Raw genomic sequence first — 164,843 nt, forward strand, 5'->3', positions numbered from 1 at the left:
ATAAAAACTGCACCTCCAATAGTTAGATGGTGTCTAACTATTGGGGTGCAGTTCATGTGAACGGGTGGTTTGCTCTGCGGCTGAAAGCCTTTGTTACTGGCCAGCCCTAAAAGGGCACTGAATCGTTCGCCAACCGCACTACTTTTTCGGCTACCCCTTAAGGGGTCTTCTAGTTCTTCTTCTTTCGTTTGTTTCCTGTTTCTTCTCCTGTGAATGGATCTATATACTCTTCCATCGTCATTTGTTCTGCAACCACGTCTTCTTGTAACTGATTTCGTATATACTCTTCAATCACTTTCTTGTTTCTTCCTACCGTGTCCACATAAAACCCTTTACACCAGAATTTTCGATTCCCATATTTATATTTCAAATTTGCATGGCGATCAAATATCATTAAGCTGCTTTTCCCCTTTAAATACCCTATAAATGATGACACACTTATTTTCGGCGGTATACTTACCAGCAGGTGTATATGATCTTTACATGCCTCTGCTTCTATAATTTCTACACCTTTTCTTTCACATAATTGTCTTAGTATTTTTCCTATATCTCTTTTCAATTTCCCATAGATCACTTGTCTTCTGTACTTCGGCGCAAACACAATGTGATACTTACAATTCCATTTTGTATGTGCTAAACTGTTCACATCAGATGGCATCTGATCTCCTCCTCGTGTTTTAAATTTGGTTGGCGAACCGAATTTATCTTAACACTTCGGAGGATTTTTTTTATACAACGCTTAAGCTATCCTGAACCATACGCATAGCGTATGGTTTTCTTTTTACAAAAAAAGCGAAGCCCGGAAAAATCCGGCGCTTCGCCTCCTAAGCGTTTATGATTTTTTCCCCGACAAGCCCCAACGGTTCGACAGCTTGCCGCGAAACGGAATTTCACGGGTTTCCTTTCCCTTATCGCTTCGCAATTGCTTCATGCGGTCCGTCAATTCCTGAAACCACACTTCGTCCATCGTGGACAACGCAAGGTCAACCAGGCTTTCGAGATTATCCGGATCTTCCAGGGAATTCACCGGCAGCAGCTTCAGCCATGAACCGCGAACGGACACCGTTTTGCCGACCGCTTCTTCATGATCCGATTGAACGACGCGTACTCGAACGATTTCCCGCTGGGCGTCCGCCGTTTCAATGTATCCGTGAATAAACTCTCCGTCTACCGTCTTTCCTTGAACCCAATCGCCAATTTCGAATTTCATCATTCCACCGCCTCACTCTTAATCGTGTATACAAACTGTAATTGAATATATAACAAAATCGAAGATTACTGTAATAATACTAAACACAGTTAGGAATGTCAAATCTGCGGCTTGCGAAAAAAGATATCAAGCGCGATCGCTTCATGTCTTTATTATATTCATTTCAAGGTCTGTTGTTGTCGTTATTCATCTGCTTCAAAAAATAGAGGGCAGCGGCCTAAACCCAAGCTCCCGCAAGCCTTGAGCCGCCGGTCCTGCGATCCGCAAGGCGCATCCTATTATTGACAGCGTTTACATCCCGGTGACATAATGTGTACTAAATTCCACATCATAGGGAGAAGATCGCGTGCAGAAATGGCTTGTCTCATTCAAGCATATGAAGATCAAAAACAAACTTTCCCTGCTGATCGCCTTTATCGTGGCGATGACGTTCGCATTCGCGATCCTCGTCCAGCAATATGCCTTTTCGGTGTATGACGAGCAGTTATACCAAAAATCCTCGCAGGTGCTGCATTTGTCGTCTTCCGCAATCGAAAAAGAGCTGGAGCGGATCGAGCAGCTTTCCTTCAGCATCGTTACCGACACCCAAGTCCAGTCCCTGCTCCGTTCCATCGCAACCAGCGATTCCGACTACGACCGCCTCATCCTGCGCAAGCGGCTGGTCGACCGGCTGCTCAATTACGTCGGCTCCGAACCGTCCCTCTATTCCATCCATGTCGTGGACGCTTACGGAGTTCAGCAGGATCTCGGCAGCGTTATCCCGATCCCCCCGGACAAACGGGCCGCCATCTTGCGGATTGCCGCGGAAGCCAATGGCGAAGCCCGATGGACGTATCCGGACGCTTCCGATCCGGCCCTCATCCTGTCGCGGGACGTCCGTTCCTATTCCGGGACGTTGTTTGACCTGAAGGAAATCGGCACGGTTTTTCTGCGGATCAACATGGACCGGATCGTCCATGAGATGGCTGGCGAGGAAGGGGATCTTGTCATGACCGCGGGCACCGATCCGATTTATCCCTCCGAACCTCACTTCGATCCGGCCGCCGTTCAGGACTCCCTGTTATCCGGGAGCGGATACTTCACCCAAGAAATCGAAAACCAAACCTATTTCATCGCCTACAATCGCTCGGCGGAGACGGGCTGGACCTACTTGAACGTGACGCCGTTCAACCGGATTTTCAAGCAAATCGTTTTTATTAAAGAGCTTGCCGTCATCGTCTTTATTCTCATTTTTGCCGTGGCGATTTTGTGGGGAATCCGCTTCTCCCGCGGCTTGACCCGTCCGATCGAAAACCTGATCGCCCGCATGAAGCTGGCCGAAAAAGGCAATTTCGCCGAAGCGAACGTGCTTGCCACCGACCAGGAGCCGCCGGCCATGGATGAGCTCGGGCTGCTGCACCGGACCTTCCGCCTGATGGTCGAGCGGATCAACGCGCTGATCACGGAAAACTATGCCAGCCGGCTGCTGATCAAGGAGACCGAATTCAAGGCGCTGCAGGCCCAAATCAATCCGCATTTTTTGTATAACACGCTGGAATCCATCAACTGGATGGCGAAGATCAACAAACAAACCCGCATTTCGCAAATGGTTCAGGCGCTGGCCTTTTTGCTCCGCAATGCCGTCAGCTTAAAGGAACCGGTCCTGTCGCTTGCGGAGGAGCTGGAAATGGTCCGGAATTACGTGACGATCCAAAAATTCCGGTTCGAGGACAGGCTGTCTTTCCGGCTTGACGTCGAGGACAAGGAGCTTTCGCGCAAAATCCCTAAGCTGACGCTGCAGCCGCTGCTCGAAAACGCGGTCCACTATGCGCTGGAGCCTTCGGTCGATGCGTGCACGATCGCTATTTACAGCCGTTATGAAAAGGACGCCTTCTGCCTGGTCGTCGAGGACGACGGTCCGGGCATGGCTCCGGATACGCTGGAATTGCTGCAAAAAGGCGAGCTTGTGGCGGCAGGAAACGGAATCGGCCTGTTGAATATTGACGAGCGGATCCGGTTTGCCTTCGGAGAGCCTTACGGCGTGGAAATCGACAGCGCCCCCGGCCAAGGAACGCGCGTCATCATCAAGTTGCCAAAAGAATTGGAGGGCTAAGCGATGTATAAAGTGCTTCTGGTTGACGACGAAAGAATCATTTTGGACGGCATATCCCAAATGGTCGATTGGCCCGCATTCCGGACGAAGCTGATCGGAACCGCGCAGAACGGGATCCAGGCTTACGAAAAAATCGCCGAGGCCGCCCCGGATATCGTCGTCAGCGACATTCGGATGCCGGGCCTGGACGGGCTGGAGCTTGTCGCCAAAACCCATGCCTCCCACCCCGCCGTCAAATTCGTGCTGCTGTCCGGCTACGGGGAATTCGAATACGCGAACCGCGCCATGCAGTACGGCGTCAAACATTATTTGCTCAAACCGACCGACGAGGTCAAAATCGCCGAGGCGCTCAAGGAAGTGACCGAGGAGCTGGACCTGCAGCGCGGCAGGGAAACCTTCATCCGCGATATGAAGCACCGTTTCGAGAAATTCATCCCCCATGTCAAGGAACAGGTGCTGAAAGAATTCGTCACGAACAAAACCTACGGAACACGAGACCTGGAGGAATACCGCGGACTGTTTCCCTATCCTTTCGATCATCCGATCCGGCTTCTGCTTTTCCGGCTTGAGGGCGAAGCGGATTCCGAGCACCCATTTGCCGCCAAAAACATTGCCGAAGACTTGCTGCAGACGACGCTGCTGAGCACGACGATCGGCGACCATGTGCTGATCCTGATTGCCGACCCGAAGGACCAAGACCTTTTTCATCAGCGCCTTCAGGAGATCCGGCATACCTTCAGCCTTTACTATAAAATGGGCATGACCATTGCCGTCAGCGATTCCGGCCCCATGGCGCAAGCCCGGAAGCTGTACCGCGAAACGCTGAAGTGCCTGGATTACCGGTTCTATCTGGACGAAAGCGGCATCATTACGAAACAAGACGCCCCCCTTCCATGCGGAGAAACAGGCGAATTTTTCTTTGACGAAGAACGTCTCATCCTTCCGGCCCGTTCCGGCCGCATCGAGGAGGCGGCGCAGGCCTTGTCCGAGCTCATCGCCGAAATGAAACGCGCCCAGCTCGGCATCGACATGGCTAAGTCCTGCGCCATTCAGCAATATGCCTCGCTGATCCGGGTGGCTGATCCGGAACGGTTGAACGAAGCGTACAAACGCATTCCCGAAATCGCCGAGATGGAATCGCTGCAGGCGATCCATTCCTTTCTCGATGAATCCGTCAAAGAGGTCGCGCGCCGCAACGGCGAACGAAACGCAGGCAAATGCAACGCGATCGTCAGGAAGGTAATCGACATCGTGGAAGAGCAGCTTGGGAACTCCGACCTGTCCCTCAACATGGTCGCCCATGATATGCTGTACATGAACGCCGATTATCTCGGCAAGCTGTTCAAAAAAGAAACCGGGGAAAAGTTCTCCAATTACGTGATGCGCATCCGAATCCAGCGGGCAACGGAACTGATGGCCGCCGATCCGGACGTCAAAATATTCGAAATGGCCGAAAGGCTCGGCTTCGGCGACAATCCCCAATATTTCAGCCAAGTGTTTAAAAAACAGGTTGGCTGTACGCCGTCCGAGTATATCCGCAAAGCTTTTTCGCTTTAGGACATGCCAAACGGATGATCCAAGGAGCGACCGGTTGCGCCTGAGGTTGTACATACAACCCATCGGCTGCATTTCGATTTCTCAGTCTGTCGTTCCCGCCCAAAAAACCAGGAAATCCCCGGCGTGCCACAACTCTGCTTTTTAAACAAACAGGTCGGTTTTTTTCCTTACCCCGCCGACGGCAAATAACGATAATGAACTTGTAAGCACAATCAGTCCAAAGAAACGGTTCGACATAAGGGGAGGAAAAACGATGAGAAAAACGTTGACTGCCGTACTGCTGTTTTCCTTGATGGGCAGCCTCATCGGTTGTTCGGGAGGAACGGCGGATAAGCCGAGCGAAACGGCGGATAAGCCGAATTCGGGAACCCAAGCGGCCGCCGGGGAAAAAGCTGACGAGAAAAAAGATCCGGTCAAGCTCCGCATCGCCTGGTGGGGCGGCCAATCCAGACACGACTACACGCTAAAAGTCATCAAAATGTACGAAGAAAAAAATCCGAACGTCACGATCGAAGCGGAATACGCGCCTTTCGACGACTACTGGAAAAAGCTCGCCCCGCAAGCGGTGGCCGGAGGGCTTCCCGACATCATCCAGATGGACATTTCGTATTTGAGCCAGTATGCCGGTCGCAACCAATTGGCGGATTTGAAGCCTTTTACGGACAGCGGCGTGCTGGACGTCAAAGACGTGAGCGAAAACGCGCTGAAAGGCGGGGAAGTGGGCGGCAAGCTGGTGGCGATGAATCTCGGCGTCAATGCGCTGCAAACGACGTTCGACGTGGAGACGATGAAGAAAAACGGCATCGATATCCCTTCGAAAGACTGGACCTGGGACGACATGGACAAGTTGGGCGCCCAGGCCAAGGCCAAAGGACTCCAGATCGGCGGATTCGCATACCATCATGAGGTGTTCTTCCCTTATTACCTGAGAACCATCGGCCAAAAAATGTACAGCGAGGACGGCAAGACGCTTGGTTACGCCGACGACAAGCCGTTTATCGATTACTTCACCCGTTACCAAAAGTGGTACGACAACGGCTATATTTTGTCCCTGGATAAGGAAGCCCAGAAAAAAGGCGTCGCCGAAGAGGACGAAATTCTGCTCGGCCACTCCGTATCCGGCAACGGCTGGTCCAACCAGTTCCTGGCCGTCGCCAACCTGGTGAAGGACCGTCCGCTCGAGCTGAATCCGATGCCCGGTCCGGGAACGAAAGAAGGCCTGTTCCTGAAGCCTTCCATGTACTTCGCCGTTTCGGAATCGTCCAAGCAAAAAGAAGAGGCGGCGAAATTCATCAGCTTTTTCATCAACGATCTCGAGGCGAACCAGCTGATCAAAGGCGAACGCGGCGTTCCGGTCTCCTCCAAGGTCAAAGAGGCGCTGAAGCCGAATTTGACGGAAAACGAAGCGAAAATTTTTGATTACGTAACGTGGGCCGAATCGAACAGCAGCCCGATGGATCCGCCGAACCCGATCGGCTCGGTCGAAATCGAAAAGCTGCTGCGCGATTTGAGCGAAAAGATCCTGTTCAAAAAAATCGCCATCGATCAAGCGGCCGCCGAGTTCCGCAAAGAGGCGAACGCCATTTTGGCCCGAAGCCAGAAGTAACGCAGCGTCCAAAAAAAGAGTGCCGAAAACCGGCGGCGGTTTTTCGGCCTCTTTTATGTGCGGATATAGGTCGTTCCGGCTTTTCCATACCTCTGCTTTTTGAACAAACTGCCCGGTTTTATCCATTACCCCCGCCCGTCCCCGTTTCTATAATCGAAGTATACAAGGATTTTCGCATGCAAAGTCCTGAACTTGTGAGCCTAGGAGTTGACGTTATGAGAAAGCTGCGGGATAACGAGCACATTACCGGTTATGTTTTCACCGCCCCGTTCGTGCTTGGCTTTTTGATCTTTACGCTGTATCCGGTTTTGTCTTCGCTGTATTACTCCTTCACGGATTATAACCTGATGGAGGCGCCGAGATGGCTCGGCTTCGATAACTACAAACGGATGTTTATGGACGACGAAAAAGTCGCCAAATCGTTTCAAGTCACGTTTACGTACGTGCTCGGGAGCGTGCCGTTGCGCCTCATTTTCGCCTTGCTCGTCGCGATGGTGCTGAACACGGCAACCCGCGCCGTCGGATTATACCGTTCCGCTTTTTACCTGCCCTCCCTCATCGGCGGCAGCGTGGCGGTATCGATCATGTGGCAGCAAATTTTCGGGGACAAGGGTCTGATCAATTCCTTCCTGACGCTGATCGGCATCCCGTCCTCCACCTCGTGGATCGGCAATCCGAGCACCGCGTTGTGGACTTTGATCGCCTTATCCACCTGGCAGTTCGGCTCGTCGATGATCATCTTTTTGGCCGGGCTGAAAAACATCCCGAAAGACTATTACGAAGCGGCCAGCGTCGACGGGGCGAACGCGGGTCGCCGTTTTTTCAACATCACGCTGCCGATGCTGAGCCCGATCATCCTGTTCAACCTGACGCTGCAAACGATCTCCGCGTTCATGACGTTTACGCCGGCATACATCATTTCCCGCGGGGAAGGCGGTCCGCTCGATCAAACGCTGCTGTATTCGCTTTATTTGTACCGCAAGGCGTTTTCGCATTTCGAGATGGGTTACGCCTCGGCCTTGGCCTGGATCATGCTGATCATCGTCGGCGTGCTGACAATGCTGATCTTCAAATCTTCAACCCGCTGGGTTCACTACGAAACGAAGGGAGATTAGAGCCATGGCCATGTCGAAACCGAAACGCATCCTCTATCACGTGCTGGTCACGGTGTTCGCCCTGCTGATGATCTACCCGATCCTATGGCTGGTCGCCAGTTCCCTGAAGCCAAACGACGAAATTTTCACGACCTCCTACAGCCTGATCCCGAGCCGACTCGAGTTTTCCAACTATGCATCCGGCTTCAAAGGTTTCGGCGGCACGACGTTTGCGACCTTTTTCAAAAATTCCTTTATCATCGTCATCCTTTCCACCATCGGCGCAGTGGCTTCTTCGGCTCTCGTCGCCTTCGGGCTCGCCAGGACGAAGTTTTTCGGGCAAAAGTTCTGGTTCGCCTGCATGATGGCCACCATGATGCTGCCGCATGACGTTGTCATCGTGCCGCAATATGTCATGTTCGCCAAGTTCGGCTGGCTGTCTTCGTTCAAACCGCTGATCATCCCGCATTTTTTCGGGACGCCGTTTTTCATCTTCCTGATCATGCAGTTTATCCGGACGATTCCGAAGGAGCTCGACGAAGCCGCCAAAATCGACGGCTGCAGCAAATACGGCGTCTTCTACCGGGTGGTCCTGCCGCTGATCGGGCCGGCGCTTATTACGAGTTCGATCTTCTCCTTTTACTGGCGCTGGGACGATTTCATCAACCCGCTCATTTATTTGAACAGCCCGGAAAAATATCCGGTGTCCCTGGCGCTCAAGCTGTTCCTGGACGGCGAATCCCTGAACAACTGGGGCGGCATGTTCGCCATGGCGACGCTGTCGCTGCTGCCGGTCGTCATCGTCTTCTTTATTTTTCAAAAATATATCGTTGAGGGGATCAGCACTACCGGGCTGAAAGGCTGATCTGGCAGGGGGCTTCCGTATGGAAAAACGAATGTATTCCGCAAGCGACGAAACCAATCTTGAAAGGGGCACAAACGATATGCCGGCACTCGTATTTGACGAAAAACAAATTCTTGAAACGATCGACCGCGTGGTGGACCGCACGTTCCGGATGGATTTCAGCTGGGACTGGCCGGGGGGCGTCGCCTTTTACGGCGTCTGCGAGGCGTACAAAGCTACGGGAAAAATCGAATACCTGGAGCCGCTAAAGGCCTGGGTCGACGAAAACATGGAGGACGGCCTGCCCAAACTTTCGGTGAACGGCGTTTCCATCGGGCATTCGCTGCTTACGCTGTACGAGGCGTATAACGATGAAAGGTACATGAAGACGGCGCAGGAGATGGCCGAATATTTGACGCATGAAGCCGTCCGCTTCGGCGACGGGATTTTTCAGCACACCGTCAACTCGGAGACGTACAATTTCCCGGAACAGGCATGGGTCGATACGATGTTTATGGCCGGGTATTTCCTGCTCCGGATCGGGGCGGCGCTGCAGCGCGACGATTATTTCGAGGACGGCCTGAGGCAATATCACGGCCATGAAAACGTGCTGCAAGACCCGGCCACGAATCTGTACTACCACGGCTGGGACAACATCGCGGGCCATCACATGTCCGGCGTCTTCTGGGCGCGGGGCAACGCCTGGGCGGCCTTGACGATGGCCCGGGCGCTGGAGCTGGTGCCGGTCACGCACCCGTCCTTCATGATCATCGAAGGTTCGCTGCGCGACCAGCTCAGCAGCCTCGTCCGGCTGCAGGACGATTCCGGGCTGTGGCATACGATCGTGGGCGACCCGGATTCCCCGCTCGAAACGTCCGGCTCCGCCGGCATTGCGACCGCGATTTTGACCAAAGGCCGGATCTACAACAAATACACGCAAAAATCGATCGACGGCATCCTCCCCAAAATTACAGACGACGGCACCGTCACCGGCGTTTCCGCCGGCACGGCCGTCATGAAAGACGCCGCGGGCTACAAAGGCGTGCCCGACAAACGGATTCAAGGCTGGGGACAGGGGCTGGCGTTGGCGTTTTTGTCGGAGCTGTTGTTTCAATCCACACACCCGCGTTGGGGTTGACTCTAATTCTGATGGATGACTGACCCAGCCAGGATATTTTTTCGCGCACCCGCATAGGGTGCGCCGTCTTCGGCTTAATCGAGATGTAATGATTTCGATATTTCAATCCACGCACCCGCACAGGGTGCGACATCATTCATAATCGGTTAAACCACGGGTAGACATTTCAATCCACGCCCCCCACAGGGTGCGACTCCGATTTTTCAAGTAGAGAACCTGAAAAATAGTCGTTCATAACCACTCATGATCCAATTAAAATTGTATTTATTTACATAAATGTATAAATAACAAGATATTTTTTTCATCATTTCAACTTTAATATTCGACAAAAATCTCCCAAAACCTGCTATGGGCATATCACCCTTTTTAAAGCCCGGTTCTTTCCCTCTTCCAATCAAACCGAATTGCTCTGCCCCCACCACAGTCCTTTGGTAAAGGAAAAGAGATGCTTGCGCTTCTTTTGCGGCTTCTCGGAAAATATCCTTTCCTGCTCATTGGTTATGAGATTTTGTGCGATCTGGCGGAAACGGCGTCCGCTTTCCTGCTCGGGATCAAGGGCAATCGGAATTCCTCGGGCTACGGAACGTATGATATCCACGTCCATCCGTATAACTCCAATGAGACCGATATTGAGAATATTCACGATATCTTCAAGGTTTAAGTCCCGCTCGGCCGGATCATCCGACATATTAACGATAAGCTGCGGAGGGGAATCGATCAGGTCGCCCAGCAACCCGATGACGCGATCGGCGTCCTGAAGCGCCGTCCGGTTGGGCGTCGTGACGATGATCGCTTCGTCGGCGGCGTAAGAGGCGTTGCGGAATCCGCTTTCGATCCCTGCAGGAGAATCAATCAGTACATAATCATAGTTGTGGGCGATGTAATGGACCACATCCCGAAACAACCCCGGATCTTCGTGATGATCGGCGCTCGCGGTGCAGGAGACAAACGAGAGGTTCGATAGTCGTTTGTCCGGGATGATCACTTGATGCAAACCGCATCGTCCGGCCATAAAATCCGAAATATCATAGTTCAATCGGCTGCTTAACCCGAGCGGAATGTCCAAGTTGCGCAGGCCGTAATCCGCATCGATCACACAGACCTTTTGTCCCAAGCAAGCAAGCGCCGTCCCCAAGTTGGCCGTAATCGTCGTTTTACCTACCCCGCCCTTACCTGAAGTAACACAAATCACTCTTGCCATGAAGCAACACTTCCTTCTAGACCAAAATACGTGCTGTATCGTCTACAACCAACGTCCTAGGACGTATGGCTACAACCCATTCACTTTATCACAAGGAAATATACAAAAACTCTACAAAGAGATGCTGTTTTTTTACAGTTTTATTAGCTTTTATGGCATTACTACAAAGAAAAGGGAGAAATCGAAATAGCTGCGTTTGCGCGAATTGCTCAAGCAATGGCCCTGAGATACGCTGATGAAGCGATAGCGGAACCAGCTGTCCAGCATGTTGTCCCCGGGTTTGTGTCACGTTACGAGTGTGGCATAAAAATAGCTATCGAGAATTTTCTCGACAACCTTAATCATTCGTATAGCTGTTTTTCTTAATGATCCTGCGTTTTCGACAAAGATATATGAGCAAATAGAAAAAGCGTGTTTTGAAAAAAGGCTTGATCAAAACACGCACTTCGTATTTTCGATTGACTCATTCTTTTATAAAAAAATTCGATCATCTTTATAATATTACGCTCCACAATCGCCGGTTTAATCATTCGGGTTAATAATGGCTAAAACCTGATGATCTTCCCATTTCCCATTGATCTTTACGTTTTTTACCGCTAGGCCTTCTTTATGAAATCCCGCTTTTTCCAACACTCGAATCGAGCCGAGGTTATGGGGCATTACACCAGCTTCTATACGATGTAAATTTAAATTGGTGAATGCAAATTCGACGATCCATTTGACAGCCTCGGTCGCATACCCTTTTCCATTATTCTCCTTGTCTATAAAGTATCCAATGAACGCACTTTGAAGAGAGCCTCGTATAACCTGAAACAGACTAATTGTGCCTATCAATTTTTTCTCGGCCGTCGTAAAAATTCCAAAGTTATATTCTTGATCGTTTTTAAAATTGTTATCATACTCTTCAATCAACTCTCGTTGACCTTCGACCGTATAATAATTATCTTGTCGGGTCATCGAGTACATTTCAAAAAAATGACGGTTTTCCGTTTGCAACTTTAATCTTGCGTCTACATCCTCTTGAGTGAACGGTCTTATAGAAATCTTTTCGCCTGTGAACATAAAATCTTCCAAGTGCTATCACTCCCTGTTAGACCCTTTATATTGCCGTATAGATCTCATTCTACTACAAATGAATATCCTTTTTGAACATTCCGGTACGTATGTTATTCATTCCCATTCAAAGGATAAATGAACTGCATAAGCCAAACAGAGAGGGTGCCTCAACGATCTGCCCGTTGAATCCCCAAGCTAGTCTACAACTTTATGTCGATCCTGAAGCAACTTATTTATGCAGATGAAAAGTTGGTTGCGGTAAAGGCAAGTAGAGGCTCCGACAGATATACTCTCTTATACCATTAAAAAACGGCAGAACCCGAATCGGGTCCTGCCGCCTTTTTTATGGAGTGACTTGCGTCAGCTTGCCCAGCAAATTGTAGATGATTTGCGCGCTTTCCGCCCGGGTCGCCGCCCCTGTCGGATTAAAGCGCTGCGGCGATTGCCCTTGCATCAGTCCCGAAGCGTAAACCTCCTGCACCGCTTCCTGTACCCAAGCCGGCGAAGAGGCGACGTCGTTAAACGCGGCCTTGCCGGCGGAACCGCCGGATGCGGAAGCTCCACCTGCCAGCTTATACGCGCGGGCGATCATGGCCGCCGCTTCCTGGCGCTTGATCAAAGCGTTCGGCGCGAAGCTGTTCTCGCTTACGCCCTGCACGATCCCGGCTTGCACCGCCGCCGATACGGCCTCCGCGTACCACTGATCCGCGGCCACGTCGGAAAACGGCGTCGTGCCGCTGCCCTTCAGGTGCAGCAAGCGTACGAGCATGGCGGCCATTTCCGCGCGGGTCACCGGCTGGTTCGGCGCAAACCGGCCGGCGTCGATCCCTTCGATCAGATGTTTCGCCGCCAGCTCTTGAATGACCTCCGCCGCCCAATGATTTGCCGTATCCGCAAAGTTTTTGCGGTATTCCAACACGGCATAGGCAGGATCAAGACTGGATATTTCGGATGTCAGATGACCGCTTGCCAACGCCCCTCCGAAATAGCTCAGCTTGCCTGAGCCGGCCAGGCCATAGATGCCGGAAAGCTTCGGATTCACGCCCGATGAAACCGGCAGCGTCAACGTGATCGGCTGCTTCAAATCGGTCAGCGAATAGATTTTGCCGTCCTTCACGGTGATGCTCAGGCTAAATTTCAGCATATCGCTGCCGGCGCGGAGCGAAGCGCCCGATTCATGCTCGGCTGCCGCGATGTGCTTCGCTTGTTCGCCGCCGGACATCCGGTTCACGCTGAATTTGATTTGGCTTCCTTGCCGCTGTCCTTCGGGGATCAGCTCGCTTAAATCTTGAAGTACGGATGCCGGAAGCGTCAGCGAGACATTGCCCGCCTCAATACGTACAGGTTTATTTTGAAGCAGCGCACCCGCGCTGCCGGGGAGAATCAGCTCCTCGAAAGGCTGGTCCGTCGAGAAGGAAACGTCGCCTTTGGCGACAAGCGCGGACAGCTCGCTTTCCGATACGCTCCACTTTCCTGTATTTTTAGGAGGCGTTACCGGATCCGGCTTGCCGCCGCCTCCGTTAGGGCCGCTACCATCGTTGCCGTGATTGCCGCCGGCGTTTCCTCCCCCATTGCCGTCGCCTCCGCCAGGATTCCCTGGTGCCCGGACGTTCAAGACATATTCAGCATGGAATGCCTCATAAGTGGCCGAAATGACCGTCGTTCCTTCCGCCAATGCCGTCACCATGCCCCGTTCATTGACGGATGCGACATCCTTGCGGCTGCTGTCATAAGAGACGCCGTCCAGCAGTGGAATCCGTGTGCCATCCTGGTAGACCGCTTCCGTCACGGTCTGATCGGTCTCGCCGACTTTCAGGTTGTCTTTTCCTTGCAATAGGATGGATTCGATCATGCCTTCCGGCACCCGACCGACGGTAATCGTCGTATCTCCGTGTACGTTCCGATCGGCGGTGCTTGTCGCCCTGACGACCGCCGTTCCCAAAGCCTTGGCCGTAACGAGCCCCTCGGCGGAGACGCTCACCGCCTCTTGATCCGCAGGGTCGGCGCTGTACACGGACCAGGTGACGCTTTTATCCGTCGCCTGCTCCGGTTTCACCTGCGCGGTAAGCCGGCGGGTTTCGCCGACGGCGAGTTTCACGTCCTGCTCCTTGATTTCGACGCTTTCCGGAGCGATCGCCGTTTTGGACAGCTTGAATTGGTCGACGATCCGTCCGCCTACCGTTTTCGTCACGAACTTGAGCTGCTCCCCGTCGACTTCGACCGAGGCGTACATTTGCGTCGCTTCGTCGTCCGTGATCCGCTGCCAATCCCGCTTCGTCAGCGAATAAAACTTCGGCCCCGTCGAACCGGCAACGACGTACGTCGTGCCTTGGCCGTCTTCCACGATTGTATTGTCCATCATCGGGTAGGTCCGCAAATAAATATGATCATGGCCGTTCAGCACGAGATCGACCCCGTGTTTTTCAAGCACCGGCGCCCACAGCCGCCGGATTTCGGCCGTATCGTAGATGCTGCCGTACGGGCCGCGGTGGAAAATCGCGATTTTCCACGGCTTTGTCGTCGCCGCCAAATCCTTTTCCAGCCACTGCTGCTGCTCTTCGTATCGGTATTCGCTGTTCAGGACGATAAAATGAATGTTTTTGTAATCAAAAGAAAATTGGCTTCCCTTCAAGCTGTCCAGCCCGTTCCCCGGCTGATTGAAGTGGGCCAGGAAATCGTTGTTTTCCTTCGTGCCCATCACCTCATGGTTGCCGATCGCCCCGACGAGCGTCGTGTTCAGGAACGCTTCCTGCGCTTCGCCGAACCACCATTTCCATTCCTGCTCGTTAAAACCTTTGTCGACCATATCTCCGACATGCACCATAAATTCGGCGTCAGGCGTATTTTCGAGCGCTTTTTTCACCGTGTTGCCCCACAGCTGGAACCCCTTCTGGTCACCTGCCTGGGAATCGGCAAAATACAAAAAGCTCGTATGATCCCCGGAAGCTTCGGCGGTTTTGAAGGTCCCTTGCGGGCTGTAATGGCCTTGGCCGTCCCCTACGCGATAAACGTAAACGGCGCCCGGTTCCAGGCCGTCGACGGCCGCCTTGTGCACCCGCACGGTACCGAGATCCACCGTTTGGTACAAATAACTTGTGCCATCCGCCTTTTTCACGTTCGCTTGATCAAATCCGTTGAACTCCGACTGCTTTGCGAATTCGACGACGCTCGGCTCCGTTCCCGGATGGGTGTGCCAGGTGAATCCTCTCGAAGCGGTCGGGTCGGCGCCCATGCTGACGTTGATGTTGTACGGCGTCTCCGTGCCGGAAAGCGGGGAAACCTTAAATTCCGCCACCGGGCTGTACATGCCGCCTTTGGCCGCCTGCACCTTGTACGTCTTCACGGTGGACGTCAGCGCCTTCGTTTTCAGCTGCCCCTGCGCGTCCGTCGTTCCGACCGGATTGCCGTCGGCCGAAATTTGCGCTCCTTCTACGGGTGCGCCGGATTCCTCTTTGACCTGGAACACCGTCTCGTATCCTTGAATGTTTCCGTCCTCGTTCCAGGACAGGGACAGTCCGCTCTTGATAATCGAGGACAGCGGCAAACCAAAAAACGTATAGCTCACGCCTCCCGTGCTGACGAACGAAACGGTGCCGGACACGAACCGGATCGTATTTTCGCCCGTCGCATCCTTTTTCACGTCGTATTGGATTTGTCCAATGAGATCCTGATCGGTCAACGACGATTCGTTAAGCCTGTCCATCGTCACAACGACCGTTCCCGTGCTAGTGTCGATATCCGCCTGCACTTGGGAAGCATTCAGCTTTTTCCCCGGCGCGAACCTTAGGTTTTCCACTCTCGACGGATCAAACGCAAGCTTGATTTGCCCGCTTTTCAAGTCCGAAGCTTTAACGCCTTTGATATCGACCGAATACGAATTTCCGGCATAAACGACCTTGGGCGTATCATACGCAATTTTGGAAGAGCCGGTATCCACGTTGAACGTCCACGCCTCAGTCGTCCGGTTGCCGGACAAATCCTTGACCGACACCTGCGCCTGATGGACCCCGTCTGCAAGCGGCGTGGCCGGCGTATAATATATTCGTCCTTCCGGCGGATACAGCGTATGCCGCACCCGGACCCCGTCCACGTCAAAACGGATCGAATCGGGGTCGATCAAGGTCGTGCCCGGATGCTGCGCCGGGTCGTATCCGGCATCTTCGGCGTACACCTTCATGACCGGCTGGTTCGTATGAACCGTTTCTCCCTCGGCCGGCGAGAAGTTTTTGAGCACCGGTGGCTCCAGGTCGTCTTCGGCCGGGCCGTACAACGCCCGGATTTGATCCACGTAGATGGCGCCGGCGTCTTTTTTCGCCCCCGACGTTTCCATGTACCGCACAGGCATGTCCATCGTCAGCGGCAGTGTTCTGCCCTTAGGCACATCGGCTTCAACGTACTTCCAGCCAACCCAGTCGACGCCGATGCCTTCCTTCGTCAAATCCAGCGCAATCGTCCCTTTGCTGTCGCGCAGCTGCGCACGCAGCCAATGGCCCTTGCCGTCCCCGTATACCCACATGCTGATTTTCTCCGGATAACCCGGAATCGCAATCGGGGCGTTTTTGGTTTGCAAATACGCGCCCGACGTGCCCGGCATGCCGGTAAAATCATACTCCAGCTTCAGCGAGCCCTTGCCGAATCGCACCAGGTCCTCGTTCGTTTCGATGCTGACCTTGGACGTTTTGAACTGGGCTCCGGCCGATGGCTGGTAGGCGTCCAATCCGTTTTCAAAGTCTTCCAGGATGACCGGCGGCAATCCGATGTTCACGTCCACCGATGCCTCAACTCCTTTGTAGCCGACAAAAATTTTGCCGCTTTGCTCCGTTTGGTCGGTCGCCGTAAAAACGCCGTTTGCGTCGATCGATCCGATCGGCCCTTCCACGCGCCATTCGAGCTGGCCGTTATCCGCCTGAATGACCTGACCGTTCCGCAGCGCCGTCACGTTGAGCTTTTCCGACTTGCCCGGCGCGAAGCTTTTTACCGCATCCCCAAAAGAAAGCTCCGTCAGCGTATCCACCACCTCGACTTTCGCTTCTCCGCTAAGCGCGCCCGATGTCGCGGAAACGTCCGCCATGCCCGCTCCCGAACCGGCCGTAAATACGCCTTGATCGTCGATCGCGCCGATCTTCGGAGCCACGCTCCACTGCAGCGTCCCGCTGAAGGCTGCCGGATGGAGGTTCGCATCCACCGCCGCCGCTTTGAAGGAAACCGCCGAGCCGGCGAGCACGCGCTGCAGCTGCGGCTGAACGGACAGCTTGTCCGCCGCTCCCTCGGGAGCTTTGTTCACGAGCAAGATCCCGTTTGCGGTTTTGCGCTCCCCGCCGTCCGAAGGCGAATTAAGCAGTTTCCTCTGGGTATCTCCCGGCATCCTGGCAATAAAGGTAGACGATCCGCCGCCGTCCAGGTTCAGGGCGTTCACGACGCCCATGTCCTTCATAAGCTGCGCCAGCTCGGCCAGCGTGACGCCTTCGCTGAATCCCGGCTGACGGCCGTCGATTTCGAGCAGCACAACCGAGCCGTCCGCTTTCGTCCCGATCGCCGTACGGGGATGCGCCGCAGGATCGGTGTTCGGCTGAACCTGTCCATCTTTGACAAGCAGCGCCGACCCGCCGATCGCCATCGTAACGTCGCTCCACTCGCCGCCGAGCTGCAGGCTGACGTTTGCCTCATCTCCGACTTGAAGCCCCGAGAGCATGTCGCGCTTCGCGCCCGAAGCGGACAACACGACCTTGCCGTCCCCAATCGGCGTATTCCCTTTGTTCTTATGGATGCTCTCCACTTTCAGCTGCAGCGTCTGCCCGCTTTTCGCCTCGCCATTAACGACGTCCAAAACAACTTCGTCCCCCAAATCATTCGTCATCGTGGTGGCGGAAAAATCCGGCGTATACAGCACCAGGTCCTGGTTCCCGCGGGTTCGGTTTATCGAGCTGAGCTGGGCCGTCTTCCCGCCGATCGTGAGCGACTTGGTCAGGCTGGGACTCGGTCCGTACAGCGTCGTGCCATCCGTCTTCAAGCCGAATGCATACCAGTCGTCCGGTGGGCTGACGAGCATTTTGCCGCCGCCCATGAACATGCCGAGCGGAACCCCGTTCGACATATCGTAAAAATCGCCGTTGATCCCCGCGATCACCCGGTTCCCCGGTTGGTCCGCGTCGCTCGCCATTTTGCTGACGCCCTGCATGCCGTACACTTTGCCGTCCGTCAGGCCCGGCTCCAGCGTTAACGCCGCATTTTTCGGATCAAACTCGACCATATGGAGCTTTTCCAACCCCCTGTCCAGCTTCATGTCCCTCCACGTATACATCGCGCCCGGTCCGATCTCGGCCCGCCTCTCGTCAACGACCGTACCGAACGCCGCCGCGCCCGCGTTTCCCGCCAGCGCCTGCTGGGCCGGCATGAACACCGACATTAGCAGCGCGCCGCTCAGCAGCGAAGACCATATTTTTTGCGTCCTTTTCCTGACCATTCTATCATTCCTCCTATTCTTCCTCTTCCGCCAGAATTCGGGTGTTGCATAGAACCACATCAGAAAAAAAGTATACCGCCGGGATGTTAACCTTCCTCCCCTACCTTTGTTAAAATCTCGTAAAATTAAATTTTGAAATTTTTTTATATATGTTTGTTATCACTATAAAATTTAATTTCAGAGAATTTAAGGATCTTTTTTCCTAGGGAAAAGGGGCTATGGCAGGAACAGGAAACGCCGGATGGAGCCGGAATTCGACAAGGACGGTCGGCCGCTGCCGGAACCAATCCATCATTTGACAGACTTCTCCGAAAAGCTTCATACTGAATATGTCGAATATGTACAGAAGGACGGTATTCCAATGGCAGACAATCCGATTGAACAAATGCGAATGATCCAAAAAGAGCTTAAACGTTTTATGATGAAATATAAGTTCGCTTTGCAGGAAGTGGAGACGAAAATCAAAATTTTGCAGGAAGAATTCCAAATGCTGCATGATTACAATCCGATCGAGCATACCAAATCCCGTTTGAAATCGCCGGAGAGCATTTTGAAGAAGCTGATGCGCAAAGGCGGGGCAAGCTCCCTCGAAGAAATCAAGGAGACCATCCGCGACATCGCGGGCATACGGATTACCTGCTCTTTTATTTCCGACATTTACAGAATCAGCGCGATGCTGCAAAACCAAAACGATTTGAAGACCCTTTCCGTCAAGGACTACATTAAAAATCCGAAACCAAACGGCTACAAAAGCCTTCATATGATCGTCGAAGTCCCCGTGTTCATGTCGGATCACGAGGAATCCATTTGCGTTGAAATCCAGATCCGCACCATTGCCATGGACTTCTGGGCGAGCCTGGAACATAAAATCTTCTACAAATACTACGAAACCGTTCCGCAGCGTTTGATCGACGATCTGAAAAAAGCGGCGGACACCGCCTATGAGCTGGATACGACGATGGAGCAGCTTCATCACGAGATGGAGGACATCAAAAGGGCCAACCAATCCGACGGCAAAGAGGATTTTCAGCTGCTCATCGACAACCAGCCGTTTAGGATTCCGGAAAATCTGTTGAACATAATCTCGCCAAAATCCTAATACTCAATCGATCATACTCTCGTAAAATGCGAAAAACCGGACCCTCAAGGTACCGGTTTTTCCTTTTTCATAGATGTGCAGTTCTAGTTATCTCCGAGATACGACCAGTGAATGAATTCCTCGTCCGAGCGATCGATGCGAAATCCCAGCTTCTCAAGCACCTTCCGGGACGCGGTATTTCCCGGCTCGCATCTGGCGGTCACCTTTTTGACCTCGTCCTGGCTTGCCGCCCATGCCAATAACTCCGACGCGGCCTCGTGGCAGTAGCCTTTCCGCTGCTGGCTTTCGTTTGTCGCAAAACCGATCTCAATCATGCCGTCTTCGTCCGGTTCGCCCAAAAAGCCGATGCCCCCTACGATTTCCCGATCTTCCTTCGTCACGACGATCCAGGAATCGAATCCGCGGGTTCCGTTATGTTTGACAAGCAGCTCCCGAAAAAAAGGCAGCGCCTCGTAGAAGTCCTGTCCCGGCCATTCGCCGCTCGTTTTATATCCTAACGCCTCAATCGCCCGTACATCCCGTTTCGCTGCCGCATCGATCAGATCCAGATCGAGCGTTTGCAGGATCAAGCGGTCGGTTTCAAGTTTCATAAAGTTTTCCCTGCCTCCTACAAAAAGGTTCCTTCAGCATGAGCGCCCCATGCTTCGGCTCATCCTATTTCTCCTTCGGCAGGCCGTAATCCTGCCCGTGTAGTCCGGCTCAACCGCTTGTTTCTTTAAACCTACCCCTGTCCGGTCCCGAAAACATCCTGTAAACGAACCATTCGTACGGCATGCGTTTAAATCCCGAAAAAAAGACTGTTCGCAATCGAACAGCCTCTGGGATATCACGGGAGAATCCGGCCGATAACCGAGCCCCAGCAGCGCGTAGATCATAAAAAACGTGGCGCTTGCGTAGCTGTACAACGTTCCGTCGCCTTCGATCCGCTCCAGCATGTACCGTTCGGCCTTGCGGACCGCCCGGCTTGGCTTAAGCTTCGACGGTGGAGGACAAATGGCCGTCATCGTCGCCGTATTGCTTCCATTCGCCTCCCGGCGCCTGCGTCCGGGCAAGCCGCCCCGCCAGCCGCCGCATCAGCTTGGTTTCGTCCGGAAAAAGGGCGCTGAGCAGAAGGATCACCGCATCCGTCATCGGGCCGGTTTCGCAATCGTATGCCCATGCCCCGTCATGCCGCTGCCCGGACCGAATCCGGGATAGATAACGGCTGATTTCAGCTTCGACCTTCCGCATCATATTCATCACCGCTCCCTCATAACGGGTAAGAAATATCGCTCAAGCAGGTTAAACCGTTGTCCTTGATATTTCTTATCGTATGTGGGGAAAGCGGAATTGGTGGAGGTGTATACCCACCCGACGCGCGAATCCGGCGGGCTTTGACCCCGATGAAACCGGCTTGCGATAAAATTTCCCGGCATTCCCTTCCCTAGACAAGCATAGGATATTAGCGGTAGGCCTTGTCTGCTTTTATCATGTTCAGAAGGATGATAGCCCGTGAAAATGACGATGCTCTCCGGCCCCCATAAGGCTTTGTTTTACCGGAAGCTTCTCAAAAAATGGTTTCTGATCACCGCCGGTTCGATCGTGCAAGGTTTTGCCATGGCCGTGTTTTTGTTCCCCCACGACATTCCCTCCGGCGGCGGATCGGGGATTGCGGTTCTGTTGAATTACGCGTTCGGCATGCCGATGAGTCTCGGCTTCTGGTTCGCGAACTTTATCTTTTTGATTTGCACCGCCCCCTACCTCGGCAACACCAGCACCGTCGGGACGATTTATGTCATCACGGTCACGTCGGTTGCCGTCAATTTTTTCGAAGTGTACGTTAAACAGCCGTATCCCAACGTATGGATCGACCTGCTCATCGGTTCGGTTTTTCTTGGGACAGGCGTAGCCACGCTTATGAAGCAAAGGGTGTCCAACGGGGGGATCGGGTTCGCCGCCCTGGCGATTTACAAGTATAAAAAAATAAAACCCGGCACATCCCTGTTTTGGATGAACGGGTTTATATTCGGCCTGACGGCCTTGATCATCGACTGGAAAATCATCATTCTCGCCATCGCCTGCCAAATGGTGTCCACGCGGATCATCAACTGGATGCTGCGTTCCTCCCGGCCACGCATTAGACCGCGGTACGGATTCGCCTGGCGGAGCGGCAAAAAATAACCGCCTATCTTCCGCGAACCGGCTTCAGCAGGCCGACGGGCAATTTCCGCTTCGATTCAAAGCGTCCGCCGCCGGACGGCGTTCCTTCCTGATCGCCTTGATTCACCCGGATCATGAACAGCGCCAGCAGCCCGACCAAAAACGTCAGCCCGGCGATGGACAAAAACATGCCCAGACGCGACCAGCCCATCATCCACCCGAACAGCGGCGGGCCGGCCGCCACGCCGAAGAAACGGACCGAACCGTACAAAGAGGTGACAAAACCCCTTCTTTCTTTGCCGACGGCTTTCGTAATAAAGCTGTTGATGCATGGCAGTACGAGCCCCGTGCCCAAGCTGCTGACGGCGAGAATCGAGATGAACAGCGTCAAATGCCCGATAAATGACAAAAGCACGTACGACACGGTCATCAGGGCAAACCCGAGGACTATGAGCCTTTTCATCAGCCTCTTGTTTTCGCCGATTTTGCTGCCGGTAATGTAGGAGGTCGTGCACATCACGAGCAGCGGGATGGCGAGCACAAGCCCTTTTACGACACCCACGATGTTGTGGGGTTTCTCCAGTACGTCCGACAGGAAAAACAGGATGCCGAACAGCGCAAACAGGCACGTCGCGCCGGCCAGATAGGCCGTAAACAGCCAACGGCCCTCATGCTTGAACACGCTCGCCAATCCGTGAATGTACTTTTTAAAGGGCGGCGGCTCCTTTTCGGTTTTTTTCTCTTTGATGAATAACCAGGTTAAAATTAGAGACGCAAGCATAACGACCGGAAATGCAAAAAACACGCCGTACCAGACGACCAGAGCGATCAGCGAGCCGAGGATCGGGGATACGACCTTGCCCATGCCGTTGGACGCCTCCACCAGCCCCAAAACCCTGCTTCCCTCGGCCCCCCGGAACAAGTCGCCCGCCAGCGCCATGGCAATCGGAGTCGTCCCCGCCGCGCCGATGCCTTGAAGCGTTCGTCCGATCATAATCCACATGAAGGGATGCGAAAACATCGCTGCCCCAAGTCCGGCAAGGACGCCTCCGATGCCGTAAAGCAGCAGCGCCGGAAGGATGATCGCTTTTCGGGAAAGCCGGTCGGACAAATACCCCAGGATCGGGATGGCTAAAGCCGCCACAATCGAAAAAACGGTGATGGTCAAGCTGGCCTGGAAGGAAGAAATATGAAGCTCGGACCTCATTTTGGGCAGGATCGGAATAAGCATGGAGTTGCCCAGCGTCATAATGAGCGGAATCGAGCCGATCGCCACGATCGTCTTCGCCGATGAACGTTGTTCTGCCACGGTGAATTCTCCTTCGCAAGGAAATGCAAACCTTTCCCGTTTAGATTGTCCTTGCGCGGATGAGGTTATGCAGCCGTTTCCAAAGGCTTTAGGTTTTGATCAAGTCCGTCCGCAGCGGCGTGAAGCAATCGAGCAGCGCGCTTGGCTCCAGCGCCTTGGCGCCGTGCCTTGCTCCGCCGGGAATGACGATCGTTTCGCCGGCTGAAATGACCCGTTTGTCCCCGTCAATCGTAAATTCGACCCGCCCTTTCAGGCAGTAGGACAGCTGTTCATGCGGGTGGGCATGCTCGTAGCCTTCCGCCCCTTCCTCAAAATGAACCTCCATCATCATTAGCGAAGCCCCGGGCGGCATGATTTTGCGTCTAACGCCAGGCTCCGCGTCTTCCCATACGCCGATATTGCTCATAGGAATGCCTCCTCCTTCAGTTTGCTCGCGGCAAGTGGCCGCTTCGATCGCTTCGTAGCCGTTAAAACGCCTTCGGGATTTCGATCTTAAACGTTTTGCCGTTATCGGTAAGATACAAATTATAGCTGAACCCTTGGTCGTCCATAAAATAAGAAACGTACTTGCCGCGTTCATCGAGCCGTTTCGGCAGCAAAAGCGTGGCGATCCGGTGCGACGACGCTTCCTTCGTTTCGGCCGTCAGATGCCAATGCTTGTCGAGCCCTTCGATTTCCGCCGGATCGACGCCGGCAAATTCATTCGTTTGGCTGAGCGCCAGCTCGCCCGACGAGCTGAAGATGAACCGCCCCTCCATCAGCGCCCGTTTGCCGTTCACGTGAAAGGATTGCCCGCGCAAATCCATTTTGCGCAGCGTATGGAACAGCCATTGCACCCGGCCCGGCCGCTCCAGATCGACGGCGTCGACGACGACGAAATACGCGTTTTGCACAAAATAAATTTCCCGCCTGTACTGCTTCAAATAAGGAACATGTTCCTGATACGCCTGCGTCGGGTTCATGCGGACGTACGCGTAATCCTTGCCTTGGCGCGCGTCTTCAACCTCGCCTTTGGCCGCGATGTTCAGCGCCTTGTTCATGTCGGCGAACTGCCCTTGGCCGTCGATCAAAATGGCGTTTTTCGATCTCGTCTGCCTGCGCCAATGCAAATGCATGGAGCTGTTAAAGGCGACGTAATAGCCGCTTTCCACCGCCAGCGGTTCGCCGTATGCATGCAGCATAAACGCGCCCTGGTCCCCGTGGCTGTGGCTGACCGAGCCGTAACGGCTGCTTTTGGCGACCAAAGAAATCTGCTCCTGCGGATCGTGCATCCGGTGATGCATCGCTACCCAGCCGACGTCGCGAAACCATTTGACCGGCTCGATGTCGGACGGCTCCACGGCTTGAACCCGGGGATAATTGCGGTAATAAAGCAAATCGTCGTAATGAAAATCCCACCAGCCGTAATTGTAAAACATCCGGTCCGCTTCCGGATTCCGGTCCTTCAGCTGCTCGTAATACCACTGGTACCAGCCGTTCCCCGTGATCCCGGCGTACTGGCGCATATTGTAACCGACCTTTTTGATGATGTCGTCCCCCAGCGTCGAGTTGTCGCCGAACGACGTCCGGGTAGATGTCGTCGGGCTGTAGCAGTAGAGCGGAAAATCGCCGGTATGGCGGAAAAAAGGCCGCTCGAACACGTTTAATCCGGCAAAGTTCTTCAGCAGATCAAGCGCTTCGGTCAAATAAGCCATGCCCGTCGTCCAGTAATGCGGACCCTCGGCCCAGCCGCCGTCGGCGCCGCCCCATGGGGAAAACAGCGTGTAATAATATTCGACCGTATAATCCAGCCACGCCTTCGCCTGCGGCTCGTCGTCGAACAGCGCGATGCAGCAGGGGACAAGCACCGAAGACAAGGAACGGACCGCATGGCTGTCGTACGGGATGTGATGGATTTTCGAGCGTTTGATCACGTGGTCGGCCACCTGCTCCGTTCTGCGCAGCAGCCGCCCGCGCACCGTCTGCCGTTCGCTTTCGGTCAGCTGATCGTGCAGCCAGTCATATCCCCAGGCAAGCGCTCCCGCGATCCGAAAGGCGGCTTCATCGTTATAATCCCGGCTTGTCGGCCCTTCCGGGTCCCAGGAGGCGGCGTGCAGCAGCCACGCTTTCGCTTTGGCAAGCACATCGGCATCCTGCAGCACGACGCCCGCGATGCTCAGATGCCGGATGGCGTACAGCACCTCCTGGCAGGCCAGATAACTTTCCCGCCATAACGCGGCCGTCCGCCGATGGCCCGGATACGGCCCCGGTTCCGCGATCAGCTCGCGCGTCAGCCATGGCTTGACGGAATGCTCGTAAAACGCGCGCCACCCGGTGCCCTCCGCATCCTCCGCGATGCTGCCGCGGCACGCGTCGATTTCGCCCGGCTGCAGCCACAGCCTCGGGTGGCCGCTCTGCACCCGGCGGTAACGGTCCGCCGCCGAAGCCAGCGGCGTCTCGGGCAGTCCCGCCGGTACATGGAAGGCGCGCACGACGCTCCATTCGGACTGCCCTCCCGCCGCGACGCTCCATTCGGATTGCCCACCCGTGCCTCCTTCCGCTTCAAGCAGCGCGTACCGCCAGTAATAATCGCCCGGCTCCAAGGCCTCGTCCGGCGTGAAAAAGTTGTATCCTATAGGCTCGTATCTTTTCGTCGTTTCCTGCCGAAACTCCGGGGAAGATGAAATCTCCAAGACGTACCGGTCATCCTCCAGCTTGGCCGGAATCCACGTGAAGCGCGGCGGATTTTCGTACAGCACGGTGTCTTCCCGCGGCGCATACTGAACGGTCAGGTCCCCGCTTACGGGCTGAAACAACGCATTTACTGCATTCATGCTTTTCCCCTCCATGTGCCATGTCGTCGTTAACGCATAAACAATCCGCCGTTCACTTCGATCGTCTCCCCGGTCAAGTAATCCGACAACGGCGACGCCAGGTACAGCACCGCATTCGCCACGTCCTGCGGCGTGCCTTCCCGCCCAAGCGGGATTTTGGCGACGGTCGCCGCGCGGCCTTCGTCGGAGGTGAAGGTCGCATGGAAAGCCGTCTGCCCGATAAATCCCGGCGACACGCAGTTGACGTTGATGCGATGGCCGGCCAGTTCCTTGGCCAACCCTTTCGAATAGGAAATGACCGCCGCTTTGCTCGCCGCATAAACCGATGCGCCGGGACCGCCGCCGTCATGCGCCGCGATGGACGTCATGTTGACGATTTTTCCGCCTCCCCTGCGGATCATGCCGGGAATGACCAGCTTGCTTAAAAACACGTAGGACTTAAAGTTCACGTCCATGACCCGGTTGTAATGCTCCTCCGTCATGTCGACGTTCGGCACGCGTTTCACCAAGTGGCCCGCGTTGTTCACCAAAATATCGACCGGGCCGCCAAACTCCGCCTGAACGGCTTCAACCATGGCCTCCAGCTGTCTTGTATCGGTCACGTCCGCCCCAAACGCGGCCGCTTTGCCGCCGGCTTCCGCAATGTCTGCGACCAACGCTTCCGCCTGCTCCCGGCCGCTGCGGTAATGTACGGCTACCGCGGCGCCGGCAGCGGCCAGCGTCGTTGCGATCCCGCGGCCGATCCCTGAGCTTGCCCCTGTCACAAGCGCGATTTTGCCATGCAAATCCACTGTTATCCCACCCTCTCTTCGTATATGCATGCCATGCTGCCGTCCAGCGGCAGCGACATCGTAATGGCCGTCCCTTGTCCGGGGACGCTGTCGATCGTCAGCCCGTAAGCTTCGCCGTACACCATTTGAATCCGGCGGTGCACGTTCATCAGGCCGAGACCGCCTTTATGATAGATCGAACCCGTATCGGATTCGGCCAGCCGGTTCAGCCGCAGCTTTTCCCGCACGGAACGCAGCCGTTCCGCCGTCATGCCCGCCCCGTTGTCCTCCACGACGACGTGGAAACGCTCTTCCTCTATAAACGCGCCGATCCGGATGCGGTGGTGATCCTGCACGCCATCCGGAAACGCATGCTGGAACATGTTCTCGATGAGCGGCTGCAGCGTGAGGCGCACCGTTTTGTGCAGCAGCAGCTCCGGCGGAATCGCCACGTCCAGCTCGAATTCGCGCTGCGTCCGGTACTTTAGGATCGTCATGTAGCTGAGCACATGCTTCAATTCGTTGACGACCGTAATTTCCGCCAAATTCGTCTGAAGCGCATACCGCAGCATGTGGGCCATCGCTTCGACGATCTCCATGATTTCTTCCGAATCCTGAACGACGGCGTAACATTTGATCGTCTCCAGCGTGTTGTACAGGAAATGCGGATTCATCTGCAGCTGCAAAGCCTGGAACTCCGCTTTGTGCTGCTCCAGCGCGATCCGCTGCAAATTCAGCTCCGTTTTGTTGGACCGGATTTCGGCTTCGTACACCCGCTCGATCATCTCGGATAACCGCGTCAGCATCATGTTGTAGCTGCGGATCAAAAAGCCGAATTCGTCCTGGCGCCCGTCATCGTCGATCGTTTTCCATTCGCCTTTATCCATCATGCGCATGTTCCGCACCAGCTTCTTGAGCGGCTGCACGAGCGAATTGCCGAACCGGCCGGCGAACCACAACGCGATCATGAGCGTAAACGCGCCGGCGATCACCGTCGTGTACCGGATGCTCATGATCGGCTCGCGCAGCTCGGACACCGGCACGGAGATGACCATCCGCCAATCGGCCGCATGCAGCCGCTGCGACACGTACATTCGCCGCTCGCCGTTCGCCTTTGCCGTGAACGTGTCCCGGTCTCCCGCCAGCAGCTGACGTTTGATCTCCTCATTCATGTATTCATCCGCGGCAACCTGATCCGGTTGATCGACGAAATGGCCCTGTCCGTCCACGATGAAGGAATATCCCTTTTTCCCGAGATCCATCCGGCCCCACAGCTTCGATATTTCCTTCGTGTTCAGCTTCATCCCGAGAATGCCCCGGGGCTGGTGGGAGACGATCCCGCGCACGCGGCGGATGAACGTAATGTACTGGGCGTCCCCCGGGGCGACCGAAGCCGAATTGATCAGCGCCCCGAGCCCGTCCTTCGGGATTTGCCCTTCGATCAGCTCATAATACGCTTTATAATCCTTCACTTCGTCCTGAATGATGTCTTTCGTCGTAATCGCCTTGCCGTCCTGATTGATGACATAAATCAAGTCGATCTGCGGGTAGATGATAAACGCCTGATCGAACTTTTTTTGAATCCGCTCGGACAATTCGTAATACTGGAAGCTGTTGTCCGGGTCCATCTCCATGAACTGGAGCACGTCGCGATCGGACAAAATCGTTTTGCTCGCATTGTCAAAGGTCTGCAAATACAAATCCGTATGGTACGCCGCATGCGCGATCATTTGCGACAAATACCGCTCAAGCTGGCGATCCAGCAGCTTCGAGGATTGCACGTACGTAATGGCGCCGACCACCGACAACGAAATGACGATAAGCACCGTAAAATAAAAGAAGATGCGGTGCGATATGCTTTTGCCGAACATCAAGAAGAGATCCCCAGCTTCTGCCGGTATTCGGAGGGCGAGATGCCCTCGTATTTTTTGAAGGTTTTCGTGAAGTTGGAGTGGTCGGCGTATCCAACCGCGTAAGAAATGTCCGTGATCCGGTGCCGCTCCTCGCCGAGCATCCGCTTGGCGTATTCCATGCGCCGTTTCGTGCGGTATTGAACGAAGGTCTCGCCGGTCGTCTGCTTGAACATGACGCTGAAATAATTCGGATGCAGCCCGAGCAGGTCGGCCACCTCCTCCAGCGAAACCTCGCTGGCGAGGTTGCGTTCGATATACGCCTTGGCCTCTTCGATCGGGTCCTTCAGCTTGCCTTTCCTCCGCCGATGCAGGCTTTCCAGCGTCTGCCCGACGCTGTCCCCGAAGCGGCTCCAGGCATCCGCAAACGGCAGACCGCGCTCCAGATGCAGGCATTCGGCAAGCGGAATATGGACATCCCTTGCTTTCAGCTTTTTCATCAGCAGCGCATAAAACTCTTCGAGCATTTCGGTCTTCTCGGAATCATGCAGCCGATAGGCCGAAATCTCGTCCGCCCATGACTGCAGCAGCTCCTGCGCCTGCACGCGGTCCACGTAATAGATCGCCTGGTCGAAGCGTTCCAGCCATTCATCGATTTTGGCCACCGACAAATAGGCGGAGCGTCCGAGTTTGGACGCACGCTGCACGAGCCGCCCCAGCGTGTCATGCAGCTGCCTTTTGCCGATCGGTTTCAGCAGGTACTCCCTCACCCCGTAGCTCATGCAGGTCTGGGCATACGTAAAATCGTCGTACCCCGAAATGACGACCGTCTGCACGGGAACGTCCATTTCGGCGAGTTTTTCGCATAACGCCAGGCCGTCCATGACGGGCATGCGGATATCCGTGAATACGAAATCGGGGAGCTCTTCCCGGACCGCCTCCAGCGCTTCCGCTCCGTTGGCGGCCTCGCGAATGGACGAGACCGGAACCCCGGATTGCCGAATGAATACGGTCAGACCTTTCAATATCATGGGCTCGTCATCAACAATGAGAATGCGATACATTCGCTCGAACAGCTCCTTTCGATTTCGTTCATCCGGGATCCCGGAGTTTTGCTAAAATCCAGCGTCCGCAAGGCCGGCTCTCGCCGGTTTATTTTCGCGGCAGGAACACGCCTTCTTTTTTCTGGAACCGTTCGTTCGCTTCGGCCAGCACGTCCTTGCCGCCTTTCGATTTCCATTCCTCGATCACCTTCGACCAATTTTCGATCGGCTCCTGGCCGTACACCATTTTCACCATATGCGTGATGAGGACCGGCGGCGGCGTATCCGACAGCGGCGTAATGTCCGGGTTCTTTTTAAGCGCTTCCAATCTGGGCTCGAATTCCATGCCGTCGCGGCCTTCATTCGCGAGAATGTTATCGAACACGCTCATCAGGTTGCGCCCTTCTTCCGTCAGGCTGAGCGAACCTTTGTTATAAGTCGTATCCTGCACGAGCCACAAAAACGACTGGCGGTAACGTTCTTCGTCGACGGCCTGGGCATCGGTCGGCTGCTTGTAGTCGATTTTGTCGCCGTTCATCGTGTAGTTCTCGCCTTCGACCCCGAACGTGAAGAACTTCTCCGCTTCGTCGGACACCATCCAGTCGAGGAATTGAACGACCTTCTCCGGATGTTTGTATTTGGCGTTGATGAAATAGGAGCGGTTGACGTCCCCGTACAAATAATATCCGCCTTTGCCGTCGGGTCCGACCGGAGACGGAATGATTTCCAGCTTCGCGTTCGGCACCGACTCCTTCAGCTGGGTTTCCCACTGGATCAGCTCGTTGGCGTTCATCGACCAGATGCCGGCTTTGCCCGCCAGGATCGTGTTTTTGAACGTCGTCGGATTGATCGTCGCGAACTCTTTATTGATCAGCCCTTCATCGTACATCGTTTTATACGTGGAGAGCGCTTTCATCATGTTTTCCGAATCGAAAAACTTCGGCTGCACCTCGCCGTTCGCTTCTTCAAACTGGCTTAAATACGGGAATACGTCGTACGCACCAAAGAATGTATCCGCATATTTGAAATCCTGCCTTCCCATGTACGGGTTCTCCACGCCGAGTTTTTTGAAGGCGCGCAGCACGTTCAAATACTCGTCGACCGTCTTCGGCACGGGCAGTCCCGTCTGATCCAGCAAGTCTTTGCGAATCCACGTCGCCCGGCGGGAAGGGTTGGACAGCCATTCCGGGATACCATAAATTTTACCTTGATAGGTCATGCGATTCCAAGCTTCCTTCGGAATTTTCTTGAGCAGGTTCTGTCCATACTGCTGCAGCAAATCGTCGAGCGGCATGAATACGCCGGCTTCCACGGAACCCGCCATCTCTTTGCCCGTCACGCCGCCCTGGCCCTGCACCACGTCCGGAATGTCGTTCGTCGCGAACATTTGCGCCATTTTCTGCTCGTATTCCTTATGCGGCACGAGACGGATATCCAAATCCGTTTTCGTCAGCTCTTCGAGCCGTTTCACCCATTTGTCCTGGTTGATATCTGGCGATTTCTCGACATGTCCGAAATTGAGCGTCCGCAAGGAAATCGAAAACTTCGTGACCTCATCCGCTGCCGCCTGCTTCGTTTCTTCCTTGCTTTCCTCCTGCCCGCCGGACGCCTCCTGTTTTCCCGAGCATCCCGCCAGCAGCCCTGCAGCCATAACGCCCGCCAGCAACAAGCTTGCCCATTTTTTCATGTTATCCCCTCTTCTCAAAAAAATGATGTTTGCAGGTCATGGATGATTTTCGCTAGCCAGATTGTATCGTTAAAGCCCCAGCGACCGTGAGGGAGCAACTTCATGTGCGCTGGGCATTTTTTAAGATTTGACCGCTCCGAGCGTAAGCCCTTTCACGAAATGCCTTTGCAAAAACGGGTAAATTAAAATGATCGGCAGCGTCGCGATCATGATCGTCGCCATCTTGATGCCTTCCGGGGACGTAAACGCCAAATCGCTGAACTGCGAGGCGCCGGGGTCAATACTGATATCGTCCGTTTCGAACATTTTTTTCAGCTTGACCTGCAGCGGCCACCATTTCGGCTGATCGATGTAATACAGCGCGCTCATGTAGGCGTTCCAATGCCCTACCGCGTAAAAAATGCCGAGCGACGCCATCACCGGCTTGGACAACGGCACGACCATGCTCGTCATGATTCTCAGCTCGCCGCATCCGTCGATGCGCGCGGAATCGATCACCTCGACCGGAAGCTGCTTGAAAAACGAATGCATCACGAAAAAGTTGAACGCACTGATCGCTCCCGGCAGAATCAGCGCCCACGGCGTGTTCATCAGGTGCAGGTTTTTGATCAAAATGAAGTTCGGAATAAGCGGCGCGCTGAAAATCATCGTCACCAGCACCAGCAGCACGACGATCCGCCTGCCCACGTATTCCTGCCGCGATACCGGATAAGCCAGCGTCGCCGTGGCGACCAGATTGACCAGCGTGCCGGCCACCGTAATGAACGCCGAGACGGCAAAGGAGCGCCAAATGGACGCGTCGCTGAACACGTATTCGTAATTGATCAGCGTGAATTCGATCGGCCAAAAGGTGACCTTTCCCGACGTAATCGCCGCCGAGGAGCTGAAGGACTGCGCGATCACGTTCAGGAACGGCAGGAACATGACCAGCCCGAGAATCGTCAAAAACAAAATATTAAACGCGTTAAACGTTTTGTAGCCGCCGGACATTTTCCGGTTCATGGGTCCTCCTCCTCTTTATCGGGATGTTGCGTTAAATCCTCTAATACAGGCTTTCGCCCGTCGTCTTTTTGCTGAAGAAGTTCCCCGCCATCACGAGCACCAGGCCGACCACGGACTTGAACAGCCCGACCGCCGTCGTGTAGCTGTACTGCTGGGACAGCAGGCCCGCCCGGTAAATGTACGTGTCCAAAATTTCTCCGTTTTCCGTGTTCAGCGCGTTGAGGAACACCCATACCCGTTCAAACCCGAAATCCAGGAACTTGCCGATATGCAGCAGGAACAAAATCATGATGGTCGGGAGCAGCGCCGGGAGCGTGATTTTCAGCGTCTGCTTCCAGCGGTTCGCCCCGTCGATTTCCGCCGCCTCGTACAGCTCCGGGTTGATCCCCGCCAAAGCCGCCAGGTACAAAATCGTGCCGTACCCCGTATCGCGCCAAATGCCCGAGCCGACCAGCACGCTGCGGATGTAACGGTTATCGCCTAAAAAATAGAGCGGGTCGATGCCGAACAACCCGAGCAGCTGATTGAGAATGCCCGTGGCGGGCGACAAAATGGCGACGGACATGCCGGCGATGACGACCCAGGACAGGAAGTGGGGCATGTACACGACCGTTTGGACCACCCTTTTAAACATGACAAGCCGCAGTTCATTGAGCAAAATGGCCAAAATGATCGGCGCCGGAAACGCGATGACGAGGTCGTACAGCCCGATCAGCACCGTGTTTTTCAAAATCCGCAAAAAGTCGTAATGCTCGAACATCGTCTTGAAATGCGCAAAGCCTACCCACTCGCTGCCGGTAAACCCTTTAAAAATGTTGTAGTCCTGAAACGCGATGATCGAGCCGCCAAGCGGAATGTACTTGAAAATGAGAAAATACAAAATGCCGGGGAGCGAAATGATGTACAGCGCCTTATACTTCCACATCAGCCGGGCGATGCCGCCGCTCTTGACGCGTCTTCGCCCCATGCCCGGGGGCAGCGCTTCGGCCGCTTCGGGTTTCGTTGACATATCGATCCTCCTTCTGCCGTATGGGAATAGGTTAGAGACTCAAAAGTTTTCGGATTTTGCCAAATCCTCTACTTTCATACTAACGGCGGAAGGCGGGATGCTCCATGGCTGGATTCTTTGTGGGCTGGTGATTTTTTAAGGTGGAAAAAAGGGATGGATCGGAAGGAGGCATTGCTTGGAGAATGAAACGGCCGGGTGCCGCTCGCGGGCATAAAAAAGCCTCCTCTCCTGGGGTGGAGAAGAGGCGGTTGCATGTTCCTTATAGGGATTCGTTCAAAGCGCGAACTGCCTTGGAGAAAAATCTCAGGCTTGCTTGCGTTTGCGTCCAAACAGCTCCTGGCGAAGTTCGTCCAAATGCCCCAGCACCTCGCGCGATGCTTCTTCAATCGGCTTCAGCACGTTGCTGGATTGGGACGCCGCGGTTTTGCCGTCCATCATCCGGGAGGCTTCCTTCGCCAGCCGATGGATTCGCTCATGCGGTTCATCGAGCGCCTGAAAGGACGGCAGCTTGGCAAGGGTCTCATCGGTTCGGCGTTCATCGTACCACTTGCCCAAACGGCATGCATGATGGTCCCCCGCCGACTCGAGATCGAGCCGATGAAAACCGAGCAGGCTGTTGTATACCCACCAGCGCCACAGCAGATGGTCGGTTTTTACGGTGCGAAGCGTCTGCTCTTCGCTCAGGCGCGGAAACAAACCAAGGGTTTGCAGCCGCAGCCCGTTTACTTTTTTGCTCGCTTCGTAAATGTCTTTGCCTGTCGCCAGCGCATGCTCCTGAATCCGTTCCTGATGCTCCAGCATGACGGCCGTGCGGGCCGATATGTCTTTCGTTGCCACGGCTTGCTCCTGTACGACCGCCGCGATGCCGGACGTGGATTCGCCGATCCCTTTGATCAGCTGCATCATGTGGTCCAGACTGCCGATCGCTTCCTGCGCGCGGTTTACGTGCCCGAAGATGTCCTGCTCCATCTCTTCGGTTTGGCGCCGGACATCGAACGTCGTTTGATCCATCCGGGCGATGCTGCTTGTCACCTGCTCCACCGAGCCCTTCGTCTGTTCGGCCAGCTTCCGCACCTCGCTTGCGACGACGGCGAAACCTTTGCCGTCCTCCCCGGCTCTCGCCGCTTCAATGGATGCGTTTAAGGCCAGCAGATTCGTCTGCTCCGCCACCTCGCGGATGAGGCCGACAACCTGGGTCACGTTTTGCACCGTCTCATGCAGCTCTTCGAAACGGCTGCGGGTGTCCGCGAACCGTTCGATGATCGCCAAAAATCCGTTCAGCGCCGAAGCGATCACTTCCTGCCCCTGCCGCGCCTGTTCCTGCATCCCTTTGCTGCTCGCCGCCATGCGGGTGGCGTGTTCGGCCACCTCCTGAACGGATGCGGAAAGCTGCCGCGCGCCCGTACTGACATTGTTCGTCTCATCCAGCGATTGCGCGACCGAATCGAGGAGCGGTTTGATTTTGTCCATTTCGATCAACGTTTCGACGATTTGGCTGTTCGTTTCGATCACCTGGTAATGATGCGCTTCATCGTACGCTTCCAGCACCAGCTGCGTGTCCAGCGTGATGATCCGGTTCAGCGACGTGATGATCGCCGCGGCTTTGTGCCGATTCGGAAATTCCTCTAATATGAGCGGAACAAGCTCTTCATAAATCCGCGTGAACGCTCCGATAAACCATTCCGGCGCAAGCTTGATGCGGCTGTGGATATGACCGATCCGCATCCGAGATTCGAAATAGGACAAATCAAGCTCCACTCGCGGGATCGATTTCAAATAAGCGATAAACGTGCCGGTCAGGCGCTCCCTGTTGCTGTGCTGCCGGATGATCTCCCGCATCTCCGGAACCTGCGCCAAAATTTCGTAATGCCGATGGGTAATCCGCTCCGCGTGCGCATCCATCAGCGCGGTTAACCGGCGCACGTTCTCCAAATCGGTCTGATGAATTTGCAAAAACTCCAGCTTTTGCTTTAAATGCCCCTTCGCCTCAATGTCGGTCGAAGCCTGCAAAGATATGTCATCATCCCTCCGACTCTTCTTTTGAAAAAACATCTGATCCCCTCCTGTTGTGTTTGGCTCTCGTTGATCATGCCAGCGCTGCAGCCTATTAACCTCTCTCGATTTATCCCTGACGCCGCTTTCCGGCATTGTAGAAGGCTGCCGCCGGCTTGCGTAGGAACTGGTTGCCGAGACAATGCGCCCATCTCGAAACCGTTTACGATTCCTGCTTTCTTATTTATCGGCAAATCTGGTTAAGAACTGGATATGGACAGAAGCGTAAATTTCATGAACACAAAAAATGCACCCCTTAAGAGCGTGCCGGATGAACTGATGCTTGGGTTCCTGCTTCGCCTTTAAAAGGTGCTTTCGAAAAATATTAAAAAGCGGATGTGAACGCTTGACTTGCCGCCATATCCCCTTTGCGGATGATTGCAAGAAAAATGGGCTGTTCATGGGAAGAGTTACGGGCGTGCATCCATACACTCCCTGTTGGGACGAATAGGATAGGATCAAACGTCCATCTTCGCTCCTCGGGGCAGCATGGCCGTGATCGCTGAAGGGAGTGCTTTCCATGCCCGTTCCATATCCACGCTCGCAAATTCGCGGCATCGCCCGCCAATTCGGATTGAACATGATTTCCTCGGCGCCGATGCCGTCCCTTTACCGTAAACATGCCGTGATTCGCATGCAAACGGAAACGGGAACCTATGCGCTAAAACCCTTTATCAAAAGCGAGCTTCTTCGCACGAGCACCGTGAAACAAATGAATTCAGCCGCAGATGATGTCAGGCATTTGATGAACAGCGGGTACTTGCACATGCCGCCGTGGCTTCCGGCGAATTCAGGCAAGCTGTGGATTCTGGATCGGGGAAGGCCTTTCTACGTTACGGCATGGATCGAAGGGCGCCCCATGCAAACGGCGCAGGACTTTGAGCAGCTCGGGCAGGCTTTAGCCGCGCTTCATGCCATCCCCCCGGGAAAGGCCGGTCTCAAACGGGCTCCCGCCCTTGAACAAATTCGGTTATGGAAAACAAAGGATTCCTTCTTCCGCAAAACGACGGCGCGTTTGCATCAAAAAGGGAGATACCGAAGATGGATCGAAACGTACGGCAAAGCCTGCACATCGCTTTCGGAACGGGCATGGAGCGAGCTCGCCACCCCGGAGACGATCCGGCTCATCAAGGACGAAGCCGCTCGTCCCTCATTCGTTCACAACGACGTCACGATGCCGAATGTCATCCTTTCCGGCGACGGGCGTCTCTTTCTCATCGACTGGGACCGGATTCGGCTGGGCTCGGCCTTTATCGATACGGCTAAGGCGATCAAAAACACGACCCAGTTCAATCCCGAGTTCATCCAATCGTTTCTGACAGGGTACGAACAACACCGGCCATTAGGCAAGGCTGCACGAAAAACCATCGCCGCCCTTTATGCGCTCCCGCTCGAAGTTTGGTCCGCTTTCCGTTTCCCTTCCCGCGCCGGCAGCCGGCAAATGCTGCGTACGATAGACCGGACGTGGCAGCAGCGGGTAAAGGCGGTGGAGTTTATGGATGCGTGGGCGGGGTTAGCTTCCGGTATTCCTTGTCCGTCAAATATTCACAGAAAAATGGGGCGGCTTCCTCGGGGAGAATCGACTTGAACCACTCGTCCAGTCCCCGGTCCAGCATGACGAGCAGCATGATCATAAACAAGCTGACGCCGGTAGAATACCGAAGCCAGCTTGTATCCTGGAGTTTTTTTCGTTGTCCACTAAATGGGGTCTTGACCAAGGTCTCGGAAGCATTATTTTGTCAGAGGATTAGCAAGCTCAGTTTTGAAATAACTTCGGAGAGGGTTTTGGGCGGAACTTTGCAGATGAACATCGCTTGACGGGACTGCCAGTCAAGGCTCTTAACCTGATCGGCAAGGATTACTCCATCAATCGGCAAATCTTGCGGAATAATAACTTCAAAGGGGTAGCTTTTTCTCCTTGAGGTTATCGGGCATAACAAGGAAAGTCCAACCTTTCCATTATAAGCTGCAGGAGAAACCACTAGTGCCGGACGCCTGCCTGCCTGTTCATCCCCCGCCTGCGGGTTGAACTGCAACCAAACCAAGTCGCCGCGATCCGGTATATATTCGTTTTTTACCATGCTTCCCGACCTTCCGGCTCGCCTGTTGACACCTCTTCATGAAGGTTCTCAGGTGTAACTTGAGTAAGAAGCTCCCCCAGTGTAGTGGACTTCGGCTTGATAACCAAGTGGCCGTTTTCCACATCAAGATCGATCTCCGACCCTTCCTCCAGCCCAACCTTCAAAGCAAGGGATTTCGGGATGCGAATGCCTAGACTATTGCCCCACTTTTGCACATGAAACATGGAACCGCCCCCTGAAAATGTATATACAAAATACAAATGGAAGTGAGTTCTTCCCTGCTTGTCCTCATGAGAATCCCAGTCTACCTGGCCCTCAAATTGAAACAAAGACATATAGGACCTGAATTTTTGCTGAATTTCGCTTACGCGCATGCTAATCGTTGTTTCCAAAAGATCCTGCAATTCGACCGTCCGCTGCTCATCCGCCTCCAGCAGAATTTTGGTCCGCTTATATTCATCCTCCAGCTGCTCATAGTTTTCCTTGGCAATTCGGTAATTTTCAGGAGCCGCAGGATCTACTTCTTCCTTTCTTGCTTCTTCAAAGGTAACTTCCCCTTTTTCCGCATCTGTCCGAAGCGCCCTAATTGCCGGTTTCTCTTCCTTGGCATATTTCTCCGCATAAATTTGTTTAGCCTCGTTAAAGATCTCAGGCACTATTCCCTTCATGTCTTCAATCTTCCTAGCGAGTACCGTCATTTCTGATTCCGCATTCTGCTTTCCTTCTTCCGCTTTGTGGTGTTGATTGTGAAGTTGATTCACCAGCTGCTTCGTAAGCTGCAGTCGATGCCCTACATCGCCAATCTCCCGGTCCAGCTTTCTTCCTTTCTTCTCCAGTTGCTCCAAACGGTTGAGATGAAGCGCCGGCAAAACAGTAACCGACCGATCCGGAACAACCGAATGCAAAGAGACATGATCCAAGTCGTTCGGAGGTTTGATCCCGTCAACGCTTCCGCTGAAAAAAATCGTATATTTTAATGTCTTCCACTGACAGTGCATGTCCAATTGAGCATCCCGCTTCAGCTGCCAGTATTTCAACGAACTTAACATCTGCGGGAGCAAAGGTATACTCAACTAGTTCATGCCGCTTCACCCAACGAACCTCGTCGTGATCTACCAGTTGGATGGAGCCGTCAATGAACCGGGCCTTATATGCAATCAGTTGGATATGCTTTTCGCCATAATGATGATCGTTTGTTCCGAACCATGCGTAAGGCTCGATCGTGATTTGCATCTCCTCGCGAAGCTCGCGTTTCAGACAGTCGATTGGCGATTCTTCTGGCTCCAGCTTTCCTCCCGGGAATTCCCACAGGCCTGCCTGCGGTTTGCCGGGCTTTTTTCTGGCGATGAGGACTTGTCCTTGCTCGTTTTCGATGATGGCTGCGGCGACTTAGATCAAAGGGGGGAACCTCCTTATTAATAGCTCAATTAATCTTTTTCCTAACAACTATTATCTCATTATCCCATATTGTCCTGAGCTTGTTTTTGTTTTTTAGTTCGTTTTAAGACTAGTTTGTTTCACATATTCTACAATCTCTTCATCGAGAAGAGCTTTTTGTTCCATACCCCGATGATATATTTGAGAATACACTTGTTTTGTCAGCACATATTAGTTCTAAACAAAAAAACTCCACACCCTCATGATGTGAAGTCCATTTCAAACTACTCAAACCATCCCTTCCATAAACACCCCAGGGAACCGCACACCCCTAATCCCTAACATGAATCAAAATATACTTCGTCGTTTGGTCCCAGCCCAAATCGAAGGGGACGCGATACCGATCGGCGGTATGCGAGTTCACCAGGGGATAGCCGTTGGCGTCTTGCCCGACGACGATGGAAAAGTGGTCCGTGTCCCCTTTCAGCTCGTAACCGATAAGATCGCCCGGCTGCAGCTTGGCAATCGCGCCATGCGGGTGCTTGTCGCTGGAGCGCGTAATTTCTTCAAAGGTCCCTTTTGCAATGAGGCGGCCGTAACCGGAGTAAAACAGGAAGCGCTGAAAGGCATCCGTCTGCACCCATGCCTGGCTCCCGCCTCCCCGATATCCCCATATGCCGGACATCGGCAATCCGCCGCCTTCCTTTTTATCGCCAAGCACCTGGGATGCGAAATTCGTGCAGTCTCCCCCCAGCGACGTATAATCCCGATAATTCCGGTTGTACCGGTTGTTATTGCCGGCCCCCCAAGCCAATCCCGCATATTTGTTGGCGTAAGCGACGGCACGCTCCCGCTTGTATCTTCCTTCTTTTTTGGGAGCCTCGGGTTCGGGCGAAAGATGCGGAAAGCCGGAAGGGGAATCCGGGATTAAATCCGGGTTTTCTTCAAGCGGATCGAGATACCACTCCTTTTTTATGATCCATCCGTCGCTTGTCTTTTTTAATATGAGGGCATGCCGGGTGCCGAGCCCAAAGGATTGCGGGGGAACCGACAACGTCTTGTAGCTGTAAGAAATTTTGGCGGATTGGACCAAGGAAATAACGGCTTGATCTCCGCTTGCCTTAAAACGGGCGATTCGAATGCGCGGTTCAGCGGCGACAAGCCGAAGTCCGCGTTTTTCAATCCATGCATGGATGTACGCTGCGCGTTTTAATTCCATTTGATAAGCGTGGCGGCCCCCGGCCTCGGACAGAGCGTAATATTTCTCAATCGACTTCGGCTCCTGATGAATAAGCAGACTGTTGCGATCTTGATACAATTGCTTCAAAAACGGCATCATCTTTTCTTTATCATCGTCCTGCTCGGGGGAAAGCGCATAAGTATTCAATGGCGATAAGCAAAGGGTGAAAGACATGCCAATCAGCAAAAGCAATCGTAACACAGCAAAAATCTCCCTTATTGTTTTATCAATTCATCGAATTTTCCATGTTTCATTTGCCTTCCGGCAAATCGAGAAGTTCCGGGACGGTTACTAATTTCACTCCGTTATTTCGAAACGTTCGAATGATATCCGGCAATGCTTGGACCGTTCCGGATAAATCTTCCCCGTGCCTCCGGCCGCGTGCTGAAGGATAATGGAGCCCGGATGTTGACCAGCCAGCCATTGAATTTGTTTTTCACTGATATTTCCGTACGGAGGTCTTATAAACGTTGGTTTGAATCCCGAGATGGATTGAATTAAGCGATCCGTCGTTATAACCTGTTTTCGAAAATCGGGATCACTTAGTTTGGGCAAATTCGCGTGACTGTATGAATGATTTCCGAGGGCATGTCCTTCCTTTACGATTCGCCGGGCAATTTCGGGATGTGCTTCAACCCGGTTATTGAAATTCAACAATTATGCTTCCCACCATGAAAATGGAATATCCCTAAAAAAACGCTATCCATATCTTGGTCCTGGATAATTTTTCACCCCCTATCGGACTACCTCCATCACTTCGTTCATATAATTTTGGGACAACGTTTCTTTGGGGTGAGAACATGCCGCTTCCTTCCTTCCTAAAACAAACCGTATTGCGCACTGGCATCATTTTTCTGGTTAAAGCCATCGGGCTTACTGTCCGCATCCCATTGTTTCGTCTGCTCGGCTCGGAAGGAGCCGGCATCTACCAAATGGTATACTCGATCTTTGGATTCGCGCTTACGCTCATCGTAGGCGGCTTCCCGACATCGCTGGCACTCATGACGGCCAAAAACCCGGCGCGCGGACTGCAATTTTTTAACCGTTTGTTTGTCCCGTTTATCGTTTTGGGTGTTTGTTCCGGTTCCATCGGCTTCGCTGCAGCGCCGTATCTTGCGCATGTTCTCGGAGACAGCCGCCTGACGTTCCCCATCCGCTGCATAACACCTGCGCTTGCCATTATTCCCTTGTTGCAGCTATACCGCGGTTTTTTGCAAGGGATCGAGTCCTACATGCAAATATCCGCTTCCGAACTGATCGAACAAGCGGTACGCGCCGGCACGATGCTTTTACTGGCTGTCTTATGGATAAAATACGGCATGCATGCCGCCGTCGGCGGGGCCGTGTTCGGTGCATTTACAGGCGGCGTGATCGCCCTGTGTTTTTTATGGGGGTTGAGATACAGAAAAAAAACGACGTCCGCCCTAAACTTGGACGAAACGTCGACATTACGCCGGTCCATGTTGGGGCCGGAAGCATTTCTTTTTATGAAGTCGTCCCTTGCCATCATGCTGACCCGTTTAATTTCGCCCACCTCCGACCTGCTCGATGCGCTTATTATTCCACGCCGGCTGCAGATCGCAGGACTTAGCCACGCGGGTGCCGTCGCGGTTTTCGGAGAAATATTCGGCATGGCATCGATCATCGTTTACCTGCCAACCATTGTTACCGCGGCATTGTCGTATACGATGGCTTCTAAACTGTCGGCCAGTTGGCAAAACGACAAAAGGGATGATTTTAAAGAACGGTCGAATTTATGCTTGGAAATCGGATGGTTGTGGGGGATCAGCTCTGCCATGATCCTGCTCTTTCATGCGGACGAGCTCTCCAAGCTTGTCTTTGGAAACGAAGATGCGGCTGAGGCCATTCGCTGGATGTCTTTTGCCCCCATCGTGGCGGGCATGAGGGAACTTACGACAACGATGTTATGGACGATCGATCAAAAAAAGGCGCCTTTAACCGGTTCTCTCCTGGGTCTCGTCTGCTCAGCGGTTGCCGCTTATTGCTTAACGGCCATTCCCGGGTTCGGTTACGCCGGCGCGGCCATCGGCATTTTCTTGTTCGAGCTCGTTCCGTTGCTCTGGAATGCTCTTGTTTTGCGCAAACATTGCAAAGGTGTATTATCCATAGGCCGCTTATTAAGAGCCTCGCTATTTCTTGTGCTGATCCCCTTTCTCCATACTCCATTGGATGTCTTTCTGGTGCATATCGGCCTGGAATCTTCGGTTATCCGATCGATTGTAAGCTTATTGTTTTTTACCGTGAACATTGGGTTATACATCTTGTACCGATATCGGAAAAAATAAAGCCCTATCTATCATAACAAATAGATAAGGCTTTTCATGCGGCGGGAGCGGCCATCCAACTCATTCCCCTTTTAATGAATCCGTCTCACCCGACGGCGTCAACAAATGTTCACTTACCTTGGTAAGAAACGCCGACCATCTCGCTTGAAATTCGGGGTCGGTGGATTCGAAGCCGGTCATGATCTGAGTGATGCTGCTGAAGATAATCGGATACGTCGTTAATGCGGTCAGCGCCAACGCCACAAGTTCGGGGTCGAGATCCGGCGGCACCATTCCCTTTTCTTGTTGGGCCTTCCAGTACGACGCATAGGATTGCAGGGCGATTTCCCCGCCCTTATTCCATGAGGTCTGCTCGGCTCGCGCCTCAAGCGCTTCCCAAGCGCTGAACTTAATGAAGTCCGCCCTCGCCTGGCTGTTGACTCTAAAACGGTGCTCCGCAATATGGAGCGGATCGTCGGGAACCTGAGAGACCCACTCCGGTTCGCTGGTCGCCGAATACGCCAAAACGGCTTCAAGCAGTTCCGCTTTCCCTTTGAAGTAATGATAAATGAGCTGCTTCTTCACCCCGGCGTTTTCCGCGATCGCCTCGATTCGCGCCCCCTTGAAGCCCTTATCGAAAAACTCGCGTTTTGCGGCTTCAAGAATGTTCTTTTGCGTACGTTCCGCGTTGCGTATTTCTCCCACTCGGCTGTACCTCCATCCCAAGTCTGTTAATATCATCGTACCCCCTTACTGAACCGTTGTCAAATTTAACTTTATAATAATAAAATTATACTTGACATGTATAAAGTTATAACTTACCATGTAGTCAGTAACCAACATTTGCTACAAGGTGACGATGAAATCAAACGGCATAGCTTAGCTAAGGGGTAGGGTAAATTCCGGAATGATTACGAAAGGAGCTGTGATGCGTTGAACGTTCGCAACTACGGTGCCCCTCATGACGACCGTTGATGCGAACAACATGGCCCGACTGGTTCTTGCTGATACTGAGTTAAATGTCAATGACGGCAAAAATTCGGTTGGAGAAAATGATTGCCTGGATGGAATAGGTTTTGCATCGGTATGAAAAAAATCAAATCAATGGAGGAATCCCCCATGACCGTATTTTCGATTGTTCTTCAAAGCTTGCTGATCGCATATTATGTTTTTTCGGGTTTCGCGAAGATGATCGGGGCCAAATACTGGGTTGATGTGTTCAACAATCTGAAGCTGCCTCAATGGTTTCGTGTCATCACGGGCGTGGTCCAATTGGTCGGCGCCGCCGTGCTCATCATAGGCTTCTGGTATGCGGGGGCGATCGCATGGGGAGGCATTTGGCTTGGAGTGACGATGCTGGTCGCGTTTCTGGCTCATATCAGGGTTAAAGATTCGTTTGGAAAAACGGTGCAGCCTGTTGTCTTCCTTGCGCTCATCGTCATTGTAACCATGATAAATGCGGACGGTATGCTGAACCTTTTATGATCACGATCGATACGCCGGGATCTGCGGCTGCAGCTCCCGGTTATTCCACTCTCTTTTCCAGTCATTTCAAGCATTCCAAAATGGCGAGCATCCCGCACGCATGTATTTTCATCGCAGACCAACGGCTTCCGCCCCGCCTTTTGCCCGACAAAAAAAACACCCGGCAACCGCCGAGTGCTTTCCCTACTATATCTGCTATTCTAACCTTTTTTTATCGAACCTTGTTTGGATCTAATATAATCTTCATTCGCGTTACAACCCGATCCCCTTCGGCAAATCCTCCTTCTTCACCTGCTCCCATTCCTGCACGTACGCTCCCTGCGCCAGCACCTTCAAATAGACCCCTTGCTTCAAATCAACGCTGGACGTAAACGTCACGTCTTTCTTTTTGCCCTCGGTGTTGTACCCGGTCAAGCTGTACTTGAATCGGCCGTCGTCCGGTTCCGAAGCTTTATTGACCTGGACGTAGACGTATTCTTTGGTTATGAACGGGTTGAAGCGATCGACGACGTCCTTGTACGAAAAAACGAAAAACGCTGCAAAAATGACGATGATAAAAGCGGCGACTGCGCCGAATTTTTTCATGATGGTTCCTCCTCTTTATCCCACGGATTCGATACAAAAATGGTTTTCCTAACGTTGAGCCTGCTAAAACATCGCGTTTTTGACGATTTTCCGGTAATAGCCGATGGTCAAAACCGCAAACACAAAATAGATTAACGCATACAGCCCCATTGCAATGACTGAGGGTACGGTGATGTCGGACAGCACCAGGATCGAGGCCGCTTTGACGGCGAAGACGGAATGCAGGATGCCGATCAGAAGCGGGATGGCGAAAACAAACAGCTGCTTGCGCACGATGCCCTTCATGATGTCCTTCTCGTCAAAGCCGAGCTGCCGCAAGGTCTTGAAGCTTCTTTTTTCCTGCTCCGCTTCCGTCATTTGCTTGAAGTACAAAATGCTGCCCGTCGAAATGAGGAACACAAGCCCCAGAAATGCCGAGATAAACATCATGAGACCGAGCGAATGAAGCGCAGCTTCGTATTGCGAATGAAAATCGGGTTCGAAGTCGTCCTCCGACACGTATTTGGCGTAAAGGGCCGATGCCTTGGCACGCTCCGCTTTGCTCGGGACCTGGTACGTATCCAAGCGGACTTTTTCGTATCCGGGAGATCCCGGCATGCTCTTCTCAAGCTCCTGCACGGTCGCTTCCGAGGTCACCAGCTGAGCGCCGTAAACGCTGTAGTTCATGACGTATTGAATGACGAGGTCCGTCAGCCGGAGTTTTTCCGTTTCCCCATTTTTGCCTAGAACGATTTCTTTCGGAAACCCCATGCCTTCCTTGTCTTTTTTTCCTTCGAGATTCACCCGCGCATCGTACAGAACGGCCTCGCCTTTCGGCGGCACCTTCACCTTCATGCCTGCTTTCTGCAACTGCTCCGCCGGGAGAAAAAGCATCCCCTGAGCAGATTCTTCCGCTTTCCCTTTCGGATCGCTGATCCGCCCTTTTAGCCGGACCGCTTCGACCGGTTGATAATCGAACCGGATGCCTGCCTTCTCCAGCTCCGCGCCAAACGATTTGGCGTCCTTTTCTTTATTTTCGAACACAAAATCGTACGGCAGCGAGATACGGGTATCGCTTTCCGCCGAAAAATAAAGCGAGTAAGCCAGCGCCACCATCGTGAGCGTCATCGCCGACAGCACCGTGATCAAAGTCAGCGAGTTGGCGTTTGCCTTCATCCGGTGCATCAGCGGTGCGAGGGACAAGCTGTTCAGCAACCCGAGATGCCCGTCTTTTCTTTTCCGGAATTGGTAAAACAGCCAGCCGATCGTCACCCGGAACAGCAAGTACGTCCCCAGAATCGTCGAAAGCAGCACCAACAGCATGTTAAAAAACAGCATGTCGTTTACCATATGCCCCGACAGATCATAACCGTAAATGATCAGCGCAATGCCAAGCAGGGCAAGGAACGCGGCCGCGATCGTTTTCGGCTTTTTGGGATGGTCGCCTTGGCGTTCCGCGTTAAACAGCTCGAGCAGCGTGCTGCGGTATACCGTGAGCGTCATCTGGACCGACGTGAATATGATCAGCGCGGCAAAAACAATCACCGTCTGCAGCGCAGCAGTGGCCGAAAAAGCGATCCCGACGATGCCTTCGAAGCCCAGCAGCTTCATCAGAATGAGCAGGAACAGCCGCGATACGAGCGCGCCGCAGCCGATACCGAGCAGAAGGGCGCCCAAACCGAGCAGCATGTTTTCGATGATCAAAAACCGGGCCACGCCCATCTTCGACAGGCCGATCAGCTGGTACAGCCCGATTTCCTTGCTGCGCCGCTTCAGAAAGATGCTGTTGGCGTAGACGGTAAATACGGCGACGATGACGAGCAGCAAAATTCCCGCCACACGGAACGACGTCGCAAAATTCACGTCCGAGCCCATCCGCTCCACGACCGACGAATCATGCTGCAGCGTCGCAAAGACGAAGTACAAACTCATGCTGAAAATGAGCGCAAAAAAGTACAGGTAGTAATGTTTGATGTTTTTCCGAATGCTGCGGATGACCAGTTCAAATAACGTCAACGTTGTCCCCCCCAAGCACGGCCTGCACGTCCATGATTTCCTTGAAGAAGGACGGTCTCGTTTTGTCGCCGCGGTACAGCTCGGAATAGATTTGTCCGTCCTTCAGGAACACGACCCGGCTGCAGTAGCTGGACGCAACGGGATCATGCGTGACCATCACGATCGTTACGGCACGTTTTTTGTTGAGGTCTTCCATCGTTCCCAGCAAAGAGGAAGCCGATTTGGAATCCAAAGCGCCCGTCGGTTCATCCGCAAAAACCATCGATGGCCGGTGGATCAAAGCGCGGGCTGCGGACGTGCGCTGTTTTTGGCCGCCCGATATTTCATGGGGGTATTTGTTCGCCAGTTCCCGGATGCCGAGAATGTCGGCGATGATCTTGAATTCCTCTTCGGCCAGCCTTTTGTCCATTTTGCTCAGGGAAATCGGAAGCAGGATGTTTTCCTTCACGGTCAGCGTGTCAAGCAGGTTGTAATCCTGAAAAATGAACCCCAGCTTGTTCCGGCGAAACGCGGAAAGCTCCGAATCCTTCATTTTTGAAATGTCGGCGTCGTCGATCAGAATCGTTCCTTCCGTCGTGCGGTCGATCGTCGCGAGGACGTTCAGCAGGGTCGTTTTGCCGGAGCCGGAAGGCCCCATGATGCCCACGAATTCCCCTTCCATGACGCGAAGATCGATGCCTTTCAACACCTGCTGGGCGCTGCCTTTCGAGCCGTACGATTTGCGGACGTTCTGGGCGCGCAGCACCGTTTTCTGCGAATTTATATCATTCATAATGAACCTCCATGTTTTGCTGTATCCCCATTGTACTTTCGTTCACCGGGTGTTGTCGCACGTTTTGGATGACAAGCGGGCGGGGTTATGTGACAATGTCGTCACGTTGAGCGCGGCTGCTTTGGGCCGCCCTTTTTCCGCAACAATCGAACAGACCGGCCAATTCAAAAAAGCAGTCAGGAAAGCCCCGGCTGCTTGGTTGTTATCATTTATCATTATGAAAACAATCCGTCGTTCATATTCCGGCTCACGGAACGAATGCATTATGTCAGCATCCCTCTCCGAACCGACTCAAAATCGTTTTTAGCCGTAAAAATCATCCGCATCGCCGTTCCTTGGTTTTGTCCGGATGATGCTCCGAGCGTAATCCCGATTTTGGACGCGACGGTTTGCGCAAGATACAGCCCGATGCCCGTCGCCGCGTTTTGGATTCTGCCGTTCCCGCCGGTGAAGCCTTTATCGAAAATGCGCGGCAGGTCATGCGCCGGAATGCCCGGCCCCTCGTCTTTGATGACCAGCATCCCATTTCCGTTCTCCGTCACGCTTGTTGCGATCCGAATGATCCCGCCCTCCGGGCTGTATTTGACGGCGTTCGTCAACAATTGCCTGATGATAAACCGGCACCATTTCCGGTCGGTAACGACCTCCGCGTCTTCGCCTTCGAATTCGACCGCGATGTTTTTTTCCATGCACCAGGAAGCGAGGTCGCGCACCTCTTCCGCGGCAAGCCGCCGAACGGACGCCGGCTCCAGCACGTAATCCGACTCGAGGAAAGGAAGGCGCGCCATATGCAGCTGCCTGTCGATCAGCAAATGGATCCGCAGCCACTCGGCTTCGATCTTTTGCATTGCCGGATCGCTTCGATGAGCATCGATGGTGAGTTTCATCGCGGTCAGCGGCGCCTTCACTTCATGAATCCAGGACGCCGTAAAATCATTTTCGATCAGCTGCGCCTGCTTCACATCGGAAAGCTTTCGTCTGTAAAACAGATCGGCTGCACGCAGCGCCTCGCTTGTGGCTACATCCGGGAAAAAGACGGGCTCCGGCAAGGTTTCGATCCAGTCCTCAGTTATGTTTTCGCTTCGTGCCGCGAGCGCCGCCGCATATTTCGTTTCCGTTTTATAACGCCAAACCAAAAACACGGCAACGACGAACAGAAATAAGACGTTCAAATAGATCATGGAGCTTGCGTTAACCGCAATGCCGTGATCGAGCAGAATGAGTACGTCGGTCAAACCGAGCAGCGCCAGAAACAAAAAGATCCAGCTTTTTTTATAACCAACATAACGTAAAAACACGCCAACCATGCGCCCCCTTTACAACGTGACGGCCATGTAACCAAGCCCTTTTTTCGTAACGATCGCTTCTTCCAGCCCGAGCACCGCCAGCTTTTGGCGCAAGCGCGTCACATTGGCCGTGAGGGTATTGTCGTTGACGAAATGCTCGTCCTCCCACAGCTTCCGGATCAGGTCATGACGCGACACGATTTCATTGTTCGCCTGAACAAGGACGGCGAGTATGAAAAATTCGTTTTTCGTCAAATCGGCCTCCCGGCCGTCTCTGCGGATGGCGCCGCGCTTCATGTCGATCACCGCGCCGTTCCATTCGATCACGTCAGCCGCCTCTTCTCCGTAAGCGTACGTCCGGCGGAGAATCGCCTGGATTTTGGCCAGCAGCACGTCCATGTGAAAAGGCTTCTGGATGTAGTCGTCCGCGCCCATGTTCATCGCCATCACCATATCCATCGGATGATCCCGCGAAGACAGGAACAAGATCGGCACCTTCGATACGGCGCGAATTTCCCGGCACCAGTGAAAGCCGTCGTATTTCGGAAGCTGAATGTCCAAAATGACAAGATGAGGTTCAATCTGAATAAAGGAACGCATGACGTCATCAAACGAATCCGGTCCCGTGACGCGCAGAGACCATTTTTCCAACCGTTCCTTCAGAGCTTCAAAGATATGGGCATCGTCTTCGACGATAAAAATGTTCATATCCATCGGAATACCGTCCCCTTTCGTTACATGTATTGTAAATCATAGAGGGCGTGATTTGAAATACGAGGCAAGATAAAGGACCTTTCCTTAAATAGAAAAAGGCCCTCCAACGAGGACCCTATGGTACAATATGGATTGTACAACATTTCGGCTATAAGGGCGGTCGGCTAGTCTCCCATACGGGAGGTGATGCCTATGACAGCGTATGAAGCGATAAGCTTGATGCTTGCCTTCGGGACGTTAATCGTCGCGCTGCTTTCGTTTAATAAACGAAAATAGACCGCCCTAGGTAAGGATTCGGTCTATTTTCTGAATCAAGCTTACGGCCGACCGCTCTTTTAGCGGCTGTTGTGCTGAGGGATCGTGTTCCAGCACGGTCCCTTCTTTATTGTTATCTTAGCATATGGCGAAATATACCTCAAGGTACGCTTCGCCCCGCCAAACCATTCACCACGAACTTCACGCGGCTCCTTGCAATAACGTACTATTCCCTATCGGCTTCCGCGCTCTATAATGCAAGAAACCTACTCTTGAAGGAGCCTGAAAGCATGAACACCATGTCGTTTCTGTTATACTGTACCGTAGTCACCTTTACGCCCGGGCCTTCGAATATCGTCATTTTGGCTGCCGTGAATCAAGGCGGATTCAAGCCCACCTTAAAGTATATTGCCGGAGCCTCTCTGGCTTTTGTTCTGCTGATCGTCGCTTCGGTGACGGTAAACCGGGAATTGCTCGACGGCAATCCGGTATGGCTTGCAGGGCTCAGGCTTGCCGGAAGCATCTTCATCCTGTATCTGGCCTATAAGATCCTTCAAATGGATGTGTCCCAATCTGCAGCGAAGCAGGCCATATCGTTTATGTCCGGGTTTTGCACGCAGCCAAAGAAATGATGCGCAGCGACCTGCAGCACGTGCTTCGTCTGGATGAGATCAGCCTCTCCTTCGGGATGTCCAAATACCAATTCATCCGTGCTTTTAAAGCCAACACCGGCATCTCGCCCTACCAGTATTTCGTCAACTGCCGGTTAGAGCAGGCAAAGCAAATCATCGAACAGCAAAAGGACGTTTATCTGGCCGTAAGCAGCTGCGGTTTTGTGGACCTGGCCCATCTGAACCGGCATTTTAAACAGATGTACGGCACGACGGCTTTCGAATATTTGTCCTATGTCGAAGGTAAAATGTAACCGATCATTCCGCTTGGCTCTTCGACCTGTATCCGAAAAGGATGGCAGGCTGGAGAGCCTTTTCATTCATTCGGATATCAACTGCTTCTTGTCCAAATCCAGCCGGTATTGTATTTTCCCGATCGGGTCGCCGCCCGCTCCAGCAGGCGGATACACGACCAATTTGTCGTTTTCAACATGAGGAAACGGATTGATTTCGGAATAAACCAGCGTATGGAACACATGCCCATTGCTAACGATTTGCAGAGGAAAAGCCTTGCCGCTGCGTTGATCGACCGCAAACAAATATCCTTCCACCCCATGACCCGTTTTGTACTGCGGGGTAAGAACGTAAACATCCGCTTCTTTGAAACGAACCCTCTCGAAAGACAGCTTTTCGTCATCGGGCCGGGCAAACATCAATGCGGGCAGCTCCAGCAATACCCGGTTTTCTTTTCCCTGCCGATAAATAACGGAATAATCGCTTTGAAACGTTTTGTCGCCTTCCCGTCCGTAGTTGCTCGACACGACCAGATGCCCGAGCTCCTCCCACCCGTTCGAAATCATCACTAACGTTCCTTGCTCCGTGACCGTCTCGGCACGAACGGATGGAGTATCTTTCACCGAGTCGAGTTCGGTGGAAGCCGTAAGAATCGATTTCGGAAACTGGCTGGCGAGCTTGCTTGGGGTTTCCGCCCCGGATGAAACTTCGTCTTTTTCAATGGCTTGATCGGCGGGATTCGACGCGGAAAGACCCGTGGAGCGATTAAGCTCAACCGCCGCCTGAGGCGTGCAGCCTATTAACAGGCCAAACCATAAAAGAGATGCAGAAAATAAAACCTTCGTGTTCATATGAATTCTCCCGTTTTCGCTTACCATGCGTTTCCTTCATTGTACACGCCGATTCCATCCAAAAAGTTTATAAAATGTATTTCATTGTTTAAATTTCCGTCATCTAAGTTCTGAGCGCATACAACCCCGAAATAACCCGGTCGAGCCTCTCTTTAACCAGAATCGCCTCCGCATATCGGGCGGGAATGCCTTCATAACCGTAGTGGATACCGGCCAACCCGCCGGCGATGGCGCCGATCGTATCGGAATCGCCTCCCAAATTTGCCGCCTGCTGCACAACGCCCGCAAAATCCGGCGCATGGAGCAAAATATGCAGCACCCACCGGAAGGTATGGACCACGTAACCGCTCGGCGGGCAATCCGGCTGCGCTTCAATCACGCCTTCGTATTCGCTTCCCGCCGCCTCGGCCAATATCGCCGCTCTTAGGTTTTCGCCCTGCAAAAGACGCTCAGCGATTCGGTTGTACAGGATACAGGCTTCCGCGCACCTTGGATCGTAATGCGTCATCCGCGACTGCATGGTTGTCACTCGCTCCATGTCCGCCGGGTCGCTGTAGGCCAGCGCCGCCGGCAGGCATCGCATGAGGGATCCGTTTCCGCCGCTTTGCCCCATATCCATATGCGCAACAAAGGCCGCTTCGAACCAGTCCCCCTCGTATTTTTCAAACACGTGGCGGATAATGTTCCCGATGTCTTTGGGCCGAGCTTCATACCAGGCCATAAAACGGCGCCCGATGGCCTCCATCGGCTCCTTCGGATTTTCGAGAATCCCTTCCGCCACGCAAAGCGTCATCATCGTATCGTCGGTCACTTCCCCCGGTTCCAGGCTCCACACGCCCCCGCCGATGATCTCCGTCAAATAGCCGTGTTTCGCCTCGACCTCTTTTGCGCTCATAAATTCCGTCGTTCCACCTAGCGCGTCACCTACGGCCACGCCATACAGCCCGCCCTTAATGCGATCGAATAATTGATTTTCCATCCAGGCACCTCGTTTCCTGTTGACTTGAGAAAGAACTCCCAGCAAATGCTTATTTAGCTATGATTATACCAAAACAGGCCGCTTATGTCGGAGCATGCAGTTGGGAAGCCTAGTGCAAGCTCCGGTTAATGCACGGGGGCCATACTTTTCGGAAAATATTATAGATAAAGCAGCAACAGTTGGCATTTTTCCGACGTCTTTTAATATGGAGGTGTTTATCCATGAAGATTATGGTCGTTGTTGCCATTCTTTTGAATTTGTTCGTCTTTCAGTCCGTTAATCTGGGGCAACTTCCTTCAACAAACATAGGGATGGAATCCAAGAAAACGGATATGAAGGATTTTACGGCCCGCGTCACCGTTCCGAAGAAACTGAAAACGGGCAAGGCGTTTGCGGTAAAAGCCGATCTTCAAGTGAACACGGAACAAACGATGACGATGATGAGCAGGGAAAACATATTCGTATTTTTGATTAAAGATAGAAACGGAAAACAAATCAACTCTTTTGGGGTTCATGATGTAGGAAAGGTCCGGACGCTCTCCGGCAAGGAGACGATTTCAGAGGCATACCACTATAAAATAAAGGAACCGGGCGTCTATATGATTTCAGCAGTCGCGGAATTTAAAATAGATAAAGACGGAAGCATCAAGGGCTATAAAATAGAAGCCGATCCCCAAACGGTTGAGGTAACGGAATGACTTTAAAAAAAAATCTTAAACAAAACGGCAAAGGCAGCTCCAAAGTTTTCTTTGGAACTGCCTTATCATTTTCCGATGAACGGTATGGCGTAAAGGCTCCTGCCAGCATTGATTATTTCCGAGCCCGCGAGAGATGGGCCGCCAAGTAGGTTCCGGTGTGGGAACCTTTGGTGGCGGCGACTTCTTCCGGCGTGCCCTGAGCGATCAAGCGTCCTCCCTCTTCGCCGCCCTCCGGCCCGAAATCGGCCACCCAGTCCGATTCGGCAATAAGATCGAGATTGTGCTCGATCACGATCACCGTATTGCCGGCGTCTACCAATCGGTTCAGCAAGGAGCAAAGCTGGCGCACATCCCATGGATGGAGCCCCGTCGTCGGCTCATCCAACAAATAGAGGGTATGTCCCTGGTTTTTTTTGCCCAGTTCCTTCGCCAGTTTGATGCGCTGGGCTTCGCCGCCCGACAAGGTGGACGTCGGCTGTCCCAGCTGCAAATAGTCCAGCCCGACCTCGCACAGCAGCTTCAGCTTCCCGGCAATTTCCGGCTCCACGAAAACCGAAGCGTTCTCCCGGACCGTCCCGTCGAGAACGTCCGATATGCTGTAACCGTTGTACTTCACTTCGAGCACTTCATCCGTGAACCGTTTCCCCCGGCAGGCCGGGCATCGGACTTCCACGTCAGGCAAAAAATGCATTTCCAGCTGCAGCGTGCCCATGCCCTGGCATTTCTCGCATCTGCCGCCCGGGGTATTGAAGGAAAAATGCTTGGACGACAATTTTTTCTTCCTCGCTTCCGGAAGGCTGGCGAACAAGCTGCGGATCGGTGTAAATAGATCGGTGTATGTCGCGATGTTGGAACGCGATATTCGTCCGATGGGGGACTGGTCAACGGCTATGATTTTGTCGACATGCTCCAATCCGTCTATGCGCTCGTGTTTGCCTGGCATCACGTTCGTCCCGTGAAGACGCGCCCTGGCCGCAGGCTCCAATATATCGAAGAGGAGGGTGGATTTCCCGGATCCGGATACCCCCGTAACGGTGATCAGACAGCCCAGCGGAAATGCGACGGTCATATTTTTCAAATTATGGGCGGATGCGTTTCGTATCGTGATGCGTTCTTGATTTCCGGTGCGTCGTTGCCGTTCGGGGCGCCCCTGTTCCTCTTCGCGCAAAAATCGGCCGGTTACGGACTCGGGACTGGCTTTCAGCTGATCCAAGGTTCCGGAGCCGACAACCGTTCCTCCGTTTTTGCCGGAGCCCGGTCCGATGTCGATGATGTGGTCCGCCGCTCTCATCACCTCCGTATCATGCTCGATGACGAGCACGGTGTTCCCCAAATCGCGCAGCTGCTTCAATACGCTGACCAATTTGCCCGTATCCCGCGGGTGAAGCCCGGTGGTGGGTTCGTCGAGCACGTACAGGACACCGGTCAGGCCGGAACCGAGAAGCGAAGCAAGCCGGAGCCGCTGGGCTTCGCCGCCGGAAAGCGAGTTGGCCTGGCGGTCCAGCGTCAAATAATCCAGGCCGACATGGATCTGGCGGCGGATCCGTTCTGCCAGATCGTTCAAGATGGGCTCCAGGATCAGCCGGCCCGCCTCTGTAAGCTGCTCCTCCATCTTCTCAAGCCAGGCAAGAAGTTTGCGCAGAGAATAGGAGGCAACTTCGACGATGGACAAGCCACGGATGGTCACTTGCCGGCTTTCCTGCCGAAGCCGCGTTCCCTTGCAATGGGGGCAGGTTTGTTGAATGAAATAACGGTCCGTTTTGCCGGAAGATTGAAGTTCGCCGTCTTTCTCGCGATGTCTCCTTAACAGTTGGGTCACGATGCCTTCAAAATTGCCTTTTCCGACGGATTTTGGGGGCCGTATATCCGGAAAATGCGCCTTAAACTCCTCGCTGCCGGCTCCGTATAACAGAAAATCACGCGTGTTCGCGTCAAACCGCCGAATGGGCATGTTCGGCTCGAATGCAAAGCCGTAATGCTTGGCGGCGGCGGACAAAACATCCGAATAATAGTCGCGGACCCAATTTTCCCACATCAGGACGCCGCCTTCGGGAATGCTCTTGTCTTCGTTGAGCAGCTGCCTTATATCGACGGTGGTTATGATCCCAAGTCCGGTGCATGCCTCGCATGCTCCTTCGGGCTTGTTGAAGGAAAAATGGGCCATTTTCAATTTCGGCATTTGCGTTTTACAGTGGGGACATTTCACGCCGGGCGTTTTTGAATTCTGCTCTTCGAGCTCTTCCTGGTCCATATCCATGATGACCGGATCGCTTTCAAAATCGGGGGGAACCGTCTTGCCGCATGTCGGACAAACGCGAACGCCAAGCTTGGCATAGAGGACGCGCAAGTAGGTGTATACCTCGGTAACCGTGCCGACCGTCGACCGGGGATTCCGGTTTGAACGGTGCTGGCTGACGCTGATGGACGGGGACAGGCCGCGAATGGAATCCACCCGCGGTTTGCTGATGAAGTCCGTCACCATCCCCATGGACTCCATATATTGTCTTTGGCATTCCTTTTGCAGCGTATCCATCGCAAGGGATGACTTTCCCGAACCCGAAAGTCCGGTTAACACGATCAGCTTGCGTTTGGGAATCCGCAGGGAGATGTTTTTTAAATTATGCTCCCTCGCGCCTCGGATTTCGATATATTCGTTCATGGCTGTTTCCCTCATTTCACCTCAACTGACTTTACCATCAGTATAAACCTCAATTATGACATAAGTTGACGTAGTTGAGAGATGAGGGATACGTTAGTCCAAGCCGTCCTTCCTCTTTGATAGTCTAGAGTTAAGAAAGGGGCAGCGCTTCCTCCCATCCCTCCCCAAGCATCTCATTCGCTATGATGATAAAGTCCTCCTGACTGACCTCCAGTTGCCCGAACCTAAATGAATACCCCCAGCCAACTTGTCCTTTGGTGAAGCTCAGCTTGTCCAACAAACCGGCAATTTTCACGCTGCGGCAAGGGAAATAACGTATATTCCGGCGATATGGGACAAAATCCTCCCTCATTTTAAAGGGATAGACCTCATCGTCCACGACCTGACCGATCGCCGTAAAAGATTGCAGCGCTTGACCGCCTTTCATTTCCGTCCGCGGCGAATAGTAAATGAGCCAATCCCCTTGTCGCATTCTGCGGAGCGGAGCGGCTTTGCCGTGGCAAAGCTGCGCGAAACCGCCTTCCTCTCCATTTCTGACATGAGCTTCGGAAACGACGCCAATCCAATAACGCCGCTGTTTTTGGTTTTGACTCGGCATATTTGCAACGTTGGTTTCACGCATGAAATGCACCTCCAAATATTGAACGCGTGGCATCGCTGGATGCGGATCCGTTTACCATGACCACTTTTCGTTTGATGGTCTAATGATAAAAAAACGCTACTGACAGCAGTATGTCAGTAGCATTTTTTGACGATGCGCCACAATCCGATAGCGGCGATTTTGTCCGGCAAGCGCGCATATATGCTAAAAATTGCCTTTGCCGCAAACGGCGGAGGCTCTCAAGGCCGCAAGGCTCACTTTTGCAAAACATCAGCCGTGTTCACCGCAAAGTTTTTAATGCGCCGCTCCAAGCAATCGTTTGATCCAGCATCGCGTTCACATTTTGAAGATGCAATTCGGCCGGTTTGAATGTTCTGAAGTTTTCGAAATCCGCATACAGCGATAAGGTCGGATGCACGCGAACGTCCGCAACCAGCAATTCGCCCAGGATTCCCCGCAAATGCTCGGCCGCGCGGGCTCCGCCCGTCGAACCGTAGCTGACGATCCCCGCCGCCTTATTGTTCCATTCGTCACGTGCGGAATCCAGCGCATTTTTTAAGGCTCCCGTAATGCTGTGATTGTACTCTTGAACAATGAAAACAAAACCATCCAAGCGGGAAAGCTTCTCCGACCACGCCGCCAATCCGGGTTCGTTGCCGGTCCCCTCTCCATAAAACGGCAAGTTGTAGTCTGCGATGTCTACGATTTCATAATTCGCGTCTCCCCGTTGATCCCCGATTTCCTTCACCCAATTTCCGACTTGCGGACTTAAACGCCCTTGGCGCGTGCTTCCTAAAATGATGCCGATGTTTAACTTTTCCATGTTATATCCTCCTCTATTTTACGATCGCCAACTTTAATAGCTGGTCGTTTTTCAGGTTAATTCGCGGGGTTACTCCGCCATTCGGACGATGATCCGCCCTCTCCCGTGCCCGGTTTGGCAGAGCTCGTGGGCCTGCCGAAGGTCTTGAAGCGGAAATTCCTTCCCAATCGTCGCTTTCGCTTTTCCTTCCGCCATCAACCGGGCAATCTCTTGAAACACCTCATTGGGCGCAAGTTCATTGCTGAATCGCGCATGAATGCCCAGTTCCTCGGCTTTCTTTTCGGAAGGGACGTCGACAAGCGAGAGAAGCGTTCCTCCGCGTTTTAAAACCGACCATGAACGTTCGAGCGTTTCTCCCCCGACAGCGTCAAGCACCAAATCGATGTCTTGAACGACCTCTTCGAACGACGTCGTTTTGTAATCGATCACGGTATCCGCGCCAAGCGACTTCACATCGTCTACGTTGGCCGTCGAACACGTTCCGATCACCTCGGCGCCTTTCCATTTGGCAAATTGAACCGCAAACGAGCCGACGCCTCCTGTGGCGGCATGAACCAACACGCGTTGTCCCGGTTCCAGGCCGCCATGGGCAAAAAGCGCCATCCATGCCGTCGTGCCCCCGCCCGATATCGCAGCTGCTTCGGCAAAAGAAAGCTGCTCTGGTTTATGGGCGATCGTTTTCACGGTCGTTGTCACATACTCCGCGCATGCTCCATGACTGGCTCGGCCGAAAACGGCCTGCCCTTTCTCGAATCCTTTTACGTTCGATTCTTCGACGACTCCGGCCACAGCCGATCCCGGAATAAAGGGAATCTGCAGCGGAACGTGTTTTTGCATCAACCCTTGGCGGTAAGCCCAGTCGACGGGCAATACGCCCACGGCGTGCACGCGAATCAATATCTCGTCGGACGACGGCGTCGGAACCGGTATCCGTTCAAGCGTTAAAACCTCGGGCCCTCCATATCGATGAACACGGACGGCTTGCATCATGGGTCTGGTCATCTGAATCTCCTTTACATTCATCGTCATATTTCAACCTAGCTTGCCTTGGCGCGTTTTTTCGGGTCTGGACGGAAGGAAGCTTGGACGCTTTTGGCACCGAACAGAACGAAATATAACGCAAGCGCCAAAAGAGAAACGCAGGCAAGTATAAAAAAGGCATTGCTATACGCGGCAGCCTGCTCATAGATTTGCCAAGGATTCAACCGAACGGATGCCAAAGCATCGAGTACCTTGCCGATCAAAGCGGTGGAAGCCGCTCCCGCCATAAACGTCATCATCGTATAAAAACCCATCCCGATCCCTGCCTGTTCCTTCGACAAGGTGCGGGATACGTTATTGGACATCGCCACTTGAATGAAGGTCTGCCCTATGTTCGCCAAGGCCAAAACGATCCACAGCCACGACGGAGACATCCCCGACAACGTCGATAAAACGCAAAAGCTCATGAACAAAGGAATGGCCGCCGCATAAAAAAGAAAGGAATTCCCCTTCCGGTCGGCCAGTTTGCCGGCCGCCCTCCCTAACAGCGCGGCAGCAACCGCCCCCGGGAACAGAACAAAGCCAATATACGCGGAAGAGACATGGTTTACGTTGGAAAGCAGCTGCGGCGCGATAAACGGCACTCCCGCACCCAAACCGGCGGCCAGCAAGGCAACGAGAACGGCTAGCGAATAATTTTTACTTCGAAACAACGAGGGCTCGATAAAGGGTTCGGCAGCAAACCGGATGCGAAGGAGCAATAAAACGAATGAAAGCAGGCCGACCGGCAGGAAAATGAGCGAACGGGTAAGCGACAAAAGCACGCAAGCGACCGTACCCGCAAGAAGAACGCCGCCGATCACATCGAGCTTGCTTGCCGTTTTGATCGGTTGATCGTCCAAATGTTTTCGGAAAAAAGGCAGCGTCAGCCAGATCAGGAACGAAAAACAGAACAGCAAACGCCAATGCAGCATGCCTGCCACCAAACCGGCCGCAATGGGGCTCAACGCATTCCCGAGCGCTAACCCGCTGACCAACGTGCCTATTGCGCGGCCGCGCTTTTCGGAAGTAAAATACTTTACCGGGATCAGCATCGAGATGGAGGGAATCACGGCGGCTCCTGCCGCCTGCAGCATTCGCCCGGCAACCAGCATCCCATATTGCGTCGCTGCGAGCCCTGCAAGCGAACCTAGAGACATCAGAATCAATCCGAATGTCAGCACATTTTTCAATCGATATCGATCCGCCAATTTGCCATACGTGACCGTTCCGATCGCATACACGATGCCGTATCCGGTCGTCATCCAGCTGACGTTCGAGGCGGAGAGGGAAAATTCTTCGCTAATCGAAGGAAGGGCCACATTAAAGATCGTTGCATTCATCACGGATATGATCAGCGTAAAAAACATGATTCGAAGCAGTTTTTCCGCCGTTTTTTCCGTTTTCTTCAAAGAGGCATCCACTTGTACCACCCCCTCCCTCATGGACATGTCAAACATTTAAACCTGGATCGATCTATCAAATTTGACGCCGCGTCTGCCTTTGTTTCCCATTGTATGATTGCGATAAAATAAATGAAAATATATATTTATTTATGTAATGATATACTCGAGTATATGGATAGGAGGGATACACGTGGAATTGCTGCAGCTGAAATATTTTCAAACGGTCGCCCGGCTGCAACATATGACCAAAGCTGCCGAAGAGCTTCATATTGCTCAGCCGGCCCTCAGCAAAACGATCTCTCGTTTGGAACAGGACGTAGGCGTGCCTCTTTTTGATCGCCAGAACCGGCAAATTCGGCTGAACCAATTCGGCAAAATCTTTTTGGAGCATGTAGAGTCGGCCCTCTTATCGTTGGAAGAAGGGAAACGCCAAGTGTTGGAGCAAGCCGGGCTGGAACGCGGGCGCCTGTTTTTGGCGACAACCAATCACAAATGCGACGCCGAAGTGATCGGTTCGTTTTTATCGATGTACCCCAACATTAACCTTCGCCTGACGCAAATTCCGACGGAAGAAGAGAAATTGGATCTCCTTCTTAACGGGGAAGCGGATTTTTGCATTACCTCCCGTGGAACATGAGGAAGTCGACAGCATGCCGTTTCTGACGGAGGAAATCTTTTTGGCCGTACCTCCCGACCATCGCTTCGCCGATCGGCAAAGCATTGACTTGATCGAAGCGGCGGCGGAGCCTTTCATCAGTTTGAAGGAAGGAAACAGCTTCCGGGAATTAACGAACGGCTTTTGCAGGGAAGCGGGGTTTGAACCTGCGACGATATGCGCCGTGGACGAATTCGCGGTCATTAGCAACTTTGTGCAAAACGGAATGGGCGTTGGTTTTTTGACGGAAACAGCAAAAGAGAAAGACCCTTCCTTAACGTTAATTCCTATTCATCAACCCTATTGCCGGCGTTCTTTTCGGTTAATTTGGCTGAAAAAGCGCTATTTGTCGCAAGCGGCGCTGACTTTTCGCGATTTTCTTCTTCAGTATTACAGAGACTTAAACTAGCCTCAGTGACGGTATTGGCGAAATCTAATCGATTCCTTGCCGCCGTCAATCTTCCTCTACGCTAACCCGAGCAATGAGAAACGGCAGCCTGTGAGCCTTCTTCACCCCAACAGGCTTTTGTCGGCACTTTGAATGATAATTTGTTTTGCTTAGGAAACGCATATCCTTTATGTTTAACCTATAGGGAGTTTCAGAAAAACATGAGATGAGGTCGGGAACAAAAGATGGCGGGACAAACGGAAGCCAAATCACATGCCGAAACGCAAGCAAAAGGCAGGCGGAAAGGTACGATTCTCGAAATTCTCGGGGCGTCGACGAAACTCGGATTGACGTCGTTTGGCGGGCCGATCGCCCATTTGGGCTATTTTCGCGACGAATACGTCAACCGCCGAAAATGGCTGGACGAAAAAAGTTATGCCGACCTGGTCGCCTTGTGCCAGTTCCTTCCGGGACCGGCCAGCAGCCAGGTCGGGATCGCCATCGGCATGATGCGCGGCGGGTTGCTCGGCGGGATCGCGTCCTGGATCGGTTTTACGCTGCCCTCCGCCCTCGCTTTAATGCTCTTCGCTTACCTGCTTCACCATGTCGATGTCAGCAGCGCCGGGTGGCTGCACGGACTGATGATCGCTGCCGTGGCCGTCGTCGCGCAAGCGGTCTGGGGGATGGCCCGGAGCCTGGCACCCGACCGGACGCGGGGCACGATTGCCCTCTTAACCGCGATCATCACTTTATTATGGCCTTCCGCCTACGGCCAGCTGATACTCATTGCCGCCGCGGGGTTGTTCGGCCGATGGTTTTTGACCGCATCCGCCGTTCCGGAAACGCCTCGTCTGGGCATATCGATCCGCAGGCGTACGGCGGTTGCCGCCTGGGTCGTGTTTGTCGGCCTGCTGCTGGGATTGCCGCTGCTGCGGTCCGTCTCCCCTTCCCAAGGCTTGGCATTGTTCGATACCTTTTTCCGCGTCGGTTCGCTGGTTTTCGGCGGCGGCCATGTCGTGCTTCCGATGCTCCAAGCCGAGGTGGTTCCCGCTGGCTGGGTCACGGAAGCCCAGTTTCTTGCCGGATACGGGGCGGCTCAAGCGATCCCGGGTCCCTTGTTCACCTTCTCCGCTTATTTGGGAACCGTCATGAACGGCTGGGCCGGAGCGGGCATCGCCTTAATCGCGATGTTCCTTCCTTCTTTTCTGCTGGTTACGGGCGCGTTGCCGTTTTGGGATGCGATTCGCCGCCGCCCCGATTTTCAGTCGGTCTTCAAAGGGATCAACGCCGCCGTCGTCGGCATTTTGCTGGCCGCCCTCTATAATCCGGTGTGGACGAAAGCCGTTTATACGCCTTATGACTTTTGCCTTGCGATCGCCGCATTGGGTTTGCTGATGTTATGGAAGCTTCCCCCATGGGCCGTCGTGTTGTTTTGCGCAGCCGGAGGCTCCTTGCTTTCCGCGTTAACCTGAGACCTTTTTTACGCATATTCGCAACATCTTCCCCACTTTATTTCCACAAAAAAATGCCCCCTTGGAAGGCACGGATTCCTTAAAGGGCTCCGAAGCCAATTCCAAGAGGGCACTCATGATCACTGCACCCGGTTTTTCTAGATCAATTTCCGTCTGTACCACTTCTCGCCCCTGAAGCGCCACCAGAAAATCGCGCCGCGCACGCCCCATTCGGTGACCATCGCCACCCAGACGCCCATGATGCCGAATTTCAGCGGGATGGCAAGCACATAACCCAAAATGACGCGCAGCACCCACATCGACAGCAGCGACGTGATCGAGGTGAAGTTCGAATCCCCGGCCGCGCGCAGCGCCGACGGCATGATGAAGCTGGTCGACCAGAAAATCGGCTGCGTAATCGCGATGAGAAGCGTAAGTTTAAAGATGTCCGGAATAATCTCGGCCGGCGGCGAAAACAAATGCACGATAAACGGGAACAACGGCAAAATGACCGCCGCGATCACGACAAAAAATACCGTCGACAGCCCGATAAAGGACTTGATGAATTTCCGGGCGTCCGGAATGTTGCCGTTCCCGATGCACTGGCCGACCACCGTCACGACGGCGATGCTGAGCGCGCTGCCCCCGATCTGGAACAGGAGCGAGATCGAGCCGCCAATCGCGTTGACCGTAATCGCCAGCGTGCCGAGCTGCACGATAAACGTCTGCGTCAGCAGCTTGCCGCCGTTAAAAAACATCTGCTCCGCGGCAAACGGGATGCCGATGATCATGATCTTTTTCAGCAGCGAAAAATCGATCTTCAGCGCATCCTTGAGGCGATAGCGAAGCGTATGGTTCATTCGGATCAAATAAAACAGCGAAATGCCCATGCCGAGCACCCTCGCTATAATCAGCGAAATAATGAGTCCCATGATGCCCATATCGAGCACGGTAATAAACAAAATGTTCAGCAGCAGGTACGACAGATTCAAAATCAGGGACAACCCAAGGCAAGCTTTCGTCTCCGCCACGCCTCGGAGCGCTCCCGTCACGGCTTGGAACACCGCGATAAACGGGTACGAAAGGCAGCTTCCGATCAGATACAGCCTCGCATTTTGGAAGACGTCGGCTTCCGCCTGCCCGAACAGCAAATTCAGCAAAGGGGTGTGAAAAGCGATCACGAGCACGCACAGCAGGATCGATATGAACGCCACCGCCGAAATGGCCTGCGCGGCCGTTTTCGACACCATGCTGTCGTTCCCGCTGCCCTTGTACTGCGCCACGATGACGGTCCCGCCCGTCGCGACGGCAATAAAGACGTTCACGAGGAAAATGTTCAGCGAATCCACCATGCTGACCGCGCTTACGGCCGCAACCCCGGAGGAGGCGATCATCGCCGTGTTCAACAAACTCATTAAAATAATAAAAGCTTGATCCACAAATATCGGGATAATAATCGCGATAATTTGCCTGTAATCAAGCTTGCTTCCGGTAAAATACTTATTCAGGAACACATTCGTTTTTTGTTTGTAATATGGAGCCGGCGTACCCAAAATGTCATCTCTTCTTCCGTGTAGTTTAAAGCGTTCACCGTATTATAGCACGGTTTGGGCGGAATGGATGTGACGGATTCATTTTTTCCGAAAAAATGATCCCGGCGCATGCTCGCGGTTGTCTACAAACGCCCTTTTTTTAAACTGCGGCGAAGATGATGATACACCTCATGCGGATACAGCCGGAACGTTTCCTGCATGGCGACGCAGGCGGAAATGATGATGTCCGTGCCCTCCGAGTCGATTTCAAAACCGATGCCGCGGGAAGCCAAATAGCGGTAGATCTCTTCTTTTTTCCCCGCACACTCCGGATCGCCCTGCCTGCAGCGCTCAATCCGGTCAAAGACCGCCCGTTTGCAGCCGAGCTGTCCATTTTCCCCGAGTTCGTCTTCGATGTGGGCAACCCGCTCGGGAGCAGCGAATAAACATTCAAACATCGCATCGAAAAACTTGGGGTTTCTGCGGCAGCTTTTCTCCTCTGCGGAAAACTCCAGCCCCATGAAAAAGGACTCGACCTCGCTTTGGAACGTATCCAATAGCGGAAAACGCGAAGCGTACCCGAGGCTTTCCACCAAATTCACGTAATACCACTTCTGCTTGTCGTAGCCCCGTTTGAATTTATTCCATACCTCATCGCCAAGGACAGCAAAATCCCTGCGGACGGAGCGCAAATTATGCAGTTTGTCCGCGCAGGACAGCTGCCTGGTGGACAGGTCGGCGCTTTTCAAAAATTCAAGCGTATGTTCCTTGCGTTCTTCCCAAGACAAGCTTTTATCCGGTTCCGAAGCGCCTTGCACCAGCCGCAGCACCTCCTCGCCGAACCGGCTGCGGAGGTCTTCGTCCGTCGTATCGGTATCCTCGAGCGTATCGTGAAGCAGGCCGGCCATGACGACCTCCTCTTTGCATTTGGCCTCAAGCAGGATCATGGCGACGCCGAAAGGATGGCTGATATAAGGAATTTCGCTGCCTTTTCTGAACTGGTGCCGATGGGCGTATGCCGCAAATTCGATGGCGCAGTCGATTCGATTCATTCGTTTTCACATCCTTTGGGAGTATTTAAACACGGCCTAAAGGTAACGAATCATGCGTCGTTATCCGATCGATTACCGTTATTATGAACGAACCGGTTCAGGAAGTCGATCTCTATTTTGGACATCGCTTCGCTTATTGCCTTTTTGCCCTTTTTTCGGATGTTTTAATACTATATTTCGGATTTTGCTCCATGGTTCTTTCCAACGAAAAAAGCCGCCGAATAGGCGACTTGCTAAGGAGTATGCGCGTCAAATTCCGGGATTCAGCGTATCCAAATAATGCGGATTGTACATGATCCCCAGAACGTTGCCGAACGGATCCGTCACCGAAGCCGTAACAAACCCTTGCCCACTTTTCATTTTTCGTTCCTCCCAAAATTCATTTGATATCGTCCTCTAGGGATAGGATAACGAAACATGACTGACGCCTCTATGTCAGCGTTTATGTTTGCCCGCTCAAGAAACCGGCGTAATCGTCGGCGTCCTTGGTCCGCTCCGCAAAGCGCGGGTTAACTGCAAAGTCGCCAGATAGGCGATGAGCGAGATAAGCAGCGAGCCGAACAAGGCGGCGGTTTGCCCCCATTCCATGCGCTCCAAAAAACGGTGGGAGGCAAGGCCCGTAAACGTCAATACGATTCCGCCCGCTCCGGCCTTGAGCAAAACGCGAAAATCGAAATAAAAACCGATCGTTTGCGCCACGGCAAAAAAATTCAGCACCGTCTGCAGCAAAATGCCGAGCCCGAAGGCGATGGCCACCCCGTTGATCCCGACGTTGGAGCCAAGCACGAAAATGAGGCTGATCTCGAAAATGTTCGTCATGATATGGTTCCACATCACGGTCGACGCTTTGCCCAGACCAAGCAAAATGGCCTTCAGCGGCGCCTCGAAATAATGAAGGAAAAACAGCGGCGCCAACAGCTTGAGCAGCACGCCCGCTTCCGGCGAATGATAAACGATCGTCGTCAGCGGCACCGCCCACAAATACAAAATAACGGTGCAGGGCACCCCGACCAGAAGTCCGGTGCGCATGGCCATGTCCATGCGGCTGTGCACCAGCCGGCTGTTGTTGTCCACGCTCGCTTCGCTGATCGCCGGGATGAGCGCCGTCGACAGCGATTGGGTGAAAAAGCCGGGAAGGAACAGCAGCGGAATGGCGTAACCGGCCAGCATGCCGAATTGCTTCGTCGCCATCTCGACGCCGACGCCGAACAACACCAGGCTTTTTGTAATGACAAGCGGGAGAAACGCATGGTACAAGGAATGGATGAAGCCGCTGCCCGTCATCGGGAGGCCGATGCGCAGCAGGTCTCTGAGCGTGCGGTCCCCTTTGTGCGATGTTTTGGGGAGAAGCGCGTGCGTCTCTTTCGGTTTCCCCCGGTTGGCCCATTTGAACACCGAAAACAGATAAAGCAGTCCCGCGCCTTCCCCGATGACGGAAGCGGCCATCGCCCCTGCGGCGGCATACGCGATGCCGTAAGGAAGCAGCAGTTTGACGACGCCGATAATGACGATGATTTGCGCCAAATTTTCGATGATGTCGGATAAGGCGAGCGGGTTCATGTTTTGCCTGCCGCGAAAATAACCCTTCAGCACCGCGGACATGGCGATGATCGGAATGATCGGCGTGATGGCAACCATCGCATAATACGCCCGCTGATCGGCCAACACGATCGAAGCGATCCATTTCGAGCCGAATAGCGCAAACGCGGTCAATACGACGCTCAGGGTGCCCGTAATGGACAGGGATACGGCGAGAATCCGTTTGATCCGCGCTTCATCCCCTTTGGCCTCCGCCTCCGATACGAGCTTCGAAATCGCCACCGGAAGCCCAAGCTCCGTCATCGTAATAAACAGCGGAAGCAGCGGATGGGCGATCATCAGCAGCCCGACCCCTTCCGCCCCCAAAAAACGCGCAAGCAAAATGCCGTTCACGAAACCAAGCCCTTTGGTAAAAAACGACGATACGGTCAAAATAAACGTCCCGCGGATAAAGCTTTGCTTTTTTAGTCCCATTGGTCGCATCCCCACCTACTGTTTGTCCTGTTCTCTTTTTTAAATTTATTCGGACAGGGGGCAATACATGCGAGAAAAGTGCGGAGAAAAGAGCGATAGACCGAAACCCTTGCATTTGTGCGTTTTTCGCGTCCCTTTTACCCACCCCGTTTCATTCTTCCGGCATACGATAATCCATATAATAGATAGATGGAGATGAGCAAATGACAACCCCAATTGATGTGTTGATTCCAGCGATTGAGAAAGATCTGGCTACACTCCCCCATGTTATTGACGCAGTAAGAAAATATGTGAAGCACCCGATCCGGGAAATCATGATTGTAGCTCCGCGGAAGCAAAGAATTCTTGATCTTTGCGCGAAAAAAGGATGCAGATTCGTTCATGAGGATACCGTTCTGCCTATAACGAAGAAAAACATCCATTATCAATCCAAAACATGGGACCGGTCCGGATGGCTTTATCAGCAACTGCTTAAGCTGGGCGGCAATACTTTGGGCTCATCGGAGCACTATTTGGTCATCGATGCCGATACCGTGCTTATTCGTCCGCATGTTTTCAAGGTGGGCAACAAAACCGTATTTTATTGCAGAAACTGGAGCCAGGACGAATACTTCAAGACGTATAAAAAATTGATGGGAAAAAGCCGCTCCTCCCGCTCCTCCTTCGTGACCCATTACATGCTGTTCAACAAATCAAAAGTAAAGCAGCTGAAACGGGCGATTGAATCCAAACATCACAGCAGCTGGTATTCGGCGATCATGAAAAGCATGAATAAATCCAAGCAGTTCGCTTTTTCGGAATTTGAAACGTATGGGAACTTCCTGCACTCGTCTGAGCCTGAAAAGATGATCTTAAAGCCTGCCAATAATAAAAGCTTGCATTCGAGTTTTTCGCAATTATCGCCTTCCAAGCTGTCTTCCCTGGCCAAGTCATACCGCTCCATTTCTTTTCACCAACGCAAAGCGTATCGCAAATCTGCGAAGAAGGCAGCCAAATGACACCCTATCATGTCGTCTGGAAGGGCCCCGTACACAAAGTAAGCGGGCTTGGCCGTGCCAGCAAAGCGTATGCGCAAGCACTCAAGCGGCAGGGAGTGGCCGTTAGCATCGGAGCGTCAAACCACCGCAAAAACGGCGTCCAAGGCAAAAAAGTGCTGATTTATCACCGCATTCCCAGCAGCATTCATTGGGAAAAGGAGCGCAGGGAACATGATTTCATTATTTTGAATACCGTTTGGGAAACAAGCAGGACCCCCAAGGGCTGGCTTCCCCATATGAACAAATTTGACGCGGTTTTCGTACCCTCCCGGCACAATAAAAAGGCGCTTAGGAACAGCGGCGTGAAAGTCCCGATTTATGTCGTTCCCCATGGCGTAAACGTCAGGGAGTTTCATCCAAACAACAAGAAGATGTCTTTACCGGGTGCCGAAGGCAAGTTTACGTTCGTGTCCGTATTTGGCTTTCAGCATCGCAAAAATCCGGAAGGCCTCTTAAGGGCATACTGGGAAGAGTTTTCCTCTAAAGATAACGTCATGCTTGTGATCAAAACGAACGGATATGCGGCGCATGAGGACGAAAAATGGATTCAGCAAAAAATAGCGCAATACAAAAAAAGATTGGGTATTCGAAAAGATACCGCCCCCGTCGTTATTATCGGCCGCCAGCTCAGCGAAAACCGGCTGAAAGGGTTGTATACGCTCGGCGACGTTTTCGTCCTCCCCACCCGTGGCGAGGGGGTTGGACTGCCTTTTCTGGAAGCGCTGGCGAGCGGCGTACCGGTCATCACGACGAGTTGGGGCGGGCAAATGGATTTCCTTACACTCAGCAACTCATTTTTCGTTCCGTATCAGCTGCGGAGCCCGTCAAGCAGCATGAACAGAGCCATCTCGAAAAAATTCAGCAACCTGTTTGCGCAAAAGGGACAATTATGGGCGGAACCGGATCTAAGCAGCTTGAAAAAAATCATGAGGAAAGCGTACCAAAATCCCGGGCTTTGCAAACAAAAGGGAAGCCAGGGCAGAAAGGATATGCTTCAATTATCCTGGGATCGGGCCGGAGCGCTCATGAAGCATGCGATTGAAGAAGTCATTCGATCCAAGAAATAGAATGGAGGGTGATGTTCCCCAAGAAGGAGGAATCAGCTTGCGTATTGTACTATTATGCGGAGGATCCGGAAAAAGGTTATGGCCTTTATCCAACGAGATTCGCTCCAAGGTGTTTCTTAGGCTTTTGAAATCCGAAGCCGGGGTCAGAGAATCGATGATCGAACGGATATGCCGGCAATTGGATGAGGCGGGGTTGCTTGAATCCACGTGTATCGTCACCCACCACAGTCAAGTGGAAATTACGCGCAACTACGTTGGCGAGCATATTCCGATTCTGGCTGAACCTTATAAAAGAGGAACTTTCACTGCCATCGCTTATGCCGTAAGTTATCTTCGCGAGAAGCTGCAAGCAGATCCGAATGAGACGGTTTGTGTTCTTCCGGTAGACACTTTTGCAGATACCGCGTTTTTCCGGCTGCTTCTTCGCTTTCCCGATGTTCTTTTGCATTCTAAAGCAAATCTCGCTCTCCTCGGAACAACACCTACCCACCCTTCCGATCAGCTAGGTTATATCGTTCCGGTTCTGCCCAAGGGGAATGACGGATATTCTTTCATTCACCAATTCATAGAAAAACCAGATATGCAAACCGCCTCTCGCTTAATCGAGCATCACGCGATGTGGAACTGCGGCGTATTTGCATTCCCCTTGAAGTTCATGCTCGCATATTTAAAGGACAAGGGGCATCCGACCCAAGTTGAGCATTGGCTGGCTCATTACGAACATCTGGCAAATACCAGTTTCGACCGGGAAGTCGTGGAGCACACCCTGCCTGCCGTTGTCATGGGATATGACGGCTATTGGAATGATCTGGGGAGTTGGACGGCGCTAAGCAGTCATTTCGAAGATAAAGCGATCGGATCCGGGGGGATTTCGGACGACTCCTCGAATACCCATCTCATTAACGAACTTCCTTATCCCATCGAAATTATCGGCGTCTCTGATCTCATCGTTGCGGCAAGCTCTGACGGCATCCTGATCGCTAATAAGGATAAAGCCAATCAGATTAAGGAAAAGCTCGAGCACGTGCCGCAGGTTCCCATGTATGAAGAAAAAAGATGGGGCTCCTGTCGGGTTCTGAATCATGGGACAGATGAAACGGGAAATGAAGCCATGATCAAACAGGTAAAACTCATCCAAGGAAAATATACGAGCTATCATCGGCATCGCAAACGGCAAGAAATCGTGGTAATTGTAACGGGCAGCGCGGAGATTCTAATGGAAGGCAGAATTTATAAGGTGCAGGCGGGCGATGTTTTACAGATCCCGGCCGGCTTCAAGCATGGGATCAAGGCGGTGACAGATCTTGAGCTGATGGAGGTTCTGTTGGGCAAGAATCTCGCTCAGGAGGATGTTATTCGTGTTGCGATGGAGTGGTAGGAAGGAGTTGCGGCAATCCATGATGTTCTCTCGAACCGCCTTGGCGTGGCGAGAGGAGTACTTTTTGCGTTGAGAGACGCTACGGATACGAATCATTCCTCCCATCGCTCTTGCTCTCCAATTTCCTGAATGGTTTTCGTTAGTGGAAGAAATTGGATCACAAAGGCGAACGCTTCCGCTTGTTCGGAAACGCTTCGTCCCCTCCGCTGCTTCGTGCATATGCATCCAAAAAACAGAACAACAAGAAACCGCTCTTTGTTAGCCGCCCCTAAGATCTTTAGGGACGGCCTCTTTTTTTGATCACTATAGCAGACTCTTACTTTTTACTGGCCAGGTACTCGTCCAACTGACGCTGCACCTCGGCTACATATTCATCGATGCCTGCCTTCTTCAGCTTCTGAATGGCCTTAGGATACCCCGTTTCAAAGTCCACAAAACCGGAACGGATGGCAGCCAAGTCCTTGCCCGTAACCTCTTTCAGGGCCGTTTCGATCGATTTGACTTTCTCGTTATTGAATCGGAAGCCGAGTGAAGCGGATCGGATCGCCTGGTCGTCCCAGCTCTTATATTTATCGATGGACTCTTGCGATACATCCGGCCCGAACATTTGGTAATTTTGGTTTCTGAACATCCATTCATAGAAAAATTCGTTAGGAGTCAGTTTATTGATTCTTCCATCCACAATTTCGTAGTCTTTGCCTTCGACGCCGTAGAGAGCAAACAAATAATTTTCCTTGGATTTATAAATCCAGTTAATGAACTTCATAGCACCTTCAGGATTCGGAGCGTTTATTGGTATGCCCAGAACCTCTCCGCCCGTGGCCGTAATATAACGCGGTTTATCCTCCGCTAAGAGGTACGTTTTAACTTTGGCATTTGGTGCATTGGCTTTGATGGCATTAATGATTTCCATTTCCTTGCCCACGGAACCTTCAACCCATAAATACAAACCTGTTTGCATGCGGGAGTCTCTTTCATTGTATTTAATGGTCAGATCCTCCGTGTATAACCCTGCTTTATACATTTCACGGTTAAACTTCGCTACTTTCTGGAAAGCCTCCGATTCATAATAACTATACGCTTTTTTGGTGTCTTCCCCGAATACGACCAAATCCTCGGAGGCGATCCAGTTATATTGTTCGTCGCCAAAATACCTTGTTAGCGGTTTAAAAATAATGTCGGCAGGCCCTTTCATTTCAGGGAACTTGGCTTTCGCTTTTGTTGCAAATTCTTTCAGATCATCGGCGGTTTTGATGTCGGTCATCCCCACGGCTTCGAGGATGTCCTGACGAACGGCGACCAGCTGATACATGGCGGAGGAAGGCGCGTACGCCGATGGAATGCCATAAACCTTGCCGTCAATCGTTGCGCCTTGAAGCTGTTCCTTCGGCAACACTTTTAACATATCCTGGCCATATTTCGCGATTAAATCATCCAATGCCATCGCTTGCTTCTTGTTCACGATCGTCGAAAGATCCGGGAGACCGTCCCAATAAAGATCGATCGGTTCGTTGGCGGCCAGCATAATATCTTTTTGCTCCCAATATTGGGCCCACGGCACAAATACGACTTCTACCTTCAAATTCAGATCGGCAGCCATCTTTTCGGCAAATTCATTTTTCAGAAATTCGCTCATCCGATCCGTTTCCTCACCAGGGTACAAAATCCGGATGGTTTCGAGCGCGGCTTTCTCTGTTCCTTCTTTTTTGTCGCTGCCGCATCCTGCCATCACCGAAACGGACGCAATCAATAAAACCAAAAAGATAAGCATTTTCCTTGCTTTCATGAATGATGACCCTCCCTAATAAAATGGTTAATCTATGTTAAAAGCCTGGATCGGCCAGTAACCATACCCCGTTTATTCCTTGACCGCGCCGGTCATGATCCCGTGCACGAAGTATTTTTGAATGTAAGGGAAAAGGAAAATGATCGGTCCGATCGTAATGACCGTAATCGCCATCTTCACGGTTTCTGCAGGTAAGGTGATGTTGCCTGAAGCCCCTGATGGAATGCGTCCGGAGCTAATGGCATTGACGTTGGACAAAATGTTGTAGAGATAATATTGCAGCGGAAATAAATCACGATCATTAATAAAGATCAGAGCATTCCACCAATCATTCCAGTACTGCAGCGCATACATCAGACCAACCGTAAGCAGCGCGGTTTTGCTTAGTGGAAGCGCTACCCTTACATAAATCGTAAAATAATTGGCCCCATCGATTTCGGCGGCTTCGTATAAAGAGGGGGAAACGCTTGCAAAATACGTACGGAGCAGGAACATATTCCACACGCTAAATATGGAAGGAAGAATTAAGGCCAAAATACTGTTCTTCAGTCCGTAATAATTGACGCTCACGATGTACCACGGAATTAAGCCGGCGGAAAAGATGATCGTAAAATTGCAGATAAAGGCAAGTACGTTGCGGTATCGCAGCTTTTTGATGGATAGGGAAAATGCGATCATGCTTGTAATGAGCAACGCGCCTACCGTACCCACAACGGTTACGAAAATGGTCACCCCGTAGGATTTTAATATTTTCATGCCGCTGTTCACAAAGATGTATTTATAAGTATCCACGCTGGGACTCAGCGGAAAAATCGAATACCCGTTCCTCGCAATCGCCTGTTCCGAAGAAAAGGAGACGCTTAAGGTTAATAGAAGAGGATACAAGCAAACGAGCGCAAATAAGCCGATGAAAACATATGCCACGCCGATCACCAATCTATCGCCAAGCAATCTATTCTTTCCCATCATTAAAATAGACCCTCTCCGTCATTTATTTTCTTAGCAAATTGGTTTGCCCCCGTAATCAGGATCAATCCCATCACAGACTGAAGCAGCCCGATGGCCGTAGAGTAAGAGAATCCCAGCGTACGCATCGACTGATAAACATACGTATCGATGACCGTGACCTCATCCGCCAAAACCGGGTTGTTGCCGACGATGCCGTAAATCATCCCAAAGTCGCCATAGAAAATCCGTCCGACGCTCAGCAAGCTTAAGACAATCATCGTCGGTTTCAGCATGGGCACGGTCAAATGCAGAATTTGCTGGAATTTGTTGGCGCCGTCGACTTTGGCCGCTTCATATAAGCTCGCGTCAAAGTTCGCCATCGCCGCCATATAAATGATGGAACTATACCCGCTCCATTTCCACACGCTCGACAAGATAATGATCCATTTCCAATATTTCGGTTCCGAATACCAACTGATCGGATCCGCTCCAAAAAACTTCAGGATCTGATTGGCAACCCCCACGTCGGTGGAGAAAATGCCGTACAGGATCGCTCCCACGACAACCCACGAGATGAAATAGGGAAAAAACATCATGCTTTGAGCGATCTTTTTGTACGCTTTATGCCGGATCTCATTGATGAAAATCGCGATGCTGACCGGAATGACAATGCCTAAGATGAGGCTGAAAAAGTTAATATACAGCGTGTTGTAAGTAACCTTCCAGCCCATGCTGTTCGATGAAAAAAAGTACTTAAAATTGTCCAGACCGACAAATTTGCTGCCGAAGATGCCGTCAACGACGTTAAAATCGGTAAATGCCATCCATACGCCTGCAAAAGGAATATAGGAGAACATGATCAGAATAATAAGAGCAGGCACGCACATGAGATACAAGATTCTGTTCTTCTTTATTTCATATAGAAACCCCTTACCCGCTGAATTCATTCCATCACTACCTTTGCATTGTGAATTGAGGATTTTGCAAACATTTGCAAAATCCTGAATTAAAACAATCACGCTGTAACGCTGTGTTCAAGCTGCTCCTTGAGAAGATCAAGATCGATCACGGTACCGTTAACTCTTGCCTCTTCCGCCGCATAGGCCATCAGATGGCTTTCGACGGACATGTCGATCGAGGATCTGCTGTTGAAATCGGCTTTCTCCAAATTTTCCAAAAAGTCGTTCATCAGACCGGTATCGCCGCCGTTATGCCCACCGTTCAAGGCTGCCGGGTGGATAACCGTTTGCTGGCCGGCGTCGGCCATATTGGAGTTAAATCTTGTGACTTCAATGATATTCTTGTAATCATCCCCGCGAATTTCTCCATGCTCGCACATGATTTTGAGCGTGCGGTGCATTTTATTGGTAAACCCGCTTAAATTAAACGTTGCCGTGACCCCGTTTTTAAACTCGATGACGGTCACCTGATGATCGCACACATCGTTGTCCATCCGGTAAACGCAGCGCCCGTACGGACTCGTTTCCAGCGCCTGAAGCAATCCCTCTTCCGTCTGATCCGCCGAAACGACCGTAGCCGGCCATTGCCCCCGTACCGGCAAATAGGCTTTTCTTGCATCGAAACGGCAGTCCGCAGCGACCTTGCAGTCCAGGCATCGTTCGGCGCTGCCGGCCGGCGCGTTTTCCTCTTTAAAATAAGCGAGGCTGCCATAGGAAGAGATTCGTTTCGCCCCGCTGTCCACCAGCCAAGCTAAAATATCCATGTCATGGCAGGACTTCTGCATGATGATCGGACTCGCCAGATCGCTTCTTCTCCAGTTGCCCCTGACAAAGGAGTGGGCCATGTGGAAATTGCCGATGTTCTCGTTATGCTGAATGGTGATGATTTTGCCGAGTTCGCCGCTATCGATGATTTTTTTGATCTCCGCAAAAAAATTCGTGTATCTTAGCACATGGCATACAATCACTTTGCGGCCTTTTTCGTTGGCTTTCCGCTGGATTCTCAAACATTCTTCGGGACTTGGCGAAATGGGTTTTTCGAGCAAAATATCATACCCGATATTAAGCGCTTCCATCGTTTGCGCATAATGGTCTCGATCCATGGAAGAAATAATAACGGCATCGCAAATTTTCCCCAGCCGGTAAAATTCGTCCACGGATGCGAATTGTCTCTCCGGAGGAATCCGAAACTCGTCCGCCGCCGCCTTTCTTCTGCCTTCATCCGGTTCAACGACCGCGACGATCTCCTCGCTTTGGTAAGCATGTCTTGTGTAGATCATGCCTCTTTGTCCTGCGCCGATTAATGCTAGCTTCAAATCCATAACCTCCAGTAAACTTGTATTTGTAAGGAAACCCTCTTGCCTATTCCGCTTCCGGAAGCTTAGGATCTTCCAATGGATAATATCCTTCCGGATCGTACGAATCCCATATATTCATAAGCGGATCTTCATCGGTGATTTCGACTTGGATCGTGCCGGCTTCATAATATCCATCCTGATGCGGGTTTTGTATATTCAGGGGGATGTAAGAACGGTCCTCGAAAAAAAGTCCCAGACTGAGCGTATATTTTCCCGGCGGCATATCCTGCAAGGGGATGATTTCGTTATGCACAAGATCCCCGGTCAACCATGAATGCGTTGCCGCAAACAACGGAAGTTCATAGGAAATCTCCCCCCGCTTTAGCTGCACCCATAATTGAAATTTCCGATATATTCTCGAGATGCCCGTGTTTACGAACCAAAATCGCAGCGGCAAGCTTCCGCGGCTGGATACGGTTTCCGGATAAGTCAACCTTCGTAACGTCAGGTTATATCCGAGCCCCATATCCACGTTCGAGAGGGCCGCATGCCAGCGATACGCCTCGCGCCTGCAATGAGGACCGCAGACCGCATCGGTCACATGGAGGACAACGGGATCACTTTTCCATACCTTCTGCAGACGGTTTCTGGCAAAAGCCTCGCAGCATTCAATCCAATTCTCCTCGCTGCACTTCACCAGCAGGCCGAATCCACGGCTGCGTTCCCTTAAATGTTGAATGAGTCTATCATTCTGCACATCGGCAAGCAGCGTCTGCGTTTCGAACGAATCGACATAGGCGTTCCATTCTTCCTTGCTGCCGGCCAAGGTCGATATCGCAACGGCTGTAAGGCGTCTGTCCGAGTCGATATGACTCCCGACTTTTCGGACGAAAGCCGCAAAACAATCGCCGGCTTCATCCTTAACCCATAAAGGCAAGTCCGGCGTCAGGACAAGAATAGGGTTGTTTGCCGTGCCGAGTGCTTCTTGGATGGCTTCAAGCCTATATTCCCCCCGGGCCGGTTCAAGTTCTTTCCATGAAAAGGAAACATAATCGAACAAGCCGCGGTTTGAAACATCATCCTTTTGGGATAAGGGCTCCGGCCGGATTTTTACGGTTTTGTACCTCTCGTAGTTTTCAAGCGAATATCGGCTCATCCGGTTACCTCCCTTAGATGGCTGTCAACGGTCCTGCGAAATTGCTCCATATCCGCTTCCGTAATATAAGGCATGCTGCCGATCCGTCCGATGTCTTCTTTCAATACGATCATGCTTAACGTGTTAAAACGTGCTCCCGTCTGCATATAGGCTGCAGCCGCTTTTTGCAGCGAGGTTGTAAATCCGCCGGGGCTGCGGACCGGATCGATGTTTCGGTCTCCAAAAACTTCATATCGCAGCATCCCGTCCCCTTCCAAGGTCGGATAATTGTAGAACTGTCGTTGAACGCGCACGATATTGCTTTTTTCGTTGTCCAAAAGAAGCGATAACCGGGTATCATAAAGCCAGCTTGCGCTCCAGAAGCCTTTGATGGGCAGCTCCGGAAAATATTCGCCATAGAACTCCATGGCCATGGACATGGAATTTTTCAGCCGCTCCGGCGTATATCCGGGCCCGGATGGGATATGCAGCGCTAAAAGCATGTCCCCTTCCTGAAGTGCAGGCTCCCAATCCTTCTTCAGGATCGACGTCGTTTCTCTTTCAACGAACCCCATCGGATTGATCCGATGGGCTCTGATCGATTCACCGTTCTCCCGCCATTCCGAAATGAAACATCCATGCGGGTCATATACATCATTCACTCCGTTTCGTTGTCCATCGCTGCGAAATTCTTCACCCGCATGCCGAAGAGCTATCACTTCTTGCGTGTCCACATGGCGGAACATGGTAAAGGGGTCCCCGAACCGGTATGGAATAAAATAAAACCGATCCAACAAAAAGATGGAGCAGGTATAAAAATTCATCGCCCACGGGAAATCGTGAACCTTGGCATCGCCGTGCTGCACCAGTTTTTCCAATTGATGCTTCAAGGGCTGATGGGGAATCCGTTCATAATACGCTTTCGGTACGGAACGTTTCTGGAGCATTTCCATCGAAGGGACGACACAGGCCAACAGCAAAAGAAATGAATATAAATCTCCGTCTTGGTCCATGCATCCCGGAGTCATATTGGTATAGCGGGTCTCGTCGCAGCGATTGCGCGCAGAGCACATCTCTTCCACTAGAAATTTGGTGAAATGAAATAATACGGCATGGTGCTCAATCTCTTCGATTCCGCGAACGAGCCGCTGCCGGGTATGTTCAGGAATTTGATAATGCTCAAAAAGTTCGGACAGAAAATCGCGCGGAATGAGATAAGACTTGTGATCCGGATGATAGCGGTTATATTTGGCTTCCAATCCTTCAGGCAAATAATCAAAATTACAGATGGCTGTACACTCGTTAAAATCTAGCTGCCTCTCCATTCCCTTCTTCCCTCCGTTTAACGATGACCTTACCCATCGGGTAATACCCTTGCGTATATCCCTCGATCGCCAGCCGGACATTTCCGATTTCCTTCACGCCGGTTTCGATGCCGATGTCCAAACGATACTCTCCTTCGGACATTTCTTCCGGCAAAACGAAACATTCTTCCCAGGCGATGTCTTCGTCCGGCAGCCATTCCCTAATATCCTCTCTGCTATGGAGCGCATAGGTTTGATCATGGCCGGTGAGCCTCACCACGAGCGGATAACGATTATAAATCGGAGCCACTCCCACGTTGGCCCACAAAGCACGGATTTCCAGCTCTCCCCCCGCCTTCACGACGGAGTCGTATGTAAATTTCCTTAATTCAAAGCGGTATCCCATCTTATTCAGCCAGGCTTTGACCTTCTCTTTCCAAGGTTCCGGAACCACGGTTCCTTTGTTGTTAAAAGAAGTAATATGCCATTTCAGCGTTTCTTGAATGATATAATCGATATCCCAGCCCTGCAGATACCAGTCATTCATATGCCAGCATGCTTCAAACAAAACCGGAGCCTTCTCCCAAGCATCGCCCATGTTAAAATTCTGGATATTCTGGGGGTAGAAATCGGTCATATGCGACCACGCTTTGCCATGAAACCCTCCCATATCCCCCAAGCAATCGACGCGAAAGCCCACTTTGGCTTTACGGTCCTTGATGATCCGGATCGACATCGAGTCATGCAGCAGCGCCTGAAGTGGCGTGATTTTAAACCCGTCGAAGTAGGCGTCCGTAATTTGCTTAATCGCCTCCGGGTCCAAAAACTCGGTTCCCCCGCCCTCCCCCCAGGCCCCCACAATCGTCAAATCCACCGAACTGATGACCGGGTGCCCGTCAAACCGTGCGGCAAATGCCCTAATAAAATCAGACCAATACGCTGCATACGGCGTTTCTTTCGGGTCTACTCTCCAGAAGGGAAAATCAGGTTCCTCCGGATATTCCGCCCGAAACCATGCCGGTATATCATCCTCTTCGCTTAACGCGTAAGGCGAACAACGAACCACTGCCGTGCAGCCGATCGATTTGGCGTAGTCCAGCTTTTCCTCCAGCACTTCCCAGTCGTACACCCCTTGAGCCGTTTCCACGTCCCGCCAGCGCACGCTGCAGAAATACACTTTGCTGTCAGGATGGTTGCAGGTTTCGCTATCTTCCGTGAACTTATATTTTTCCTGCTCTTCCCCCCGATTGTCGTAAATACGCTCCGGGTCCCCCATTAACCCCGGTGCTGCCGTAAACCCAATGCCCGGGTTGCTTATGAGGTCATCTAAAACAATTGGGTAAACCGTTACGGCTTTGTTCACGTCTTATCAGCCCCCTGCCAAGTACGAATCAGAGATCATATTTTGTTACGTTGTTGTTACGTTATTTTATTGCGTTTACTTTTGTTCTGTTTAGTGATTACATGTTAACCCATCCGAACGTAATACTGCAATATCAATTTTTAAAATTTAATAAATTTTCTAGTGCTAAAGCACGCAATATACATGTTATCATTGATTTTATCCTCGAATAAATATAAACTGAAAGAACGTAACACCATAACGCAACAAACCCGCGCAACAAAAAGCCGACAAGCCCATCATTGTTTACCATGTAACATTTCGATAAACTCTAGATGGTGATCAATGAATCAATTTCATAATGCCATCGTTTGCTTTTTAACCTTATATCGCTTCATTTTTAAATCCATTATGAGATTGAGTAACTTAAAAGGAGATTGTGTATATAGATGAGTACGATTCGGGATGTTGCCAAATTAGCCAATGTATCCACCGCCACCGTATCCAGAGTTTTAAACAATGATACGAAATATAAAATCACGGACGAAACGCGGGAAAGAGTGTGGCAAGCCGTTACGCAGCTTAACTATAAAATCAGCTCAAATCCCAAGCGGAAGGTTTCGGCCAAAGATCATTCCGAACAGATGTCGCATGCCAAAATCGGATGCGTATTAAGCGTGACCAAAGACAAATACAACGATCCTTATTTCATGTCGATCTTATCCGGCGTGGAGGAGCGATTGCTCAGCGCAGGCTATAACCTTGCCTTTATTCGGACCGGCATTGAACTGAACGACAATAAGATTTTATTCAACACCTTCAATGAGCCGATTACCGGTCTGATCCTCATGGAATCCTTAAACAACGAAACCTACGAGTACATCCGCAAGCAGGTGCCGTTTATCGTAGGCATTGATACAGAACGCGAGGATATCGATAATGTGGGTTATGATCATTACCATGTTGCTACGATGGCCGTAAACCACCTTATTGAAAAGGGCCATACCCAAATCGGATATATCGGGGGAGGCGGATTTGGGGGCAATTTGAAAAACAGCCGCCGCTATCGGGGTTATTACGCCACCATGCATGCTGCCGGATTAACCGTAAATCCCGATTGGGTGATGGATTGCATGTGGGATGAAACGGTCTGCATCGAACTAATCAATCGGTTATGTCAAACCAAAAATTACCCGACCGCTTTTTTCGTCGGCAGCGATTTAATGGCCATGGCCGCCCTCAACGGCTTGTACAACAACGGCATCTCCGTTCCAAATGAAGTGGCTGTTATAGGGCTGTCCAACATTGAGGTATCCAAATATTCCAACCCTCCGCTATCTACGATCGATGTGCCAACCAAAGAAATCGGCATGGTCGCCGTCGATAACTTAATAGACAGAATCAACGGAAACCAGCTGCTGCCTAAGAAAGTGATTTTGCCTACCCGTTTGGTATTGCGCAGTTCAACGTAATGGCCGGGCGAACGCAAACCAGACGGCGAAGCGTCCGGCGCATAGTGCTCTTTTTCATGGTGAGCGTCGGACGATATGACTGGAAAGGAGGTGAAAACTTCGCATTCCGTATGTTCTAAGTTTGCAAAAAACTTTTGAACCCGCAGCTTTATGACACCAATCATTCTGTGAGGAGGTTTGTGATGAAAAGACGGGGTATTCGCATGAAATGGACATTCACTGTTTGTACTGTAGCGGCCATGCTCCTTACTCTGTTCCCTTTTCCCCACCTGATGTCGACTGCAAAAGCAGCCGCTTCGATCGTTGTCGATGGGAATCCAAGCGACTGGGAAGGAATACCGGCCATTTCCACCAATTCGGGAACCGCTAAAGTGTTAAAGGCTTCCCACGATGACAAAAATCTTTATTTGCTTGTGCAAGGCTCAGGGCTTAGCACCGCCATGGGGAGCTTCTGGCTGAACACGGACGGGAATGCTTCCACCGGATACCAAGCCTCCGGGTGGGGTGCGACGGGAGTCGAATGGCTCCTCGAAAATAATTCCCTGTACCGCTACTCGGGCACTGGAAGCACTTGGAGCTGGAATTGGTCTTCGTCTCTTCCTTCATCTCAATATGCACGCACCGCATCGGCTGTCGAAGTCGCCATACCTCTCGCTGCGCTTGGGCTTGCAAAAGGCAGCAGCGTGAATATCGGTTATCTGGACAACAATTCCGATGTCAACCGTCTGCCGGCACAGAACCAGTCTTTGCCTGCCTATACGCTTCATGACAAAACTCCCGGAGGCAATCCCATCGAATTCTACCCGACCGAGCTGAATGACCCGCTAAACAATCCGTTTAAGGGCTGGGCTCCTTCAGCAAAATCCACCGGCTACCCTCAGAACCATCGTCTCGTTTATGCCGGCATCACCTGGAAAGAATTTGAGCCAACGAAGGGCAATTACGATTTCAGCGCCATTGAAGCGTCCAATCATTTCAGCTATTGGCAAAGCCGCGGTGTCAAGGTCGTGCTGCGCTTTATTCTGGACAATCCTTCCGGGGCGGCGCACCGGGATATCCCTGACTGGCTCTATAACGACATGGTGAATTCGGGACAATCTCCAGGCACGGCCTACCAAGATAAAACCGGAGGCATGGGGGCCGGCAACAATACGGGCTTCTCCCCTAATTACAGTTCCGAATATTTGATCGCCAGACACAAACTTGCGATCGAGGCGATTGCCAAGCATTACAACTCCCCCGACAGCCCGATCGCTTTTGTACAAATCGGTTCGCTGGGCCATTGGGCCGAATTTCATACTTGGCCTTACGTTGGTCCGAATGGGGAAAGCAACTATACGGGCGCGTTCCCTAAAAACGAAATCTCCAACCAATACATCCAGCATTATATTGACGCATTCGCCGATCAGCAGGATCATACGCAGCTCTTGATCAGACGGAGCGTAGAATTGGCCAAGAACAATAACAAAGGTCTGATCATGGGAATGTACAATGACGTATTCGGCGATCAACCAAGCTTCGATTCCGAATGGGGATGGTATACGGGCACCCAAAACGGTTATTGGGATGATATCGGCCAGAAACAGCCAAACCATGCCTACTTTTGGGACATCCGCGTCTCCGGCGGTGAATTTTACGGTGGGGACTATGGTTTGAAGGCTGCGCTTACGACAGGCAGCGGCTTCAATGAAACGCTGCGGCAAACCGAACTCAGCAAGCCCAGCTGGCTTGGACCGAATTCTCCGGCATCCTTGGCGCTGGGCAATCCTTTGCAAGGCAACATGGACACGCTGAAGAAACGAATGGGCTACCACTTTGTCGTGAAGAAGGCGGCATATCCGCAAGAAAATGGCGGAAGCACGCTGGACGTATCCATCACGGTGGAAAATAAAGGCGTCCAACACTTCCCGTTCAACTGGCCGGTCGAAATTCAGCTGCGCAACAGCGGAGGCGCCGTCGTGGCACGTCAAACGACGTCGGCGGACTTAAGAACCTGGAGAACCGGTTTGCATACGGTCACAGGCTCGCTCCCTACAAAGACGCTGCCGAGCGGAACCTATCAGCTGACCGTAGCGATTCTGAATCCGTCCACGAAACAACCGGCGGTCGACTTTGCTAATACGGACCGGCTTTCGGATGGAGCTTACAAGATCGGCACATGGACCAAATAATTCAAAAGCAATAGACTGCCAAAAGCAAAAAAGCTGCCAAGCGGCTCTAAACCCGCTTCGGCAGCACCTTTTCATATTTTTTCCGCAGCTCATGCAGCTCCTCGCTTCCCGCGACCGCCTGCGCTCCCATCTGCTTGCCGACCGCCACGATCAGCGTCTCAAGCAGCGCCACCGGCGCCACCATGGAGTGGAACTCCCACAGCTGGCCGCGCGCGGTGTACAGGGTCACATCCGCCTTCTCCAGCATGGCGCTCACCGCAAGATCGGTGACGAGCAGCGTGCGGCAGCCCTTGTCCCGGGCATAATCGAAAAGCACCGACAGCTCCGGCGACTCGGACACGAAGCCGAAGATAAGAATGACGTCCTGCGGCTGCACATGCACCAGCAGGTTCAGCAGCTCATGCCCGCCCCGGTCGAGCCGTTTGACCCGCATGCCGAACCGCGTCAGCCGGAAATCGGTCAAAGCGGACAGGCTCTCCGCAGAGCCGGGCCCGTAGATATACACGGTCCCCGCTTCGCGCAGCAGCGACGCCGCCCGGTCAAACGCGTCCTGGCTCAGCCGGTCGGCCGTTTGCTGCAAATAATCCGCGCCGACCAGCAGGCTTGCGGCCGCGTCGTTTTCGTTCATTTTGGAAAACGCCGACTGCAGCTTCTGCGACGGGGACAGCAGCATCTCGTCCTTCACCTTCTGCTTGAATTCCTTCAGGTTTCTGCACCCGACCTCGGACCAGAACCGCGACACCGTCGACGTACTGACCCGACAGCAGGCGGCGATATCCTCCTCCACCATAAACGGAATGTCTTCCATGTGCTTGCTGATATAATCCGCGATCCGCTGGTGTCCGCGGGACAGCTTATGGCCTTCCAGCGCCAGATTCATGGGCTTGCCACCTCTCTAAAGCGAATGAACTGATTGACGGCTTTAACGAATGAAGAGAACGATCGTTAAACCGCATCCACCTCGACCTTTTTCTTCAGCAGCTTCTTCACCGCGCCTGCCGCGCGTACCTGCAAATGCAGGCTCGGGGAAATGACCCGCTTGCACGCCCCGGCCCGGATGGCGGACTTCAGCTCGGCGACGGTCTCGTAGTCGCCCGGCAGCTCGTTGTATACGCAGCCGACCTGAAACATCTGGTGGGCGTCGCTCCCCGCCACGACCGGCACGCCCAGCTCCGCGCCGAGCGGCAGCACGAGGGCGATATTTTCCTGAATGCCGATCTCGTGCAGGTCTTTGCCGTTCAGGTCGAAGGCGTCAAACCGGCGCAGCAGCTCGTGGTCCACATGATATAGATGATTGGACTTGCGGAACGGGTGGCCGCCGATCACCATCATGCCGCGCGGTTCGCATAGATCGAACAGCTCCGCCAGTCCGATGAACGAATCCGGCTTCGTATGCGGCTCAAGCAGCGCCCGAACCTCAAGCAGGGCGTCCTTCGGTCCGGAGACAAGGATATGCCCGCCTTCGGCCACGTCCACTTCCATGCCCGTAAAAATTTTAAAGCCGTCGCGATCGTAATAATGGTTGTTGCACGGCAGCGCCTGGTCGAGCGTCCCGTACACCTCGTCGAAGCGGCGCGTATTGAAATGTTCGGTCAGCGTGATCGCCTCCAGCCCCTGTTCGCGGGCTTCGTCCAGCATTTCGTTGAAATGCTTCATGGAGAAATCGGTTTTCTTGGACAGTTTAACATGAAAGTGAAAGTCAATTTTCATCGGTGCATTTCCTCCAATACGGGTGTAATCGTCGTCAGTTTCGTGTCCAGGCGGCTGCCTGTTTCACGGTCGTACAGGTTGATGCGGTCCTCGCGGAAGGTCGCGTACAACACGCGGCCGAGGACGTAATCCGGGTCTCCCATGACCCGGGCGCTCAGCTTCTCCTGGCCGAAGGAAGCTCTCACCAGCGTTTCGCCGCCGGCGGGCAGCACATCTTCCACCTTCACCGGGATCGAGCCGGGAACCCGCGTCTCGTGCAGCGCGATATCCTCCGGCCTTAGGGTCAGAACCACGGCGCGGTCCGCCCCGCCGTCCGGCCCCGCCAGCCGGAAGCTTCCCAGCGGCGTGCCGAGGATGCTTTCGTTTCCGTTCACGCGGCACATGCCCTCCACCCGGTTCAGCGGATGGTCCGAGCTGCCCATGAACTCCGCCACCTGCAGCGTCCGCGGATGGCGGTACAGCTCGCGCGGCGTATCCGCCTGCACCAGCTCGCCGCCAAAGAAGACGGCGACCTTCGTCGACAGCGTGATCGCCTCGTGCTGGTCATGCGTCACGTAGACGATGGTCGTGCCCAGCTCGCGGTGCAGCCGCTTCAATTCGGCGCGCATCTCGGTCCGCAGCTTGGCGTCCAGGTTCGAGAGCGGCTCGTCGAGCAGCAGGATCGACGGGTTCGTCACGATCGCCCGGGCGATCGCCACCCGCTGCTGCTGCCCGCCGGACAGCTCGCCGGGATAGCGGTCCGCCAGCTCGGGGATGCGCATTTTGTCCAAGGCGGCCCTAACGCTCTTCCGGATCTCGGCTTTCGGCTGTTTTCGGACCTGCAGGCCAAACGCGACGTTGTCAAAGACGGTCATATGCGGCCAAAGCGCATAACTCTGAAACACCAGGCTCACGCCCCGCTTCGCCGGATCCAGATGGAACGCCAAGCTCCCGTCGGCCACCTTGTTCCCGGAAATGACGACCGTCCCCCCGTTCAGCTTCTGCAGTCCCGCAATCGTGCGAAGCAGGGTCGTCTTGCCGCAGCCGGACGGGCCGAGCAGCGTCACGAAATCCCCTTCTTCGATGGTCAGGTCGATGCCTTTTAAAATATGCTTCTGCTGCACCTGCACATGAATCTGCCGCAGTTCAATCGCGTTCATTCATTGCCCTCCCAATCCTTTGGTTAAATCGGCCTTCCCGAACTTCACGGCAAGGGCGTAGACCGCCACGACGATCGCGATAATGATCATCAGCACGACGTTTGTCAGCTGGTCGTACCCTTTTTCCACATAATAAAAAGTCAACGTCGTCAGCGTCTCCGTCCGCGGCGTCACGAGCATGATGATCAGCTCCATCTCCTTCATCGCCCCGATGAACACGAGGATGAAGGCCGACAGCAGGCTCTTGCGGCTAAGCGGCAGCAACAGGCGCTTGAAGCGCGTAAACCAGGAGGCGCCGCCAAGCACCGCCGCTTCCTCCAGCTCCGGGCCGATCTGCATCATGGCGGCGCCGCCCGCCTTGACGGTAAAGGGCAGCTCTTTGACCACCGTAATCAAAATAATGATCGTAATGGTGCCGTACAGCGCCGGGATGAACAGGACCGGCTTCGCGAACATCGTAATATAAATCGCGGCAAGCGAAATGCCCGGAATGAAATACGGGAAAAAAGACAGCTGGTCCACCAGCTTGCCCATGGCCGTGTTTTTGCCGCGGGCGACGGCGTAGCCGAACAGCAGCCCGATCACCGCGGCCGCGACCGAGGCGATGCCGGCGATAACCAGTGAATTTTTCAGGGCGAGCAGGAAAATCGGGTTCTGCAGCACCCCCTTCTCCCCGGTGTTGATATCCGGATCCGAACCGCCCGCCCAGTAATGAAGCGTGAAGTTGTCCGGGCTGAGCGAGCCGTTCTTCAGCAGGAACGTCTGCAGCAGCAGCACCAAAAACGGGACGACCGCGATCGCTACCATCCCGGCTACCGTCGCCACCGCCGCCGGACGCCGCCATTTGCCGAGCGGCATATGCGTCACCGCACTGCCTTTGCCCGACACGGTCACATAGCTGCGCCGGCCGCCGATCAGGCGCTGGTTGAAATAAATCGCCAGCATGGTGATCAGCATCAGCGTTAACGACAGCACGTTCGCCTCCGTCGTGAGACGCGACCGCATGCTGGAGTACAACATCGTCGAGATCATGTAAAAATTGACCGGGGTGCCAAGCAGCGCAGGCACGCCGTAGGCGCTGACCGCCTTCGTAAATATTAGAATGAAGCCCGAAAGCACCGACGGCAGCATCAGCGGGAACACGACCCGCCGCAGCACCTGCAGCCGGCTCGCTCCCGCCATTTCGGCCGCTTCCTCCAGCTGGCTGTTCATCGAGCTGAGCGCCGCGCCGACAAGCAGAAAGAAATAGACGCTGTCGTGGATGGACAGGGTCAACACGATCGGCACGAAGCCGTACGACAGCCAGTCCGGCGGCGCCACATGCAGCAGCGACTGCAGAATGCCTGGCGTGCCGCCGATTTTGTCGTTTTTGAAAAAGGTCAGCCACGCTTGGGACAGCATCCACGAAGGCAGCAAATACGGAATGATCGCCAGAAACGTGATCGTCTTTTTCAGCGGAATATCCGTCCGCGTCACGAGCCAGGCAAGCCCGCAGCCGAAAACCATGGACAGCGCCGAAACCGTCACCCCCACCGATAGAGCGTTCAGCACCGGCTTGTAAAAAAGGGACCAGCTCATGTCGCTCGACAGCACGCGGCTCCAGTGGTACAGCGTCAGGTGCCCCGGATCCGCCGCGGGCGTGAGTCGGGCATCCTGGGTTTTCCAAATGAACGTCGAATAGATTAAGTTCAGGACCGGCCAAACGATGGTGTACGCCAGAAACAGAAGGGCCGCCGCCCCAATCAGGTGCAGCGGATTCCGCAGCGCATTGCGGCACCGGTTCAGCCATCTGGCCTGCCATGTATTCAGCACGGATTTATGCAGCATCCCGGTTTTCCTCCCGTCCGTGTCATTCACGTTCGTCATTTCTGCTTGATCCAGAAATCCCGGACCTTCGGCGCCTCGAAATACAGCTTCTCCCCGTCGTAAATCCACAGGTTCAGATCCTCGAAAGCCACGTCGTTTTTGGTCTTCACATCCGAGCGCGGCACCCAGGATCCGATCTCGTTAAACGGCGCCATGCCTTCGCCCTGGCCGTCCTTCTCGCCCATCATCCAGCGGATGAACAGCTTTGCTCCGGCCTGATGCGGCGCTTTGTTCGCGAGGAACAAATACCCGGAATCCGGCACCGACGTCTTCGGTTTCATATCGTAAATCGGAAGGACGTTCCAGCCCTTTTCCTCGACCTTCGACACGTCGCCGGACACCGCCAGCCCGACCGCGTCGCTGTTTGCTTTGCCGATCGCATCCAGCACGTCGTCGCTTCCTTTTAACACGACCAGCCCGTTATCGAACAGCTGCTTGATAAACTCGTAACCCGCGTTTTCCGTCCCGTGCAGCTCGATGTCCTTGCCGAATTTCTCCTTGTATGCCGCCGCCATATCGTCGCTGTGGAGGACCATCGTCGTAAACAAATCCATGAACGCCGGCGAACTGAGCGGATCGGCCGTGTACACCTTGCCCTTAAATTCCGGGGTCGTCAGGTCCCACCAGTTGGTGACCGGAGCCGACTTGTAATGATCGGTATTGTAAAAAAGCGTGCGGAACTCCAGATAATTGGCATACCCTTCAGACTGCGTGCGGTACGGCTCGTCGACCTTCTCCGCCAGATCTTCCGGCAAATACTTGACGTACCGTCCCGGCTTCACCATCTCTTCTTCGACGGCTCCGCTTACTTCCTTCGTGATGATCACGTCCGGGTTGAATTGTCCGGCGTCCTGCTCCTTCGTCACCTTGTCCATCATCTCGTCGGACTTGACCTTGCTCACCTCGACCTTGATGCCGGGATATTGTTTCATGAACGTCTCCGCAGCGTCGTTGGCGCGCCCCGATGTCGAGTAGACGATGACCTTGCCTTCCTTTTTGGCTTGCTCATACAGCGCCGCCGGCGTTTCGCTGCCGGAAGCGGCCGCCGAACCTTGCACCGTCTCGGCCGTCCCGGCCGGCTTGGTTGGCGCATCCGAGCGGCCCGCCGTTCCGCTTTCCCCCTGTCCGCACGCGGTCAGCAGCAGGGCCGTGCCCAAGACGAGCGCCGCCGCTTTGCCCGGCCAGGACCAGGCGATTCGTTTTCCCCTTGGCGCGTATGTATCCCGCTCAATCCCCGTTATTCCTTTGGCGTTCCCCTTCAAGACGGTCCTCTCGTTTACCTTCCCTTTTGTTCTCATGTTCCGTGGCCTCCCCCATCGTTAAACTTCAATTCGCGAAGCGTATGGTCATCCGGATCTTTCGCTTACCTCTTCACTATAGTGAGGGAGTGTCAACGGAATGTTAGGCGTACGTGCAATTTCGGTAAAAAATTATCATGCAATTGTTAAAAGATAAAAAAAATTCATTTTGCACATATTATGATTGCCTGTTTTGTCGGAAAATCCGGCACTGGAATATCGCGCAATGCCCCTGATTTGTTCATCATGTATCCTTCTGTCATAATGATAATCAAACTGTGAAGATTCTATTGCAGACAGATCGTTGCTTACGGAGGTGTATCCTATTGATCACGGGCGAAAAGGTCGAGCTGCGCCCCGTCTCTCTTGACGATTACAGACGGGCATATGCCTGGAGGAACGACGAGGAATCAGCCAAGCTGGAGGCGGGTACGGCCGCATTTATGTTCAGCCATGTCCCTGTAGAATATCTGGAGGATGCTTACAAACAGGAAATCATAGAGCTGGATAAGCGGGAAAAAGGACGATTCTCCATTTACACGCGCGGTGACCAACCTGAGCATATCGGTTTTATTGAGTACCGCGACGTGAACATCGTCTCCCGCAGGTGTACCGTGGGAATCGGCATTGGCAACAAAAATTACTGGGGACAAGGCTGGGGCTCGGACGCCCTGAAAGCACTGATCCGTTATGTGTTCCGGACGATGAACCTGAGACGCGTTCAGCTCGAAACATGGGGCGGCAATGCAAGGGCCATCCGCTCCTATGAAAAATGCGGCTTTGTCATTGAAGGAAGGCTGCGCGAGCATTCCTATATTGATGGACAGTACGTTGACACCATCGTGATGGGTCTGCTGAAGGAGGATTTTCTGAACTTGGATAGAGGATAAAATCATCCGTCCACCAAAAAAGCCGCCGTTCCCGATGGTTGGGATTGGCGGCTTCAAAGCCAATTTCACCTTTTCACCCGTGTAATCACCGGCCGATCGGAACCATCAACCGCTGGCGATTGCGGAATACGGCCCATTCCCGGTAACCGATTTCATACAAATGGCTGGCGACGGCTGCGAAATGCTCGCCTACCCGTTCGGGTTCATGCGCATCAGAGCCGAAAGTCACCTTCACCCCATAATGGAGCGCCCGTTCCAGCAAATCCCCATCCGGCACCCAAAGATCGTCGGACGAATTGATTTCGATCGCGACATCGCTTTCCGCAATCGCCTTGAGCATGACATCGGCGGCTTCCGTGCGAATCTCCGGGTAGCCTTTGAAGTAACGGTTCAAAGAATCCACATGCCCCAAAATGTCATACAAGCCGCATTTCGCCGACTGGGCGACATAAGCATAAAACAAATTTTTCACTTCCAATTTCCCTGCCGCGGTCAAACCTTCCCAATACGCCGAGTCATAAATGCCGATGCCGGCGAACTCATGCACGGAGCCGATAACATAATCAAAAGGATAAGATGTAATCACCGAGCGGTACAAGTCCAGATGCTCCGGCAAAAAATCGGCTTCGATGCCAAGCAGCACCTCAATTTTTCCTCGATATTCTTCCTTTAGCTTTAATACCTCCTCAATATAGACGGGAAACTCCGATTTCGCCATGCTCCCGTCCGGGGAAGAATGGTCTTCGTCAGATGCGAAAAACGGGGTATGGTCCGAGATGCCGATCATATCCAGCCCCTGGCCGATGGCCGCGTCAATGTAGTCTCTCACCGAACCGACCGCGTGTCCGCAGCGCTCATGATGGGTATGAAAATCAAATTTCATCGAATCCCTCCGGTAGTTGATTAATCACTACAAAATTAAAGTTAGCCTTGGCCATCCGTTACTTCCCTTGTTGCCGCAAAAAAACACCTCCAAGGTTGTCTCCATATCCTGCGACATGGTTGTATTTTCTTGAAGGTGTTTTCATTTGTCTCACTCTATGGGGTCAGTCCGTAATTCAAGGTGCTTTTTAATACCGGACGCCATTCGTCCGTAAGCTCATTATACATGAACGAAAGTCATAGGGAATCGTTTTTGTTTTTGTCAGTTCTCCAATGTCTGTTCTTCAAATGCGGACCGGCGGCGCATCGTCAAAGAAAACACGGCCGGTATAATCCCAAGGGCGACCCCTATTCCGCCCAGCCATCCTGCTGCTGTTAAAGAGATGCTGTCCACAATAATGCCCCCGATGACGGCCCCTGCGGCCATGCCCAACTGCACTATGGAGTTGTTCAAGCTTAAGATGATCCCCGAAGCCTGGGGAGCCATGCCGATCAAGTACACTTGTTGAACCGGACCCGTCGACCAGGCAAAGAAGGACCACAGCATCAGCAACGGAAGCACAAGCATGGAGGAATGGGAAAACGCCGTCAGCAAAAATAAGATGCCGGAGTGAAAGAGCAAACCTCCGATCATCGTGCGGGGGATCCCCCATTTGTCTGCGCCGTAGCCGCCAACCTGGGAGCCAAGGAGACTGGCCAGCCCAAATGCAAACAGCCCGATGCTTACCATCCGTTCGCTCATTCCCGTAATAGTCAGAAGAAACGGTGTGATATAGGTATACAGAATCGTATATCCGAAGATCCAGAAAAAGCTGATGGACAGCGCGACGGAGATCCGGGGTGATTTGAATAAGGCAAGCTGTTTCCGAATAGGAACGGGAGCCTCTCCCTCCGATTTGGGAATCGCCAGCAGAAGGACAATCATGGCAATCAAACTGAGCACGCCGACCCCCGTGAAAATGATTTTCCAGTCATACGAGCCCGCAATGAGCCTTCCGAGCGGAACCCCCAGAATGAGCGCGAGATTAAAACCTAAGAGAACGGTGGCGATCGAACCGCCCTGCTTGCCAGGATGCGCAATCTTGGCCGCAACGGTAAGGGCGACAACCATGAAGACCCCGGTGCTGATCGCCAAAATAATTCTTGCCCCCATCAGCATGCCGTAACCGCTCGATGTGATGGTGATCAGGTTCCCTATGAAAAACAAACCCAAAGCCGACAGCATCAGCTTCTTCCGATCCATTCTTGCCGTGAGTGCAATCAGAATCGGAGTGCCGATCGCATAGGCAAGCGAGTAGACCGTAATCAGTTGGCCGGCTGCCGCTACCGACACGCCAACGTCCTTTGCAAGCATATCCAATATGCCGGCAATCACGAATTCAGAGGTTCCGACTAAAAAGCTGGCAATGGCCAATATATAAATTTTCCATTTGTTACCCAAATTGTTTCTCTCCTCTTTTTCATTTTCACAGTTCTAAATCTGTGGAACTCCTAGTTAAAAAAAATGAAGCCCTACCCTCCGGCAACTTCCCACCCGATCAGGTCACTTCGCTCTATCCGTACGGCTTGATGCTTGACGGCCGAGCTCTTTACGGACGATCGGCGCTACCTTGGTGCCAAGCAGCTCGATTGTTCGCAGCAATTCGCGATGAGGCAGCGTGCTGAAATCCACGTACATAAGGAATCGGGTCAGGCCCAGGTTCTTGCGCAGCAGCAAGATTTTCTCCGCCACATATTCAGGGTCCCCGACATAAAGAGCGCCATGAAGGCTGCAGGATGCATCGTATGAGTCGCGTGTATAAGGGGACCAACCGCGTTCACGTCCAATCCGGTTCATTTGGGCGGCCATCACGGGGTAATACCGATCTGTCGCCTCTTGTGTCGTATCGGCTATAAAGCCATGCGAGTGCGTAGCAATCTGCAGCTGGTTTGGATCATGCCCGGCTTTCACGGCCGCTTCTTTATAAAGCTCCACCAAGGGGGCAAATCGCTGCGGCGGTCCGCCAAGGATGGAGAAGATAACCGGAAGTCCCAGCAAGCCTGCCCGAATGGCTGAGTCCGGACTGCCGCCCGTGCCGATCCAGACCGGTAAAGGCTGCTGCACGGCACGAGGATAGACGCCCATATTGTCAATCGCAGGACGATGTCCGCCGCGCCATGTCACCCGCTCCGAAGCGCGGATCTTGAGCAGCAGTTCCAGCTTCTCTTCGAACAATTCCTCGTAATTCTTCAAGTCATAGCCGAACAGCGGAAACGATTCGATGAACGAGCCTCGTCCGGCCATGATCTCAGCCCGCCCGTTCGACAGTCCGTCAAGCGTCGCAAAGTTCTGATATACCCGCACTGGGTCATCCGAAGACAACACCGTCACCGCGCTCGAGAATCGGATGTTCTTCGTTGTCGCCGCAGCGGCAGCCAATATGACGGCTGGCGACGAGCTTGTATAGTCGATACGGTGATGCTCGCCGATGGCAAAAACGTCAAGGCCGACTTGATCTGCCAATTGGATCTCTTCGATTGCTTGACGCAGCCGCTCGGCAGGTGAGACGCCCCCTTCGGGATCTGCATGAAGAAACGTACTGATGCCAATCTCCATCGTTTTTGCTTGGTTGCTCATAAGTATTCTCTCCTTTTTCATAGGGAATAGAGGATGACTCGTACACTCGCCAATTCCTCAGTTCTAGAACTATAGAAATGATATTCAAAAAAAATTACGCCAACAAATAAGGCGCAAATTTTTCCGCCACTTCCCGATTGACGTTATAGTGAATATACGATCCGCTTTTGCGGGAATCAATCAGGCCGGAATCCGTCAACTGCTTCAGATGATGCGACAGCGTTGAGCCTGCAACCGATTCAAGCTTCTCACCGATGGCCGTGAAGCATAAATTGCTTTCTTTCGAGAGCAGCAAAGCGATTTTGAGCCGGGTAGGTTCCCCCAAAGCTTTATATACCTTAACGGCTTGCATATCCACTTGATGATCTTCCATGATGATCACCTCCTCCTTCTATTCCGCAGTTCTATAACTATCGAAATCAAGTTTAACATCATGCCGTTCGAAAGTAAAGGGCGTCCAGCTTGTTGATCCAAAAATGCTTGCCATTTCATTGAAAAAGCAGCCGGCTATTGGCCGGCTGCGCATCTTATAAATCATTCAACACAGCCAGGTCGAGCCGGCGAAGGCGTGACCGATCAGCAATCATTTCGATTCCGGTGATCTTGCCTCCTGCAACGGTGAATTCGAGTACGAAGAGTATTTGACCGCGAGGAGCCACAACGGCGCCAACGGATCCGTTTACGAGCACCAGCCGCGCGCCCTGAGCCCGCCCTGCGAATTGATTGGCCACAGTTTGAGATCCGCGAACAACAGGCGTATTGGCGGCAGGCACAAATGCAGTGTCGTTCCGGAGTAAAACATTCGGGTCTAATACCGTGAGAAGTTTTTCAAAGTCTCCGTTACGTGACGCAACAAGAAACGCATCGACTAGCTCCCGTTTTTGCCTGTGCTCCGCTGTTTCCGATGATGAATCGGCCCCCTGAACCCGGCGGCGTGCGCGGCTTGCAAGCTGTCTTGCCGCGGCCTCGTTACGCCCAATAATCGGAGCGATCTCAGAGAAAGACAAGGCGAATACATCGTGCAGCACGAATGCAATGCGTTCGGCAGGATTTAATCTTTGGAGTACGACAAGCATCGCAAGGCCGACAGAATCGGCCATCAGCGCTTCGTGCTCGGGATCGCTACCGTCCCGGCGGCTAGTTACCGGTTCAGGAATATTAACCGTCGCAAGCTCCTCCCGCCGCGATTTGCGAGCCCGAAGCATATCAAAACAAACCCTCGAAACGATGGTGGTCAGCCATCCCCCCATATTCTCGATGCTGCTAGAGTCAGAGCGGCTAAGTCGTATCCATGACTCCTGCAAAGCATCCTCTGCTTCGCTTAGAGATCCGAGCATCCGGTATGCCACCGCCTGCAGGTGATTCCGATGCGCCTCGAATTGTTCCACCAGCCAATTGTGATCGTTCAAAGTCCACATTCCTTCCTTCGTTTCGTCTTTATTACTATGTCGAATCAAACCCAGCAGATGTGACGGAGTTGTAGGAAAACTGCAATTCCATGACTCATGTTTTTTCGGCTCTTCGGAAAATGTGGTTGAAAACTGTTTAATAACATGGTGTTGCATGATCGGATTATATGGTTGAAATGTCCTATATTATTGTTCAACTCATTCTAACTATGACGTTAGTTGTCGTAGTTTCGTCGTATGATGGAGTTGATGGAAATGAATAATACGCTTGAATGGAGTTTAACTGTTTCTACATCTGACATTAAGAAATTAACGATAATAGAAAGCGGGGAAATTGATGAAAAACGAAGTCATTCTTTATATTGCCGCAAGCCTTGATGGGTATATCGCAAGTGAAGATAACAAGCTTGATTTTCTTTATGAAACACCTGATCCACAGCCCGATTATGGCTTTGATCGGCTGTATTCGTCGATAAACACGATCATTATGGGGAGAGCAACCTACGAATATATCAAAAAGCATTCACAAGGCCAATGGAAGTATGCTGCGAAAAAGTGCTACGTATATACGCGCGACCCGAATCGTTTCTCCAATAATGAAGTGTCATTCGTCAATACCCCTGTTGATGAACTTGTAAAACAAATATGGGCAGATCGGCCAGGGAATATATGGCTGATGGGTGGCGGAGTGATCATTCGTGAGTTTCTAAATAAGAATCTGATTGACTTGTACGATATCTACTATTTGCCTACGCTATTAGGGAATGGGGTTCAGCTCTTTCCCCAAGGATTTTCTAAAGTAAATTTACTTTTAGAAAGTTGCAGCAAAGTCGGTGATAGTGATGTTCTAAGGGTAGTTTATCGCAAAAAAAATGATTGAAAGTTGTTCAATGGTGAGCGTAGTGACCTTTTCATAACGACATTTCCACCTTGAATCCCCGTTTTTTCTCATCAAAAAAATGTTCGCCATTTCCGTCACGTTTCCTTCGTGCCTTACGACATGGTTAGTGACAAGGAATACCGGTCCATGCGAAAGAAGATTCTCTGCCGGTTGTCCGTCGCAAACATGTATACCAAGGAGATGATTGTTGTGAGTACGAGTTTGATCCCTTTTCTTGAAATGAATGGAAATGCAAATGAGGCCATCGATTTATATGTGAAGGCGCTGGATGCCAAGGTCACCTATATGCTCCGGTACGGAGATTTGCCGGAAAATCCGGAGGCTCCTCTGCCGCCTGAAAAGAAGGATTGGGTGAATTACGCCGTCTTGAAAATCGGTGATTCCGAACTGCAGATTTCCGACCATGTTACCGGAAGCACCTACGAGAAAGGGACGCAAATCACCATCGTTGTTCAAACCAATGACAAAGAAAAAGCGACCCGATATTTCGAAGCATTAAAGCAAGGCGGTCAAGTGAACCAGCCGCTGCAAGCCAGTTTCTTCAGCCCCGCTTACGGCAACGTTACGGATAAATTCGGCATCACGTTCCGGATCCTTACTAAAGGACGTCAGTGACTGCTTCAATATGTCGGCATTCCGTTAGCGGAGGATGATAGTTGAAAATTTTAAGAAGGAGAACGCATATATTCTGTGGCTCTCCTTCTTAAATTGGTGACTCTATTATGTTAACGTAAAGGCGTCTCACCTCAACCGGGCCGGAATCGCCGCTCCTGACCCGCTTCGTTCACAGGGAGCATGAGTCGCTGAGGTATACCCTTTGGAACCGTTAATGAAATAGGGACGTGAATAATCGTAAAGGCAGTAAGGAACAACGCCGAGCTCGATAGACTGTATCCGAAGCTGTGAGCGATCGGTGGAATCCATGCGGTGACGGAATAGAATATTTATTGTCGTTTTCGCCGCGGTGGTGCGCCCATCGTCGGGTTCCTCATGCCAAGGCGCGATGTCCAATCGCTAAAACCGGTCAATCAACGAATCAGCTTCGGTCTGTTTCTTCAGACACGTCATAGTTATTCAAAAAAGGCAGTCGGTCATCCAAGACCGTCTGCCTTATATCTGTTCCATACCTGCCGGAATCGATTCGGCCGGCACCGACGTATTTTATCGCTCCCCGTTCAGTTGGGACCTGCACTAACGGAGATGCTGTCGATATCCGGTGCGTAGCCCGTCGGCTGGGAAACCAGCAACGTATTGGACCCGGCCTGCAGACGCACCGTCGTCTTCAGCGTGGCGACCGACGTCCAACCGCCGGAGCTCGGGAAGCTGAACGAAGCGCCCGCGCCGCCGTTCACGCTGAGCACAGCGGAGCGGCTTGCCTCGCCGTTCAAATAATGGATCGTCAGCGTATAGTCGCCTGCAGACGGTACCGTAATTCCGTTAAACCGCAGGGTGCCGCTGCCGTTGCCCAGGTAGCGTATACAAGACGGATGCCTTTACCGGCGCGCCGACCCCGACGATGGAAAAAATCGGCGACGCCCTCGATGAGCTGCTCCACGACGCGATGCTCAAGATCGTCTACGGCCAGGAGCCGCTGTCCTACTTCGATCGCGTTGTCGCCAGATGGCACGAGCTGGGCGGCGACGCGATGACCGACGAGGTGAACGCCTGGTATGCATCGCTGAGCAAGACGCGCTGAGCTCGAAGTTCTTCCCGGTGCGCCCGGATTCATACCGCGGTAACGCAGGCCAGGCATTCCCCGGTGCAGCCGTACTACGCCTCAACGGGATGGATGATGACCGTACGTTTTCCAGCGCCTTATCTGATGGATGATTCTAAGCAATGTCAAGTCCATCGCCGAGAACGGCGGCTCTCTCGATTTTGATTTTTGAGCACGCTTCAGCACCAAAAGACGATCACCTTTTTAAGCATGACCGTCGGTCGCTAGGGCAAATTAAGGCCCCGGATAGCTGGATGCAGCGGCAACGCTAGCTAACGGGTTAAACCAAACTCAACTCGTTTTTCAAACGATCCAGCTGCAAAAAATGATGCCGATAATGCATCTCGACCAGCAAAAACCATTCCTTGGCGTTTAACGGCCCAAAACGCGGATGGGGGAGCTTCATTTGTTCAGGCGCCTGGCTCACAGCGGGCTCCGTACGTTTCATCCGTTCCACTACACCGCGTAGCCCTTCGATAAGCTGCTCCTTGCTCTCCGGCTGCTGCGGGGTATATTGCGGCGAAGCCGGGACGCGGACGCGAACGGGCGGAAAACTTCCCGACTCGTATACCGTTCTGCCGATCTCGGTTTTGTCCTCCGTGGTGGTAACCGCCGCTCCGCTTCCGGCAAGGCAGTGGTCGGCATTCTGCAGCTGCATGAACTGCGCCGTTTGAATCAAATGCATAAACATTTGCCCGATGGACCATTCTTCCTCGTTCGTTTTGGCCAGCAACGACTCCATATCGATGCGCTCCAGTTCGATCAAATACCGGTCTACCGTCGCTTCAAAATCTTGCAGTGCTTCCGCTGTACTTTTCAACATGGGAACAACTCCCCTTCAGTGATGGATTTACTCCCACTATAAAAAAACGCTACTGACAACAGTGTGTCAGTAGCGTTTTAAGATGTTTTCAGCTTCTTCCAGTATTCGGCGTCGGAAGGACTCCGGCTCCAGCACCTCCACATCCCCGCCCCAACCGAGGACCACGGGCATCAGCTCCTCCGGCCGTCGCACGCGAAAGACGACCCGCAAACCGTCCTCCCGCTCTTCCGTTTCTTCCAAATAATAATGAGCGGTTTCGGCGATTCTGTCGGCCAGTTCCGGATTGGCCCGAACCACCACCCGAACGTTGCGGTCATCGGGCGGGCGGTAACGGTTCAAATCGAACCCGGGCGGCATGGAAAAGCGCTCCTCCAGCACGGCAAGCTCCGTCATCCGCGACAATCGGAAATGGCGGAGATCCTGCCGCAGGTCGCAGCGCGCGAGCAACATCCAATTGCCCTGAACGAGCGTTAGTCCATAGGGGGCCGCTTCCCTTATATTCTTCCGATTGCCGTCCGATTCCGGCATTTTTTTCAGATAAGTAAACCGAATTTTACGGCGCTCCAGAATCGCACGCCGGACTTGCCCAAGATACTCCTTTTCCTTCCGGCGGGTTTCCGATTCGCCTGCTTGGAGAAGCCGCATCGTTTCCCGTACGCGCGTCGACTCGCTGAGCACCGGTTCCGGCAAAATCGCTTCGATTTTTCGTTTCGCCGCCTTCGCTGCGGGACTGTATTCCTCATCCAGCCTTTGCTCGATAAAATCCGCCCCCATCAGCAGAGCCACGGCCTCTTCGGCCGTAAAGCTGACCGGCGGGAGAAAATACCCCTCCATCAGGGAATATCCCTGTCCGGGAGCTCCGACAATCGGAACTCCCGCTTCGCTCAAAGCTTGAATGTCACGGTAGATGGTCCGGACGCTTGTCTCGAATTGGGCCGCCAAATCTTCCGCCCGAACCAGCTTGCTCCGCTGCAGCTCAAGCGTAATGGCCAGCTGCCGTTCCGTTTTGTTCATATTTTCACCCCGCTGGACGGATCAACCGCAAGATATATGGATAAATGATTCATGGTAGGTAAATCTTTTGGCATCCATGTTCCTCTATAATCTTTACTTGCCATGAGATTTTAACATATTACATTTTGGGTTGAAAGCGGGGATCGGAAAGAGTGTTTATCGGCCAATTTCTCCAGGGCTTGGTCTCTTGCGGGAGCGGGCCAGCATCACGGTGCCCAAAAGGGCCGTCATAACGGCAATCATGACCATCGGACTGTATCGATTCATTTGATATAGAGTCGTGCTTAGAATAGGTGCGATGATGGCGGAAATCCCCTGCATGGCCGCAACCAAACCGGCAACGCCTCCTTGCTGCTCGTTACTCCCGGACAAAGAAGCGCCTGCCATAAACCCGGTCATCATCAATCCCGATCCGAGTCCGAAAACAAAAAACGCCAAATAGTAAAAGGGAAGGTAAGTCGTAAGCAGGAATATGAACATACTTGCTACAAGAATCAAGGAACCAAGCAGGATCATCGGCCGCGGCTCCCATTTCAGCCATTTGGATTGAACGACTTGGGAAATGAGCATAGCCACGCCGGTAAACATTAATCCGAAAGAAACCGTCCCCGCCAATTGATCGGAGGGCAAACCCAGTTGGTCCTGCAGGTAAAACCCGCCGACGACCTGAATCGTGACGAGCCCGATCATAGTCACTAACGCAGCAAATAGATAAAACCGCAAACCGGGTTGAAACAGACTGACTTTGGCGGCCTCCTTCTGTGACGCCGGTTTCGTTGCAGGCATCAGCAGCAGCGTGACGGCCAAGGCGATAACTGCCATCGCAATGCCAAAATATAAAGGCCACAGCAAACCGATGAATGTGAATACGCCGGCAACGGCCGGCCCCAAAACAAGTCCAAGCCCATTGGCGGCGCTAATGATGGCCATGCCGCGTCCTCTTTCTTTCCCTTCTGTCACATCCCCCATATAAGCCTGCGAGGAGGACAGGATGGCCGGAATGAACAGACTGACCAAGCTTCGCGCTGCAATCATCAGGAACAGCAGGAGTCCTCCGCTAAGCCAATGGTGAAGTCCGCCATAGAAGGTGATTGTCAACAACAACATGCTGATCGCCATGCCGATAAACCCGATTAGTATAACCGGTTTCCGCCCCTTTGCATCGCTGATATTTCCCCATACCGGAGCCATGATCGCCATCATAATCGATCCGGTTGAAATCAGGATGCCGGAGTGGATCTCCCGGAGCCCCAATTCCCGAATGAGCGACGGCGTAATCGGAGCCAGGAGCATAAGCCCCAGCATCGCTACGAAAACACTAAAAAAGACACTACCCCTAACTTTGTTCATGCGTTACACTCCTTTTTTAAAATCATCATTTGATGTGGAGTATAAGCGAATGGGGCGGTGTCTTCTCCCTCGATACGGATAACATTGCGGTCAAACGGATTAAAATCTTCTTTTCACCTCGGACGGCTTCATGCCGTATTTTCGAAAAAACTGCTCGGAAAACGCGCTAACATTGCTATACCCTACAGTCATCGCGGCTTGTGTCACATTAGCGGATTGGTTTTTCAGAAGGCTCATCGCATGGTCGAGGCGGATTTGTCTTACATATTCGAAAACGGTCAGGCCAAAACAAGCTTTGAATCCCATCTTCAGTTTAAAATCGTTCAACCCGGTCATTTTTGCCAATGCCAGCAGGGAAGGAGGGTCTGCCATATTGGATTCAAGCACTTGCTTCGCCTTATGCAATTTTTGGATATCCCCTTTAGACAAGCCTTGGGGTCTGGGCGTCAGAAAAAATAATTGATTCATATGCAGGTTTAAAAGCTCCAATGCGGACGCTTCCATCATTAACAGGGATCTGTCGGCATTGTTGAAATCCGCGATTAATTGCTTAATCAATACCATGCTTCTGGCGTCAGGTTCAAAATCATAGGAGCGGAAGGCCTGCCCTTTCAGGAGCCGGTTAAACTCGAAGTTCACATTCGGCGAAGCGGTCAATTGATTTGCCGCAAAATCGAATAATGGAACCGGAATAGCCAGTGAAAGCGAAACATACTGATCTTGCGCCGAAGGATAAAACTGAGCTTGGAAGTCCTGAATCAAAGCAAGCGCCCCCCGCCCAACCGGAGTTTCATGTTCCCGTCCCGACACAACCACCTGGCGTTGGCCGGAAAGCGTAAACTGAAGGTCAACCATACGTCCTCCGGAAGTAAAACAAAAAGGATACGGTTCATGATAACGAATATCGTGGTACACGATTTCGATCCCGCTGTAAGTCGTGACCTTATAAGCTTTCCCGGTACCGACTTCGGATCGAAGCATATAAGAAATGCCGTTCTTTTGGCTAAATAACGTTTCACCGAAATATCGCTGAGAAATGGAATTTAATGATTCCACAACAATCACCTCTATACGACGGTTTTACCGAACTTTCGAATGCGTATCGAGGACGGATCACTCGTACCACGCAATCATACGGGAATGAACCGGGAATCTCAATGATGAATGGGGCGGCTTCGCCGCACCGAAACATGCAGCCGAACCAACCGAATGATCAGTCCGAGCGACCGTATATATTGCCATACGATGAGTATGAATATGAATCCATTTATAAGCAAGTATTTTTGCAAAATGCTTAGAAAAGATCCCGCTATGTCAGTTGCCCATTCAGGATGTTGATTAATCCCGGAAGCAAATAACAAACATGTTTTTGTTATTATTTTATTAGTTTAATAAAATAACTTTATGTTGCCAATAATTCCCCCTCATGGTAGTATAATGTCTCGAAAAGGGATAAATAAAGCGGTTTCAAATGAAGTTTTCGACATTTTTGTTAGTTTATCAATTCGCTTTGTTAGCCCTTTATCTTTTCACGGCAAAGGGGAGTTTTCTATGAATGCATCAACAAAATGGTTGAGCACCGCCTTGTCGGCGGTATTGTTCGCTTCGCTGCTGTCTTCTCCCGTTAACGGAACCGCAGCCTCTCAAACGACCGGCGGCAGCAAAGCAGCCGACGACATTGCAGGACATTGGGCTCAGGCAAGCATTCAAAAATGGAAGGGCAACGCTTTAATACAGGGTTACCCGGACGGAACCTTTCATCCCAACGGGGAAATCACGCGGGCCGAATTCGTGTCGCTGCTGAACCAACTGTTCGGCTTTGCGGCGCAGTCGAAAGAAGCCTTTGCGGATGTGCCTGCCGACGCTTGGTTTGCAAACGCTTTCTCTTCCGCCAGAGAAGCCGGATACTATAAGGGATACCCGGGCAACGAGGCCAAACCAAACCGTCCGCTCACCCGCCAGGACGCAGCGGTGCTGCTGGCCCGGGCATTTGAATTGGGCGCAAGCGAAGCCGCCTCCCCCCTTCCCTATTCGGACCGGGAAAAGATCGGGGCGTATGCGCGCGAAGCGGTCCGGACGCTCTCCGGCATTTTCCAGGGCTATCCGAACGGAACCTTTCGCCCCGAGGGACATATCTCGCGCGCGGAGGTTTTCACCTTGATCGATAAACTGGTCAGCACCTATTACCCGGCCGCGGGTACTTTTAGCGCCGGGAAGATCTCCGGCAACGCCGTGGTGAACCACGGGGATGTCGTCCTGAAGGACGCCGTCATCCAAGGCAACCTCTATCTGGCGCCGGGGATCGGCGATGGCAGGATTACCCTCGACCATGTCACCGTGCAGGGAACCCTCTTTATCGAAGGCGGCGGGCAGATCGTCATTTTGAAGGACTCCGTGCTCCGGACCGTCCTCATCAACCGCCGCGACGGTCAGGTTCAAGTGCAGCTGTCCGGCACGACCCGTATCGGGCAGCTGACGGCAAACAGCGCGTCGCGGCTGGACGCAGGTGACGCCTCAACGATCGACAGCGCCGAATTCAACCGCGCCGTGCAGCTGAACCTCGGCGCGGGCGCCTCCGTCACCTCCCTGACCGTAACCCCGTCGGCCGCCGGCACCGCGATCACGGGTACGGGAAGCATCAAGCAGGCGGTGATCCAAGGCACCGGCGTAACATTAAACGGCACCGCCCTGCAGCCGGGAACCGTCACCATCTCCGCAGGAACGATCGGCACAGGTTCGGTGTCGTCCGGTACCTCGGGGGCAGGCGGCAGCTCTTCCGGCAGCCCAGGCGGTTCTTCTTCCGGCGGCAGCGGAAGCGGAAATGGCGGGGGCAATGAGGGCGGTCCGGTGGAGACTGTCCCGACCGTCAATCTGGTGGACGCGGCGGCAACCGACCGAACCAGGTCGCTGTTCGTCTATTTGAACCAGCTCCGCGGCAAAAACATCCTGTTCGGCCAGCAGCACGCCACGACCGAAGGCTTGTCCATCACGGCGAAGGACGGGACGCAGTCGGATACCTTCAACAGCGTAGGCGCCTACCCGGGGCTATTCGGCTGGGATACGCTGAGCCTGGAAGGCAAAGAAAAGCCGGGCGTCGCCGGCAACGCCGAGCAGAGCCGGGACAATCTTGTCGCCGTGATGAAAAAAGCCTACGCGGACGGCGGCGTGCTGACGCTCAGCTCGCATATGCCGAACTTCGTCACGGGCGGGGATTTTTACGACACCAAAGGCAACGTGGTTTCCCACATCCTGCCGGGCGGGGACAAAAACGCGGCGTATAACGCTTTTCTCGACCGAATCGCCGATTTCGCCCTACACCTCAAGACGGACGACGGCAAGCCGATTCCCGTCATCTTCCGGCCGTTCCATGAGCAGAGCGGCAGCTGGTTCTGGTGGGGAGCCGCTTTTACGACGGCCGACGAATACAAGGAGATTTACCGCTATACGGTCGAATATCTCCGCGACAAAAAAGGCGTTCACAACTTCCTTTACGCCTACTCGCCCGGCGGCGGTTTTGGCGACTCCGCCGACACCTATCTGAAAACCTATCCGGGCGACGACTACGTCGACGTTCTCGGTTTCGACAGCTATTACAACGGCGAAGGCGACTCCTGGTTCAACGGCGTGAAGACCGAAGCCAAAACCGTGTCCCAAATCGCCGACAGCCGCGGCAAGGTCGCTGCTTTCACCGAATTCGGCTATCAGAAAATGAAAATCAAGGGCAACACCACCCCCGACTTCTACACGAAGCTGGCGGGCACGCTCCAATCCGACCCGGTCGCGAAAAAGATGGCGTACATGCAAACCTGGGCCAATTTTGGACCGGATTCCGTTTACGTCCCTTATCCGACCGGCGATCCGAACCAGGAGCATGAAATGCTGCCGGACTTCAAGAAGTTCTATCAGGACGCGTACACGCTGTTCAGCGACGGCGTGACCGGTGCTTACGATAAAAAGGTCAACACGGCGTCCGGGCGGGGTTTCATGCATGTCGCCTCTCCGACCCACCAAAGCACGATCAAAGACGCCTCGACCGTGCTCCGCGCCCGCGTCCTGAATGAAACGCCGGACCGCGTCGTGTACAGCATCCAAGGCTCTGATGCCGAATACCCGATGGCGCTGAACCCGGACAGCGGCTACTACGAAGCGGAGTGGACGCCGGCGGCAAGCCTGAACGGCAAAACCGTGGACTTTACCGTCAAAATCTACGGCAAAAACGGCGCCGTCCTGCATCAGCAAACGAACACCGTGTTCGTGAAAATCAGCGAGGTGCTCGCCGGGGCCTACACCTTCGATGCTGCCGCGGACGTCGAAGGCATCCAATACAACGGCGAATATACCGATTCGCTGAAGGAAACGCATGACGGAAGCGTGGCGCACAGCGATTTTAACGGCGGATCCTTGAAGATCAGCGCGCCGCATCTGAACGGAACCGACTCATGGCAGGAGCTGAAGCTGGAGCTGAAAAATGCCAAAACCAAGGCCGGGGCCAGCTCGCTTGCGGATATCAAACGGGTCAAAATGGACGTGTGGGTGCCCGTATCCGCCGGGGAGACCAGCGCTAACGCCAGCCTGCGTGCCGTCGGCCAGCTCCCGCCGGATTGGAGCAATAAATACGGCATGGATACGACGTATGTCCCGCTCGCTTCCCTGCCGAAGGAGACGATCGACGGCGTGGAATACGTCAAATTCAGCCCGACGATCGATTTTACGAATACGGACGCCCTGGCGGCAGCCGACGACATCGCCTTGTCCATCGTGGGCAGCGGGCTGAATTCGGGCGGCGAAGCGCTTCCGGTCTATGTCGATAACATCCGCCTTTACAACGCTTATAACGAGACGTCGGGAGACCCCGCAATGGTCGACGACTTCGAGGGATATTTGGGCAGCAGCGACGCCCTTGCCGGCAAGTTCGTCCACGCCGGCGGCGACCCGGCGAGCGCTGCGCTGGACGGCGTGCATAAGCATGGCGGCAGCTACGGGCTGAAATACACGTACACGCTGGCGGGCAGCGGCTACGCCGGGATCACCAAGGCGATGAACGGCGCCGATTGGTCCGGCTACAACGCCTTGCAATTCTGGTACCAGCCGGACGGCCAGGGGCAGAAGCTGGTGATGCAAATCAACGTGGGCGGCAAAACGTACGAATATTACCCCGACACGAAAACAACCGAACCTGCCCTGATCACCGCGCCGTTCCATGAATTCAAGCCCGCCAACGGCGCAACCGGCACGCTAACGAAGACGAACCTGAAGAACGTCCAGGCCTTTTCGATCTACACCAACGCCGTGCCGGACGGCCATCGGCTGACGTCGTCCATGTATTTTGACGACATCCATGCGCTGCTTGATCCGAATGCCGGCACCGTGCCCAGCGGCAGCGAAAGCGGCGGCATCGCGCCCGGCGTGCTGTTCGATTTTAACGACAGCATTGCCGGCTGGACGCTAAACGACAATACGCTGGGCGCGGACAACCTCGCGAACCCCGAAGACGGCGGCAGCAAGGTTCTCAGCGCAGATTTCCCGGCCACGGCTGCCGGCGACCAGCATTTCGAGCTCGCCTACATGAGCGACCAGGACCTCAGCCAAGGCGGCACGTTAAAGGTTCGAGCCAGAGTCGCCGGCGGCGCCGCCAAAGCCAAGCTGTTCATCAAAACGGGCGCGAACTGGGCTTGGGCTTCAACCGATGAAGTGGAGCTGACCGGCGAATATCAGTGGATCACGCTCAGCCTGAACGGCAAGGACATCCAAGGCGAAGCCATCGACAAGACGCTGATCAAAGCGATCGGCCTGCAGATTTCCTCGCCGAACGGGCAAGGAAAAATGACGGTGTACGTGGATGACGTGACCCTGGACGAAAAAGAGCTGGATGCCGGGGCGAGTGACACCCTCCGTCTTGAAGAAAAAACAACCGGAGATAGGGCAACCGATGAACCGGATGATGCCGCTGATCAAGAAAAAACATTAGGCGAAGGAAGCGGCCAATAGAATATGCTTCTGGTATAGACGGGGAATTTGTTTTAAACTCATAATGACAAAAAAAAAGGATGCTTGCCGGAAGCAAGCATCCTCATGCTGTCGAAAGAGTTATGGCAGCCTCTTTAATATCATGTGATAGGAGATGGGATCTATTGAACCTTCGACGAAAGGAATTATTCAAAATGTACAAGGTTCGCAAAAGATATCTTTTGGATTTTGTCGCATTACCATTCATTATTGCTTTTGCAACGTTCACATCAAATCCTCAATCGCCTCTTACAAAGTATATACTCACCTATCTAACCCTACTCTTTTTATCCTTATTAATCTTTGCGTTAATTCATCGAAATACTAAAAAGTGACTATTACTCCATGCAACGATCCCTTCAATCCTCGATCGCCTGATACATCATCGTGCAAGACGGTAGAAGCAATGACCACCGATCATTTGTCGAGTTCTCCTTTATGCCTCATATTGTAATGGGCCGATGCGCAAATAGACACGCCTTCCCTACTGAAACTGCGGCTTCAGCATTTCATCAAAGTAGGTGCGGCGGGCTTCTTCGCTGTCAAACTGAAGCATCACTTCGGCCGCATCGCTATAAGCCCGGCAGCGTTTTGAACTCTGTCCGGCAAAATACAGCAGGCCAATATAAATGATCATTACATACAGGCTCCATGACGTAAAAGAAAGCTGGTGGACAAGCGCCAACCTTGATGTCCAAAAAACAGCCCCCAAAAAGACGACGAGCCCTATTTTGATGAGAGATTCATTAAAAAGCAGCCAATTTTCGCTTCGGAGCTGCCTGGTGATAATTTCGTTTTTGGTCATGTACAAGTAGCTTTCACATGCTTTGAGGTAATGCTTGTTATATACTTTCATCGTTCTCCCCCACCAATCCCCTTACTCGATCGATATGCCAAAAAACTTATAAGGGAATCAATTCTCTATTTTTAAATAAATTCCTTTTAACACCGAACCCTTTTCCGATAGAGAGGCAATATAGTGTGTAAGCAGCTTACAGGAGGGCCCTCTGATGCAAAACGAATATATGTACCAATTACTCGAAAAAATGAAGGACGGTGATCAACAGGCGTTTCATGCGGTGTATGATGCTACCTATCAGGATGTCTACCGTACAGTCTCCTTTCTGGTGGATCATCAGCAGGATCGGGAAGATGTCATGAATGAGATTTATATGCAAATGTGGCTCTCCCTTGCGAACTACGATACGAACCGTCCTTTCCACTTCTGGCTGCATGGCTTGGTCATCCGCCAAGTGCAAAGATTTCGGGTCAAGAGCTGGAGGAGATTCCGAATTTTTGAACGCATCCGCGCCTTCACCCGGGAAGAGTCTTATTGGGATCAACATCCTGCGCTGGATGGGACGGACCAAATGATATCGCAGTCCATACGAAAACTGACCGACAAACAGCGGGCAGTGATTATCTTCCGCTTTTTTCACGACTATACTCTTGAGGAAATTGCAACGCTGCTCGATATTCCGCTGGGTACAGTCAAATCCAGATATCATGCCGGCCTTCAGGCGCTTCGAAAATACTTATGGAATCTCCCCTCTGAAAGGATGGAAAAGATCAATGACTATTGAACGCGAAATCCGCGAACATCTGCACAAAGAGGCAGAAACGATCGAGTGCCCTCCGGCCATCTCCAAACGAATAGAACGATCCTATTCTCAATATTTGCAACGAAAAAGGAGCGAAAAACCTATGAAAAAACGATTGATTGGCGGTATTGTTGCCGTAGCGCTTTTGATTCCAACCGCAGCCTTTGCGGCCCCTACCCTGATAGACATGCTGACTAGAACACCAATGACTGCTGAACAAGTCAAAGTGGATGAGGTTGGCAAAACAGCGCTTGAGAAGCTGTACGGCGCTTTTCCCGAAACAAAATCGTTTGAGATTATCGATGCAAGCTACCTTGGGGGAGACGCCACGAATTCAACCCAAAAGCAAGCGATCCAAACAAGCATCGTACTGCAGGAAAAAGGAGGGACCGGCAAAAAAATTAGACTGGATATAAACGGTATTACGGGTGTGATTGAACACGTGAACCAGGAGAATTGGGAGCCTACAGAGAAGCCCGTCATTTCTTTAACCGGTCAGGAAATCAAGGCGAAGGTAGATAATCTCATTACTAAAATGTACGGCAGCATTGATAATTTCGAGTTTAATATGGAGCAAATGGAGAACCCGGATCAAAAAACGTTCATGTTGAATTACAGCAAAAAGGGAGCAGAAACACCATTCTACCAAGCCTTCGTTCAGGGCAATGCCATCCGTGTTTCTTTGATCGGCGGCGAACCTACACCTTCAAATCCTGTTAAAGTAGAAGGTTTCTTCTCGGCAAATGGTAAGCCGGATTATACTGCCGATTCCTTTTTAAACGATGAAAAACTATTTGCTTTACTAAAAATGAACCCGACAGAATTAAAACAAGAATTAGCAAAGGGCCAATCCGTTGCGGAGATTGCAGCATCCAAAAACATCTCTAAACAACAAGTCATTGATGTGATTGCAAAAACACAGGCTGAGAAAGAAGTTGAAGGTGCCGTAGTTTCAAAGAAACAAATGGAACAACTATCAAAAGCTCTTGAACCGAAAGTATTGCAAGTGATTGAGCACAAAACGAGGTAGAAATAACAAATCAAGTCGGATGAGTTCGGCAAAAATCCCTGAGAAGCTGTATGCTCATTTCACGTAACGAAATCGTATTATAATGCAGGCAATGCTCCAAGCGATGTATTCATTGAATGATCCGAACTAGCAGGATGTAAACGTCTATATCATGCTTGGTAAAAAATAATAAGTGGCCGGTATCCTTATTGTAGAGGAAACCGGCCATTTTTAGATCAAAGGAGGCTTAGTGTACAAATTACGCGGTATCTAAAGTGTGACAACCGGCTGCCCTTATCTCATGACGATCGTACCCTTTAGTTCAACTAAATGCGGTTCCCGGTAGTTCAACAGTATTTTACGCAACAGCTCTTATGATTTGAATTAACCTATTTTGTTTTGTTCTTACTTGCTTTATCTATATATGCTTTTATCAAATGATAGATATCCAACTTCCAGACTTGATCTTCTTTCTGTAGACCTAAAGCCATGGTATGAGTTGTTGTTTCTATACTAACCGAAATCAGTACAGTTACCTTATTCTCCTCTGCCGTACTCTCATCCACTTTTATAGAATCATAATATCTGTAATGTACTGCTGTTTCGGAATCATCATTCATTGCATACTCGAAATAATCTTTCCGAAATTGATCCAGATCAGGAAGTTGCCCCCCATTAAAAGTAATCGCATATATCAAGTCCGGGTCGCCTATTGATATACAGTAGAGATAGATCAGCACCATGTCCTCAGGGGTAAAATTGTGAAGGTTCTGCAAGTTCCTCTCAACTTTAAAACGAGTAAAAGCCTCCTGCTTCTCTAAAGGCAACTGTTTCAGATAAGAGAACTTTCCAATGTATTCCTCACCAGGATTCGTGTTTGTATCATTATTGAAAGACTTCTTTAAGTGGTCTTTTTCGAGGGCTTCCGCGGGAACTTCGGTCCTCAGGGCCTTATTCGTGCTGCTGCATGCTGAAACTAAGAACAACATGGCTAGCACTAATAAAACTAATCCTGATTGCCTCATTTTATCACTCCTCAATATAACGGATTCATCTCAGTCCCAAACTAGCGCCTCCCTATCATACCATATAATGGAATTCACCTGCAGGAGCCAACCTTACACGGTGGGTTTTTGCTTGTTCAGCTTCCGTTTGATCCAACGATAGAGCTCCGAATACTAAAACACTAGGCTTAGTACGGCAGCGATCCATTTGAGGATATTCAGTAGCGCCACAAGTACTACCCATGGCCAACACCTCCCTTCGGGAGTGTTACGCCATGGCCGCTCATCGCTTTGTCCCTTAATCTATTATATTATGGAATCCCTACCCAAAATAACACGAAGCAGCCACTCCCGGTCTTCCCGGAAACTGGCTGCTTCGCTATTTGTTCCGCACTTCGAATCACTTAAACCCCGTAAAAGCCGATCCGGACTGCATATAATACTTCTGCCCGAAAAAATAAAGCAAAATCATCGGAATCGCCATGATCGTCGACGCGGCCATCAGCTTTTCCCATTGCGCCCCGTGATCCTGCTGAAAACCTTGCAAACCGAGCGTCAGCGTCCATTTGGCGGCATCGTTCAAATAAATGAGCGGTCCCATAAAGTCCGTGTAGGCACCCACGAAGGTAAACAAAGCAACCGTCGCTAACGCGGGTTTCAACGTCGGCAAAATAATTTGCGCGTAAATCCGGAATTCCGACGCCCCGTCCATTTTTGCTGCCTCGGACAGCTCTTTGGGAACGCCTAAGAGAAACTGCCTCAACAAGAAAATGTAGAACGGCGCCCCGAAAAACGCCCCGATCGTCAGCGGCAGAATGGTGTTGATCCACCCCAGCTTCGCGAAAATAATGTACTGCGGAATCAGCTGCACCTGCGACGGCAAGATCATCGTGGCAAGAACGATCGCGAAAATGATTTTGCTCCCCACCCACGGAATCCGAGAGATCGAATAAGCGACAAGCGGAGAGGCAATCAATTGCCCGATGATACATACGACGCAGATCACCAGCGTGTTCAGCATATAGCGGCCAAACGGCACGGTTTCAAACGCGGCCTTGTAATTCGACCATTGAAAAGATGCCGGGATGATCCGCGGGGGCAGCTCGAATATTTCATTCGGCGATTTGAGCGAGGTGAACACAAGCCAAACGAAAGGGAACAGAAAAAACACCGAGAACAAGATCAGCATCGTATGCGGAAAAATCTTCGTTCGAACCAGCTTTGCAGCGCTCATCCGCTATTCACCTCCGTAATAGACCCAGCGTTTGGATGTTTTCAGCACGAGCAGCGTAATCAGCATGACGATCATGAACAGGATCCAGGCGAGCGCCGAAGCGTAGCCCATCTTCAGATTCATGAAAGCTTCCTGGTACAGATTAACGGCGTAAAATAACAACGACTGCCCGGGTCCGCCAAGGGAGTTGCCCGATTTCCCCCCCGCCAGAATGTAAGATTCCGTAAAAATCTGAAACGCGCCGATCAGCCCCATAATGAGTTGGAACAAAATAATCGGCGACAGCGCCGGAACCGTGATTTTCCAAAACCGATGCCACCAGTTGGCCCCATCGACCTGCGCCGCTTCATAATACGTTTGCGGAACGCCCTGCAGAGCCGCCAGAAAAATGAGCGCCCCCGCTCCCGAGCCCCACAGCCCCATCAGAATCAAAGAAGGTTTGGTAAACTGCGGGTCCAGCAGCCAAGCCGGATCGGGAAGACCCGCCCAGCGCAAAAAAATGTTGACGAGACCGAAATCCGGATTCAGCATCCAAGTCCAGAGCAGGGCGCTAGCCACGCCGGGAATAACCGCCGGAAGATAAAAGATCGTGCGATAATAATTGATGCCTTTGACTTTGAAGTTCAGCAGCATGGCGATGAGCAACGAACTGAACAACGTGACGGGAACGGATATAAACGCCATAAACAGCGTATTGCTGATGGATTTATAAAAGTTGTGATCTTTCATAATCGCCTTGTAATTGCCCATGCCTACCCATCTCGGGGGATTAAACAGATCGTATTCCGTCAAACTGAAGTATAGGGAACTAAAGAAAGGATACACGGTAAAGACCAGAAAACCGACGATCCATGGGGAAGCAAAGGCGAGCCCGATCCAGAAATAACGCCATTCCTTCCTTGTCCACCCCTTTCTCCTCAATATCATTTGGCCGGAGATGGAGTCTCTCATCTATCCGTCCTCCTCGCAGATAGTTTGGATCTAACCCGTCCCGTTGGAGGCCGGGCCAGATCCTTGGTCTGAATGCCGGATTATTTAACCAGAGGCTGAATCTTATCCTTCACCCTCTTCAAGCCTTCATCCACGCCGACTTCTCCGCGGAGAATCGCGTTGTATTGCGTGGAGAACTCCGTCATATATTCCGTCGAAAACGACGTTGCCGGGAAGGAGCGCAGGTTCGGGCTCGAAGAATATTGCAAAAATTCCTGGAAGCCGGGCACATCCTTGTAAATTCCGTTGGTTTGCAGCGAGGTTCGGGTCGGCAAATTGCCGATGGCCGCGGTAAACTCCGCCATTTGTTCCGGCTCGGTCATCCACTTCAGGAATTTCCACGATTCATCCGGATGTTTCACGCCTTTTGGTATATAAAATACGCTTGTCGTTACGTTGCCCGGATTTTTGAGACTGGGATTATTTTCATCGTAAGGGATCGGGGCAATGCCGTATTTTAAGTTCGGAGCGAACTGTTTGATGAAGGTCGGCAGCCATTCGCCGTCGATCGTCATCGCATATTTGCCTGTAAAAAAAGGATTCTGAGGCGACATGTATTGGCCCAGTCCGGATGCAAACCGGTCCAGCTCCTTGGATCCGAACTGATCCCAAATCCCTTTTCCGAACTCGACGGCGGCTTTAACGCCCGCATTGTCGGGAGTCACCTGCTTTTTGTCCGCATCATAATAGGAGCCGCCATAGGCGTAACTGAACGTAAAGGCATCCACCCCCGGCCATAGGCCTAGCTGCTGAAGTTTTCCTCCATTTTCTTTGACGCTCAGCTTTGTAATGTAATCTTTGAGCTGGCCCATCGTTTCCGGAGGACCGTTCAGGCCGGCTTTTTCCAGCACCTCTTTGTTATAAAACAGCATCGAGACGTGCATGGCGATCGGCAGGGCATACGTTTTTCCTTGGGACTGGGAAGAGCTGAGCGCAGCGGGCACGAAATCGCCCAAATCAACGTTGTCTTTCTTGATGTAATCGTCCAGCGGCATCATGGCGCCCCGTTCTCCCCACGGTACGACATCCTGACCGAAGTTGGACGCGATATCGGGGGGATTGCCTCCCGTAATGGCCGTCAGCTGCTTCTGGTAATCGCTTTGCGACAATCCCTTCACTTGAATATCAGGATTGGCCTCATTCCACTTCTTGATCAATTTTTCGAGCGCTTCGCCTTCCGGGCCGGTCCATCCGTACCAAAAGCTGAGCTCAACCGGCTCCTTTTTGGCGTCCCCGCCTTTCGTTCCGCCGTTTTCCTTCCCGGAGCTTGGAGTTTCTTTACCTTCGCAGCCGGATAAAACCGCAAGCAAAAATACGAAGACGAGACCTAATAAACTCCCTTTTCGCTTCATGTCTCTTCCCTCCTATTCTTTGGACAGCAACGCCAACGAAGCTCGTTTGCCGTCATCAACTATTCCATATGTTAGCATGTAAGCGCTTTAGTTAATTTCACTATTGTATCTTAAAGTTGGACTATCGTTAAAAGTTTGAACTACTTGTTCATGGCCTGTTTTCGGAACTGATTCGGAGAGATGCCGGTGTATTTTTTGAAAATTCTGCAGAAGTAAGCCAGCTCGTTAAACCCTGTGGCATAACATACCTCCGTGACGGTCATTGAAGGACGCTGCAGCAGCACAAGCGCGTTGGCGATCCGTAAATCAACAAGATAGCGGTTGAACGTTTTGCCTGTCCACTCTTTAAACAGCCTGCAAATCGTCGGCTTCGACATATTGGATATGGCGCAAATATGCTCGAGCTTAATGTCCTCGTGCGCGTTTTGGTCGATATATTCAACGACTTTGTTCATCGTGTCCCGATACCTTTCAATTTTTTGGAACCCCGCTTTGACCAGCTCCCCGTTCACCTGACGAATGATGAAAGATAACAGCTGCAGCAGATCCGCTTTCAGCACGATTTGAAAAAACGGGGCCCGTTCCTCGTATTCGCCCAGCATATCCTGAAGCAAATTTCGGATTTTCCCCTCCGTTACTCCATCGAACACAATCTGCGAATGGTGAGCGCAGTCCGAACGCATAAAATGCTTCAAATAATGGACGTCAAAAAACGCCTGATCCCGCGGATCGTCGAACCGCTCGTTGATAAAGGACGGCATAAATTCGCAGCCTAAAATTTCAACCTTCTCTTGTTCGAAAGCATGGATGCGATGCATCGTAAAGGGGGGCACCAGAAACAGATCCCCTTTTTTGATCCGGTACTGCCGCGAGCCGAGCGTATGCAGAAATTCCCCCTTGGATACGTACCATATTTGAAAATAGTCATGAAAATGGGTGGACAAGCTGACGAGGGAATCCATTCGATACATCTTGCAGTGCAAATCTTCCAGCATCTCCAGTTTGGAGTTAAAGTAGATCACTCCCGAGCGGGTCCATTGATCGATATCGAGCTTTTTCATCTCAATTCCTCCTCTATATATCCCCTTTTTCGTATATTATTTCCGTTGCCATTTGCCTCCAAATGAAATAGAATTGAACCTTGAAATTCACAAAAATACGGGGAGTTGAACCTGTATGGCATCAAAAATCACTTATTTGGATGGTTTAAGAGGTTTGGCCGCTTGCGTGGTCGTCGTTTCACACTTTTTTCAGGTATTTGCGCCGTCTGTTTTTGAAGGAAAACAGGAGATCGCCCACTTTGCCTTTGAAGGTTTTGCTGCACGGACACCGCTGAACTTATTGTTCAACGGCAATTTTTCCGTCTGCGTCTTTTTCGTATTGAGCGGTTTTGTGCTCAGCTGGCGATATTTTCACACGAAAGACAAGTTACATATTTACTCCTCTGCCCTGCGCCGATATTTTCGATTGGCTATTCCTGCCGTATTATCCGTCTTGTTAGCCTACTTGGTCATGGTGCTCGGTTTGGGTTATTTTGATAAAATCCGCCAAACAACGTTGTCCTCCATGCATGATCCGTATTTGGCCAGTTCTAATTTTCTCGTCATGCTGCAAGAGGCCTTATTCCACACGTTTTTTAACTATGGGTCCGCCTATAATCCCGTCTTATGGACCATGACCTATGAGCTGCTTGGTTCCTTCCTGATCTTCGGATTTCTTTTGACCGTCGGCAGGTTCAAGTTTCGGATTGCAGCCTATGCGATCCTCGTCGTGCTTCTTGCCGATTCGTATTATTTGGGCTTCGTGCTTGGCATGGCGCTTAGCGACCTGAAGTTCAGCGGCCGGGATCGGTTGGCCATTCTTCAACGGCCTTGGATCACCCCCCTTCTTCTTTGTGTAGGGCTGTATCTTGGCTCCTATCCTTATGTGGGCATCGAGAATACCATCTATTCCGTCCTCGTATGGAAAACCTCGTCGTTTTCGTTTTTTGTGTTCTACCATACGTTGGGGGCATTTTTCATATTGACAGCTCTCTTGAATTCTTCTCGCCTTCAATCGCTGTTCAGCCGGAAGCTGTTTTCCTATCTTGGCAAAGTATCGTTTTCCTTTTATCTGCTCCATTTCACGATCATTTGCTCACTCGGATCCTATATTTTCTATCGATTGCACCCCCATTTCTCGTACGGACTTAGCGTGACGTTCACCCTTATACTAACCACCCCTTTCATCTTTGTATTGGCCCATTTGTTCTATCGATTCGTCGATGCAAAAACCCTATCCGTATTGGGTCATTGGAGCAAGCGAATCTTCGATCCTCTTGTTCGACAAAGGGCAGGCGGCATGCAGGCTGAAAAAACAAAAAGCATGTAACGCCGACGACATCTCCGAAGGCTCGTTAAAATATATCAACTGTTAAAACGAGTCTTCAGAGAGATCGATTGTAGCGGTGCAGCAGCCTATATTCAAGGTGTAAACGCAGCACAAAACAGCCATTCCCGGATCTTGCCGGAAATGGCTGTTCGCAATTGTCCTTCTTATTCCTATTAAGGATAGACTTGTCATTGTTGGAGTTATACAATTTCAAATATATATTGATTGATGCGCCCGATTTAATGATCGGCGATATCCGCTGTTTCTTCCGCGGGTTCCATGGAAATCCTGCTTAATAACATGTTACGAAAGAATAGGAGACTGTAGCATGAACAAAAACAAGACGACACGAAAACCAGGTTCGGGGATGGAAAAGGAATCCGCCAAAGTGCTCGATTCCCGCGCCTTGAATCGTGCCACGCTCGCCAGGCAAATGCTGCTCAAGCGCGAAAAGCTTCCGGTTTTGGATGTTGTCGAAAAATTGATCGGTCTGCAAGCCCAATCCCAGAACGCGCCGTATTTCGCTTTATGGTCCCGAATGGAAGACTTCCAGCAGGATCAACTATCAGAGCTGATCCGGGATAGAAAGGTGGTACGCATGGCCTTGATGCGCGCCACCCTTCACTTGGTCTCTTCCCCCGACGCTTTTCAGCTTCGCCCATGGCTGCAGAGCGTCATGGAACGAAGCTTAAAGGGGGGTTACGGCCGACAGCTCAAGGATGTGGATCTCGGACAGCTCGCTGCGAATGGACGGAAACTGGTCGAAGACAAACCGATGACGTTCAGCGAATTGGGCGGGCATTTGCTGGAACATTGGCCAGATCTTCCGTCAAAGGCGGCTACAGCTGCCATTCGGAATTTGGTGCCGCTTGTGCAAATACCGCCGCGGGGGATTTGGGGGGAAGGAGGACAAGCCGCACATACTACGTTGGAAACATGGCTTCATCAATCCCTATGCCCAAAGCCCGATGCGGAAACTTTGATCCGGCGGTATTTGGCGGCATTTGGTCCGGCTACGGTTAAAGACATCCAGGTATGGTCAGGACTAACCGGTTTAAACCAAACGATGGAAAAGCTTCGTCCTGAGTTGATCACCTTCCGGGATGTGCATGGAGCTGAACTATTCGATCTGCCCGATGCTCCGCGGCCTGATGGAAGTACCCCCGCGGAACCGCGGTTTCTCGGTGAATTTGACAATATCCTGTTGTCCCATGCGGATCGCAGCAGAATACTGGACGACAGGTACCGTAGCAGCGTATTCACGATAAACGGAATTATCCGGTCAACGATCCTCATCGACGGATATGTTGCCGGAACGTGGAAGTTGATACAAGAACGAAAGAAAACGGTTTTGAGCATCGACCCTTTTATTACGCTTTCCCAAAAAGAGACCGACGCGCTAACGATGGAAGGAGCGCGACTGCTTCATTTCGCGGCGCCGGAGGATTCGCAAGAAGTGATTATTCAATCCGGCTAATATAGAAGTTGAACAGAACATTTCACCCGGCTGCCTTCATTCTTGCGAGTCACAGGTTCAACTTATATAGCGGCAGCGGAGATTGGCTTCAAGGGAAATCTTCAGACGCAAAAAGAAGCTGAGCGAATGTCGTCAGCTTCTTTTACCGTCCGGACATTTCCATAAAAAGGAAATCAAGCCGTGTAAAGCACTAAAAATATTTGGGCAGGCCGCTTATCCGCTCCCTGGCAGCTTAATCCACTGATAAGGCTGCTTGGCGGCAATAAGCGCATATTCAATAAGGGTGATAACGGCAATGGTCTCGGAGGAAGGCACGGTCGCCTCTCCGGTCTCAAAGAACCTCACCAAATCGCGGATAAAGCTTTGGAAGAAATCCGACGCCGGCTGCACGACGCGGCAGGCTCCCGAGTCGTAGTTGATGGACATCATAAACGGAGAGCCCTGGCCCGGCTGCTGGATCGTGGCCTGCCTGCCGCCGGAGAACTCGATCAGCAAGGCCGGCGCCGCTTCCGTCCCGATGAACATGACGCGCTGGGCATCCTCGCCCATCAGGGCAATGACCGGTTCGATCTGGTGGATCGAATAGTTTTCCATCGCACCCGGTCCCCAGCTGGAAATGACCTTGATTCCTGCGCGCTCGACTTCCGCATATTCCGCGGCATACCGGAGCGCCGACGAAGAATACAGCGGGGTCTGATACTTCGCGGCCCGCTCAAACAAACGCACCGCCGCCGCCCTGTCCGGAGCGAACGTCTTGTCTATGTAGGTCGGCTTTCCCGATGCCAGCGGCAGCTCGGAAAGCGCTTCATGCTGCTCCGGGTTGTCAGGCGACAACACGATCAAAAAATCGCTTTGGGCAACCACTTCTTCTATCGTGCCGCACCACGCCACGCCATGTTTCGCGCACCATTCCGTATTGCTGAGTCCCTGCTCGGCATCCTTCATGCCATAAGCAAAAGCGACCTCCATCGTGCCGCCCGAAGCCTTGCGAATCCATTCGGGGTAGTTGTTCGCGTGCCATTCGTCCAGATAGTAGTCGATAAAGCCTATTTTCTTCATGCCAACGCTCCCGCTTCCAGGAGGGAAATCTCGCGGCCTTCTTCCGAAGAGCGGTAAATGGCTTCGATCATTTGGGCCGTCACGATCACCGTGTCAATATGCGACGGCAGCTTTTCTCCGGAATGGATGCCGGCGATAAAACCGTCGATCTCCTCCTGGAAAGCGTTGTTCTGCGGATATTTCGCTGTGCTTTCCAACAAAGCGCCGTGCTGCGCAGAGTACAGTGTAAACTCCTTGCCGTACTGGAGACGAATGCCTGCTTTGTCCCCGAGAAAATCAATATACATTTCATCGACGCCGATATTTTGCGCCCACGCGCCGTTCACCGTGATGGACGGTCCTTCCGTCCGGATCATGGCCGTGACAAAATCATCCACATCATAGCTGCCCTCATAGTTCGGAGGACCCGCCCACATGTTCAGGTAAGCGTAATTCGGCATATCCTTGCCAAGCTTCGAATACGCCTGTCCGGACACCGTCTTCGGCTTCGGATCGCCCGCGCAGTACATGACGATATCCAGGAAGTGAACGCCCCAGTCAATGAGCGCCCCGCCGCCCGCGACCGCCTTGGTTGTAAAATCTCCGCCCAGCCCCGGAATCGAGCGATGGGCGCGGAAGCTGACGACGACATGGTACAATTCGCCAAGTTCCCCGCTTTCGATCATCTGCTTGATAATGTTGACGCCTTTATTGAAGCGGTTCACGACGCCGATATTCAGCGTTTTGCCGGTTTCATGCTGCACCTTCTGCATCTCCAGCGCTTCCTTGTACGTTCTGGCGGCCGGCTTCTCGCACAGCACGTGCTTGTCGGCACGCATGCAGTCGATCGCAATGGAGGCGTGAACGTTGTTGGGGGTACAAATCGACACCGCCATCACCTCAGGATCGTCCAAAATGACCCGGTAATCCTCCACCGCCGTGCCGCAGCCGTACTTCTCGACCGCTTGTTCAGCCCGCTCCTTGCGAATATCGCAAAAATACTTGATCTCCACGTCCTTATTGGCCACGTAAGCCGGGATGTGAGCACTGTTGGCAATGGTCCCGCAGCCGATCACCGCTACAATCGTTTTTGTCATAGCAAATTCCCTCCGGTTACTTGAACCCGGTAAAGACAGCCCCGGATTGCATAAAGTATTTTGACCGAGCAGCGTCATTCGAATAAAAAACATGCCTTTTCAAAGCCGGTTCCTTTCATTCGGGACTTATTCTCGGCCAACTACTGCCATGTTATCATGCAGGCAAAAGATATGATTTTAATATCGTATGGGAAAATAGGATTATCGTATTAATTTTGAAGCGGTTTCATTGCGGCTTGTTTGCGGAACTGATTGGGCGATATGCCGGTATAATTTTTAAAAATTCTGCAAAAATAGGACAACTCGTTAAATCCCGTCGCGAAGCATACCTCGGTGACCGTTAAGGACGGATGCTGCAGCAGCCTGAGCGCATTGTTGACGCGGAGGTCAACGAGATAGCGGTTGAAGGTCTTGCCCGTCCATTCTTTGAACAAGCTGCAAAACGTCGATTTCGACAAATTCGATACGGCGCACATATCTTCCAGCCTGATATCTTCATGTGCGTTTTTTTGAATAAATTCAACCACCTTCATCATCGTGTCGCGATATTTTTCCGACTTCTCAAAACCGGCCTGGACTAGCTCCCCGTTCACCTGGCGAATGATGATCGATAACAGCAGCAGCAGATTGGCCTTCAGGACGATTTGAAAAAACGGCGTACGCCGTTCATATTCTCCGAGCATCTCCTGCATCAAACCGCGAATCCGGCTATCCGTAACCCCGTCAAAAATCATTTGATGCGAATTTGCATTTTCAGCATGCGCAAAATAGGTTAAATAGCTGGCGTCAAAAAAGGGCTGTCCCCCCGGCGGCTCATTAAAACGCTCGTTAATGAATGCCGGCAGGAATTCGCATCCCCATATTTCAACCTCCTGCTCGGGCGGGGACTGAATGCGGTGCACCGTAAAAGGAGGAACGACAAACAGGTTTCCCTTGGTCATGCGGTACTCCCGATCGCCGATCGTGTGCAGAAATTCGCCTTTGGATACATACCAGATTTGAACATAATCGTGAAAATGAGCCCACAAGCTCGTCAGCTTGTCCATTCGATACATTTTGCACGACAGGTCTTCCAGCATCTCCAGCTTGGAGTTGAAATAAACGACCCCGGAACGGGTCAATGCATCGATCTCCGCCTTTTTCATCTTCATCGGCTGCCCCTTCCCCCCTGTCTCTTATATTTATTTCATGCTGCCGCCGTAAATTCCTGTCGTATGAACGCAAAAACCATTTCTATACCATATCAAAAATAGGGACATGCATCATGCAAGTCCCTTTCGTTACTCTACTATATAAGATGAACTAATGATTGAACGGAGGAAGGCAGCCGGGTGAAATGTTCTTTCTAGGCTCGGACCATCCATTAATATTCACGCCGCAAAAGCTGCACCCCCTGCGCGATGACGCCGTCAATCGGCTCCTTTTTCGCCTCGTCGATTTGCGCTTGCGGGGAGACGGACCGGAAGCCGTCCGCCAATCGGTTTCTTACAAGCGGGTTGTTTTGCAGCACGCCGCCCTGCAAAATCACCGTGAACGGCGCGGCAGCCATGCCGAGCTTATTCAGAACCGACCTTGCTCCCAGAAGCAGCTCGTCCGCCGCCGTCTCCAGAATCAAGCGCGCGGTCTCGTCCCCCTCCCGTTCCGCTTCGGTGACGAGCCTCGCGAGTTCGGCTGTTTTGTCCACGCTGTATTCGGCGGAATACACCCAGTTGAACAATTCCTCTTCGTTCCGCAGCCCCAAATGCAAGAGCAGCTTGCCGGTTAGGGCCGTATGGCCGCCCCGTCCGTCAAATCCGCGCAAGGCCGCACGGATGGCCTGTTTGCCGATCCAATAACCGCTGCCTTCGTCGCCGACACGGTGGCCCCAGCCGCCTGCCCGTGCGCTTTGGCCTTGGGCATTGATCCCGTACACGATCGAACCGGTGCCCGCAATAATGAGGATGCCGGGCGCGCCGCCCGTTGCTCCAAGCAAGGCGGCAATGCCGTCATTCTCGACAACGATGCGGTCCGCCGTCACTTGAGTGTGCGCGAGCGCTTCCCTTACCATCTCTTCGATCACTTGCCGATCATGCTCGGTATCAAGACCGGCTACGCCAAATACCGCGCAGGTCACGTGAAGCGGCCCGTCTTCCGCGATGTTGACCGTCTTCTTCTGTTCGAGGGACGCAGGTTCCGCTTCGGACGCAGGCGGTTTACATCCTGTGGCAGATGCAGCCAACCTCCGCTTGGCTTCCCGGATCGCCCGCGTCAACTCTAGCGCTGCCGCTTCCCGGCCCGTTCCCTGATAGTTGCATGAACCCGCTTTCCCGCTCGCCAGCATCCGGCCCTCGATATCCGCGAACACGGCCAGACATTTCGTCCCCCCGCCGTCTACGGCCAGCAGAGGGACCCTCGCCGTCATCATAAGCCGCCGCCCCAGCCGGCCAGCGTGCGGTCAAGCTCGGCAAGCGCTCCTTCCACCTGGGCACGGGCTGCATCCAGCCATTGTTCCTGGCTCTGCTGGCTTGTTTTCCGTTTGGCGATGGTGCTCAAAATTTCCGCCGGGGCAGGCCCGCCCGGCAGTGTCCGGATATCCACAAAGTGAACCGGATCCAGCGCCAACCGCAGCTCCTCGGCAGTCAGCGACAGCTTTCGGCCAATGACCTGAAGCGCGATCTCATTGACCAGATCGAGCGTAATTTCGTTTGCCGCCAATCCTTCGGCGGCGGAGCGCTTCACCACATTGCTCACGATATGGTGGGCGTTGCGGAACGACAGGCCGTCGGTGCGTACTAGCGTATCCGCCAGTTCGGTCACCGTGGCGAAGCTGCCTTCGGTCCGCTTCCGGAGAACTTCTTTGTTGACATCGATCGTCCCGATGACGCATGAGAGCAGGCGGTACATCCGGTCCAGCACCTTGAGCGCCTTCCAGGCATAAGGCTGCATATCGTCTTCGGTGTCGACGATGTCGCCGAACGGCGTATTGTGCATCATCGTCAGCACCGTTTGGGTGTTGCCGACGCAGCTGGACAGAAGCGCACGCATATGCTCGAACGAAACCGGGTTCCGTTTTTGCGGCATAATGGAGCTGATCTGCACATAAGGGTCTGCGACGCGCAGCATGCCGAACTCCTGGGTGCACCACAGCAGAAAATCCTGCGACGACCGGCCCAAATTAATGGCCGCCAATTGCACGGCTGCCATCATTTCGCCAATATAATCGGCACCGCCGATCGCATCGTATGAATTATATATAAGTTCGTCAAAACCAAGCAGCTCCTGCATCCGCTCCCGGCTGATGGCAAAACCGGAAGTGGTCAGCGCCGCCGCCCCCATGCTGCTCCGGTTGCAGTTGGCATAAGCCGCCTGCATCCGGCGGATATCGCGGTCGAGCGAATCCGCCATCGCCATGATGTAATGGGCGAGCGTCGTCGGCTGCGCCTGCTGCGTATGCGTATATCCGATCATGATCGTACCGGCATGCTCCTCGGCGAACGCAAGCAGCTGGCTCTTTAGCGCCAGCGCGCTGCGAAGCGTCACCAGCAGCTTTTCCCGCAGGACGATCCGGTAAATCGCGATGCCCATATCGTTGCGGCTGCGAGCCAGGTGCAGATTGTCCGCGATGTCTCCGGCCGCTGCATGCAGCTCATGCTCGACCTGGAAGAACAGGTCCTCGAATTGTCCGGTATATTCGGCCTGGCGAAGCTTCTCCAGATCGAGGCCGCGAATGGCCGCCGCGATTTGCCCCGCTTCTTCTTCGGTAACCAGTCCCTGCTCTTTCAGCATGATGAGATGCGCTTTGTTGATCGCCATCATCGGCGCAAGCAGGCTGGTTTTCGCTTCGTCAAAAGCAGGCGCGAGCACGACTTCCGTATAGGTGCAGCCCGGAAAAACCTTGCCTTCCTCCTCTAAAATTTGTTCCCGACTTCTCATGTTGTTCAGATCCTTTCCGTAATGATCTTGTGATTTTGAACTCGTTTCCTTATTTCGGGTTCAAAACTGAAGTTAATTTTTGTCATATTGCGGTTGACCGCTACGGTTCCGGATCGTTCTTCCGATCGCTGCCCGCCTCCAAATTTCTATGATTATATTTTCCATAACGGTAGAAATTCGGAGACAGCTTATGCTTCCGATGCTAGCTTTTCTTCGAAAAGCTTTTAGGCGAACGCAGCATATGCTTCCGAAGTAGCTTTTTTTCAAAAAGCTTTTAGCTTCGTAAGAATCGATTCCGGCCCCTCCGCTACCTCGCTTTTTGTCAAAGTACTGATTATGGTTGAACCTTATTGCAACTCATAGAAAACCCAATTCCATGTGCCTCATCTCCTATGTACCTTCGTCCACTTTTCCCCGAAACTGCGCTTGGTTTGACAGAAGGCAGGGGACACGACGCAAAGCGGTTTGGCTTTACGCCGTACCCGCCCCTACCTTTTAAACATCCTGCCGACTTCTTTACTTCCTTGCCACGCTCGGGATTACTGCTTAGGAGCAACAACCCCGGCTGACGCCGCCCCATCCTGCTTCAGGCTGATCATGTTAACGAACATCCGGATCGAACCGGGCACAAGGCTCGGCATTTCGCGGTACCAAACAAGCGAGCTGTACGTATAAGTACCTTTGCCGTAATTCGCCGTCAGGAACGTGCCGGTAAATTCCTTCTCCCCAGGGTCTCCGTTCGAGATCAGCTCCGTATACTCCTTGCCCCATTCGGACGGGTTGTACGCCGAGCGGTCCTGAATCCAATTCTGCCAGTCGGCGTCCGTAATCTTGTTCGGCGTGTTAAAGATCGGATGCTCCGGCGCCAGCATCGTAACCTTGGAATTTTCATCCGTCACGCGCCACTGGATGAGCGGCTCGCCGATCTTGATCGGATACGGTGCCAGATCCGGCGACCATTTGTCCTCCGGCTTGTGGTATTGAACAACCAGGTTGCCGCCGTTTTTCGCATAATCGAGCAGACGCTGATTGCTTGGAATCAGCTCCGGACGGAAGGCATAGGCCCGGATGCCAAGCACGATCGTGTCGTATTGCGACAGATCGCCGAACTGGATCGTTTTGGCGTCCAGATTCGTCACATTGACGCCCACTTGACGCAATACCTGATCGATATTGTCAAAACCGCTGGACACATATCCGACCTTCAGTCCTTGCGGCACCTTCAGATCAAACGCCTGGATGGCAAGGTTGGCCGGTTTGACGTAATAGGTTTTGCCGATATGCGGATACTGGATCACCTGCACCGTTCTGCTGCTGTCTGAAGTGCCGTCGTTGGCTATAGCCGCCAGGTTGTAACTCCCCGCTTTTACATTGGCCGGTGCCTTGACGGAAAACTCAGCCGTCTTGGTCTCGTATTTAGCAGCGAAGCTCAATTCCTGAACCGCAGGCTCCACGGTCCAGCCTTCCGGCATTTGCAGTGAAACCTTGGTTTTCTCCGTACCCGGCGCATAATTGGTCGCCGTAACCTTCACCGATACGGGATCCTCCGGCTTCAGCGTATTCAATACCGCCGCTTCCGGGCTGAGCGATAATGATACCGGAGGCAGCACCGCCACCGCATTGTCCGGAACCGCATGCAGCGACGCTTCCGTCCCGAACGCTTCATACCGGATATCCGCGGAAATCAGCGGAAGGGCATAAGGATTAAAGTCCTCCACCTGCTTGGGAACCGTGACGGTAAACTCCGTTTTGACCGTCTGATTTTTGGCAAGTTTATCGAAGCTGTCCGCCCCAGCTGCCTTCGCGGTCCAGCCTTCCGTCACATTCAGCTTCAGATGGACTTTGCTCATGTCCACCTCGCCGCCGTTAAAAGCGGTCACCGTCACTTTCGTGGTTTGCCCCGGAATCAGCTCGCCGGTCTCGGGTTTCACTTTAACCACGGTCGATGTCGCTTCCTGGCTTGCCTTATCGAGCTGCTTCTCCTTTACGGCCAGCCGGTGCAGCAGATCGGTTTTCGCCGTTTGCTCCAAGGACGACACCTTTACCAGCTCGACGGCTGTTTTTACGTCTGCTTTCATCTCATGGACCTCGCGGGCCACTTTCGCAAATGATGGATACGCGGCAATGACTTCGTTTGCGTCTTGCTGCAGTGTTTTCAGCTGCTTGACGACTTTGTTGTCCTTTCCTTTCACATCAAGCTCTTGCGCCAAATCCTCGAACGTAAAGGCAATTCCGCCAAAAAGCGACGTTTCCGGCTTACCGCCGGCTTTTTTGCCGTCCGCCGATTCTTGCAGCTTGTAATACGCCGTACCTTGACCTTCGTCGATTTGTCTTCCCATGCCCTGGCTCTTGTGCATATACCGGGATTCTTCGCCCAGCTGGGCATAGGAAGCGCCGTACAGTTCGCTATATTCGTTTACCGGCAAGGAAACGTCATAATCTTTATCCGAAGCCGGTACATACAGCTTCTTCGGCTGCCATGGCTGGAGACCTTCCTTGATCTGCTCAGGGAAAACTTGCGGATTTCCCGCATCCTTGAACGCCCGTACGGTCAGCACATTCACGGCGCGGTGATGTCCGTGCGTCGAAGGTTCGTTCAGGAAGGCCGGAATCAGCACATCCGGACGTTTTTCCCGGATTTGACGGATCAGCCGTTCATAGGCGACGTCTTCACCCCATTTGGCGAGCGTTTCTTCAGGGCTTTTGGAAAAGCCGAAATCATAAATCGGATCGTTCAACTTCTGGCTCAAGTTCGCCAAGGTCACGTTGGTGATTTTGGACGCTTCCTGCAGCTCCCTGGTGCGGATGATGCCGAGGGCGTTGCCCAGCTCGCTGCCGATTTCGTTTTGTCCGCCTTCTCCGCGGTTGGCTATGACACTGTATGTATCCACGCCGAGTCCCAAAGAAAGATACGCCAGTGTCGCGCTGTGCTCGTCATCCGGGTGAGCCCCCGTATTCATCGCGCTTGCAATGGTGGTCAGAGGCTTTATCGCTTTCCATAAATCGACCACCCCTCTGTCTGCAGCCGCTTTTTGGGGACCGGCTTGAAAAGCCATCGTTCCGGCCAGCACCAGACTGAGCGAAGCCGCCACCCACTTTTTCGTCCTGCGTTTTGTGCTCAATTGACTCAAATCGCATCTCTCCTTCAAGCGTAGTTGTGGCTGACACCGGTCAAAGCCGGCGCCGGCCTGTATCATTATCGCGGGACGCCCGAATGGATTGCAGGGCATCCGCGCGCAATGAAAGGATTCGTCTATCGTCGCTTTATTCCAGGAAAAATCTATCGTCAAATGGCAGACCCGGCATTGCCGCCGGTCAGCTTGCGGGAAACATAAAGAACGAAAATGATCATCACGATTTGCAGCACGCCGTAAGCGCAGGCGGTGCCGAATTCGAACGCGTACATCCGCTGAAAGATTTCGACGGAGATCGGTGTCGTCTTGTTCGTATACAGCAGAATCGAAGCGACAAACTCGCCGATGCCTTCCACCAGAGCCAGCAGCGTGCCGGCAAGGATGCCGCTCAGCGCCATCGGAAATACGACGCGGCGGAACGTATACCACCAGGATGCCCCCAGATTGCGGGCCGCCTCCTCCACGGAGCGGTCGGTTTGCATCAGCGTCGACGAAGTCGAGCGGAAGATCAGCGGCAGATGCCGTACAAAATAGGCGAGCGGCAAAATCCAGAAGCTGCCGACCAGCACCTGGCCGAAAGAGAACGCATTCGGCTCGCTGAACGCCGTAATCAGGTTGACGGCAACGACCGTGCCCGGAAGCGCCCAAGGCAGCATGATCAAAATGTCGAGCAGCGTCTTCCCTTTAAATTTCATGCGTACGACGGCATATGCCGCCGCAACCCCAAACAGCAGATTGCCGATCGTCGCCGCGATGCTGATCTTGAAGCTGTTGGCGATGGGACGCCATGTTTTGCTGTCGGTGAACAAATCTTTAAAATGATCCAGCGTATAAGACGGCGGCAGGACCTGGGTCGTCCACTTCCCATCTTCTGAAAAAGCCAGCAGCACGATGACGAGAATCGGCAGCATAAGCACCAGCACCCCAAGGAAGGACAACACCATCGCGGTGTTCCTGCCGGCTTTGCTTTTCACTTCGGTGCGATGAACGCTGACGCCCTTGCTCATGTTTTGGTAATTCCGGGCGCCCTGATACCATCTCATCAAAATGAGGAACAGGATGGACACGACCGACAGCAGCGTCGATTGCGTCGCAGCCATGTCCAGATCGCCGTTGGTGCGCGACAGGTAAATCTGCATCGTCATCGTCCGTTCGATCCCGAAAATGAGCGGCGCGGTATACGACGCCATCGAAATCATAAAAACGAGCAGCGATGCCGCAACGATGGCCGGCGTCAGCATCGGCAGAATCACCCGGCGCCAGACCGTGAACCGGTTCGCTCCCAGGTTGGCCGCGGCTTCCTCAAGCGACGGATCAAGTCCCCGGATCGCCGAGGATGCCGTCATATAAAAATAGGTGTACATCGTAAAAGTATGGACCACAAGCACGCCCCAGATGCCCTTCAAGGTAAAAGGCGGCTTTTCCAAATGAAGCAAATGCTGCAATCCGCGCGGAATGATGCCGCTCGAGCCGTACAAAAATTCAAAAGAAAGCACCCCGATCAGCGGCGGCAAAGCCATCGGCACAAGGACAAGCACCGACAGCAGCTTGCGCCCCGGGAACTCGTACCTTTCCAGCAGGAACGCCATCCCTACCCCCACGATGCCGCAGGTGACCACGCTTAGCACCGAGATATACACGCTCGTCCAAAGCGCCTCCAAATTGGCCGTATGTTCGAGGCTAAAAAAACGGGAGTAGTTTTGGATCGAAAAACTGCCGTCCGCCTTGATGCTTTGCAGGAATGTCTGGAAAAACGGATAGATGACATACCCCAAAAGAATGAGAAATAACGGCGCAATCAGCACATAAACAAAATGCGGCGATGCCGTCACCGAACTCCAGCGGCTGTTCGGACGAATAACCCGCGGTGTCAATTGAGGCTCTGGTTTGTTCATCGCTTCGGCTCACCCCCTTATTCCAAAAAATAAATGCTGTCCCGGGCGACGGTAAACCAAACGTCCTCATCCCGATTCCGCATCCGGTGCCCCTGCCCGACGAACATCGCCTTCACGGACAGCGGTCCGGCCTGCGCGATATAATTCACGCTGATGCCGGTGAACTCCGACAGCAGCACTTTGGCCGCCATGGTATTCGGCTCGCCGTATTCCGTCGGGCCGGCTTCCCGGATCGCTTCGGGCCGTACCGACAGCGTTACCTTTTGCCCGACCGCCAGCTTGCATTCCGGCGAAGCGTTTTCGGCCAGGCCGGTGAGCAACACGTCCGGCGTTAAACGAACGTCCACCATGCCGCCTTCCAGGCGTTCCACCGTTCCTTCCCACAGATTGGACTCGCCGATAAACGAGGCGACAAAACGGTTGACCGGCCGGTTGTAAATTTCATGCGGGGCACCGATCTGCTGCACGACGCCATCCTTCATGACCATAATGCGGTCCGACATCGACATCGCTTCCGATTGATCATGCGTAACGTAGATTGTCGTGATGCCGAGCTCAAGCTGGAGCCTTTTGATTTCCTGCCTTGTTTCTTCGCGCAGCTTGGCATCGAGATTGGACAAAGGTTCATCGAGCAGGAGAATATTCGGTTCGATCACCAAAGCTCGCGCCAGCGCTACCCGCTGCTGCTGGCCGCCCGACAATTGGTCGATGCGGCGCTGGCCGTAGCCATCCAGGTGCACAAGCTTTTGGGCGCGCGTCACTTTGTCATGAATTTCCGCCTTTCCCTGTTTACGGACTTGGAGACCGAAAGCAATATTCTCAAACACGGTCATGTGCGGGAACAAAGCATAGTTTTGGAACACCATCCCCGTATTGCGTTTGTTGGGCGGCATGTTGGTGACGTTTTGTTCGCCAAACAGGATCCGTCCATCGCTTGGGTAATAAAATCCGGCGATCATGCGCAAAGTTGTCGTTTTGCCGCAGCCGCTCGGACCAAGAAAAGTAAAAAACTCTCCAGGCTTGATATGTACGTCGACATTTTCCACACCTTTGGCGGCGCCAAATTTTTTGCTGACGCGATCCAGCGTGACTCCGATCATAATGAGTCCTCCTTCAAGTCATTCTCTGTAAGATGCAGGCATGATTGTTTATTCAAGCAAGCCGAAAGGCCGGGCGGGGTTGCCCCCGCCAGCTTTGCCATTTTTGCCGGTTTTTCGCTCGAGCTAGATCATTGAACCAATGATGGTACGGATTTTACTTTCCGCCTTTGCCTTTGATATTTTCATCCCAATATTGCATCCATTCCTTCTCTTTGTCCGCAAGAACCATCCAGTCCAGATCAAGCTGCTTGGTATCCAGATTTTTGTACCAGTCCGGGAACTCGTTTTTGTCGATATCGGTCCGGGTTGGAATCTGGAACAATTTATCCGCCTTCTCCTTCAGCTGATCTTTGTCAAAAATAAAATCAAAGAACTTCTTGGCGGCGTCCATGTTTTTGGCGCCTTTCACGATGCCGACCCCATCCACCAAAATCGGGGCTCCGCTTGCCGGGTAAATGTAGTCAAACGGCTGCTTCTGCAGCTCCTTCTGGAGCAGGATGTCCTGCAGGTTCCAAAGCGACAGCGTTCCTTCCTGCCGGGCGAGCTTCAAGTAAAGCTGGGTCGGATCCTGGGTGTATTCCTTGGTGTTCGCATCGAGTTTTTTGAGCCATTCATAACCTTTCTCCGGATTTGCAGGGTCTTGGCGGTAAATCATCGCATCATAGATCGTTCTCATTGTCCCGGAAGCCATGACGCCCCGGATCAAAATTTTATCCTTCCATTTCGGGTCGAGCAGATCGTCCCAATCCTTCGGCGCATCCTCTTTTTTCACCGCCTCGGAGTTGTACATGATCACCTCGGGCAGCAGCATCTCGCCGTACCAGCGATCCTGGGCGTCTTTGTATTCAGCCGGAATGCTGTCCGCATAGCTCGGTTTATACGATTCCAGCAATCCTTCATTCGCCGCCGTAATAAAAGAGGACTGCGTGCCGCCCCACCAGAAGTCGGCCTGCGGATTGGCTTTCTCGCCGCGCACCCGCTCCATGATCTGCTGCGCGCCCATCGTCATCACTTCGACATCGATGTCCGGGTTAAGCTCCTCGAACTTCGGCAAGATCTGCTCGACGACATTTTTGTCGCGGGCCGTGTAGATGACCAGTTTTTGCGATCCTTTTTTCCCGCTGTCTCCGCCGGAGGCTGCCGATTGTTCCTTTTCACCCCCGCCGCAAGCCGTCAGACCAACCGTCATCGCCAGCGCCATCGAAAACATGCCGAGCTTCAAAAGTTTCTTTTTCATGATTTTGATTCCCCCTAATTTTTAGGTTTCATACTGAAGTTGGTTCTTGATATGATGCGCGTTGACGCCACGGCTCCGGATCGTTCTTCCGATCGCTGTCGCTTCTCCGGATCGATTCCGTCCCCTCCGCTACTTCGCTTCTTGTTAAGTACTAATTATGCGCAGGGCCAAATTTTAAAACTGGGAATGTTAAATTCCAGCCCCCATCGCCGCTGAGGAATGCGCTTCCAAAACGCTGTGCACCGCACCCAGCAAACCCGCGCGTTCGCGCAGCTCGGCCAGACGGATTTCCGGCACCACAGGCACCCAATCGAATAACAGCTCGCGAATCCGATCCAGTCCCGCTTCGTTCAGATGCACCATTTCGCCGCTCAAGACAAGCATTTCGGGATCGAGTACGCTGACCGTATTGGCGATCCCCGATGCCCAGCCGTGATACACTTCATTGAGCAGCACATCCGCTTGCGGATGGCCTTCCTCGGCCAGCTTGATCAACTGCTTAAGAGTGCTTGCCTCCGGGTCCACGTGAAGACCAAGCGCTTTCGCTTTCCCGTGGATGCCGGCAACCGAGAAATTTTTCTCAAACACGCCGAATTCATCCTTCCGCCGACCCGGCGAATCTCCGATCCGCATATAACCGATTTCCCCGGAGGCTTCCCTGCTTCCCCGGTACAGCTGCTTGTCGATGATAATGCCGGCCCCGATCCCCGTTCCGACATACATGTACACCAGGCTGGATACGCCCGATCCGGCTCCGCCGAAAAATTCGCCTTGCGTCATCATATTCACGTCGTTATCCAGCACGACCGGCAAATGAAGGCGTTCTTCGATTTCCTTGCCTACGGGGAGATCCATCCAGCCCGTACTTGGGGCATAGCTCACGGTACCGCTCAGCCGCTGCGTAATGCCCGGCAGGCCGACGCCGATGCCGATCACCCGGTCGCGGGCAATGCCGCTAGTCTCGAGCAGACGCGCAAGAGTCGCTTCGAGCGCATGCAGCGCCGATTCCCCGTCCACCGGCCGGTTCAAGCGGGTATGTACTTGTGCGATCAGTTCGCCTTTCATATCGGCCACCGCCATTTCGAGCTCGCTTCCCTCAAAAACGGCGCCCACAACCGCGTAGGCCTGCACATTGTATTCAAGCAGGATGGGCTTGCGCCCCCCTTTGGATTCTCCTGTCCCAACCTCCCGAATCAGCCCTTCCCCAATCATCTCTTCGACCAGCGCCGAGACGCAGGGGCGGCTCAGTTTGGTTTTTGCTGCCAGTTCGGCCCGTGACAAGCGGGGCTCCTGCCGCAGCTGGTGCAATATGCCTTCCCGATTCATCTGCTTCATAAATTTCGTATTCCCGGTTTTCCCCCGACCGATCACGATTTGCTTCACCACCTTAATTAGTTAAAATAACTAACAAATTTAAGCCTCAGTATATGAATGCGCTTTCATAATGTCAATCTGGATATGGAAAAATGATCTCTTTTTCCTAAGGATCCATTTCCCTCAAGCTTTACCGATTTTCTGGCCCCTGCCCTGTCCGAGTTCCCGTACTCAAAAGGCCTGCGGTTTTTTTCTTTGGAAGTATTGCCGCTCTTTTTTGTCGATTTGGGGATAGGCCTTCCAGTCGGCCTTTTTACCTATAAGCTTTTTAGTCCTACTAATCGTCGTCAGAATACGCGTAAAACGCCATATTTCGCATCACCAGCCCCGGAGGCAATGGCGAGCATTTTCCAGGAGCGCATAAAAAAGGACTGTCTTTCGGATCTAAGATCCTATAGGACAGTCCTTTTTTTCGATTTAATGATTACAACTTCACGATTTTACCGCTGGCCTGGGATTCGAATGCGCCCAGAATTACCTTGAGCGAACGAAGGCCTTCTTCGCCGGAAATCCGCGGAGGCGTTTTGGTTATTATGCATTCTACGAACTCGTCGATCACGCCGCTCGGCACCTGCTTCTCGTTCGTTGCCATCGCGCCGACCTTATACGTCTCAACCGTGCCGTCCGTCAGTTCGACGATGACCTCGTCCCCGTCGACCGTGCCGATCTTCATCGCACCCTTCTCGCACCAGAGCACCGTACCATTGTCGCCGGACCGGTAATGCGTCCAGCTCGCCATCAACGTGCCTACCGCCCCGCTCTTCATGCGCACGATGCAAGTCGCGTTGTCATCCACGTCGGTGCCTTCTTTATGAACCGTACCGATGAAGCCGGCAACTTCCACGATTTCATCGTTCAGCAAATAACGGATGAAGTCGGATTTGTGCACGCCAAGGTCGCCCATCGCGCCCATCACTGCTTCTTCCTTGCGGAAGAACCAGCTGTCGCGTCCGTCCACGCTCCATCCCTCCGGTCCGCCGTGGCCGAAGGATGTACGGAAGGTCAGCACTTTGCCAAGCTTGCCGGAGTCCAGAATTTCCTTCGCCTTCACATGCGGTGGCATCAGGCGCTGGTTGTGTCCGACCATCAGATAAACACCGTTCTTGCGGGCAGCCTCAATCATCTGCTCCCCTTCTTCGGCATTGGAAGCCATCGGCTTCTCGACAAGTACATGCAGGCCGGCATTAGCTGCCGCAATCGTCATTGGGGCATGCAGATAGTTTGGTGTACATACGCTCACGGCATCCAGCTTCTCATTCTTCAGCAGCTCCTGGTAATCCGTGTACGCCGTACCGCCATACTGGGTTGCCATTGCTTCGGCACGCTCCTTAACCGGATCAGCGAAAGCTACCAGCTCCACGTTCTTATTGTTGGCATACTCAGGAATATGTCTGCGCTGGGCAATCGCGCCGCAGCCGAATACAGCGACTCTAATTTTGCTCATAAACAATTCTCCTTCTCGGGTACGAATTAAAATTGGTTCAAATAGTTCTGCTTCAGCCAGTTCATGCTGTTCTCCACGCTTTGGAGCGGCGGATTCTGGCATACGTCCTGCTCCACGATCAGCCATTCTGTGCCTGCGTTGGATGCAGCCTGAATGACCCCAGGCAAATTCACGCTGCCTTGGCTGAGCTCCAGCGTCTTCATGTTGCCCTCTTCATCCCGGCTGAAGTCCTTCAGATGGAGAAGCGGCAGACGGCCGGCGTATTTCGGAATATAGGCAAGCGGGTCCTGTCCGGCGAATTGCACCCAGCATACGTCCATTTCCACTTGTACGGCTTCAGGAGAAGTTGCCGCATACATCGCGTCGAATACGAACTCTCCGTCCACTTTATCTTCGAATTCAAATGCATGGTTATGGTAACCGAAGATGAGACCTTGCTTGTGCGCTTCCGCACCTGCCTCTTCCAGGAACGCGAACAGGTTCTTCCAATCCTCGGCATTCCCGCGGTCCTCCGGAGCGACGTATGGGCACATCATGTATTTCGCGCCGATCGTTTTCAGGTAATCGATCTCCTTCTGCAGATCCTCACGCAGCAGATGCAGGCCGACGTGACTGCCGATCGCTTTCAGTCCCAGCTCTTGAAGAAGCGTTTTCATTTCTTCGGCGGGAATGTCACCGTAGCCTGCAAATTCCACACCCTCATAACCCAATTCCGCTACTTTACGGAGCGTACCGCGGAAATCCTGTGCCGTCTCGTCGCGCAGCGTATACAACTGCAAACCGATATTCATTCTTCTCATGTTAGGCGCACCTCGATTCAAAATTAGAGTTACTGCTCAATCTGCTACTATCATACAAGGAAGTAGGCTAGAATGAACATAAACAATATGGCTGCAACATGAACTATCTGCTTATATTTTTCATTTGGAGGTTTTGGCCATTATGGATGCAAGACTGTTGATCTGCGATTATTCGTACCATTTCCAGCAATTCAGCAACAGCCATCGGGGCGGCCTGACGACCTACTTGTTCCGTCTGCAGACGGAAGGCTCTTGTGAGGTGTACTCCAACGGGACCGTGTACCATGTACAGGGCGGAGATCTGCTGCTGCTGAGACCCGGTGACAAATACGAGCTGCGTGTCAGGGATGGCGGCGGGGAAGGCCGCATATCCAGCGGAGATTATTTTGTATTTTGCGACGGGGCTTGGATCGACGAGTGGTGGGGCCGTATGCAGCGCCCGGTTGTCAGCCGGATCGGGCTGGACGACCATCTGCTTGGATTATGGAGGCATCTGCTCCTGGAGAAGCGGCGCGGAATGGACGGGGAAAACGATGAACTGACAAGCTGCCTGCTGCGCGGGCTCTGCCTCAGCCTGGACCGGGCCATAACCGAGACCAAGCCGGCCGACCGTCTTGCCTCTACGGCCCTCCGGCTGAAGCGGTTTGTAGAGGAGCATGCCACGGTTACCTTTAAACTGGAGGATGCGGCAAAGCACGTCGGTCTAAGCCTGTCGCGTGCAGTCAAGCTATTCAAGGAGTATTACGGCAAGACGATGATTCAATATGCTTTGGAAATCCGTCTCAACGCCGCCGTTGAGCGAATCAAATACAGCACGATGACGCTGGAGGAAATCGCTGAAACCTCCGGGTTCGCCAGCTATTCCTATTTCCACCGCGTCTTCCGCTCAAACTATGGCATGTCGCCGGTGAAATTCAGGGAATCCGCCTCCGTCCCGGGGAGTCACAAAAGATAGGTCTATAAATTACTTAACAGCGGATCGGATTGAGCGCGGGAGAATATTTCGGGACCTTGCCTGTCTCATAGTTCAATGCTTCGAAAGCCCCTGCCTCTTCCCTCCTTAATGACGTCTTTTAGCGCCTTTCTCCCCGCCTTCTTCCCCAGAAAAAAACTCAGTAAATCCACCAAAAATGGGTCATTCTGTAAACTAACTCTACCCTTCAACCGATAAATACATAAAATACAAAAGCTGGATTAGGATTTAAAAATTCCGCTTTTTCTATAACAACTACATAAGGAGGCACCCTATGGAAAGCTTCGCAACTTATGGTCATATCGAAATCATGCCTTATGAGTTCGTCCGTCTTCATGAATTTAAAATCTTAAAAACAGTCAATGATCATGCACGAATGATCTGTACAGGCATCATTTCGGATAAAAAGCGCGAGCTATATGTACGTGCTTCGGATGAAGAAACTCAGGTCAAAGCTTTTGTTACTGATCAAAACGGCAATCGACAGCCTCTTTTTCGAGGCATCGCCTTGGATGTCGAGGAAAAAGTTGTTCATGGCGTTCATTACTTGACCGTTGAAGCCATATCCCATACCTATGAGTTGGATATTAAGCGGCATCGGCGCTCTTTCCAGAACCCCAAGCTCACCTATACGGAGCTAATCGAAAAAATTGTATCAAGCTACTCCAAAGCTGAAGCCATGGATGTCGTATCCCACAAGAAGCCCCTCGGCACCTTTGTCATGCAATATGATGAAACCGACTGGCAATTTCTGAAACGTATGGCTTCCCATTTCTACTCTCCGCTTATTCCCGCTGTCGGTTATGGAGTACCGAAGTTTTATTTTGGCCTGCCCATGGGACTCAGTAAAGGGGAAATACAAACCCCCAATTATAAGGTCAAAAAACGAGTCGCGGATTTTCAAACCGCCTCAGAAAATCATATCCCCGGCGTGAGCGATGCTGATTTTATTCAATATGAGGTCGAGACGGAGAAAGTGCTTGAACCTGGCTATGAAGTGACTTTCCATGGTCATAAGCTGATCGTGGCTGAAGTGCTGACAGAAATGAAAGACGGGGTGTTAACCCATACTGCAAAGCTGTCACCACGAAGCGGGTTGCGTCCTATTAAAGATTACAATCGCTCCATTATCGGCGCTTCCATTCATGGCAAGGTACTGAGCGTGCATCGGGATAAAGTACGCGCTGTGCTCGATATGGACGAGCAGCAAGATCCGAATACGGATTATTGGTTTCCCTACTCTACCATTTATGCATCTGCGGATAACACGGGATGGTATTGTATGCCTGAGATTGGGGACAGCATTCGTATCTATTTCCCAAGCTATAAGGAAGAAGAAGGATATGCGATCAGTTCGGTTAAAAGAGAGCATCCGCATTCCGAAGGGAATTCTTCTTCCGCTTCCAGACATGCGGCTGCCTCTGCTCCTACCTCTGGACATGCGGCTGTTTCTGCTTCGTCTGCCGGATCAAAGTCTTCATCGGCATCGTCCGCAGCAACTCCTGCGCCAGATCGAATGGCTGACCCTGCCATTAAGACACTTCGAACCAAATACGGCAAAGAAATCATGCTTGCCCCGGATCAAATCGTCATCTCAGGCAACGGCATGTCCATTGTCATTCATGATAAAACCGGCATTGATATTGTAAGCGGAAAAGATGTGAGCATTAACGCGGCTTCAGATATCGTCATGAGTTCAGGCAACATCCAGCTTTCCGCCGGCAAAATTGAGCTATCCGGTAACGGAAACAGCATAACTTTGGATGACAAAACCACCTTCTCCGGCACGGAAATCAAGATGAACTAACGAAAGGCAGCCCGATCAGAATGGATAAAAAAACGGCATTACACCATTTTAAAGAGCATCATTTTAGACCTTTGTTGGAGACTGAATTGGACAGGCTGGAAGCCCAGTTCCATCACAACCAGGCTGGGCTGATCTCCGACTTCAAACAATCGTTTAAGGATTTATGCATACATATTCAAAGCATGCAGCAACAGGGCCTAAAAGAACCGATTGGATATATTCACTACTCTTTCCTGCGCACTCAGATCTTGGAGCAATCCTATCTATATATGGTCGAGGCTTATTCCGCTGACTGGTACGAAGATCATTCCGATTGCAAGTTAACCTATGACGCTTCATGGGCTTATGCGCGAATGAGTGTCATGTCGGAAACCTTGGAACAGCGGCGAAAAATATACATGGGGGCGATAAACTCTGCGGATGTTGAACGGTTGATATTAGAATCCGCACCCTTCTTCCACTCATTTGTAGATTCCCTTATACGTCTGGCCATAGCTGAATCCGTTCAAACGCCTGCATATCAGGCCATCCACAAAGCTAAACGGCTTCTTATTCGGACGGGCGAGTATAGAGATATAAGCGAAAATCTTTATGTCTGGGACCAGGAGCCGCTCCCCGCAGATGAAGTGATTGAAAAATTAATGCAATCCAACGAAGAAGAACCCTATGTTTACGAAAACTTGAAATTGCTCTCTCTCCCTCATCTTCAGCAGTTCCAACAGGATTTACGCTATAACGATTTCAGCTACAGTGACTTACGGGGAATCCAGTTTGATAGCTGTATATTGATGGGAACCCGCTGGCAGCAAGCCAACATAGAAGGAGGAAGCTTCAAAGGCTGCTTATTGGTCGACGCAGACTTTAGATACAGTCATCTGAAAGGCGTGAACTTCGGCGAGGCCAGCGGACGAGGGGATCGAAAAGACGGACGACGAACTCCCGGCCTTTGCGGGTTGCGTTTTGAACATGCCAATCTGGACGGGGCCGATTTTACGAATGTACATTCGTTTGAACATGCTTATTTTGAGGGAGCTTCCATGCATGGGACCAGGGTCCCGAGAATATACCAGCAGCACTGGAAACTTAGTGATGAACAGCAGCAATCCATTGCATGGACGGAGTAAGGAGAATCTATATGCGCCACTATTATATATTGCTCGATGACAAAAGGATTTCCCGCAATATCGAACCTGTAAATATGATATTTTTCAAAACGCCATTTGTTCGCATGCCCCCTGCTCAGGTGTTGGATGTTCACGCAAAGACAGATGCCGAGTTTACGGACTGGCTTCCTTTGTCCACATCACAACCGCTTCTTTCCGATTCTATGAAACGAATTTTAGAGCTATACAATACGGAGGCCCGTTTCAAACAGGTGTATCTTGTGAACCGGGACTCCAGCCGTCAGGAGCTATATTGGATTCCATCGATCCCCTTCGTGGATGGCATTTCAGAGGAAACCGAATTTTATGCGCATGACCAAACGCTAAAACATCTTGTGCTGGATCGCTCCAAAGTAAAAGAACACCATTTTTTTCGTTTGTCGGGCGTGAGAGAACCTTATTTCATCGTTAGCTTGGAGGCTGCTGAAAGCCTGCTGCGGCGAAGTTTGAGCGGTTTTCAATTACAAAAACTAGAAATCGTATAAGGAGGCCGGGCCTTGACGGAGTATTGGGATGAATTTTTTTTGAAGCTGCATCATCAACAAATATTGAAAGAACAACTAGACGTGGCAGAGAACGATGATGACTGGATGCTGGTATCCATTGAAGAAGCGATGAAGGGAATCACGGAAGGATCGTTAGTGCTGCCGGACAAACAGGAAATTCCGTTTCAGACCCATCACCTCTTCGATCATCAGCTCACGATGTTTCTGCCGGATTCTCTCATACCAGAACTACGTGCCGGACGATCTACGGATCCGTCGAAAAGCTTCGTTGTTCAAGACAAACGGGGCGGAATCCTGTTCGGGCTTCACCAGAGCGGGCAACAGCTGGCCCCCGAGCAGGTGGAACTCTATCAACAACAGATAATCGAGAAAACAAGTCGTGTACAACCTGCGATGAAGCTGGTGGATCAAAAAAAACTTCATGTTCAAGACGCTGACATCGGTTGCTATGAATCTCTTTATCTAGTTTCCCCCTCCCCTTATTATCAGATTGCCTTTGTGCGTTCCTGGCAAGGCAGAGCTTTGATCGGGAGTTGTCAATTTAAGCTGGAGGATGCTCCGTTGTGGGTGCCTTTAACCTATGCCATGCTGTGCAGTGCGACATGGTCGGAGCTTTCCTGATTAAATACCCATTATCCAAGGAGGTACTTTATGTTTTTACCTATGCTTTTGAAGGCTCTAGCCCAAGGAGTATTAAATGGGGAGCACACCTATGTGGTGAGAGGAGCCAAGCTAGAGTGCAGTCAAGGTACAAACCCGGGAGTTCTCAATGCAATGTACAGCCACGGCGTCTACATTAAAAATAAGCCCGTTTTGAACGTGGAGGATGCCGTTTGTGGTGCAAATATTAGCAAAATCTATGCATTTGGTCTGTGTAAATTAAAGATGGGTCTTCCCTGTGAACCGGAGATTGCGTTTGGGTCCAAGTGGACAGGCGGAAAAGAGGATGTGTTGATCGAGGGTGCCCCTGCCCTGCTCAGTAATTCAACCTTAATGTGTAGCTGCAAAAGTGTAGGAGAGTCGATATCCTCATTTTTTGGTGGAGACAGCGCAAGTGGGGGCATTATCTCCATTGTAAATGATGGACAGGGTGATTGATTCTATCAAGCAAGGAGAGTCAAGGATGAACATCGTAGCGAATGACCGCTTTACCTATCAACACTTACATATCGCATGGCCCTATGGCAAGCTGCGTCTTAGGCATGTACACATCCGTCATGAGATGGGGGAACACGCCAGACTGGTCGTTACGGGCGGCTTGGATGCCGATCAGGTAGACAGGATTATAACCAGAGCAAGCAGCGACGATAAGATCGAGCTTTGGTATACCGATGCCATGGATCGGAAACGCCCCTTATTTATGGGGCAGTTGTACTGCGTAGATGTACAGCACATGCATCAAGAAACGATAGCAACGCTCGACGTTATTTCTCATAGTTTTAAACTGGATACGCAGCTCAAAAACCGTTCCTTTCAGCACATCCATCAAAAATATGTGGAAATCGTGGATACGGTACTCGCAGAGTATAAAGGCTCGGACAAGATCGATGAAGCTTTTGAGAAAAAAGCGACAGGCCAATTCATCATGCAGTATCAAGAAACGGATTGGGATTTTTTAAAACGTTTAGCTTCTCATGTAGGCGCGCTGCTCGTTCCTAATATCCTGTCGCATCATATACAAATTTGGATTGGTATTCCGCAGGCACGGCAGCATATCCAATTGAAAGACGTTCCTTTTAAGCTACAACGTAAGATCGCCCCCTATCTGGACCAAGAGGCAAATGGCGGGAAATCGGTCACTGCTCAGGATTACACCCGATATGCCTTTGAGTGGGATCACCTGCTGCAGCTGGGAGATGAAGTCGAACGTAATCACGAAACTTATGTCATCACCAAACGTGAAGGAAAGTTGATACAGGGCGTGATGACCTGGTCGTATGAATGCGCGTTGCCGCCAGGATTGAAGGTTCCTAAGAGCTATAATCGAACCATCATCGGTGCCTCTATTGAAGGAAAAATATTGGAGGTCAGCCGGAATCAGGTCCGATTGCATTTGGATATGGACGATCAGCAGAATCCCAAGGATGCCCAGTGGTTTCCCTACTCTGCCGAAGGCAATCAAGTGTGGTATCTCATGCCGGAAAAAGGGGCCCAGGTAAAGCTGTATTTTCCAAGTTCAAACGAAGACGATGCGATGGTTATTCAATCGGTGCGGACCAAACCATCCGTTGTTGTTCCCCCTTCATCTCACGTCGCCCAGGGCGCGGCGGTCGAGTCACCTGCAGATCGTCACGAACGTAAAACGGCCGACCCTGGCGTGAAATCTTTTGCGAATCCGCAGGGAAAAGAAATATCCTTAGGCAACTCCGAACTGTCGATGAGCGCTCAGGAAGGATCGCTGTACATATCCATGAATGCCCATCATGGCGTGAGCTTGAACAGTACCCAACATATTCAGATTCAAGCTGCGGGCAACATTAGTCTTTCGGCAGGAAGCATCCTGCTGCGGGGAACCGACGGTCTACACCTGAATACAACCACCGATACGCTGGATTTGGAACAGGAAGTCAACAGCGCAAGCTCTGAGATCCAACTTAAAGCTTCCCTCCATCAATATTACCCCGAGCCGCTGTTGTCTGATTTTGAGAAGCAGGTGGCTGACGAGGGAATCTTCAACGTGGCGGGATCACGCGTGCTGGAGAATGTTGGCTCAACGTTAAAGGGAGAATGGGATGCCGGTGTAGAATTTGCAGCAGGGGTATGGGATATGGTTGTCGATACGGCGGACATTGGCGTCATGCTAGCGACTCCTTTCATCATGGCGGGTAACGTTACGGGGAAAGGTTTTTTGGAGCGGAATGAGACACTTGAAGGCATTAAGGATGGAGCGAAATGGGCTTTCAATTATGCCGCCGATTCATTTCAAGGGAAAAAGACCTGGTCGGATGTAGGAAACGACCTCGAAACCGCTTGGGACAGCCTGACAGAACCTTTTGTAAAAAAAATGAACAATTTCATCCCCAACCCGTTGACCGATACGAAACAAGAGAGCTACGATGCAGGATATGACAGCGTTAAAGCCGTCGAGCGTGGAGTAGACATTTATACGGTTGTTAAAGGCGGCGCAAAATTATTTAGAAACGTAGGAAAGATGGGCAAAACAGAAGCTTCTGTATCTAAAGGGCTCAATGAAGTTGAAGAAAGGAACACCGGAAAAAGTGGGACACCTGCACCCGGACTATTTGGGGATACAGCAAAAGCCGACTCCGCTCTAGCGAAAGCGGGAGATGGAAAATTCAAAACGAACGCCCTCCGTTTTCCGACCAATATCGAATCCTTAAGCAGCTACTTGCAAAGTATTGCGCGAAAGATGAATATTAGTATAACAAAACGTTCTCCCCTTCTCGGCACTGCCGAAGGAGGCTACTATCGCTTCCATGACCTTGGTCCTGATGCCCCACATTCCAAAGGCTCAGGCCCGCATATTTCGCCTGAGAGACAAAAACAGATCGATGCGTTAGAATCAGGGGAGTATACGGGTAGGGGTAGTAAGGGGACGGATGAAGGTCGTGATATACCAAAGGATGTTGAAACAGTAAGCTATGATAAAGTATATCTTACGAGACAGTTAGATGTAGATGGAGATCGCTATATTATTGACAAGGTAAAAGAATATAAAAGCAAACTATCAAAAACTCTTCTAAAAAAAGATGGGAATTTTGCATTTGCTGACGTTGACATACCTGGTATCGATAAAAAGGATTTTTATTCGTACAGTAGCTTACACAAAACTTCGGGGAATCCAAATTACGAAGGTTTTTCTGTAAAACCAGATAATCCTAAGTTTGAGGCCACTCATGCACCTGATGCGGCAGGTGTGATTTATAAAAGAGACGCAGATACTGAATACAAAATATTAAATGATATTGCTGAGAGAATTGAAAAATTAAAAAATGAAGGCATAAATATACCAGAAGGTAAAATAAGACTTTTCACAGAAAAAGATACCTGCGGTAGTTGTAGTAAAATAATAAAAGACTTTTCTGAAACATATAATATCGACATCGAAGTCATCCATAACGCTGGAAAACCTATTGATCTTAACAACTAGTGAAAAAGGAGAAATAAGTATGGATTGGGAGTATGAAGAGTTATTTGAGGCTTTTAACGAAGATTATGTTAATTACAGAAGTGAAAACTACAGTCCATGGGAATCTCTTGCTAGAACATGGGGAGAATATGAGAATGTAATAAACCGTGGAGAAATGGAGAAGGCAGTAATTTATGTTGCTTATGGTGAGAAGTTGTTGTTCCAAGAGAAAATTTTTATTAACGCAAAAAAAATAACCCTGGATGCATTGAATACCTTGGATTTGAGCAAACTTCAATCTGTGTTGGATACAGAGCAGCTGGAAGAATTGCTTGCTAGAAGAAGTAAGGTTCTCGAGCAATTAGATAGTAAACCGTTAGACCAATATCCCATTGCTAGATGGTATTATCGTGAAATAACAGAAGAGGTAGCTGACTTTATTGATAAGAAGCTTCAAGAAAATAATAGTAATGATCTTGTTTCAGTTGTATTAAAAAGATTTGAAAGGGACTGTAAGAATACAGTAGGTGAGAATATTATTATTAAAACAACTTTAGTTGAATCCTTAAAAGGAAAGGTGACAGAGAAAGCGAAGTTAGAGCCAATAGTAAAAGAACTTAAAGAATTTAAGGCTGATGATTTGGGGCAGCAATTATCTGAAGATGAAAAAAAAGATCTATCACTGCGTATTAAAGCATGCATTTAACCATATCACATATACTTGTAATAATCATATTTAGGTTTTACTAATTCGTGCGCCACATATTGATTTAGTTTTTATACCCCAAAAAGAGTATTACTATTAAACAGGTCAATTATGGTCAGATACTATCATGATTGACCTGTTTCTTTTCATTTTTCTTACACATAAATTGATTCAATAGTAAAAAGTTTCTACCCTTTCATTCCTAAGGGGAAGAGGAAATTTTACAGATACTATGAAAAGAGAATCAGTTGTCCGTCTTAAAACCCGCATCAAATAGTCCCGGTCCCCCCCTTTATTCCACCTTCAAATTCTACACCTCCTACCTACTGACCTTGTTGCCATTTATTACATACCGTATAATTTCAATGTGCGGCAATGTTGCACAGAAGAACAAATTCAAAAAGATAAGGAAATCACCCATGAAAAAATGGCTAGTATGCACCTTAGCGATCATGCTAAGTTTCGCTGCGTTCAACCCCGCTATTAACGCTGCTGAAGTTCGAGTATCCGTGGATGGGCGTGATGTACAGTTCCCGGATGAGCCCCCCTATGTCGATCAGCGATCCAATCTTACGATGGTTCCGCTTGCTTTTGTATCCGACAAGCTCGGAGCCGCTACGAAATGGGACGGAACATTAAAGCAAGTTACGATCACGCTTAACCGTGACACCGTTATGTTGGTGATTGGCGATCATCATGCACTGGTGAATGGAAAAAGAGTCGACTTTGAAGGGTCCGCGGTGCTCAAAAACGGCCGCACGATGGTTCCGCTGCGCTTTATTAGCGAAGCGCTGCACGCCAATGTGGATTGGCAGCCCGCGCGCCATCTGGTGAGCATTATGACCTCCGTGGCCCATGTTCCGAAAGGAACATGGATATGGGACAGTCGCATCATCAAACAGGATCAGGATAAAATCATAAACTTCGCAAAAACGAAGGGTGTAACATCGATTTACCTTCAGGTGGATCGAGATCTCGATCCAGCGATATACGAGGATTTTATTCGAAAAGCTACCAGCGAAGGAATTCAAGTGGAAGCCCTTGAGGGGCGCCCCGAATGGGCCTATAAGTCGAAGCAGGAGGATATTCAAAAATTCATCGCCTGGGTTAAAACCTATAATGCCTCTGCCCACCCGGAAGCCCGCTTTACGGGACTGCATTTCGATATTGAACCCCATTTGCTAAGTGATTGGACGAAGAACAATAAGACGATTCTTGAAAGCTGGATGGACAATTTGAGGCTGATCGAAAAAGAAACCAAAGGCAGCGGCTTGAAAATGACACTCGACGTTCCGTACTGGCTTAATACGATTAATGTACCAGGAACAAATTATAGCATGAGCGCATGGCTGCTGGAAAAATTCGACTGCCTCGTCATCATGAATTATCGGAATCATGCGTTAGGCAGCAACGGGATTGTGGACAATGCGCAGGCCATGCTGAGGGAAGCCTCCACGCTGAAGAAGAAAGTTGTGATTGCTGTAGAAACGGTCAAAAGCGCCGAGGGTCCGCGGGTCTCATTCTTTTCCATGAGCAGCCAAACGATGGAAAAAGAGCTCCAGTCCGCCCATAATCAGTTGGCGCATTACGCAAGTTATGGCGGCTTCGCCATTCACGATTTCAAAAGCTGGCTGGACATGAAATAAGAAGCTGCGGATATCCACCCATAAAATATATACCGTCTGCTGAATGAGAAAAACACCTCTTCATCGCCGGATCGTGGTTGGCAAGGAACCCGTCTGGGATGAGGAGGTGTTCATTTTTGTCCAGCTGATTGCCCGTTTACTGGAGAGATGATCCCGAAATCAACTTCATCAAATGTCTCCCGAATGATTCACTGTCGATATGCCGGTCACCATGGACTGCATTTTTGGGACTAACCGCTTCTATACGCGCCAAATCATCAGGTGTCAGTTCAATATGAAGGGAAGCTCCATTTTCCTCCAAATATTTGATCTTTTTGGTTCCCGGGATCGGCAAAGCGCCGTTGGCCACCGTCCATGCCAATGCCAACTGGGAAGGAGTGCAGTTCTTTTCCTCCGCGATTTCTTTGATTTTATCCACAAGGTCCACGTTTTTCTGGAAGTTCTCCCCTTGGAAACGCGGAATATGTCTGCGTACATCATGCTCTCCCAGATCTTCGAATTTGCGAAGCTCACCGGATATAAAGCCCCGGCTCAGCGGGCTGTAAGCAACATGGGTAATGCCCAATTCCCTTACGGCAGGCAGAATTTCATCCTCGATTTCCCGGCTCCAAAGGGAATATTCGGTTTGCAGCGCAGAGATCGGATGTACCGCGTGGGCGCGGCGAATGTCCGAGGCAGAGGCTTCCGAAAGGCCGAGATAACGGACTTTTCCAGCTTGAACGAGATCAGCCATGGCCCCTACCGTCTCTTCAATGGGAACATTGGGGTCCACCCGATGCTGGTAATACAGATCGATATATTCAACCCCCAATCGGCGAAGGCTTTCATCCACCGCTTTCTTTACATAATCCGGGTGGCCATTAATTCCTGCAAAATGAGGAAGGTAAGCAAATTTTGTAGCAATGATCGCTTGGCTTCTGCGGCCTTTGAGCGCTTTGCCCAGCAATTCCTCATTATGGCCGTTCCCATAAACATCCGCGGTATCGAGCAGCGTAACGCCTAATTCCAGCGCATGATGTATCGTTTTTACGGATTGTTCGTCATCCGTTTGACCATAGCCCCCCGACATTCCCATCAAACCCAAACCGATAGAAGAAACAACCAAGTCGCTATTTCCCAGTTTTCTCGTTTTCATGAAGCCAGCCTCCCTTGTTTTCCTTAAATTTGAATTCATGGTAACATGAAATCAATACGATGTAAACAAATTAATCACTTTTTGTCTATTTTATTTATTTTGTATACGGTGTTTATAATTTGAGTTGGATTAGGTAAAATAAAAAGATAAAGGGGGCTCATCAAATGGACGACGAAAACAAAGTCACGGACAAGCAAAACGGGACAAAAAGCAGGCTCATCCAAAAGCTATTGCATTATGTGAGAAAAAACGGTTTCCAATCCTTGCGCATGGAAGAGATTGCGAAAATGATGGATGTCAGCAGAGCCACTTTATATAAATATTTTTCATCCAAAGAAGAGGTCATTGCTCATCTCGTGAATTTTTATGTGGATTATATCAATGATCTGATGGCCGACTCATCTGACAATGATGATAAATTTGGTATTCGGTTCCAGAAATTGTTTGAACAATCCGTTTTGGTTGTAGAATACATTACAAATGTTTTTTTAACGGAACTCGAAAGCAATTACCCGGAGATGTATGACCGATTAAGGGAGACATTGGAACAACGGGAACAGCAATGGTTGGCTTTTATAAATGAAGGCATCCAGGAAGGCATTTTTAATGAGATCAATGGCAAGCTGTTCATCATGCAGGATGAAATATTGCGAAACCTATTTGACGTAAAATATTTAATGGTGAATAACTTAACCGTTCACCAGGTCCTCCATGATTTTTACAAATTGAAAAAAATTCAATTATTCAAACCCGAAAAACTTCAAGCCGTAGACGACACCAAGATGATGTCCAGAATGGAAGGCATGGCTCATAAAATTACCAAGAATCTGTACTTATAAGCAAAAAAGCCGCCGTCCCCGCTTTCGCAAAAGCGGCGACAGGCGGCTTGCCTGCGTTTTTTTATCTACGGAGCAATCCTGTTTCCTCTGCCCCCTAATCCTTCGCAATATACCAATAAGCGATGCCGACGAACAAAATGCCGCCAACCATGTTGCCGAGCGTCACCGGGATCAGATTCGCGGCCATTCCCGCCCACGAAACCGTCTCCGGATGCGGGATGAACAGCGATATCGACAGCAGCGTCATGTTCGCCACGCTGTGCTCGAACCCGGAAGTAATAAAGGCGAACAGGCACCAGAAAATCATGACCAGCTTCGCGATTTCTTCCTTCAGCTTCATGGAGCACCAAACCGCGAGACAAACGAGCGTATTACACAAAATGCCGCGCATGAACAGCTCCATAAACGGCGCATTCATCTTCGCGCTTGCCGCGCTGTTGATGAAATCGGCCGTGCCGCCCTTCGCAAGACCGGTAAAGACGAAAATCGCCGCTACCAGCATGGATCCGGCAAAATTGCCGACATAGCTGTAAAGCCATATTTTGACCGTATCCAGCCAGGTCGTCTTTTTGTTCAGCGTGCTGACCACCATGACGAAGTTGTTTCCGGTAAACAGATCCGATCCGGCCATCAAAACAAGGCTCAAGGCGATGCCGAAGCTGACTCCCATGACAATTTTGGTGGCGGGAGCATGGGCCGGGGACAATAATCCGCCGATCGTAAAGATCAGGATGATGCCAAATCCGACGAACAGGCCCGCCAGCATGGAGGAGACGAGATATTTCCCAAAACTCCGGTTCAATAAGTTAACCTTGCCGACGCCTGCGTTTTCAACGGTTAAGATCGTGTTTTTCATGGTGCTTCAGCCCCCCAACATAGACGTAACCGTCGATCACGGCGGTCTCGTAGGTCGCGATGCAGCCGTCGTCCGGCTTTTGCACTTCGCCCGTCGTCAACGAGATTTTCCAATCATGCAGCGGGCAAAATACGTATTCACCCGACACGATCCCTTCGGCAAGCGGCCCGTTTTTATGCGGGCACCGATTGCTTACGGCACGCACCTCGCCGTTTGACAGCCGGAATAATGCGATCGTTTCGTCCCGCACCTGGACCTCCTTGCCGATCAGCGGCTTCAGGTCCTCCAGCTTCATCACTTTCACCAGTTCCTTTGTAGCGCTCATGCGGTTCCCTCCCCGTTATGGTTTTTCCACCGTGTACATGCTGCGGCGTTCCTCGTTGTCGAGCGCGGCCTTCCAGGCTTCGCGGTAGGTTCTTTTCGCTGCCTCGAACCGGTCAACCAAGATCCCGATCTCCGCTTCATCCGCCAGCATGTGGCGCACCCAATCCGCGCCCATCCGGTTCACCCAAGGGGCCGTGCGTTCGCCGTAAATGCCCGTTTCCCGGTACAGCTGCACATAGGCTTTGGCCAGTCGAATCACTTCTTCCTCCGTCGTTACGGTCGTCAAGCTGTCGCATTCCCGGACCTCGGTGCCGCCGTTGCCGCCGAAATATAGCTGATACCCGTTCTCCACGCACACGACGCCAAAATCCTTCGTCAGCACCTCGGCGCAGTTTCGCGGACAGCCGGTGACGCCCATTTTCATTTTGTGCGGCGTGTCGACCATCTCGATTTCCTGCTCGAGCCGGATGCCAAGCCCTAACGAATCCTGCGTGCCGAAGCGGCAAAATCTCGAGCCGACGCACGACTTCACGTTGCGCAGCGATTTCGAGTAGGCATACCCCGAACGCATCTCCAGCTCTTCCCATACTTTAGGGACATCCTCTTTTTTCACGCCGTACAGGCCGATGCGGCTGGCGCCCGTGATTTTGACCAGCGGCACCTCGTATTTTTTCGCCACTTCGCCGATGCGGATCAGATCCTCCGGCGTCGTCGTTCCGCCATACATCCGCGGAATGACGGAGAAGGTGCCGTCCTTCTGAATGTTGCCTTCCATCCGTTCGTTGACGTACCGGGAAGCCTTGTCGTCGGCATACGTCTCGGGACGCAGCATCCGCAAGTAGTAGTTCAAGGCCGGACGGCATTTCGAGCAGCCTTCCTCATGCGCAAACCCAAGCACGATGCGCACTTCCCTTGGCGACTGCAGCCCTTTCTCCCGGATTGCGGCGACGACTTCGTCGCGGGAGAGCGTGGTGCAGCCGCACATGCCGGCCGCTTTTTGCGCCGATGCATCGAATTTATCGCCGAGCGTATGCGCGAGGATCGCTTCGACCATGCCGCGGCATTTGCCGCACGAGCCGCCGGCTTTCGTCAAGGATTTGACTTCATCGAAGGTCGTTAATCCATGCTCGAGGATCGCGCCGACGATTCTTCCTTTCGTCACGCCGTTGCACCCGCAGATCGTCTCGTCCGCGCTGATCGCCGCCACGTCCAGTCCGCCGTCATCCCCGGCTTTATGCAGCACGGATGCGCTCGTATATTCCTCGATGTCGCTTCCTTTTTTCAGCATGTTGAACAGCCGGTTGCCATCCGAAACATCCCCGTAGAGAACGACGCCAACGACCTTTCCGTCACGGACCAGCACCTTTTTATAGGCTCCGGCAAATTCGTCCTGAACAACGATCGCTTTCGTGTTCTCATCCGCATGAATTTCCCCGCCGCTGAACAGGTCGCAGCCCGCCACCTTCAACTGCGTCGACAACACGCTGCCATGGTACCCTTCCGTCGGCTGGCCTGTCAGATGGTCCGCAAGCACAACGCCCTGCTCATAAAGCGGCGCTACCAGTCCATAAGCGATGCCGCGGTGTTCGGCGCATTCGCCGACCGCATACACGTTCGGGTCCGTCGTCTGCATGACGTCATTGACCTGGATGCCCCGGCCCACCGCCAGCCCCGCTTCGCGCGCCAGCGCGACATTCGGCCGGATGCCGACGGCCATCACGACAAGATCGCATTCGACGCTGGTGCCGTCTTCGAATCGCAGCCCTTGCACCCGGCCGTCGCCGTAGATTTCCGTCGTTTTTTTCTCCATCAGGAACTTCATGCCTTGGGCTTCCAGATCCCGCTGCAGCAGCTTCGCGGCTGCCGGGTCGAGCTGCATTTCCATCAGGTAAGGGAGCAAATGAACGACATGCACTTCCATCCCTTGGTTCATGAGCCCGCGTGCCGCTTCCAGGCCCAAAAGTCCGCCTCCGATGACCACCGCCTTTTTGTACTGTTTGGCCGCTTCCAGCATCATTTTCGTATCGTCAATCGTCCGGAAGCCGATCACACCCTCGAGGGTATGCCCAGGTACCGGCAGGATAAACGCACTCGACCCCGTCGCGATAATCAGCTCGTCATAAGGCACCACGCTTCCCCGATCCGTTGTGACTTGCTTCGCTTCCCGGTCGATCGTTACCACGCGCTCATTCGACAGCAAATGTATGTCATTGGACTGATACCAATCCCAATCGTTGATCGTAATTTCCTCAAAGGTCGTTTTGCCCTGCAGCACAGGGGACAACATGATGCGGTTATAGTTCGGATAAGGTTCGTCTCCGATCATCGTCACATCAAAGCGTTCGCGGTCGCGGCGTAGAATCTCCTCGATGCACCGTGCTCCCGCCATCCCGTTGCCAATCATCACCAATCTTTTTTTCATTGCCACGCCTCCCGTGCAACATTGTGAAATCTATTACATAGCTAAGCGTAGCTGAATTTCAAGGATTTGGATGTAACAAAGATCACAGACATGGGGAAAAGATTCAAATTTGGGAAAGAAAAATTTTAAGGGATTCAGTATTTTTTAAACGATCTACTACCTACCCGCTAAAGAGCCAAATCGTTTATGATGGGATAAAGTCAAACTTGGAACGGAGTGAAAAACATGGATGCGCAAGCGATCATTTCAAACATCGTAGAAGTTCTAAAGCAAGTCGACGGCGTGCAAGCTCTGGTATTGGGCGGTTCAAGGGCGAAGGGAACGCATCATCCCGGCTCCGACATCGATATCGGCATTTATTACGATCCCGGCAAAGGGCTGGACCTTGCCCAACTGCGCCGCGCAGCCTCGGATTTGGACGACGATCATCGAGACAACGTCATGACGGACATCGGCGGTTGGGGATCCTGGATCAATGGCGGCGGCTGGCTGCAGGTGAGGCAAATGCCGGTTGATTTTTTATACCGCGACCTCGGCAAAGTGTCCCAAGTCATTGAGCAGTGCCACGCCGGACATCTCACGATCGACTATCAGCCGGGGCATCCCCATGGATTCCTGAATGCGATTTATGCAGCTGAAGCAGCGTTGTGCAAGGTGTTATGGGATCCATCGGGACATGTTGGTGAAATGAAGAGCAGAATGACCCCCTACCCGCATGCGCTTCAAAAAGCGATCATCGAAAAATTTCTGTGGGAAGCAAGTTTTTCGCTGGAGATCGGAAAAAAAGGCATCCCTAAAAAAGATTTATCTTATATCGCCGGATGCTGCTTCAGGGCCGTCTCCTGCTTGAATCAGGTTTTGTTTGCGCTGAACGAAACGTATTGGATGAACGAAAAAGGGGCTGCGGCCATCGCCGATTCTTTTTCCACGGTGCCAAGCCGGTACGCTCAAAGAGTCAATGACATCATCACCCTGATCGCGGAAGATCAAACCGGTTTAGAGAAAGCGCTGGAGATGCTGCACGATTTGATTCAGGAAACGGAGCATCTGGTGAAAATGAAAGGCGTTTTGAATTAACGGTGCAGTCAGCTGGACAAATGGAAAATGAAAGAATAAAAACCGCCTTCGATGAATTGCATCCCAATAGTTAGACTCCATCCGTCGTTGGGGTGCAGATCACGAAAAGGCGGTTTTCATAAGAGATTTCTTTCTCTTTGTTAATATTTAGCCGATTGGTTGCTGGACACCTTTGAGCCACACGGCTTTAATTGACAAGCTATCCGAAATCTTGGTTGTAGGGTCCCCATCGACCAGTACGAGGTCAGCACGTGTGCCTTCGGCAATACGGCCGCGGTCATGAAGTTCAAAGCGGCGGGCCGTTGTAGAGGTAGCCGACCGCAGTGCTTCCAGCGGAGTGAAACCTGCCTTAACCAGCAATTGCATTTCATGATGAACGCTGGCACCGTGGGCAAGACCGCCGAGCTGCGGTACGGGAACCGGTGAAACATCCGTGCCGACCAAAATATCGACTCCCGCCCGGTGCAGATCCATTAGGTTTTTAAAGCTGTTCTCCATGCTTCCTTGCGGAAAGGTGTTGAAGCTGGAGTTCAAGATATCGATCCATTCCGGGCTTAATTTGGAATGCACGCGAGGATCATCAGCCAACTCCGATGCCGAATTGCCAATGATGGATGCATTCAATACCAGGCATGGTATAACAAAAGCGCCGGCATCTGCGATGGATTGTACAAGCTCTGGCGTTGACCCGGACCGATCCATAAACAGGTGACCCAGTCCGTCCACCCCAAGATCGATAGCGGTTTGCGAGGACCGAGCGGTCAATACGTGCGCAATGACCTGTTTATTAAACTTGTGGGCTTCGTCCACGGCCGCTTTTAAAATGTCGTCGCTTAGTACAGGCAATCCAGGCGCACCCATGACCGTCCCTTCTTCAATCATGATTTTAATATAGTCAGCGCCATTCCCCACTTGGGTGCGCACATGTTTGATTGCTTCTTCAATCGTTGTAACCTGCGGCACTTCTTCGTGGTCATGGGCATAGGCCGCAAGCATCGCTTCCCGTTCTTCCTCTGACAGTTTCTGCAGTTCCTTCATTACAAACTCGGGGATTTCGCCGTCATCCGGCAGCAATTCATCAGGATGGCCCCCGGGAGCGGTAACCGCGTTGCCCGCGGAACGAACGTCCGCGATATCATGCAAATTTTTCAACTGTATCTCGCGGCCCCTTTTCGTGAAATCACCATTCAATTCGAGTTCCGTCGTGACACCGAATTTTAACGCATCCCGTAATCCGCCGATGGAGGTATGAACATGCGCATCAATCAACCCTGGCAGCAGTGTTGCATTTTCCGCATCGATCACTGTGGCGCCTGCCGGAATATCTCCTCCCACCGAAATAATTTGTTCCCCTTTGATGACAATCGTTCTTGCATCGATGACATTTTCCCCGTCAAAAATACAAGCATTAGTAATAGCCGTAATCTTTTCGGATGAAAGGATTTGTTTTTCATTTGTCATAAAATTTGTCCTCCTAATTTATATATGGAATGATTAAAGACTAACAGTTAGAAACCTAACTGTAAATAGTCTATCTTTTTATTTATTGCTATTCATGGCTTAACTTCATTCCCTCATCGGCCACGTACACGCGCATTGACAGGCAAGCGGGCGCTTTGTATAGTTATTTTATTAACAGTTAGAAGCCTAATCGTTGGATGTGAGAGGATCTAAAATGCCCCGTAAGGATACACCTTTTTTGGATATGTTTCAGGTTAAAATTCCGGCGAACAATGAACGGCAAAAAAATATTTACGTTCTGCCGAAAGGCATAGGAATAATTGAAGACTTTCGTGAATCCTTTCAAAAAGTGGAGGACGGTATTGTTCAACCTTTGACAGAAGCGGAGATGCAAACGCTCAAAGAATTGCTGATAAAAATCAACCAACACCTGTAATACATTCCGTACGGGGTTATGTCGGAGCGTGTTGAGTAGTTCCTTTATGCCGTGGACGAAACGTATGGAATGTAACGAAAAAGGAATTACGGCGTCTATAAGGAAAAGGAGGATGATTTTATGTACCGTGATAAAAAATATTGGATTCTTGTCCTTCCATTTTTGGTCATTGCAGTCATACTGGCTTTTACTTTACCCCAAACACTAAGACCGCTTGCAGTACTTGTCGCGTTAGTATTTTGGGTCGTGTATTATATTTGGGATTATTTCGAAAAAAAATCAAACAAAAAATCATAGAACTCTATTTTCTTTTCAAATCAGCCTTTCCGAATTCAAAGCTCCTTTCTTGTTACCTTTCAAAAACCCCCGCTGTTTACGGCCAAAAAGAACGACAACAATCGGGGGTATAATTCAATATATTGAAATATTTAGGGGGGATCGATTAATGAAGAAATTATATGTTGGTTTGACCCTTTTGTTGTTTAGTGCCATAATCTATGGTTCTGATTTAATTTCTGCGGCTATTTACTCCCAAGTTTTAGTAAAAGAAGGTATAGGGTGGAACTCAGACTACGGTATTTTCAAGACTGCTTTAATGGAAATAGGAACCATCCCTATTACAATAGCAGTGATCTCGGGAATAGTAGGAATCGTATTAACTTACATATCACTCAAAAGAAAACCAACTTAATTGCAGAATTAGGATGTCGTTTTCAGATACGCCATAGGCACTTCCAGGAGGGAGAGAACGGTAATAAAAACGAAAAAATATATGGCGGTTTTGTGTTTTATTCTGACATTCGTTACAGTGGGTTGTTCAAATAAAGAAGTCCATGAAACGGTTGAAGTTTTCTCCGTAGAGGTTTTTACTGATACTCCTAATCATGAGGGGCTATATGTGAAAACCGGGTATAAAAAGGTTAATTCTATAACTTATTTTGAAAAATCAAATAATCTAGAAAGAACTAGATTGTCTATATTAGAAGATTATTTCGATATGGATGGCAAATTTATAGAAAGTATAATCGCTTATTCAGAACTCGATAGGAATCTGCTTACCCCCGGACTTGAAAAACCAAAAGAAAACAAAAAGAAGATGAATGAGCCAATAACCATTCTTGCTCCTGCGATGAAAGAAGATCAACCGGGAGAACCGAAGAAACTAACAGAAGCCGAGTCGGAACAGGTAAGGAAACATATTTTGGAATTTACTCAAACGTTAAATGATTAGAGGGGTCCACTGTCTTTAATTCTCGTGGGCCCCATAATATGGGGGGACCAGCGTTGCTGACACCACCCGCGAATATATGCAAAAATATGTAATGGAAAAGATGATGTTATCGTCCAACATTAACGATCTTCCTGACCCAGGTTGGCTCGCTTGTCGCCGCCCGTACGAGGCTGTCGGCGCAGTCGGAGAAGGTAATCGGCAGGAATGGAGCGATGCGGGCCGATGGACCTGCAATATATTCCAAAGTGGCAGCCGCGTCACGAAGTCCGGCCGGTCGTACAATAACCCAATCCAGGCCGCTCCGTTGCACCGCACGCTCGGCAATGGCCTTGTCCTGGACCGCCTTCGAGAAAATGCGCTGGTGAATGCGCATTGCCCACCGATGGACTGCGGAGAGTTCTTTCCCGTCGCTCAAACCAATGCCGCTTTGCATGACTAGGCGCTTAACTCCTGCACGCTGACAGGCCGCAAGGATATTCGAAGTTCCCTCCGACACGACGGTACCCGGCGAGAAGTTTGCCGCAAGCATATTCGGGATTCCCTTCGACATGAAGGTACCCGGCGGGAAGTTTTTTGTTGGACCGATGCAACTAATGACCACATCCGTCCCGGCAATGGCTTTGACCATACTCGACGCGTCGAATACATCCCCCTGCCGGGTGCTGAGCCGCTCTGCGGGGGGAATGACTTCCGGCCGGCGAGCCACGGCTACGACCTCATGCCCCAATTCAAGTGCCCGCTCCATCACTTTCCTTCCCGTTCCCCCTGTTGCTCCGATAATCGCAATTTTCATTGGAATGCTTCCCTTCGATTGGTGACCATGATCAAACCATCCCCTTACACGCACATATAATGCGCATTAGTATATTAAGAAACAACTATGTATAATTGTAAACGGAAATAGAAAGTCCACAATTGTTAAAAAGGCAGGTTCCGTGCATTAGTTCACGAATCCTTTATCATTGTGTATTTATTTTCAGGAAAGCTGGTGTTTCCCAAGTGTCAAAGGTGGATCGAAGGATACGCAAATCCCAGGAAGCAATAAAAATGGCTGTGATTGAACTGATGATCGAAAAAAATTTTGACCAGATTACGATACAAGATATTTCCGACCGGGCAGATGTCAGCCGAAGAACCATCTATCTTCACTACATGGACAAATTTGATCTCCTGGATAAGCTCATCGAAGAACATATTGACGAGATGCGGGAACTCTGCGATTCAACAGACGATGACGCCGATTATACGGATATGGGGTTGTTATGGTTCGAGTATTTCGAGAGTCATTCTTTATTCTTCTCCGCATTGCTAGCGAGTAAAGGGAGTCCTTTTTTCCGCAATCGATTTCTTGAGTTTTTCCTCCAAGAGTTAAAGAAAAAAGAGAACGATCTGCCCGAAGGGAGCAACCAAGGATTAACCGACGGTGAGGATGTTGATTTTCAATTTTTAGGAGCGGCTATCGTAGGGGTGGTGGAATGGTGGTTCAAGAACGGAAAGCCTCATCCTCCTTCCTTCATGGCGGGGCGGTTGGGGTCATTACTTGAACGGAATCTTGAAGCTGTTTTCCCGCCTGCATGAAGGAAACTTCTATGCTGTATCATCCCTGGCTTGTTCGTCTGCAGCCGTTCCAGACGGCATCGATCGATCGCCGGGCAAAAAGAAGAGCAGCTGTGCTGCAGCCTCCAGGCCGCAGCACAGCTGCTCTTCTTTTCGGATCTCAAGCAACCTTAAGCGACGGTGCCAGTCACCTCGGCGTTACCGCTCCGGGTGTTTTCCGATGCAATCATATATTATTGCTGGCTGGCCAGGTAATTGTCGAGCTCATCGAATGTACCGACGAAGCCTTGCTGTACCATAGGTCTCATGCCTTCAAACGCCGCGCGCTCTTCTTCGGTTGCGTTTATCGGACCGCCGCTCAGCGTGAGGGTGGTTTTCCCGTTTTCCTCCGTAAGCGTCAGGATGTTGATGATTTCAAGCGGCCAATTCGGGTTAAAAGGCGCCCGAACCGTGTTGCCTTCTTCGTCCGAAAAAGATTGGACATATACCAGTTTTTCGGGTGCATTCACTTCTTGATACACGAATTTGCCCCACATGACATGCCCCTCGGGAGATGTCTGGCTGCCAAGAAATAATCCTCCCGGGCGTACGTCCATCTTGCTGACGTTAAGCGAAAAGCCTTTCGGTCCCCACCATTTGCAGAAGTGCTCCGGATCCGTCCATACCTTGAATACAAGTTCACGTGGAGCATTAAAAACTCGGGTCAGTAACAACTCGTTGTTTTCAACCTGATTTTCCGCCATGCTAACTCCTCCTTGATATTTTAATTAAGATGATCCTTCTGAAGTTCCTGCAAATATTCATCCAACCGATCCAAACGGTCTTCCCACAAGCTGTGGAACGTCTTCAACCAGCTCTCCATCTCCTGAAGAGGCTCGGGACGTAATTTATAGAAACGGCGATTGGCCTCTGGACGCACCTCGACGATATGAGATTCATTCAATACTTTTAAATGTTTCGACACTTGCGGCTGCCGAATATGAAGCCTGTCAGCGATTTCCCCTACTGTTAGCGAGCCTTCACGAAGCAATTCGACGATCTGCAATCGAGTGGGATCAGCTAGCGCGCTCAAAGTTGTAATGTCCATGTCATCCCCTCCGATCAGTCGCTAGAGCGAACTGGATGCCTTTTCAAGCAATTGACCCAAAAGAACGTAGTCCGGCGAATCGCCTTCACGGATCTTTAACCATTTCCGTTCAGGCGGTCCTTCAAAACCTTTCGGCACTTCCAAATCGGCCGCATTCATGATCATGAACGCAATGGCGTCTTTGGAAGGGGAAATCACTGCGGCGTAATGTCCGTTCTTCAGAAAATGCGGCTTTTTGTACTGGACTCGCTCTTCGACCTCGGAAATGGTTTCATGGACCAATTCACGAAGACGCTTGGAAACTTCAATTTGCCACGGTTGACCGAGGTTTTCGATAAAAGAGGTTACTTCTTGATTCATTGGGATTCTTCACCTCCTTTTAAGGAATTATTTTCTAATTGGAATATACCATATTCGGAATATACCTGTAAAGGGATATTATAAAAAAATCGCGTCATCCTTTAGAAAAAATTTCGATCGGCAAATCATGAGCCGCTTCGTACGGAACTGGACATTTCATCACTAAGCCGATTCCAGCAGATCACGGAGCCTAAAATAGGCTCCCGCCCCCCTTTCTCTTCGGTCACATCCGAATAAATTTTAGACGTGCCATTACCAATCTTGGTTACGTAAGCATGGCTGCCGCTCGTTGAGATTACCCCAGGAACCACCATTTTTTCATGCTGATATAAATAACAGGGCAATGCGCTATTTAACCTCACATTTATTTCCAAGCCATACAATTTAACATTCGTATTTTGATATGGACTTATCATTTTCCAACGCATATAATAACAATCATATCATCTAAATACGAACATTAAGGCGGTTAAAATGGATAAATATATGCAATTGTTTCGAGGGACGGCATTTTCTAGCAAATCCTCCAAAGAAATTGAAATTTTAAAAGAACATCTGTTCTGCGTCAATCCGGACGGCATGATCGAAAAGGTCGTAGCGCCGGCGGATGCGGATTATCAACTTTTGTTGGATGCATATGAAGGAAAAGACAACTTCCATCAGCTAGCCGAAGGCCAGTACATACTGCCCGGATTCGTCGATTTGCATGTTCACGCGCCGCAATGGGCCCAATCCGGAACGGCCTTGGACATTCCGCTCTACGATTGGCTCAACACCTATACCTTCCCGTTGGAATCCAAGTTTTCGGATCTCGATTTTGCGCAGGAGGTCTACGACGATTTGGTCGGCACCCTGCTCGCCAACGGCACGACGACCGCCCTTTATTTCGCCACCGTTCATAAAGAAGCCAGTTTATTGCTGGCCCAGATTTGCGCCGACAAAGGCCAACGCGGACTCGTCGGGAAAGTCGTCATGGACGATCCGGAGCAAAATCCGGAAACCTATCGCGACGCCGACACCCCAACGGCATTGGCCGACACGGAGGAATTTATTCTCGCCGTCAAAGAGTTGTCCAAAACGACCAAACAAGGCGTTTTCCCCGTCGTGACGCCAAGGTTTATTCCAAGCTGCACGGATGAGGCGTTACAAGGTTTGGGGGAACTGGCGAAAAAATACGACGCATACGTGCAATCCCACTGCAGCGAAAGCGACTGGGCGCATGGTTATGTGCGGAATCGGTTCCAGAAAAACGATGCGTTTGCCCTGCATCATTTTGGGCTGCTGCGCGACAAGTCCGTCATGGCCCACTGCAATTTCCTGAGCGACGATGACGCCGATTTGTTTGCCGAAACGGGAACGGCGATTGCCCATTGCCCGATATCCAACGCCTATTTTGCCAACAGCGTCATTCCCATCGCCCATTTCCACGCGAAAGGCGTGGAGATCGGCCTCGGGACCGACATTTCGGGAGGTTTTTCGCCGAGCCTGTTCGACAACGTCAGACAAGCCGTCATGTCTTCGAGAATGCTGGAAGATGGCGTGAACCCCGCCCTTCCTGCCAACAACCGCGGCGTGCCGGGATCGCGCATGACGGTCGACGAGGCGTTTTATCTGGCGACGGCCGGCGGCGGCGAAAGCTTGAGTTTGCCGATCGGCCGCATTCAGGAACGCTATGCCTGGGACGTGCAGATCATCGACACCAAGCTGCCATCCGCCAAACTGCCGATTTTTAACGAAGACGAAGATTTGCATGACATTTTTCAAAAAATCATGTACCTGACCCGGCCGGAAAACATCCGCGAGGTCTGGGTGCAAGGCGAAAAAGTTCATTCGCGGTAAACATAGAGCCCGTTTCTCTGATTGACGTTTTTTTCTGCTAAAGACAAGACCAACCGCGATGTGCGGGACCAATCCAAAAAATTCGAGGTGCACTCCTGAGTGAAAACACAAGCAGACACGCAACTTCACGCTCCACAGCTAACCGTTTCACCCGACGAAAAAATTTCGGTCGGCAAATCGATCATCCTCGGCTTGCAGCACGTCGTCGCCATGGACGTCTATGTCGTGCCTTTTCTTATCGCGATGTTGATCGGTTTGTCCTCCGGCCAATCCAGCGCTTTGATCCAAGCGACCTTTATTGCGGCCGGGCTGGCAACCATCGTACAAACGTATTTTTGCATGAAGCTCCCTGTCGCCCAAGGGCCTTCCTATGTTCCGCTTGGCGCGATCGTCAGCATTTATGCCGCCAGCGGCGGCGGGCAATTGGGCTGGAATTCCGTGTTAGGCGCCGGCTTGGTTGGCGCGGTTTTAGTGATCGTTTTGGGCTTTACCGGCATTTTCAACAAAATCGTCAAAACGTTCATTCCGCCGATCGTTGGCGGCACGATCATTTTTATTGTCGGCCTTTCTTTGTTGCCGGTGGCGATCCGGGATAATATCTACGGTGCCAAGGACGCGACGATCAACCAAAACGTGCTGCTTGCCCTCATTTCGGGCGCCGTGCTCATTCTTTTCGTCATCCTGGGTTCCTTGTTCCGCAACAAAGGCTCCATCTTCCGCATCATTTCGGTCATGGTCGCGTTAATCGTTGGATGTATATCGGCGAATGTGATGGGCGTGTTGGACTTTTCCGCGGTGAGCAACGCCAAATGGTTCAGCATGCCGCAGCTCCCTTTTGCCGACTTCGGCTTTTCCTTTAACTTCTCGGCGATCATCACCATGGTCATTATCTATTTCGTTTTGCTGGCCGAAACGACAGGCACATGGTTTGCCGTCAGCAACGTCATCGATCAACCGTTAACGGACAAAAACCTCAACCGGGGCGTGATCGGGGAAGGCATCAGCTGCCTGATCGCCTCTTTGCTCGGTTCGACGCCGGTGACGGGTTATTCCACCAATGCCGGCATCATTTCCATCACAGGCATTGCGAGCCGTCGCGTTTTTCTTGCGGTTGGCGTATGGTTTGTTATTTTCGGCTGCTCGGGCAAACTGGCCGCCTTGATCTCTTCGATCCCCACGGCCGTCATCGGCGGCGTTTTCACTATCGTGTGCGGCATCATTGCCATCAACGGCATTCAGGTCATGAAAAACGTCAAAATCGCCGAAAAGGAAATGTACATCATCGCCATCCCGATGATCCTCACCTTGGCTCTGGTGATGATTCCGCAAGACTTCCTGCATTCGCTGCCTACGTTCGTGCAATATCTGTTGGGCTCGCCGATTTTGGCCGCGTCGATTGCGGCGATCGTGTTGAATAAGGTGCTGCCTGGCGGGAAGTCATCTTAAAAAAAGAGGCTGTTTCATGTCGAGGGACGGTTCCAACCATCCCCTGTAAAAAACAAGAGCAATCAAAACAGGGCTGACTTGAAGGGGAATTTCTCCTTCCGGGTCGGCCTTGTTCTTTTTCGATAGTGGGTATCGGCAAAGCATCCATAGGAAAATGACGTGTTGCTCTAGAATACAACTGTGATGCGGTTTACTTTCCAGGAGAGGTGTAAAGCCATGAATAGCGAACAGACCAAAGCAATCATTGAAGCGTACTTGAATGCCTACAATTCATTTGACGTCGAGGGAATGCTCAACCTATTGCACGAAGACGTCGTCTTCAGAAATTTTGCCAATGGCGAGCTGAACACGGAGACGAAAGGAAAAGAAGAATTCAGGCAACTGGCCGAACAATCCACCAAGATTTTCTCTAGTCGGCGTCAGACGATTACGGATTATCAAACGAATGATGATAAAGTAAAAATCCAGATCGATTATGAAGGAACGCTGGCTGTCGATCTGCCTAACGGGTTAAAAAGCGGCGAAACGCTGCAGCTAAAAGGGAAATCGGTGTTTGAGTTTAAGGAAGGGAAAATCGCGGTGATTGAGGATTATAGCTAAGGCTTTTGGAAGAAGAATCTCTAAAAGCAGGAAAAGTTTAAATAATGAGAGTCCCTTCTTCGAACTGTGGAAGCCCTCTTGATATTTGAACAGCCATGGAAAGCACCTTCCATGGCTGTTTTTCTGCTCTCATTCACATGCCCGTCCCTAATGAAAATCCCTTTTAGAGATACGCCTTGCAATTCCCATAGGGTAAAAGAAAAGCTCCTCAAGTTGGCCGCGTCCATCAATTCATCAAAGTTCTATAGATTCGTTCGAAACGGGGGTAGGCTGGTGTCCTTCCCCATTTCGTTTAGCAGATTTTCGATGCTTGCCCGCTGAAATGACGCCAGAAATACGGCCAACGGTTCCTCCGTTCCCTCTTCGGATACGTCCAGTTCAAACACGATCAGCACATCGTCCTTCACATAGATTTTCCATGCGTTCAGTTCGGAACCCTCGTCGATCTCGCACTCCCGATCAAGACGCATGCATTTGCGATAGTCCGACATTCCCCACATGCTCTCATCGAAGTTGGCCCAATACGGAAGCCGATCCTCAACGCCCAACTGAATGAGTGCCTTCCCGGCGAGAAAACGTCGAAGCGATCGATTTTCCAGCTGCCAATCCGGCAAGCTCCACGCGCACAGGTAAACCGGCGGGTCTTCCATCTGCAAATCCTGCAATCGAATCCCGCAATAGATCACCGACTCCTCTACCTGATAGAAAACCAGGAAATCCTTATCCGTCGTAAAAAAATCGTTATCGGGAATAAATACCTCCTCCAGCGGAAGAGGTTCATATTGGTTATTGCACCCTTGGGTGATATACGGCGATCGCCCCAAAATCTTATAATACTCCCGTAGCGCAGCCGGCAGCGGAAAGCCCAAGCTTTGCTCCTTGGCCTGAATGTCTGCCTCCTGAATGCCGTGGGACTCCTCATGATGCTCTCCCAATATACGTAGAAGCGTTTCGATCGTTGCTTTCATCTTTTTGAGTTACCTCCCCCGTTTTCGTTCTTGAAGATTCATTTAAAACCATTTCTAAATACATTTCAAGGAGCTTGGCTCTCATCTCTTTAGGAATGTCGCGTTCATAATCATTTCCTATTCGCCCCCTGCACTTCCCGCCTTCTCCACACGCCACAAGATATTTCGATTGACAACGACATATTTCTCCAAGATAATACTCACTAGTAATATATATAATACTCTCGAGTAATATTATCGTTGGGTGTTATTGGACTATCAATAGCCTCACGAGGGGCTAGATATGTATCCGAAGGAGGACATTGAACTTATGAATAGGCGGGAAAGACGGAGACCGAAGGAAACCAAAATCATTTTTATCGCATTACTTTGCTTCCTATTACTCGGCGGGATCGTTACTAAACAACCTGTTGAAGCAAGCCAGAGGGGTACCATTTTTTCGGACATAGAGCCAGGCAGTGAATATGAAGAAGCTTTGACCAGCCTGGTTCAGCAAAAAGTGATTTCGGGCTATTCGGACGGGACCTTCCGTACATCCGAAAAATTGAATCGTGAACAAGCAGCGGTGATGCTCGCCAGAGCTCTGCAAATCAACCTGGAGACGGTGGATGATCCCGGTTTCCAAGATGTAAATGAAAGCTCCACATATTATAAATCGATTGCTGCCATGGTAAGCGCCGGGATATTCCAAGGATATTCGGATGGAACATTTAAGCCTGACCAATCGCTTACACGCGCGGAAATGGCGAAAATTCTCGTAACTGCCTACCAGTTACCGGAAGAAGAATTAGCGGCAAACCCTTTTAAAGATGTATCCTCGACGAGTTGGTACGCTCCTTATTTGACTTCATTGATACATAATAAGATTACATTAGGAACTTCACGGACGACGTACTCGCCGAATAATGCCGTAACTCGTGGCGAAATGGCGTCATTTATCTACCGTTGTCAACAATTAACGCAACAACCAACGGAGCGGGTCATCGAATCTGAGGTAACGGCCATCACTTCAAATTCAGTTCAACTGGGTAACGAAAGCTTTGCATTAACTGATGATCTCAAAACTTGGATCACGCCTGAGAATCTTCCTATATTAAAACATTCGCGAATCAAAGCTCAAATGATCGGAGGAAAAATAAGCCGCATTGAATCGGTTACTCTTTACGCAGACGGGCTATTAAATGATGGAAAGGTAAATCCAAATGTAGCGTTAACAGGTAATGGGGCTGCTATCGATGCCACGGTGATCATAAAAGGTGACCATTTGTCCATGAAAGACGCTACGATAACAAAGGATTTAATTATAGAAAGCGAGGTTCAAAACAGCTTTTATCTTGAAAATGTGCAGGTAAAAGGTTCGACGATATTGTCAAAGCCACGGGAAATCGTTACAGCGGGAACGAATAACGCATTGGTTTCATCCGATATCAAAAGTAGCCGCACCCCCAAATTGCATGTTCATCATTCAACCCTGCAATCTGTTCAAGTGGCGTCAGGGAATTTCACCATCAAATTAACAGGGGATACTAAAGCGAATGAAATAGACCTTTTAGCCGATGCGAGGATCGAGGCAGACGCAAGTATAACCATCCCCATCGTCAGGGTTGGAACCGGATCCTTCAATACCGTGTTAAATGCAAGGATAGATTCACTTTTCGCCGACAATATGAAGAGTAGAATTACCCTTGGAAACGCCGCTAAAATCGAAGATTTACGCATAGAACTGAAAAATAATGCGAGGTTCATCTTTCTAGACTATGAGTTAATAAAACACAAAATTATTAGAATTAATGGGGTTCTGAATACCGATTTGCAGCCTTCGGCTGGCGGGTCATCTGATGGCGGGTCACACGATGGCGGATCAGGCGGGTCACCTGGTGGCGGATCACCTGGCTCGGGGGAAAACCCCAATTTAATAGCAGCAAAAAATGCCGTGGCTTGGTTATTTTCGGACCATACAAAAACAGCACTGAAAGCGGGCGTAGACCAAGCCGCTATTGACAATGCGAAGGCTAAAGTGGATCTAGTCGCGGATGGGGCGGAAAAGTCGTCATTGATGGAGGATCTTCAATTAGCACAACAACTTTTAAACGCACAACTCGAAGCTATTGCTAATTTACAAGCAGCTTATGAAGCCGTGAATGGCTTATTTTCGGACCATACAAAAACAGCACTGAAAGCGGGCGTAGACCAAGCCGCTATTGACGACGCGAAGGCTAAAGTAGCCCTAGTCGCCGATGGGGCGGAAAAGTCATCATTGATGGAGGATCTTCAATTAGCACAACAACTCTTAAACGCACAACTCGAAGCTATTGCTAATTTACAAGCAGCTTATGAAGCCGTGAACGGCTTATTCTCGGACCATACAAAAACAGCACTGAAAGCGGGCGTAGACCAAGCCGCTATCGACGACGCGAAGGCTAAAGTGGATCTGGTTGCGGATGGGCCGGAAAAATCTGCTCTAAAAGATGCTATTAAAATAGCTCAAGATTTACTTACCCAAGTCCTAGCACCGCCGACTTTGACGGCGACCGCTCCGAATGCCGATACCGTGCGAATTACATTTACCGACGATGCTGCATGGA

The 164,843-nt window shown here is 51.7% G+C and carries 137 protein-coding genes and 4 pseudogenes; 52 read left to right on the plus strand and 89 right to left on the minus strand.

The window, feature by feature from the left end; genetic code table 11:
- Window positions 1-169: 169 nt before the first annotated feature.
- Window positions 170-658, minus strand: a complete 489-nt coding sequence (tnpA, locus tag GQY55_RS19315) for an IS200/IS605 family transposase (RefSeq protein ID WP_160043527.1) — start codon at window positions 656-658, stop codon at window positions 170-172.
- A 174-nt stretch (window positions 659-832) separates the two neighbouring features.
- On the minus strand, window positions 833-1,210 hold the full coding sequence (locus GQY55_RS19320; protein WP_212958499.1) for a hypothetical protein: 378 nt from the start codon (window positions 1,208-1,210) through the stop codon (window positions 833-835).
- A 346-nt stretch (window positions 1,211-1,556) separates the two neighbouring features.
- Between GQY55_RS19320 and GQY55_RS19325 the strand changes: the two genes are divergently transcribed.
- From GQY55_RS19325 to GQY55_RS19350, 6 genes are all read left to right on the plus strand, one after another.
- Complete coding sequence (locus GQY55_RS19325; protein ID WP_160043529.1) at window positions 1,557-3,302, plus strand: cache domain-containing sensor histidine kinase; 1,746 nt, start codon at window positions 1,557-1,559, stop codon at window positions 3,300-3,302.
- 3 nt (window positions 3,303-3,305) lie between these two features.
- Entirely contained in the window at window positions 3,306-4,859 is a 1,554-nt protein-coding gene (locus GQY55_RS19330) for a response regulator transcription factor (protein ID WP_160043530.1), read from the plus strand.
- A gap of 253 nt (window positions 4,860-5,112) precedes the next feature.
- On the plus strand, window positions 5,113-6,465 hold the full coding sequence (locus GQY55_RS19335; protein WP_160043531.1) for an ABC transporter substrate-binding protein: 1,353 nt from the start codon (window positions 5,113-5,115) through the stop codon (window positions 6,463-6,465).
- Window positions 6,466-6,680: 215 nt separating this feature from the next.
- Window positions 6,681-7,580: a carbohydrate ABC transporter permease gene (locus GQY55_RS19340; RefSeq protein WP_160043532.1), complete on the plus strand. Its 900-nt coding sequence runs from the start codon at window positions 6,681-6,683 to the stop codon at window positions 7,578-7,580.
- Window positions 7,581-7,590: 10 nt separating this feature from the next.
- Window positions 7,591-8,424 (plus strand): carbohydrate ABC transporter permease, encoded by an 834-nt coding sequence (locus tag GQY55_RS19345; RefSeq protein ID WP_160043677.1) that lies wholly within the window; start codon window positions 7,591-7,593, stop codon window positions 8,422-8,424.
- A gap of 79 nt (window positions 8,425-8,503) precedes the next feature.
- Complete coding sequence (locus GQY55_RS19350) at window positions 8,504-9,541, plus strand: glycoside hydrolase family 88/105 protein (RefSeq protein WP_160043678.1); 1,038 nt, start codon at window positions 8,504-8,506, stop codon at window positions 9,539-9,541.
- A 394-nt stretch (window positions 9,542-9,935) separates the two neighbouring features.
- Here the strand turns inward: GQY55_RS19350 and minD are convergent, their stop codons facing one another.
- The 3 genes from minD to GQY55_RS19365 form a co-directional block, all read right to left on the minus strand.
- Window positions 9,936-10,742 carry a septum site-determining protein MinD gene (gene minD, locus GQY55_RS19355; RefSeq protein WP_160043533.1) on the minus strand — a complete coding sequence of 269 codons (807 nt, stop codon included), beginning with the start codon at window positions 10,740-10,742 and terminating at the stop codon, window positions 9,936-9,938.
- A 522-nt stretch (window positions 10,743-11,264) separates the two neighbouring features.
- Window positions 11,265-11,804: a GNAT family N-acetyltransferase gene (locus GQY55_RS19360; protein ID WP_160043679.1), complete on the minus strand. Its 540-nt coding sequence runs from the start codon at window positions 11,802-11,804 to the stop codon at window positions 11,265-11,267.
- A gap of 337 nt (window positions 11,805-12,141) precedes the next feature.
- Window positions 12,142-18,261 (minus strand): phosphodiester glycosidase family protein, encoded by a 6,120-nt coding sequence (locus GQY55_RS19365; RefSeq protein ID WP_160043534.1) that lies wholly within the window; start codon window positions 18,259-18,261, stop codon window positions 12,142-12,144.
- A gap of 361 nt (window positions 18,262-18,622) precedes the next feature.
- On the opposite strand from GQY55_RS19365, the gene GQY55_RS19370 reads away from it, so the two are divergent.
- Window positions 18,623-19,360 (plus strand): GTP pyrophosphokinase, encoded by a 738-nt coding sequence (locus GQY55_RS19370; protein ID WP_160043680.1) that lies wholly within the window; start codon window positions 18,623-18,625, stop codon window positions 19,358-19,360.
- Between the two features lie 83 nt (window positions 19,361-19,443).
- Here the strand turns inward: GQY55_RS19370 and GQY55_RS19375 are convergent, their stop codons facing one another.
- Together GQY55_RS19375 and GQY55_RS32115 are read right to left on the minus strand one after the other, a co-directional pair.
- Window positions 19,444-19,950, minus strand: coding sequence for a GNAT family N-acetyltransferase (locus tag GQY55_RS19375; protein WP_160043535.1), 507 nt, complete (start codon window positions 19,948-19,950; stop codon window positions 19,444-19,446).
- Between the two features lie 222 nt (window positions 19,951-20,172).
- Window positions 20,173-20,599: pseudogene (locus GQY55_RS32115) on the minus strand (hypothetical protein); the annotation flags it as partial.
- A gap of 258 nt (window positions 20,600-20,857) precedes the next feature.
- On the opposite strand from GQY55_RS32115, the gene GQY55_RS19390 reads away from it, so the two are divergent.
- Window positions 20,858-21,520: a YitT family protein gene (locus GQY55_RS19390; RefSeq protein WP_160043681.1), complete on the plus strand. Its 663-nt coding sequence runs from the start codon at window positions 20,858-20,860 to the stop codon at window positions 21,518-21,520.
- 4 nt (window positions 21,521-21,524) lie between these two features.
- On the opposite strand, the gene GQY55_RS19395 is transcribed toward GQY55_RS19390, so the two are convergent.
- The 10 genes from GQY55_RS19395 to GQY55_RS19440 all read right to left on the minus strand — a co-directional run bounded on the left by GQY55_RS19395 (window position 21,525) and on the right by GQY55_RS19440 (window position 35,034).
- Window positions 21,525-22,748 carry an MFS transporter gene (locus tag GQY55_RS19395; RefSeq protein ID WP_160043682.1) on the minus strand — a complete coding sequence of 408 codons (1,224 nt, stop codon included), beginning with the start codon at window positions 22,746-22,748 and terminating at the stop codon, window positions 21,525-21,527.
- A gap of 148 nt (window positions 22,749-22,896) precedes the next feature.
- Window positions 22,897-23,214 carry a cupin domain-containing protein gene (locus tag GQY55_RS19400; protein WP_160043538.1) on the minus strand — a complete coding sequence of 106 codons (318 nt, stop codon included), beginning with the start codon at window positions 23,212-23,214 and terminating at the stop codon, window positions 22,897-22,899.
- Window positions 23,215-23,275: 61 nt separating this feature from the next.
- Window positions 23,276-25,621 carry a DUF4962 domain-containing protein gene (locus GQY55_RS19405; protein WP_160043539.1) on the minus strand — a complete coding sequence of 782 codons (2,346 nt, stop codon included), beginning with the start codon at window positions 25,619-25,621 and terminating at the stop codon, window positions 23,276-23,278.
- Between the two features lie 29 nt (window positions 25,622-25,650).
- Window positions 25,651-26,418, minus strand: coding sequence for an SDR family NAD(P)-dependent oxidoreductase (locus GQY55_RS19410; RefSeq protein WP_160043683.1), 768 nt, complete (start codon window positions 26,416-26,418; stop codon window positions 25,651-25,653).
- The gene (locus GQY55_RS19415; RefSeq protein ID WP_236575744.1) at window positions 26,415-28,262 is read right to left on the minus strand and encodes a cache domain-containing sensor histidine kinase; all 1,848 of its coding nucleotides are present in this window, start codon (window positions 28,260-28,262) and stop codon (window positions 26,415-26,417) included. Before GQY55_RS19415 ends, GQY55_RS19410 begins: the two co-directional genes overlap by 4 nt.
- Window positions 28,262-29,272: a helix-turn-helix domain-containing protein gene (locus GQY55_RS19420; RefSeq protein ID WP_236575721.1), complete on the minus strand. Its 1,011-nt coding sequence runs from the start codon at window positions 29,270-29,272 to the stop codon at window positions 28,262-28,264. The genes GQY55_RS19415 and GQY55_RS19420 overlap by 1 nt, the downstream gene beginning before the upstream one ends.
- Window positions 29,273-29,393: 121 nt before the next feature.
- The gene (locus GQY55_RS19425; RefSeq protein ID WP_160043542.1) at window positions 29,394-30,971 is read right to left on the minus strand and encodes an extracellular solute-binding protein; all 1,578 of its coding nucleotides are present in this window, start codon (window positions 30,969-30,971) and stop codon (window positions 29,394-29,396) included.
- 120 nt (window positions 30,972-31,091) lie between these two features.
- Window positions 31,092-31,973 (minus strand): carbohydrate ABC transporter permease, encoded by an 882-nt coding sequence (locus GQY55_RS19430; protein ID WP_160043543.1) that lies wholly within the window; start codon window positions 31,971-31,973, stop codon window positions 31,092-31,094.
- A gap of 40 nt (window positions 31,974-32,013) precedes the next feature.
- Window positions 32,014-32,940, minus strand: a complete 927-nt coding sequence (locus GQY55_RS19435; protein ID WP_160043684.1) for an ABC transporter permease — start codon at window positions 32,938-32,940, stop codon at window positions 32,014-32,016.
- Between the two features lie 345 nt (window positions 32,941-33,285).
- Entirely contained in the window at window positions 33,286-35,034 is a 1,749-nt protein-coding gene (locus GQY55_RS19440; protein ID WP_160043544.1) for a protoglobin domain-containing protein, read from the minus strand.
- A 520-nt stretch (window positions 35,035-35,554) separates the two neighbouring features.
- Between GQY55_RS19440 and GQY55_RS19445 the strand changes: the two genes are divergently transcribed.
- Window positions 35,555-36,622 (plus strand): aminoglycoside phosphotransferase family protein, encoded by a 1,068-nt coding sequence (locus tag GQY55_RS19445; RefSeq protein WP_160043545.1) that lies wholly within the window; start codon window positions 35,555-35,557, stop codon window positions 36,620-36,622.
- A 151-nt stretch (window positions 36,623-36,773) separates the two neighbouring features.
- On the opposite strand, the gene mazF is transcribed toward GQY55_RS19445, so the two are convergent.
- From mazF to GQY55_RS19470, 5 genes and pseudogenes are all read right to left on the minus strand, one after another.
- Complete coding sequence (gene mazF / locus GQY55_RS19450) at window positions 36,774-37,115, minus strand: endoribonuclease MazF (RefSeq protein ID WP_160043546.1); 342 nt, start codon at window positions 37,113-37,115, stop codon at window positions 36,774-36,776.
- Entirely contained in the window at window positions 37,109-38,164 is a 1,056-nt protein-coding gene (locus GQY55_RS32120; RefSeq protein ID WP_442953639.1) for an AbrB/MazE/SpoVT family DNA-binding domain-containing protein, read from the minus strand. Before GQY55_RS32120 ends, mazF begins: the two co-directional genes overlap by 7 nt.
- A complete protein-coding gene (locus GQY55_RS19460) occupies window positions 38,058-38,492 on the minus strand; it encodes a (deoxy)nucleoside triphosphate pyrophosphohydrolase (RefSeq protein ID WP_306434070.1) in 435 nt (144 codons plus the stop codon). Before GQY55_RS19460 ends, GQY55_RS32120 begins: the two co-directional genes overlap by 107 nt.
- Before the next feature lie 331 nt (window positions 38,493-38,823).
- Entirely contained in the window at window positions 38,824-39,879 is a 1,056-nt protein-coding gene (locus GQY55_RS19465) for an amidase domain-containing protein (RefSeq protein WP_236575722.1), read from the minus strand.
- Between the two features lie 103 nt (window positions 39,880-39,982).
- Window positions 39,983-40,374: pseudogene (locus GQY55_RS19470) on the minus strand (polysaccharide deacetylase family protein); the annotation flags it as partial.
- 191 nt (window positions 40,375-40,565) lie between these two features.
- Here GQY55_RS19470 and GQY55_RS19475 point away from each other — a divergent pair.
- Window positions 40,566-42,038: an oligosaccharide flippase family protein gene (locus GQY55_RS19475; RefSeq protein WP_236575723.1), complete on the plus strand. Its 1,473-nt coding sequence runs from the start codon at window positions 40,566-40,568 to the stop codon at window positions 42,036-42,038.
- Between the two features lie 60 nt (window positions 42,039-42,098).
- Here the strand turns inward: GQY55_RS19475 and GQY55_RS19480 are convergent, their stop codons facing one another.
- A complete protein-coding gene (locus GQY55_RS19480) occupies window positions 42,099-42,722 on the minus strand; it encodes a TetR/AcrR family transcriptional regulator (protein WP_160043548.1) in 624 nt (207 codons plus the stop codon).
- 381 nt (window positions 42,723-43,103) lie between these two features.
- On the opposite strand from GQY55_RS19480, the gene GQY55_RS19485 reads away from it, so the two are divergent.
- On the plus strand, window positions 43,104-43,502 hold the full coding sequence (locus tag GQY55_RS19485; protein WP_236575724.1) for a DoxX family protein: 399 nt from the start codon (window positions 43,104-43,106) through the stop codon (window positions 43,500-43,502).
- Between the two features lie 252 nt (window positions 43,503-43,754).
- Here GQY55_RS19485 and GQY55_RS19490 read toward each other — a convergent pair whose 3' ends face one another.
- From GQY55_RS19490 to GQY55_RS19510, 5 genes are all read right to left on the minus strand, one after another.
- The gene (locus tag GQY55_RS19490; RefSeq protein ID WP_160043550.1) at window positions 43,755-44,087 is read right to left on the minus strand and encodes a YxeA family protein; all 333 of its coding nucleotides are present in this window, start codon (window positions 44,085-44,087) and stop codon (window positions 43,755-43,757) included.
- A gap of 63 nt (window positions 44,088-44,150) precedes the next feature.
- Complete coding sequence (locus GQY55_RS19495) at window positions 44,151-46,082, minus strand: ABC transporter permease (RefSeq protein WP_160043551.1); 1,932 nt, start codon at window positions 46,080-46,082, stop codon at window positions 44,151-44,153.
- Complete coding sequence (locus tag GQY55_RS19500; RefSeq protein ID WP_160043552.1) at window positions 46,069-46,854, minus strand: ABC transporter ATP-binding protein; 786 nt, start codon at window positions 46,852-46,854, stop codon at window positions 46,069-46,071. The genes GQY55_RS19495 and GQY55_RS19500 overlap by 14 nt, the downstream gene beginning before the upstream one ends.
- Before the next feature lie 263 nt (window positions 46,855-47,117).
- The gene (locus GQY55_RS19505; protein ID WP_236575725.1) at window positions 47,118-48,152 is read right to left on the minus strand and encodes a sensor histidine kinase; all 1,035 of its coding nucleotides are present in this window, start codon (window positions 48,150-48,152) and stop codon (window positions 47,118-47,120) included.
- Between the two features lie 18 nt (window positions 48,153-48,170).
- Complete coding sequence (locus tag GQY55_RS19510) at window positions 48,171-48,854, minus strand: response regulator transcription factor (protein ID WP_160043554.1); 684 nt, start codon at window positions 48,852-48,854, stop codon at window positions 48,171-48,173.
- 192 nt (window positions 48,855-49,046) lie between these two features.
- Between GQY55_RS19510 and GQY55_RS32125 the strand changes: the two genes are divergently transcribed.
- The 3 genes and pseudogenes from GQY55_RS32125 to GQY55_RS19520 form a co-directional block, all read left to right on the plus strand.
- Window positions 49,047-49,130 (plus strand): putative holin-like toxin, encoded by an 84-nt coding sequence (locus GQY55_RS32125; protein ID WP_373309264.1) that lies wholly within the window; start codon window positions 49,047-49,049, stop codon window positions 49,128-49,130.
- Window positions 49,131-49,408: 278 nt separating this feature from the next.
- Window positions 49,409-49,741 (plus strand): LysE family translocator, encoded by a 333-nt coding sequence (locus tag GQY55_RS19515; protein ID WP_236575746.1) that lies wholly within the window; start codon window positions 49,409-49,411, stop codon window positions 49,739-49,741.
- Window positions 49,729-50,034: pseudogene (locus GQY55_RS19520) on the plus strand (helix-turn-helix domain-containing protein); the annotation flags it as partial. The gene GQY55_RS19515 and the pseudogene GQY55_RS19520, both read left to right, overlap by 13 nt.
- Window positions 50,035-50,100: 66 nt before the next feature.
- Here GQY55_RS19520 and GQY55_RS19525 read toward each other — a convergent pair.
- Window positions 50,101-50,865: a hypothetical protein gene (locus tag GQY55_RS19525; protein ID WP_160043557.1), complete on the minus strand. Its 765-nt coding sequence runs from the start codon at window positions 50,863-50,865 to the stop codon at window positions 50,101-50,103.
- Window positions 50,866-50,968: 103 nt separating this feature from the next.
- Window positions 50,969-51,844, minus strand: a complete 876-nt coding sequence (locus tag GQY55_RS19530) for an ADP-ribosylglycohydrolase family protein (RefSeq protein ID WP_160043558.1) — start codon at window positions 51,842-51,844, stop codon at window positions 50,969-50,971.
- Between the two features lie 221 nt (window positions 51,845-52,065).
- On the opposite strand from GQY55_RS19530, the gene GQY55_RS19535 reads away from it, so the two are divergent.
- Entirely contained in the window at window positions 52,066-52,542 is a 477-nt protein-coding gene (locus tag GQY55_RS19535; protein ID WP_160043559.1) for a hypothetical protein, read from the plus strand.
- 112 nt (window positions 52,543-52,654) lie between these two features.
- Here the strand turns inward: GQY55_RS19535 and uvrA are convergent, their stop codons facing one another.
- From uvrA to GQY55_RS19560, 5 genes are all read right to left on the minus strand, one after another.
- A complete protein-coding gene (gene uvrA, locus GQY55_RS19540) occupies window positions 52,655-55,201 on the minus strand; it encodes an excinuclease ABC subunit UvrA (RefSeq protein ID WP_160043560.1) in 2,547 nt (848 codons plus the stop codon).
- Window positions 55,202-55,331: 130 nt separating this feature from the next.
- On the minus strand, window positions 55,332-55,823 hold the full coding sequence (locus GQY55_RS19545; RefSeq protein ID WP_236575726.1) for an EVE domain-containing protein: 492 nt from the start codon (window positions 55,821-55,823) through the stop codon (window positions 55,332-55,334).
- 259 nt (window positions 55,824-56,082) lie between these two features.
- Window positions 56,083-56,625, minus strand: a complete 543-nt coding sequence (locus tag GQY55_RS19550; protein ID WP_160043561.1) for an NADPH-dependent FMN reductase — start codon at window positions 56,623-56,625, stop codon at window positions 56,083-56,085.
- A 69-nt stretch (window positions 56,626-56,694) separates the two neighbouring features.
- On the minus strand, window positions 56,695-57,627 hold the full coding sequence (locus GQY55_RS19555) for an NADP-dependent oxidoreductase (protein WP_160043562.1): 933 nt from the start codon (window positions 57,625-57,627) through the stop codon (window positions 56,695-56,697).
- A gap of 35 nt (window positions 57,628-57,662) precedes the next feature.
- Window positions 57,663-59,069, minus strand: coding sequence for an MFS transporter (locus tag GQY55_RS19560; protein ID WP_306434067.1), 1,407 nt, complete (start codon window positions 59,067-59,069; stop codon window positions 57,663-57,665).
- A 172-nt stretch (window positions 59,070-59,241) separates the two neighbouring features.
- On the opposite strand from GQY55_RS19560, the gene GQY55_RS31975 reads away from it, so the two are divergent.
- The 3 genes from GQY55_RS31975 to chrA all read left to right on the plus strand — a co-directional run bounded on the left by GQY55_RS31975 (window position 59,242) and on the right by chrA (window position 61,566).
- A complete protein-coding gene (locus tag GQY55_RS31975) occupies window positions 59,242-59,688 on the plus strand; it encodes a LysR family transcriptional regulator (RefSeq protein ID WP_306434068.1) in 447 nt (148 codons plus the stop codon).
- A complete protein-coding gene (locus GQY55_RS31980; protein WP_328803752.1) occupies window positions 59,678-60,115 on the plus strand; it encodes a LysR substrate-binding domain-containing protein in 438 nt (145 codons plus the stop codon). Before GQY55_RS31975 ends, GQY55_RS31980 begins: the two co-directional genes overlap by 11 nt.
- Before the next feature lie 224 nt (window positions 60,116-60,339).
- Window positions 60,340-61,566 carry a chromate efflux transporter gene (gene chrA / locus GQY55_RS19570; RefSeq protein ID WP_160043563.1) on the plus strand — a complete coding sequence of 409 codons (1,227 nt, stop codon included), beginning with the start codon at window positions 60,340-60,342 and terminating at the stop codon, window positions 61,564-61,566.
- Between the two features lie 137 nt (window positions 61,567-61,703).
- Here the strand turns inward: chrA and GQY55_RS19575 are convergent, their stop codons facing one another.
- From GQY55_RS19575 to spoVB, 4 genes and pseudogenes are all read right to left on the minus strand, one after another.
- Entirely contained in the window at window positions 61,704-63,098 is a 1,395-nt protein-coding gene (locus GQY55_RS19575) for an MATE family efflux transporter (RefSeq protein WP_160043564.1), read from the minus strand.
- A 122-nt stretch (window positions 63,099-63,220) separates the two neighbouring features.
- Window positions 63,221-64,129 carry an HD domain-containing protein gene (locus GQY55_RS19580; RefSeq protein WP_160043565.1) on the minus strand — a complete coding sequence of 303 codons (909 nt, stop codon included), beginning with the start codon at window positions 64,127-64,129 and terminating at the stop codon, window positions 63,221-63,223.
- A 249-nt stretch (window positions 64,130-64,378) separates the two neighbouring features.
- Window positions 64,379-64,480 (minus strand): annotated as a pseudogene (locus GQY55_RS19585) (VOC family protein); the annotation flags it as partial.
- 105 nt (window positions 64,481-64,585) lie between these two features.
- Window positions 64,586-66,142 (minus strand): stage V sporulation protein B, encoded by a 1,557-nt coding sequence (gene spoVB / locus GQY55_RS19590; protein WP_160043566.1) that lies wholly within the window; start codon window positions 66,140-66,142, stop codon window positions 64,586-64,588.
- Window positions 66,143-66,345: 203 nt separating this feature from the next.
- Between spoVB and GQY55_RS19595 the strand changes: the two genes are divergently transcribed.
- The 3 genes from GQY55_RS19595 to GQY55_RS19605 are packed head-to-tail and all read left to right on the plus strand — an operon-like array spanning window position 66,346 to window position 69,624.
- A complete protein-coding gene (locus GQY55_RS19595; protein ID WP_160043567.1) occupies window positions 66,346-67,140 on the plus strand; it encodes a DUF6492 family protein in 795 nt (264 codons plus the stop codon).
- Entirely contained in the window at window positions 67,137-68,246 is a 1,110-nt protein-coding gene (locus tag GQY55_RS19600; RefSeq protein WP_160043568.1) for a glycosyltransferase family 4 protein, read from the plus strand. Before GQY55_RS19595 ends, GQY55_RS19600 begins: the two co-directional genes overlap by 4 nt.
- Window positions 68,247-68,283: 37 nt before the next feature.
- Window positions 68,284-69,624, plus strand: coding sequence for a sugar phosphate nucleotidyltransferase (locus tag GQY55_RS19605; protein WP_160043569.1), 1,341 nt, complete (start codon window positions 68,284-68,286; stop codon window positions 69,622-69,624).
- Window positions 69,625-69,940: 316 nt separating this feature from the next.
- Here GQY55_RS19605 and GQY55_RS19610 read toward each other — a convergent pair whose 3' ends face one another.
- The 7 genes from GQY55_RS19610 to GQY55_RS19640 form a co-directional block, all read right to left on the minus strand.
- Entirely contained in the window at window positions 69,941-71,410 is a 1,470-nt protein-coding gene (locus tag GQY55_RS19610; protein WP_160043570.1) for an ABC transporter substrate-binding protein, read from the minus strand.
- 72 nt (window positions 71,411-71,482) lie between these two features.
- On the minus strand, window positions 71,483-72,379 hold the full coding sequence (locus tag GQY55_RS19615; protein ID WP_160043571.1) for a carbohydrate ABC transporter permease: 897 nt from the start codon (window positions 72,377-72,379) through the stop codon (window positions 71,483-71,485).
- Entirely contained in the window at window positions 72,379-73,182 is an 804-nt protein-coding gene (locus GQY55_RS19620) for an ABC transporter permease (protein ID WP_236575728.1), read from the minus strand. The genes GQY55_RS19615 and GQY55_RS19620 overlap by 1 nt, the downstream gene beginning before the upstream one ends.
- Window positions 73,183-73,373: 191 nt before the next feature.
- Entirely contained in the window at window positions 73,374-74,639 is a 1,266-nt protein-coding gene (locus GQY55_RS19625; protein WP_373309262.1) for a Gfo/Idh/MocA family protein, read from the minus strand.
- Window positions 74,640-74,679: 40 nt separating this feature from the next.
- The gene (locus GQY55_RS19630) at window positions 74,680-75,771 is read right to left on the minus strand and encodes a DUF4832 domain-containing protein (protein ID WP_160043574.1); all 1,092 of its coding nucleotides are present in this window, start codon (window positions 75,769-75,771) and stop codon (window positions 74,680-74,682) included.
- Window positions 75,768-77,075: an acyltransferase domain-containing protein gene (locus GQY55_RS19635; protein ID WP_160043575.1), complete on the minus strand. Its 1,308-nt coding sequence runs from the start codon at window positions 77,073-77,075 to the stop codon at window positions 75,768-75,770. Before GQY55_RS19635 ends, GQY55_RS19630 begins: the two co-directional genes overlap by 4 nt.
- The gene (locus GQY55_RS19640) at window positions 77,053-78,417 is read right to left on the minus strand and encodes a DUF4832 domain-containing protein (protein WP_160043576.1); all 1,365 of its coding nucleotides are present in this window, start codon (window positions 78,415-78,417) and stop codon (window positions 77,053-77,055) included. The genes GQY55_RS19635 and GQY55_RS19640 overlap by 23 nt, the downstream gene beginning before the upstream one ends.
- Window positions 78,418-78,845: 428 nt before the next feature.
- On the opposite strand from GQY55_RS19640, the gene GQY55_RS19645 reads away from it, so the two are divergent.
- Both GQY55_RS19645 and GQY55_RS19650 read left to right on the plus strand, forming a co-directional pair.
- Window positions 78,846-79,868 carry a LacI family DNA-binding transcriptional regulator gene (locus GQY55_RS19645; RefSeq protein ID WP_160043577.1) on the plus strand — a complete coding sequence of 341 codons (1,023 nt, stop codon included), beginning with the start codon at window positions 78,846-78,848 and terminating at the stop codon, window positions 79,866-79,868.
- A 272-nt stretch (window positions 79,869-80,140) separates the two neighbouring features.
- Entirely contained in the window at window positions 80,141-82,039 is a 1,899-nt protein-coding gene (locus GQY55_RS19650; RefSeq protein ID WP_236575729.1) for a DUF4832 domain-containing protein, read from the plus strand.
- Between the two features lie 46 nt (window positions 82,040-82,085).
- On the opposite strand, the gene GQY55_RS19655 is transcribed toward GQY55_RS19650, so the two are convergent.
- The 5 genes from GQY55_RS19655 to GQY55_RS19675 all read right to left on the minus strand — a co-directional run bounded on the left by GQY55_RS19655 (window position 82,086) and on the right by GQY55_RS19675 (window position 88,052).
- Complete coding sequence (locus GQY55_RS19655; RefSeq protein ID WP_160043579.1) at window positions 82,086-82,919, minus strand: MurR/RpiR family transcriptional regulator; 834 nt, start codon at window positions 82,917-82,919, stop codon at window positions 82,086-82,088.
- Between the two features lie 65 nt (window positions 82,920-82,984).
- Window positions 82,985-83,749: a PHP-associated domain-containing protein gene (locus tag GQY55_RS19660; protein ID WP_160043580.1), complete on the minus strand. Its 765-nt coding sequence runs from the start codon at window positions 83,747-83,749 to the stop codon at window positions 82,985-82,987.
- The gene (locus GQY55_RS19665; RefSeq protein WP_160043581.1) at window positions 83,746-84,888 is read right to left on the minus strand and encodes an ABC transporter ATP-binding protein; all 1,143 of its coding nucleotides are present in this window, start codon (window positions 84,886-84,888) and stop codon (window positions 83,746-83,748) included. Before GQY55_RS19665 ends, GQY55_RS19660 begins: the two co-directional genes overlap by 4 nt.
- A complete protein-coding gene (locus GQY55_RS19670; RefSeq protein ID WP_160043582.1) occupies window positions 84,889-86,715 on the minus strand; it encodes an ABC transporter permease in 1,827 nt (608 codons plus the stop codon).
- 35 nt (window positions 86,716-86,750) lie between these two features.
- Entirely contained in the window at window positions 86,751-88,052 is a 1,302-nt protein-coding gene (locus GQY55_RS19675; RefSeq protein ID WP_160043583.1) for an ABC transporter substrate-binding protein, read from the minus strand.
- A 326-nt stretch (window positions 88,053-88,378) separates the two neighbouring features.
- On the opposite strand from GQY55_RS19675, the gene GQY55_RS19680 reads away from it, so the two are divergent.
- Window positions 88,379-88,942 carry a GNAT family N-acetyltransferase gene (locus GQY55_RS19680; RefSeq protein ID WP_160043584.1) on the plus strand — a complete coding sequence of 188 codons (564 nt, stop codon included), beginning with the start codon at window positions 88,379-88,381 and terminating at the stop codon, window positions 88,940-88,942.
- An 85-nt stretch (window positions 88,943-89,027) separates the two neighbouring features.
- Here GQY55_RS19680 and GQY55_RS19685 read toward each other — a convergent pair whose 3' ends face one another.
- The 5 genes from GQY55_RS19685 to GQY55_RS19705 all read right to left on the minus strand — a co-directional run bounded on the left by GQY55_RS19685 (window position 89,028) and on the right by GQY55_RS19705 (window position 93,850).
- The gene (locus GQY55_RS19685; protein ID WP_160043585.1) at window positions 89,028-89,825 is read right to left on the minus strand and encodes a histidinol-phosphatase; all 798 of its coding nucleotides are present in this window, start codon (window positions 89,823-89,825) and stop codon (window positions 89,028-89,030) included.
- A 261-nt stretch (window positions 89,826-90,086) separates the two neighbouring features.
- Window positions 90,087-91,265 carry an MFS transporter gene (locus GQY55_RS19690; RefSeq protein WP_160043586.1) on the minus strand — a complete coding sequence of 393 codons (1,179 nt, stop codon included), beginning with the start codon at window positions 91,263-91,265 and terminating at the stop codon, window positions 90,087-90,089.
- Window positions 91,266-91,367: 102 nt separating this feature from the next.
- Window positions 91,368-92,441 carry an LLM class flavin-dependent oxidoreductase gene (locus GQY55_RS19695; RefSeq protein WP_160043587.1) on the minus strand — a complete coding sequence of 358 codons (1,074 nt, stop codon included), beginning with the start codon at window positions 92,439-92,441 and terminating at the stop codon, window positions 91,368-91,370.
- A gap of 94 nt (window positions 92,442-92,535) precedes the next feature.
- Window positions 92,536-92,814, minus strand: a complete 279-nt coding sequence (locus GQY55_RS19700) for an ArsR/SmtB family transcription factor (protein WP_160043588.1) — start codon at window positions 92,812-92,814, stop codon at window positions 92,536-92,538.
- Between the two features lie 154 nt (window positions 92,815-92,968).
- Complete coding sequence (locus GQY55_RS19705; RefSeq protein WP_160043589.1) at window positions 92,969-93,850, minus strand: sigma-70 family RNA polymerase sigma factor; 882 nt, start codon at window positions 93,848-93,850, stop codon at window positions 92,969-92,971.
- Window positions 93,851-94,187: 337 nt separating this feature from the next.
- Between GQY55_RS19705 and GQY55_RS19710 the strand changes: the two genes are divergently transcribed.
- Both GQY55_RS19710 and GQY55_RS19715 read left to right on the plus strand, forming a co-directional pair.
- Window positions 94,188-94,730, plus strand: coding sequence for a dihydrofolate reductase family protein (locus tag GQY55_RS19710; RefSeq protein ID WP_160043590.1), 543 nt, complete (start codon window positions 94,188-94,190; stop codon window positions 94,728-94,730).
- Between the two features lie 210 nt (window positions 94,731-94,940).
- Entirely contained in the window at window positions 94,941-95,366 is a 426-nt protein-coding gene (locus GQY55_RS19715) for a VOC family protein (protein WP_160043591.1), read from the plus strand.
- A gap of 560 nt (window positions 95,367-95,926) precedes the next feature.
- On the opposite strand, the gene GQY55_RS19720 is transcribed toward GQY55_RS19715, so the two are convergent.
- A complete protein-coding gene (locus GQY55_RS19720; RefSeq protein WP_160043689.1) occupies window positions 95,927-96,229 on the minus strand; it encodes a CBM35 domain-containing protein in 303 nt (100 codons plus the stop codon).
- 38 nt (window positions 96,230-96,267) lie between these two features.
- Between GQY55_RS19720 and GQY55_RS19725 the strand changes: the two genes are divergently transcribed.
- Window positions 96,268-96,447 (plus strand): hypothetical protein, encoded by a 180-nt coding sequence (locus GQY55_RS19725; protein WP_160043592.1) that lies wholly within the window; start codon window positions 96,268-96,270, stop codon window positions 96,445-96,447.
- 301 nt (window positions 96,448-96,748) lie between these two features.
- Here the strand turns inward: GQY55_RS19725 and GQY55_RS19730 are convergent, their stop codons facing one another.
- The 4 genes from GQY55_RS19730 to GQY55_RS19745 all read right to left on the minus strand — a co-directional run bounded on the left by GQY55_RS19730 (window position 96,749) and on the right by GQY55_RS19745 (window position 100,636).
- Window positions 96,749-97,291 (minus strand): DinB family protein, encoded by a 543-nt coding sequence (locus tag GQY55_RS19730; protein WP_160043593.1) that lies wholly within the window; start codon window positions 97,289-97,291, stop codon window positions 96,749-96,751.
- Between the two features lie 66 nt (window positions 97,292-97,357).
- Window positions 97,358-98,305, minus strand: a complete 948-nt coding sequence (locus GQY55_RS19735) for a helix-turn-helix transcriptional regulator (protein ID WP_160043594.1) — start codon at window positions 98,303-98,305, stop codon at window positions 97,358-97,360.
- A gap of 156 nt (window positions 98,306-98,461) precedes the next feature.
- The gene (locus tag GQY55_RS19740; RefSeq protein WP_160043595.1) at window positions 98,462-99,655 is read right to left on the minus strand and encodes an MFS transporter; all 1,194 of its coding nucleotides are present in this window, start codon (window positions 99,653-99,655) and stop codon (window positions 98,462-98,464) included.
- A gap of 99 nt (window positions 99,656-99,754) precedes the next feature.
- Window positions 99,755-100,636 (minus strand): AraC family transcriptional regulator, encoded by an 882-nt coding sequence (locus GQY55_RS19745; protein WP_236575732.1) that lies wholly within the window; start codon window positions 100,634-100,636, stop codon window positions 99,755-99,757.
- 570 nt (window positions 100,637-101,206) lie between these two features.
- Here GQY55_RS19745 and GQY55_RS19750 point away from each other — a divergent pair.
- Window positions 101,207-105,643: a glycosyl hydrolase gene (locus GQY55_RS19750; protein WP_160043596.1), complete on the plus strand. Its 4,437-nt coding sequence runs from the start codon at window positions 101,207-101,209 to the stop codon at window positions 105,641-105,643.
- Window positions 105,644-106,145: 502 nt separating this feature from the next.
- Here GQY55_RS19750 and GQY55_RS19755 read toward each other — a convergent pair.
- Window positions 106,146-106,517: a hypothetical protein gene (locus GQY55_RS19755; protein ID WP_160043597.1), complete on the minus strand. Its 372-nt coding sequence runs from the start codon at window positions 106,515-106,517 to the stop codon at window positions 106,146-106,148.
- A 154-nt stretch (window positions 106,518-106,671) separates the two neighbouring features.
- Here GQY55_RS19755 and GQY55_RS19760 point away from each other — a divergent pair, with 154 nt between their 5' ends.
- On the plus strand, window positions 106,672-107,244 hold the full coding sequence (locus tag GQY55_RS19760; protein WP_160043598.1) for a sigma-70 family RNA polymerase sigma factor: 573 nt from the start codon (window positions 106,672-106,674) through the stop codon (window positions 107,242-107,244).
- Window positions 107,234-108,292: a hypothetical protein gene (locus tag GQY55_RS19765; protein ID WP_201452189.1), complete on the plus strand. Its 1,059-nt coding sequence runs from the start codon at window positions 107,234-107,236 to the stop codon at window positions 108,290-108,292. The genes GQY55_RS19760 and GQY55_RS19765 overlap by 11 nt, the downstream gene beginning before the upstream one ends.
- 368 nt (window positions 108,293-108,660) lie before the next feature.
- Here GQY55_RS19765 and GQY55_RS19770 read toward each other — a convergent pair whose 3' ends face one another.
- From GQY55_RS19770 to GQY55_RS19790, 5 genes are all read right to left on the minus strand, one after another.
- Window positions 108,661-109,296, minus strand: coding sequence for a hypothetical protein (locus tag GQY55_RS19770; protein ID WP_160043599.1), 636 nt, complete (start codon window positions 109,294-109,296; stop codon window positions 108,661-108,663).
- Window positions 109,297-109,675: 379 nt separating this feature from the next.
- Window positions 109,676-110,509, minus strand: coding sequence for a carbohydrate ABC transporter permease (locus GQY55_RS19775; RefSeq protein WP_160043600.1), 834 nt, complete (start codon window positions 110,507-110,509; stop codon window positions 109,676-109,678).
- Between the two features lie 3 nt (window positions 110,510-110,512).
- A complete protein-coding gene (locus GQY55_RS19780; protein WP_160043601.1) occupies window positions 110,513-111,460 on the minus strand; it encodes a carbohydrate ABC transporter permease in 948 nt (315 codons plus the stop codon).
- 80 nt (window positions 111,461-111,540) lie between these two features.
- Window positions 111,541-112,851, minus strand: coding sequence for an ABC transporter substrate-binding protein (locus GQY55_RS19785; RefSeq protein WP_160043602.1), 1,311 nt, complete (start codon window positions 112,849-112,851; stop codon window positions 111,541-111,543).
- 140 nt (window positions 112,852-112,991) lie between these two features.
- Window positions 112,992-113,912 (minus strand): AraC family transcriptional regulator, encoded by a 921-nt coding sequence (locus GQY55_RS19790; protein ID WP_160043603.1) that lies wholly within the window; start codon window positions 113,910-113,912, stop codon window positions 112,992-112,994.
- Between the two features lie 115 nt (window positions 113,913-114,027).
- Between GQY55_RS19790 and GQY55_RS19795 the strand changes: the two genes are divergently transcribed.
- The gene (locus GQY55_RS19795; protein ID WP_160043604.1) at window positions 114,028-115,221 is read left to right on the plus strand and encodes an acyltransferase family protein; all 1,194 of its coding nucleotides are present in this window, start codon (window positions 114,028-114,030) and stop codon (window positions 115,219-115,221) included.
- Between the two features lie 328 nt (window positions 115,222-115,549).
- Window positions 115,550-116,698, plus strand: coding sequence for a winged helix DNA-binding domain-containing protein (locus GQY55_RS19800; protein ID WP_236575733.1), 1,149 nt, complete (start codon window positions 115,550-115,552; stop codon window positions 116,696-116,698).
- A gap of 213 nt (window positions 116,699-116,911) precedes the next feature.
- Here the strand turns inward: GQY55_RS19800 and GQY55_RS19805 are convergent, their stop codons facing one another.
- The 12 genes from GQY55_RS19805 to GQY55_RS19860 all read right to left on the minus strand — a co-directional run bounded on the left by GQY55_RS19805 (window position 116,912) and on the right by GQY55_RS19860 (window position 133,729).
- On the minus strand, window positions 116,912-117,757 hold the full coding sequence (locus tag GQY55_RS19805; protein ID WP_160043605.1) for a hypothetical protein: 846 nt from the start codon (window positions 117,755-117,757) through the stop codon (window positions 116,912-116,914).
- Window positions 117,754-118,833: a Gfo/Idh/MocA family protein gene (locus tag GQY55_RS19810; RefSeq protein WP_160043606.1), complete on the minus strand. Its 1,080-nt coding sequence runs from the start codon at window positions 118,831-118,833 to the stop codon at window positions 117,754-117,756. The genes GQY55_RS19805 and GQY55_RS19810 overlap by 4 nt, the downstream gene beginning before the upstream one ends.
- Before the next feature lie 209 nt (window positions 118,834-119,042).
- Window positions 119,043-119,984, minus strand: a complete 942-nt coding sequence (locus GQY55_RS19815) for an AraC family transcriptional regulator (protein ID WP_236575734.1) — start codon at window positions 119,982-119,984, stop codon at window positions 119,043-119,045.
- A 212-nt stretch (window positions 119,985-120,196) separates the two neighbouring features.
- The gene (locus GQY55_RS19820) at window positions 120,197-121,237 is read right to left on the minus strand and encodes an N-acetylglucosamine kinase (protein ID WP_160043607.1); all 1,041 of its coding nucleotides are present in this window, start codon (window positions 121,235-121,237) and stop codon (window positions 120,197-120,199) included.
- Entirely contained in the window at window positions 121,234-122,745 is a 1,512-nt protein-coding gene (gene argH, locus GQY55_RS19825; RefSeq protein ID WP_160043608.1) for an argininosuccinate lyase, read from the minus strand. The genes GQY55_RS19820 and argH overlap by 4 nt, the downstream gene beginning before the upstream one ends.
- Window positions 122,746-123,284: 539 nt before the next feature.
- Entirely contained in the window at window positions 123,285-125,801 is a 2,517-nt protein-coding gene (locus tag GQY55_RS19830; protein ID WP_201452197.1) for a PIG-L family deacetylase, read from the minus strand.
- 230 nt (window positions 125,802-126,031) lie between these two features.
- Window positions 126,032-127,774, minus strand: a complete 1,743-nt coding sequence (locus GQY55_RS19835; RefSeq protein ID WP_160043610.1) for an ABC transporter permease — start codon at window positions 127,772-127,774, stop codon at window positions 126,032-126,034.
- 17 nt (window positions 127,775-127,791) lie between these two features.
- On the minus strand, window positions 127,792-128,874 hold the full coding sequence (locus GQY55_RS19840; RefSeq protein WP_160043611.1) for an ABC transporter ATP-binding protein: 1,083 nt from the start codon (window positions 128,872-128,874) through the stop codon (window positions 127,792-127,794).
- Between the two features lie 154 nt (window positions 128,875-129,028).
- A complete protein-coding gene (locus GQY55_RS19845) occupies window positions 129,029-130,111 on the minus strand; it encodes an extracellular solute-binding protein (RefSeq protein WP_160043612.1) in 1,083 nt (360 codons plus the stop codon).
- Between the two features lie 189 nt (window positions 130,112-130,300).
- On the minus strand, window positions 130,301-131,482 hold the full coding sequence (locus tag GQY55_RS19850) for an ROK family transcriptional regulator (RefSeq protein WP_160043613.1): 1,182 nt from the start codon (window positions 131,480-131,482) through the stop codon (window positions 130,301-130,303).
- Between the two features lie 427 nt (window positions 131,483-131,909).
- Window positions 131,910-132,929 carry a Gfo/Idh/MocA family protein gene (locus tag GQY55_RS19855; RefSeq protein WP_160043614.1) on the minus strand — a complete coding sequence of 340 codons (1,020 nt, stop codon included), beginning with the start codon at window positions 132,927-132,929 and terminating at the stop codon, window positions 131,910-131,912.
- A 26-nt stretch (window positions 132,930-132,955) separates the two neighbouring features.
- Entirely contained in the window at window positions 132,956-133,729 is a 774-nt protein-coding gene (locus GQY55_RS19860; protein ID WP_160043615.1) for a sugar phosphate isomerase/epimerase family protein, read from the minus strand.
- Between the two features lie 142 nt (window positions 133,730-133,871).
- On the opposite strand from GQY55_RS19860, the gene GQY55_RS19865 reads away from it, so the two are divergent.
- The 9 genes from GQY55_RS19865 (at window position 133,872) to GQY55_RS19905 (ending at window position 144,620) form a co-directional block, all read left to right on the plus strand.
- Window positions 133,872-134,684, plus strand: coding sequence for a helix-turn-helix domain-containing protein (locus tag GQY55_RS19865; RefSeq protein WP_160043616.1), 813 nt, complete (start codon window positions 133,872-133,874; stop codon window positions 134,682-134,684).
- Window positions 134,685-134,976: 292 nt separating this feature from the next.
- The gene (locus GQY55_RS19870) at window positions 134,977-136,509 is read left to right on the plus strand and encodes a contractile injection system protein, VgrG/Pvc8 family (protein WP_160043617.1); all 1,533 of its coding nucleotides are present in this window, start codon (window positions 134,977-134,979) and stop codon (window positions 136,507-136,509) included.
- Between the two features lie 20 nt (window positions 136,510-136,529).
- Complete coding sequence (locus tag GQY55_RS19875; protein WP_160043618.1) at window positions 136,530-137,633, plus strand: pentapeptide repeat-containing protein; 1,104 nt, start codon at window positions 136,530-136,532, stop codon at window positions 137,631-137,633.
- 11 nt (window positions 137,634-137,644) lie between these two features.
- Window positions 137,645-138,157 (plus strand): imm11 family protein, encoded by a 513-nt coding sequence (locus GQY55_RS19880; protein WP_160043619.1) that lies wholly within the window; start codon window positions 137,645-137,647, stop codon window positions 138,155-138,157.
- A gap of 12 nt (window positions 138,158-138,169) precedes the next feature.
- Window positions 138,170-138,799: a hypothetical protein gene (locus GQY55_RS19885; RefSeq protein WP_160043620.1), complete on the plus strand. Its 630-nt coding sequence runs from the start codon at window positions 138,170-138,172 to the stop codon at window positions 138,797-138,799.
- A 30-nt stretch (window positions 138,800-138,829) separates the two neighbouring features.
- Window positions 138,830-139,276, plus strand: coding sequence for a DUF4280 domain-containing protein (locus tag GQY55_RS19890; protein ID WP_160043621.1), 447 nt, complete (start codon window positions 138,830-138,832; stop codon window positions 139,274-139,276).
- A gap of 25 nt (window positions 139,277-139,301) precedes the next feature.
- The gene (locus GQY55_RS19895; RefSeq protein ID WP_160043622.1) at window positions 139,302-142,289 is read left to right on the plus strand and encodes a deaminase domain-containing protein; all 2,988 of its coding nucleotides are present in this window, start codon (window positions 139,302-139,304) and stop codon (window positions 142,287-142,289) included.
- 19 nt (window positions 142,290-142,308) lie between these two features.
- Window positions 142,309-142,974 carry an Imm3 family immunity protein gene (locus GQY55_RS19900; protein ID WP_160043623.1) on the plus strand — a complete coding sequence of 222 codons (666 nt, stop codon included), beginning with the start codon at window positions 142,309-142,311 and terminating at the stop codon, window positions 142,972-142,974.
- Window positions 142,975-143,393: 419 nt separating this feature from the next.
- On the plus strand, window positions 143,394-144,620 hold the full coding sequence (locus GQY55_RS19905; RefSeq protein WP_160043624.1) for a copper amine oxidase N-terminal domain-containing protein: 1,227 nt from the start codon (window positions 143,394-143,396) through the stop codon (window positions 144,618-144,620).
- 136 nt (window positions 144,621-144,756) lie between these two features.
- Here GQY55_RS19905 and GQY55_RS19910 read toward each other — a convergent pair whose 3' ends face one another.
- Entirely contained in the window at window positions 144,757-145,755 is a 999-nt protein-coding gene (locus GQY55_RS19910) for an aldo/keto reductase (RefSeq protein ID WP_160043625.1), read from the minus strand.
- A gap of 164 nt (window positions 145,756-145,919) precedes the next feature.
- On the opposite strand from GQY55_RS19910, the gene GQY55_RS19915 reads away from it, so the two are divergent.
- Entirely contained in the window at window positions 145,920-146,594 is a 675-nt protein-coding gene (locus GQY55_RS19915) for a TetR/AcrR family transcriptional regulator (protein ID WP_160043626.1), read from the plus strand.
- A gap of 94 nt (window positions 146,595-146,688) precedes the next feature.
- On the opposite strand, the gene GQY55_RS19920 is transcribed toward GQY55_RS19915, so the two are convergent.
- From GQY55_RS19920 to nirB, 3 genes are read right to left on the minus strand one after another with little or no spacing between them, the layout of a single operon-like run.
- Window positions 146,689-147,450 (minus strand): formate/nitrite transporter family protein, encoded by a 762-nt coding sequence (locus GQY55_RS19920; RefSeq protein ID WP_160043627.1) that lies wholly within the window; start codon window positions 147,448-147,450, stop codon window positions 146,689-146,691.
- Window positions 147,425-147,775: a nitrite reductase small subunit NirD gene (gene nirD / locus GQY55_RS19925; RefSeq protein WP_160043628.1), complete on the minus strand. Its 351-nt coding sequence runs from the start codon at window positions 147,773-147,775 to the stop codon at window positions 147,425-147,427. The genes GQY55_RS19920 and nirD overlap by 26 nt, the downstream gene beginning before the upstream one ends.
- 15 nt (window positions 147,776-147,790) lie before the next feature.
- On the minus strand, window positions 147,791-150,196 hold the full coding sequence (gene nirB / locus GQY55_RS19930; protein WP_160043629.1) for a nitrite reductase large subunit NirB: 2,406 nt from the start codon (window positions 150,194-150,196) through the stop codon (window positions 147,791-147,793).
- Window positions 150,197-150,421: 225 nt separating this feature from the next.
- Between nirB and GQY55_RS19935 the strand changes: the two genes are divergently transcribed.
- The gene (locus GQY55_RS19935; protein ID WP_160043630.1) at window positions 150,422-151,273 is read left to right on the plus strand and encodes a nucleotidyltransferase domain-containing protein; all 852 of its coding nucleotides are present in this window, start codon (window positions 150,422-150,424) and stop codon (window positions 151,271-151,273) included.
- Window positions 151,274-151,420: 147 nt separating this feature from the next.
- On the opposite strand, the gene GQY55_RS19940 is transcribed toward GQY55_RS19935, so the two are convergent.
- The gene (locus GQY55_RS19940) at window positions 151,421-152,734 is read right to left on the minus strand and encodes an amidohydrolase family protein (RefSeq protein WP_160043631.1); all 1,314 of its coding nucleotides are present in this window, start codon (window positions 152,732-152,734) and stop codon (window positions 151,421-151,423) included.
- Window positions 152,735-152,978: 244 nt separating this feature from the next.
- Between GQY55_RS19940 and GQY55_RS19945 the strand changes: the two genes are divergently transcribed.
- From GQY55_RS19945 to GQY55_RS19955, 4 genes are all read left to right on the plus strand, one after another.
- A complete protein-coding gene (locus GQY55_RS19945) occupies window positions 152,979-153,170 on the plus strand; it encodes a hypothetical protein (RefSeq protein ID WP_236575735.1) in 192 nt (63 codons plus the stop codon).
- 120 nt (window positions 153,171-153,290) lie between these two features.
- Window positions 153,291-153,467: a hypothetical protein gene (locus tag GQY55_RS31045; protein WP_201452190.1), complete on the plus strand. Its 177-nt coding sequence runs from the start codon at window positions 153,291-153,293 to the stop codon at window positions 153,465-153,467.
- 148 nt (window positions 153,468-153,615) lie between these two features.
- Window positions 153,616-153,861, plus strand: coding sequence for a phosphatase (locus GQY55_RS19950; protein WP_160043632.1), 246 nt, complete (start codon window positions 153,616-153,618; stop codon window positions 153,859-153,861).
- Window positions 153,862-153,978: 117 nt separating this feature from the next.
- The gene (locus GQY55_RS19955) at window positions 153,979-154,401 is read left to right on the plus strand and encodes a hypothetical protein (RefSeq protein ID WP_236575736.1); all 423 of its coding nucleotides are present in this window, start codon (window positions 153,979-153,981) and stop codon (window positions 154,399-154,401) included.
- Between the two features lie 106 nt (window positions 154,402-154,507).
- Here the strand turns inward: GQY55_RS19955 and GQY55_RS19960 are convergent, their stop codons facing one another.
- A complete protein-coding gene (locus GQY55_RS19960; RefSeq protein ID WP_160043634.1) occupies window positions 154,508-155,194 on the minus strand; it encodes an NAD(P)-dependent oxidoreductase in 687 nt (228 codons plus the stop codon).
- A 206-nt stretch (window positions 155,195-155,400) separates the two neighbouring features.
- On the opposite strand from GQY55_RS19960, the gene GQY55_RS19965 reads away from it, so the two are divergent.
- Window positions 155,401-155,979, plus strand: a complete 579-nt coding sequence (locus GQY55_RS19965; RefSeq protein ID WP_160043635.1) for a TetR/AcrR family transcriptional regulator — start codon at window positions 155,401-155,403, stop codon at window positions 155,977-155,979.
- Between the two features lie 212 nt (window positions 155,980-156,191).
- Here GQY55_RS19965 and GQY55_RS19970 read toward each other — a convergent pair whose 3' ends face one another.
- Genes GQY55_RS19970 through GQY55_RS19980 form a run of 3 tightly spaced genes read right to left on the minus strand, consistent with a single transcriptional unit; the run spans window position 156,192 to window position 157,405 of the window.
- The gene (locus GQY55_RS19970) at window positions 156,192-156,701 is read right to left on the minus strand and encodes an SRPBCC family protein (RefSeq protein ID WP_160043636.1); all 510 of its coding nucleotides are present in this window, start codon (window positions 156,699-156,701) and stop codon (window positions 156,192-156,194) included.
- Window positions 156,702-156,721: 20 nt separating this feature from the next.
- Window positions 156,722-157,045, minus strand: a complete 324-nt coding sequence (locus GQY55_RS19975) for an ArsR/SmtB family transcription factor (RefSeq protein ID WP_160043637.1) — start codon at window positions 157,043-157,045, stop codon at window positions 156,722-156,724.
- A gap of 21 nt (window positions 157,046-157,066) precedes the next feature.
- Window positions 157,067-157,405 (minus strand): DUF1801 domain-containing protein, encoded by a 339-nt coding sequence (locus tag GQY55_RS19980; protein WP_160043638.1) that lies wholly within the window; start codon window positions 157,403-157,405, stop codon window positions 157,067-157,069.
- A 474-nt stretch (window positions 157,406-157,879) separates the two neighbouring features.
- Here GQY55_RS19980 and guaD point away from each other — a divergent pair, with 474 nt between their 5' ends.
- The 3 genes from guaD (at window position 157,880) to GQY55_RS19995 (ending at window position 161,290) form a co-directional block, all read left to right on the plus strand.
- On the plus strand, window positions 157,880-159,244 hold the full coding sequence (gene guaD, locus GQY55_RS19985) for a guanine deaminase (protein WP_160043639.1): 1,365 nt from the start codon (window positions 157,880-157,882) through the stop codon (window positions 159,242-159,244).
- 99 nt (window positions 159,245-159,343) lie between these two features.
- Window positions 159,344-160,690: a uracil-xanthine permease family protein gene (locus GQY55_RS19990; protein WP_160043640.1), complete on the plus strand. Its 1,347-nt coding sequence runs from the start codon at window positions 159,344-159,346 to the stop codon at window positions 160,688-160,690.
- A gap of 216 nt (window positions 160,691-160,906) precedes the next feature.
- Entirely contained in the window at window positions 160,907-161,290 is a 384-nt protein-coding gene (locus GQY55_RS19995) for a nuclear transport factor 2 family protein (protein WP_160043641.1), read from the plus strand.
- Between the two features lie 242 nt (window positions 161,291-161,532).
- Here the strand turns inward: GQY55_RS19995 and GQY55_RS20000 are convergent, their stop codons facing one another.
- The gene (locus GQY55_RS20000; protein WP_160043642.1) at window positions 161,533-162,258 is read right to left on the minus strand and encodes an SMI1/KNR4 family protein; all 726 of its coding nucleotides are present in this window, start codon (window positions 162,256-162,258) and stop codon (window positions 161,533-161,535) included.
- A gap of 310 nt (window positions 162,259-162,568) precedes the next feature.
- Between GQY55_RS20000 and GQY55_RS20005 the strand changes: the two genes are divergently transcribed.
- On the plus strand, window positions 162,569-164,843 hold a 2,275-nt coding region (locus GQY55_RS20005), incomplete at its 3' end, for a toxin Cry1Ac domain D-VI-related protein (protein ID WP_201452191.1).

The sequence above is a fragment of the Paenibacillus sp. USDA918EY genome, assembly GCF_009870825.1.
Classification (GTDB): Bacteria; Bacillota; Bacilli; order Paenibacillales; family Paenibacillaceae; genus Paenibacillus_AQ; species Paenibacillus_AQ albilobatus.

What these genes read in the sequence shown, in the direction of transcription:
- tnpA (WP_160043527.1), bottom strand. Translation starts at nt 658, where the DNA reads ATGCCATCTGATGTGAACAGTTTAGCACATACAAAATGGAATTGTAAG.
- GQY55_RS19320 (WP_212958499.1), bottom strand. Translation starts at nt 1,210, where the DNA reads ATGAAATTCGAAATTGGCGATTGGGTTCAAGGAAAGACGGTAGACGGA.
- GQY55_RS19330 (WP_160043530.1), top strand. Translation starts at nt 3,306, where the DNA reads ATGTATAAAGTGCTTCTGGTTGACGACGAAAGAATCATTTTGGACGGC.
- GQY55_RS19335 (WP_160043531.1), top strand. Translation starts at nt 5,113, where the DNA reads ATGAGAAAAACGTTGACTGCCGTACTGCTGTTTTCCTTGATGGGCAGC.
- GQY55_RS19340 (WP_160043532.1), top strand. Translation starts at nt 6,681, where the DNA reads ATGAGAAAGCTGCGGGATAACGAGCACATTACCGGTTATGTTTTCACC.
- GQY55_RS19345 (WP_160043677.1), top strand. Translation starts at nt 7,591, where the DNA reads ATGTCGAAACCGAAACGCATCCTCTATCACGTGCTGGTCACGGTGTTC.
- GQY55_RS19350 (WP_160043678.1), top strand. Translation starts at nt 8,504, where the DNA reads ATGCCGGCACTCGTATTTGACGAAAAACAAATTCTTGAAACGATCGAC.
- minD (WP_160043533.1), bottom strand. Translation starts at nt 10,742, where the DNA reads ATGGCAAGAGTGATTTGTGTTACTTCAGGTAAGGGCGGGGTAGGTAAA.
- GQY55_RS19360 (WP_160043679.1), bottom strand. Translation starts at nt 11,804, where the DNA reads ATGTTCACAGGCGAAAAGATTTCTATAAGACCGTTCACTCAAGAGGAT.
- GQY55_RS19365 (WP_160043534.1), bottom strand. Translation starts at nt 18,261, where the DNA reads ATGGTCAGGAAAAGGACGCAAAAAATATGGTCTTCGCTGCTGAGCGGC.
- GQY55_RS19370 (WP_160043680.1), top strand. Translation starts at nt 18,623, where the DNA reads ATGGCAGACAATCCGATTGAACAAATGCGAATGATCCAAAAAGAGCTT.
- GQY55_RS19375 (WP_160043535.1), bottom strand. Translation starts at nt 19,950, where the DNA reads ATGAAACTTGAAACCGACCGCTTGATCCTGCAAACGCTCGATCTGGAT.
- GQY55_RS19390 (WP_160043681.1), top strand. Translation starts at nt 20,858, where the DNA reads ATGACGATGCTCTCCGGCCCCCATAAGGCTTTGTTTTACCGGAAGCTT.
- GQY55_RS19395 (WP_160043682.1), bottom strand. Translation starts at nt 22,748, where the DNA reads ATGACGCTGGGCAACTCCATGCTTATTCCGATCCTGCCCAAAATGAGG.
- GQY55_RS19400 (WP_160043538.1), bottom strand. Translation starts at nt 23,214, where the DNA reads ATGAGCAATATCGGCGTATGGGAAGACGCGGAGCCTGGCGTTAGACGC.
- GQY55_RS19405 (WP_160043539.1), bottom strand. Translation starts at nt 25,621, where the DNA reads ATGAATGCAGTAAATGCGTTGTTTCAGCCCGTAAGCGGGGACCTGACC.
- GQY55_RS19415 (WP_236575744.1), bottom strand. Translation starts at nt 28,262, where the DNA reads ATGTTCGGCAAAAGCATATCGCACCGCATCTTCTTTTATTTTACGGTG.
- GQY55_RS19420 (WP_236575721.1), bottom strand. Translation starts at nt 29,272, where the DNA reads ATGATATTGAAAGGTCTGACCGTATTCATTCGGCAATCCGGGGTTCCG.
- GQY55_RS19425 (WP_160043542.1), bottom strand. Translation starts at nt 30,971, where the DNA reads ATGAAAAAATGGGCAAGCTTGTTGCTGGCGGGCGTTATGGCTGCAGGG.
- GQY55_RS19430 (WP_160043543.1), bottom strand. Translation starts at nt 31,973, where the DNA reads ATGAACCGGAAAATGTCCGGCGGCTACAAAACGTTTAACGCGTTTAAT.
- GQY55_RS19435 (WP_160043684.1), bottom strand. Translation starts at nt 32,940, where the DNA reads ATGGGGCGAAGACGCGTCAAGAGCGGCGGCATCGCCCGGCTGATGTGG.
- GQY55_RS19440 (WP_160043544.1), bottom strand. Translation starts at nt 35,034, where the DNA reads ATGTTTTTTCAAAAGAAGAGTCGGAGGGATGATGACATATCTTTGCAG.
- GQY55_RS19445 (WP_160043545.1), top strand. Translation starts at nt 35,555, where the DNA reads ATGCCCGTTCCATATCCACGCTCGCAAATTCGCGGCATCGCCCGCCAA.
- mazF (WP_160043546.1), bottom strand. Translation starts at nt 37,115, where the DNA reads ATGGTAAAAAACGAATATATACCGGATCGCGGCGACTTGGTTTGGTTG.
- GQY55_RS32120 (WP_442953639.1), bottom strand. Translation starts at nt 38,164, where the DNA reads ATGTTAAGTTCGTTGAAATACTGGCAGCTGAAGCGGGATGCTCAATTG.
- GQY55_RS19485 (WP_236575724.1), top strand. Translation starts at nt 43,104, where the DNA reads ATGAAAAAAATCAAATCAATGGAGGAATCCCCCATGACCGTATTTTCG.
- GQY55_RS19490 (WP_160043550.1), bottom strand. Translation starts at nt 44,087, where the DNA reads ATGAAAAAATTCGGCGCAGTCGCCGCTTTTATCATCGTCATTTTTGCA.
- GQY55_RS19500 (WP_160043552.1), bottom strand. Translation starts at nt 46,854, where the DNA reads ATGAATGATATAAATTCGCAGAAAACGGTGCTGCGCGCCCAGAACGTC.
- GQY55_RS19510 (WP_160043554.1), bottom strand. Translation starts at nt 48,854, where the DNA reads ATGGATATGAACATTTTTATCGTCGAAGACGATGCCCATATCTTTGAA.
- GQY55_RS32125 (WP_373309264.1), top strand. Translation starts at nt 49,047, where the DNA reads ATGACAGCGTATGAAGCGATAAGCTTGATGCTTGCCTTCGGGACGTTA.
- GQY55_RS19515 (WP_236575746.1), top strand. Translation starts at nt 49,409, where the DNA reads ATGTCGTTTCTGTTATACTGTACCGTAGTCACCTTTACGCCCGGGCCT.
- GQY55_RS19525 (WP_160043557.1), bottom strand. Translation starts at nt 50,865, where the DNA reads ATGAACACGAAGGTTTTATTTTCTGCATCTCTTTTATGGTTTGGCCTG.
- GQY55_RS19530 (WP_160043558.1), bottom strand. Translation starts at nt 51,844, where the DNA reads ATGGAAAATCAATTATTCGATCGCATTAAGGGCGGGCTGTATGGCGTG.
- GQY55_RS19535 (WP_160043559.1), top strand. Translation starts at nt 52,066, where the DNA reads ATGAAGATTATGGTCGTTGTTGCCATTCTTTTGAATTTGTTCGTCTTT.
- uvrA (WP_160043560.1), bottom strand. Translation starts at nt 55,201, where the DNA reads ATGAACGAATATATCGAAATCCGAGGCGCGAGGGAGCATAATTTAAAA.
- GQY55_RS19545 (WP_236575726.1), bottom strand. Translation starts at nt 55,823, where the DNA reads ATGCGTGAAACCAACGTTGCAAATATGCCGAGTCAAAACCAAAAACAG.
- GQY55_RS19550 (WP_160043561.1), bottom strand. Translation starts at nt 56,625, where the DNA reads ATGGAAAAGTTAAACATCGGCATCATTTTAGGAAGCACGCGCCAAGGG.
- GQY55_RS19555 (WP_160043562.1), bottom strand. Translation starts at nt 57,627, where the DNA reads ATGACCAGACCCATGATGCAAGCCGTCCGTGTTCATCGATATGGAGGG.
- chrA (WP_160043563.1), top strand. Translation starts at nt 60,340, where the DNA reads ATGGCGGGACAAACGGAAGCCAAATCACATGCCGAAACGCAAGCAAAA.
- GQY55_RS19580 (WP_160043565.1), bottom strand. Translation starts at nt 64,129, where the DNA reads ATGAATCGAATCGACTGCGCCATCGAATTTGCGGCATACGCCCATCGG.
- spoVB (WP_160043566.1), bottom strand. Translation starts at nt 66,142, where the DNA reads ATGGGACTAAAAAAGCAAAGCTTTATCCGCGGGACGTTTATTTTGACC.
- GQY55_RS19595 (WP_160043567.1), top strand. Translation starts at nt 66,346, where the DNA reads ATGACAACCCCAATTGATGTGTTGATTCCAGCGATTGAGAAAGATCTG.
- GQY55_RS19600 (WP_160043568.1), top strand. Translation starts at nt 67,137, where the DNA reads ATGACACCCTATCATGTCGTCTGGAAGGGCCCCGTACACAAAGTAAGC.
- GQY55_RS19610 (WP_160043570.1), bottom strand. Translation starts at nt 71,410, where the DNA reads ATGAAAGCAAGGAAAATGCTTATCTTTTTGGTTTTATTGATTGCGTCC.
- GQY55_RS19615 (WP_160043571.1), bottom strand. Translation starts at nt 72,379, where the DNA reads ATGATGGGAAAGAATAGATTGCTTGGCGATAGATTGGTGATCGGCGTG.
- GQY55_RS19620 (WP_236575728.1), bottom strand. Translation starts at nt 73,182, where the DNA reads ATGGCATTTACCGATTTTAACGTCGTTGACGGCATCTTCGGCAGCAAA.
- GQY55_RS19625 (WP_373309262.1), bottom strand. Translation starts at nt 74,639, where the DNA reads ATGGATTTGAAGCTAGCATTAATCGGCGCAGGACAAAGAGGCATGATC.
- GQY55_RS19630 (WP_160043574.1), bottom strand. Translation starts at nt 75,771, where the DNA reads ATGAGCCGATATTCGCTTGAAAACTACGAGAGGTACAAAACCGTAAAA.
- GQY55_RS19635 (WP_160043575.1), bottom strand. Translation starts at nt 77,075, where the DNA reads ATGGAGAGGCAGCTAGATTTTAACGAGTGTACAGCCATCTGTAATTTT.
- GQY55_RS19645 (WP_160043577.1), top strand. Translation starts at nt 78,846, where the DNA reads ATGAGTACGATTCGGGATGTTGCCAAATTAGCCAATGTATCCACCGCC.
- GQY55_RS19650 (WP_236575729.1), top strand. Translation starts at nt 80,141, where the DNA reads ATGTCGACTGCAAAAGCAGCCGCTTCGATCGTTGTCGATGGGAATCCA.
- GQY55_RS19655 (WP_160043579.1), bottom strand. Translation starts at nt 82,919, where the DNA reads ATGAATCTGGCGCTGGAAGGCCATAAGCTGTCCCGCGGACACCAGCGG.
- GQY55_RS19660 (WP_160043580.1), bottom strand. Translation starts at nt 83,749, where the DNA reads ATGAAAATTGACTTTCACTTTCATGTTAAACTGTCCAAGAAAACCGAT.
- GQY55_RS19665 (WP_160043581.1), bottom strand. Translation starts at nt 84,888, where the DNA reads ATGAACGCGATTGAACTGCGGCAGATTCATGTGCAGGTGCAGCAGAAG.
- GQY55_RS19670 (WP_160043582.1), bottom strand. Translation starts at nt 86,715, where the DNA reads ATGCTGCATAAATCCGTGCTGAATACATGGCAGGCCAGATGGCTGAAC.
- GQY55_RS19675 (WP_160043583.1), bottom strand. Translation starts at nt 88,052, where the DNA reads ATGAGAACAAAAGGGAAGGTAAACGAGAGGACCGTCTTGAAGGGGAAC.
- GQY55_RS19685 (WP_160043585.1), bottom strand. Translation starts at nt 89,825, where the DNA reads ATGAAATTTGATTTTCATACCCATCATGAGCGCTGCGGACACGCGGTC.
- GQY55_RS19695 (WP_160043587.1), bottom strand. Translation starts at nt 92,441, where the DNA reads ATGAGCAACCAAGCAAAAACGATGGAGATTGGCATCAGTACGTTTCTT.
- GQY55_RS19700 (WP_160043588.1), bottom strand. Translation starts at nt 92,814, where the DNA reads ATGGAAGATCATCAAGTGGATATGCAAGCCGTTAAGGTATATAAAGCT.
- GQY55_RS19710 (WP_160043590.1), top strand. Translation starts at nt 94,188, where the DNA reads ATGAAAAACGAAGTCATTCTTTATATTGCCGCAAGCCTTGATGGGTAT.
- GQY55_RS19725 (WP_160043592.1), top strand. Translation starts at nt 96,268, where the DNA reads ATGGAAAAAATCGGCGACGCCCTCGATGAGCTGCTCCACGACGCGATG.
- GQY55_RS19730 (WP_160043593.1), bottom strand. Translation starts at nt 97,291, where the DNA reads ATGTTGAAAAGTACAGCGGAAGCACTGCAAGATTTTGAAGCGACGGTA.
- GQY55_RS19735 (WP_160043594.1), bottom strand. Translation starts at nt 98,305, where the DNA reads ATGAACAAAACGGAACGGCAGCTGGCCATTACGCTTGAGCTGCAGCGG.
- GQY55_RS19740 (WP_160043595.1), bottom strand. Translation starts at nt 99,655, where the DNA reads ATGAACAAAGTTAGGGGTAGTGTCTTTTTTAGTGTTTTCGTAGCGATG.
- GQY55_RS19745 (WP_236575732.1), bottom strand. Translation starts at nt 100,636, where the DNA reads ATGCTTCGATCCGAAGTCGGTACCGGGAAAGCTTATAAGGTCACGACT.
- GQY55_RS19750 (WP_160043596.1), top strand. Translation starts at nt 101,207, where the DNA reads ATGAATGCATCAACAAAATGGTTGAGCACCGCCTTGTCGGCGGTATTG.
- GQY55_RS19755 (WP_160043597.1), bottom strand. Translation starts at nt 106,517, where the DNA reads ATGAAAGTATATAACAAGCATTACCTCAAAGCATGTGAAAGCTACTTG.
- GQY55_RS19760 (WP_160043598.1), top strand. Translation starts at nt 106,672, where the DNA reads ATGCAAAACGAATATATGTACCAATTACTCGAAAAAATGAAGGACGGT.
- GQY55_RS19765 (WP_201452189.1), top strand. Translation starts at nt 107,234, where the DNA reads ATGACTATTGAACGCGAAATCCGCGAACATCTGCACAAAGAGGCAGAA.
- GQY55_RS19770 (WP_160043599.1), bottom strand. Translation starts at nt 109,296, where the DNA reads ATGAGGCAATCAGGATTAGTTTTATTAGTGCTAGCCATGTTGTTCTTA.
- GQY55_RS19775 (WP_160043600.1), bottom strand. Translation starts at nt 110,509, where the DNA reads ATGAGCGCTGCAAAGCTGGTTCGAACGAAGATTTTTCCGCATACGATG.
- GQY55_RS19780 (WP_160043601.1), bottom strand. Translation starts at nt 111,460, where the DNA reads ATGAGAGACTCCATCTCCGGCCAAATGATATTGAGGAGAAAGGGGTGG.
- GQY55_RS19785 (WP_160043602.1), bottom strand. Translation starts at nt 112,851, where the DNA reads ATGAAGCGAAAAGGGAGTTTATTAGGTCTCGTCTTCGTATTTTTGCTT.
- GQY55_RS19790 (WP_160043603.1), bottom strand. Translation starts at nt 113,912, where the DNA reads ATGAAAAAGCTCGATATCGATCAATGGACCCGCTCGGGAGTGATCTAC.
- GQY55_RS19795 (WP_160043604.1), top strand. Translation starts at nt 114,028, where the DNA reads ATGGCATCAAAAATCACTTATTTGGATGGTTTAAGAGGTTTGGCCGCT.
- GQY55_RS19800 (WP_236575733.1), top strand. Translation starts at nt 115,550, where the DNA reads ATGAACAAAAACAAGACGACACGAAAACCAGGTTCGGGGATGGAAAAG.
- GQY55_RS19805 (WP_160043605.1), bottom strand. Translation starts at nt 117,757, where the DNA reads ATGAAGAAAATAGGCTTTATCGACTACTATCTGGACGAATGGCACGCG.
- GQY55_RS19810 (WP_160043606.1), bottom strand. Translation starts at nt 118,833, where the DNA reads ATGACAAAAACGATTGTAGCGGTGATCGGCTGCGGGACCATTGCCAAC.
- GQY55_RS19815 (WP_236575734.1), bottom strand. Translation starts at nt 119,984, where the DNA reads ATGAAGATGAAAAAGGCGGAGATCGATGCATTGACCCGTTCCGGGGTC.
- GQY55_RS19820 (WP_160043607.1), bottom strand. Translation starts at nt 121,237, where the DNA reads ATGATGACGGCGAGGGTCCCTCTGCTGGCCGTAGACGGCGGGGGGACG.
- argH (WP_160043608.1), bottom strand. Translation starts at nt 122,745, where the DNA reads ATGAGAAGTCGGGAACAAATTTTAGAGGAGGAAGGCAAGGTTTTTCCG.
- GQY55_RS19830 (WP_201452197.1), bottom strand. Translation starts at nt 125,801, where the DNA reads ATGGCTTTTCAAGCCGGTCCCCAAAAAGCGGCTGCAGACAGAGGGGTG.
- GQY55_RS19835 (WP_160043610.1), bottom strand. Translation starts at nt 127,774, where the DNA reads ATGAACAAACCAGAGCCTCAATTGACACCGCGGGTTATTCGTCCGAAC.
- GQY55_RS19840 (WP_160043611.1), bottom strand. Translation starts at nt 128,874, where the DNA reads ATGATCGGAGTCACGCTGGATCGCGTCAGCAAAAAATTTGGCGCCGCC.
- GQY55_RS19845 (WP_160043612.1), bottom strand. Translation starts at nt 130,111, where the DNA reads ATGAAAAAGAAACTTTTGAAGCTCGGCATGTTTTCGATGGCGCTGGCG.
- GQY55_RS19855 (WP_160043614.1), bottom strand. Translation starts at nt 132,929, where the DNA reads ATGAGCAAAATTAGAGTCGCTGTATTCGGCTGCGGCGCGATTGCCCAG.
- GQY55_RS19860 (WP_160043615.1), bottom strand. Translation starts at nt 133,729, where the DNA reads ATGAGAAGAATGAATATCGGTTTGCAGTTGTATACGCTGCGCGACGAG.
- GQY55_RS19865 (WP_160043616.1), top strand. Translation starts at nt 133,872, where the DNA reads ATGGATGCAAGACTGTTGATCTGCGATTATTCGTACCATTTCCAGCAA.
- GQY55_RS19870 (WP_160043617.1), top strand. Translation starts at nt 134,977, where the DNA reads ATGGAAAGCTTCGCAACTTATGGTCATATCGAAATCATGCCTTATGAG.
- GQY55_RS19875 (WP_160043618.1), top strand. Translation starts at nt 136,530, where the DNA reads ATGGATAAAAAAACGGCATTACACCATTTTAAAGAGCATCATTTTAGA.
- GQY55_RS19880 (WP_160043619.1), top strand. Translation starts at nt 137,645, where the DNA reads ATGCGCCACTATTATATATTGCTCGATGACAAAAGGATTTCCCGCAAT.
- GQY55_RS19890 (WP_160043621.1), top strand. Translation starts at nt 138,830, where the DNA reads ATGTTTTTACCTATGCTTTTGAAGGCTCTAGCCCAAGGAGTATTAAAT.
- GQY55_RS19895 (WP_160043622.1), top strand. Translation starts at nt 139,302, where the DNA reads ATGAACATCGTAGCGAATGACCGCTTTACCTATCAACACTTACATATC.
- GQY55_RS19900 (WP_160043623.1), top strand. Translation starts at nt 142,309, where the DNA reads ATGGATTGGGAGTATGAAGAGTTATTTGAGGCTTTTAACGAAGATTAT.
- GQY55_RS19905 (WP_160043624.1), top strand. Translation starts at nt 143,394, where the DNA reads ATGAAAAAATGGCTAGTATGCACCTTAGCGATCATGCTAAGTTTCGCT.
- GQY55_RS19910 (WP_160043625.1), bottom strand. Translation starts at nt 145,755, where the DNA reads ATGAAAACGAGAAAACTGGGAAATAGCGACTTGGTTGTTTCTTCTATC.
- GQY55_RS19915 (WP_160043626.1), top strand. Translation starts at nt 145,920, where the DNA reads ATGGACGACGAAAACAAAGTCACGGACAAGCAAAACGGGACAAAAAGC.
- GQY55_RS19920 (WP_160043627.1), bottom strand. Translation starts at nt 147,450, where the DNA reads ATGAAAAACACGATCTTAACCGTTGAAAACGCAGGCGTCGGCAAGGTT.
- nirD (WP_160043628.1), bottom strand. Translation starts at nt 147,775, where the DNA reads ATGAGCGCTACAAAGGAACTGGTGAAAGTGATGAAGCTGGAGGACCTG.
- nirB (WP_160043629.1), bottom strand. Translation starts at nt 150,196, where the DNA reads ATGAAAAAAAGATTGGTGATGATTGGCAACGGGATGGCGGGAGCACGG.
- GQY55_RS19935 (WP_160043630.1), top strand. Translation starts at nt 150,422, where the DNA reads ATGGATGCGCAAGCGATCATTTCAAACATCGTAGAAGTTCTAAAGCAA.
- GQY55_RS19940 (WP_160043631.1), bottom strand. Translation starts at nt 152,734, where the DNA reads ATGACAAATGAAAAACAAATCCTTTCATCCGAAAAGATTACGGCTATT.
- GQY55_RS19945 (WP_236575735.1), top strand. Translation starts at nt 152,979, where the DNA reads ATGTTTCAGGTTAAAATTCCGGCGAACAATGAACGGCAAAAAAATATT.
- GQY55_RS31045 (WP_201452190.1), top strand. Translation starts at nt 153,291, where the DNA reads ATGTACCGTGATAAAAAATATTGGATTCTTGTCCTTCCATTTTTGGTC.
- GQY55_RS19950 (WP_160043632.1), top strand. Translation starts at nt 153,616, where the DNA reads ATGAAGAAATTATATGTTGGTTTGACCCTTTTGTTGTTTAGTGCCATA.
- GQY55_RS19960 (WP_160043634.1), bottom strand. Translation starts at nt 155,194, where the DNA reads ATGAAAATTGCGATTATCGGAGCAACAGGGGGAACGGGAAGGAAAGTG.
- GQY55_RS19970 (WP_160043636.1), bottom strand. Translation starts at nt 156,701, where the DNA reads ATGGCGGAAAATCAGGTTGAAAACAACGAGTTGTTACTGACCCGAGTT.
- GQY55_RS19975 (WP_160043637.1), bottom strand. Translation starts at nt 157,045, where the DNA reads ATGGACATTACAACTTTGAGCGCGCTAGCTGATCCCACTCGATTGCAG.
- GQY55_RS19980 (WP_160043638.1), bottom strand. Translation starts at nt 157,405, where the DNA reads ATGAATCAAGAAGTAACCTCTTTTATCGAAAACCTCGGTCAACCGTGG.
- guaD (WP_160043639.1), top strand. Translation starts at nt 157,880, where the DNA reads ATGGATAAATATATGCAATTGTTTCGAGGGACGGCATTTTCTAGCAAA.
- GQY55_RS19995 (WP_160043641.1), top strand. Translation starts at nt 160,907, where the DNA reads ATGAATAGCGAACAGACCAAAGCAATCATTGAAGCGTACTTGAATGCC.
- GQY55_RS20000 (WP_160043642.1), bottom strand. Translation starts at nt 162,258, where the DNA reads ATGAAAGCAACGATCGAAACGCTTCTACGTATATTGGGAGAGCATCAT.